Origin of the sequence: Citrobacter farmeri (genome assembly GCF_019048065.1) — a bacterium.
Classification (GTDB): domain Bacteria; phylum Pseudomonadota; class Gammaproteobacteria; order Enterobacterales; family Enterobacteriaceae; genus Citrobacter_A; species Citrobacter_A farmeri.
The window spans coordinates 1,037,423-1,268,108 of record NZ_CP077291.1; the positions used below are offsets into that span (position 1 = coordinate 1,037,423).

At 54.2% G+C, this 230,686-nt stretch carries 200 protein-coding genes, 6 tRNA genes, 3 rRNA genes, 1 other RNA gene, 2 pseudogenes and 1 other annotated feature (2 of these 213 cut by a window edge); of the genes and pseudogenes, 120 read left to right on the forward strand and 92 right to left on the reverse strand.

Annotation, left to right across the window (positions count from 1 at the left end):
- The 4 genes in view from sitD to I6L53_RS04845 are tightly spaced (each overlapping or abutting the next) and all read right to left on the reverse strand, a layout consistent with a single transcriptional unit that may run on beyond the window.
- A protein-coding gene (gene sitD, locus I6L53_RS04830) for an iron/manganese ABC transporter permease subunit SitD (protein WP_042322613.1) crosses the window boundary here: on the reverse strand, positions 1 to 520 show its 5' portion. It extends 329 nt beyond the left edge of the window; only the first 520 of its 849 coding nucleotides appear in the window; it begins with the start codon at positions 518 to 520; its stop codon lies off the left edge, out of view.
- Positions 511 to 1,368, reverse strand: a complete 858-nt coding sequence (gene sitC, locus I6L53_RS04835) for an iron/manganese ABC transporter permease subunit SitC (protein WP_042322615.1) — start codon at positions 1,366 to 1,368, stop codon at positions 511 to 513. The genes sitD and sitC overlap by 10 nt, the downstream gene beginning before the upstream one ends.
- On the reverse strand, positions 1,365 to 2,186 hold the full coding sequence (gene sitB, locus I6L53_RS04840) for an iron/manganese ABC transporter ATP-binding protein SitB (RefSeq protein ID WP_042322617.1): 822 nt from the start codon (positions 2,184 to 2,186) through the stop codon (positions 1,365 to 1,367). The genes sitC and sitB overlap by 4 nt, the downstream gene beginning before the upstream one ends.
- Entirely contained in the window at positions 2,183 to 3,100 is a 918-nt protein-coding gene (locus I6L53_RS04845) for a metal ABC transporter substrate-binding protein (protein WP_042322619.1), read from the reverse strand. The genes sitB and I6L53_RS04845 overlap by 4 nt, the downstream gene beginning before the upstream one ends.
- Before the next feature lie 198 nt (positions 3,101 to 3,298).
- Here I6L53_RS04845 and I6L53_RS04850 point away from each other — a divergent pair, with 198 nt between their 5' ends.
- Positions 3,299 to 3,643, forward strand: coding sequence for a nitrous oxide-stimulated promoter family protein (locus tag I6L53_RS04850; RefSeq protein ID WP_042322620.1), 345 nt, complete (start codon positions 3,299 to 3,301; stop codon positions 3,641 to 3,643).
- A gap of 100 nt (positions 3,644 to 3,743) precedes the next feature.
- On the opposite strand, the gene flhA is transcribed toward I6L53_RS04850, so the two are convergent.
- From flhA to hypA, 6 genes are all read right to left on the reverse strand, one after another.
- The gene (gene flhA, locus I6L53_RS04855; protein ID WP_042322622.1) at positions 3,744 to 5,822 is read right to left on the reverse strand and encodes a formate hydrogenlyase transcriptional activator FlhA; all 2,079 of its coding nucleotides are present in this window, start codon (positions 5,820 to 5,822) and stop codon (positions 3,744 to 3,746) included.
- A gap of 168 nt (positions 5,823 to 5,990) precedes the next feature.
- Positions 5,991 to 7,001, reverse strand: coding sequence for a hydrogenase maturation carbamoyl dehydratase HypE (hypE, locus tag I6L53_RS04860; protein WP_042322623.1), 1,011 nt, complete (start codon positions 6,999 to 7,001; stop codon positions 5,991 to 5,993).
- Entirely contained in the window at positions 6,998 to 8,119 is a 1,122-nt protein-coding gene (gene hypD, locus I6L53_RS04865) for a hydrogenase formation protein HypD (RefSeq protein ID WP_042322625.1), read from the reverse strand. The genes hypE and hypD overlap by 4 nt, the downstream gene beginning before the upstream one ends.
- Positions 8,119 to 8,391, reverse strand: coding sequence for a HypC/HybG/HupF family hydrogenase formation chaperone (locus tag I6L53_RS04870; RefSeq protein ID WP_042322627.1), 273 nt, complete (start codon positions 8,389 to 8,391; stop codon positions 8,119 to 8,121). Before I6L53_RS04870 ends, hypD begins: the two co-directional genes overlap by 1 nt.
- Complete coding sequence (hypB, locus tag I6L53_RS04875; RefSeq protein WP_042322628.1) at positions 8,382 to 9,254, reverse strand: hydrogenase nickel incorporation protein HypB; 873 nt, start codon at positions 9,252 to 9,254, stop codon at positions 8,382 to 8,384. Before hypB ends, I6L53_RS04870 begins: the two co-directional genes overlap by 10 nt.
- 3 nt (positions 9,255 to 9,257) lie before the next feature.
- Positions 9,258 to 9,608, reverse strand: coding sequence for a hydrogenase maturation nickel metallochaperone HypA (gene hypA / locus I6L53_RS04880; protein ID WP_042322631.1), 351 nt, complete (start codon positions 9,606 to 9,608; stop codon positions 9,258 to 9,260).
- A 210-nt stretch (positions 9,609 to 9,818) separates the two neighbouring features.
- On the opposite strand from hypA, the gene hycA reads away from it, so the two are divergent.
- The 9 genes from hycA (at position 9,819) to hycI (ending at position 17,687) form a co-directional block, all read left to right on the forward strand.
- A complete protein-coding gene (hycA, locus tag I6L53_RS04885; protein ID WP_042322632.1) occupies positions 9,819 to 10,280 on the forward strand; it encodes a formate hydrogenlyase regulator HycA in 462 nt (153 codons plus the stop codon).
- 136 nt (positions 10,281 to 10,416) lie between these two features.
- On the forward strand, positions 10,417 to 11,028 hold the full coding sequence (hycB, locus tag I6L53_RS04890; protein ID WP_042322633.1) for a formate hydrogenlyase subunit HycB: 612 nt from the start codon (positions 10,417 to 10,419) through the stop codon (positions 11,026 to 11,028).
- Positions 11,025 to 12,851: a formate hydrogenlyase subunit 3 gene (gene hycC, locus I6L53_RS04895; RefSeq protein ID WP_042322636.1), complete on the forward strand. Its 1,827-nt coding sequence runs from the start codon at positions 11,025 to 11,027 to the stop codon at positions 12,849 to 12,851. The genes hycB and hycC overlap by 4 nt, the downstream gene beginning before the upstream one ends.
- Positions 12,852 to 12,853: 2 nt before the next feature.
- Positions 12,854 to 13,777, forward strand: coding sequence for a respiratory chain complex I subunit 1 family protein (locus I6L53_RS04900; RefSeq protein WP_042322638.1), 924 nt, complete (start codon positions 12,854 to 12,856; stop codon positions 13,775 to 13,777).
- A 17-nt stretch (positions 13,778 to 13,794) separates the two neighbouring features.
- Positions 13,795 to 15,504 (forward strand): formate hydrogenlyase subunit HycE, encoded by a 1,710-nt coding sequence (gene hycE, locus I6L53_RS04905; RefSeq protein WP_042322641.1) that lies wholly within the window; start codon positions 13,795 to 13,797, stop codon positions 15,502 to 15,504.
- Positions 15,505 to 15,513: 9 nt separating this feature from the next.
- Complete coding sequence (locus tag I6L53_RS04910) at positions 15,514 to 16,056, forward strand: formate hydrogenlyase complex iron-sulfur subunit (protein WP_042322643.1); 543 nt, start codon at positions 15,514 to 15,516, stop codon at positions 16,054 to 16,056.
- Positions 16,056 to 16,823 carry a formate hydrogenlyase subunit HycG gene (gene hycG, locus I6L53_RS04915; RefSeq protein WP_042322646.1) on the forward strand — a complete coding sequence of 256 codons (768 nt, stop codon included), beginning with the start codon at positions 16,056 to 16,058 and terminating at the stop codon, positions 16,821 to 16,823. Before I6L53_RS04910 ends, hycG begins: the two co-directional genes overlap by 1 nt.
- Positions 16,820 to 17,230 (forward strand): formate hydrogenlyase maturation HycH family protein, encoded by a 411-nt coding sequence (locus I6L53_RS04920; RefSeq protein WP_042322649.1) that lies wholly within the window; start codon positions 16,820 to 16,822, stop codon positions 17,228 to 17,230. Before hycG ends, I6L53_RS04920 begins: the two co-directional genes overlap by 4 nt.
- Positions 17,223 to 17,687 carry a hydrogenase maturation peptidase HycI gene (gene hycI, locus I6L53_RS04925; protein WP_042322652.1) on the forward strand — a complete coding sequence of 155 codons (465 nt, stop codon included), beginning with the start codon at positions 17,223 to 17,225 and terminating at the stop codon, positions 17,685 to 17,687. Before I6L53_RS04920 ends, hycI begins: the two co-directional genes overlap by 8 nt.
- A gap of 26 nt (positions 17,688 to 17,713) precedes the next feature.
- Here hycI and I6L53_RS04930 read toward each other — a convergent pair whose 3' ends face one another.
- The 3 genes from I6L53_RS04930 to ascF all read right to left on the reverse strand — a co-directional run bounded on the left by I6L53_RS04930 (position 17,714) and on the right by ascF (position 21,048).
- A complete protein-coding gene (locus tag I6L53_RS04930) occupies positions 17,714 to 17,965 on the reverse strand; it encodes a SymE family type I addiction module toxin (RefSeq protein WP_042322654.1) in 252 nt (83 codons plus the stop codon).
- A 181-nt stretch (positions 17,966 to 18,146) separates the two neighbouring features.
- On the reverse strand, positions 18,147 to 19,571 hold the full coding sequence (locus tag I6L53_RS04935) for a 6-phospho-beta-glucosidase (protein ID WP_042322657.1): 1,425 nt from the start codon (positions 19,569 to 19,571) through the stop codon (positions 18,147 to 18,149).
- Between the two features lie 22 nt (positions 19,572 to 19,593).
- The gene (ascF, locus tag I6L53_RS04940) at positions 19,594 to 21,048 is read right to left on the reverse strand and encodes a PTS cellobiose/arbutin/salicin transporter subunit IIBC (protein WP_042322659.1); all 1,455 of its coding nucleotides are present in this window, start codon (positions 21,046 to 21,048) and stop codon (positions 19,594 to 19,596) included.
- A gap of 265 nt (positions 21,049 to 21,313) precedes the next feature.
- Between ascF and I6L53_RS04945 the strand changes: the two genes are divergently transcribed.
- The 3 genes from I6L53_RS04945 (at position 21,314) to hypF (ending at position 25,428) form a co-directional block, all read left to right on the forward strand.
- Complete coding sequence (locus tag I6L53_RS04945) at positions 21,314 to 22,327, forward strand: LacI family DNA-binding transcriptional regulator (RefSeq protein WP_042322660.1); 1,014 nt, start codon at positions 21,314 to 21,316, stop codon at positions 22,325 to 22,327.
- A gap of 145 nt (positions 22,328 to 22,472) precedes the next feature.
- Positions 22,473 to 23,018 carry an electron transport protein HydN gene (gene hydN, locus I6L53_RS04950; protein WP_042322661.1) on the forward strand — a complete coding sequence of 182 codons (546 nt, stop codon included), beginning with the start codon at positions 22,473 to 22,475 and terminating at the stop codon, positions 23,016 to 23,018.
- 148 nt (positions 23,019 to 23,166) lie between these two features.
- Positions 23,167 to 25,428 (forward strand): carbamoyltransferase HypF, encoded by a 2,262-nt coding sequence (gene hypF, locus I6L53_RS04955; protein ID WP_042322663.1) that lies wholly within the window; start codon positions 23,167 to 23,169, stop codon positions 25,426 to 25,428.
- Positions 25,429 to 25,502: 74 nt separating this feature from the next.
- On the opposite strand, the gene norW is transcribed toward hypF, so the two are convergent.
- Entirely contained in the window at positions 25,503 to 26,636 is a 1,134-nt protein-coding gene (norW, locus tag I6L53_RS04960) for an NADH:flavorubredoxin reductase NorW (protein ID WP_042322664.1), read from the reverse strand.
- Positions 26,633 to 28,075: an anaerobic nitric oxide reductase flavorubredoxin gene (gene norV / locus I6L53_RS04965; protein ID WP_042322665.1), complete on the reverse strand. Its 1,443-nt coding sequence runs from the start codon at positions 28,073 to 28,075 to the stop codon at positions 26,633 to 26,635. Before norV ends, norW begins: the two co-directional genes overlap by 4 nt.
- Positions 28,076 to 28,263: 188 nt before the next feature.
- Between norV and norR the strand changes: the two genes are divergently transcribed.
- On the forward strand, positions 28,264 to 29,781 hold the full coding sequence (norR, locus tag I6L53_RS04970) for a nitric oxide reductase transcriptional regulator NorR (protein WP_042322667.1): 1,518 nt from the start codon (positions 28,264 to 28,266) through the stop codon (positions 29,779 to 29,781).
- On the opposite strand, the gene gutQ is transcribed toward norR, so the two are convergent.
- The 7 genes from gutQ to srlA all read right to left on the reverse strand — a co-directional run bounded on the left by gutQ (position 29,778) and on the right by srlA (position 34,748).
- Complete coding sequence (gutQ, locus tag I6L53_RS04975) at positions 29,778 to 30,743, reverse strand: arabinose-5-phosphate isomerase GutQ (protein ID WP_042322669.1); 966 nt, start codon at positions 30,741 to 30,743, stop codon at positions 29,778 to 29,780. The genes norR and gutQ overlap by 4 nt on opposite strands.
- On the reverse strand, positions 30,736 to 31,509 hold the full coding sequence (gene srlR / locus I6L53_RS04980) for a glucitol operon DNA-binding transcriptional repressor SrlR (protein ID WP_042322672.1): 774 nt from the start codon (positions 31,507 to 31,509) through the stop codon (positions 30,736 to 30,738). The genes gutQ and srlR overlap by 8 nt, the downstream gene beginning before the upstream one ends.
- Before the next feature lie 68 nt (positions 31,510 to 31,577).
- Positions 31,578 to 31,937 carry a transcriptional regulator GutM gene (gene gutM, locus I6L53_RS04985; RefSeq protein ID WP_042322673.1) on the reverse strand — a complete coding sequence of 120 codons (360 nt, stop codon included), beginning with the start codon at positions 31,935 to 31,937 and terminating at the stop codon, positions 31,578 to 31,580.
- Between the two features lie 91 nt (positions 31,938 to 32,028).
- Entirely contained in the window at positions 32,029 to 32,808 is a 780-nt protein-coding gene (srlD, locus tag I6L53_RS04990; protein WP_042322675.1) for a sorbitol-6-phosphate dehydrogenase, read from the reverse strand.
- Positions 32,809 to 32,818: 10 nt separating this feature from the next.
- The gene (srlB, locus tag I6L53_RS04995) at positions 32,819 to 33,181 is read right to left on the reverse strand and encodes a PTS glucitol/sorbitol transporter subunit IIA (protein WP_042322676.1); all 363 of its coding nucleotides are present in this window, start codon (positions 33,179 to 33,181) and stop codon (positions 32,819 to 32,821) included.
- Positions 33,182 to 33,192: 11 nt separating this feature from the next.
- Positions 33,193 to 34,188, reverse strand: a complete 996-nt coding sequence (gene srlE / locus I6L53_RS05000; protein WP_042322678.1) for a PTS glucitol/sorbitol transporter subunit IIB — start codon at positions 34,186 to 34,188, stop codon at positions 33,193 to 33,195.
- Positions 34,185 to 34,748, reverse strand: a complete 564-nt coding sequence (srlA, locus tag I6L53_RS05005) for a PTS glucitol/sorbitol transporter subunit IIC (protein WP_042322680.1) — start codon at positions 34,746 to 34,748, stop codon at positions 34,185 to 34,187. The genes srlE and srlA overlap by 4 nt, the downstream gene beginning before the upstream one ends.
- A gap of 269 nt (positions 34,749 to 35,017) precedes the next feature.
- Between srlA and mltB the strand changes: the two genes are divergently transcribed.
- The 15 genes from mltB to luxS all read left to right on the forward strand — a co-directional run bounded on the left by mltB (position 35,018) and on the right by luxS (position 46,265).
- A complete protein-coding gene (mltB, locus tag I6L53_RS05010; protein WP_042322681.1) occupies positions 35,018 to 36,097 on the forward strand; it encodes a lytic murein transglycosylase B in 1,080 nt (359 codons plus the stop codon).
- A 143-nt stretch (positions 36,098 to 36,240) separates the two neighbouring features.
- Positions 36,241 to 36,738, forward strand: coding sequence for a nicotinamide-nucleotide amidase (gene pncC, locus I6L53_RS05015; RefSeq protein WP_042322683.1), 498 nt, complete (start codon positions 36,241 to 36,243; stop codon positions 36,736 to 36,738).
- A gap of 80 nt (positions 36,739 to 36,818) precedes the next feature.
- Positions 36,819 to 37,880, forward strand: a complete 1,062-nt coding sequence (gene recA, locus I6L53_RS05020) for a recombinase RecA (protein WP_042322684.1) — start codon at positions 36,819 to 36,821, stop codon at positions 37,878 to 37,880.
- Between the two features lie 116 nt (positions 37,881 to 37,996).
- On the forward strand, positions 37,997 to 38,497 hold the full coding sequence (gene recX / locus I6L53_RS05025) for a recombination regulator RecX (RefSeq protein WP_042322687.1): 501 nt from the start codon (positions 37,997 to 37,999) through the stop codon (positions 38,495 to 38,497).
- 128 nt (positions 38,498 to 38,625) lie between these two features.
- Complete coding sequence (gene alaS / locus I6L53_RS05030; RefSeq protein ID WP_042322690.1) at positions 38,626 to 41,253, forward strand: alanine--tRNA ligase; 2,628 nt, start codon at positions 38,626 to 38,628, stop codon at positions 41,251 to 41,253.
- A gap of 363 nt (positions 41,254 to 41,616) precedes the next feature.
- Positions 41,617 to 41,802, forward strand: a complete 186-nt coding sequence (csrA, locus tag I6L53_RS05035; protein WP_000906486.1) for a carbon storage regulator CsrA — start codon at positions 41,617 to 41,619, stop codon at positions 41,800 to 41,802.
- 331 nt (positions 41,803 to 42,133) lie between these two features.
- Positions 42,134 to 42,226: transfer RNA gene (locus tag I6L53_RS05040), tRNA-Ser, on the forward strand.
- A gap of 3 nt (positions 42,227 to 42,229) precedes the next feature.
- Positions 42,230 to 42,306 (forward strand) — tRNA-Arg (locus I6L53_RS05045).
- A gap of 62 nt (positions 42,307 to 42,368) precedes the next feature.
- A tRNA-Arg gene (locus tag I6L53_RS05050) sits at positions 42,369 to 42,445 on the forward strand.
- Positions 42,446 to 42,506: 61 nt separating this feature from the next.
- Positions 42,507 to 42,583, forward strand: a tRNA-Arg gene (locus tag I6L53_RS05055).
- A 61-nt stretch (positions 42,584 to 42,644) separates the two neighbouring features.
- A tRNA-Arg gene (locus tag I6L53_RS05060) sits at positions 42,645 to 42,721 on the forward strand.
- Between the two features lie 253 nt (positions 42,722 to 42,974).
- Positions 42,975 to 43,541, forward strand: coding sequence for a fructose-1-phosphate/6-phosphogluconate phosphatase (yqaB, locus tag I6L53_RS05065; protein WP_042326046.1), 567 nt, complete (start codon positions 42,975 to 42,977; stop codon positions 43,539 to 43,541).
- Positions 43,538 to 43,966 (forward strand): YqaA family protein, encoded by a 429-nt coding sequence (locus I6L53_RS05070; protein ID WP_042326045.1) that lies wholly within the window; start codon positions 43,538 to 43,540, stop codon positions 43,964 to 43,966. Before yqaB ends, I6L53_RS05070 begins: the two co-directional genes overlap by 4 nt.
- A gap of 78 nt (positions 43,967 to 44,044) precedes the next feature.
- The gene (gene gshA, locus I6L53_RS05075; RefSeq protein ID WP_042326044.1) at positions 44,045 to 45,601 is read left to right on the forward strand and encodes a glutamate--cysteine ligase; all 1,557 of its coding nucleotides are present in this window, start codon (positions 44,045 to 44,047) and stop codon (positions 45,599 to 45,601) included.
- A 148-nt stretch (positions 45,602 to 45,749) separates the two neighbouring features.
- The gene (gene luxS / locus I6L53_RS05080; RefSeq protein WP_016154160.1) at positions 45,750 to 46,265 is read left to right on the forward strand and encodes an S-ribosylhomocysteine lyase; all 516 of its coding nucleotides are present in this window, start codon (positions 45,750 to 45,752) and stop codon (positions 46,263 to 46,265) included.
- 65 nt (positions 46,266 to 46,330) lie between these two features.
- Here luxS and emrB read toward each other — a convergent pair whose 3' ends face one another.
- From emrB to I6L53_RS05150, 14 genes are all read right to left on the reverse strand, one after another.
- Positions 46,331 to 47,869, reverse strand: coding sequence for a multidrug efflux MFS transporter permease subunit EmrB (emrB, locus tag I6L53_RS05085; RefSeq protein ID WP_042326043.1), 1,539 nt, complete (start codon positions 47,867 to 47,869; stop codon positions 46,331 to 46,333).
- A 15-nt stretch (positions 47,870 to 47,884) separates the two neighbouring features.
- Positions 47,885 to 49,057: a multidrug efflux MFS transporter periplasmic adaptor subunit EmrA gene (gene emrA / locus I6L53_RS05090; RefSeq protein ID WP_042326041.1), complete on the reverse strand. Its 1,173-nt coding sequence runs from the start codon at positions 49,055 to 49,057 to the stop codon at positions 47,885 to 47,887.
- Between the two features lie 124 nt (positions 49,058 to 49,181).
- A complete protein-coding gene (gene mprA, locus I6L53_RS05095; protein ID WP_042326039.1) occupies positions 49,182 to 49,712 on the reverse strand; it encodes a transcriptional repressor MprA in 531 nt (176 codons plus the stop codon).
- 90 nt (positions 49,713 to 49,802) lie between these two features.
- Entirely contained in the window at positions 49,803 to 50,138 is a 336-nt protein-coding gene (ygaH, locus tag I6L53_RS05100) for an L-valine transporter subunit YgaH (protein ID WP_042326037.1), read from the reverse strand.
- The gene (locus I6L53_RS05105; protein WP_042326049.1) at positions 50,128 to 50,865 is read right to left on the reverse strand and encodes an AzlC family ABC transporter permease; all 738 of its coding nucleotides are present in this window, start codon (positions 50,863 to 50,865) and stop codon (positions 50,128 to 50,130) included. The genes ygaH and I6L53_RS05105 overlap by 11 nt, the downstream gene beginning before the upstream one ends.
- Positions 50,866 to 50,989: 124 nt before the next feature.
- On the reverse strand, positions 50,990 to 52,174 hold the full coding sequence (locus I6L53_RS05110; RefSeq protein WP_042326036.1) for an MFS transporter: 1,185 nt from the start codon (positions 52,172 to 52,174) through the stop codon (positions 50,990 to 50,992).
- Between the two features lie 204 nt (positions 52,175 to 52,378).
- Complete coding sequence (gene proX, locus I6L53_RS05115; protein ID WP_042326034.1) at positions 52,379 to 53,374, reverse strand: glycine betaine/L-proline ABC transporter substrate-binding protein ProX; 996 nt, start codon at positions 53,372 to 53,374, stop codon at positions 52,379 to 52,381.
- A gap of 68 nt (positions 53,375 to 53,442) precedes the next feature.
- Positions 53,443 to 54,507 (reverse strand): glycine betaine/L-proline ABC transporter permease ProW, encoded by a 1,065-nt coding sequence (gene proW, locus I6L53_RS05120; RefSeq protein WP_042326032.1) that lies wholly within the window; start codon positions 54,505 to 54,507, stop codon positions 53,443 to 53,445.
- Positions 54,500 to 55,702: a glycine betaine/L-proline ABC transporter ATP-binding protein ProV gene (gene proV / locus I6L53_RS05125; RefSeq protein ID WP_042326030.1), complete on the reverse strand. Its 1,203-nt coding sequence runs from the start codon at positions 55,700 to 55,702 to the stop codon at positions 54,500 to 54,502. The genes proW and proV overlap by 8 nt, the downstream gene beginning before the upstream one ends.
- A gap of 355 nt (positions 55,703 to 56,057) precedes the next feature.
- Positions 56,058 to 57,017, reverse strand: coding sequence for a class 1b ribonucleoside-diphosphate reductase subunit beta (gene nrdF, locus I6L53_RS05130; protein ID WP_042326028.1), 960 nt, complete (start codon positions 57,015 to 57,017; stop codon positions 56,058 to 56,060).
- A 10-nt stretch (positions 57,018 to 57,027) separates the two neighbouring features.
- Complete coding sequence (gene nrdE, locus I6L53_RS05135; protein WP_042326026.1) at positions 57,028 to 59,172, reverse strand: class 1b ribonucleoside-diphosphate reductase subunit alpha; 2,145 nt, start codon at positions 59,170 to 59,172, stop codon at positions 57,028 to 57,030.
- Positions 59,145 to 59,555 carry a class Ib ribonucleoside-diphosphate reductase assembly flavoprotein NrdI gene (nrdI, locus tag I6L53_RS05140; RefSeq protein ID WP_042326024.1) on the reverse strand — a complete coding sequence of 137 codons (411 nt, stop codon included), beginning with the start codon at positions 59,553 to 59,555 and terminating at the stop codon, positions 59,145 to 59,147. The genes nrdE and nrdI overlap by 28 nt, the downstream gene beginning before the upstream one ends.
- Positions 59,552 to 59,797 carry a glutaredoxin-like protein NrdH gene (gene nrdH / locus I6L53_RS05145; protein ID WP_042326022.1) on the reverse strand — a complete coding sequence of 82 codons (246 nt, stop codon included), beginning with the start codon at positions 59,795 to 59,797 and terminating at the stop codon, positions 59,552 to 59,554. The genes nrdI and nrdH overlap by 4 nt, the downstream gene beginning before the upstream one ends.
- 190 nt (positions 59,798 to 59,987) lie before the next feature.
- Positions 59,988 to 60,419: a carboxymuconolactone decarboxylase family protein gene (locus I6L53_RS05150; protein WP_042326021.1), complete on the reverse strand. Its 432-nt coding sequence runs from the start codon at positions 60,417 to 60,419 to the stop codon at positions 59,988 to 59,990.
- A gap of 88 nt (positions 60,420 to 60,507) precedes the next feature.
- On the opposite strand from I6L53_RS05150, the gene pdxR reads away from it, so the two are divergent.
- Positions 60,508 to 61,851, forward strand: a complete 1,344-nt coding sequence (pdxR, locus tag I6L53_RS05155) for a MocR-like pyridoxine biosynthesis transcription factor PdxR (protein WP_042326019.1) — start codon at positions 60,508 to 60,510, stop codon at positions 61,849 to 61,851.
- A gap of 48 nt (positions 61,852 to 61,899) precedes the next feature.
- On the opposite strand, the gene I6L53_RS05160 is transcribed toward pdxR, so the two are convergent.
- Complete coding sequence (locus tag I6L53_RS05160; RefSeq protein WP_042326017.1) at positions 61,900 to 62,226, reverse strand: ElaB/YgaM/YqjD family protein; 327 nt, start codon at positions 62,224 to 62,226, stop codon at positions 61,900 to 61,902.
- A 161-nt stretch (positions 62,227 to 62,387) separates the two neighbouring features.
- On the opposite strand from I6L53_RS05160, the gene I6L53_RS05165 reads away from it, so the two are divergent.
- Positions 62,388 to 62,732: a DUF2002 family protein gene (locus I6L53_RS05165; protein ID WP_042326015.1), complete on the forward strand. Its 345-nt coding sequence runs from the start codon at positions 62,388 to 62,390 to the stop codon at positions 62,730 to 62,732.
- A 34-nt stretch (positions 62,733 to 62,766) separates the two neighbouring features.
- On the opposite strand, the gene alaE is transcribed toward I6L53_RS05165, so the two are convergent.
- Positions 62,767 to 63,216 (reverse strand): L-alanine exporter AlaE, encoded by a 450-nt coding sequence (gene alaE / locus I6L53_RS05170; RefSeq protein ID WP_042326013.1) that lies wholly within the window; start codon positions 63,214 to 63,216, stop codon positions 62,767 to 62,769.
- Positions 63,217 to 63,704: 488 nt separating this feature from the next.
- Here alaE and stpA point away from each other — a divergent pair, with 488 nt between their 5' ends.
- Positions 63,705 to 64,106, forward strand: a complete 402-nt coding sequence (stpA, locus tag I6L53_RS05175) for a DNA-binding protein StpA (RefSeq protein ID WP_042326012.1) — start codon at positions 63,705 to 63,707, stop codon at positions 64,104 to 64,106.
- Positions 64,107 to 64,162: 56 nt separating this feature from the next.
- On the opposite strand, the gene I6L53_RS05180 is transcribed toward stpA, so the two are convergent.
- Both I6L53_RS05180 and I6L53_RS05185 read right to left on the reverse strand, forming a co-directional pair.
- Positions 64,163 to 64,690 carry a rhodanese family protein gene (locus tag I6L53_RS05180; protein ID WP_042326010.1) on the reverse strand — a complete coding sequence of 176 codons (528 nt, stop codon included), beginning with the start codon at positions 64,688 to 64,690 and terminating at the stop codon, positions 64,163 to 64,165.
- A 9-nt stretch (positions 64,691 to 64,699) separates the two neighbouring features.
- Entirely contained in the window at positions 64,700 to 64,999 is a 300-nt protein-coding gene (locus I6L53_RS05185; RefSeq protein ID WP_042326007.1) for an ArsR/SmtB family transcription factor, read from the reverse strand.
- A 181-nt stretch (positions 65,000 to 65,180) separates the two neighbouring features.
- Between I6L53_RS05185 and I6L53_RS05190 the strand changes: the two genes are divergently transcribed.
- Both I6L53_RS05190 and lysM read left to right on the forward strand, forming a co-directional pair.
- A complete protein-coding gene (locus tag I6L53_RS05190) occupies positions 65,181 to 65,351 on the forward strand; it encodes a YqaE/Pmp3 family membrane protein (protein WP_042326004.1) in 171 nt (56 codons plus the stop codon).
- Between the two features lie 123 nt (positions 65,352 to 65,474).
- Positions 65,475 to 65,924 (forward strand): peptidoglycan-binding protein LysM, encoded by a 450-nt coding sequence (lysM, locus tag I6L53_RS05195; protein ID WP_042326048.1) that lies wholly within the window; start codon positions 65,475 to 65,477, stop codon positions 65,922 to 65,924.
- 6 nt (positions 65,925 to 65,930) lie between these two features.
- Here the strand turns inward: lysM and csiR are convergent, their stop codons facing one another.
- The 6 genes from csiR to glaH form a co-directional block, all read right to left on the reverse strand.
- Complete coding sequence (gene csiR, locus I6L53_RS05200; protein ID WP_042326002.1) at positions 65,931 to 66,623, reverse strand: DNA-binding transcriptional regulator CsiR; 693 nt, start codon at positions 66,621 to 66,623, stop codon at positions 65,931 to 65,933.
- Positions 66,624 to 66,668: 45 nt separating this feature from the next.
- On the reverse strand, positions 66,669 to 68,069 hold the full coding sequence (gene gabP / locus I6L53_RS05205; RefSeq protein WP_042326000.1) for a GABA permease: 1,401 nt from the start codon (positions 68,067 to 68,069) through the stop codon (positions 66,669 to 66,671).
- A 125-nt stretch (positions 68,070 to 68,194) separates the two neighbouring features.
- On the reverse strand, positions 68,195 to 69,478 hold the full coding sequence (gene gabT / locus I6L53_RS05210; protein ID WP_042325998.1) for a 4-aminobutyrate--2-oxoglutarate transaminase: 1,284 nt from the start codon (positions 69,476 to 69,478) through the stop codon (positions 68,195 to 68,197).
- Positions 69,479 to 69,503: 25 nt separating this feature from the next.
- Positions 69,504 to 70,952 (reverse strand): NADP-dependent succinate-semialdehyde dehydrogenase, encoded by a 1,449-nt coding sequence (gene gabD, locus I6L53_RS05215; protein WP_042325995.1) that lies wholly within the window; start codon positions 70,950 to 70,952, stop codon positions 69,504 to 69,506.
- A gap of 23 nt (positions 70,953 to 70,975) precedes the next feature.
- Positions 70,976 to 72,244 (reverse strand): L-2-hydroxyglutarate oxidase, encoded by a 1,269-nt coding sequence (lhgO, locus tag I6L53_RS05220; RefSeq protein WP_042325992.1) that lies wholly within the window; start codon positions 72,242 to 72,244, stop codon positions 70,976 to 70,978.
- Between the two features lie 18 nt (positions 72,245 to 72,262).
- The gene (gene glaH, locus I6L53_RS05225; RefSeq protein ID WP_042325990.1) at positions 72,263 to 73,240 is read right to left on the reverse strand and encodes a glutarate dioxygenase GlaH; all 978 of its coding nucleotides are present in this window, start codon (positions 73,238 to 73,240) and stop codon (positions 72,263 to 72,265) included.
- Positions 73,241 to 73,519: 279 nt separating this feature from the next.
- Here glaH and I6L53_RS05230 point away from each other — a divergent pair, with 279 nt between their 5' ends.
- Positions 73,520 to 75,007: an alpha/beta hydrolase gene (locus I6L53_RS05230; protein WP_232231118.1), complete on the forward strand. Its 1,488-nt coding sequence runs from the start codon at positions 73,520 to 73,522 to the stop codon at positions 75,005 to 75,007.
- Between the two features lie 110 nt (positions 75,008 to 75,117).
- Here the strand turns inward: I6L53_RS05230 and I6L53_RS05235 are convergent, their stop codons facing one another.
- Positions 75,118 to 75,474, reverse strand: coding sequence for a hypothetical protein (locus I6L53_RS05235; RefSeq protein ID WP_042325986.1), 357 nt, complete (start codon positions 75,472 to 75,474; stop codon positions 75,118 to 75,120).
- A 271-nt stretch (positions 75,475 to 75,745) separates the two neighbouring features.
- Between I6L53_RS05235 and I6L53_RS05240 the strand changes: the two genes are divergently transcribed.
- From I6L53_RS05240 to I6L53_RS05270, 7 genes are all read left to right on the forward strand, one after another.
- Positions 75,746 to 77,269 carry an EAL domain-containing protein gene (locus I6L53_RS05240; RefSeq protein WP_042325984.1) on the forward strand — a complete coding sequence of 508 codons (1,524 nt, stop codon included), beginning with the start codon at positions 75,746 to 75,748 and terminating at the stop codon, positions 77,267 to 77,269.
- A gap of 505 nt (positions 77,270 to 77,774) precedes the next feature.
- Positions 77,775 to 79,814, forward strand: coding sequence for a sigma-70 family RNA polymerase sigma factor (locus I6L53_RS05245; protein WP_042325982.1), 2,040 nt, complete (start codon positions 77,775 to 77,777; stop codon positions 79,812 to 79,814).
- Positions 79,811 to 81,313 carry an MZA anti-phage system associated ATPase MzaB gene (mzaB, locus tag I6L53_RS05250; protein WP_042325980.1) on the forward strand — a complete coding sequence of 501 codons (1,503 nt, stop codon included), beginning with the start codon at positions 79,811 to 79,813 and terminating at the stop codon, positions 81,311 to 81,313. Before I6L53_RS05245 ends, mzaB begins: the two co-directional genes overlap by 4 nt.
- The gene (mzaC, locus tag I6L53_RS05255; protein ID WP_042325978.1) at positions 81,310 to 84,168 is read left to right on the forward strand and encodes an MZA anti-phage system associated Z1 domain-containing protein MzaC; all 2,859 of its coding nucleotides are present in this window, start codon (positions 81,310 to 81,312) and stop codon (positions 84,166 to 84,168) included. Before mzaB ends, mzaC begins: the two co-directional genes overlap by 4 nt.
- Positions 84,152 to 85,180 (forward strand): MZA anti-phage system associated PD-(D/E)XK motif protein MzaD, encoded by a 1,029-nt coding sequence (gene mzaD, locus I6L53_RS05260; RefSeq protein WP_042325976.1) that lies wholly within the window; start codon positions 84,152 to 84,154, stop codon positions 85,178 to 85,180. Before mzaC ends, mzaD begins: the two co-directional genes overlap by 17 nt.
- Entirely contained in the window at positions 85,167 to 86,963 is a 1,797-nt protein-coding gene (gene mzaE, locus I6L53_RS05265; RefSeq protein WP_042325974.1) for an MZA anti-phage system associated AIPR family protein MzaE, read from the forward strand. The genes mzaD and mzaE overlap by 14 nt, the downstream gene beginning before the upstream one ends.
- Positions 86,964 to 87,274: 311 nt before the next feature.
- Positions 87,275 to 87,472 carry a hypothetical protein gene (locus I6L53_RS05270; protein WP_042325972.1) on the forward strand — a complete coding sequence of 66 codons (198 nt, stop codon included), beginning with the start codon at positions 87,275 to 87,277 and terminating at the stop codon, positions 87,470 to 87,472.
- A gap of 195 nt (positions 87,473 to 87,667) precedes the next feature.
- On the opposite strand, the gene I6L53_RS05275 is transcribed toward I6L53_RS05270, so the two are convergent.
- Positions 87,668 to 88,594 (reverse strand): LysR family transcriptional regulator, encoded by a 927-nt coding sequence (locus I6L53_RS05275; RefSeq protein ID WP_042325970.1) that lies wholly within the window; start codon positions 88,592 to 88,594, stop codon positions 87,668 to 87,670.
- Between the two features lie 158 nt (positions 88,595 to 88,752).
- Between I6L53_RS05275 and I6L53_RS05280 the strand changes: the two genes are divergently transcribed.
- From I6L53_RS05280 to I6L53_RS05335, 12 genes are all read left to right on the forward strand, one after another.
- On the forward strand, positions 88,753 to 89,841 hold the full coding sequence (locus I6L53_RS05280; RefSeq protein ID WP_217124963.1) for a 4-oxalomesaconate tautomerase: 1,089 nt from the start codon (positions 88,753 to 88,755) through the stop codon (positions 89,839 to 89,841).
- Between the two features lie 86 nt (positions 89,842 to 89,927).
- Positions 89,928 to 91,175 carry an MFS transporter gene (locus I6L53_RS05285; protein WP_042325966.1) on the forward strand — a complete coding sequence of 416 codons (1,248 nt, stop codon included), beginning with the start codon at positions 89,928 to 89,930 and terminating at the stop codon, positions 91,173 to 91,175.
- A 70-nt stretch (positions 91,176 to 91,245) separates the two neighbouring features.
- Positions 91,246 to 92,109, forward strand: a complete 864-nt coding sequence (locus I6L53_RS05290; protein WP_042325963.1) for a fumarylacetoacetate hydrolase family protein — start codon at positions 91,246 to 91,248, stop codon at positions 92,107 to 92,109.
- A gap of 59 nt (positions 92,110 to 92,168) precedes the next feature.
- A complete protein-coding gene (gene citC, locus I6L53_RS05295) occupies positions 92,169 to 93,242 on the forward strand; it encodes a [citrate (pro-3S)-lyase] ligase (protein WP_042325961.1) in 1,074 nt (357 codons plus the stop codon).
- Between the two features lie 24 nt (positions 93,243 to 93,266).
- A complete protein-coding gene (gene citD / locus I6L53_RS05300) occupies positions 93,267 to 93,560 on the forward strand; it encodes a citrate lyase acyl carrier protein (RefSeq protein WP_042325959.1) in 294 nt (97 codons plus the stop codon).
- Positions 93,557 to 94,432, forward strand: a complete 876-nt coding sequence (gene citE / locus I6L53_RS05305; RefSeq protein ID WP_042325957.1) for a citrate (pro-3S)-lyase subunit beta — start codon at positions 93,557 to 93,559, stop codon at positions 94,430 to 94,432. Before citD ends, citE begins: the two co-directional genes overlap by 4 nt.
- 33 nt (positions 94,433 to 94,465) lie before the next feature.
- The gene (gene citF / locus I6L53_RS05310; protein WP_042325955.1) at positions 94,466 to 95,986 is read left to right on the forward strand and encodes a citrate lyase subunit alpha; all 1,521 of its coding nucleotides are present in this window, start codon (positions 94,466 to 94,468) and stop codon (positions 95,984 to 95,986) included.
- Positions 95,983 to 96,531: a citrate lyase holo-[acyl-carrier protein] synthase gene (gene citX / locus I6L53_RS05315; protein WP_042325953.1), complete on the forward strand. Its 549-nt coding sequence runs from the start codon at positions 95,983 to 95,985 to the stop codon at positions 96,529 to 96,531. Before citF ends, citX begins: the two co-directional genes overlap by 4 nt.
- Entirely contained in the window at positions 96,506 to 97,378 is an 873-nt protein-coding gene (gene citG / locus I6L53_RS05320; protein ID WP_042325951.1) for a triphosphoribosyl-dephospho-CoA synthase CitG, read from the forward strand. Before citX ends, citG begins: the two co-directional genes overlap by 26 nt.
- A 31-nt stretch (positions 97,379 to 97,409) precedes the next feature.
- Positions 97,410 to 97,982, forward strand: coding sequence for an RBBP9/YdeN family alpha/beta hydrolase (locus I6L53_RS05325; protein WP_042325949.1), 573 nt, complete (start codon positions 97,410 to 97,412; stop codon positions 97,980 to 97,982).
- A 64-nt stretch (positions 97,983 to 98,046) separates the two neighbouring features.
- A complete protein-coding gene (gene acnB / locus I6L53_RS05330; RefSeq protein WP_042325947.1) occupies positions 98,047 to 100,656 on the forward strand; it encodes a bifunctional aconitate hydratase 2/2-methylisocitrate dehydratase in 2,610 nt (869 codons plus the stop codon).
- A gap of 105 nt (positions 100,657 to 100,761) precedes the next feature.
- Positions 100,762 to 102,195 carry an anion permease gene (locus I6L53_RS05335; protein WP_042325945.1) on the forward strand — a complete coding sequence of 478 codons (1,434 nt, stop codon included), beginning with the start codon at positions 100,762 to 100,764 and terminating at the stop codon, positions 102,193 to 102,195.
- Between the two features lie 501 nt (positions 102,196 to 102,696).
- On the opposite strand, the gene ssrA is transcribed toward I6L53_RS05335, so the two are convergent.
- From ssrA to smpB, 6 genes are all read right to left on the reverse strand, one after another.
- Positions 102,697 to 103,059, reverse strand: a transfer-messenger RNA (tmRNA) gene (gene ssrA, locus I6L53_RS05340).
- Between the two features lie 61 nt (positions 103,060 to 103,120).
- Positions 103,121 to 104,311, reverse strand: a complete 1,191-nt coding sequence (locus I6L53_RS05345) for a beta-barrel domain-containing protein (protein ID WP_042325944.1) — start codon at positions 104,309 to 104,311, stop codon at positions 103,121 to 103,123.
- Complete coding sequence (locus tag I6L53_RS05350) at positions 104,292 to 106,478, reverse strand: type I secretion system permease/ATPase (RefSeq protein ID WP_042325942.1); 2,187 nt, start codon at positions 106,476 to 106,478, stop codon at positions 104,292 to 104,294. Before I6L53_RS05350 ends, I6L53_RS05345 begins: the two co-directional genes overlap by 20 nt.
- Positions 106,475 to 107,881 carry a TolC family outer membrane protein gene (locus I6L53_RS05355; protein ID WP_094465634.1) on the reverse strand — a complete coding sequence of 469 codons (1,407 nt, stop codon included), beginning with the start codon at positions 107,879 to 107,881 and terminating at the stop codon, positions 106,475 to 106,477. Before I6L53_RS05355 ends, I6L53_RS05350 begins: the two co-directional genes overlap by 4 nt.
- Before the next feature lie 83 nt (positions 107,882 to 107,964).
- Complete coding sequence (locus tag I6L53_RS05360) at positions 107,965 to 118,710, reverse strand: BapA/Bap/LapF family large adhesin (protein ID WP_042325940.1); 10,746 nt, start codon at positions 118,708 to 118,710, stop codon at positions 107,965 to 107,967.
- A gap of 616 nt (positions 118,711 to 119,326) precedes the next feature.
- The gene (smpB, locus tag I6L53_RS05365) at positions 119,327 to 119,809 is read right to left on the reverse strand and encodes an SsrA-binding protein SmpB (protein WP_042325938.1); all 483 of its coding nucleotides are present in this window, start codon (positions 119,807 to 119,809) and stop codon (positions 119,327 to 119,329) included.
- A gap of 169 nt (positions 119,810 to 119,978) precedes the next feature.
- Between smpB and I6L53_RS05370 the strand changes: the two genes are divergently transcribed.
- Entirely contained in the window at positions 119,979 to 120,416 is a 438-nt protein-coding gene (locus tag I6L53_RS05370) for a type II toxin-antitoxin system RatA family toxin (RefSeq protein ID WP_042325936.1), read from the forward strand.
- Positions 120,406 to 120,696 (forward strand): RnfH family protein, encoded by a 291-nt coding sequence (locus I6L53_RS05375; RefSeq protein ID WP_084196690.1) that lies wholly within the window; start codon positions 120,406 to 120,408, stop codon positions 120,694 to 120,696. Before I6L53_RS05370 ends, I6L53_RS05375 begins: the two co-directional genes overlap by 11 nt.
- A gap of 56 nt (positions 120,697 to 120,752) precedes the next feature.
- Here I6L53_RS05375 and bamE read toward each other — a convergent pair whose 3' ends face one another.
- The 3 genes from bamE to nadK all read right to left on the reverse strand — a co-directional run bounded on the left by bamE (position 120,753) and on the right by nadK (position 123,872).
- Complete coding sequence (gene bamE, locus I6L53_RS05380) at positions 120,753 to 121,097, reverse strand: outer membrane protein assembly factor BamE (RefSeq protein WP_042325933.1); 345 nt, start codon at positions 121,095 to 121,097, stop codon at positions 120,753 to 120,755.
- A 149-nt stretch (positions 121,098 to 121,246) separates the two neighbouring features.
- Positions 121,247 to 122,908 (reverse strand): DNA repair protein RecN, encoded by a 1,662-nt coding sequence (gene recN / locus I6L53_RS05385; RefSeq protein WP_042325930.1) that lies wholly within the window; start codon positions 122,906 to 122,908, stop codon positions 121,247 to 121,249.
- Between the two features lie 85 nt (positions 122,909 to 122,993).
- Positions 122,994 to 123,872, reverse strand: coding sequence for an NAD(+) kinase (gene nadK / locus I6L53_RS05390; RefSeq protein WP_042325929.1), 879 nt, complete (start codon positions 123,870 to 123,872; stop codon positions 122,994 to 122,996).
- A 122-nt stretch (positions 123,873 to 123,994) separates the two neighbouring features.
- Here nadK and grpE point away from each other — a divergent pair, with 122 nt between their 5' ends.
- Positions 123,995 to 124,588 (forward strand): nucleotide exchange factor GrpE, encoded by a 594-nt coding sequence (gene grpE / locus I6L53_RS05395; protein WP_042325925.1) that lies wholly within the window; start codon positions 123,995 to 123,997, stop codon positions 124,586 to 124,588.
- Between the two features lie 79 nt (positions 124,589 to 124,667).
- Here grpE and I6L53_RS05400 read toward each other — a convergent pair whose 3' ends face one another.
- Positions 124,668 to 125,954 carry an HlyC/CorC family transporter gene (locus I6L53_RS05400; RefSeq protein WP_102601129.1) on the reverse strand — a complete coding sequence of 429 codons (1,287 nt, stop codon included), beginning with the start codon at positions 125,952 to 125,954 and terminating at the stop codon, positions 124,668 to 124,670.
- Positions 125,955 to 125,973: 19 nt separating this feature from the next.
- Entirely contained in the window at positions 125,974 to 126,765 is a 792-nt protein-coding gene (locus tag I6L53_RS05405; protein ID WP_042325922.1) for a cytochrome C assembly family protein, read from the reverse strand.
- Between the two features lie 165 nt (positions 126,766 to 126,930).
- Between I6L53_RS05405 and ffh the strand changes: the two genes are divergently transcribed.
- The 7 genes from ffh to I6L53_RS05440 all read left to right on the forward strand — a co-directional run bounded on the left by ffh (position 126,931) and on the right by I6L53_RS05440 (position 132,530).
- Positions 126,931 to 128,292 carry a signal recognition particle protein gene (ffh, locus tag I6L53_RS05410; RefSeq protein ID WP_042325920.1) on the forward strand — a complete coding sequence of 454 codons (1,362 nt, stop codon included), beginning with the start codon at positions 126,931 to 126,933 and terminating at the stop codon, positions 128,290 to 128,292.
- Between the two features lie 255 nt (positions 128,293 to 128,547).
- Positions 128,548 to 128,796: a 30S ribosomal protein S16 gene (rpsP, locus tag I6L53_RS05415; RefSeq protein ID WP_042325918.1), complete on the forward strand. Its 249-nt coding sequence runs from the start codon at positions 128,548 to 128,550 to the stop codon at positions 128,794 to 128,796.
- Positions 128,797 to 128,814: 18 nt separating this feature from the next.
- Positions 128,815 to 129,363 (forward strand): ribosome maturation factor RimM, encoded by a 549-nt coding sequence (gene rimM, locus I6L53_RS05420; RefSeq protein ID WP_042325915.1) that lies wholly within the window; start codon positions 128,815 to 128,817, stop codon positions 129,361 to 129,363.
- Between the two features lie 44 nt (positions 129,364 to 129,407).
- Positions 129,408 to 130,175 (forward strand): tRNA (guanosine(37)-N1)-methyltransferase TrmD, encoded by a 768-nt coding sequence (trmD, locus tag I6L53_RS05425; protein WP_042325913.1) that lies wholly within the window; start codon positions 129,408 to 129,410, stop codon positions 130,173 to 130,175.
- Positions 130,176 to 130,215: 40 nt separating this feature from the next.
- The gene (gene rplS, locus I6L53_RS05430) at positions 130,216 to 130,563 is read left to right on the forward strand and encodes a 50S ribosomal protein L19 (protein WP_000065254.1); all 348 of its coding nucleotides are present in this window, start codon (positions 130,216 to 130,218) and stop codon (positions 130,561 to 130,563) included.
- A gap of 140 nt (positions 130,564 to 130,703) precedes the next feature.
- Entirely contained in the window at positions 130,704 to 131,114 is a 411-nt protein-coding gene (locus I6L53_RS05435) for a DUF2946 domain-containing protein (RefSeq protein WP_042325912.1), read from the forward strand.
- A 57-nt stretch (positions 131,115 to 131,171) separates the two neighbouring features.
- Positions 131,172 to 132,530, forward strand: a complete 1,359-nt coding sequence (locus I6L53_RS05440; protein WP_042325910.1) for a PepSY-associated TM helix domain-containing protein — start codon at positions 131,172 to 131,174, stop codon at positions 132,528 to 132,530.
- Between the two features lie 3 nt (positions 132,531 to 132,533).
- Here the strand turns inward: I6L53_RS05440 and I6L53_RS05445 are convergent, their stop codons facing one another.
- The 4 genes from I6L53_RS05445 to I6L53_RS05460 form a co-directional block, all read right to left on the reverse strand.
- Positions 132,534 to 133,016 carry an OmpA family protein gene (locus I6L53_RS05445; RefSeq protein WP_042325908.1) on the reverse strand — a complete coding sequence of 161 codons (483 nt, stop codon included), beginning with the start codon at positions 133,014 to 133,016 and terminating at the stop codon, positions 132,534 to 132,536.
- 15 nt (positions 133,017 to 133,031) lie between these two features.
- Entirely contained in the window at positions 133,032 to 134,255 is a 1,224-nt protein-coding gene (gene dgcN, locus I6L53_RS05450) for a diguanylate cyclase DgcN/YfiN (RefSeq protein ID WP_042325906.1), read from the reverse strand.
- Positions 134,248 to 134,766, reverse strand: coding sequence for a regulatory sequestration protein YfiR (gene yfiR, locus I6L53_RS05455; protein WP_042325904.1), 519 nt, complete (start codon positions 134,764 to 134,766; stop codon positions 134,248 to 134,250). The genes dgcN and yfiR overlap by 8 nt, the downstream gene beginning before the upstream one ends.
- Before the next feature lie 140 nt (positions 134,767 to 134,906).
- Positions 134,907 to 135,281, reverse strand: coding sequence for a DUF2799 domain-containing protein (locus I6L53_RS05460; protein ID WP_042325902.1), 375 nt, complete (start codon positions 135,279 to 135,281; stop codon positions 134,907 to 134,909).
- A 214-nt stretch (positions 135,282 to 135,495) separates the two neighbouring features.
- On the opposite strand from I6L53_RS05460, the gene aroF reads away from it, so the two are divergent.
- Positions 135,496 to 136,566, forward strand: a complete 1,071-nt coding sequence (gene aroF / locus I6L53_RS05465; protein ID WP_042325901.1) for a 3-deoxy-7-phosphoheptulonate synthase AroF — start codon at positions 135,496 to 135,498, stop codon at positions 136,564 to 136,566.
- A 10-nt stretch (positions 136,567 to 136,576) separates the two neighbouring features.
- Complete coding sequence (gene tyrA / locus I6L53_RS05470; protein ID WP_042325899.1) at positions 136,577 to 137,698, forward strand: bifunctional chorismate mutase/prephenate dehydrogenase; 1,122 nt, start codon at positions 136,577 to 136,579, stop codon at positions 137,696 to 137,698.
- A gap of 51 nt (positions 137,699 to 137,749) precedes the next feature.
- Here the strand turns inward: tyrA and pheA are convergent, their stop codons facing one another.
- The 4 genes from pheA to bamD all read right to left on the reverse strand — a co-directional run bounded on the left by pheA (position 137,750) and on the right by bamD (position 140,507).
- A complete protein-coding gene (pheA, locus tag I6L53_RS05475) occupies positions 137,750 to 138,910 on the reverse strand; it encodes a bifunctional chorismate mutase/prephenate dehydratase (protein ID WP_042325897.1) in 1,161 nt (386 codons plus the stop codon).
- A gap of 22 nt (positions 138,911 to 138,932) precedes the next feature.
- Positions 138,933 to 139,057, reverse strand: a sequence feature (Phe leader region).
- Complete coding sequence (pheL, locus tag I6L53_RS05480; RefSeq protein ID WP_100249759.1) at positions 139,009 to 139,056, reverse strand: pheA operon leader peptide PheL; 48 nt, start codon at positions 139,054 to 139,056, stop codon at positions 139,009 to 139,011. (Overlaps the previous feature by 48 nt.)
- Before the next feature lie 102 nt (positions 139,058 to 139,159).
- Positions 139,160 to 139,498 carry a ribosome-associated translation inhibitor RaiA gene (gene raiA / locus I6L53_RS05485; RefSeq protein ID WP_003031244.1) on the reverse strand — a complete coding sequence of 113 codons (339 nt, stop codon included), beginning with the start codon at positions 139,496 to 139,498 and terminating at the stop codon, positions 139,160 to 139,162.
- 271 nt (positions 139,499 to 139,769) lie between these two features.
- The gene (bamD, locus tag I6L53_RS05490; RefSeq protein WP_042325895.1) at positions 139,770 to 140,507 is read right to left on the reverse strand and encodes an outer membrane protein assembly factor BamD; all 738 of its coding nucleotides are present in this window, start codon (positions 140,505 to 140,507) and stop codon (positions 139,770 to 139,772) included.
- A 131-nt stretch (positions 140,508 to 140,638) separates the two neighbouring features.
- Here bamD and rluD point away from each other — a divergent pair, with 131 nt between their 5' ends.
- The 8 genes from rluD to I6L53_RS05530 all read left to right on the forward strand — a co-directional run bounded on the left by rluD (position 140,639) and on the right by I6L53_RS05530 (position 152,167).
- Positions 140,639 to 141,619: a 23S rRNA pseudouridine(1911/1915/1917) synthase RluD gene (gene rluD / locus I6L53_RS05495; RefSeq protein WP_042325893.1), complete on the forward strand. Its 981-nt coding sequence runs from the start codon at positions 140,639 to 140,641 to the stop codon at positions 141,617 to 141,619.
- Positions 141,616 to 142,347, forward strand: a complete 732-nt coding sequence (yfiH, locus tag I6L53_RS05500) for a purine nucleoside phosphorylase YfiH (protein WP_042325891.1) — start codon at positions 141,616 to 141,618, stop codon at positions 142,345 to 142,347. Before rluD ends, yfiH begins: the two co-directional genes overlap by 4 nt.
- A 129-nt stretch (positions 142,348 to 142,476) precedes the next feature.
- Positions 142,477 to 145,050 carry an ATP-dependent chaperone ClpB gene (gene clpB / locus I6L53_RS05505; protein ID WP_042325889.1) on the forward strand — a complete coding sequence of 858 codons (2,574 nt, stop codon included), beginning with the start codon at positions 142,477 to 142,479 and terminating at the stop codon, positions 145,048 to 145,050.
- Positions 145,051 to 145,501: 451 nt separating this feature from the next.
- Positions 145,502 to 147,043: ribosomal RNA gene (locus tag I6L53_RS05510) — 16S ribosomal RNA — on the forward strand.
- Positions 147,044 to 147,214: 171 nt separating this feature from the next.
- Positions 147,215 to 147,290: transfer RNA gene (locus I6L53_RS05515), tRNA-Glu, on the forward strand.
- A gap of 182 nt (positions 147,291 to 147,472) precedes the next feature.
- Positions 147,473 to 150,379: ribosomal RNA gene (locus I6L53_RS05520) — 23S ribosomal RNA — on the forward strand.
- Positions 150,380 to 150,474: 95 nt separating this feature from the next.
- Positions 150,475 to 150,590: ribosomal RNA gene (gene rrf / locus I6L53_RS05525) — 5S ribosomal RNA — on the forward strand.
- The 16S, 23S and 5S rRNA genes sit together here with 1 tRNA gene alongside, the layout of an rRNA operon.
- 278 nt (positions 150,591 to 150,868) lie before the next feature.
- Complete coding sequence (locus I6L53_RS05530) at positions 150,869 to 152,167, forward strand: MFS transporter (RefSeq protein ID WP_042317499.1); 1,299 nt, start codon at positions 150,869 to 150,871, stop codon at positions 152,165 to 152,167.
- Here the strand turns inward: I6L53_RS05530 and I6L53_RS05535 are convergent.
- The 5 genes from I6L53_RS05535 to trxC all read right to left on the reverse strand — a co-directional run bounded on the left by I6L53_RS05535 (position 152,164) and on the right by trxC (position 157,883).
- Positions 152,164 to 152,436 (reverse strand): YfiM family lipoprotein, encoded by a 273-nt coding sequence (locus I6L53_RS05535; RefSeq protein WP_420914400.1) that lies wholly within the window; start codon positions 152,434 to 152,436, stop codon positions 152,164 to 152,166. The genes I6L53_RS05530 and I6L53_RS05535 overlap by 4 nt on opposite strands.
- A gap of 95 nt (positions 152,437 to 152,531) precedes the next feature.
- Positions 152,532 to 153,887, reverse strand: coding sequence for a CDP-diacylglycerol--serine O-phosphatidyltransferase (pssA, locus tag I6L53_RS05540; RefSeq protein ID WP_042317504.1), 1,356 nt, complete (start codon positions 153,885 to 153,887; stop codon positions 152,532 to 152,534).
- A gap of 113 nt (positions 153,888 to 154,000) precedes the next feature.
- Positions 154,001 to 156,661: a bifunctional acetate--CoA ligase family protein/GNAT family N-acetyltransferase gene (locus I6L53_RS05550; RefSeq protein WP_042317507.1), complete on the reverse strand. Its 2,661-nt coding sequence runs from the start codon at positions 156,659 to 156,661 to the stop codon at positions 154,001 to 154,003.
- Positions 156,662 to 156,696: 35 nt separating this feature from the next.
- Complete coding sequence (gene tapT, locus I6L53_RS05555; protein ID WP_042317508.1) at positions 156,697 to 157,395, reverse strand: tRNA-uridine aminocarboxypropyltransferase; 699 nt, start codon at positions 157,393 to 157,395, stop codon at positions 156,697 to 156,699.
- A 68-nt stretch (positions 157,396 to 157,463) separates the two neighbouring features.
- Positions 157,464 to 157,883, reverse strand: coding sequence for a thioredoxin TrxC (gene trxC / locus I6L53_RS05560; RefSeq protein ID WP_042317510.1), 420 nt, complete (start codon positions 157,881 to 157,883; stop codon positions 157,464 to 157,466).
- Between the two features lie 206 nt (positions 157,884 to 158,089).
- On the opposite strand from trxC, the gene I6L53_RS05565 reads away from it, so the two are divergent.
- A complete protein-coding gene (locus tag I6L53_RS05565; protein WP_042317512.1) occupies positions 158,090 to 159,127 on the forward strand; it encodes a tRNA/rRNA methyltransferase in 1,038 nt (345 codons plus the stop codon).
- A 32-nt stretch (positions 159,128 to 159,159) separates the two neighbouring features.
- Here the strand turns inward: I6L53_RS05565 and ung are convergent, their stop codons facing one another.
- Positions 159,160 to 159,849, reverse strand: coding sequence for a uracil-DNA glycosylase (gene ung, locus I6L53_RS05570; protein WP_042317691.1), 690 nt, complete (start codon positions 159,847 to 159,849; stop codon positions 159,160 to 159,162).
- A gap of 317 nt (positions 159,850 to 160,166) precedes the next feature.
- Between ung and grcA the strand changes: the two genes are divergently transcribed.
- Entirely contained in the window at positions 160,167 to 160,550 is a 384-nt protein-coding gene (grcA, locus tag I6L53_RS05575) for an autonomous glycyl radical cofactor GrcA (protein WP_042317514.1), read from the forward strand.
- Between the two features lie 45 nt (positions 160,551 to 160,595).
- On the opposite strand, the gene srmB is transcribed toward grcA, so the two are convergent.
- Positions 160,596 to 161,924: an ATP-dependent RNA helicase SrmB gene (gene srmB / locus I6L53_RS05580; RefSeq protein WP_042317515.1), complete on the reverse strand. Its 1,329-nt coding sequence runs from the start codon at positions 161,922 to 161,924 to the stop codon at positions 160,596 to 160,598.
- 131 nt (positions 161,925 to 162,055) lie between these two features.
- Between srmB and trmN the strand changes: the two genes are divergently transcribed.
- Positions 162,056 to 162,793, forward strand: coding sequence for a tRNA(1)(Val) (adenine(37)-N(6))-methyltransferase TrmN (gene trmN / locus I6L53_RS05585; protein WP_042317517.1), 738 nt, complete (start codon positions 162,056 to 162,058; stop codon positions 162,791 to 162,793).
- Here the strand turns inward: trmN and nadB are convergent.
- Positions 162,778 to 164,400 (reverse strand): L-aspartate oxidase, encoded by a 1,623-nt coding sequence (nadB, locus tag I6L53_RS05590; RefSeq protein ID WP_042317519.1) that lies wholly within the window; start codon positions 164,398 to 164,400, stop codon positions 162,778 to 162,780. The genes trmN and nadB overlap by 16 nt on opposite strands.
- Before the next feature lie 260 nt (positions 164,401 to 164,660).
- Here nadB and rseD point away from each other — a divergent pair.
- From rseD to acpS, 12 genes and pseudogenes are all read left to right on the forward strand, one after another.
- A pseudogene (gene rseD, locus I6L53_RS05595) lies at positions 164,661 to 164,826 on the forward strand (rpoE leader peptide RseD).
- Positions 164,823 to 165,398: an RNA polymerase sigma factor RpoE gene (gene rpoE, locus I6L53_RS05600; protein WP_000003307.1), complete on the forward strand. Its 576-nt coding sequence runs from the start codon at positions 164,823 to 164,825 to the stop codon at positions 165,396 to 165,398. Before rseD ends, rpoE begins: the two are co-directional and overlap by 4 nt.
- A 31-nt stretch (positions 165,399 to 165,429) precedes the next feature.
- On the forward strand, positions 165,430 to 166,080 hold the full coding sequence (gene rseA / locus I6L53_RS05605; protein ID WP_042317521.1) for an anti-sigma-E factor RseA: 651 nt from the start codon (positions 165,430 to 165,432) through the stop codon (positions 166,078 to 166,080).
- Positions 166,080 to 167,036: a sigma-E factor regulatory protein RseB gene (gene rseB, locus I6L53_RS05610; RefSeq protein ID WP_042317523.1), complete on the forward strand. Its 957-nt coding sequence runs from the start codon at positions 166,080 to 166,082 to the stop codon at positions 167,034 to 167,036. The genes rseA and rseB overlap by 1 nt, the downstream gene beginning before the upstream one ends.
- Positions 167,033 to 167,512 carry a SoxR-reducing system protein RseC gene (gene rseC / locus I6L53_RS05615; RefSeq protein WP_042317525.1) on the forward strand — a complete coding sequence of 160 codons (480 nt, stop codon included), beginning with the start codon at positions 167,033 to 167,035 and terminating at the stop codon, positions 167,510 to 167,512. The genes rseB and rseC overlap by 4 nt, the downstream gene beginning before the upstream one ends.
- Before the next feature lie 282 nt (positions 167,513 to 167,794).
- Positions 167,795 to 169,594: a translation elongation factor 4 gene (lepA, locus tag I6L53_RS05620; RefSeq protein ID WP_042317527.1), complete on the forward strand. Its 1,800-nt coding sequence runs from the start codon at positions 167,795 to 167,797 to the stop codon at positions 169,592 to 169,594.
- A gap of 16 nt (positions 169,595 to 169,610) precedes the next feature.
- A complete protein-coding gene (gene lepB / locus I6L53_RS05625) occupies positions 169,611 to 170,585 on the forward strand; it encodes a signal peptidase I (protein WP_042317530.1) in 975 nt (324 codons plus the stop codon).
- Positions 170,586 to 170,858: 273 nt separating this feature from the next.
- The gene (gene rnc / locus I6L53_RS05630; protein ID WP_042317531.1) at positions 170,859 to 171,539 is read left to right on the forward strand and encodes a ribonuclease III; all 681 of its coding nucleotides are present in this window, start codon (positions 170,859 to 170,861) and stop codon (positions 171,537 to 171,539) included.
- Entirely contained in the window at positions 171,536 to 172,441 is a 906-nt protein-coding gene (gene era, locus I6L53_RS05635; protein ID WP_042317533.1) for a GTPase Era, read from the forward strand. The genes rnc and era overlap by 4 nt, the downstream gene beginning before the upstream one ends.
- 29 nt (positions 172,442 to 172,470) lie before the next feature.
- A complete protein-coding gene (gene recO, locus I6L53_RS05640; RefSeq protein ID WP_042317692.1) occupies positions 172,471 to 173,181 on the forward strand; it encodes a DNA repair protein RecO in 711 nt (236 codons plus the stop codon).
- Positions 173,182 to 173,197: 16 nt separating this feature from the next.
- Positions 173,198 to 173,929: a pyridoxine 5'-phosphate synthase gene (pdxJ, locus tag I6L53_RS05645; protein WP_042317535.1), complete on the forward strand. Its 732-nt coding sequence runs from the start codon at positions 173,198 to 173,200 to the stop codon at positions 173,927 to 173,929.
- Positions 173,929 to 174,309, forward strand: a complete 381-nt coding sequence (acpS, locus tag I6L53_RS05650) for a holo-ACP synthase (protein WP_042317537.1) — start codon at positions 173,929 to 173,931, stop codon at positions 174,307 to 174,309. The genes pdxJ and acpS overlap by 1 nt, the downstream gene beginning before the upstream one ends.
- On the opposite strand, the gene I6L53_RS05655 is transcribed toward acpS, so the two are convergent.
- Positions 174,306 to 174,566 (reverse strand): YfhL family 4Fe-4S dicluster ferredoxin, encoded by a 261-nt coding sequence (locus tag I6L53_RS05655; RefSeq protein WP_042317539.1) that lies wholly within the window; start codon positions 174,564 to 174,566, stop codon positions 174,306 to 174,308. The two genes, acpS and I6L53_RS05655, sit on opposite strands and share 4 nt — an antisense overlap.
- A 55-nt stretch (positions 174,567 to 174,621) precedes the next feature.
- Positions 174,622 to 175,470: a MurR/RpiR family transcriptional regulator gene (locus I6L53_RS05660; protein WP_042317541.1), complete on the reverse strand. Its 849-nt coding sequence runs from the start codon at positions 175,468 to 175,470 to the stop codon at positions 174,622 to 174,624.
- 116 nt (positions 175,471 to 175,586) lie between these two features.
- Between I6L53_RS05660 and murQ the strand changes: the two genes are divergently transcribed.
- Genes murQ through tadA form a run of 4 tightly spaced genes read left to right on the forward strand, consistent with a single transcriptional unit; the run spans position 175,587 to position 179,040 of the window.
- On the forward strand, positions 175,587 to 176,489 hold the full coding sequence (gene murQ / locus I6L53_RS05665; protein WP_042317543.1) for an N-acetylmuramic acid 6-phosphate etherase: 903 nt from the start codon (positions 175,587 to 175,589) through the stop codon (positions 176,487 to 176,489).
- A 2-nt stretch (positions 176,490 to 176,491) separates the two neighbouring features.
- On the forward strand, positions 176,492 to 177,856 hold the full coding sequence (locus tag I6L53_RS05670) for a PTS transporter subunit EIIC (protein WP_042317545.1): 1,365 nt from the start codon (positions 176,492 to 176,494) through the stop codon (positions 177,854 to 177,856).
- Positions 177,857 to 177,859: 3 nt separating this feature from the next.
- Positions 177,860 to 178,495, forward strand: a complete 636-nt coding sequence (gene yfhb / locus I6L53_RS05675) for a phosphatidylglycerophosphatase C (protein WP_042317547.1) — start codon at positions 177,860 to 177,862, stop codon at positions 178,493 to 178,495.
- 47 nt (positions 178,496 to 178,542) lie between these two features.
- Positions 178,543 to 179,040, forward strand: a complete 498-nt coding sequence (tadA, locus tag I6L53_RS05680) for a tRNA adenosine(34) deaminase TadA (protein ID WP_042317549.1) — start codon at positions 178,543 to 178,545, stop codon at positions 179,038 to 179,040.
- 15 nt (positions 179,041 to 179,055) lie between these two features.
- On the opposite strand, the gene mltF is transcribed toward tadA, so the two are convergent.
- A complete protein-coding gene (gene mltF / locus I6L53_RS05685) occupies positions 179,056 to 180,606 on the reverse strand; it encodes a membrane-bound lytic murein transglycosylase MltF (protein WP_042317551.1) in 1,551 nt (516 codons plus the stop codon).
- A 256-nt stretch (positions 180,607 to 180,862) separates the two neighbouring features.
- Between mltF and purL the strand changes: the two genes are divergently transcribed.
- The 5 genes from purL to glnB all read left to right on the forward strand — a co-directional run bounded on the left by purL (position 180,863) and on the right by glnB (position 189,189).
- On the forward strand, positions 180,863 to 184,750 hold the full coding sequence (gene purL, locus I6L53_RS05690) for a phosphoribosylformylglycinamidine synthase (RefSeq protein WP_042317553.1): 3,888 nt from the start codon (positions 180,863 to 180,865) through the stop codon (positions 184,748 to 184,750).
- A gap of 522 nt (positions 184,751 to 185,272) precedes the next feature.
- Positions 185,273 to 186,703, forward strand: coding sequence for a two component system sensor histidine kinase QseE/GlrK (qseE, locus tag I6L53_RS05695; protein WP_042317555.1), 1,431 nt, complete (start codon positions 185,273 to 185,275; stop codon positions 186,701 to 186,703).
- A gap of 21 nt (positions 186,704 to 186,724) precedes the next feature.
- Entirely contained in the window at positions 186,725 to 187,456 is a 732-nt protein-coding gene (qseG, locus tag I6L53_RS05700) for a two-component system QseEF-associated lipoprotein QseG (protein ID WP_042317558.1), read from the forward strand.
- Positions 187,456 to 188,790 (forward strand): two-component system response regulator GlrR, encoded by a 1,335-nt coding sequence (gene glrR, locus I6L53_RS05705; RefSeq protein ID WP_094465622.1) that lies wholly within the window; start codon positions 187,456 to 187,458, stop codon positions 188,788 to 188,790. Before qseG ends, glrR begins: the two co-directional genes overlap by 1 nt.
- 60 nt (positions 188,791 to 188,850) lie before the next feature.
- A complete protein-coding gene (gene glnB, locus I6L53_RS05710; RefSeq protein WP_012906673.1) occupies positions 188,851 to 189,189 on the forward strand; it encodes a nitrogen regulatory protein P-II in 339 nt (112 codons plus the stop codon).
- On the opposite strand, the pseudogene I6L53_RS23760 reads toward glnB, so the two are convergent.
- Together I6L53_RS23760 and hmpA are read right to left on the reverse strand one after the other, a co-directional pair.
- Positions 189,186 to 189,278: pseudogene (locus tag I6L53_RS23760) on the reverse strand (hypothetical protein); the annotation flags it as partial. The gene glnB and the pseudogene I6L53_RS23760 overlap by 4 nt on opposite strands.
- 7 nt (positions 189,279 to 189,285) lie before the next feature.
- Positions 189,286 to 190,476, reverse strand: a complete 1,191-nt coding sequence (gene hmpA, locus I6L53_RS05715; RefSeq protein ID WP_042317565.1) for an NO-inducible flavohemoprotein — start codon at positions 190,474 to 190,476, stop codon at positions 189,286 to 189,288.
- Between the two features lie 327 nt (positions 190,477 to 190,803).
- On the opposite strand from hmpA, the gene glyA reads away from it, so the two are divergent.
- Positions 190,804 to 192,057, forward strand: coding sequence for a serine hydroxymethyltransferase (glyA, locus tag I6L53_RS05720; RefSeq protein ID WP_042317566.1), 1,254 nt, complete (start codon positions 190,804 to 190,806; stop codon positions 192,055 to 192,057).
- Positions 192,058 to 192,242: 185 nt separating this feature from the next.
- On the opposite strand, the gene I6L53_RS05725 is transcribed toward glyA, so the two are convergent.
- Positions 192,243 to 192,665 (reverse strand): DoxX family protein, encoded by a 423-nt coding sequence (locus I6L53_RS05725; RefSeq protein WP_042317568.1) that lies wholly within the window; start codon positions 192,663 to 192,665, stop codon positions 192,243 to 192,245.
- Between the two features lie 75 nt (positions 192,666 to 192,740).
- On the reverse strand, positions 192,741 to 193,934 hold the full coding sequence (locus tag I6L53_RS05730; protein WP_042317570.1) for an ROK family transcriptional regulator: 1,194 nt from the start codon (positions 193,932 to 193,934) through the stop codon (positions 192,741 to 192,743).
- Between the two features lie 113 nt (positions 193,935 to 194,047).
- On the opposite strand from I6L53_RS05730, the gene I6L53_RS05735 reads away from it, so the two are divergent.
- The 4 genes from I6L53_RS05735 to I6L53_RS05750 all read left to right on the forward strand — a co-directional run bounded on the left by I6L53_RS05735 (position 194,048) and on the right by I6L53_RS05750 (position 200,895).
- Positions 194,048 to 197,314, forward strand: coding sequence for a DUF5107 domain-containing protein (locus I6L53_RS05735; protein WP_042317572.1), 3,267 nt, complete (start codon positions 194,048 to 194,050; stop codon positions 197,312 to 197,314).
- Positions 197,315 to 197,385: 71 nt separating this feature from the next.
- The gene (locus tag I6L53_RS05740; RefSeq protein WP_042317573.1) at positions 197,386 to 198,825 is read left to right on the forward strand and encodes a sugar porter family MFS transporter; all 1,440 of its coding nucleotides are present in this window, start codon (positions 197,386 to 197,388) and stop codon (positions 198,823 to 198,825) included.
- On the forward strand, positions 198,825 to 199,667 hold the full coding sequence (locus tag I6L53_RS05745; RefSeq protein ID WP_042317575.1) for an aldose 1-epimerase: 843 nt from the start codon (positions 198,825 to 198,827) through the stop codon (positions 199,665 to 199,667). The genes I6L53_RS05740 and I6L53_RS05745 overlap by 1 nt, the downstream gene beginning before the upstream one ends.
- A gap of 88 nt (positions 199,668 to 199,755) precedes the next feature.
- On the forward strand, positions 199,756 to 200,895 hold the full coding sequence (locus I6L53_RS05750) for a 3-phenylpropionate MFS transporter (RefSeq protein WP_042317577.1): 1,140 nt from the start codon (positions 199,756 to 199,758) through the stop codon (positions 200,893 to 200,895).
- Here I6L53_RS05750 and csiE read toward each other — a convergent pair.
- The 7 genes from csiE to I6L53_RS05785 form a co-directional block, all read right to left on the reverse strand.
- Complete coding sequence (gene csiE, locus I6L53_RS05755; RefSeq protein WP_042317579.1) at positions 200,887 to 202,167, reverse strand: stationary phase inducible protein CsiE; 1,281 nt, start codon at positions 202,165 to 202,167, stop codon at positions 200,887 to 200,889. The genes I6L53_RS05750 and csiE overlap by 9 nt on opposite strands.
- Positions 202,168 to 202,402: 235 nt before the next feature.
- Positions 202,403 to 203,002, reverse strand: a complete 600-nt coding sequence (locus tag I6L53_RS05760; RefSeq protein ID WP_042317581.1) for a KpsF/GutQ family sugar-phosphate isomerase — start codon at positions 203,000 to 203,002, stop codon at positions 202,403 to 202,405.
- Positions 202,999 to 204,636 (reverse strand): FGGY-family carbohydrate kinase, encoded by a 1,638-nt coding sequence (locus I6L53_RS05765; RefSeq protein WP_042317582.1) that lies wholly within the window; start codon positions 204,634 to 204,636, stop codon positions 202,999 to 203,001. Before I6L53_RS05765 ends, I6L53_RS05760 begins: the two co-directional genes overlap by 4 nt.
- A gap of 16 nt (positions 204,637 to 204,652) precedes the next feature.
- Positions 204,653 to 205,606, reverse strand: a complete 954-nt coding sequence (locus I6L53_RS05770) for an ABC transporter permease (RefSeq protein ID WP_042317583.1) — start codon at positions 205,604 to 205,606, stop codon at positions 204,653 to 204,655.
- Position 205,607: 1 nt separating this feature from the next.
- Entirely contained in the window at positions 205,608 to 206,597 is a 990-nt protein-coding gene (locus I6L53_RS05775) for an ABC transporter permease (protein WP_042317584.1), read from the reverse strand.
- Positions 206,590 to 208,098 (reverse strand): sugar ABC transporter ATP-binding protein, encoded by a 1,509-nt coding sequence (locus tag I6L53_RS05780; protein ID WP_042317585.1) that lies wholly within the window; start codon positions 208,096 to 208,098, stop codon positions 206,590 to 206,592. The genes I6L53_RS05775 and I6L53_RS05780 overlap by 8 nt, the downstream gene beginning before the upstream one ends.
- Before the next feature lie 103 nt (positions 208,099 to 208,201).
- The gene (locus I6L53_RS05785) at positions 208,202 to 209,185 is read right to left on the reverse strand and encodes an autoinducer 2 ABC transporter substrate-binding protein (RefSeq protein WP_042317586.1); all 984 of its coding nucleotides are present in this window, start codon (positions 209,183 to 209,185) and stop codon (positions 208,202 to 208,204) included.
- Between the two features lie 427 nt (positions 209,186 to 209,612).
- On the opposite strand from I6L53_RS05785, the gene I6L53_RS05790 reads away from it, so the two are divergent.
- The gene (locus tag I6L53_RS05790) at positions 209,613 to 210,242 is read left to right on the forward strand and encodes a DUF1007 family protein (protein ID WP_042317587.1); all 630 of its coding nucleotides are present in this window, start codon (positions 209,613 to 209,615) and stop codon (positions 210,240 to 210,242) included.
- Positions 210,233 to 211,213 carry a nickel/cobalt transporter gene (locus I6L53_RS05795; RefSeq protein WP_042317588.1) on the forward strand — a complete coding sequence of 327 codons (981 nt, stop codon included), beginning with the start codon at positions 210,233 to 210,235 and terminating at the stop codon, positions 211,211 to 211,213. Before I6L53_RS05790 ends, I6L53_RS05795 begins: the two co-directional genes overlap by 10 nt.
- 88 nt (positions 211,214 to 211,301) lie before the next feature.
- On the opposite strand, the gene suhB is transcribed toward I6L53_RS05795, so the two are convergent.
- On the reverse strand, positions 211,302 to 212,105 hold the full coding sequence (suhB, locus tag I6L53_RS05800) for an inositol-1-monophosphatase (protein ID WP_042317589.1): 804 nt from the start codon (positions 212,103 to 212,105) through the stop codon (positions 211,302 to 211,304).
- A gap of 118 nt (positions 212,106 to 212,223) precedes the next feature.
- On the opposite strand from suhB, the gene trmJ reads away from it, so the two are divergent.
- The 11 genes from trmJ (at position 212,224) to sseB (ending at position 221,253) form a co-directional block, all read left to right on the forward strand.
- Positions 212,224 to 212,955 carry a tRNA (cytosine(32)/uridine(32)-2'-O)-methyltransferase TrmJ gene (trmJ, locus tag I6L53_RS05805; RefSeq protein WP_042317590.1) on the forward strand — a complete coding sequence of 244 codons (732 nt, stop codon included), beginning with the start codon at positions 212,224 to 212,226 and terminating at the stop codon, positions 212,953 to 212,955.
- Between the two features lie 241 nt (positions 212,956 to 213,196).
- The gene (gene iscR, locus I6L53_RS05810) at positions 213,197 to 213,688 is read left to right on the forward strand and encodes a Fe-S cluster assembly transcriptional regulator IscR (protein WP_042317591.1); all 492 of its coding nucleotides are present in this window, start codon (positions 213,197 to 213,199) and stop codon (positions 213,686 to 213,688) included.
- Positions 213,689 to 213,929: 241 nt separating this feature from the next.
- The gene (gene iscS, locus I6L53_RS05815; RefSeq protein WP_042317592.1) at positions 213,930 to 215,144 is read left to right on the forward strand and encodes a cysteine desulfurase; all 1,215 of its coding nucleotides are present in this window, start codon (positions 213,930 to 213,932) and stop codon (positions 215,142 to 215,144) included.
- A gap of 25 nt (positions 215,145 to 215,169) precedes the next feature.
- The gene (gene iscU / locus I6L53_RS05820) at positions 215,170 to 215,556 is read left to right on the forward strand and encodes a Fe-S cluster assembly scaffold IscU (RefSeq protein WP_002913991.1); all 387 of its coding nucleotides are present in this window, start codon (positions 215,170 to 215,172) and stop codon (positions 215,554 to 215,556) included.
- Between the two features lie 19 nt (positions 215,557 to 215,575).
- Positions 215,576 to 215,899, forward strand: a complete 324-nt coding sequence (gene iscA, locus I6L53_RS05825; protein WP_003037681.1) for an iron-sulfur cluster assembly protein IscA — start codon at positions 215,576 to 215,578, stop codon at positions 215,897 to 215,899.
- A 76-nt stretch (positions 215,900 to 215,975) separates the two neighbouring features.
- A complete protein-coding gene (hscB, locus tag I6L53_RS05830) occupies positions 215,976 to 216,491 on the forward strand; it encodes a co-chaperone HscB (RefSeq protein WP_042317593.1) in 516 nt (171 codons plus the stop codon).
- Positions 216,492 to 216,506: 15 nt separating this feature from the next.
- A complete protein-coding gene (gene hscA, locus I6L53_RS05835; RefSeq protein ID WP_042317594.1) occupies positions 216,507 to 218,357 on the forward strand; it encodes a Fe-S protein assembly chaperone HscA in 1,851 nt (616 codons plus the stop codon).
- 1 nt (position 218,358) lies between these two features.
- Positions 218,359 to 218,694: an ISC system 2Fe-2S type ferredoxin gene (gene fdx / locus I6L53_RS05840; RefSeq protein ID WP_042317595.1), complete on the forward strand. Its 336-nt coding sequence runs from the start codon at positions 218,359 to 218,361 to the stop codon at positions 218,692 to 218,694.
- An 11-nt stretch (positions 218,695 to 218,705) separates the two neighbouring features.
- Entirely contained in the window at positions 218,706 to 218,906 is a 201-nt protein-coding gene (gene iscX / locus I6L53_RS05845) for a Fe-S cluster assembly protein IscX (protein WP_042317596.1), read from the forward strand.
- A gap of 177 nt (positions 218,907 to 219,083) precedes the next feature.
- Complete coding sequence (gene pepB / locus I6L53_RS05850; protein ID WP_042317597.1) at positions 219,084 to 220,367, forward strand: aminopeptidase PepB; 1,284 nt, start codon at positions 219,084 to 219,086, stop codon at positions 220,365 to 220,367.
- 109 nt (positions 220,368 to 220,476) lie between these two features.
- Positions 220,477 to 221,253: an enhanced serine sensitivity protein SseB gene (gene sseB / locus I6L53_RS05855; protein ID WP_042317598.1), complete on the forward strand. Its 777-nt coding sequence runs from the start codon at positions 220,477 to 220,479 to the stop codon at positions 221,251 to 221,253.
- A 37-nt stretch (positions 221,254 to 221,290) separates the two neighbouring features.
- Here the strand turns inward: sseB and timP are convergent, their stop codons facing one another.
- Positions 221,291 to 221,419, reverse strand: a complete 129-nt coding sequence (timP, locus tag I6L53_RS23765; RefSeq protein ID WP_369449842.1) for a small toxic inner membrane protein TimP — start codon at positions 221,417 to 221,419, stop codon at positions 221,291 to 221,293.
- 180 nt (positions 221,420 to 221,599) lie between these two features.
- Positions 221,600 to 222,451, reverse strand: coding sequence for a 3-mercaptopyruvate sulfurtransferase (sseA, locus tag I6L53_RS05860; protein WP_042317599.1), 852 nt, complete (start codon positions 222,449 to 222,451; stop codon positions 221,600 to 221,602).
- Positions 222,452 to 222,658: 207 nt separating this feature from the next.
- On the opposite strand from sseA, the gene I6L53_RS05865 reads away from it, so the two are divergent.
- The 4 genes from I6L53_RS05865 to rlmN form a co-directional block, all read left to right on the forward strand.
- Positions 222,659 to 227,602: an alpha-2-macroglobulin family protein gene (locus I6L53_RS05865; RefSeq protein ID WP_042317600.1), complete on the forward strand. Its 4,944-nt coding sequence runs from the start codon at positions 222,659 to 222,661 to the stop codon at positions 227,600 to 227,602.
- Positions 227,603 to 229,915 (forward strand): peptidoglycan glycosyltransferase PbpC, encoded by a 2,313-nt coding sequence (pbpC, locus tag I6L53_RS05870; RefSeq protein WP_042317601.1) that lies wholly within the window; start codon positions 227,603 to 227,605, stop codon positions 229,913 to 229,915.
- Positions 229,916 to 230,050: 135 nt separating this feature from the next.
- Entirely contained in the window at positions 230,051 to 230,482 is a 432-nt protein-coding gene (gene ndk / locus I6L53_RS05875) for a nucleoside-diphosphate kinase (protein ID WP_042317602.1), read from the forward strand.
- 160 nt (positions 230,483 to 230,642) lie between these two features.
- On the forward strand, positions 230,643 to 230,686 hold the 5' end (the start) of the coding sequence (gene rlmN, locus I6L53_RS05880) for a dual-specificity RNA methyltransferase RlmN (protein ID WP_042317603.1). It continues 1,123 nt past the right edge of the window; 44 of the gene's 1,167 nt are visible here — the first part of the coding sequence; its start codon is at positions 230,643 to 230,645; the stop codon falls past the right edge of the window.

Here is a 230,686-nt window from a genome sequence, read left to right on the forward strand (position 1 = left end):
TGTTAAGCCCGCAGGCTTTCGCCTGATGCGGATCGAAGGCGTGCAGCAACAAATCTTTCCATTTGAATGCAATGATCAGGGCGATACCCAGCGCAATGAGCGACGTTTGGGCAATATCGCTCAGCGAAATCCCCAGCATGTCGCCAAATAAGATATGGTCGAGATGGACTTCTGACTGGATAGAGACATACAGCACCAGCCCGGCGCCAAACATGCCGGAGAAGACGATCCCCATGATGGTGTCGCGTTTGATCCGACTGTTGTCGTCGAGATACCCGGTTGCGACAGCGCAGAACAGACCGGCGATAAATGCGCCGATTGCCAGCGGAATGCCGACGATATAGGCCAGCACAATCCCCGGAAAGACGGCGTGGCTCATGGCATCGCCCATGAGTGCCCAGCCTTTCAGCACCAGAAATACTGACAGCAGCGCACAGGGAACCGCGACAATGGTCGATACGATCAGTGCATTGACCATAAAGTTGAACTGAAAAGGTTCCAGCAGGGCGGTCAGGAACATGATGGCTCCTTATGGCGTGCGCGACGACGGTTTGCCAGCAGGCCGTGTTTGGGCGCGAAAACGAACGCCAACAGGAACAGCAGCGTTTGTAGTACTACGATGATCCCGCCGGTTGCGCCGTCAAGCCAGTAACTGAGCCAGGCACCGAAGAAGCTGGTCACACTGCCGATCGCAACGGCAATCACAAGAAGGCGCGGAAAGCGATCGGTCAGTAGCCAGGCCGTTGCGCCAGGCGTCACGACCAGGCAGATCACCAGAAATGCGCCCACAGTTTGTAATGCAGCCACGGTAGACACCGACAGTAGAGTGAAAAACAGCAGCTTCAGGCGATCCGGATTCAGGCCAATCGAGCGGGCGTGGTTTTCATCAAAAAAGGTGACCATCAGATCCTTCCACTTCAGCAACAGGATGAGCAGGGAAACCGCGCCAATAATGGCCAGTTGCACAATATCTTCCGGCGCGATGGCCAACACGTTGCCGAGAATGATGGTCTGAATATTCACTGACATTGGGTTAAGTGACACCATAAACAGCCCGATGCCAAAGAAGGACGAGAATATGAGGCCAATAATAGCGTCTTCTTTCAGCCGCGAGCGCTGGTTCAGAAACAGCATGCTGCCCGCAGCAAGACCACCGGAGAGAAAGGCGCCGAGCGAAAAAGGTAAGCCGAGCATATACGCGCCGGCAACACCGGGCACGATGGAGTGCGACAGCGCATCGCCAATCAGCGACCAGCCTTTGAGCATTAAATAGCAGGAGAGAAAAGCGCACAGGCCGCCAACCATCGCTGAAACCCACATCGCATTAAGCATGTACTGATAGCCAAAGGGTTCCGTCAGCCAGTTCATGATGACTCTCCGCTGTCTACCGTACGCCGGGAGATAAACGGACGTTCGTCGTCGGTAATGATGTGTTCTTCGCCGCCGCTGAGCGCGACGTGGCGCAGAACGCCGCTGAACGCCAGCTCAAGGTTTTCGGCGGTAAAGGTCGTATCGGTTGGTCCGCTTGCCAGCACGGTGCCTTTGATCATCACCGTATAATCACAGAACTCGGTGACTGAACCGAGATTGTGGGTCGAGACCAGCATGGTACGCCCTTCATCGCGCAACTCGCGTAACAGGGCAATAATGCGGGCTTCGGTTTTGACGTCAACGCCGGTAAAGGGCTCATCCAGCAGAATCACCTGGCCGTCCTGGGCGATGGCTCTGGCGAGAAAGACGCGTTTTTTCTGCCCGCCGGAAAGCTCACCAATTTGCCGGTGGCGGTATTCCAGCATGTCCACCCGTGCCAGCGCGGCGTCGACGCTGGCTCGATCCTCTGCCTTCGGGCGACGCAACCAGCCCATATGCCCGTAGCGGCCCATCATCACCACGTCTTCTACCAGCACCGGAAATGACCAGTCGACCTCTTCTGACTGCGGCACGTAAGCAATCAGATTCTGCTTCAGCGCGTTATTCACCGGCTGTTGCAGGATGGAAATCTCGCCGTCCGCCAGACGGACAAAGCCCATTAACGCCTTGAACAACGTCGATTTTCCCGACCCGTTAACCCCTACCAGCGCGGCAATAGAACCGCCCGGCACCTGAAAGGTGGCATCGCGTAGCGCGGTATGGCCGTTGCGATAGGTCACGGTAACCTGATTCACGGTAATCGCCGAAGGACTCATTTCTGGTTCCTCAGACCGTCGTTAATGCCGCTGACGATGGTCTCGGTAGTGACCCGCAACAGGTCGAGATAGGTAGGAACAGGGCCATTGGCGGCGCTCAGCGAATCGACATACAGTACGCCGCCGTAATGTGCGCCGGACTCCCGGGCGACCTGGCGAGCCGGTTTATCCGACACGGTACTTTCGCTGAACACGGTGGGGATCTGATGTGTTTTGATCGCATCGATCACTTTGCGTACCTGTCTCGGCGTTCCCTGCTGATCGGCGTTGATCGGCCAGAGATACAGCTCTTTCAGGTCGTTATCGCGGGCAAGATAGGAGAACGCTCCCTCACTGGTAACCAGCCAGCGTTTTTCGGCAGGGATTTTTGCCAGCGCGGCATGGAGAGGGGCCAGCGTCTGATGAATTTGCGCTTTATAACGTTCGGCATTTTTCTGGTAAACCGCAGCGTTATCCGGATCGTATTTCACCAGCGCGTCACGAATATTGTCGACATAGATCATCGCGTTTTCTGCCGACATCCAGGCGTGGGGATTAGGTTTACCGTTGTACGGCCCTTCGCTGATGCCCATTGGTTTCACCCCGTCAGACACCGTCACGTCCGGCACGCCCGACAAATTCTGATAGAAGCGGGCAAACCACAGCTCCAGATTCAGGCCGTTTGAGAGGATCAGTTGCGCACCCTGTGCCCGCTTAATATCGCCCGGCGTGGGTTGATACTCATGAATTTCCGCGCCAGGTTTGGTGATCGAACTGACATTTGCCGCCTCGCCCGCCACGTTTTGCGCCATGTCAGCAATGATGGTGAAGGTGGTAACGACATTGAGTTTCTCTTTGGCGTAAGCCGGTGATACCGCGAAGATGGCCAGTACGACAGCCAGTAGAGACGACGTCAGGCGGGGGAGATGCGACATAGTATCCCTCATAATAAAGTGGTTAATTATTCATCGAATATAGCCTTTGCTATGTTATATAGCACAAGGCATGTATAAAGATAGTGTTAAATGAAAATAATTCTTATTTGAGAGGGTGAAGGTGTCACCTTCGGGTGATAGTGTCGCGAGAATTTAAGTTGTAGAATAAATGCACCTTAATGTTGTGGAGGGCGCATCATGTCCGGCAAGCGAATCGCACGCGAAAAAATGACGATTAAAAAGATGATCGCGCTGTATGAGAGTCTGTGCCCGCAGGCCTCCGATGAATCAGGGCATTACGACGCGCTGTTTGCTTATGCGCAAAAGCGTCTGGACAGGTGCGTTTTTGGCGAGGAGAAACCCGCCTGTAAACAGTGTCCGGTGCACTGCTATCAGCCTGCGAAACGTGAAGAGATGAAGCAGATCATGCGCTGGGCGGGGCCGAGAATGCTCTGGCGTCATCCGATTTTGACCGTTCGTCATCTCATCGACGATAAACGTCCCGTGCCGACATTGCCGGAAAAATATCAGCGCAAGAAATGAGTGTGAAATGCCGGATGGCGCTGCGCTTATCCGGCCTACAGGTGGGGACTTATCTGTAGGCCGGATAAGGTGTTTGCACCGCCATCCGGCAACGCTTCGTTTATACCAACGCATCCTTATCAATGCCTAAACGCTTCATGCGCGACAGCAGCGTTGTTCGCTTGAGTCCGAGGCGCTGAGCTGCTCCTTTCGGGCCTGCAACCACACCATTGGTCTCTTTCAACACCCGCATAATGAGCTGATACTCATCTTCCCCTTCCTGTGCGACTTCGGTTGCGACAGGTGGTACGTCTGGCGAGAGCATACCGACATCCGGCAGCGAGAGTTGCAATACGCTTCCCCGCGTCAGCAGAACGGCGCGCTCAACCACGTTCTCCAGTTCGCGCACGTTACCCGGCCACTCCATATTGCTGAGGATGCGCAGGGTTTCCGCCGGAATACTGTCGATATTACGTCCTAGGCGGCGAGCGATTTTAAAGGTGAACGCTTTGACTAACAGAGGGATGTCCTCCGGGCGTTCGCGCAGCGGTGGAAGCTGGATCGGAAAGACGTTGAGGCGGTAGTAGAGATCGCTACGAAACTCGCGATCGTTGACCATCTTTTTCAGATCGCGGTTGGTGGCGGCGATCAGACGCACATCGGTCTGGATCAGCTTATTGCTGCCCAGACGCTCAAATTCCTGTTCCTGTAAAACGCGCAGAAGCTTTGGCTGCAATTCCAGCGGCATGTCACCCACTTCATCCAGGAATAATGAACTTTTATCTGCCAGCTCAAAGCGGCCAATGCGCTGCGCGCTCGCACCGGTGAAAGCGCCGCGCTCATGGCCGAACAAATCGCTTTCCAGTAGTCCGGCGGGCATAGCGGCGCAGTTCATCTTCACCATCCGGCGCGCGTTACGCCCGCTCAGATTATGGATCGCGCGGGCAATCAACTCTTTTCCGGTGCCGGTTTCCCCAAGGATCAGCACGGTGCTGTCGCTCTGGGCCACCATCTCGACCTGCTTGAGCACGCTGTACATCGCTTCGCTGCGCCCGATGATTTCGCCAAACTCGCTGTCGACATTATTGAGTTGTTCCGTGAGCGCCAGGTTTTCATCCACCAGTCGCTCTTTCAGTCGATGGATTTCCTGATAGGCCAGAGCATTATCCACGGCGATGGCTACACGTTCGGCAATCTGGCGCAGCAGGTTCAGATTAGCGGTGGTGAACACTTTTTCTTCACACTGCGCCAGCTTGAGCACGCCGAGCATGGTGTTGCCTGACATCAGCGGCAGCAGGCACAGCGTCTGGATCTGATTGCCCCACGTGTCGAACAGCATGCGCTCATAGGGGGCCATCGCATCCCGTTCGTTCAGGTTAATCAGCAGCATCTCTTTGCTTTTAAACACCCGTTCCGTCAGGGTGCCTGCTTCATCCACTTCGCTCTGTTCGTGCGCCGGGTGATTTTCATCGAGGTAGTGGGTGGAGTAGATGCTGAGCTTATTTTTACGGTGGCTGCGCAGGACAATGCTGATGTCGTCGATGTTGAAATAGTGGTGGATCTCTTTGGCGACTTCACTGACCAGTTCATCCATATCGAGCCGGGAAAGCACGGCGTTGGTGATGGCGACCAGAATACGAAAGTTGTCGCGTTCGCGGCACAAGAGATCGTAATCGACGTTGTTCGTGACCCGGCACTGAATTTGCTCTGCCACCACGCCGACAATCTGGGTGAAGGTTTGCAGACGTTCGTACTCTTTTTCGCTCCAGGGCCTGTCTTCATTGCGGATGAATTCACAGCCGCCGAAAATGCGCCCATCCGCCGCCAGCGGCAGCAGACAGTAGTGACCGAATGGCGCGTAAAGTCCGCCGCAGGCCAACTGCGGCCAGGTTTCCGTAAATTCGTGATAATTGCAGTGCAGGGCATCGGGGCGAGAAAGAACACGGCGGACCGGGCCGTGTGCCAGCACGGTTTCGTCTTCGTAGACGACGGGCTTACCGTTATCGCGCGTAGCGTAATACGACGCGCGCTGCGTTTGCGCTTGCCACAGTACAATTGCCGCGCTGTCGGCAAGCGCCGAGCGCTTTACCAGTTGTGAAAGCGCCTCGCTTAGCGATTGAAGGTCGGGCTGCTGTAACAATGTGCGAGTGATGTCGAACAATCCTTGCTGCCCGAGATCGCTCATCGGTGTATACGACATATTGCTTTTCCAGGAAAGTACCGCTGCGCGGTGCGAAAAAGAAACTACATTATAGATAGATATACTTGACTTCCGCCGGATGGCGGCAAAATAGCCTTATCCGGCCTACGGTTCAAAAGCGTGTGTAGGCCGGATAAGGCGAAGCCGCCATCGGGCATAATTACAGAATTAACAAATACGCGGTAGAGGTTCGGCATGCGGTAAATCCAGCGTGCGCTTCACGCCATAAAGACCCGCCAGACGCACCCCTTTACGTTCGACGACTTCGCCAATCAGTGCCGCATCGCGCCCCAGCGGGTGGGCATGTAACGCCGCCAGCACCTGTCCGGCCGCCTGCCGTTCAACACCAATCACCAGCTTGCCTTCGTTAGCGAAGTTAAGCGCATCCAGACCCAACAGTTCACATACTCCACGAACCGCAGGCTTCACGGGAAGTGCAGATTCGGACAGTTCAATCCCGCAACCACAGGTGGCAGCAAACTCATGGACGACGGCGTTAACGCCGCCACGGGTGGCGTCGCGCAGGGCTTTCACGCCGGGGATATCACGCAACGACTGAATCAACGGAGTTAATACCGCGCAATCGCTGACCAGTTCACCATCCAGCCCCAGTTGTTCACGCAGATTAAGGATAGTGGCGCCGTGATCGCCCAGCGTCCCACTGACCAGCAGCACATCGCCTGCACTCAGGGTTTGTGCGCCCCAGTGAATATTGGCCGGAATCGCCCCCATGCCTGCCGTGTTGATGAACAGTTTGTCCGCCGCGCCGCGCTGAACGACTTTAGTATCGCCGGTGACGATCGCAATGTTGGCTTCGCGCGCGGTGGCGGCCATGCTGCTCACTACGCTTTTCAGCGTTTCCATCGGCAACCCTTCTTCGAGAATAAAACCGCAGGAGAGATAGCGAGGGATTGCGCCGCTGACGGCGACGTCATTGGCGGTACCGCAGATCGCCAGTTTGCCGATGTTACCGCCGGGGAAGAACAGCGGATCAATGACATAGCTGTCGGTAGAGAAGGCTAACCGATCGCCTTCAGCGACCAGTTGCGCCAGTTCAAGCCGCGCTTGATCTTCCTGTTCCGCCAGCCACGGGTTGGCAAACGCTTCCATAAACAGGCTGTTAATCAGCTGCTGCATGGCCTGACCGCCGCTGCCGTGGGCGAGTTGTACGCTGTTCATGCTTCACACTCCTGCTGACGATACTGATACCAGGCGGCGCATGCGCCTTCTGAAGAGACCATCAGTGCGCCGAAGGCGGTCTCTGGATTACAGGTCTTGCCAAACAGCGGGCACTGATGCGGTTTGCATTTCCCGGTCAGCACTTCGCCGCAGCGGGCACGCGGATCGTCGTAAACCTGCTGGGGAGCCGGGCGGAAATGCGCTTCAGCATCAAAACGCTGATAATCGGGCGTCAAATGCACACCGGACGATTCAATCACCCCCAGGCCGCGCCACTCGCTGTCGCCGGTAACGCAAAATACGTCGGCAATGGCCTGTTGCGCCAACGGATTGCCGGCATCCGGTACGACACGGCGGTACTGGTTTTCGACCTGACTGTGGGCCGCTATTTTCTGCTCAACCAGCATCACGACGCCTTGCAGTAGATCAAGAGGTTCAAATCCAGCGACCACCAGCGGACGATGAAATTCACTGGCAATGAAATGATAGGCGTCAGTACCGATTACCATGCTGACATGGCCTGGCGCGAGGAACGCGTCAATGCCGTTGTCGGGCTGTTCCAGCAGACTGCGCAGGGTAGGAATGAGCGTAATGTGCTGGCAGAAGAAGTAAAAGTTCTGCACGTCGCGCAGTTTCGCCTGTTGCAGTGTAATGGCGGTTGTCGGCATAGTGGTTTCAAAACCAAGGCCGAAGAAAACAACTTTGCGGGTCGGGTTTTCCTGTGCCAGTTTGAGTGCATCCATCGGCGAGTAGACGATGCGAATGTCCGCACCGCGGGATTTCGCCTGTAACAGTGACCCCTGTTTTCCCGGCACGCGCATGGCGTCGCCAAAGGTACAGAAAATCACCTCCGGATGGCTGGCAATTTCTACGCAACTGTCGATACGTCCCATTGGCAACACGCAGACCGGACAGCCCGGGCCGTGGATAAACTCCACGTTTTCGGGGAGCAGCTGGTCAAGACCGAATTTAAAGATCGCGTGCGTGTGACCGCCGCAGACTTCCATGATGCGCAGCGGACGTTCGGCGGTGTATGGCAGATGCGCGGCGCGTTCACGCAGGTGCTCAATCAGTTGCATCACCTGTTCCGGCGCGCGGTATTCGTCAACAAAACGCATTATTTTTCCTCGCCATACAGCAGAGCGCCGACATCCGGCTCAACATCAAACATGTTCTGGAGCGCATCGAGCGTGTCGCGCGCTTCGGCTTCGTTAATCACGCTCATGGCAAAACCGACGTGGACCAGTACCCACTGGTCCAGACGGGGTTTACCGTGTTCATCACAACTGCCGACCAGCGTCAGATCGACATCGCGCTGAATGCCGCAAACGTCGACTTTCGCCAGGTTACCTTCAATGGTGCGGATTTGGCCGGGAACGCCTATGCACATCGCTGTGCCTCCAGCCAGTTCAGCCACAGATCCATCCCTTCGCCGCTGGTGGCGGAAATCAGGATGATCTCGATATCCGGGTTGACTTCCCGGGCGCTGGCAATGCACTTCTCAACGTCGAAATTCAGGTACGGCAGCAGGTCGACTTTGTTAAGCAGCATCAGCGATGCGGCGGCAAACATATGCGGATATTTCAGCGGTTTGTCTTCGCCTTCGGTGACAGACAGTACCGCCACTTTATGGCGTTCGCCGAGATCAAAACTCGCCGGGCAGACGAGGTTGCCGACGTTTTCGATAAACAGAATCCCGTGATCTTCCAGCGGCAGACGCGGCGCGGCATCGGCAATCATCTGTGCGTCAAGGTGGCAGCCTTTGCCGGTGTTGACCTGAATGGCCGGTGTGCCGGTGGCACGAATGCGCGCTGCATCGTTGACCGTCTGCTGGTCGCCTTCAATAACGGCGCACGGCACACTGTCTTTCAGCTTCATCAGCGTTTCGGTGAGCAGGGTCGTTTTACCGGAACCTGGACTGGAGACGAGGTTCAGCACCAACTGCTGACGCGCGGCGAAGCGGGCGCGGTTACGCTCAGCCAGGCGGTTGTTCTTATCCAGCACGTCGATTTCCACTTCCAGCATACGACGCTGGCTCATGCCTGGCGCGTGGGTCCCGGCTTCACCGTGACCGTAGTGCAGATCGCCTTCTTCAGTCTGGCTCGGGGTGAATTCGGACGTTTTGATGCCGGTAATATTCAGCGCCGGGCGAGCTGCCGGTGCAAAAGGCGCGCTGCGAAACGCGGAATGAGGGTTATGCTCATCACCCTCTATATAAAGGTTGCCTTCAGCGCAACCGCATGTTGTACACATCGCTCACTCCTGATCTATTTCTATTCGTCGAATCTGTAATCCGTCATCGGCCACAATCTGCAGCGTGTCGCTATTGCATTGCGGGCAACGGCGAACGCGCTGGGTCAGTAAGGTGACGTATTGCTGACAGGATTCACACCAACATTCGGCTTCTTGTTCCTCGAGGTGCAGTTTACAACCTTCCGCAACGGTGCCACGGCATACCAGATCAAAACAAAAGGAGAGAGCGCTGGTTTCCACGCAAGAAAATGCGCCAATTTTGAGCCAGACCCCAGTTATCCGTTTTGCGCCGTGTGCGACGGCCTGTTGTTCGATCAATTCCAGTGCTCGTTGGCAAAGGGTAATTTCGTGCATATCGCCTCCCGATGTAATGGGCAGGGTTAAGCAATAACTATGCCAGCCTGAAAATTGCCAGCGCTTGTCGATGACGATGATGACGAAATGACATGTCATCAGGGCGTCGACATCCGTCATTTATTTTTAAATTAATGGAAAAACAGAGAGTTAAATATTGGCATGGAAAATGCTTATGGCTGGCTATCTCTGTTAAACGGGTAACCTGACATGACTATTTGGGAAATAAGCGAAAAAGCCGATTACATCGCGCAGCGGCATCGTCGCCTACAGGACCAGTGGCATATTTACTGCAACTCGCTGGTTCAGGGGATCACCCTGTCAAAAGCGCGTCTGCATCATGCGATGAGCTGCGCGCCGGATAAAGATCTCTGCTTCGTACTGTTCGAACACTTTCGTATCACCGTCACGATGGCGGATGGTTTCAACAGCCACACCATTGAGTATTACGTCGAGACAAAAGATAGCGAAGATAAACAACTGATTGCGCAGGCGCAGTTGAGCATCGACGGCAAAGTAGATGAGCGAGTCAGCAATCGTGACCGTGAGCAGGTGCTGGAACACTATCTCGATAAAATCGCCAGCGTCTATGACCGACTGTATGCCGCCGTTGAGAGCGGATCGCCGATCATTCTTAGCCAACTGGTGGCGGGACAAAAACCGGCGGCCTGAACGCGGCGTTTTGCGTCGTGACGTTGTTTTACAGGTCGTCACGACGATTTGAGGGACTGGCGTGTCGATAAGTGTCGAAACTGACATTCCATCGGCATGTTTTCGTCAAAAATGACTATCACCTGAGGAATGCCTGGTGAATCGTTTTGTAATTGCTGACTCCACGCTCTGTATCGGCTGCCACACCTGTGAGGCCGCCTGTTCAGAGACGCATCGCCAGCACGGCCTGCAGTCTATGCCGCGCCTGAAAGTGATGCTGAATGAAAAAGAATCTGCGCCGCAACTTTGCCACCACTGCGAAGATGCTCCTTGCGCCACCGTGTGCCCGGTCAACGCCATTAACCGCGTGGATGGCGCCGTACAGCTTAATGAAAGCTTGTGCGTGAGCTGCAAACTGTGCGGCATCGCCTGTCCGTTTGGCGCGATCGAATTTTCCGGCAGCCGTCCGCTGCATATCCCGGCCAACGCCAACACCCCGAAAGCCCCGCCAGCGCCACCGGCACCGGCTCGCGTCAGCACGCTGCTGGACTGGGTTTCTGGCGTGCGTGCCATTGCGGTGAAATGCGACCTGTGCAGCTTTGATGAACAAGGCCCGGCCTGTGTGCGGATGTGTCCAACGAAAGCCCTGCATCTGGTGAACAACATGGATATCGCTCGCGCCAGCAAACGGAAACGTGAGCTGACGTTTAATACCGACTTCGGCGATCTCTCCTTGTTTCAGCAGGCTCAGAGTGGGGATGCAAAATGAGCGCAATTTCACTGATCGTAAGCGGTGTGGCCTGGTTTGCCGCCGCCGCCGTCCTGGCATTTCTGTTCTCTTTTCATAAAGCGCTGAGCGGCTGGGTCGCTGGCGTGGGGGGCGCGGTTGGTAGTTTGTGCACCGCCGCGGCGGGTTTTACCGTGCTGATTAACGCCGTCGCGGTGAGCGGAGTAATGCCGTTTATCGGTCACGGTGTACAAATCACCCCGCTGAATGCCATCTGGCTGATTACGCTGGGGCTGTGCGGCCTGTTCGTCAGCCTGTACAACATCGACTGGCATCGCCATCCGCAGGTCAAAGCGAACGGCCTGCTGGTGAATCTGCTGATGGCGGCGGCGGTGTGCGCTGTTGCAGCCAGTAATCTCGGTACGCTGGTGGTGATGGCAGAAATCATGGCACTGTGCGCCGTGTTCCTGACGGGCTGCAGCAAAGAAGGCAAGCTGTGGTTTGCGCTGGGACGTCTCGGCACGCTGCTGTTGGCGATCGCCTGCTGGCTGGTGTGGCAGCGCTATGGCACCCTGGAGTTGCGCCTGCTCGATCTGCGCACGCAGGAACTGCCGCTGGGCTCTGACATCTGGCTGCTCGGCGTGGCGGGCTTTGGTCTGCTGGCGGGGATTATTCCGTTGCACGGATGGGTACCACAGGCACACGCGAACGCCAGCGCTCCGGCAGCGGCCCTGTTCTCCACCGTGGTGATGAAGGTCGGTCTGCTGGGTATTCTCTCTCTATCGCTGATTGGTGGAAATGCGCCGCTGTGGTGGGGCGTATTACTGCTGGTTCTCGGCATGATCACCGCGTTTGTCGGCGGTCTGTATGCGCTGATGGAGCACAATATTCAGCGTCTGCTGGCATATCACACCCTGGAAAACATCGGCATTATCCTGCTCGGTCTGGGCGCTGGCGTGACCGGGATTGCCCTCAATCAACCGGCACTGATTGCCCTTGGCCTGACCGGGGGACTCTATCATCTGGTGAACCACAGTCTGTTCAAAAGCGTACTGTTCCTCGGGGCAGGCAGTATCTGGTTTCGTACCGGACATCGCGATATCGAAAAACTGGGCGGCATCGGCAAACGCATGCCGGTGATTTCTGTCGCCATGCTGGTCGGGCTGATGGCAATGGCCGCTCTGCCGCCGCTGAACGGCTTTGCCGGCGAGTGGGTGATCTATCAGTCCTTCTTCAAACTGGGCAATAGCGGCGCGTTTATTGGTCGTCTGCTGGGGCCATTACTGGCGGTTGGGCTGGCGATTACCGGCGCGCTGGCGGTGATGTGCATGGCGAAAGTGTATGGCGTCACTTTCCTCGGCGCACCGCGGACGAAAGAGGCGGAAAACGCCTGCTGTGCGCCGATCCTGATGGGCATCAGCGTCGTGGCGTTGGCGATTTGCTGTGTGCTGGGCGGTGTTGCCGCACCGTGGCTGCTGCCGCTGCTGGCTGCCGCTGTGCCACTGCCGCTGGAAACGGCCAATACCACCGTTTCACAGCCGATGATCACGCTCCTGTTGATCGCCTGTCCGCTGCTGCCGTTCATCATCATGGCGATGTTCAAAGGTAACCGTCTGCCATCGCGCTCACGCGGTACGGCATGGGTCTGCGGCTACGATCACGAGCAGTCGATGGTGATTACCGCGCACGGCTTCGCGATGCCGGTGAAAGAAGCCTTTGCGCCTGTCCTCAAATTGCGGAAATGGCTCAACCCGGTGGCGTGGATTCCGGGCTGGCAGAGCGCGGCTGTGCCGGTTCTGTTCCGTCGTCTGGCACTGATTGAGCTGGCCGTGCTGGTAGTGATTGTGGTTTCACGAGGAGCCTGAGAATGAGTGTTTTATATCCGTTAATTCAGGCGCTGGTGTTGTTTGCCGCCGCGCCGCTGCTATCCGGCGTGACCCGCGTGGCGCGTGCCCGTTTGCATAATCGCCGCGGTCCGGGCGTGTTGCAGGAATATCGTGATCTGATCAAATTGCTGGGCCGTCAGAGCGTCGCACCTGCGGACGCCGGGTGGGTCTTTCGTCTGACGCCGTTTGTGATGGTGGGCGTCATGCTGACCATCGCCACCGCGCTGCCGGTGGTCACCGTGGGGTCACCGCTGCCGCAACTGGGTGATTTGATCACGCTGATCTACCTGTTTGCCATTGCCCGTTTCTTCTTTTCCATTGCCGGTCTGGATACCGGTAGCCCGTTTACCGCCATCGGTGCCAGCCGCGAAGCGATGCTCGGTGTGCTGGTGGAACCGATCCTGCTGCTGGGTCTGTGGGTTGCCGCGCAGGTGGCGGGTTCCACGCATATCAGCAATATCACCGATACGATCTACCACTGGCCGGCAGCCCGCAGTATTCCGCTGATCCTTGCGCTGTGCGCCTGTGCGTTCGCCACCTTTATCGAGATGGGCAAACTGCCGTTCGATCTGGCGGAAGCGGAGCAGGAGTTACAGGAAGGGCCGCTGACGGAATACAGCGGCAGCGGTTTTGCGGTGCTGAAGTGGGGTATCAGCCTGAAACAGCTGGTGGTACTGCAAATGTTTGTCGGCGTGTTCCTGCCGTGGGGACAGATGGAAACGTTCAGCGCAGGCGGACTGTTGCTGGCGCTGGTGATTGCCATCGTCAAGCTGCTCGTCGGTGTGCTGGTGATTGCCCTGTTTGAAAACAGCATGGCGCGTCTACGTTTTTGCGCCACTTCACGCGTGACCTGGGCCGGTTTTGGGTTTGCGTTTTTAGCGTTCGTCTCCTTGCTGGTGGCGTGATTTAAGAGAGTTTGAGCATGTCTGAAGAAAAATTAGGTCAACAATACCTTGCTGCACTGCATCAGGCTTTTCCTGGCGTGGTGCTGGACGAAGCCTGGCAGACCCACGATCAGCTGACGATCACCGTGAAGGTCAACTATCTGCCGGAAGTGGTGGAATTTCTGTACTACAAGCAAGGCGGGTGGCTCTCTGTGCTGTTCGGGAACGATGAGCGCCAGTTGTGCGGTCACTATGCCGTGTACTACGTACTGTCGATGGAGCAGGGCACCAAATGCTGGATAACGGTGCGTGTTGAAGTCGACCCGAACAAGCCGGAATACCCGTCCGTTACGCCGCGCGTACCTGCAGCGGTGTGGGGCGAGCGCGAAGTGCGCGATATGTACGGTCTGATCCCGGTTGGCTTGCCGGACGAACGCCGTCTGGTGTTACCGGATGACTGGCCGGATGAACTCTATCCGCTGCGTAAAGACAGCATGGATTACCGTCAGCGCCCGGCACCGACCACCGATGCTGAAACTTATCAGTTCATCAACGAACTGGGTGACAAGAAAAACAACGTGGTACCGATTGGCCCGCTGCACGTCACTTCGGATGAACCAGGTCACTTCCGCCTGTTCGTTGACGGCGAAAATATTATCGACGCCGATTATCGCCTGTTCTATGTCCATCGCGGCATGGAGAAGCTGGCGGAAACCCGCATGGGTTATAACGAAGTCACCTTCCTGTCAGATCGCGTCTGCGGTATCTGCGGTTTTGCCCACAGCACCGCGTATACCACCTCGGTTGAAAACGCGATGGGCATCGTAGTGCCGGAACGCGCACAGATGATCCGCGCCATTCTGCTGGAGGTGGAGCGTCTGCATTCCCACTTGCTGAACCTCGGCCTGGCCTGTCACTTCACCGGTTTTGACTCCGGTTTCATGCAGTTCTTCCGCGTACGCGAAACCTCCATGAAGATGGCGGAGATCCTGACCGGGGCGCGTAAAACCTACGGTCTGAACCTGATCGGCGGGATTCGTCGCGATCTGCTGAAAGAGGACATGATCCAGACCCGCCAACTGGCGCAGCAGATGCGTCGCGACGTGCAGGAGCTGGTGGATATGCTGCTCAGTACACCGAACATGGAACAGCGTACCGTGGGTATTGGTCGTCTGGATCCGGAAATCGCACGTGATTTTAGTAACGTTGGGCCGATGGTGCGCGCCAGCGGTCACGCCCGTGACACCCGCGCCGATCACCCGTTTGTCGGTTATGGCCTGCTGCCGATGACGGTTCACAGTGAACAGGGTTGTGACGTGATTTCACGTCTGAAGGTACGTATCAACGAAGTGTACACCGCGCTGAACATGATCGACTTCGGTCTGGACAACCTGCCTGGCGGTCCGCTGATGGTGGAAGGCTTTACCTACATTCCGCATCGCTTTGCCCTGGGCTTCTCTGAAGCACCGCGTGGTGATGATATCCACTGGAGCATGACCGGCGATAACCAGAAGCTGTACCGCTGGCGCTGCCGCGCAGCGACATACGCCAACTGGCCAACCCTGCGCTATATGCTGCGCGGCAACACCGTTTCTGATGCACCGCTGATTATCGGTAGCCTTGACCCTTGCTACTCCTGTACCGACCGTATGACCGTAGTGGATGTACGTAAGAAGAAGAGCAAAGTCGTGCCGTACAAAGAACTTGAGCGCTACAGCATTGAGCGTAAAAACTCGCCGCTGAAATAAGGAATCGCCATGTTTACCTTTATCAAGAAAGTTATCAAAACCGGCGCGCCGACTTCGTCTTATCCGCTGGAGCCGATTGCGGTTGATAAAAACTTCCGCGGCAAACCGGAGCATAATCCACAGCAGTGCATTGGTTGCGCAGCCTGCGTGAATGCCTGCCCGTCCAATGCGCTGACGGTGGAAACTGATCTGGCCAGCGGCGAACTGGCCTGGCAGTTCAACCTCGGGCGCTGTATTTTCTGCGCCCGCTGCGAAGAAGTGTGCCCAACGGCGGCGATCAGGCTTTCTCAGGAATACGAGCTGGCGGTGTGGAAGAAAGAGGATTTCCTCCAGCAGTCTCGTTTTGCGCTGTGCAACTGTCGTGTGTGTCACCGTCCTTTCGCTGTCCAGAAAGAGATTGATTACGCCATTGCGTTGCTCAAGCACAACGGCGACAGCCGCGCGGAACATCACCGCGAAAGTTTTGAGACCTGCCCGGACTGCAAACGCCAGAAGTGCCTGGTGCCGTCCGATCGTATTGAACTGACTCGCCATATGAAAGAGGCCAGCTGATGAGCAATTTATTAGGCCCGCGTGACGCGAACGGTATTCCGGTACCGATGACGGTGGATGAGTCCATCGCCAGCATGAAGGCGTCATTGCTGAAAAACATCAAGCGTTCAGCGTATGTTTACCGCGTGGACTGCGGCGGCTGCAACGGCTGCGAAATTGAAATTTTTGCCACTCTGTCACCGCTGTTCGATGCCGAACGCTTTGGTATCAAAGTCGTACCGTCGCCGCGTCATGCGGACATTCTGTTGTTCACCGGCGCGGTCACCCGCGCGATGCGCTCTCCGGCGCTGCGTGCCTGGCAGTCTGCGCCGGATCCGAAAATTTGTATCTCTTACGGTGCCTGTGGTAACAGCGGTGGCATCTTCCACGATCTGTACTGCGTCTGGGGCGGCACCGACAAAATTGTGCCGGTGGATGTTTATATTCCTGGATGCCCGCCGACGCCTGCGGCTACGCTATATGGCTTTGCGATGGCGCTGGGCCTGCTGGAGCAGAAAATTCACGCTCGTGCGCCAGGTGAACGGGATGAACAGCCAGCAGAAATTCTGCACCCGGAAATGGTTCAACCGCTGCGCGTGAAGGTGGATCGCGAAGCACGTCGACTGGCGGGCTATCGCTATGGGCGGCAGATTGCTGATGACTACCTGCGACAGTTAGGTCAGGGCGAGCATCAGGTGGCGCGCTGGCTGGAAGCGGAAAGCGACCCACGTCTCACGGAGATCGTCACGCATCTGAATCAGGTTGTTGAAGAGGCGCGTATCCGATGAGTGAAACGGTGGTGTTCAGTCAACTGAGCCGTAAGTTTATTGATGAGAACGATGCGACGCCCGCCGAGGCGCAGCAGGTTGTCTATTACAGCCTGGCGATTGGTCACCACCTTGGGATCATCGACTGTCTGGAAGCCGCGTTGACCTGCCCGTGGGACGCCTATCTGACGTGGATTGCCACCCTGGAAGAGGGGAGCGAGGCTCGTCGGAAGATGGAAGGGGTGCCGAAGTACGGCGAGATCGTCATCGATTCTAATCATGTGCAAATGCTGGCGCACGCGTTCGATCGTGCGCTTGCGGTACAGACTCCGGAGCAGCAGGCATGGAGTAAACAGATGCTCAGCATGCTGCACGATATTCATCAGGAGAGCGCCATCTACCTGATGGTGAGGAGACACCGTGACTGACGTTTTATTGTGTGTTGGCAACAGCATGATGGGGGATGACGGCGCGGGGCCGCTGCTGGCAGAAAAATGTGCGGCGCAGGCGAAGGGCAACTGGGTCGTTATCGACGGAGGCAGCGCGCCGGAAAATGATATCGTGGCCATTCGCGAACTGCGCCCGGATCGTCTGCTGATCGTGGATGCCACCGATATGGGACTAAATCCAGGCGAGATCCGCATCATTGATCCTGACGATATCGCCGAGATGTTCATGATGACCACCCACAATATGCCGCTGAACTATCTGGTTGATCAGCTCAAAGAAGACGTCGGCGAGGTGATCTTCCTCGGTATTCAACCGGATATCGTCGGATTTTATTACCCCATGACCCAGCCAATTAAGGAAGCCGTCGACACCGTTTACCAGCGTCTCGACGGCTGGGAAGGTCACGGTGGCTTCGCGGAATTAGAAGCATCGTGATGTTCATGCCGGATTCCAGTTTAGCCTCATCCGGCCCGCTCTTCTTTCACCTGTTCAATTACTAATTTCCCCGGCATCACCGCCACATTGACGATGGTGCCGGTGGGGAAACCCGCCTGTTCCAGCCAGTCGCCATTAATGGTTAACGACGCATGCCGGGTATAGCGACGCGTATTACCGGTTTTCGGATCTTCATGGCGCTTTCTGACATAGCTCACCTTTAAACGACGAAAGGGCCTGCTGATAGCGACTTCAGGACTGCCAGTCTCAATAGTCATAAACGATTCCTTGTTGCCTGCGGGGAGATGAATACACCTGTATAAAATGCCAGTAAAAAAGAGAAGGGGCAAATCAGAAACTGGAAGGGAGATACCGGAAACAGAATGCAAATGATGTAACGGGAAAAGGGAGAGAGGGCTGGTAGAGGCCGGACAGCGAGAGCGCCGTCCGGCAGCCGGCTTACGCCAGATCCTGCCCGTTGCTGGCGATCACTTTTTTATACCACCAGAACGATTTTTTACGGGTCCTCGCAAGCGTACCGTTCCCGGCATCATCGCGGTCGACATAGACGAACCCATACCGCTTGCTCATTTCACCTGTCGACGCGGCTACCAGATCAATACAGCCCCAGGTGGTGTAACCCATCAACGGCACGCCGTCCTCAATGGCGTCAGCCATGGCCCGGATGTGTTCGCGCAGATAGCTGATACGGTAGTCGTCATCAATGTTGCCGTCGGCATCGATTTCATCTTTTGCCCCAAGACCGTTCTCCACCAGAAACAGCGGTTTTTGATAGCGGTCATACATCATGTTCATCGTGATGCGCAGGCCAAGCGGGTCGATCCCCCAACCCCAGTCGCTCACCTGAATGTACGGGTTACGAAGTGACTTAACTACGTTCGCGGCACTGGTGTTTTTTGTGTTCATCTCAGCTGACGCGCAGCGCGACGCGTAATAGCTGAAGGAGACAAAATCAACGGTATTTTTCAGGATCGCGTCATCTTCCGGGGCTTTCTCTATCACCACGCCTTTCTCGCGGAATACGCGAGCAGAGTAAGCCGGATACGCCCCACGCGCTTGCACGTCAATGAAAAACAGGTTTTCACGATCTTTTTCCAGTGCTGTCCAGACGTCTTCCGGCTTGCAGGAGTACGGATAAAAATTCCCCCCCGCCAGCATGCAGCCTACCAGGTTCTGCGGGTTTACCTCATGGGCGATTTTTGTCGCCAGCGCGCTGGCAATCAACTCATGGTGCGCGGCCTGATACTTCACCTGATCCTGATTTTCCCCCTCTTCAAACACCAGCCCCGCACCGGAGAACGGGCTATGCAGCATGATGTTGATTTCATTGAACGTCAGCCAGTATTTCACCAGACCGTCGAAGGCTTCAAAACAGGTTCGCGCATAGCGAGTGAAAAACTCCACCATTTTGCGGTTACGCCAGGAGCCGTATTCGGTGACCAGATGCATCGGTACATCGAAGTGGCATAGCGTGACCAGCGGTTCAATACCGTACTTTTTGCACTCGGCAAATACCGCGCGATAGAACGCGATGCCTTCCTCATTCGGCGTCAGTTCATCGCCGTTGGGATAGAGGCGGCTCCAGGCAATGGAAGTGCGAAAGACGGTGAAGCCCATTTCTGCCATCAGAGCGATATCGTCTTTATAGCGATGGTAAAAATCGATCGCCTGATGGCTGGGATAAAATTCGTCATTCCGCAGTTGGAAGCGTTTTTCCAGTCCCAGTTTGACCGGCATGCGATGCTCGCCGTGTGGGATCATATCGACGGTGGTCAGCCCTTTGCCGCCCTCCCGGTATGCGCCTTCAGACTGGTTGGCGGCCAGTGCGCCACCCCATAAAAATCCTTGCGGAAATACAGCCATAATAAACCTCAGTGAATAACGGTCAGACGCTGGCGCCTTTTACCGCGGACGGTTGCGCAGCCTGATTTTTTCGTGCCTGTGCGGCAGCATCCTCGACGGGGATATCTTCAAAGCCCAGCAGCAGCGTCAGGACAAATGACAACACTACCGCCAGCGCCATGACGCCGAACACCCAGACGATGGTCATTGGGTTGGCCGGGTCAAAGAACTGAACGCTGGTAAACAGACCCGGAGCCGCCATCGAGTGGCTGGCGAGTCCGGCCATCCCGGCGACCGCACCACAAATGAAGCCGCTGATAAGGCTCGCAATCAACGGACGTTTCAGGCGTACGGCCACGCCGTAGAGGGCGGGTTCCGAAATCCCCGCCATGATGGCCGAGGCCGCCGCTGCCAGCGCAGTCTGGCGCAGTTCCGGGTTTTTCGTTTTCCAGGCAACCGCCAGCGAGGAGCCGCCAAGTGACAGATTGGCGCCAATTTCGGACGGCATTACCATCCCTTCTTTGCCGGTTTCGGCGATGGTCTGGATGATGGTCGGCGTAAAGACGCGGTGCATCCCGGTCATTACCAGTAGCGGCCACAGTGCGCCCATAATGGCGACAGACAGCCAGCCGAGATAACCGTGAATGGTATAGACCAGCGCGGAAATGGCGCTACCGATCCAGATACCAATTGGCCCAATCAGGACGATGGCAAGCGGCGCGGCGATCAGCACGATCAGCATGGGTTTCAGGAAGTTCTTGGTGACCGCGGGCGTAATGCGATCCACCCAGCGTTCGATATATGACAGACACCAGGTCATGACCAGCGCCGGAATAACCGTATAGGTATATTTCACCGCGGTGACCGGGATCAGCGCGAATTCAACGTGCTCGCCCTGTGCCGCTTTCGCCATCAGATCGATAAAGCTCGGATGCACCAGCACCCCGGCAATGGCGATCGCCAGCGACATATTGGTTTTGAATTTTATCGCCGCTGAGGCGGCCACCATCAACGGCAGGAAGAAGAAGGCGCCATCGCCGATCACCGTCAGGATCGTTAAGGTGGAAGAACCTTTTTCCAGTACGCCGGTCATTTCAAGGATCATGGCCAACAGTTTGAGCATCGATCCGCCGATAATCGCCGGGATCAGCGGCGACATGGTGCCGATCAGCGCATCAAGGATCCCCGCGCCAATGCGTCTGAGCGTCAGCTTCGGTTTACCGACGGGAGCGACAGGCTGCATATCGCCGGGCAGCAGGCTGACGACTTCCCGATACGCCTGGGAGACGGTATTGCCGATGATGACCTGACACTGGTTGTCGCTGCGAACCACGCCGAGTACGCCGCTGAGAGTTTTGAGTGTGGCACTGTCGACCAGTGTGTCATCTTTTACGACGAAACGCAGACGCGTCATGCAGTGTGTCACTGCGGTGATGTTGTCGACGCCGCCCAGAGCCGTCACCACGGTGCGCGCCAGCGCTGCATAATTCTTGGACATAGGATTTTTATCCTGTTTTATCAGTAGGGTACGTTTTATTTTTGCCGTACGCTCGCCTGAGCGATCGTCGGTGATGAAACGTTGATGAGAAACCGGTTCCACAAAATCATGAATAGTTTGTATGAGTGTGGCAATGTTTAATTTTATCTATTTTCGTGAATTGTGATTTGAGTCACTTATGGTTTTTGGGCGTGATTTAGCATCAAGGACAACTACGCAGCGGTGAAGTAAACTGCATCTCATTGCGAGAAAAGGAAGAAAACTTATGACGACGATGCTGGAGGTAGCGCAGCGGGCCGGGGTATCGAAGGCGACGGTCTCCAGGGTGCTTTCAGGGAATGGCTACGTCAGCCAGGAAACGAAGGATCGCGTATTTCAGGCGATTGAAGAGAGCGGCTATCGGCCCAACCTGTTGGCGCGAAGCCTTGCGGCGAAAACCAGTCAGACACTGGGACTGGTGGTGACTAACACTCTCTACCATGGCGTCTATTTCAGCGAATTGCTGTTTCATACCGCGCGGATGGCGGAAGACCAGGGGCGTCAGCTTCTGCTTGCCGATGGCAAACACAGCGCGCAAGAAGAGCGCCAGGCGATCCAGTATCTGCTGGACTTGCGTTGCGACGCTATCATGATCTACCCGCGTTTTCTCAGCGTGGATGAGATCGACACCATAATCGACAGCCACTCGCAGCCGATTATGGTGCTTAATCGCCGGTTACGAAAAAACAGCAGCCACTGCGTCTGGTGCGATCAAAAGCAAACCAGTTTTAACGCCGTGGCGGAACTGATTGCCGCAGGCCATCAGCAAATTGCCTTTATTACCGGCTCGATGGACTCCCCGACCGGGGTTGAACGCCTGTCAGGGTACAAAGAGGCGCTGACCCGGCACGGCATCGCCGTCAATGACGAGCTGATCGTCAAAGGCAAATGGACGCCGGCCTGCGGCGCGGCGGGGGTGGACGTGCTGCTTTCTCGCAACGTGACGTTCAGCGCGCTGGTGGCCAGTAATGATGACATGGCGATTGGGGCCATCAAACAACTGCATGACAAGGGGCTGGCCGTACCGTCGCAGGTGTCGGTGATCGGTTTCGACGATATTGCGATGGCACCCTACACTATTCCGGCGCTCTCCAGTGTCAAAATTCCGGTGACGGAGATGATTCAGGAGACGATTGGCCGACTCATTTTCATGCTGGACGGTGGGGCGTTTACGCCTCCGAAAAGCTTTACCGGCACGCTGATTCGCCGTGATTCTGTCGCGTCGATTGCGGCGCAGTAAAAATTGTCACCTGTCATCGTCATTCGTGACGATGACACCGCAATGAGCACCCTCGGTTTTTAAATATCGTTAAATTACAGCAAGATAAAAACTGGCATGATTTGTGAATGTTTCGGCACATTATCTGTCATTGCTGGAGAATTTGATGAACCGTTTCATCATTGCAGACGCCAATAAGTGCATTGGTTGCCGTACCTGTGAAGTGGCCTGCGTGGTCTCCCATCAGGAAAACCAGGACTGCGCGTCACTGACCCCTGAAACCTTTTTACCCCGTATCCATGTGATCAAAGGTGTGAATGTCTCGACGGCGACACTGTGTCGCCAGTGTGAGGACGCGCCGTGTGCGAACGTCTGCCCGAACGGTGCTATCAGCCGTGATAAAGGTTTTGTCCATGTCATGCAGGAACGTTGCATTGGCTGTAAAACCTGCGTGGTGGCTTGCCCGTATGGCGCAATGGAAGTGGTGGTGCGTCCGGTGGTGCGTAACAGCGGCGCGGGTCTGAACGTGCGGGCGGAAAAAGCGGAAGCGAACAAGTGCGATCTCTGTCATCACCGCGACGCGGGTCCGGCCTGCATGGAAGCCTGTCCGACACACGCCCTGATTTGCGTTGACCGCAATAAGCTCGAACAACTCAGCGCTGAGAAACGTCGTCGCGCGGCGCTGGACTCTTCTGCATCGCTGCTTTTCTAATCCCTGAAAATCCGCGTAAAATACGGTAGTACTTATGCCGGATGGCGATGCTCACGCATCTTATCCGGCCTACTGTTCGCATCCCCGTAGGCCTGATAAGCATAGCGCCATCAGGCAAACCGGGATAGATGACTGCGGAAACGACTTAATGGCACTAAACAATCACTCCGGCGTACAGCTACGTATTCGCGGCAAAGTCCAGGGCGTCGGCTTTCGACCCTTTGTCTGGCAACTGGCGCAGCAGCTTCAGTTGCATGGCGACGTCTGTAATGATGGCGACGGCGTGGTGGTTCGATTGCTGGAAGATCCCACGTCGTTTATAAGCGAATTGCGCATCCACTGTCCGCCGCTGGCGCGTATCGACAGCGTGGAGAGTGAGCCATTTCACTGGGGTCTTCAGCCCACTGAGTTCAGCATCCGCCAGAGTGCGGGCGGCACGATGAATACCCAGATCGTGCCCGATGCCGCCACCTGCCCGGCGTGTCTTGCCGAAATGAACACACCTGGTGAACGGCGTTATCGCTATCCGTTTATCAACTGCACCCACTGTGGCCCGCGTTTTACCATTATCCGGGCAATGCCCTACGACCGTCCATTTACCGTGATGGCGTCATTTCCGCTCTGTCCGCAATGTGACAAAGAGTACCGCGATCCCTATGACCGACGTTTTCACGCCCAGCCGGTGGCTTGCCCGGCGTGTGGTCCGCACCTGAGCTGGCTGAACGGTGGACACAAGGCGGAAAAAGAAGCGGCATTGCAGGCTGCGGTTGAAATGCTGAAGGCGGGAGGCATTGTTGCAGTTAAGGGCATCGGCGGGTTTCATCTGGCCTGCGACGCGCGAAACCGCGAGGCGGTGGCAACCCTTCGTGCGCGTAAGCACCGTCCGGCAAAACCACTGGCGGTGATGTTGCCCGATGCGTCGGGCCTGCCGGATGCAGCAACCCGATTGCTGAAAACGCCCGCCGCGCCGATTGTGCTGGTGGATAAACAGCATGTTTCCTCGCTGTGTGACGGTATTGCTCCAGGGTTGACGGAGGTTGGCGTGATGTTGCCCGCTAATCCGTTGCAGCATCTGCTGCTCCAGGCACTGAACGGTCCGCTGGTGATGACGTCCGGCAATCTCAGCGGCAAACCGCCGGCCATCAGCAACGAACAGGCGCTTGAAGATTTACAGGATATTGCAGAAGGTTTCCTGCTGCACAATCGCGACATCGTGCAGCGAATGGATGACTCCGTGGTGCGTGAAAGCGGCGAAATGCTGCGCCGCTCGCGGGGATATGTCCCGGACGCGCTGGCGCTGCCACCGGGATTTCACCAGGTGCCGCCGATGCTCTGTCTGGGCGCGGATCTGAAAAACACCTTCTGTCTGGTACGCGGTGAGCAGGCGGTGATCAGCCAGCATCTTGGCGATCTCAGTGACGACGGGATCCAGCATCAGTGGCGTGACGCGCTGCGGTTGATCCAGAACATCTATGACTTCACGCCGCAACGCATTGTTCGCGATGCCCATCCGGGGTACGTTTCCAGCCAGTGGGCCAGTGAAATGAACCTGCCGACAGAGGTTGTGTTACATCATCATGCCCATGCCGCGGCCTGTTTGGCCGAACACGGCTGGCCGTTGGACGGTGGCGATGTCATCGCCCTGACGCTGGACGGCATCGGGATGGGGGACGCAGGCGCGCTGTGGGGCGGAGAGTGTCTGCGGGTGAACTACCGTGAATGCGAGCATCTTGGTGGACTGCCCGCCGTGGCGCTTGCCGGTGGCGATCTTGCCGCGAAGCAACCCTGGCGTAATCTGTTAGCGCAGTGCCTGCGTTTTGTGCCGGACTGGCAATGCTATCCGGAAACCGCCAGCGTGCAACGGCAGAACTGGAACGTGCTGGCGCGCGCGATTGAGCGCGGGATTAACGCCCCGCTGGCCTCGTCCTGTGGGCGTCTGTTTGATGCGGTTGCCGCGGCGCTGAACTGCGCGCCAGAATCACTCAGTTATGAAGGTGAGGCCGCCTGTGCGCTGGAGGCACTGGCGTCGCAATGCGTGGGCGTTACACATCCGGTGACTCTGCCGCTGGTGGGGAATCAACTCGATCTGACAACCTTCTGGTCGCAGTGGTTAAACTGGCAGGCCACGCCCGCCGAACGCGCATGGGCCTTCCACGATGCACTGGCGCAAGGGTTTGCTGTCATGCTACGCGAACAGGCCACCGCGCGTGGTATTAACACGCTGGTGTTCGGCGGTGGGGTGATGCACAACCGGTTACTGTCGGCGCGGCTGGCTTGTTATCTGGCAGATTTCACGCTGCTGTTCCCGCAGCAGTTACCGGCCGGCGACGGCGGACTGTCGCTGGGGCAGGGGGTAATTGCCGCGGCGCGTGGGATGAACCATCGTGATATGCCGGATGGCGACGCGTAGCGTCTTATCCGGCCTGCAAAACGTCGTGTGTCGTAGGCCGGATAAGGCGTAGCCGCCATCCGGCATCCCATCATTTACACGGGCAGTGTTTTCAACAGGGTGAAAGCCTCCTTCATTCTGTCTTCGCTCACCACGAAGGCGCGGAGTTGGCCTTCACCGTTCATCCCTTTGGCAACCATCCCGTCAGATTCTGCGACGATATGCCAGTTCAGATCGCAGCGCTGGGTTTCCCCTGCCAGGTGCAAAGGCAGTTCCGGCGTTTTGATTTTGACTAACATGGCGGGCAACTTCAGCGGCGCGTTGCCGCCGAGCAGGTTCTTCGCCAGATACATGGCGCTGAGCTGAATCGGCTGCAGGAACGGCAATACCTGACCGTTAATTTCCGCGCAGTCGCCAATAGCATAAATATCGGGGTTGCTGGTTTGCAGGCAACTGTTGACACAAACGCCGCGGTTGAGCGTTAACCCGGCGCGACGCGCCAGCGCCGTTTCGGGGCGCAGGCCGGTGGCGGCAATCACTGCATCAACGTCGATGCTGCGCTCGCGATCGAACGTCGCACGAATAGCGGATGCGGTTTTCTCCAGACCCAGCAACTGTGATTTCAGCAGCAGGTGCACGCCCATATCGATAAGGTGATGCTGTAAGCGACTGCTCACTTCTGGTGGCATCAGCGAGGCGAGAAGACTGGCGGCGTTATCAATCAGCGTGACCGCTTTACCCGCGCGGCAGAAATCCATTGCCAGCTCAGTACCAATCAGTCCGCCACCGACAATCAGCACCCGCTGAGCGTCGCGTAGCTGTGTTTCGCAGGCGCGGTACTCCTGCTGGCTGTTCAATGTGAGCATTAACTCACGTCCTGCTATCGGGGGAACAAAGGCCGCTGCACCCGTGGCCAGCACCAGTTTGTCATATTGCCACTGCTTATCCTGACTCTTGACGACGTGGGCATCGGCATCAATGTCGGTGATCCCGGTGTGCGGAAAGAGACGCAGATTGAACTGTTCGGCAAACTCCCCCGCCGACTGGCGGGTGAGGTCGTCGGCATGCTGCGCCTGGCTTATCACATGGCTGAGATCGGGCTTGTTGTACTCATCCATGCTGTCAGCCGCAATCAGGGTTAACGGGACATCCGCGTTCTGCTTACGAATGTTTTTAACTAACTGGCGGGCGGCGAAGCCCGAACCAATAATGACGATTCCCCGGCTCATTTTGCCTCCGTTGCCAGCACGTCGAAGACGTCTTTGCCTAATGAACATTCCGGGCACAGGAAGTTATCCGGTACGTCGCTCCACGGCGTACCCGGCGCGACGTCCTGCAACGGTTCACCTTTAGCCGGATCGTAAATCCACTGGCACACGCTGCACTGCATGCAGGGACCGAGGTCGGCTGCCGCTGCGGTGGCGCAGGCGTTTTCTTTCATCGTCGCTTGCTCACCGGCTTCCGGCAGCGGCGAGAGTGCCCACTGACGGGCGATGTCGCGGCCGTGCTGACGGCACAGTTCCAGCGCATCCAGATCCGGACGCCATTTAGCCTTCAGGCTCAGTGACATTTCAAAACCGGCATCCTGTAAACGGGTGGATAAGCGGTCGACCGCACCACCGCTCCAGCCGTGGGATCCAAAGGCGCTGGCTCGTTTGTTACGAAAACGCAGCCCGGTCATCTCTTCCACCAGTCCGGCGATTTTCGGCATCATCACGTTGTTCATCGTGGAGGTGCCGACCAGCACGCCCTTAGAGCGGAAGACGTTGGTCAGGATTTCATTTTTATCGCTGCGAGCGACGTTAAAGATCTTCACCGCCACGTTTGGGTCGACTTCGTTAATCCCCTGGGCTATCGCATCCGCCATCATGCGGGTGTTATTGGACATGGTGTCGTAGAAAATCGTGATCCTGTCTTCCTGGTAGTCCGCCGCCCATTTCAGATACAACTCAACAATCTGGGTTGGATTATCGCGCCAGACCACACCGTGAGAGGTGGCAATCATATCCACCGGCAGGTTGAAGCCGAGGATTTCGCTGATTTTCGGCGTCACCAGTCGGCTGAACGGGGTCAGGATGTTGGCGTAATAGCGCTGGCACTGCTCGAACAGTTCGGTTTGGTCCACTTCATCGTTAAACAGACGTTCGTCACAGTAGTGCTGACCAAAAGCGTCGTTACTGAACAGGACGGCATCGCCGGTCATATAGGTCATCATGCTGTCCGGCCAGTGCAGCATTGGCGTTTCCACGAAGATCAACTGTTTGCCATTGCCGATATCCAGCGTGTCGCCAGTTTTCACAACGTTAAAATTCCACTCCGGATGGTGGTGATGGCCGGTAATTGAGTCGATCGCGTTGGCGGTGCAGTAGATGGGCGTATCCGGGATCTGCATCATCAGTTCGGTCAGCGCCCCGGCGTGATCTTCTTCTGCATGATTGATAATGATGTAATCGATGTCTGCGAGGTCAATTTCATTACGCAGGTTCTGCACAAATTCGCGGCTGAATTTATGATCGACGGTATCGATCAGAACATTTTTTTCTTCACGGATGAGATAACTGTTGTAGCTGCTGCCGCGCAGCGTTTTGTATTCAGTTCCGTGGAAATCGCGCACTTCCCAGTCACGTTGGCCAACCCAATGAATGTTATTTTTAACCAGAATAGACATAGCAACCTCAATTAATTCAGCGTTGTTTAAATACGTTGTGTTGCTTATTGCAGGTCGTGTGCCAACTTTTTAATTTATTGATTTATAATAAATTATTGTTTTTATACTCACCAGGTGGTAGTCAAAAAGACTATCCACAGAACAGTCAATATGACACTATGAATTGTCAAAATGACTGTGAGGACACCATGAGTTTTTCCGTTGATGTGCTGGCGGGGATCGCCATTGAATTACAGCGCGGGGTGGGGCATCAGGACAGATTTCAACGTCTGATTACCACCCTGCGCCAGGTGCTGGAGTGCGACGCCTCTGCGCTGCTGCGCTATGAGGCGCGCCAGTTTATCCCGCTGGCGATTGACGGTCTTGCACGCGATGTGCTTGGCAGACGTTTTACCCTGGAAGGACATCCCCGGCTGGAGGCCATCGCCCGCGCCGGGGACGTGGTGCGCTTTCCGGCGGACAGTTCCCTGCCCGATCCGTATGACGGGCTGATCCCGGGACAGGAGAGCCTGAAAGTGCACGCCTGCATTGGGTTGCCGCTTTTTGCCGGACAGAACCTGATTGGCGCGCTGACCCTCGACGGGATGGAACCGGATCAGTTTGATGTTTTCAGCGATGAGGAGTTACGACTCATCGCCGCGCTGGCAGCTGGTGCGCTCAACAATGCGCTGCTGATTGAACAACTGGAAAGTCAGAATATGCTTCCAGGTTCGGGTACCGATTTCGAACAGGTAAAAGAGACGCAGATGATTGGCCTCTCGCCGAACATGATGCAGCTGAAAAAAGAGATCGAGATAGTGGCAAGCTCCGATCTCAATGTGTTAATCAGCGGCGAAACCGGCACCGGGAAAGAGCTGGTGGCGAAGGCGATTCATGAGGGGTCACCCCGCGCGGTCAACCCGCTGGTTTATCTGAACTGTGCCGCGCTGCCGGAAAGTGTGGCGGAGAGTGAACTGTTTGGTCATGTGAAAGGGGCATTTACCGGGGCCATCAGCAATCGCAGCGGGAAGTTTGAGATGGCTGATAACGGCACGCTGTTTCTTGATGAAATTGGCGAACTGTCGCTGGCGCTACAGGCCAAACTACTTCGCGTATTGCAGTACGGCGATATTCAACGTGTCGGCGATGACCGCAGTCTGCGCGTGGATGTGCGCGTGTTGGCGGCGACCAACCGCGATCTGCGCGAAGAGGTGCTGGCGGGACGTTTTCGCGCCGATCTGTTTCATCGCCTGAGCGTGTTCCCGCTTTCCGTCCCTCCGCTACGTGAACGCGGTGAGGATGTGGTGCTGCTGGCGGGCTATTTTTGCGAGCAGTGCCGACTACGGCTGGGGCTTTCCCGCGTGGTGCTTAGTCCTGGAGCGCGCAGCCATTTGTTGAATTACGGCTGGCCGGGTAATGTGCGTGAACTGGAACATGCCATTCATCGGGCGGTGGTGCTGGCGCGGGCGACCCGGGCCAGAAACGACATAGTACTGGAAGTGCCGCATTTCGCGTTACAGGAGGAGGCGATGACGTCGCAAACAGAAGTGGCGGCGGATTTACCGCGTAATCGCAATTTGCGCGAGGCGACGGAGGCGTTCCAGCGGGAGATAATCCGCCAGGCGCTGGCGCAACACAATCACAACTGGGCGGCCAGCGCGCGGGCGCTTGAAACGGACGTCGCCAACCTGCACCGGCTGGCGAAGCGTCTGGGGCTGAAGGATTAGATGATCCCGGCCTGGTAGAAATCCTGCAAGTTGATGGCGCCGGTAAGTTTACCGGTTTCATCCACCACCGGTGCGGCGGTGATTTTGCGCTTCATCAGGATCTCTTTGGCATCAATCGCCCGACTTTCTGACTGTAAGGTGATGCCGTTGCGGGTCATTGCTTCACTGACCGGCGTGGTAAGCGCGCCGCCGCCAACCAGCCAGCGACGCAGGTCGCCATCGGTAAAGACGCCTTTCACCTGCATCTGGTCGTCGCAAACGGCGACCAGACCCAGACCGGTACGGCTTAACTCCAGCATCGCATCCATCACGCTGGTGGCGAGCTGAACCTGCGGGACGGCATCGTCGCGGCGCATCAGGTGATGCACTTTATTGAGCAAACGCGCCCCGAGCGCACCGGCCGGATGCGAGCGGGCAAAATCCTCTTCATTGAACCCACGTGCCTGCATGACCGCCATTGCCAGCGCGTCGCCCATCATCAGGGTATTAACGGTGCTGGAGGTCGGAGCCAGGTGCATCGGGCAGGCTTCGCGCTCAACGGAAATATCCAGAACGGCTTTCGCCGCCAGACCCAGCGGTGAATTGGGTTTGCCGGTCATGGCCAGCAGGGCGATGGATTTATCTTCCAGGCGAGGAATGATGAGATCCAGCTCTTTTGCGCCGCCGGAATAGGAGATGAACAACATCACGTCGCGGCTTTCGATCATCCCCAGATCGCCATGCAGCGCTTCGGCAGGATGAACAAAAAAGGCTGGGGTGCCCGTACTGGCGAGCGTCGCGGCGATTTTCTTACCAATATGTCCCGACTTGCCGATACCCGAGACAACCACTTTGCCTTCGCAGTGGATAATGATATTGGCGGCACGGATAAAATCATCACCCAGACGTTCCGGCAGACGGCTTGCTTCCTGTAATTCCAGCATTAACGTCTGGCGGCCCGCGTTCAGTAGTGCATCACTCATTGGTTTCTCCGGTTATAATCACTTCAATCCCTTTCTCTTCCAGCGCCTGACGAAATGCGGGATCAATACCCGCGTCGGTAATCAGTTTGTCGACGCTTTCCAGGCTGCACACAACATTCGGACTCTTGCGACCAAACTTGGATGAGTCCGCCATCAGGATCACTTCGCGAGCGGCGTTGCACATCGCTTTGCTGACGGTGTAGACCTCATTAAAAGTGGTCACGCCGGCGCTGAGATCAATGCCGTCGGTGCCCATGAAGAGTTTATCAAAACTGAACTGCTCAAAGGCGTTTTCCGCGAGCTGTCCATGAAAAGAGGCCGATTTTTTACGGAATGTCCCGCCGGGCATCAGGATGGTTTGTTCGTTGTCTAACTCGGACAGCGCGTTGACGATATGCAGGCTGTTGGTCATGACGGTGATATTGCTAAAACGGGTAAGCATCGGCACCATTTGTAGCACGGTGCTCCCGGCATCCAGAATGATGGAGTCGCCATCGTGGATAAAGCGGACGGCGGCTTCAGCAATACGTTCTTTCTTGAGCGTATTGATCAGCGTTTTGTGATCGATAGGCGGATCGGACTCCTCTTTATTTAACATCACGCCGCCATAGGTACGAATGACGGTTTCGGCATTTTCCAGAACGACAAGGTCTTTGCGAATGGTTGTGCCCGTGGTGTCAAAGTACTGGGCCAGTTCTTCTACTGAGCATTTCCCCTGCTTTTGCAGATGCTCAAGAATAGCGGCCTGACGCTGACGAGGTTTCATTGGTGTAATTACCCTGAATTAAATTTGCGAAGTGATAATTTCGCAAGCTATTAGCATTCACAACGAAATTACCCATGTTTCAGACTAAGCGCCAATGATAGTGCATTCTGCGACAACGGATCATGGGGAAAGATCACATCAGGCTGTAATTCATTAAGATGTTTGCCCTGAATGGCGGCGATTTTGCCTGGTCGGGCGAATACGGTGAGACCTTTCATAAACAAAGTATCGGTGACCCGGCGATCGTCATCGAGAGCGACGGCGACAACGACGCGCGGTTTAAAACGTCCTCCCGAACGCCCCACGCCGACATGTCCCTGCAGGCAAAGTTGGTCAAACGCTTTGTTAAAGCGCGATATTTGCCAGTACCCCAGCGCCAGTTGCGCGCACCAGGCAATGACGGCGACGGTAATGAGTGCGGATACCATATTGTGCTCCTTTTATTTTGCCGGATGGCGGTTTCACCTTATCCGGCCTACGGGTAAGCCCGGCAAGCATAGCGTCACCGGGCGAGACCCATTAGAACATCACCTGACCGCCAGTCACATTGATTGACTGTCCGGTGCAGTACGACGCTTTCTGGCTGGCATAGAATAACAGCATGTTCAGCACATCCTGATAGTCGCAGCCGCGCTTCAGTGGAACCTTATCAATGTAATACTGCTCCACTTCGTCAGGCTCAATGCCTAACTTGGTGGCGTACTGCGGCAGCAGCGACTGGAACATCGGTGACTTCAACAGGTTGCCGAGCATCAGCGAATGCACGGTAATGCCATATTCCGCCAGATCCAGCGCCAGCGACTGCGTTAATCCCACGCCGCCAAATTTTGCCGCACTGTAGCCGGAGTTGTGTTTGCTGCCCACTTTACCGGATTTGGAGTTGATCTGAATAATGCGTCCCTGAATACCATCGCGAATCATCAGACGGGAGAATTCGCGCGCGCAGAGGAAGTAGCCCACCAGATTCACCTGCAGCGAGCGGTCAAAATCGCCGAGCTGGAAGTCACTGATAAATGCCGCTTTGGCGATACCCGCGCTGTAAACCAGCAGATCCACGCGGCCAAAAATCTCATCTACACCGCGAGAGAGCGCGAGTACGCTCTGTTCGCTGGTGGCGTCGGCACCAAAACCGTAGGCGATGCCTTCGCCAAACTCTGCGTTAATCTCCTGTGCGACGTTCGCAGCTTTATCACTCTGAATGTCTACAACCGCAACGCGATACCCTTCTGCTGCAAGCCCACGGCAAAGGAATGCCCCCAGGGTCTGTCCTCCACCAATGACAACGGCAACCTGATTCATTTTTCTCTCCTTAAGCGACAAACTTCAAAATACAGCCCGGTGCGATGTCGTCCGGGACAGGCCCCGCAACGTGCACGGTGCCGGGAAATTCCGCTTCGCTCAGTCCGTCGAAGCGCAGGGTGATGTGCCCCAGTTCACGTAAATTCTGTTCGGCAACGCTGCCGACGGCGGTGACCGGATAACGATGCTGACCCAGTTCGAACTGCGCGCCGGGCTGCAGCGGGCCGTTCAGTTCGCCATGACAATGGATAAAGCAAAACTCCTCGATATCCGCAGGCGCGCCCTCACGAAAAGTAATCAGCATCTGGTCGCAGAGCGCATCCGGTGCGCTCTGGCCGATACGGGTGATGGTGGTCTGATAAATAACGGTCATGTCGAAACCTCTTATTGGTAAATAAAGCCGGAAACAAACCAGGCGATGAGAACGGTTGGCGCCCCCGTCAGGAAGCGGCTCACCAGTACCGACGGTACGCCGACGCGAACCGTGTCCTGACGCGCTTCGGCCAGCGACAGACCGACCGGGATAAAGTCACAGGCGGCCTGGGCGTTGATAGCAAACAGCGCGGGCAGCGCCAGGTGTGGCGGGATGTTGCCCAGACCAATTTGCACGCCGATCAGGACGCCGATAACCTGCGCAATTACCGCACCAGGGCCGAGGAATGGCGACAGCAGCGGGAAGGAACAGATCAGCGCCAGCGTCACCAGACCCAGAGGATGGCTGGCAAGCGGTGCCAGTCCGTGGGCGATCCAATCACCCAGGCCCGAGGCCATGATGATGCCGATCAGCGCCGAGACGAATGCCATAAACGGCAGAATGGTTTTCAGTACCGTATCAATGGTGTCGCGACCAGACTGGAACAGTACGGCCACCGCCGACCCCATCCCCATGCCGACTTTCGCCAGCAGGCCATCGCTCTGTTCTGTGATCTTTTTACTGGTGTCGTAATCGCGCCCGGCGGTGGTATTTGTCGGTTGCTGTTGCTGTTGCTGTTGCTGTTGCTGGGCAGCAGACGCGTCGCCCACCACGGTAATGTTGTCTTCCCTGACGCCAGAGACATAGATGTCTTCAACGATGTACTGGGCCAGCGGACCGGATTTACCGGTTGAGTGAATGTTCACGGTCGGGATACGGCGTTTGGGATAGATCCCGCAGCGCAGCGTCCCGCCACAGTCGATGATGGCGACGCCGATTTCGTCTTCCGGCGGCTCGCCCTCTTTAAAGCCATCGACAGCCTGCCATCCGGTTAACTGCGCCAGTTTGTCGACAATCGCCGGGCGCGTGCCCGCGGTGATGTAGACAATTTTCTTGCCAGCGGTCACGTCCAGCTCTAACGGACCACCCCAGCCGCCAGTTCCTCTTTCAATACGAATACGCGTCATGATGCTGCTCCTGCAAGGTGGACTTTCTGCTCAAGTTGGATACCCATCTTTTTCTCAAAGATGGAGGTCGTAAGATCCGTGACCCAGCCACGAAAGAAGTTGGTGACCAGACCGACCAGCAGATAGCTCACTGCCAGCGGGCCGAGTGGGAGACCTAACGTGGTCAGGCCGCTGGCGATACCGAGATAAACGAACAGTTCGCCGGGGTTGATATGCGGGAACAGGCCATTCATCGAGTGACAGCTGTAAGAGGCGGCTGCGTAGTAGCTGGGCTTGTATTTCTCTGGCATAAAGCGGCCCAGACTCAGGGTCATGGGGTTACAAAATACAAACGTGCCAATAAAGGGCAGAATCAGATAACGGGACAACGGATTCCCGGCACAGCGCTGGGCGAAGCGTTCGATCCGCTGCTGGCCGATAAAGTTGATCAGCGCATTCATGATGACCAGCAGACTGATCAGCAGTGGAAGAATACCGGTGACCATTCCGGTAAATACCTCTCCACCTTTCTGGAACAGCCCGATGAACCACTCTGCTCCATGTGTAATGGTTTCGATCATTATTCTCTCCTGTAGGGATTTTTAGTTATCTTGCGAATGGGTGACTCATTTTAATCAGATTGAAAGAAATAAAAGTGTTATTTTGATCTCAAAATGAAAGTGAAATATTTTAAGTTGAAAGTTTTTGCGGAAAAGAAAGAATGTACTGACGATCAAACGAGGGGAAGTGATACGTAAATAGTGTGATGGAAAGCGTCTGGTGCTTCCTTGTATGGCGGAGGATGCTTTACCATACTTCTCTCTGGCTGAATCTGTTTAATGGATGTCTCATGTTCAAGCGTCGTTATGTAGCATTGCTTCCCCTGTTTGTGTTACTTGCTGCCTGTAGTAGCAAACCGAAACCTCAAGAGCCTCAAACGACAACGGGGACGCCTTCCGGCGGTTTCCTGCTTGAGCCCCAGCACAACGTTATGCAGATGGGAGGCGACTTTGCCAATAACCCGAATGCACAACAGTTCATTGATGAGATGGTGAACAAGCATGGTTTTAATCGTCAGCAGTTGCAGGAGATCCTGTCGCAGGCGAAGCGTCTGGATTACGTTTTACGTCTGATGGACAGGCAGGCACCGACCACGCAGCCGCCAGCCGGACCTAACGGCGCATGGCTGCGCTACCGCAAACAGTTCATTACCCCGGATAACGTGCAAAACGGCGTAGCGTTCTGGAATCAGTATGAAGACGCGCTGAACCGCGCCTGGCAGGTTTATGGCGTTCCGCCGGAGATAATCGTAGGCATTATTGGCGTGGAAACCCGCTGGGGCCGCGTGATGGGAAAAACGCGCATTCTGGATGCGCTGGCGACGCTGTCGTTTAACTATCCGCGTCGTGCGGAGTACTTCTCTGGTGAACTGGAAACGTTCCTGCTGATGGCGCGTAACGAACAGGATGATCCATTAGATCTGAAAGGTTCTTTTGCCGGTGCGATGGGCTACGGACAGTTTATGCCATCGTCCTATAAAGAGTACGCGGTGGATTTCAACGGCGACGGCCACATCAACCTGTGGGATCCGGTCGATGCCATCGGCAGTGTAGCGAATTACTTCAAAGCGCACGGTTGGGTGAAGGGCGACACGGTGGCGGTGATGGCAAACGGTCAGGCACCGGGGCTGGCGAATGGCTTTAAAACGCAGTACAGCCTTTCTCAACTGGCGGCAGCCGGATTAACGCCGCAACAACCGCTGGGCAACCATCAACAGGTGAGCCTGTTGCGGCTGGATATCGGCACCGGTTACCAGTACTGGTACGGCCTGCCGAACTTCTATGCCATTACCCGCTACAACCACAGTACCCATTATGCGATGGCGGTGTGGCAGTTGGGCCAGGCGGTAGCACTGGCACGCGTGCAGTAACGGTTTTTACCCAGGGGAGTTTCGGCTTCCCTGGGCCGCACACGTTTTTTCGGAATCCCCCTCGTAAAATTGTCACCTCATCCCCATCTCTGTCGGGAAAGTGCTATCTTGTCCGGCATATTTTTTAACTGACAGAGGCTGATATGACTGACAGTGAACTGATGCAGTTAAGTGAACAGGTCGGGCTGGCGCTGAAAGCGCGTGGTGCGACGGTGACTACCGCAGAGTCCTGCACCGGTGGTTGGGTGGCGAAAGCCATTACCGATATTGCCGGTAGCTCCGCCTGGTTCGAGCGCGGTTTTGTTACGTACAGTAACGAAGCAAAATCGCAGATGATAGGCGTGCGCGAAGAGACGCTGGCACAGCATGGCGCGGTCAGTGAGCCGGTGGTGGTTGAGATGGCGATTGGCGCACTGAAAGCGGCACGCGCCGATTTTGCTGTCTCCATCAGCGGGATTGCCGGGCCGGATGGCGGCAGCGAAGCGAAACCGGTCGGCACCGTGTGGTTCGCCTTCGCCAGCGTGCGCGGAGAAGGGATTACCCGTCGGGAATGCTTTAGCGGCGACCGTGATGCGGTGCGTCGGCAAGCCACGGCTTATGCGTTGCAAACCCTGTGGCAACAATTTCTACAAAATACTTGATACTGTATGACCATACAGTATAATTGCGACAACAGTACAGAATCACTATCCGGCTTCAGCTGGCATGACAGGAGTAATTAATGGCTATCGACGAAAACAAACAGAAAGCGTTGGCGGCAGCGCTGGGCCAGATCGAAAAGCAATTCGGTAAAGGCTCCATCATGCGCCTGGGTGAAGACCGTTCTATGGACGTGGAAACGATCTCCACCGGTTCGCTTTCACTGGATATCGCGCTGGGCGCCGGCGGCCTGCCGATGGGCCGTATCGTCGAAATCTACGGGCCGGAGTCTTCCGGTAAAACCACGCTGACGCTGCAGGTGATTGCCGCGGCGCAGCGCGAAGGTAAAACCTGTGCGTTTATCGATGCAGAACATGCGCTGGATCCGATCTATGCGCGCAAGCTGGGCGTAGATATCGATAATCTGCTCTGTTCTCAGCCGGACACCGGTGAACAGGCCCTGGAAATCTGTGACGCGCTGGCACGTTCTGGTGCCGTTGACGTTATCGTTGTTGACTCCGTGGCGGCGTTGACGCCGAAAGCGGAAATCGAAGGCGAAATCGGTGACTCTCATATGGGCCTCGCAGCGCGTATGATGAGCCAGGCGATGCGTAAACTGGCCGGTAACCTGAAGCAGTCCAACACGCTGCTGATCTTCATCAACCAGATCCGTATGAAAATTGGTGTGATGTTCGGTAACCCGGAAACCACCACGGGTGGTAACGCACTGAAATTCTATGCCTCTGTTCGTCTGGACATCCGTCGTATTGGCGCGGTGAAAGAGGGCGATAACGTGGTGGGCAGCGAAACCCGCGTGAAGGTGGTGAAAAACAAAATCGCGGCGCCGTTTAAACAGGCTGAATTCCAGATCCTTTACGGTGAAGGCATCAACTTCTATGGCGAACTGGTTGACCTGGGCGTGAAAGAGAAGCTGATCGAGAAAGCGGGCGCATGGTACAGCTACAACGGCGAGAAAATTGGTCAGGGTAAAGCGAATGCTACAGCCTGGCTGAAAGACAACCCGGCTACCGCGAAGGAAATTGAGAAGAAAGTCCGCGAAATGCTGCTCAATAACCAGGATGCCAAACCCGACTTCGCCGTTGATGACGGTGAAAGCGTTGCAGAAACCAACGAAGATTTTTAATCGTCGGGTGTCCCTCCTCCGGATAACGCAAAACTGCCATCCGGCAAAAAGTTGAATTACACTCAAGGGCTGCAATTGATGCGGCCCTTTTTGCATTTCTGATTTCGAAGGTTGTTATGAGTGAATCCACATCGCGCCGACCCGCGTATCCCCGACTGTTAGATCGCGCTGTGCGTATTCTCGCGGTTCGCGATCACAGCGAACAAGAATTACGACGTAAACTTGCCGCCCCAGTGATGGGGAAAAATGGGCCGGAAGAGATTGATGCCACGGCAGAAGATTATGACCGGGTGGTCGCCTGGTGTTACGAGCATCATTATCTCGATGACGAGCGATTCATCGTCCGCTTTATCGCCAGCCGCAGCCGTAAAGGGTATGGCCCTGTGCGTATCCGTCAGGAGCTGAATCAAAAGGGCATTGCCCGTGAATCGACGGAAAAAGCGATGCGGGAATGTGAGATTGACTGGTGTGCCCGCGCGCGCGACCAGGCGACTCGCAAGTACGGTGAACCGTTGCCTGGCGCATTTTCGGAAAAGGTTAAGATACAGCGGTTTTTGCTTTATCGTGGGTATCTGATGGAGGACATTCAGGAAATATGGCGAAATTTTGACGATTGAGCGCATACGGGATTTTACTTCCCCGTAAAGAAAACTTATCTTATTCCCACTTTTCAGTTGCCGGCGGCCCAGTCAATCAAGAGTTGTTGCTGGTAATGATTTTTCGTTAGCAAGATTTCAGGATAATTATGAGCAAGAGCACCGCTGAGATCCGTCAGGCGTTTCTCGACTTTTTCCATAGTAAGGGACATCAGGTAGTTGCCAGCAGCTCCCTGGTGCCGAACAATGACCCCACTTTGTTGTTTACCAACGCCGGGATGAACCAGTTCAAGGATGTTTTCCTTGGGCTCGACAAGCGTAATTATTCCCGCGCAACCACGTCCCAGCGCTGCGTGCGGGCGGGTGGTAAGCACAACGACCTGGAAAACGTTGGTTACACTGCACGTCACCATACTTTCTTCGAAATGCTGGGCAACTTCAGCTTCGGCGACTATTTCAAACATGACGCCATTCAGTACGCGTGGGAATTGCTGACCGGTGAAAACTGGTTTGCCCTGCCGAAAGAGCGTCTGTGGGTGACCGTCTACGAAACAGACGATGAAGCCTATGAAATCTGGGAAAAAGAAGTCGGTATTCCTCGCGAGCGTATTATCCGCATCGGCGATAACAAAGGTGCGGCCTATGCGTCGGACAACTTCTGGCAGATGGGCGATACCGGCCCCTGCGGTCCGTGCACCGAGATTTTCTACGATCATGGCGATCACATCTGGGGGGGGCCTCCTGGAAGCCCGGAAGAAGACGGCGATCGTTACATTGAGATCTGGAACATCGTCTTTATGCAGTTCAACCGTCAGGCTGACGGTACGATGGAACCGCTGCCGAAGCCGTCCGTCGATACCGGTATGGGTCTGGAGCGTATTGCGGCTGTGCTGCAACACGTCAACTCCAACTACGAAATTGACCTTTTCCGTACGTTGATTGAAGCGGTAGCGAAAGTCACGGGTGCGACTGACCTGAGCAACAAGTCGCTGCGCGTGATTGCGGATCATATTCGTTCCTGTGCGTTCCTGATTGCCGATGGCGTGGTTCCGTCGAACGAAAACCGGGGCTATGTCCTGCGTCGTATCATTCGTCGCGCGGTGCGTCATGGCAACATGCTGGGTGCGAAAGAGACTTTCTTCTACAAGCTGGTGGGGCCACTGGTTGACGTGATGGGATCGGCGGGTGAAGAACTGAAGCGTCAGCAAGCTCAGGTTGAGCAAGTTCTGAAAACCGAAGAAGAGCAGTTTGCCCGTACGCTGGAGCGTGGTCTGGCGCTGCTGGATGAAGAACTGGCGAAACTGTCTGGCGATACGCTGGACGGTGAAACGGCATTCCGTCTGTACGATACCTATGGTTTCCCGGTTGACCTGACGGCGGACGTTTGCCGCGAGCGCAACATCAAAGTGGATGAAGCCGGTTTTGAAGCCGCTATGGAAGAGCAGCGCCGTCGCGCTCGCGAAGCCAGCGGTTTTGGCGCGGACTATAACGCGATGATCCGCGTTGATAGCGCTTCTGAATTTAAAGGTTACGACCATCTGGAACTGAACGGCAAAGTGACCGCGCTGTTTGTTGATGGTAAAGCGGTGGATGCGATTAGTGCCGGTCAGGAAGCCGTTGTCGTACTGGATCAGACCCCGTTCTATGCGGAATCCGGTGGTCAGGTTGGCGATAAAGGTGAACTGAAAGGCGCGGGCTTTACCTTCGCTGTAAGCGACACACAAAAATATGGTCAGGCGATTGGTCACCTCGGCAAACTGTCTGCGGGCTCTCTGAAAGTGGGCGATGCGGTTCAGGCTGATGTGGATGAAGCCCGTCGTGCGCGTATCCGTCTGAACCACTCCGCCACGCACCTGATGCACGCGGCGCTGCGCCAGATTTTGGGCACGCACGTGGCGCAGAAAGGCTCTCTGGTTAACGACAAAGTCCTGCGTTTCGACTTCTCGCATAATGAAGCGATGAAACCTGCGGAAATCCGTGCGGTTGAAGATCTGGTGAATGCGCAGATCCGTCGTAACCTGCCGGTTGAAACCAACGTGATGGATCTGGAAGCGGCGAAAGCAAAAGGTGCAATGGCGCTGTTCGGCGAGAAATATGACGAACGCGTTCGCGTACTGAGCATGGGCGATTTCTCTACCGAGTTGTGTGGCGGGACTCACGCCAGCCGTACAGGGGATATTGGTCTGTTCCGTATCATCTCCGAGTCCGGCACAGCAGCAGGGGTTCGTCGTATTGAAGCGGTAACGGGTGAGGGCGCTATTGCGACTGTGCATGCAGAAAGCGATCGCTTAACCGATATTGCGCATCTGTTGAAGGGGGATAGCCAGAACCTGGGCGACAAAGTGCGTTCAGTACTGGAACGTACTCGTCAGCTCGAGAAAGAGCTTCAGCAGTTGAAAGAACAAGCTGCGGCGCAGGAAAGTGCGAATCTTTCCAGCAAAGCGGTTGATATCAATGGCGTTAAGCTGTTGGTGAGTGAGCTTGCGGGTGTTGAGCCGAAAATGTTACGTACCATGGTTGATGATCTGAAAAATCAACTGGGGTCGACAATTATCGTGCTGGCAACGGCAACTGAAGGTAAGGTTTCTCTGATTGCTGGTGTGTCTAAGGACGTGACCGACCGTGTCAAAGCAGGGGAACTGGTAGGTATGGTCGCTCAGCAGGTGGGCGGTAAGGGCGGTGGCCGTCCGGACATGGCGCAAGCCGGTGGTACGGATGCGTCTGCTCTGCCTGCGGCGTTAGCCAGTGTGCAAGCCTGGGTCAGCGCAAAACTATAAAATATATACACAAAATCATTCAGGCTGCGTCAAGGCGGCAAACGAATAAGCTCCCGGAAGCGAACCGGTAGTCCGTAACCGGGAGAATGTGCGTAGCCAACGCTGAGCCCGCCTGAAGGATGAAGTGTATAAGCGTTAGCCGATGCCGTGGATAAGCATTCCGCGGTGTTTGCATCAACGTTGTCGACAACGATAAAGTCAGGTTGAAGTTGTGTATATCGGCTAAACTTAGGTTTAACAGAATGTGATGCCGTGACTGCTTACATGTAATGTGTTTGTCATCGCTTACTTTTTGGCGTTATATGATGGATAATGCCGGGATACAGAGAGACCCGACTCTTTTAATCTTTCAAGGAGCAAAGAATGCTGATTCTGACTCGTCGAGTTGGTGAGACCCTCATGATTGGAGATGAGGTCACCGTGACAGTTTTAGGGGTGAAGGGCAACCAGGTACGCATCGGCGTAAACGCCCCGAAAGAAGTTTCTGTCCATCGTGAAGAGATCTACCAGCGTATCCAGGCTGAAAAATCCCAGCAGTCCAGTTACTAAGGTTTCCGCGTCTCACCTGACCGGGTGAGACGCAACCTGACATCTTTGCACTTCCTCTCTTTTTCATTCTTCGGTGTCTCTTTTTCTGTTCCGCATACCTCTTCTGTAACCGTCGATTTTTTTCATTGTGTAGCCAGAGCCCCCGCAGACCGATTTATCTGTTGATAAAACACTCTTTTTGCCGTTTTTGCAGACTAATTGAACGTGAAGTGTGCAAACGATAAAAGCGCAGGAAAAATTGTTTGACTTATAAGTCCCAGAAAGTAATATGTGCGCCACGCAGCGACGATGAGCAGAAACAAGTTCTTCGAAGCACTCGTAAGAGGCGTGTGGTGAGGTGGCCGAGAGGCTGAAGGCGCTCCCCTGCTAAGGGAGTATGCGGTCAAAAGCTGCATCCGGGGTTCGAATCCCCGCCTCACCGCCATTTGCATCCGTAGCTCAGCTGGATAGAGTACTCGGCTACGAACCGAGCGGTCGGAGGTTCGAATCCTCCCGGATGCACCATCTCTTACTTGATACGGCTTTAGTAGCGGTATCAAAATCTGCAGTAAAGTAAGTTTCCCGATGCATCCGTAGCTCAGCTGGATAGAGTACTCGGCTACGAACCGAGCGGTCGGAGGTTCGAATCCTCCCGGATGCACCATCTCTTACTTGATACCGCTTCTATGCAGTATCAATATCGGCAGTAAAATACGTTTTCCGATGCATCCGTAGCTCAGCTGGATAGAGTACTCGGCTACGAACCGAGCGGTCGGAGGTTCGAATCCTCCCGGATGCACCATCTCTTGCTTGATATCGCTTTTATGCAGTATCAATATCGGCAGTAAAATACGTTTTCCGATGCATCCGTAGCTCAGCTGGATAGAGTACTCGGCTACGAACCGAGCGGTCGGAGGTTCGAATCCTCCCGGATGCACCATCTTCTCCCGAACAACAGCTAGTTTAGTGTTTCATGGTCTGCGAGAGTATCGCAAGCACCAGGGGGGATAACGTTGCCTCAGCAACGGCCCGAAGGGCGAGGCTTCGCCGGGTCATCCTCCCGGATGCACCATTTTCTTCTTTCTTTACCCCCTCTGCATTAACACCCTGAACAATCCTCAGCATCGTCATCAGCGACAAAATCCGGCAATTACGATAAAGTAATGTCTGTTCATTTGCCGGGTGAGAGTGCTATGTACGAACGTTATGCGGGTCTGATTTTCGATATGGATGGTACCCTTCTGGATACTGAACCGACGCACCGTAAGGCGTGGGTTGAAGTATTAGGTCGCTACGGTATGCACTTTGATCTTCAGGCGATGATCGCCCTTAACGGCTCAGCCACATGGCGTATTGCTCAGTCCATTATTGAGTTGAATAATGCGGATCTCGATCCCCACGCGTTAGCCCGTGAAAAAACCGATGCTGTAAAAATCATGCTCCTCGACAGTGTCGAGCCACTGCCGCTGATTGAGGTGGTGAAAGCGTGGCATGGCCGCCGCCCGATGTCCGTCGGTACCGGCAGTGAAAGCGCGATCGCGGAAGCTCTACTGGCCCATCTGGGGCTGCGTCGCTATTTTGATGCCGTTGTCGCCGCCGATCATGTACAGCACCATAAACCTGCGCCGGATACCTTCCTGCTTTGTGCAGAACGTATGGGCGTGCCTCCAGCGCAGTGTGTAGTATTTGAAGATGCTGACTTTGGCATCCAGGCGGCACGCGCCGCCGGAATGGATGCTGTGGACGTTCGACACTTGTGAGTGACGGGCTGTCGCTCCTTTCATTGTTTGCCAGCAGTTTTCTCAGCGCTACGCTGTTGCCCGGCAACTCGGAAATCGTTCTGGTTGCCATGTTACTGGCCGGGCTCAGTCATCCCTGGGTCTTAGTCTTAACAGCAACAATGGGTAATAGCCTTGGAGGGTTAACTAACGTTATCCTTGGGCGTTTCTTTCCGCTGCGCAAGACATCGCGCTGGCAGGAGAAAGCCACAGGCTGGCTTAAACGGTATGGTGCGGTCACACTATTATTAAGCTGGATGCCGGTTGTGGGTGACTTACTGTGCCTGTTAGCGGGATGGATGCGCCTCTCGTGGGGGCCGGTACTCTTTTTTTTATGCCTTGGCAAAGCGCTGCGCTATATTGTCGTCGCGGCTGCTACCGTTCAGGGCATTACCTGGTGGCACTAATTGTGCCTGGGGATTAGCCTTTAGGGTAACCACTACAATTATGCTAATTAATACGATTTTGACAGGCGGGAGGTCGATTTGATCCCGGACGTATCACAGGCTCTGGCCTGGCTGGAAAAGCATCCTCAGGCATTGCAGGGGATTCAGCGCGGGCTGGAGCGCGAAACATTGCGCGTGAATGTGGATGGCACGTTGGCGACAACGGGGCATCCTGAAGCGTTAGGCTCAGCGCTGACGCATAAATGGATAACCACGGATTTCGCTGAAGCGCTGCTGGAGTTTATTACACCAGTAGACGGCGATATCCAGCATATGCTGACCTTTATGCGTGATCTGCATCGTTATACCGCCAGAAATATGGGTGATGAGCGTATGTGGCCGCTGAGTATGCCTTGCTACATCGCTGAAGGCCAGGACATTGAACTGGCGCAGTACGGCACCTCGAACATTGGTCGCATGAAAACGCTGTACCGTGAAGGGTTGAAAAACCGTTATGGTGCGCTGATGCAAACCATCTCCGGCGTACACTACAATTTCTCGCTGCCGATGGCATTCTGGCAGGCGAAGTGCGGTATTGTGGAAGGCGAAGAGGCAAAAGAGAAAATCTCTGCCGGCTATTTCCGCCTGATCCGTAACTATTACCGCTTCGGTTGGGTCATTCCTTATCTGTTTGGCGCATCCCCGGCGATTTGCTCTTCCTTCCTGCAGGGCAAACCGACCACGCTACCCTTTGAGAAAACCGACTGTGGGATGTACTACCTGCCGTATGCGACCTCGTTGCGCCTGAGCGATCTGGGTTATACCAATAAGTCGCAAAGCAATCTCGGTATTACGTTTAACGATCTCTACGAATATGTGGCAGGATTGAAGCGGGCGATTAAAACGCCTTCTGAAGAGTATGCAGCGGTAGGGCTGGAAAAAGACGGTAAGCGTTTGCAAATCAACAGCAATGTGCTGCAGATTGAAAATGAGCTGTATGCGCCGATTCGTCCGAAACGCGTTACGCGTAGCGGTGAGTCACCTTCAGATGCGCTTCTGCGCGGTGGTATCGAGTACATCGAAGTCCGCTCGCTGGATATCAATCCGTTCTCGCCAATCGGCGTGGACGAGCAACAGGTGCGCTTCCTTGACCTGTTTATGGTCTGGTGCGTGCTGGCCGATGCGCCGGAAATGAGCAGCAGTGAACTATTGTGTACGCGCACCAACTGGAATCGGGTGATTCTGGAAGGGCGTAAACCAGGGCTGACGTTAGGCATCGGCTGTGAAACCGCGCAGTTCCCACTGCCTGAGGTGGGCAAAGATTTGTTCAGCGATCTGAAGCGTGTGGCACAAACGCTGGACAGCATCCACGGCGGAGAGGATTATCAGAAAGTCTGTGACGAACTGGTCGCCTGCTTTGATAATCCGGAATTGACGTTCTCTGCTCGTATTCTGCGGTCTATGCTTGATACAGGCATTGGCGGTACGGGCAAGGCGCTGGGCGAAGCTTATCGCAATCTGTTGCGTGAAGAGCCGCTGGAAATATTGCAGGAAGAAGACTTTGTGGCTGAGCGTGACGCTTCAAAACGTCGCCAGCGTGAGGTTGAAGCGGCGGATACCGAGCCGTTTGATAGCTGGCTGGAAAAACAGGCCTGACAGAAAAGAAAAAGGCCACTCGTGAGTGGCCAAAATTTCATCTCTGAAAACAGGGATGATGATAACAAATGCGCGTCTTTCATATACTCAGACTCGCACCGGAACGAAGAGTTCAGTTTATTTTAAAAAAATTATCGGAGGTGGCTAAATGCCGTTGTTAGATAGCTTCACTGTCGATCATACCCGGATGGAAGCACCTGCAGTGCGCGTGGCGAAAACGATGAACACCCCGCATGGCGACGCCATTACCGTGTTTGATCTGCGTTTCTGCATTCCCAATAAAGAAGTGATGCCGGAGAAAGGGATTCACACGCTGGAGCATCTGTTTGCAGGCTTTATGCGTAATCACCTCAACGGCAATGGTGTCGAGATCATCGATATCTCCCCGATGGGCTGCCGTACCGGTTTCTATATGAGCCTGATTGGGACGCCTGACGAGCAGCGTGTAGCCGATGCCTGGAAAGCGGCGATGGCTGACGTGCTAAAAGTTCAGGATCAGAATCAGATCCCGGAACTGAACGTCTACCAGTGTGGCACGTATCAGATGCACTCACTGAGCGAAGCACAGGACATTGCGCGTCACATTCTGGAACACGACGTTCGCGTCAACAGTAATGAAGAACTGGCGCTGCCAAAAGAGAAGTTGCAGGAACTGCACATTTAGTTGTCTGTGCGGTTACCGGCGAAAAAAAGCCCGTTCAGTTGAACGGGCTTTTTTATCGCTATCACCTAGTGCGCGCCACCGCCGCCGCCGCCCGCACCAAACGGGGGTTTAGCGAACCAGACCAGACCGAGCAATACGAGGAAAATCCCCGCCGACATCCAGAAGATCTCATTGGCCGAAATAATCAGCCCTTGATTGGTGATCTGCTGGGCAATCCAGCCTGACGCCTGCTGCTGCGTCATGCCCAGTCCCTGTAGCTGATCGTACATTGCCTGCGCGTTTGGATTATACGGATTCACCGACTCGGTTAACTGCGCGTGGTGCATCGACTCCCGGTTGGTCCACATGGTGGTCGTAATCGATGTCCCGATTGACCCCGCCAGCGTTCGCGTAAAGTTAGACAAACTCGATGCTGCCGCCAGGCGTTCTGGCGGTAGACCAGACAGCGTGATGGTTGTCAGCGGCATAAAGAAGCATGCCACCGCGAAGCCCTGAATAAACTGCGGCCAGGCGGAGGCACCGAAGTCCATTCCTGGTTCAAACGTCCACGCGCGCCAGTAGAAGCAGACGGCGTACATAATAAAACTGAACGTCACCAGCCTACGCATATCCAGCTTATGGGCAAAGCGACCAATAATCGGCGACAGGATCACCGGAATGATCCCTACCGGCGCGGATGCCAGACCGGCCCACGTCGCGGTATAGCCGTAGACCTCTTGCAAGAGCTGTGGTAGCAGAACAATCGCCCCGAAGTACAACATATAGGCGAGACTGATACACAAACAGCCGATGGTAAAGTTTCGCGACTTAAAGAGCGAGAGATCGACAATGGGGTTGTCGTCGGTGAGTTCCCAGACAATCAGGAAGCTAATAGCGACCACCGCCACCACGGTCAGAATGACTATCTCCTGCGAGGCAAACCAGTCCAGCTCTTTCCCCCGGTCAAGCATGATCTGCAAGCTACCAATACCTATCACCAGCAGCGCCAGCCCGATGGCGTCAATCCGTCGCTGCTCGGTACGCGTTTCACGACCGCGAAGAGTTTGCAGCGTCATCAGCACCACCGCAATACCAATCGGCACGTTGATGAAGAAGATCCAGCCCCAGTGATAGTTATCGCTGATATAACCGCCCAGAATCGGGCCGCAAATCGGCGCGACGATCACCGTCATCGACCACAGCGCCAGCGCGATAGAGCGCTTTGCGGGAGGGTAGTTATTGAGCAGCAGACTTTGCGAAAGCGGGATTAGCGGCCCGGCGACCACCCCCTGAACGACGCGGAAGAAGATCAGCATGTTCAGGCTGCTGGAGACGCCGCACGCCCATGAGGCAATGGCAAACGCCACCGTCGACCACATGAACAGCTTCACTTCCCCGACACGCTTTGCCAGCCAGCCGGTGATGGGAATCGAGATGGCGTTCGCCACCCCGAAGGAGGTGATCACCCACGTCCCCTGGCTCAGCGATGAACCCAGGTTCCCGGCGATTGTGGGGATCGCCACGTTAGCAATGGTGGAGTCCAGCACCTGCATGAATGTCGCCAGCGACAGCGCAATCGTCATGATGACGAGCTGCGCGCCTTCCAGCGGTTTTTGCTGTTGCATCACACGCACCTCAGATTAGCCTGCGTTGGCCTGCACAATCTCTTCGATCAGTTTATTCACCGGGGCAAGGCTGATTTCACGGGCGTTACTCTCAGACACCGGCGTGGTGCGAACCTGGCTGGCCAGTACCTGACCATCGCGATTCGCGGTATCGACGGTGACGAGCGTCGATAAACCAATCCGCAGTGGATGCTGTGCCAACTGCTGGGCGTCCAGTTCGATACGTACGGGCAGTCGCTGAACCACTTTGATCCAGTTGCCGGTCGCGTTCTGTGCGGGAAGCAGAGAGAAGGCGCTACCGGTCCCCATATCAAGACCGACCACTTTACCGGTGTACTTAACGTCATCGCCGTAGATATCACTGATAACCGTTGCCGGTTGGCCGATGCGCATATGGGCAAGCTGTGTCTCTTTGAAGTTGGCGTCAACCCACAGATTGGTGGCTGGCACCACGGCCATCAGCGGCGTCGTGGGGCTGATCTGTGCGCCAGGCTGAACGGCGCGACGAGAGACGTACCCGGTCATCGGACTGACGATTTTGGTTCGCTCCAGCGCCAGCCAGGCGTTACGCACTTCGGTGGCAGCCTGTTGGACGGCGGGCTGATCTTCCAGCTTGCTGTCCAGAATCATCGCCTGATTTGCGTTGTATTGCTGAATGGCAACATCAAGCTGTGCCTGCGCGCTGGCAACGGCATCGCGGGCGTGTTGCAGCTCTTCGCGGCCGATCAGGTTGGCGTTACCGAGCGGTACGCGACGGTTAAAATCGCTTTGTGCCTGGGCGAGGGCGGTTTTCTGCACCTCAATGTTCGCCTGCAACTGTTTGCTGTTAATCATTAACTGATGCGTCTGACGGACGCTGGAGGCCAGCGCGGTCTTCGCTTTTTCAAATGCCTGTCTGGCATCTGTCTGATCGAGCGTGACGAGAACGTCACCCTGTTTAACAAAGTCAGTGTTATCCGCCCAGACTTTCGTCACGCTGCCGGATACCTGCGCCATGATTTGAACCTGGTTCCCTGCCACGTACGCATCATCGGTCTCTTCGACATGACGCAGTACCAAAAACCAATAAATCCCATATGCCACGGCAATAATGATAAAGAGCAAGGTCAGGAGGAGTAGCGTACTTTTACGTTTGCTTTTCTTCTTAACCGGTTGCTGCGGGGTTTGAGTCTCCGCATTTGCGCTCATGTTGTTCTCCACGATCTTATTTCTTCGTCGGCTGGGCCGAGCTGTTTATCAGAAAGGCCAGCACGTTCAGGTGCTGGCCAGTCAGTTTTCTTTCTTAATCTGGATTATTGAGCGAGTCGACGCGTTAGCTCAGCGCCTCAAGGATAGCACCATCCTGGTCCATCTGATCGAGACGCGTCAGAAGCTTACGAGTGATGTGCTCAAGCTGTTCTTTTTCTGTAGTACTAAGAGAGGACCACAGTTGATGCAGGCAGTTATGCTGCGGCGGTAATACCTCGCGCAAAAACGCATGACCCTTATCGGTTAACTGTAGATGCAGGCAACGACGATCGTTGTCGCTTTCACGGCGCTCAATCCAACCGCGCTTTTCCAGCTCATCAGCGATACGTGTTGCGTTAGTACGGGATGATCCCAGGGCACAGCTCAGTTCAGAAGGCTGAATGCTGTGATTTTCCTGAGACTCCAGCGTAATCAACGCCATAAACAACGTCTCGTTAATCCCTTGAGCTTTCAGCATCTTATTGCGATTATCCAGCAACTTTCCCTGCATATGCATGCAAAGACGAGTCAGCAGAATTTCCTGATAAGGAAAATCTGCGTGGCGGCTGGCGCGAAATTTTAGCATTTGTTCAATGGGCGTAAACGAACTATCCATTTGGGCATGACCTCATTAATTTCAGCCGATATAGTAACGACAGTGACAAATAAAGTAAATGTATTATTAAATTAAAATGATTCTTGTATCCTATAAAACCGCCAACATTTTCCACGCTAATCCATAGGCCAGTGCACTCAATAGCGTGGGAATAATGATACTGCGCGTTTTATAAAAACTTGCACCCAGTACAGCAAAACCCACGAGCGTCGGCACGAAACGACTGGCGTCGTGCATCACCTCAGGGGCTGTTGACACAACCAACAGGGCGCAAATTGATGCTATGCCGATGGTGTCGAGTAGTACGCCGGTTGCGCCCCGCTTTCCCGGACGGGTATTTCCCATCTTCAGACGCAGGGGTAAATAGCGAAATCCATAATTCACACAGCCGACCAGCAACCCGAGCAGCAGTACCTCATAGCGCATCGGGCACTCCTTGCCAGAAAGCCTGAATCAGCGCGGTCAGGCATCCACACACTATCCCCGCAAGAATCGCGGCGGGGATGGAAAACAGCGTCACGCCCGCCAGTGCGCCAGCGAGTGCGGCTGTCACGCACAGGGACTGTTTACGCTGGAATGACGCCAGCAGAAAACTCATAAACAGGGCGGGCAACATAAACCCTAGCGCCGCTTCGACCGCCGGGAATCCTTTCAATAAACCACTACCGGAAAAGGCGCCGAGCACCGTTCCCAGAACCCATGAGGCCCAGGAGCAAAATGCAATGCCGATCATCCAGTTCTCGCTCCAGCGACGGTTATCCCGCACCAGCTTCGCGGTGGCAGCGGCAAAGACTTCGTCAGTGAGGCCAAAAGCCCACAGTGCGGTTTTCGGTTTACTGAGTTTCTGGGCGATACGACTGCGCAGGGAGGGACCGTATAAAACATGGCGTACATCCATCGCCATAACGGTCAGGGCGGCAACCCATAATGTGCTGCCTGCGGCGAGCATGGTTGTGATAACGAACTGACTGGCACCGGCATAAATGATGCAGGAGAAAAATACGCTCTCGACAGGGCTAAACCCGAGACGGGTAGCATTGAGACCAAATGCGAAGGCAACAGGAATATAACTGATGACGATGGGTAAGCTGTCTTTGAATCCTTCCGCACAGGTAGCCGGAGGGGTTATGGGCAGAGAAGCGGGCCTTTCCATAGAATTTTGCGCGTTATCACCAATGTTAAAATTATCAGGGTTAATAATCCCTATCACCTTAACAGACTGGGGGGCTCCTTAACACCCTCAGGAGCCCAAACCAATGCAAACGCTTGCTGAGCGCTTAAATAGCGGCTTCTTGTCGGTGAAATCCTCGCCACCAGACCAGCAGGTTTAGTATGGCAACGGTCGACCCCGCCAGACAAACGCCCAGCCATCCGGCATGCTGCCAGGCTGAAGCGGAGATTAACGACCCTGCGGCTCCGCCGATAAAATAACTGGTCATATACCCGGCGGTCAGACGGTTTCGTGCCTCCGGGTAAAGACGATAAATCACCGTCTGGTTGGTGATGTGAACTCCCTGAACGGTGAGATCCAACACCAGGATCCCCACTATCAGCGCCAGTACCGAGGTGTGTCCCAGCCAGATAGCGAGCCAGGAGAGCAGCAGTAGCAGCAGGCTCCAGGTTGTGGTGAGATGAGAATGCCCTTTATCCGCAAAACCGCCTGCCGGACGTGCGCCGAGCGCGCCAGCGGCACCTGCCAGCCCAAACAGGCCAATCATCCCTTCGGAATAGTTAAATGGCGGAGCAGCCAGTAAAAAGGCCATTGAGGTCCAGAGAATACTGAAGTTGGCGAAGGTCAGGCAGCCCAGTAACGCACGCGTGCGCAGCAGTTTATCGCGGGTAAACAAACTGAATACCGAACCCAGCAGTTGCGGGTAGTTCAGGTGGGTGTCGGACTTCACCTTAGGCAAGCCGCGCCACAGGGCGATAGCCATCAGCGCCATCAATACGGAGGCGACCCAGAAGACGGTACGCCAGCCGCCAAGATTCGCCAGCAGGCCAGCTACGGTTCGCGCCAGTAAAATGCCCAGCAGCAGGCCGCTCATGATGGTCCCTACCACTTTGCCGCGTTTATCGGGTGTGGCAAGCGTCGCCGCCAGCGGCACCAGAATCTGTGCCACAACGGAGAAGAGCCCGGTCAGCGCTGTACCGAGGATCATCATCGCCAGCGACTGACTGCTGGCGGTAATGAGCATTCCGCCTGCCGCCAGTAGCGTCATGGAGACGATCAGCGTTCGGCGTTCAAACATATCGCCAAGCGGAACCAGAAACAGCAAACCGGCAGCGTAGCCCAGTTGCGCGGCGGTGACGATAAAACCGGCTGAGCTGGCGGAAAGCGAGAAGTTGCGTGCGATGGTGTCAAGTAACGGCTGTGCGTAGTAGTTGCTGGCGACGGCCAGACCGGTTGCCACAGACATGAGAACGATCAGTGCCGGGCTCAGCCCGTGAGAGTTTTTTGTCATTATGTTTGCAATCGTGAGTCAGGTGAGGATTTCTTTGGGAATCAATCATAGCGGACATTTATGAATGCGGGGGATTTGTTGCGTGCCGGATTGTGCTGTTGGGGGATGATACAGAAAAGGCCGGATAAGCGCATCGCGCGCCATCCGGCCTTGGTGTGGTTACTGTGCCTGATGGCGCTACGCTTATCAGGCCTACGAGTGGGATTACTTCTGCGCAGCCAGCGCGTCGTTCACCCAACCGTCGAACTGTTGCTGGTGGGCTTTGATCCAGCCGTCAACGTGACCCTGTACGTCAGCTTCCGATGCTTTACCGTCATGCATCATTGCGTTCTGCGCATTGATGTCCGCCAGCGGCAGTTTCATGATGGAAAACAGTTTCGCCGCTGCCGGATTTTTCTCTGCCCAGGCTTTGTTGGCAACGATGTGCATGGTGTTTACCGGGAAGCCATAGTTCGCGCCATTCGGCAGTTTGGTATCAATATCTTTCTGCTCGCCCGGCAGCGAGGAGAACGGTACCTGCAACCAGACCACATCTTTGCCCGGCTTCATCACGTCACTCACCCAGTAAGGCGTCCAGGTGTAATAGAGGATCGGTTTACCTTCTTTAAAGCGGGTGATGGTATCGGCCATCATCGCCGCGTAGTTACCGTGACTGACGTCGACGGTTTTTTCCAGATCAAACGCTTTGTTCTGGTGGTTAATCACCGCTTCACATCCCCAGCCCGGCGAGCAACCCATCATATCCGCTTTACCATCGCCGTTGGTGTCAAAAATTTTGGCGATTTTAGGATCTTTCAACTGAGCGATATTGGTGATTTTGTATTGCTCTGCTGTTTTCTTATCGATCAGATAACCTTGCGCGGCACCCGTGACAAATGTGCCTTCGCGCCAGAACTTTTTGTTTCCACCTGCCGCAGAATACATATCATCGTGCAGCGGTTGCCAGTTGACGGCGGTAAAGGTGGCATCGCCGGAGGCAATAGAGGTGTACCCCACGTTGTAGTCGACTTCGCTCGGTTTGTTGACGGTGTAACCCAGTTTCTCCAGCGCGCGGCTCACCAGCAGCGTCTGGAAGGTTTCTTCAGTGATGGTGCTCTGTACCGGTTGAACGGTAATGCCTTTGCCTGGCAGGTCGGCAGCGAAAGCGCTGGTAGAGACAAGGGTGGCAAACGCTGTGGCAAAAAGTACGGTATGTCGCATCGTTGTTCCTTAATTATTGGAGGGACGTGTAGGCCCGGTGAGCGCAGCGCCACCGGGCAACAGGTGAATTACTTAGTGAAAGGGCGTGTGATAAGCCCAACAGGACCGGTGGTGTACCAGCGACGGTTACCCCGACTACGAGAGTCGCGACCCACGGCCTGGGTCAGACGGTCCAGAATGATGGCGAGGATCACAATACCGACCCCGCCGACGGTAGCCAGTCCCATATCGAGACGACCGATACCGCGTAATACCATCTGACCTAAACCGCCAACGGCAATCATGGAGGCGATCACGACCATCGAGAGGGCGAGCATGAGCGTCTGGTTGACTCCCGCCATAATGGTTGGCATCGCCAGCGGTAACTGAACTTTGAACAGCATCTGACGTGGACTGGCCCCGAACGAACGTGACGCTTCGATCAAATCGGCTGGAACCTGGTTAATCCCGAGGATCGTCAGACGCACAATGGGCGGCAGCGCAAAGATGATCGTCACGACCACTCCTGGCACGTTACCGATGCCAAACAGCATCACAATTGGCACCAGATAGACAAACGCTGGCGTCGTCTGCATCGCGTCGAGCAGCGGACGAACGATCTTCGCGGCCCGCGGACTGCGCGCCAGCCAGATCCCCATTGGCAGACCGATCACCACGCAAAACAGCAGGGCGGTCAGCACCAGAGCCAGCGTAATCATCGCCTGCGACCAGGCACCGATAGCGCCAATTGCAATCAGGGAAATCAGCGTCGCCACGCCCATCCCAACGCCGGAAATCTGCCAGGCGATCAGGGCGAATACGATAATCGCCACCGGTGCCGGCATCCCCAGCAACAGTTGCTGGAAGCCGTTAAGGATGTAATCCACCGGAACACGGATGCCCTGGAAGACGGGACGAAAATGGGTGACTACCCAGTCGATCCCTTCTGTAACCCAACTGTCGAGCGGGATCAGCGTTTTATGGAACGGATCCATAATATTGAAATGCTCTGGTGCTGGCGCAGGCGCGCTGGTCAGCCAGTCTGCGCTGCCGCTGTCGGCAGGTGTCCCTGACGGCGTACTCCAGGCGTCAGCGGACTGTGCGGCGCTATCGGTCGCCGGTGCGGTATCCCATGGATTGGATTGATCAGCCATTGTTTGCCCCCTCGCGATCTAAAGTCTGTAGCAGCATGCGTTTTGAAATAATGCCGACATACTGTTGTTCCTCATCGATAACCGGCACCGCGCACGGCGCCTGTCCGACATGAGAGAGCAACTCGCTAAGTGGGGTTTGCGCATCCACGGCCAGCGGTTCGTCGATTAGCGCCCCTTCAATGCCCTGGGCATGGCTTAATGCTGCTTTTAATGAGTCGATGGAGACCACACCAACAAATTTATTGCCGCGTTCGATGACGTAACCATATTCCCGGTCTTCATCCTGCAATAATTTCAGGGCAGAACGGGGACCAAAGCCCGGCGTTTTACGAATCAGTCCAACCGGGCTACGGCGGGCAATATCTTTCGCGCTAAAGACCTGGCTAATATCGACGCCGCGGAAGAAGGTACGGACATAATCGTTTGCCGGATTATTCAGAATTTCCTCCGGTGTACCGACCTGAACCACTTCACCATTCTGCATAATGGCAATTCGGTCACCAATACGCATCGCTTCATCAAGATCGTGGGAAATAAAGACAACGGTGCGCTGATGTTTCGCCTGCAGTTTTACCAGTTCATCCTGCATCTCGGTACGAATTAAGGGATCAAGCGCGGAGAACGCTTCATCCATTAATAAGATGTCAGGATTAATGGCTAATGCACGGGCGAGGCCAACACGCTGACGCATCCCGCCGGAAAGTTCATCCGGATAGCCGTGGGCGTAATTCTCAAGCCCCACCTGGCGCAGGGCGTCCAGCGCTTTTTCGCGACGTTCTTCAGCACTGACGCCGGCTAATTCCATGCCGAATGCCGTATTGTCCAGAACGGTCATGTGCGGCATAAGCGCAAATGACTGGAAAACCATCGCAATCTTTTTTCTGCGCACCTCGCGGAGTTCGGCATCTGATATTTTTGCGATATCGACACCGTCGATCAGTACCTGTCCGCGGGTGGGTTCAATCAGGCGATTGAGAAGGCGTACCATTGTGGATTTACCCGAACCGGATAATCCCATGATGACAAATATCTCGCCTTCTTCAATGGCCAGACTGGCGTCTTTTACGCCAAGCGATAGCCCTGTTTTTTCCAGAATGTGTTCTTTTGAAAGTCCTTTTTCAATATATTTGAAGGCGCGTTGCGGATGCTCTCCAAATACTTTATATAGATTTTTAACTTCTAATTTAATTGCCATGCAATAGAAAGATTCCTGTTATTTATATATATCGATATGTTACCTGATAGAAATAGTCACCTTTTTCTACCCTAACATACTGAGAATCTGAGACAACCCTGAATGTGAAATGAGACGAAATAGGGTGGAAGGCAAATAGCCGGGATTTCCCATGATATAAGGGCTGAGAGCAAACTGCGGCTGGCGAATATTTTTTGTAAGGGCCACCAGAAAGACGCCTGAATTTCTGAAATTCAGGCGAATATGACAACAGCTATTGAGTGTAGAACACCCAGAAATAGTTGGGTGATAAAAATGTGATCTGCTTAAAATATTAACGTAAATAGGGTAATGATATTCACCATATTAATTTACGTTAAAAATTCCAGTCTTCGTCTTCCGTTTCGACGGCTTTACCCATTACATAGGAGGATCCCGAGCCGGAGAAAAAGTCGTGGTTTTCGTCAGCGTTGGGCGATAGTGCGGCAAGGATTGCCGGGTTCACATCCGCCATTTCCGCCGGGAACAGCGTCTCATAGCCCAGGTTCATTAACGCTTTGTTGGCGTTGTAACAAAGGAACACATTAACATCCTCAGCCCAGGCGGTATCCGCATACAGTTCTGCGGTATAACGGACTTCGTTATCGTACAGTTCCATCAGGAGATCGAGAGCAAAATCCTTCAGCTCATCACGTCGGGGTTGAGACAGTTTTTCCATTCCTTTCTGATACTTATAACCAATGTAAAAGCCGTGAACCGCTTCATCACGAATGATCAGCCGGATCAGATCGGCGGTGTTGGTGAGCTTGCCACGGCTGGAGAAATACATTGGCAGCCAGAAGCCGGAATAGAACAGGAAGGATTCCAGAAATACACTGGCAATTTTCTTCTTTAAGGGGTCGTTGCTGGCGTAATGCGCGAGGATGATTTGAGCCTTCTGCTGCAAAGGTACATTTTCTTCACTCCAGGCGTAGGCGGCATCGACATCTTTAGTCTGACACAGCGTAGAGAAGATGGAGCTGTAGGAGCGGGCGTGCACCGCTTCCATAAAACTGATGTTCGACAGCACCGCCTCCTCGTGCGGCGTCAGGGAATCCGCCATTAGCGACGGAGCGCCGACGATGTTCTGGATGGTGTCGAGCAGCGTCAGTCCGGTGAAGACGCGGATGGTAAGCTGTTGCTCGGCGGCGCTCAGACTTTGCCATGCCGGGATATCGTTAGACAGCGGCACTTTTTCCGGCAGCCAGAAGTTGCTGGTCAGACGGTTCCATACTTCCAAATCCTTGTCGTCCTGAATCTTATTCCAGTTGATGGCGCTCACGCGTGTTAATGTCATACCGCTCTCCTTACAGTGCGCACGAGACGCAACCTTCTATTTCAGTACCTTCCAGCGCCAGTTGGCGCAACCGGATGTAATACAGCGACTTAATACCTTTTCGCCAGGCGTAGATCTGCGCTTTATTGATATCGCGGGTGGTGGCGGTATCGGGGAAAAACAGCGTTAGCGACAGGCCCTGATCGACGTGTTTAGTGGCTTCAGCGTAGGTATCAATGATTTTTTCCGCACCGATTTCATACGCGTCCTGGTACAGCTCCAGATTCTCATTGGTCATGAACGGGGCCGGGTAATAGACGCGCCCGGTTTTACCCTCTTTGCGGATCTCCACTTTCGAGACGATCGGGTGAATACTCGATGTCGCATGATTGATATAAGAGATCGAACCGGTTGGCGGCACCGCCTGTAAATTCTGGTTGTAGATGCCGTAGCGCATTACCTCGTCGCGCAGATGCAGCCACATTTCGTGCGTTGGCAGTGTGATGCCGCTACGGGCAAACAGCGCACGGACTTTCTCGGTTTTCGGTGCCCAGTCCTGCTCCAGATACTGCGTGAAGAACTCGCCGCTGGCGTAGCGCGACTGCGTAAATCCGTCAAAGGTTTGTCCACGCTCACGCGCCAGCAGCATCGACGTATGCAGCGCATGCCAGGTGATGGTGTAAAAGTAGAGATTAGTGAAATCCAGTCCTTCTGGCGAACCATAAGCGATGCCTTCACGCGCCAGATAGCCGTGCAGGTTCATCTGTCCCAGCCCGATGGCGTGGGAGGCCGCATTGCCGGCGGCGACAGACGGAGCGCTGCGAATATGGCTCATATCTGACACCGCCGTCAGCCCGCGAATCGCCGTTTCCACCGTCCGGCCAAAGTCCGGGGAATCCATGGTGTGGGCAATATTCAGCGAGCCGAGATTGCAGGAGATGTCATGCCCGGTCTGCGCGTAGTCAAGGTTCTCATCGTAGGTAGAGGCGCTGTTGACCTGCAAAATTTCCGAACACAGGTTGCTCATATTAATGCGACCCGCAATTGGGTTGGCGCGATTCACCGTATCTTCATACATGATGTAGGGATAACCGGATTCGAACTGAATTTCTGCCAGTGTCTGGAAAAAGTCGCGGGCGTTAATGTATTTTTTACGCACCCGCTCGTCGGCAACCAGTTCGTCGTACCGTTCGCTTATCGCGATATCGCCAAAGGGCTTACCGTAAAGACGCTCGACGTCATAGGGCGAAAACAGCGCCATCTGCGCATTCTCCTTGGCCAGACGGAAAGTAACGTCCGGGATCACCACTCCCAGGGAGAGCGTCTTGATGCGGATCTTTTCGTCGGCGTTTTCGCGTTTGGTATCGAGAAAACGCAGAATATCCGGATGGTGCGCGTGCAAATAGACCGCGCCTGCTCCCTGACGCGCGCCAAGCTGATTAGCATAGGAAAAGGCATCTTCCAGCATCTTCATCACCGGGATCACTCCGGAGGACTGGTTTTCGATGCGCTTGATCGGCGCGCCCGCTTCGCGCAGGTTAGAGAGTAAAAACGCCACGCCGCCGCCGCGTTTAGAAAGCTGAAGCGCGGAGTTCACCGCCCGGCCTATCGACTCCATATTGTCTTCAATACGCAACAGAAAACAGGAGACAAGTTCGCCGCGCTGCTGTTTTCCACAGTTTAAGAAGGTGGGCGTGGCGGGCTGGAAACGTCCCGAGAGCATCTCGTCGGTCAACTGTGACGCCAGCACTTCATCACCCTGCGCGAGCGTTAGCGCCACCATCACCACCCGGTCTTCAAAGTGTTCCAGGTAGCGTTTACCGTCAAAGGTTTTCAGCGTGTAGCTGGTGTAAAACTTCCAGGCACCGAGGAAGGTCTGGAAACGAAAACCGCTGGCGTGGGCGCGGGCAAACAGCGCCACCACAAAAGCACGATCGTAGCGAGCCAAAACGCTTTCGTCGTAATAGCCTTCTCGTACCAGCGTTTGCAGGCGCTCCTCCTGACTGGCAAACGTAACGGAGTGAGGATGGACGTGAGCGGTAAAAAAGGCCTCAACCGCCTGCCAGTCTTTATCAAACTGAATACGACCTGCTTTATCATACAGATTCAGCATGGCGTTCAGCGCATGGTAATCCAGCGATTCCTGCGTTACGCGTTCTGCGGTTGTCGTTGCCAAAATTCGCTTACTCCTTTTCGAACGTTGTCGATGTCGGCGGGGGTTCCCATTAGCTCAAAACGATAGAGCCAGGGCACGGCGCATTTTTGAGCGATCACTTCTCCTGCGCGACCGTACGCCTCGCCGAAGTTACGATTGCCAGAGGCAATGACGCCGCGAATTAACGCCCGGTTGTGGGCATCATTCAAAAAGCGGATCACCTGTCGCGGGACCGCGCCAGCCGTACCGCCGCCCCCATAAGAGGGCACCACCAGAATGTAAGGTTCGTCTACCTTGATCCGTTCGCGCTCATTCAGCGGAATACGAATAGCAGGCAGCCCCAGACGCTGCATGAAGCGGTGCGTATTTTCGGAGCTGCTGGAGAAGTAGACGAGCGGGTTCATGCGCTGGCCACCCGGGGTTCAGGATGCAGACGGTTGATCATATCCGGCCGGAACCCGGACCAACTGGTCTCACCGGCAATGACGACCGGCAACTGACGAAAACCTTGGGCACGCAGGGTATCCGCCGCGTCGGGTACCAGATCGACGTTCACCATCTCAAATTCAAATCCACGGCTCTCCATCGCCCGTTTGGTGGCGTGGCACTGAACACAATCATTCCGAGTGTAAATAGTAATGCGCATGATTCGTATTTCCATTTAAAATAAAGGAACGGCGCGATAAGTCGCGTCGGGTTGGATGTGTACTGATAGAGAGAATACTAGATGTAGTTGAAATAAGTTTCAACCATACAAGATATGGGAATTTTCGATTAATTACTCCCCACCGATGAGCCCGGCGGGGAGCGGGAATTTATGGTGATAAATCGCCAGATTACATCCGCATTCCCACGGCCAGGCGATTGAAGCAGTTCATCAGGCCGATCGCAAAGGTCAGGTCGCTAATTTCGCGCGCGCTGAAATGCACGAGCAGCGGCAGATAAACGTCATCTTCGGCATGGGTTCTGGCGATATCGGTCACCGATTCCGCCCACGCCAGCGCCGCTTGCTCTTGCTCGCTGAAATGATGGCTGACCCGCCAACCGGCCAGCGCGTCCAGTTTGCTTTGCGCGACACCCGATTTACGCAGCGCCTTGCTGTGCATCTCCAGACAAAACGCGCAGCCGTTGATCTGCGAAATACGCAGATAAATCAACTCCATTAACGTGGTATCCAGCGCGCTGTTTTCCAGTGCCGTTTTCGCCTGTACCAGGGCGTTATAGACTTCAGGGCTGAGTTCATAGTAGGGCTGGCGTAAGGTCGTCATTATGTATCTCCTCGTGTTGATGGCCGGCAATGTAGCACTATAATGGACTGCAAAAGAGAGCCATATTTTTACGAAAAAAGCAGACCATATGCCGCGCTACAAGCAAATTGCCCGTCAGTTAAAGCTCGCCATTGAACACGGGGAACTCAAGCCCGGTGCCAGACTGCCATCCAGTCGTACCTGGTCGCAGGAGCTGGGTATTTCGCGCTCGACGGTAGAAAACGCCTATGCGGAGCTGGTGGCGCAGGGCTGGCTCGAGCGGCGAGGGCAGGCGGGAACGTTTATCAGCGCACGGTTGCAGCCGGAGCAGGTGCTCGGTGAACCGGTGGTCTTTGCCGGGGAAAGCACGATCCCTCAGCCTTTTCAGATGGGGCTTCCCGCGCTGGATCTCTTTCCGCGAGACATCTGGGCGCGGGTGATGGGACGAAGATTACGCACGCAGACGCGTTTTGATCTGGCGCTCGGCGATGTATGCGGTGAAGCCGCGTTGCGCCAGGCGATCGTGGACTATCTGCGCGTGTCGCGCAGTATTGAATGTCTGCCTGAGCAGATTTTTATCACTTCCGGTTATGCGGCTTCGATGACCCTCATTCTGCGCGCGCTGGCCGCACCGGGTGACGGCATGTGGATTGAAGATCCCGGTTTCCCGCTGATCCGTCCGGTCATTGAGCAGGAAAACGTCGCGCTGCTGCCGGTTCCGGTCGATGACGACGGGCTGAATGTGGCAGCCGGGATCCGCGACTATCCGGATGCGCGTTTTGCGCTGCTCACTCCGGCCCATCAAAGTCCGCTTGGCGTCGCGCTGGCGTTATCCCGGCGTCATCAACTCCTTGAGTGGGCATCCACTTCCCAGGCGTGGATCATCGAGGATGATTACGACAGTGAGTTTCGTTATCACGGCAAACCGCTGCCGCCGCTGAAAAGTCTGGATGCGCCGCAGCGGGTGATTTACGCCGGTACGTTCAGCAAGTCGTTGTTCCCCGCATTGCGCTGTGCGTGGCTGGTGGTGCCAATAAACCAGGTGGGATGCTTTCGCCAGCAGGCGCGACAGATGGCCTGTAGCGTACCGCTACTTTGGCAGCAAACGCTGGCGGATTTTATCCGCGATGGTCATTTCTGGCGGCATCTGAAAAAAATGCGTCTGCATTATGCGCAGCGAAGACAATGGATCGAAAGGGCGCTTGGCGAGCAGGGATTTCAGGTTGTTCCTCAACAGGGTGGAATACAGTTGGTGATTGCGGTTGAGGGTGATGATATCGCGCCCGTGCGCAAAGCCAATGAGGCGGGTCTGGCGGTTCAGGCCTTAAGCCGCTGGCGGGTAAAGTCGTCCGGACAGGGAGGGATGCTGTTGTCATTCACTAACATTACCTCTCCGGAAATGGCGAGTCAGGTAGCACAGCGGTTACGTCGGGCCACTCAGACCGTTTTTTAGAGCGCCGGATAAGCATGGGCGTTATCCGGCACTCACCTTACGCTGCAATTAGCGACGAAGGCTCAGCAACGCGCCGACAAAGATCCCCACCGCCGCCGCCGTACCGATGCTACACCAGGGCTTATCGCGTACAAACGTATCGGCGCAGCCTACGGCATCCCGGGCAGCCTGTTGCACGCGCGTCCGACCATGCATTTTCGCCCGCGTCTCTTTCAGCAGCGCCTGCGCTTTATGCCGTGCGGCATCCGCTTCATCCTTCGCATCGCTGCCCCATGACTTCAATACGGCTTCCAGACTATCGGCCAATTGATTGACGTCCTTGTGAATATCCTGCACGTCATCATCTACGTCGTTTCGGTTCGGTCGGTTAAACATATGATCCTCCAGTGATTTCGATGTGACTTTCAGTGTAGTCGATATTTTTAACGTCTGAGACAGTTCACGCCGTTATCGCGCGTTTATGGACTTTTCTGAAAGCGTTGCTAATGCTGAATCAGGTAAGGTAAGCCCGCAGTAAAAGATAATGAGGAAAAAATATGTATTTACGACCTGACGAGGTGGCGCGCGTACTTGAAAAAGTGGGGTTTACCGTCGATGTGGTGACACAGAAAACGTACGGTTATCGACGTGGCGAGAATTATGTCTATGTTAATCGCGAAGCGCGTATGGGGCGCACCGCGCTGGTGATCCATCCGACATTAAAAGAGCGCAGTTCATCGCTGGCTGAACCGGCGTCGGATATTAAAACCTGCGATCATTATCAGCATTTTCCGCTTTATTTAGCCGGGGACACACATGAACACTATGGTATTCCCCACGGGTTTAGTTCGCGTATTGCGCTTGAGCGCTATTTGAATGGACTGTTTGGCGAGGCGAATTAATCTGGCGACTGGCATAGCCAGTCGCTGAGTGATTTCAGGCTTTGACCTGCTGGTAGCGGCTCACTTTAAACAGACGGCGGCAGTAATCGAGGAAATAGCCATATACCGCCCCCATCAACATCGATATCACGATATTAGAACTGACTGCGGCGGTAATTTGATGCCAGTCAGCGCCTACCGTTAGCAAAATAGCGACATAAACCGGGGACTGGAACGTGACATAAGCCAGCACGTCCGCCAGGTTTTTCACCCATCCTGCAGAACCTACTTTACGCGAGGCCTTCATAAAGAGATCGCGATACATTCCGTAGGGCCAGGCGATCAGAATATTGACCGGAATGGCGACCAGTCTGGAAGAAAGTGATTGCTCAAAGGTCATTCCGGAGAGAAATATCTCGATCAGCATGTTCACGACAGAACAATAAACAACCATCGCGAACGTGTCTGCTACAGCATGACGCAAGCGTGACTGCGGTGAGAACATGCTAATGCTCCTTGTACAAAGGGGTAAAATCGGCGTTAAGTGACTTTTCTTAGTGGTTTAGCGTAGTGTTTTCGCTTGATGATAGAGTATATTGCTGCATTGTAACTATCAACTAGATAAATGTTTTTATTTTTACGCGTTTTGTCGATAAAATACTCTGTGAACGCCTGATTTTTGTACCGCATAGAGTTTTTGTTGCTGATATTGATTAAATGATTAAAAATCAATGAGTTATGTTGGTGCGCTGATTGGGGCGCTTTCAGGTGAGGCAAAAATCGCACGCCATACCCGACGAACCGGCATGAAAGTTATTCGCCAGGGAATGAAAAAATGAGTCTGAATATTATTCAGCGTTACGCTAACTATATTCTCGCGGCTTAAGAACGGTATTCCCTCTGTTATATCTTAGGGTCTGGAAAATTCGCTAATAATAGAATACACTATCTGGTGTAATACTTTTGTTTGAGCGTTAAAGGGTTTTAATTATTATGAATTTGATGTTACAGAACTTAAATAATATTCGTACACTACGCGCAATGTCTCGCGAATTCTCCATTGACGTTCTTGAAGAAATGCTGGAGAAATTCAGGGTCGTCACTAAAGAAAGACGTGAAGAAGAAGAACGATTACAGCGCCAGCGTGCTGAACAGCAGGAGAAAATTAATACCTTGCTGGAACTGATGAAGGCCGACGGAATTAGTCCGGAAGAGTTATTTGGTGGTGAAGCCGCGACCGCGCGAACAGGTAAAAAACGTCAGCCGCGTCCGGCGAAATATCGCTATACCGATCTTAATGGGCAAAGCAAAACCTGGACTGGTCAGGGACGTACACCAAAACCAATTGCCCAGGCTCTGGCAGCAGGGAAATCTCTGGACGACTTTCTGATCTAATTCTGTGGGCGGTGAGGTGATCCTCACCGCTTATTTCCCACTATGGTATCCCGCTATTATTGAGAACGACGGTTCCACGGCATTTTGTCGAGCAGGCGCGCCATGCCGCAAAAGCCTGTCAGTCCGGCAAACAGGAGTCCCGCGCCCACAAACCCGCTGAGCAGAAAGAAGCCACTGCTGACGCTGTACCCCAACACAACGCCCAGTAACGCCAGTCCACCTGCTGCAATTTGTACCTGGCGCATGAGCGGAAGCGGCTGTGATTTATCTTCTGCGGTGGGGTAACCCGCTGCTTTCCAGCCATCAATGCCCCCTTCCAACAGTAAGGCTTCTGCTGGCGCGGCAAGAGCCTGCAATTTAGCGGCATTGTTTTGCGTCCGTTTCCCGGACTGACAATGAAAGATAACTGGCTCACCCTGCAGTCTGGCTGGAAAGCCTCCCTGTTCCAGGGCAGACAACGGTGCGAGATGGGCCTGCGGAATATGTTCACGCAGGTATTCGTCAGCCTCGCGAATATCAATCAGTCTGGCGCCTTGCTCAATACGGGCCTTTGCGTCGCGTGGGGAAATCGTCCCAATGGTCATGTTCACTCCTTATGGACAATAGACGTTTTTCAATGTGGCAATGAGTGAATTCACCGCTGCATTTTTAATGAAATAGAGAATGCGCTGGGCGTCGCGCTGGCTGTCAATCAGACCTTCTTCGCGCATTTTCGCCAGATGCTGTGAGGTGGCCGACGGGCTTAGCCCAGTGGCGCGCGCCAGATCTCCCGCGCTGGTACCCGGTGAGCCGCAAAGCATACACAGGATCAGCAGTCGCTTAGGGTTGCTCATCGCTTTCAGTAGAGTCGCCGCCTGTTCAGCGCTGGCCTGGAGTTGTTCAAGTTCGTTCATAGTTATTTTAGGTTTTGCTAAATTAAGTAAATTCTAAAATAAAAGCGAAATGCATGCCAGCGTAAAAAGCGTAAAAGAGGGTAAAAGCGCGAGAGGAGACTGGCGATCTCCGCTAAGCTCACTACGCTTAGAGATAAAATCTCTTTTTAAACAATAAGTAATTTTTCTTTTTGGAGTGTGTATGGGTTTCTGGAGAATTGTTTTTACGATCGTTCTGCCTCCGCTGGGCGTCCTGCTGGGTAAAGGGTTCGGCTGGGCGTTTATCCTTAATATCATTCTGACCCTGCTGGGTTATATCCCGGGTCTGATTCACGCGTTCTGGGTGCAAACCCGTCCTTCAACGCTTTCTTAATCGTCATGGGACAGCCCGATAGTGCGACGTTATCGGGCCACGCCTGTCACCGCGCGATCGGAATGTTAAGCGAAACTTTCTGCTACACTTCGTGAGTGTTTATTGTCAATGATCGAGGTGGATATGGGACTTTTCAACTTTGTAAAAGACGCTGGGGAAAAACTGTGGGATGCGGTAACCGGCAATCACGATAAAGACGATTTAGCAAAAAAGGTGCAGGACCACCTGAATAAAACCGGTATTCCGGATGCCGACAAGGTTAATGTACACATTGCCGATGGTAAGGCAACGGTGACAGGCGATGGATTAAGCCAGGAAGCAAAAGAAAAGATCCTGATTGCGGTCGGGAATATTTCCGGGATTGCCAGCGTGGAGGATCAGGTTAAAACCGACGCGCCTGCCGCAGAGAGTCAATTCTATACAGTGAAATCTGGCGATACGCTGAGCGCTATTTCAAAACAGGTTTATGGCAATGCCAACCTGTATAACAAAATCTTTGAGGCGAATAAGCCAATGCTTAAAAGCCCGGATAAAATTTATCCCGGCCAGGTTTTGCGTATTCCGGAGGAATAAGCGTCGTCACGATTTTTCTGCCAGCAGTGTACCGGCCATGGCCTGCTGGATAATAGGAATTGGCGTCAGCAAATGTTGACGCATGAGTTCACTGGCGCGTGCCGCATCGCGCGCCAGAATTGCCTCTGTTAGCGTCTGATGCTGAACGTGTTTATCCTCCAGCATTTCAACCGACAAGACCGTTTTTCTCAACCAAATAAACCGATAGCGTGCCGCGAGATCGAACAGCCGTTCGCGCATTTGCAGCAGATACTGCGAACCGCATCCGGCAACGATGGCGGTGTGGAATGCCTGATGGCGCAAATCCCATTCATCCAGCAGGTGTTCGCTGGCGTCGCTGGCCTCGAGCTTGCTGAGCATATGGGCGCGGGCGAGGATCTCAGCTTCCCATTCGTCATTGCCGCGTTCAATCGCCAGACTCACCAGCATCGCTTCCATATTGGCACGGGCGTCGAAAATATCGAGCAATTCCTGCTCTGACATCGACGCCACCCGATACCCTTTCTGATTCACTACCGTGACCAGCCGTTCCGCCACCAGATGAGAAAGCGCCTCCCTGAGCGGCCCAACGCCAAGAGAATAACGCGAAGTTAATAAGCTCATGCGCAGTTTTTCATCAGGCTGATAAATACCGCGGATAATATCGTTCTTCAGCCAGCGGTATCCATCTATGGCCGTCGGATGGGAAATGGCGGTCATGGTCTTACTCCTGAATCTTGTTCCCGGCCTGCGCCGGGAAATCATTTAACGGGTATTTTGCAGCGGTGTCTTTTGCCACAATACCAGTTTTTTCCAGCGCGACATAATCGGCACGGTACAAATAATTCCCAGCCCCAGCAGCCCTGTGGAAATGACTTCCAGCTGTTGCGCCGGACGAAAGAGCATCACAATCAGCACAAAACTGATAAAGCCAATCACCAGCCAGGTCAGCCACGGATAGAGCCACATCTTCAGTTTGAGCTCGCCACCTTCCGCCAGCAGGATTTTGCGCATCCGCAACTGGGAAACGGCGATGACCAGATACACCAGCAGCGCGATGGCACCGGAGCTGTCGATCAGAAACTTAAACACTTTTGCCGGGGCGTAATAGTTCACGACCACGGTTAAAAATGCTGCGCCCGTCGAGAGCAGCACTGCCACGTAAGGCGTTTTGCTGCGATTGATTTTGCCCATAATAGCGGGCGCATCGCCACGGCGGCTCAGGGAGTAGAGCATCCGCGAAGCGGTATACAGCGCGGAATTCAGGCAACTGGTTACCGACAGCAGGATCACACAGTCCATGATAAGCCTGGCATGCGGAATGTGCAGCAGCTCCAGCACCGATTGATAGGAGCCGACCTCTTTCAGACCCGGCATGTTCCACGGGATCAGGGCGACGACGACAAAGATTGAGCACAGATAGAAGATCGAAATACGCCAGATGACTGAGTTAGTGGCACGGACGATATGTTTATCCGGCGTGTCGGATTCGGCGGCGGCAATAGTGACAATCTCCGCCCCCATAAATGAGAACATGGTGATCAGCATCGCGCTCAGCACGGCACCAAAGCCGTTCGGCATAAAGCCGCCATGATCCCACAAACGCGAGATACCGCTGACTTCAGCATAAGGGTAAAAGCCGCCGATCGCCGCCGCGCCGAGGGCGATAAAGGCGAGGATGGCAATCACTTTGCACAGCGCCAGCCAGAACTCAAACTCACCGTAGTTTTTGACGCTCAGCAAATTACTGCCAGTTAACGCCAGCGTGATAACCAGCGAGAACAGCCAGATCGGGACGCCGGGAACCCAGGAGTTGAGGATGATCGCAGCGATGTTGGCTTCAAGCGGGATCACCAGCACCCAGAACCACCAGTATAGCCAGCCGATGGTATAGCCCGCCCAACGCCCGATGGCTTTATCGGCGTAGGTGGAAAAGGAACCGGTGTCCGGCGTGGCGACGGCCATTTCGGCCAGCATCCGCATAATCATCACGACCAGTAACCCCGCGAACAGATAGGCCAGCAGGACCGCGGGTCCGGCCTGGGCTATCGCCACGCTGGAACCTACAAACAGACTTGCGCCGATAACCCCGGCAATAGACAGCATGGTGACGTGGCGTGATTTCAGCCCGCCCCCTAAATCATGTGATTGCGACAGTTGCCCCATCTTATGACCTCTTTATTGTTATTGAGCCGTTAGCCGGATGGCGGCTGCGCCTTATCCGGCCTACAAACCACGCCGACTCAGTAGGCCGGATAAGCGAAGCGCCATCCGGCAATTGGCTGCAAGGGTTAACGTTGCTTAGCCTCGTCAAAGCACTGGGCGATGATCTCCAGACCCTGACGGATTTGCGCATCTTCAATGGTGAGTGGAACAAGGATGCGCAGCACGTTGTAGTACGGCCCGCAGGAGAGCAGTATCAGCCCTTTGTCGCGGGCGCGAGCGACGATCTCTGCTGTCAGTTTCGCATCCGGCCTGGTGCGGTCGCCGTCTTCAAACAGCTCGATAGCGATCATCGCCCCCAGTCCACGAACATCGCCGATTTCACGATGCGTTTCGGCAATCGCCAGCAGGCCGTTGCGCAGGGTTTCGCCAAGCTCATTTGCTTTTTGCAGCAGATTTTCCTGTTCGAAAATGTTCAGCACTGCCAGCGCGGCGGCACAGGCAATCGGGTTGCCGGCATAGGTGCCGCCCAGCCCACCCGGAGGGATGGCGTCCATCACCTCCGCACGTCCGGTCACCCCCGCCAACGGGAAGCCCCCGGCGATAGATTTGGCGAAGGTAGTGATGTCCGGCGCCACGCCCATCTGTTCCATCGCGAACAGCGTACCGGTACGGCCTGCGCCGCTCTGTACCTCATCGGCAATCAGCATGATCCCGTGTTCGTCGCAAATCGCACGCAGGCGCTGCATAAAGGCTGGCGAGGCGGCGTAAAAACCGCCTTCGCCCTGTACCGGTTCAATCACGATGGCGGCAATATCTTCCGGTGCAGCATCATTTTTGAAGATACGGTGAATGCTGGCGATTGCGTCGTCTTCACTAACGCCGTGCAGGGCGCACGGGTAGAGGGCGCGATAGACGTGACCCGGCATCAGCCCCATTCCGGCTGAGTACGGGTTCACTTTACCGGTCAACGACAGGGTGTAGTGGGTGCGACCGTGATACGCGCCGCTAAAGGCGATGGTCCCCGACCGTTTGGTGGCGGCGCGCGCGATCTTCACCGCGTTTTCCACCGCTTCAGAACCGGTGGTGACCAGCAGCGTTTTCTTGGCGAAGTCGCCAGGCACCTTCTGGTTCATGATTTCGCAAAGCTGCAGATATGGCTCGTAGGCCAATACCTGAAAGCAGGTATGAGACAGCTTTTTCAACTGTTCTTCGACCGCCGAGACGATCTGTGGGTGCAGGTGTCCCGTGTTCAGCACCGCGATGCCGCCAGCAAAATCCAGAAATTCGCGGCCTTCTACATCCCAGACCCGACAGTTTTCCGCACGCTCGGCAAAAATTGGGTGGATCTGTCCTACGCCGCGTGGAACGGCATTACTACGACGCTGCATTAATTCGTTATTGGTGCTCATCAGGTGTTCTCCAGTCGATTTTTTATTAAAGGCCGATGCACAGATATTTGATTTCTAAGTAATCTTCGATGCCATATTTGGAACCTTCACGGCCAAGACCGGAGGCTTTGATCCCGCCAAACGGCGCGACTTCGTTCGAGATAATGCCGGTGTTGATGCCGACAATGCCGTACTCCAGCGCCTCACCAACGCGAAAGACGCGGCTTAAATCACGGGCATAGAAATAGGCCGCCAGACCAAATTCAGTATCATTGGCCTGTCTGATGACGTCGGCTTCATCGGTAAAGCGGAACAGTGGCGCCAGCGGGCCGAAGGTCTCTTCTTTGGCGACCTTCGCGTTGTCGGGTACGTCTACCAGAATGGTCGGCTGGAAGAAATTGCCGCCCAGCGCGTGTGGTGTTCCGCCGCTAATCACGCGGGCTCCTTTTTCCAGCGCATCGGCAATGTGCTCCTGCACTTTGGCGACCGCTTTCTCATCGATCAGCGGACCGGTGGTGACGTCGGGGGCCAGACCGTCACCGAGGTGCAGTTTGTTTACCGCCTGCTGCAATTTCTCAGCAAAGCTTTCGTAAACGCCGTCCTGTACATACAGACGGTTGGCGCAGACGCAGGTCTGCCCGGCATTGCGAAACTTTGACGCCAGCGCGCCTTCCACCGCTTTATCGAGGTCGGCATCGTCAAAAACGATAAACGGCGCGTTGCCCCCTAATTCCAGGGAGATCTTTTTGATGTCTTTGGCGCATTGTTCCATCAACTGGCGGCCAATCTCCGTCGAGCCGGTGAACGACAGTTTGCGCACCAGTGGGTTGCTGGTCAGTTCGTTACCGACCGCGCCCGCCGAACCGGTGACGACGCTGAAAACGCCCGCCGGGATCCCGGCGCGGTTTGCCAGTTCTGCCAGCGCCAGCGCGGAGAACGGCGTCTGGCTGGCGGGTTTCAGCACCATCGTGCAGCCTGCCGCCAGTGCCGGACCCGCTTTGCGGGTGATCATCGCCGAAGGGAAGTTCCATGGCGTAATGGCGGCAGTGATGCCAATGGGCTGCTTAATGACGATCAGGCGTTTGTCGGCCTGGTGTCCGGGAATGGTGTCGCCGTAGATACGTTTACCCTCTTCGGCAAACCACTCAATAAAGGAGGCGGCATAGCTGATTTCTCCTTTGGCTTCCGCCAGCGGCTTACCCTGTTCCAGGGTCATCAGACGGGCGAGATCGTCCTGATGTTCCAGCATCAGATTGAACCAGCGGCGCAGAATATTTGCCCGCTCTTTGGCGGTAAGGTCACGCCAGGCGGGTAGCGCGCGGTTAGCGGCCTCAATGGCTTCGCGGGTTTCCGCGCGGCCCATTTTTGGCACGCTGCCCAGCGTCTCGCCGTTGGCCGGGTTGGTCACCGCAATGACTTCGCCGCTATCGGCATCGCGCCACTGGCCGTCGATCAAGGCCTGCTGACGGAACAACGTCGGATCGTTTAGTTGCATGATGGCTTCCTGTCTTAAAAAAGTTAACGGGTGAAGGCGGCGTGTAAGGTGTCCACGCTACGTGCCGCACGCAGCGTGCGTCCGGGATTGCTCTGGTTTGCCAGCAGCGTTTGTACCTGGCTGACGATGTGCGCGCCGATGGGGATCGCCGACGTCGCCGCCGGGGAGGGGGCATTGCAGGTGTGGATCGAGCGCGGGGTGGTGACAAACAGAAAATCGTCGATCAGCTTGCCGTCCGGCGAGACCGCCTGCGCGCGGACGCCAGCGGGCCACGGTTGCAGATCGTTTAGCGTCAGGCTCGGGCAGTACTTCTGCACCAGCCGCAGATAGCCACTTTTGCACAGCGAGTTTTTCATTTCGCCAAGACCTGCACGCAGGTTGTTTTGCAGGACCCGACGAATGCCGGCAGATCCGAGCATCTCCAGTGTGTCGCTGAGTGAAAAGTCGCGCTTGCGATAGCCTTCGCGCTTCAATGCCAGCACGGCGTTCGGCCCGACCGTGACGCTGCCGTCGATCATGCGGGTAAGATGAACTCCGAGAAATGGCATTGCTGGATCGGGAATCGGGTAGATCAGATGGTTGACGATCTGGTTGTGCTCCGCTGCCAGACGGAAGTATTCGCCACGGAACGGGCAGATGATAAAACCCGGTTCGATGCCGAGCATTTTCACCAGTCGGTCGGCCATCAGTCCAGAGCAGGTAACCAGCGTTGCGCCAGTAAATTCCTGTCCCTGGCGGGTATGTACCACGACGCCCGTGGCGTGCTCTTTCAGGGCGCTGACGTCGGCGTTGTAGATAATCTCACCGCCTCTGGCCTGAAAAATTTTCGCCATCGCCGCCGCCACGTCACGGTAGCTGACAATCCCGCTGGACGGCACAAAAATGCCACCGAGTCCGGTAATGTTCGGTTCGCGCTCGCGCAGCTCCCGCGCATTCAACCACTCGCGTTCTAAGCCGTTGGCCGCGGTGCGATCCCACAGGGCGCGCATCCGTTCCATTTCCTGCTCAGTGGTGGCAACCAGCATCTTGCCGCAGGTGTCGTAGCGGATGCCGTTTTGATCGCAAAAGGCTTTGGTCGCCCGGTTGCCGGCGAGACAAAACTGCGCTTTAAGGCTGCCAGGGGTGTAATAGACCCCGGCATGGATCACGCCGCTGTTGTGGCCCGTCTGATGACAGGCCGGGCCGGACTCTTTTTCCAGTAGCGCAATACGGGCGTCCGGATAAACCTCAATTAACTGCATGGCGGTCGACATGCCAATAATGCCGCCGCCAATAATCACAAAATCATACATCCGCTTGTTCCTTCACGCTTACTGGTGAGTCTGGTAGTGGTGGGTGGAATAAGCGAAGTAGCCGCGCTGGCGCATCAGTTCGCGGCGCAGGTCTGGATGCGACGTAAAGCGATCGCGACCGTGCAGCCAGAACAGGTTGTTAATCAGCAGGAATTTACCCACCGATACCGGAACGGACAGGATGCTTTTGCTGGTTTCCAGCGCATCGGACAGGTCGCTCAGCCAGACGCCTTCCTCAAAATCTTTTGGTTGTACGAACTGGTCGATGTAGCGCATGACCGGGCGTCCCTGCTGATCGACGTCAAACACCGGGTGGAACACATCATGACTGACGTTCTTACTGGGCGGCGCGGCGAAACGCATCGGACGACGAGCCAGGGGATGGCTGAAGTACTTGTCGAGATGCTCCCAGTCGTCGAGATGCAGCAGCAACGAGTTGCCGCCGGTCATATTCTGCTCGTCGATCTTCATCATCAGCACGTAATCGGTGATCTCTTCGACGTAGGTGCCGTCGTTATGCAACTCCATTACGCGATGCGGCTGGCGCAGATAGCTGTCTGAGTTATCGACATTTTTCACCACGAAGCGCGCATAGTACTGACCACTCATGGCATCAAAGTTGGAGCGTCCAACCAGATGCGCCACCGCCGTTGCCAGTTTGACCATCTCGTCAGCCTGCGCCACGTCATTGATGCCTTCCGCATTGATCAGTAACGCACCCTCAGCGCGATCGAGCAGCGTTTTCAGCAGCAGCGGCTGCAGTTGGTTGTCGCACAGATCGTCGAGGATCTTGCCCACTTTGAAGCGCAGGAACGATTTATATTCCAGTGCCTGCACCGGCCACTGCGCGACCTGCTGGAGAAAGTGTTCCGTTGTCCGGGCGGAAAAGGTTAGCTCCAGCAGACGCGGAGACTGGGCTGACGGTTTCAGCGTAAACCCATTGTCGTATTGGCCTGGATCCTCAGCATTCGGTTTAACGGCAGTCAGTGCATTCATCAGAATCGATCCTCTCAGTAGATGGTCAGGGAGACATGGCGAAGCTCATTTCGTAGCCATAAATTAAAAATATCTACATTTTTGATAAACGCGCACAAAATGAACTTTTTGTTTCTTTTTTGTGATCAAAAACAACAAATATTTAACATTACTAAATGCAGGGATAAGAAAAGACATTCCGGGAGAAAAGAGCGGAAAAGGTTGAGGAGTCCGCAGGTTAGCCTACACTAACGCCGGTTGCGGTACGTCTGATGCGCGAGGCTCGGGATAAACATGTTGATTAAAAACCTCTTTCGTCGGGTGAAGTGGGTGAGTTCCGGCCTGTTGGTGCTGGTTAAACACGTGGTGCTGACGCTGCTGGTGGTACTGATTGTTTTCCTGGGCGTGCGGGTATATCAGACAGAAAGTGGACCGGATCTTCATCCCTGGCACACCTGGCACGGGAATGAGATGAGCGCGGCGGAGCTGGACAACGCCACGTTTGCGCAGTATCAGGCGCGAGAAGAGGCGCTGTTTGCCGATCTGCAAAAACAGGTGAGTGATAAACTGCACCCGGATGAGCAGACGCCGATCAACCGTTTCTGGTCAGGCAGTCGGGTTTATCCGGCGCAATTCACCCCCAACGGAAACCGCTCATTCGTACTGATGCCGCAAGGCAAACCGCGCGGTGTTGCCGTGATGCTGCACGGCCTGACCGATTCTCCCTACAGCCTGAAATATTTAGCACAGATCTACCAGCAGCAGGGATTCATCGCCGTGGTGCCGCGCCTGCCTGGACACGGTACCGCGCCAGGTGCGTTAACGGCGGTCAACTGGGAAGCGTGGATGGCCGCGGCGCGTCTGGCGGTTCGTGAGGCGACGCGACTGGCGGGTCCTGAAGTGCCGCTGCATCTGGTGGGTTACTCTAACGGCGGGGCGCTGGCGCTGAAATATACGTTGGACAGTCTGGACGACACTGCACTGCGACGCCCGCGTCAGGTGGTACTGCTGTCGCCGATGATTGGCGTCACGTCATTCGCCCGTTTTGCCGGACTGGCGGGACTGCCGGCGCTGTTCCCGGCCTTTGCCAAAGCCGCATGGCTTAACGTCACGCCGGAGTATAATCCCTTCAAATACAATTCGTTCCCGGTGAATGCGGCGCGGCAGTCTTATCTGTTGACCAAAGCGCTACAGCAGCAAATCGTTCAGGATGCGCAGAATAAGCGACTTCACGACATGCCGCCGGTGCTGACCTTCCAGTCGGTGATGGATTCTACCGTCAGCACTCAGGCAGTGATGGCGTCGTTTTATCGCTATCTGGGGCCAAACGGCAGCGAACTGGTATTGTTTGATATCAATCAGGCCGCTAACCTGCGACCACTGCTGCGTAGTGCGTCTTATACCGCCGCTGCGACGCTGTTGCCGTCTGTACCGCGTGCTTATCGCACGACGGTGGTGACCAACGCCACGGCGGAAACACTGGCCGTGGTGGCGCGTGACACACTTGCCGGAACGCGCGACGTGCAGATTCAGCCGTTACGGGAAGCCTGGCCGCAGGAGATGTATTCGCTCTCGCATGTGGCGGTGCCATTTCCACTGACCGATTCTTTGTATGGGTTGCAGCCGGATGTGTTAAATCGCTATGGGCTGAGCATTGGCACGATTGCGCTGCGTGGAGAGACCTCCACGCTGCTGGTAGGGCTGGATACCTTAATGCGTGTCACCTCAAATCCGTTCTTTCCCTATATGCAGAAACGGATTGAGGCGGTTGTCGGAGGGCATCGTTAACGTGTTTTATCGCCCCTCAGGGGGATGAAATACAGCGGGTAAGTTCAGCCTGGTAAACGGGTAAAAAGCAAAAAGCCGCGTAAGCGGCTTTTTCATTGATGAGGGCAGGATTACTCGCTGATTTTTTTCTCAACGGCGGCGGCGCCTTCTTTGGTCTTATTCCAGCCCTTTTCAGTCCCTTCTTTAGTGGCATTCCAGCCTTTCTCGGTGCCTTCTTTGGTTTTATTCCATGTTTTTTGCGAACCTTCACTGACTTTGCTGCTCAGACTATCGCTTTTACCTTCGGCGGTATGTTTTGCTTTCAGTCGTTGCTCTTCGCCCTGATTCTGCGCCTGGTGCAGTTTTTCTTTTGCGGTATTCGCATTTTCATGTGCGGCAGCCACATCATTATCCGTTGCGTGTGTGGTTGCAGCAAAAACAGGTGAAGCCAGCAGAAGTGCAGATAATGCGATCATGGTCTTTTTCATAATATCCTCGCTTAACATTATTCGTTATTAGCGTGATTAATCATGGCAGCTGAACGAAGCGCTGGCTTTAGGAAAAAACTGTAAGCGGGAAATATCGTTTTCTTTCCATGCGTTGCGCCAGGCTCACGCCACACAGAATTAACTCAACGCTGAGAAATAAATATCGCGGCGACTATGGTTAATTATCGTTCTTTCTACCATGCTTTTTAGACTCGCGACGTTAAGCGTGTAAACGACAAAATAATAACTCATCTCTCGCCCGGGGCTGACAATGCGTAACACTCTTCTCCCCATCCTCGTTGCCGTGTTGCTCTTTGTTTTTGGCGTTTTAATTCTTAACGCGCAGCTCTGGTATTCGACCAGGGCTGACAGCCTTGCGGGTGCGCGGTATGTCGTGAGTGATCTCAATGTCATTCTTGATGAAGCGAGTCATGCCACCCGTACGGCCAGTCATGTCGTATTGAAAGGCTGTGACCAGGAAAACCAGTATCTACTTGGCATGGAGGCGGCGTTACAGCCCCATCTCAGAACGATCTTTATCTTTCGCCAGGGAGAGATTTGGTGTTCATCGTTACCGGGTAATCGCATGTTGCTTACGAATCTTCCGGCGGTTCCCGAAAGCAAACTGTTGCTCACGTCGGCAAAATATACCGTCAACAGGCGACCAGTGCTTTTGTACCAGACGCCGTTCGCCGAAAAGCGAATTGTGGTCACCATCAGCGATCAACATATTCGCGACACATTGCGTACGCCGCTGAAAGGGGTGAGCTACGCGCTTATGGTCGGGAACGCGGTTCTGGGATTGTCGGGGGACGTGGTTAAGGTGAGTGAGTCAGACCGGAATATTGGCTACGTAAAGTCTGATCATTTTCCCTTCGCGGTAAGATATAACCAACCTCCGCTATTGAGTTTACACAGACTCATCAGTCAGGGAATGGGGATAGTGGTATTTATTGTGTTGATATCGTGTCTCGCAGGGTATGCTCTCGAACGGTATTTGAACAGAAGCACCACTCCGGAAGAAACGCTGCGCAGGGCCATAAATAAAGGAGAGATTATTCCTTTTTACCAGCCGGTGGTGAACGGCAGAGAAGGAACACTGCGAGGGGTAGAAGTACTGGCAAGATGGAAACACCCCACTGCGGGATATATCTCTCCGGCCTCCTTTATCCCGGTTGCCGAAAAATCGGGGCTGATTATACCGCTTACCCAGGGATTGATGAGACAGGTTGCTGCAAATATGAACGCGATTGCCAGCAAACTACCGGAAGGTTTTCATGTCGGAATAAACTTTAGCGCCTCTCATATCTCTTCTCCGTCATTTGTAGCAGAATGTCTGAAATATAAGGAAAGTTTCAAAAGAAAAGATCTGAATCTGGTTATTGAGGTGACGGAGCGCGAGCCGTTGCATGTTGATGAACATCTGGTACAAACGCTTAATGTTCTTCATGAAAATGGTTTTGTTATCGCGCTCGATGATTTTGGTACCGGATATTCGGGGCTTTCATACCTTCACGATTTGCACATTGACTATATCAAGATCGATCAAAGCTTTGTTGCGCGGGTTAACAGCGAAGAGGATTCAACCCGGATCCTGGATTGTGTGCTGGATCTGGCGCGAAAACTGTCATTAAGTATTGTTGCCGAAGGGGTGGAAACGAAAGAGCAGGTTGACTATCTGAACCGTAACGATATTACCTTCCAGCAGGGTTACTATTTCTTTAAACCGGTCAACTTCACTGAGCTGATAAAAATTCTCTTATCAAAACCTAATGTAAAGGTAAGAGTCGAGTGACCGGACTGAATTTTATTACTGGGGCAATATAGAGCGTTAATATCCAGCATATCTGATGATACCTCCTGATATTAGAAGCGCATTTTTAAGATGAGTATTTAATATCAATGCGATAGGTGCTGTTATCTCTATTCTTTATTCCTTTTCCGTATAAAAACGTTGACGCGGTTCGTGCGTGGCATATAGCGCTTTACTCAGGGGAGCCGGGCGCCGCATGATGGTGAGTGATTTTTAGGCAGCCACAGGAATAAAGCACGGCGTGTATAGAGGGAAAATCGTTTTATCAACAAGATGTATTGACCTGATAACGCTATTTTTTCCAGGCGGTTACTTTAACGTCTAAAGGTTAATATTGACATTAAACACAGCGTTAGCCTATCTCGACAATTGATGATGGAGATCACCTAAAATGATAGGTTATTTTTATACAGTACCAAATTCGATTTTCTGCCTATAAGATAGATTGCATTTCCGCGGGTGTGGTTTACAAGGAAAGACTGTCAACATGCATCGCACTGCTTCTGAGTTTTATCGCATTCCGCCTTTGCTTATTCGGGCGCTAAAAAGCGGAGTTTCCTCCGTGGTGGAGTTTCATCTCAGCAGAGGATTACCTAAAGATTCGCGAGACTCTCTGGGAAATAGCCCGTTGATGATTGCTGCCCAGCATGGACACTTCGCTATTTGCGAAATGTTGTTGCGCGCAGGTGTCGATGTTGAACATCAAAACAACCTCGGGGTTTGTGCCAGTGACCTCGCGCAGGGGCAAAAGCTGCTTGAGCTGTTGGCCAGTTATCGGCATCCTCTTCCACTTGCCGAACAGGAACCAGGAGTGGTTCCAGTCGATGATTCCGCAACAGAAGTCGAAGTAGAAACAGAACCACCTGAAGCGGAAGTCACGATGGATTTCATGCTGTGGGAAGCCGAAGTCGAATCGAAGCCTGCTGAAGATAATCTGACGTTAAGGCACGCTTCTGCTGAAGCCCAGCAATTATTATCCCGCTATCGTCCGAAAGATGATTCAGCCGAATGGAACGATATCGAACTCACGCTTCCTGACCCCCCGACGCCAGTTTCTCACTCCCCGCAACATTATCCTCATCTCTCAACGTTGCTCACTTGCGCACTGGATACGGGGCGTATCTTTGCGCGTGACATCCGTCTTGCCGGAGAAGAGGATTTTGGTATGCAGTGGCCTGAATTTCAGGCCAGTGTTGAGGCATTGATCAGAGACTTACCCTTGATCGTGGAGGGTGATGACGTTATCCCGCCAGACGCGGCACCCGTAACATTAGCGGGTAGCGATCGCCTTGAGCCCTGGTTTGATGCTTTCAGCGCATTGCGGCAGTTCGGTATTTTTGAAAATTATCTGGTGGACATCCGCCAATGGGATGTCGTTGATAAAACAAAAGAAGAACGGCTTGGGCAGCGCATGGACACCGCGCTTATCAATTTGATGAAGATCCTGGCGGGTTTACCTGAGGCTGAATATCTTCAGTTGCTGCATCCGAATCGCCTTCCTGCGTCAACGCCTGAGATTTCTGAAGAAGATGATGACGTGGAAGAGGCGGAAGAGGAAATGCCTTCCGCATCCGATGAGGATGAAACCATTAGCTTTACCGATCTGCTATTTCTTATGCGAAGTGGGAAAGCAGAAGAGTACCTGGATAACCATATCCCTCGCCCGGAGTATGCTGAACTGCAACAACTCGTCGAGCGCGCCCGAACGTTCACGCCTGATGAATCCTTAAAAATGAGTCTGTATGTCAGCAGTTACAGAGAGGCCTGGGAGGGGTTGATTCACGCTAACTTGCGTCTGGTCGTGGCTATCGCGAATAAATACCGCGGACGAGGATTAGATGCAGAGGACCTGATCCAGGAAGGAAATCTGGGCTTGATCAAAGCCGTTGAGAAATTTGACTATCGACGTGGATTCAAATTCTCCACGTATGCCACCTGGTGGATCCGCCAGAAGATCTCCCGTGCGATAGCCGATCAGGCACAACTCATTCGTTTACCCGTTCACTTCTATGAGCAATTTAAGCGCTGGCGAAACAGTCGGGATCAGTTGCTGTATCGCCAGGGGATAACGCCCACTGCCAGGCGGATAAGTGAATTGACCGAACTGCCAGAATATCAGGTTCTTCGGATGGCAAAATATGAAGAGCAAACGGCGTTGATTGGCGATTTTCATGACGACGCTCTGGACAACAACGACGCGTTGTCTGGGGATGCGATCCTGACCGGAAAGGATTTCACCAGTGCTCCTGTTCAGTCTCTGGAGCTAAGAGAAAGTATTTCATCGGTTCTGGATACGCTTTTGCCACGCGAAACACAGATCATAAAAATGCGTTTTGGTATCGGCATGACGCAAGATTTCACCCTTGAAGAAGTTGGCAAACAGTTTGATGTCACACGAGAAAGAATACGTCAGATAGAAGCCAAAGCGCTCCGTAAGCTGCGCCATTACAGCCGCGCGTCAAAATTAGGCGACTTCGTCGAACAATGGGAAACCGCGTTGAGCGATACGCAGGAAGAAGAAGAATGAGCACAATGCGCCATGCGCCACCGAATGCGGCGATTATGATCGAAGCCCTGCGAGGGCTGGGCTACAACACCGCAACCGCCCTTGCCGACATTATCGACAACAGTGTTAGTGCTGGAGCCCGTAAGGTCGAACTGACTTTCCACTGGCAAGGGATGGAGAGCTATATTGTGGTTCGGGATAACGGATGCGGCATGTCGGCCACTGAACTGGATGTTGCAATGCGTCTGGGTGTAAAAAATCCGCTGACACAGCGTTCAGGACACGATCTGGGTCGCTTTGGCCTTGGCTTAAAAACGGCATCTTTTTCGCAATGCCGCCGTCTGACGGTCTCCTCCAAAAAAGAGGGGATAACGAATGTCCTGCGATGGGATCTGGATATTCTGGCTGCAAGTACGGATGACGGTTGGTATTTACTTGAAGGCGCGGATCCTGGAAGTCAGGCGGCATTAGCGAACGCAGAACCTGAGACCCACGGTACGGTGGTGCTGTGGGAAGTTTTAGACCGAATTGTCACGCCCGGCTACGGTGAAAAAGATTTCCTCAATCTGATTGATGGCGTTGAACAACACCTGGGAATGGTGTTTCATCGATTTCTTGAAGGGGGTTCTCCCCGACTCACTCTCACGCTCAATGGGCGCAAAATTAAAGCCTGGGATCCTTTTCTTGCTGGGCACCCTTCCAAACCCTGGCATTCACCCACGGCAATGGCGCCCGGCGCCCCCGCCGTGAAGGTGGAATGCCACGTCCTTCCGCATCAGGACCATCTGACGATTCAGGAGTATCAACAGGCTCAAGGACCTGCGGGGTGGACGGCTCAGCAAGGATTCTATGTATACCGAAATGAGCGATTGCTGGTGGCTGGAAATTGGCTTGGACTCGGTAGCCCCAGGGCCTGGACTAAAGATGAAACCCACCGTCTCGCCCGGATCCGTCTGGATATTCCTAATGATGCCGATATCGACTGGAAGATTGATATTCGTAAATCTATGGCGCGCCCGCCGGTTTCGCTACGTCCCTGGTTAACCCAACTGGCGCAATCAACTCGCGATCGCGCGGTACGCACATTTGCAAAACGCGGGAAAATGAATAAGCGCAAACCAGGCGAGGAACTCGTTCATCTCTGGCAGGCGCAGAAGACATCATCGGGTGTCCGTTACCAGATTTCGTTACAACATCCTGTCATCAGCAATGTCCTTTCCCAGGCCGGTGAGTTATCCCCGCAAATTCAGGCCATGCTAAGACTCATTGAGGAAACCGTTCCGGTTCAGCAAATCTGGCTTGATACGGCTGAGACAAAAGAGACGCCGCGAACAGGTTTTGAGACTGCTCCCCCAGCAGAAGTATTTTCCGTTTTGCAGGTCATGTACCAGACCATGATTGGTCAGCAGGCGATGTCGTCGGCGCTGGCAAAAAAGCATCTGCAAAATATGGAACCTTTTGATAATTATCCCGAATTAATTGCACAACTCCCCGACGATCAACAAGAGATATCGCTATGAGTCTGAATCCCCTGGATGACATGCAACTGAGTGTATTGCAGATTGTTCAAACGTTCCTGCAAGGCCAGGATAAAAGCACTATCACTCCCGGTGTTTTGCGCCAACATATTGATATGGTTTGTCAGATGAAACCGGAATGGAACCGCCTTGATAACCGGGAGATTCTGGTCGAAGAGTTGATCCGCCGTTATAGCATCTGGATGGGGGAAGATACGTCTCTGAGTAACGATGAAGGACACCAGCCCTGGCTGACCGCTGAGGTGAAGCGAGAGTGGCGCTACTGGCATCGATATCGCCAATGGCTTGGCAAAACGATGCCCTGGGGGGTTCTGGATACCCTTGATCGTTCAACGGATCGTGTTCTGGGATTACTCGAACAACCGGGGCGAGAAGGGCGCTGGGACAGGCGAGGTTTGGTGGTCGGGCATGTTCAGTCGGGGAAAACCAGCCACTATACCGGGCTAATCTGTAAGGCGGCGGATGCAGGATATAAGATAATCATTGTGCTGGCCGGTTTGCATAACAACCTTCGCTCACAGACTCAAATGCGCCTTGATGAAGGATTCCTTGGCTACGAGACAAGCCCACTCAGAGAAAAAGTGACCATTATTGGGGTCGGTGATATCGATAGTGATCCCATTATTCGTCCCAATTACGTCACTAACCGATCTGAAAAAGGCGACTTCAGTGCTGGCGTAGCTAAGAATCTGGGGATCACCCCTGAACAACGTCCCTGGCTGTTCGTGGTTAAGAAGAATAAGTCTATTTTGAAGCGTCTGCATACCTGGATTGAAAACCATGTTGCAACCAGCGTTGATCCTGTCACAGGAAAGCGGTTTGTCTCGGAATTACCGCTGTTGATGATAGATGATGAAGCGGATAACGCTTCAGTGGATACGGGGGAAATTGTTTACGATGATGATGGAAAACCGGACGCTGAACATCAGCCAACGGCAATCAATAGCCTGATTCGTAAACTGTTGATGCAGTTCAGCCGTAAGGCTTACGTCGGGTATACCGCCACCCCCTTTGCCAACATTTTTATTCACGAAAGCAATGAAACTCGGGATGAAGGCCCGGACCTGTTCCCTTCTGCCTTTATTATTAATCTCGGCGCCCCCTCGAACTACATCGGTCCGGCGAGGGTATTTGGTCGGGCCACTGCGGAAGGTCGGACCGGAGATCTGCCTTTGATCCGGCGAGTGGGCGATCATTGTAGCGATGACGGTAAAAGAGGGTGGATGCCGGTTTCTCATAAGAGTTCGCACTATCCCACGCTGGATACGCTAACCCATTTCCCGGACTCGTTAAAACACGCCATCGACAGCTTTTTACTGGCGTGCTGCGTCAGAGAATTACGCGGTCAGGGAGACAAACACAGTTCAATGCTGGTCCATGTGACCCGTTTCAATAAAGTGCAATCGGTCGTTTATGAACACATTGATGCCTACATTCAGGATGTGAGACAGCGACTGACGCGAAGGATTGGACATGAGCCTTTTCTGACCCAGCTTGAGTCACTGTGGCAGACCGATTTTTTGCCGACCAGTGAGGCGATCCGCGAGGTTATGCCGCAGCAGGTCCCGGAAGACGCCTTCGCATGGCGGGAGATCGCAGACAAACTTTATACCGTTATTGAAAACGTGTCGGTACGAATGATAAACGGAACGGCGAAAGATGCGCTTGATTATTCAGACAGTGCGACAGGCTTAAAAGTTATTGCCATTGGCGGAGACAAACTGGCCCGAGGGTTAACGCTTGAGGGATTATGCACCAGTTATTTTTTACGTGCTTCCCGCATGTATGACACGTTAATGCAGATGGGGCGTTGGTTTGGCTATCGCCAGGGATATCTGGACGTATGTCGACTGTATACCACCGATGAGCTGATTGAATGGTTTGAACATATTGCCGATGCGTCGGAAGAGCTGAGGGAAGAGTTTGACAATATGGTCGCCAGCGGCGGAACACCGCGTGATTTTGGGCTGAAAGTGAAATCACACCCCGTATTAATGGTCACATCACCCCTAAAAATGCGCAGCGCGCGTTCGCTATGGCTCTCGTTCAGTGGCACGGTGGTCGAAACAATTTCGTTGTTTAAAGAACCTGAGTACCACAAGCGCAACCACGATGCTTTCCAGCGCCTGACCGGGCGTATTGGCTCTGGCGTACCGATTCCGGAGAGGCGACGCGGAGATAAGATTGAAAAATGGAACGGGGTCATTTGGCAAAACGTCTCTCCAGAGCCGGTCATTGATTTCTTAACAGAATATGAGACCCACTCGCAGGCCAGAAAAGCTAACAGTAAATTGCTGGCTGACTTTATCACACGGATGAATCGCGTTGATGAACTCACACAATGGACGGTGGCGGTAGTGGGGGGCGGCGTCGACCGTCATCACGATGTGAGTGGTTTCCCTGTACGGCTGATGATGCGTAAAGCCTCCGAGGGGGTGACTGACCGCTATTCCATTGGCCGTTTGCTTTCCCCACGCGACGAGGGAATTGACTGCGATGAATCGACCTGGCTTGCCGCGCTGAAGGAAACGCAGCGCATTTTTCATGCCGATCCCGGACGAAATGAAGGGCGGGAGGAGCCGGTCATTCCAGGTGGCGTGGTGCTACGCCGGATCAAAGGATTCGGCATAAATGACCTCCCGCCGCAGCGTCAAAAAGGGCTATTGCTCATTTACTTACTGGACCCGCAGCAGGCGATGTCCGCAACGGAATATAAGGCTGATGCCTTACCTGTTGTTGCGTTTGGCATCAGTTTTCCGGGAAGCCGAAGTGGGGTTACGGTGGAATACAAAGTGAACAACGTCCTGTGGGAGCAAGAGTATGGTTCGGCTGAGTAAAGACGATTTGCTGGCGGCATGGAAAGCCCTGGATCGATCCCGGATTGACGAGCAACCCGGTGCTCAGGGCTGGCGTGGCATCAGGCTTTTTACGCACCAGAACTGTGATTTTCATGCCGGACGTCGTCAGCCAGATAATGAAGAAATGCTGATTGTCGTCTTCCCCTATACGCTTTCGCCGGGGTCGACGGCGCTGCCGTCCTGTAAAGGATTTCGCGTCGAGATGACCGGAACAGAAGGGGGGAAGCTGAACGGTTTGATGATCCGCCGTCAGCAAACGGGGAATGCGGATGTCTTTACGACGATGATTCTGGATATTCTCCATTCGCTCCTGAGCGTTTCTGAGCTACGCCTGTTTGAAACGCTGCTCCGCCGTATTCGTCTTTGGCAGGCTTTTATGGAGCGAGATACCCGTCCGCTCCGTCATGAAGAAGAGGTGGGGTTAATCGGCGAACTGACGTGTCTGGAACGATTGATCGAGACCGGTCTTGAGTCTTCAACGGCAGTCGAAGCCTGGGTAGGACCGCAGCACGGCCTGCAGGATTTTGAACGACATGAACAAGCCATTGAGATAAAAAGCACCACGGCAGAGCAGGGTTTTTGCGTAACTATCCACTCTCTTGAACAACTGGACTGGCAACGGCCAGGCTCGCTCGTGTTGTGCGGTTTACGCTTCAGCGAGCATCCCACTGGAGATACCCTGAATGACATCGTTAACCGTCTTCGTCAGCGGTTTGAGGGGAACGCTCAGGCGGCTTGTCTTTTCGAGGGATCGCTTTGTCACGTCGGTTATTTCAGCGAGCATGCTGAGTTCTATACGCGTCATTTCTTGCTGACAGAGGCGTTCGCACTCCCCATTGAAGAGGGGTTCCCCTCTTTGACACATGCGAATGTCCCGTTGCCGGTGGTGGGGGCGTGCTATCAGCTCGAACTTCAGACACTTATTCCTCAGGCTCAAAATTTTAACCATTGCTTGTCAGATTTCGCAGGATTACCGCATGGAACTTATTGATTTTTTACGTCAGACACAGAATGAAATTCGCAAAGAATATCAAGACCAGATGGCTCAGCCTGGCGTTGAGTCGCCTTTTCCTGAGCTGATTTTTACCGATATCGTCATGCGTCATATGGCCGACATTGGAATGACATTTGACGATGCGCAGACGTGTCACTTTATGGCGAAAGTCAGTGGACACAACGTGCGTCTCAGCGGTTTTGCCTTCTCAGAAGATGGCGATCAGCTTGATCTCTTCGTCAGCATTTATCACGGCGGCGATGAGCTTTGTCACGTACCGGATGCAGACACAAAAGCGATCGCAAGCCACTGTATTCAATTCTTGCAGAAGTGTATTGACGGTAAATTATCCTCCACGCTGGATCAGTCCAATGATGCCTGGCAACTGGTGACGACCATCGAACAGTCCTATACGGAACTGGAACAAATCAGAATTTACGTACTGACCGATGGTCAAGTGAAAACCCGTTGGTACCAGACTCGTGATGTGGCGGGTAAGACCATTAAATTAGAGGTAATGGACATTGTCCGACTGTTTAATCACTGGCAGGAAGGCAAGCCGCGTGATGAGCTGCAGGTTAATTTTGACGATGTGGCGGGGGGCGCGCTCCCTTGTGTCTGGATCCCGGATGAAATGGGTGAGTATGATTATGCGCTGACGGTTGTTCCTGGAGAGACGCTGCGATTTATCTATGAAAAGTATGGCAACCGCATTCTGGAAGCGAACGTTCGCTCATTTCTGAGCCAGACGGGGAAAGTCAATAAGGGGATTCGCGACACTTTACGTGAACAGCCTGAACGTTTTATGGCTTATAACAACGGTATCGTTATTGTTGCCGATCAGGTCAGGCTTGGCGAAGCTCCGGGAGGTGGGCCAGGCATTGCGTGGATGCAGGGGATGCAGATCGTTAACGGTGGGCAGACCACGGCCTCCATGTTTTTCACCAAAAAGAAATTTCCGGCAACAAATCTGCGTAACGTGCGTGTACCCGCAAAAGTCATCGTGCTGAAACAGACGAATAATGCGCAGGAAGAGATGTTAATAGCGGATATTTCACGTTTCTCGAATAGCCAGAATAAAGTCAATATTTCCGATCTGTCAGCCAATCGACCTGTCCATGTACAACTGGAAAAAATGGCAAATACAGTCTATTGCCCGGATGGCTACAGTCGCTGGTTTTACGAGCGGGCAAATGGCAGCTATAAGGTTATGCTGGAACGAGAAGGTAAAACCCCGGCGGGTATCAAACGGTTAAAAGATGCTATTCCTTCCTCCCGTCGAATAACGAAAACTGATTTTGCAAAATATCATTGCGCGTGGCTCCAGCGCCCGGATTTAGTCAGTCTCGGTGGGCAGAAGAACTTTGCCGCATTAATGACGATGATCGATAAGGATAGTGAACATTATGGTGATGAACTGAGTATTGAGCGTTTTAAACATTACATAGCACAGGCCATTATCTATAAAAAAGCGTATAAGCTGATTAATTCACTTTTTCCCGCGTTTAAGGCTAATATCGCCGCCTATACCGTGGCTGCCTATTCACACCTTTATGGCAAACAAACGGACCTGGCAGAAATCTGGAATCAGCAAGGGATTGGGGAGACAATGGGTAACCGACTTGTCAGTTTAGCTCACCGGGTGAATAGTCTTCTGACTGAATCGGCGAACGGCAGAATGATTTCGGAATGGGCGAAGAAGCCTGAATGCTGGGAGTTTGTGCGCAGTAAAATCTATTTCTCCGCCCAGGGAAAAACGGATGACCTCTCGCATGACTGAATTGCGCACTGAGTTCAGTATCAACGCACTATGCGGGGATTGCGTGCTGCCTGCGGTGGCTGATGTACCCGGATGAGTCATGGCACAACATTGACATACGATTAACAAAAACAGCTTGAATCCAACGTTAATTATTCGCAAAAACCTCGCGCCGGCGGGGTTTTGCTTTTTTGTGATATTTAGCATTCGAATAATGCATTAACCATGCATTTTAAGAATATGACCAAGAGTTATGTGTTGCCTTTACTCAACTTTAAGGACTAATCTTATTTTTATCGGAATTTTTGCGTTTACTCAATCAAGGATGAATTATGTACGCCCTGGCATTAATCTTCTCGCTTGCAGGTAACGGTGAAAAAAGTGAAGTTATCGGTGTTTTCAGTAGCCGCCTTGAATGTGAAGCGGCGTCTCAGTCGCAGTCATCAAGAACTCAATGCTTTTTTCTCGACCCGGAAAAAGGTTTAGTGGATGTTGCATCGCACAACGATAATGACAAAAATCCGAAATAACTTCACTTTAGTGTGCGTCTGCTTTGCACCAGTTGAATTACCTGAACCAGAGTTTGAGCTTTAATCTCAGTAACACTGATATCACCAATTTGGACTGACCCCATGACAGCAGAATCTATTTCTGCAATGAAAAAACAGCACAAGCCTGGATTAACCCGTGCATACAATGTAAAGAATACGGAGTGTAACACTGGCTTATGTTGTAAATTTTCCAATCCATGGGCTATTTGCGTCCTGGGACCAAAGTTGTAAAAGCATCTCTCTGAACTTTTCTGCAGCTGGGCTCAGCGACGTCTCTCTGCGTTGCACGAGCCCTAACGTTCGACGAATAACGGGTTCAACCAGTGGGCGGCTGACAAGGATATGATGCTCATCTGTTGGCATTGCCAGACTGGGAACCACCGCAACGCCAAGTCCGGCTTCCACCATGCCAAGCGAGGTCGACAGATGTCTGACTTCATAAAACCAGTTGGGCTTCCACTCTACGCCTTCAAACGCCTGGTCGATCAACGACCGATTACCGCTTGAACGTCTTACGCCAATGAGTCTTAAATTAACCAGATCTTCCCAAAGAACCAACGATTTTTGCGCTAACTCATGGTCACGCCGGCAGGCCAGCACGAAAGGTTCGTTCACGAGGGGAGTAAAATCGATATTAGGATGTGTGATGTTTATCATATTTATGCCGAAATCAGCATCGCCGTTTAATACTGCTTCAAGACAGTCGCTTGCGCTGTGCTCCAGGATTCGAATACGTATATTGGGATAATGGTGGTTAAAATCTCTTATGACGGAAGGAAGAAAATAAAAGGCGGCTGTAGGCAGGCAAGATAAAGTGATGACACCGCTCTGGTGTGTAGCCATTTCCTTAATGCTCAGGATCGAGCTTTCATAGAAATCGATTAAATTCTTTGCCTTAGGTAGAAATTCTCTTCCAACCGCTGTGAGTTTTACATTTCGGGTTGACCGTTCGAATAAGGCCGTTCCCAGGCTCTCTTCAAGCTTTTTAATTCTGCGTGTTAATGCGGGTTGTGAAATGTGTAGGAAATGTGATGCCCTTGTAAAGCATCCGATTTCTGCAATCTTAACAAATGCTTGTATACCTTGTAGCTCATGTTGCATGAGATTTCACTCCTGACACACCGTGTAATGCTCACACTAACCTAACGTCTATTAATACGCAAAGCGTATTAATCATTCGTTTTTTGACATTAGAGTTATTTATTCAGTTATGAAATCCTGATGTTGTTCAAACTACCAGGCGAAATTGAGAAAACAAAATGTTAAAGATTCCTTGCGTACTGATGCGTGGTGGTACTTCCAAAGATCCGGTTATTCTGGCCAGCGATTTACCAACAAAAATTGAGGAGCGTGATGCGGTGCTGCTTGGCCTGATGGGCGCAGGCCATGAACTCGAAATTGATGGTATTGGTGGTGGAAGCCCACAGACCAGCAAGGTGGCGATCGTGAGTCCATCAGACAGCCCTGATGCAGATGTCGACTATTTGTTCGTACAAGTTATGGTTAATGAGCGCCGTGTCGATACCACACCAAACTGCGGAAACATGTTGTGTGCTGTAGGTCCTTTTGCGATTGAAAAAGGCCTTGTGAAAGCAAAAAACCCCATAACGACAGTGCGTATTCGTAATCTCAACACCGGTACGCTGGTTGATGCCGAAGTGCAGACACCTGATTTTTATGTCAATTATGAAGGCGATACTCACATTGACGGCGTCCCGGGCACCGCAGCACCTGTGGGTCTAACATTCCTGAACTCGGCGGGGTGCAAGACAGGTAAATTGCTGCCTACCGGTAACGCGGTTGACCTCTTTGATGGTGTCGAAGTGACCTGCATCGATATGGCGATGCCGATGGTACTGATGGATGCTACGCAGATGGGAAAAACGGGTGGTGAAACTCCGGCAGAGCTTGAAACGGATCGGGCATTTATGACGCGACTGGAACACATTCGCCGCCAGGCCGGTGCCGCAATGGGATTTGGCGATGTCACCGATAAAGTGATCCCCAAACCGGTTCTGCTGAGTAAACCGGGCGCGGGGGGTACGATCAGAGTGCGCTACTTTATGCCGCACAACTGCCATAAATCACTGGCAATTACCGGATCGATTGGTATTTCAACGGCCACCCTTATTGAAGGCTCCGTGGCGTATAAGATTATCGCAGAACAACCCAAAGCACCTTATACCAATATCGTTAATATTGAACACCCAAGCGGGAAAATTTCTGTCTCATTGCTAAAAGAGGGAAATGAGATCGAGAAAACTCGCGCGGCAGTGATTCGAACTTCCAGAAAGCTTTTTGAAGGTACTGTTTGTGTTCCGGAACATGTTCTAACAGAAGTTGTTTAAAAGTATTTCATTATTGCATCCAACAATACCCTTAGCTCCCTGGAGCTACTGTACTCTGTACCTAAAAAAATAATATTGAGGATATTATGTCTATAACTAATGCGGTAAAGAATCTGAACGGTCCGGACCCATCTAAGACCAGTACCTATATTCGCGTCATCCTTGCGCTGGCATTATCTGGATTGGCTGAATTAGCCTCGCTTTTCTTTATTCAGCCACTATTGCCGATTCTGGCTGTTGAATATGATGTACCGGTCAGTCAGGTAAGCATTATTCTCTCTGCTGAAACGGCGCTTCTGGCTATTGGACTTTTATTTACCGGCACGTTATCCGACCATTATGGCCGAAAAAAATTAATTATTGTCTCTCTGCTGTTAGGTGGTTTCCTGACCCTGCTGTGTCCGCTGGTAGAATCCTGGGCAATGCTGGTTGCTTTACGTGCAGTTATCGGGCTTGCTCTCAGCGGTATTGCCGCTGCGGCAACGGCTTATATTAGTGAAGAAGTCGCACCTGTTGTGGCAGGCGTTGTCACAGGCTATTTTGTCTTCGGTAACTCGATGGGCGGTATGTCTGGACGTATTATTGCCAGTCAGTTAATTGAACATATTTCAATAAATACCATTTTCTACGGTTTTGCTGTCAGCCTGATTGTTGTGGCGATTCTGGTAAACTTCCTGCTGCCTGCATCTAAAAAATTTACACCTACGCAGAACCTGAACGTGCTGCGTGTAGTAAAAGGTGGCGCGGCACATTTTAAAAATAAAAAACTGGCTCTGGCCTTTGTTATCAGCTTCATCATCTTTGGGGTATTTACGTCCCTTTATAATTACCTGGCCTTCTTCCTGAAGGGCGAACCGTTCCATATTTCCCCGGCTAATGCTGGACTGCTGTCGTTTAGCTTCGCACTGAGTTTCTTTACCGCACCTCAGGCGGGGCGTCTGTCTGCCAAATACGGCAGCATGAACGTCCTGCGGGTGCTGTTCATCCTGATGGCGCTGGGAATGCTGCTGACACTGACCCCGAACGTTGTCACCTTTATCATTGGTTCGGTCATCTTCACCGGTTGCTTCTTTGGGTGTCACTCCATCGGCCTGAGCTGGGTCAGCAAAAACGCCGCCCAGGCACGTGGTCAGGCCGTTGCACTGTATCTGTTCTTCTACTACATGGGAGGGTCGGTTATCGGTTTTGTGAACGGTTTCATATTCCACTCCATGGGTTGGCAGGGGATGACGGCGTTCATCATCGCTTTACTTGGTGTGGGGGCCATTGTCGCAACCTATTTAGCCTCCAGCGAAAGAAAAGCGCTGGTTGCCGCTGAATCTTTAAATAATTAACTCGTCGTTCACGCCGCGTCTAAGCGGCGTGAACAAAAAAGAATATGAAAAAGATAAAACAGGTTTCACTATGAAATTAGCAAGCTACTGCCATCGCGATCGTAAAAGCTACGGCATTTTTACGGATAACGGTATTATTGATCTTGGCAATAAAATTGGTCATCAATATCCAACACTGAAAGATCTCCTTCAGTGGAATGCCATTGACATTGCCAGGCAGTATATTGACAACCACGCTGATATCATGGCTGAGGATATTACTTTCCTGCCAGTGATTGAGGCACCGGGGAAAATATTCTGCGTGGGTATGAATTATGCTGATAAGCGTAAAGAGTTCGCTGAAACTAACAGCGCACCAACCCTATTTGTGCGCTTTCCTGACTCGCAAACCGGCCATGAAACACCCGTTGTTAAACCCGCTTTATCAAACGAATTTGATTATGAAGGAGAGTTGGCCGTTATTATTGGCAAGTCGGGGAGCAATATCGATGCGAGCAACGCCCTGACTCATGTTGCCGGTTATAGTTGCTATATGGATGGTTCAGTGCGCGACTGGCAGCATGCCTGGTTTACAGCAGGTAAAAACTGGCGTCAGACGGGGGCATTCGGTCCTTACATGACAACCGTTGATGAAATTCCTGATCCGCATACTCTTTCTATCCAGACATATCTGAATGGCATGTTAGTTCAGAATGATTCTACGGCCAGTATGATCCATAAAGTCGCTGACCTAATTAGCTATATCAGTACCTTCACCACCCTCGGCGCGGGTGATGTCATTATTACAGGTTCACCTGGCGGCGTCGGGAAAAAACGAACACCTCCTCTTTTTATGCGCGAAGGCGATCGGGTCGAAGTGGTAATTGAAAATATCGGGCGCTTAACGAATACGATTGTGGAATCTCAGCCTCAGCGAGACTTGCTGGCTTCGTAATAACCAGTGGCTCGGACAACCTTGTTGAAAAACTAAAAGATATTTTCAGGAGAAATAAGATGCTTACCGACCAACCGCTAGAATTCGAAACAGTTGAAACTAGCAATGGCGCTCTAAGAGAGGAGATTGTTCTCTTTTTAAAGCGTAATGGATTGGGCATGGATGAAGATATCGGGCAGTTTGTGGTTGCACGTTGTGACCGACATTTGGTTGCCTGTGCTGGTATTGCGGGTAATACGCTGAAATGCATTGCTGTCGAGAGGGCGTGGCGGGGGACATCCCTGGGGCTGAAAATTATCCATGAAGCGGAATTGCAGTCTATTCAGAACGGAGAACATCAACTTTTTCTCCTGACACATCCGAAGAATGTTAAGTCATTTCAGGGTGGCGGATTTTATCCCCTGGTTACCCTCGATAACCGCGCGGCCCTAATGGAGAATACGCCAGTGGGGATCCATCGTTACTGCCGACAATTACGCAATCATCATCTGGTGATGGCCGCAAATGTGGGGGGGATTGTCATGAATGCCAATCCATTCACATTAGGTCACCAGTATCTTATTGAGCAGGCTGCAAAAGCATGTGACTGGCTGCATGTTTTTGTCGTCGAAGAGGACTTGTCCACGTTTTCCTTTCGGGAACGCTTCGCCATGGTTCAGGATGGTTCGTGTCATTTACCTAATATCACTGTTCATCCTGGGTCAAAATATATTATTTCTCGCGGGACTTTTCCTGGTTATTTTCTCAAAGAAAAGCAAATCGTTAATGAAGTGTATGCCGCCATTGATTTGATGATGTTCCGGCGCTACATCGCGCCAGCCTTAAATATTAACCAGCGTTTTGTTGGCACAGAACCATTTTGCAAAGTGACAGCACAATATAACTGCGCAATGCACCACTGGCTGGAAGATGAAATGACAATGCCAGCAGCCAGCATCAAAGTTAACGAGATTAAGAGAATGACCGATGATAATAATTTTCCGATATCTGCCTCCGCAGTCAGAAAATTATTAGACAAAGGAGACGTTCAGGCTGTTAAAAGCAGAGTGCCAACAACTACGATGCCTTATTTGTTTAAATGGCTATCACAAAATCAATCTACACAGCCAGATCCAGAACTGGCAGGTGCTTAATAAATAATTGTTCAGGAAGTGAATATGAAAATAGTCAATACGGCAATGATCGGGACGCTGGAGTCAAGTGACCTGGTTGTCAAAGTTAGTCCCTGTGAGGAAGGGCTGGATGTCACCATTAACAGTGAAGTATACAAACAATTTGGCGAACAGATTACTGCGGTAGTGAACGAAACGCTTTCCACATTTAACATTACGCAGGGCCAAATTATCGTTGAGGATAAAGGTGCGCTGGACTGTGTTATCCGGGCGAGAATGCAGGCTGCCATCCTCCGGGGAACGGACAGTAAAGAAATTGTTTGGGAAAAATTAAGATGAAAAAATTACGTCGCAGTATGCTTTTTTTGCCTGGTTCTAGTGCCGCTATGCTTTCGACAGCCTATATTTATAAACCAGATTCAATCATGTTTGATCTTGAGGATGCGGTATCGTTAAAAGAGAAAGATAGCGCCCGACTGCTGGTTTTTCATGCCCTACAGCATCCCATGTATAAAAATATTGAAACAGTCGTCAGGATTAATCCGCTAAATACCCCCTTTGGTTTAAAAGATCTTGAGGCAGCAGTACGGGCGGGTGTTGATATTATCCGTTTGCCCAAAACGGATACGCCGGAAGATATTTATCAGCTTGAGCGTGAAATTGTCCGTATTGAAGAAAGTTGCGGTCGACCGGTCGGATCGACGCAATTAATGGCGGCAATTGAATCTGCAGTAGGCGTTATTAATGCCGTCGCTATCGCCAAATCGTCTAAACGCTTAATGGGAATTGCGCTAGCGGCGTTTGATTATGTCATGGATATGCAAACAGAACGTGGAGACGGCACTGAGCTGTTTTATGCGCGATGCGCAGTATTACATGCCGCTCGCGGAGCGGGTATTGATGCTTTTGATGTGGTTTATGCTGACATTAACGATGAAGCTGGTTTTTTAAAAGAAGTCGATTTAATTAAGCGTATGGGCTTTAACGGCAAGTCACTGATAAACCCGCGGCAAATCGATGTTTTACATAATGCATACGCACCAACTCAGGAAGAAGTTGATTATGCAGAACGTGTAATCGCAGCAGCCGAAGAAGGTGAACGTAATGGACTTGGGGTGATTTCACTGAACGGCAAAATGATTGATGCGCCGATCATTAACCATGCCCGTGTGGTTATTGATAGAAAAAATGCCTCCGGCGTTCGTCAGTAATCTCCATTCACCCTATAGCAACAGGATTAAACGATGAGTCATTTAGCTGAAGCACTTCATAACATATCTGGTAGCAAGCATAATTATGAGCTGTTTACCGGCGCCAATACGCATACCCCCTATCTCGTTGATCCCCATCAAAAATATCAACGCAAACTTTTCGACACAGTAGATGACGTTTTAGCCCGCTGCGATTTGCATGATGGTATGACCGTTTCATTTCATCACGCCTTCCGCGAGGGTGATAAAGTGATAAATTACGTTATGACCAAACTGGCGGAAAAAGGCTTAAAAGGATTGACGCTGGCATCAAGTTCTCTGATGACCTGCAACGCGCCACTGATTGAACATATTAAAAGTGGTGTGATTACCAAAATTTATACGTCAGGCATGCGCGGTGAATTAGCCGATGCGATTTCACATGGACTGATGGAAGAACCAGTACAGATCCACTCGCATGGCGGCAGGGTCAATTTGATTGAGAAAGGTGAAATTACTATTGATGTCGCCTTTTTGGCCGTCTCCTGCTGCGATGAGTATGGCAATGCCAGCGGCAGCGGCGGCAAATCCCGGTGTGGTTCGCTGGGCTACGCCATGGTCGATGCAAAATATGCCAAAAAGGTGGTGTTGCTGACGGAAAGTATTGAACCGTTTCCCTATATGCCCGCCAGCATTATTCAGGATCAGGTTGATTACATTGTCAAAATCGACAGTGTGGGCGATCCGGCAAAAATCAGCGTAGGTGCCGCTCGCGTGACCAGCAATCCGCGTGAATTAATGATTGCGCGCTCTGCCGCCGATGTGATTGAGCATTCAGGTTATTTCCGTGATGGTTTTTCACTGCAAACGGGTTCTGGCGCCGCGTCGACGGCCTGCACGCGATTTCTGGAATCACGCATGCGCAAACAGAATATTGTTGCGAGATTTGCCTTAGGTGGCATTACCGGCAGCATTGTGGATCTGCATGAAAAAGGACTCATCACCAAACTGCTGGACACGCAAAGTTTTGATGGTGCCGCAGGTGCTTCGCTTGCGAAAAACCCGAACCATGTTGAAATCTCAACCAGCGTTTATGCCAATCCTGCTGCTAAAGCAGCCTGCTGCGATCGCGTTGATATTGTCATTTTAAGCGCGCTGGAAATTGACACGGATTTCAATGTCAATGTACTGACCGGTTCCGATGGCGTCATGCGCGGCGCTTCCGGCGGGCATTGCGATGTTGCCGCAGCCGCTAATTTAACTATCGTGGTCGCGCCACTGATTCGCAGCCGTATTCCTACCGTCGTCAGGCACGTCACGACCCGTGTTACCCCGGGTGAAAGCATAGACGTATTGGTCACTGACCATGGTATTGCTGTGAATCCTGCCCGCCCGGAAGTCAAAGAGAAGCTGATTGCCGCCGGTTTACCGGTTGTTGATATCGAGTCCCTCTACCAGAGCGCTCTGGTGATTTCTGGCGAACCCAAATCTATCGAGTTTACGTCCCGCATTGTCGGCGTTGTGCGCTATCGCGATGGTAGCGTCATTGATGTGGTAAGGCAGGTGAAAGAATGATCCGCGAAACAACAAAAGCATCATGTGCGGTCCTCACGCTTGAGGATGTCCTTAAAGCCAGAGAAGCGCGCGCAAGTCTGCAACAAGAGTGGCTGCTCGGGTTCGGGCAGTCGGTGATTTCAACAACGCTCGTCTGGCCAGGAGAGGTGAAAGATACCCCCCTGGCCCGCCAGGTGATGGCAGAGGCGAAAGAAGCCCTTAATCAGTTGCTGCAAAAACATCGGTGGGAAGTCTCCAGACACGAAATCCGTTTCCAGCCTACCGGGCCAGAGGCGTTCTGGTCCATATCAGCGCCAGCCTGGATGATAAAACATGTCACGGCGCATCTGGAAGATAACCATCCCCTCGGGCGTTTGTGGGACATTGATGTATTTTGCCCTAAATCCGGCTTAATCAAGCGCAGCGCAATACATCAGCCTATGCGCAGGTGCTTCATTTGCGATGAACCTGCCCATGTCTGCTCGCGTATGCGTCGCCATTCTCTGAATGAACTTGCGCAAGTTATTGAGGATTTAACCTATGACTACTTTAGCCGTCAACGTTAAGCAGGCTGAGCCGTCGCAGAGCATCGCCTGGCTGTCCGCTGAAGCGATGTACCGGGAGGTGAAATTAACACCTAAGCCGGGGCTGGTTGATAGCAACAATAATGGCGCACATCGTGATATGACTATCACACACTTCATGGCCAGCATTCACGCCGTTACTCCCTGGTTTCCCCGTTTTTTTGAGCAAGGGAAAGCCACAGCGAATTTGCCAGCCTCTCAAACTCTCCTGGCGATAAGGCCAACAGGTCTTGCCTGCGAACAAGCGATGTTCAAGGCTACAGGTGGCATAAATACGCATAAAGGTGGGATTTTTTCACTTGGCCTACTGTGCGCCGCTGCGGGACGTCTTTTTAAACAAAATAAAACGCTCAGTCAGAGCAATCTGTGCCGGGAAACCAGTGCGATGTGTACGGGCCTGGTTGACAATGAACTTAGCAAAACTGGGCAGGCAAAAACCAAAGGTGAACATATTTTTCAATCGTTTGGGATGACTGGGGCACGTGGCGAGGTCGAGAGTGGATTTGTCACCGTCAGGCAGTACGGACTGCCGCAGTGGGAAAAATCGTTGCGGGAGGGGTTATCTGAACAGGATGCGCTACTGAAGATGCTACTGGCCTTGATGGCAACCAATCCTGATACCAATGTGGTTTTTCGGGGTGGGCTGGAAGGCCTGAAATATGTGCAGCGCTATGCAAAAAGAGTGCTCAACATAAAAAACTTGTCAGGCGAAAAGCTCAGAAAAGCGTTGATGGATATGGATAACGCACTGATTAAAAAGAATATTAGCCCTGGCGGTAGTGCGGACCTCCTTGCTGTTGGTTGGGTACTTTCGCATTATCCGGCCTGATGGGGGCATTGAATGTGGAGAGGACAACGTTATGACTACGCAACGTCTGGAACAACTGAGTGAGATGTTCACAATCATTCTGGTGCCAGGGCTGAGAGACAGTGATGAGTATCACTGGCAAAGTTGCTGGGGTCGTCGTTTTCCTTTCTGGAAGCGGATCAGCCAGCGAAACTGGCTGGAGCCTGATATCGACGCCTGGATCTGCGCAATCCGTCGCGAGTTAGCCACCTGTCATCTACCGGCGATTCTGGTTGGACACAGTTTTGGCGCGCTGGCCTCATGTCGCCTGGTTCAGACGTACAAAATGAATATCGCAGGTATTGTCATGGTTGCGCCAGCGGAGCCTTCGCTCTTCGAACTGGACGAGGCGGTACTCCCTGAGAAATTGCATACATCGAGCATCATGTTCGCAAGTCGAAACGATCCGTTAATGTCTTTTAAACGTGCGCAGTTTTGGGCCGAATGCTGGGGCGCACACGTCATTGATATCGGTGATGCTGGGCATATCAATACGGAATCCGGATTCGGGGAGTGGGAATATGGCCTCGAACAACTGGCGGAATTTGGGGAAGGCCTAAAGATCGAGAATAAAAACCAGGTTTAACAAAAATTAATTTACCTATTACATGATCACAATTCAGATAAGTAATATCTGATCCGGAGAGCATATGTTAAAAGCTTATTACAAGCATGTACAAGAACGTGCGTTAAAAAATATTCCGCCTAAACCCTTAACCGCAGAGCAAACGGAAGCATTAATTATATCTTTGGTTAGCGGGGGAAGTGATAATAAAAACACGCTTATTGAACTGCTGACGCATCGCGTACCGCCGGGAGTCGATCCTGCGGCGAAACTGAAAGCGAATTTCCTTTATCAGCAAATAAAAGAAGAAAACCCAGCGAATATTATTGCACCTCAGCAGGCCATTGAGTTGCTGGGGACTATGCAGGGTGGATACAATATCCAGCCGCTTATTGATTTACTGGATAATCCGAAATGGGCCAGAAGTGCGGCGGAACAATTAAGCACTACACTTCTTATCTTTGAAAAATTTAAAGATGTTGAAGAAAAAGCGAAGCAAGGCAATATCTGGGCGCAAAACGTAATTCAGTCATGGGCAAATGCCGAATGGTTTCTACGCCGCCCAGAACTACCTGAAAAAATAACGCTTAAAGTATTTAAAGTTACAGGGGAAACCAATACAGATGATTTGTCACCAGCACCTGAGGCATGGTCACGTCCTGATATTCCTCTGCATGCGCTGTCCATGTTGAGTAATCCGCGAGATGGCGTGAATCCGGATGAACCCGGATGTCGCGGGCCAATTCAGCAACTTGAGCAACTGAAGAAGGAGGGCTACCCGCTGGTCTACGTCGGGGATGTTGTTGGCACCGGCTCTTCCCGAAAATCGGCAACTAACTCCATTTTATGGCATCTTGGTAACGACATTTCATGGGTACCAAATAAGCGAAACGGTGGATTCGTTTTTGGTGGAAATATTGCCCCTATATTTTTCAATACGCTTGAGGATTCTGGTGCGCTTCCGATAGAAATGGATGTTTCCGGACTATCAACGGGAATGCTGATTGATCTCTGGCCTTACCAGGGTGAAATTCGCGAAAATGGCAGTCAACGGTATATCACCTCATTTTCATTGAAAACAGATGTGCTGCTTGATGAGGTACGTGCCGGGGGGCGTATTCCGTTGATCATTGGCAGAAGCCTGACAGCAAGGGCGCGTGAATCGCTGGGACTTCCTCCTTCCGATGCTTTCCGGCAGCCAAAGGCACCGGCACCTTCATCGGCCGGCTTTACGCTGGCGCAGAAAATAGTAGGAAGAGCGTGCGGTGTTGAAGGGATCCGCCCGGGACAGTACTGTGAACCGAAAGTATCAACGGTCGGTTCTCAGGATACCACTGGAGGGATGACGCGCGATGAGCTTACCGACCTGGCCTGCCTGAGTTTTTCGGCAGATTTGGTTATGCAGTCTTTTTGCCATACCTCGGCCTACCCCAAACCGGTCGATGTGAAGCTGCATGAAACGCTGCCTGATTTTATCACTCGCCGGAACGGCATTGCACTAAAGCCGGGTGATGGCATCATCCACTCCTGGCTAAACCGTATGCTTGTCCCGGATACGGTAGGAACCGGGGCAGACTCTCATACGCGTTTCCCTTTGGGAATCTCTTTCCCGGGGGGCTCCGGTCTGGTCGCGTTTGCCGCGGCAACCGGAATTATGCCGCTTGATATGCCAGAGTCTGTGCTGGTCCGTTTTACAGGTGAGATGCAAAAAGGGATTACCTTGCGCGATCTGGTTCATGCCATTCCGTTCTTTGCCATCAAGCAAGGTCTATTGACGGTTGAGAAAAAAAACAAGATCAATATTTTCTCCGGTCGTATCCTTGAAATCGAGGGGCTCGGTATGCTGAAAGTGGAGCAGGCTTTCGAGCTGGCCGATGCCTCCGCAGAACGTTCTGCTGCTGCATGCGTACTTCGCCTTGAAGAAGAAAACGTAGCGGAATACTTGCGCTCCAATGCTGCCCTGCTGCGTTGGATGATTCGTCAGGGTTACGAAAATGCAGTAACGCTTGAGCGTCGCATTGCTGCAATTGAAACCTGGCTGGCTAATCCGTCGCTTCTGGTTGCCGATAAAAACGCTGAGTATGCCGCAGTGATTGACATCGATCTGACTGAAATTACCGAACCCATCGTTTGTGCACCGAATGATCCGGATGATGCCCGTCTGCTATCCGAAGTAGCGCGTTCACCAATAGAGGAAGTGTTTATTGGTTCCTGCATGACGAATATTGGTCATTTCCGCGCCGCGGGTAAAATTATTTCAGATTCTAGTGAAATTCCCGTAAGACTCTGGCTGGCTCCGCCAACTAAAATGGATGCGCAACAGCTTTCCAGCGAGGGATATTTCAATAAGTTTATTAAATCCGGTGCCAGAATTGAACCCGCCGGGTGCTCGCTGTGCATGGGGAATCAGGCACGTGTTCGGCAAGGTAGTCATGTCGTATCCACATCAACCCGAAATTTTCCCCATCGCCTGGGGACCGACGCTAAGGTCTTTCTGGCTTCTGCCGAACTGAGCGCTGTGGCTGCGATTGTTGGGAAAATGCCGACGGTTGAACAATATTTCTGGCATATGGATAGAATCAATGACACCCGTGATGACACTTATCGCTATTTGAACTTTGATCGATTACCAGAATATCAATCAACGGTTAATGAGACGGATGTTATTAAAAAGTTCGTCGTTAAAAATATTTAACTATTTTTTTAATTAAACAATAGCTACAGAACCATAGTACAGCAGAGGCTTTTTTATCTCTGAAGCTTCTGCTGCCAACGGAATGGCTTGTCGCTGGGGTGACACATGTTGAAATCAAAAAAGCAAAAAATAGCGCTTCTTGTTTTAATAATATTATTATTCATAATTATTCCTCCACCCGAAGGATTGACAAAGGAAGCATGGGTACTGGCTGGTATTTATCTCGCATCTATTGTCGGGCTGGTGAGTAAACCTTATCCTGAACCCGTTATCATGCTTACAGCAGTGGCGTTGTCATGTATTGTGCTGGCAAGCTTCAACGACTCCCCCGTAAAACCGATGGATGTCCTGAGCGGTTATTCGTCGGGAACAACATGGCTTGTCTTTAGTGCATTTACTTTAAGTGCTGCGTTTGTGACTACCGGGTTGGGGAAACGTCTGGCGTACTGGTTTATATTAAAGTTCGGAGGTACAACCCTGCGACTTGGATATGTCACAGCGCTGTTGGACTTAATTCTGTCCCCGGCCACCCCCTCAAATACAGCGCGCGCAGGGGGAGTGGTATTTCCTATTATCAACAGCATTGCTCTGGTGTTGGGTTCAACGCCAAACGAAAGTCCGTGTAAAGCTGGGCGTTACCTTATGGTGAATGTGTACATGGTGACGAAAACCACAAGTTATATGTTCCTAACCGGGTTTGCAGGAAATGCTTTAGCGCTACAGTTGATTTCGGACATTTTTCATATCCAGATAAGTTGGGTTGGCTGGGCGCTGGCGGGCGTGCCTGTAGGGCTTTTGATGTTAGCGGTTATCCCCTGGATAGGTTACAAAATCACACGTCCTGAATTAAAGAAGTTAGACAATGTTCAAATCGCCACTGCTGGTCTGAATGAACTCGGACCGATTAGCGGAAAAGAGAAAGGTCTTATTGTTGTGTTCATTTCCGCTCTACTGGGATGGATTTTCTCACGCTATCTGGGACTTAACGAATCCTCTGTTGCAGTGATCGCGATGGTCGGAGCCCTTGTTTTTAACATTATTTGCTGGAACGATGTTCTGCAAAATAAGGGCGGCTGGAATACCTTGATCTGGTATGGTGGTATTATTGGACTCAGCGCCACCTTGAGTAAAGAAGGATTTTTCAAATGGCTGGCGGCCTTTATGTCCGATCACCTCGATTTCTTAGACGGGGGTAACAGTACTATTATGATGATTGTCTTCTTAAGCATAGTAGTTCGTTATCTGTTCGCTTCAGGAGGCGCTTATGTGGCAGCTATGGTTCCTGTATTTGCAACGGTAGGGCTTGTGACCGGAACGGCCCCTGTACTCCTGGCTTTAGCCATTCTGTTTTCTAACTCTTATGGTGGATGTATCACACACTATGGTGGTGCTGCCGGGCCCATTATTTTTGCTGCGGGTTACAACGATATTAAGTCATGGTGGATTGTCGGTACTATCGTTGCTTTACTGACATTTATTGTTCACATGGTGGTGGGTATTCCATGGTGGGACTTCTTAATTCAAAATAACATACTTTGATAATGCTATTTTTGAAAAAAATATATATAGCTCGATGTAATATAACAGAACGGTGCCGTTTTATTTTACGTCGAGTTTTTTCAATAAAAATAATTGCACGTAGCTTTGAACACAAAACGTAGTCATAGACTAAATAAATCTTCAAGAAGTTCAAGAAAATGATTTTGGCATTGAAAAAGAATAACTGGAAAGAAGCAATCGTCAAGGTCCGTGATCCTAACTGGTCCAGACAAACACCAAAGCGTGTTAATGATATGATGAGCACTTTAACCAATGGCGATGCTTTAATACAATGTTGATATTATAACTATTTTAAGGGGAGTTATTATACTTCCCTTAATGCACATTTAAAGAAATTTTGGGCCTAAAAGGTTCGGATTTAATGAGTTCTCTTCGGACTTCGCGGGACAAAATGAAGGCACAAAAAAGCCCGCAGGGTTTGTGTCTTGCGGGCTCTTAGGACTTCATCGGATGACTCTGGTAATCACCGATGGAGAATTTTGGTGGAGCTGGCGGGAGTTGAACCCGCGTCCGAAATTCCTACATCCTCGGTACTACATGCTTAGTCAGTCTTTACATTCGCCTGGCACCTGCGGACAGACACGCCACTACCAGACTAGCCTGATTAGTTTTAACGCTTCAACCCCAGGCAGGGCCTCCACGCGATCTCTTTTGGGTTTGACCTCTCTTTGATCCCCGTCTTAAGAGCGGAAGCTAGGGAGAGAGGGCTCAGAGCAGGTTATTAAGCTGCTAAAGCGTAGTTTTCGTCGTTTGCGACTATTTTTTGCGGCTTTTTACGAGGCCAACCGCCCCTCGGCATGCACCTTGGGTTTCGCAAATCCCGTCGAATCCAGAATCAGCCCCAATGTGTTAAGACAAGTATAACAGACTTGTGACAGCCCTTTCCAGCCCAATCCTCAAGGATTTACCGCTCACGCAGCGCTTCTCGTGCCCGATTGAACGGTTTGATTAAATAGTCGACGATGGTTTTTTCACCTGTTTTTATATCCACTGTCGCAATCATGCCCGGTACGATGGAGAAACGGCGCCCCAGCTTGTTTTGCAGATAGTCCTGATGGGTACGGATGAAAACGCGGTAGTAGAAGATTTCCGGCTTCACTTTGTCCTGAATGGTATCCGGCGAGATGGTTTCGACAACGCCTTCAAGGCCACCGTAGATGGCATAATCGTAGGCGGTGATTTTGACCAGCGCGCGCTGGCCGGGATGGATAAAGGCGATATCGCGCGGAGACAGGCGCGTTTCAATTAGCAGATGATCGTCAACCGGCACGATCTCCATCATCTCGCCATTGGGCGGGATCACGCCGCCGATGGTCGTAACCTGAATATTCTTCACAATGCCACGAACCGGTGAGCGAACGGTCAGGCGGGTCACCGAATCTTCGCGTCCCTTAATGATGGCAGAAAGCATGGCCACTTCGGCGTTGGCTTTGGACAGCGCTTCGCGCGCCTGGACGTAATATTGTGAACGCAAATCCGTAAGCTTCAGGCCGATGTCGCTTTTTTGCCGCTGTAAGCGCAGCACCTCGACGTGGCTGGCGGCGCCGCTTTTTGCCAGCCGCTCAGTGATCGCCAGCTCTTTGTTCACCAGCATCAGCGCCTCGTTCAGTTCGGATTGCGCATCCGCAAGCTGTGCGCGGCGACTGGTATAAAGCCGCGTTTCCGAGGCGAGCAGATCCGGCCAGGCATTCAGTTCGTCAGAGAACACCAGCGGCTTATCGCTGACCTCTGCCGTCAGGCGCTGACTGGAGGCCAGCGACGCGCGATAGCGGGCCGCGCTTTCACCAACGTTAGACTCCAAACGCGTGGGATCCATCCGCGCCAGTACTTGTCCCGCCTGTACCTGATCGCCCTCATGCACCATTAGTTCGGCGAGGATCCCTCCGTCGAGCGACTGTAGTACCTGCTCACGCGAGCTGGGGATCACTTTGCCAGTGCCAGTCGAAACCTCATCGAGAATGCCAAACCATGCCCACACCGCGAGGAGCAGGCACAAGAGACCCGTAAGCCAGATGATACGGCTGGCACCCGAAAATTCACGCTCGCGGCTGTCGTCGAGTGCGTCCAGAGTTGCGTCAGGCTGACTGGTTTTCATTTTTCCACTCCCGCGTGTTGACCTGCGCGGCCATTCGACTTTGCCCCAGCGCCTGCGCTTTCGGCGCGTCCATCACCAGTTGCCCCTCTTTGAGCACCACTACCCGTTCTACCAGTTCAAGTACCGGCACGCGGTGAGTGGCAACCACCAGAGTACGATTGCCGAGCCACTGTCCCAGCCGTTGAATAAACTCACGTTCGGAATGCTCATCCAGCGAGGCGGTGGGTTCATCAAGCAGGACGATATTGGGCGCACGCAACAGCATGCGGGCGAGCATGATGGACTGCCGCTGACCGCCGGATAGCCCGCTGCCGCCTTCCATAATCGGGTGATCGAGACCTTTCGGCAGCCGTTTCACGAAGTTGGCCGCGCCGCAAATCTCCAGTACGGTAAAAATCTCGTCGTCGCTGGCATGCGGGGCACCCAGCGTCAGGTTCTCACGCAGAGTGCCAAAAAACAGGCGCGCATTCTGGCTAAGAAGACCGACATTGCGGCGTAAATCGGCCATATCGATGTGCGGCAGACTGAGGTTATCGAGACGGGCGTCGCCCTCGACCAAGTCCAGCCCGCCTGCCAGCGCCTGTAACAGCGTTGATTTGCCCGCGCCGTTGCGCCCCAGTACCGCGATGCGTTCGCCGGCGGCAATCTCCAGCCGGTTAATGCGCAGCGGCACCCGCTGGTCTTCACTGTGATAGCGAAACTGCGCGTTCTCGAACAGATAGTGGCCGTGAAAGATCTCCTGATGTACCAGCGTTTCGTCGCGCTGGGTCTCGGTGGGGAGTTCCATAATGCTGTCCAGTCCCTTTTTGGCGGCTTTCACCTGTTGCCAGCGCGCCAGTACACCGCACAGATTGCCCATTGGCGCGATCATTCTCGAACCGAGCATTGAGGCGGCAACCACAGAACCGGTTGTCAGCGTGCCTTCAATTACCAGCGGGGCACCAAACATGACCATCGCGGCGTAGACCAGTCCCTGGACGGTCACTCCCCAGTTGATCAACCCCTGCGACAGTTCGCGGGTGCGCAGCCCGGATTCAGCGGTGATGCGGATATAGCTGTTCCATTGCTGCAGAAAACGGTTCTCCGCCTGCATCAGCTTGATGTCCTCCAGCCCCTGAACGCTTTCGACCAGCACTGCGTTACGTAGCGTGGCTTCGTGCGCCGATTGATTCGCCAACTCGGCGAGTTTTTTTTGCAGCAGCAGACCGGGAAGGATCATCAGCAGCGCGGCGACCGGGGCAATCCAGGCCAGCGGCGGGGCGATGATCGCCAGCACCACGATGAACAGGAAAAAGAAGGGCAGATCCACAATCGTGGAGATGGTTGAGGAGGTCACCATCTCACGGATCTGTTCCAGCTCGCGTAGCTGCGAAATAAAGCTACCGGTGGAGCGTGGGATCGCGCTGTTACGCAGGCGCAGCGCGTGGCTGAATACGCGATCCGATACCCGCATATCGGCGCGTTTACCCAACAGATCCATGACGTGACCCCGGGCGAGTCGCAACAGAAAACCGAACAGCATGGCGATCAATACGCCGACGGCGAGAACGTACAGCGACGGCCATGACTGTGCGGGGATTACCCGGTCATACACTTGCATCGAGAAGATGATCCCGGAGAGCGACAGGATGTTGATCAGCAGCGCCGCCAGCATCACCGGGCCGTAAGGGCGCAGATCTTTCAGTACCAGACTTTTTAGCCAGTCAGGTTTGAAACGCGAGATATAGGCGTCCACCCGACTGTCTTTCACGGCGGAAAGTGGACGTAAGGCGATGATGAAACGGACCGTCGGCAGCAGTTCGTGCAGAGAGATTCGGTTGCGCTGTAGGTCGCCGTTGATAAAACAGACGTCAAGCTGGTCTTCGCCATCGAACTGTTCCACCAACACCAGTTCACCTTCCTGGAGTTGGATCACCACTGGCAGACGCCAGCGGGTGAGCGACTGTTCAGTGGGGGCCAGCGGTTGAAATGAGAGTCCGGCCTGGCGAGCCAGTTGGCTGAGCGCCTGCGGCATCGGTTTATCTTTGAACCAGGGCGCGCTTGCCTGTAACGCGCCGGGAGAACAAGCAATACGATAATGGGCGGCAATATGGCTCATTGCTCGCGCCCAGTTGGCCAGCGCTGGCGTGGTAATAGGCTCGTCGCCAGGGATGTCGGCGTGGGTCATGGCTGGATCTCCACTGACTGGATCGTGCGGTTTTCCAGACCAAAGGCCTGGCGCATCTGACCGGTGTTGTACAGGCAGTTAAGCTGCAATTGATGCAACTGACTCTCCGTCTGTAACTGTGCAAAGCGCGCCTGATAGACCTCTTGCTCGGCGTTGAGTACGTCGAGAAGCGGTCGGGAGCCGAGGTCGAGATACTGCTGTTGATACAGCTCTCGCGTCCGCTCGCTCAACGTCTCCTGGCGTTTTTGGATCTGCAGGGAGGTCACAAGATTCATCGCTTCACTGCGATCGGCAAGCAGCTTCTTGCGCACGTCCAGCCGGGTACGCTGGATTGCCGACTGGGCGGATTCCAGCGCGTGGCTGGCGGCGTTGCGACGGGCGGTTAAGCCGCCGCCCTGATAAATGGGCATTTCTACTTTGACCCACGCCGAATACTGGGTGCGGTCGACGGACTCATGCCCGGCGTAGTTATCGTTGAGATAGTGGCGCACCTCCGGTTCCAGTGAAACCGTCGGCGTCATCTGCGCGTTGGCGTAGTCGAGATTCGCCTGAGCGACATTGGCCTGCGCCCAGGCGGCGAGCACTGAAGGCACCAGTTTGTCGTCTGGTTTTGCCAGTTCGCAACTGCGGCCCAGCGCTGACGGGAAATCGTTGCTGATGGCGTTGAGGTTTTTCCAGCCCAGCCAGGTCATGAGTGTCGCCTGCGAGCTTTCCAGGTTGGCCTGATATTGCACAAGCTGGGAGCGCGCGCCTTCGATACGCGCATCGGTTTGCACCACGTCCGAAAGCGAGCTGGCTCCTTCATCGTTGCGCTGATTCGCCAGCCTGCCAATGGCGCTCAGGGCATCCAGTTGCTCCTTTGCCACCGCCACCATCTGTTGCCAGGTCTGCACCTGGACGATTGCGGTCGCCGTTTCATGACTAACCGTATCAATGCTCAACAGCACGTTGGCCTGTTCCTGCGCCACGCCAGCGTTTTCTGCCCGTACCTGGCTGGCGACTTTGCCGAAGTCATAGAGCATTTGCGACAGTGACAGCACCAGCGATGGGCTAAATCCGCTGTCAGAATAGCTGTTGGTATAGCCGTTGTTCATCCCGGCGTTAACCTGAGGATAGTATTTGGCTTTTGCGACATCGACCTGCTGGATTTGGGCATACAGTTTGCCAACCACTTCCGCGATCGACGGATGCCAGCTGACGGCGCGATTGACCGCCTGGGGGAGGGTCAGTTCGCCGGGAGCGGCACTGTCGCCACTCAGCGGCATCGGGCCATCCAGCGCGGGCAATTCCTGCTGTTCAACCCACTGCTGTGGGGCGATGCGGGGCGTCTCCCCGGCAGCCATGGCCGGAGCAGCGCACAGGTTTCCCGCCAGCCACCAGAAAGCAAGCTGTCGTGTTCCCATTTTTCTTCCCTAATTGAGCGTTGTTTTTTGCCCCAGGCGAACGTGCGCCCGGGGTCGTTGTATAGTCGTGCTGCTGGCCTTTATCAGGTCACAATATGGTTTTGTTCAATAAGCTCCGTCAGCGTGGTTTGTACATTCTCCAGGGTCACCAGTTGTGTGGCGTGATAAGTACTGCCTGTCCCGTCACGGTCGATAGAAATGACAGTGTTACTGCCGCTGGTACTGACGCTGAGATAGTTGCCAAGCGTCGCGGTTTGTCCGTTCCAGCCCACCAGCAAATCACCGATGTCAATTTTGTCGCCCTGCGCCAGTGAGAAGTTCTTCCAGGTGTCAGCACCGTTGCCACCCGTGGCATCACTGGCGTTGAGCAGGTTGTAGATCAGCGTGTCGCCATACACCGAACCCACCAACACATCACTTTGCGCGGTGCTGGCGACCTGCGGGGCGATATCTACCGTCAGCGTGGCGGTGTCGGTATGACCATGAGTGTCATTCAGCGTGTAGGTAAAGGTCTCCTTCGCCGTGATGGAAGAGAGCGCGACGCCGTTGTTGAGGGTGTAGGTATACGAGCCATCAGCGCGGATTTGTAGTGAACCGTAGTGGCCCTGAATGGTGGTAGTGGCGCTGGAGTAAGGATCCAGCGTGGCGGTACTGCCGTTAAAGCCGGTGATGGTCAGGCGCGTATCGACGGTGTTCAACTGATCCATCGCCCCGCCGGAGTCGCTACCGTCAAAGATATTACCGGTGACGGTATGCGTGCCGGAGGTTTCGAAGTTATCCAGATCGACCGTCGTGCCGGTGATTTTCGGCGTAATGGTTGCCGCGCCCGCCAGGGTGTTATTGCCGGTAAAGTTGAGGGTGTAGGTGCCACCATCCAGTTCCAGCCCGCTCAAATTAACCGTCACGGTGGCACCGCCCAGCGTGATGTTGGCGACCGGCACGGTGCCGGAGCGGATGACCACGCCATTTTCCAGTATCGACCAGTTGATAGTCAGGTTGCCCAGTGTGACCAGCGTCGAGACATCAAAGACGATGGCCGCGCCTTTCAGAATGGTACCCGCCGCGACGTCAAAGGTGCCGCTACCGCTACCTGTTCTGCCGAGTAACCCCCAACTTGCGCTACCAACGGTGGAATCCAGATAGCTCGCCGTGTCCTGAACGGCAGGGGCCAGCAGGGTATCGCTGACATCGTTCACGGCATCCAGTGGACGGGCGGTCGGCTGGATATTCAGCGATGCGGTATCGGTATCCCCGTTGGGCGCTTTTACCGTGTAGATGAAGCTGTCCGGCGTTTTAGTGCCGTCAGCGCCCACGCCGCTTTTCAGGGTGTAGGTGTAGTTACCTTTGGCATCGATGGTCAACGTGCCGTAAGTGCCCACAATGGTCGTGGTACCGGTTGCGGCAATTGCCATGCCGTTTACCTGTGTGACCAGCGTACCGACGGGCGCGATGTCGTCGCTCAGTACGTTGCCCTGGGTGGTGGTGGTCAGACTATCAACGCTGTAAACATGGTCCTCAAGCACGTTAAGGGTGTAGCCGGTGAGCGCCGTAATGCCAAACGCCGGGTTCAGCAGGAACAGGTATTCGCCGCCCGGCAGGTTCAGCGTCAGTTTGTCGGACTGACCGCCCAGCAGAGGCGCATTCAGCCAGTTTTTCTCCACTCGCCACTGCTCAAACTGCTGGGTGACGTCGTTGAAGCGATAGATGTACAGATCGAAGCTGGAGGCCACCGCCACGCCGCCAATGGAAGATTGCAGCGTCATGGTGCGCGTTGAACCCTGCTCAACGTCGAAAATAATCGGGTTGCTCAGTTTGTCCAGTACGCCCAGATCCAGTACGTTGCCCAGACTGACGTTCACCACCGTAAAGCCGCCCTGCGAGGACGCCCCGTTGTTGATTGCCTCCACATGAGTGTCATAGGGCAGGGTGGCGACGTTATCCACGGCGGTCACGCTGCTGGCCGGTGCGTCATTGCCCAGAGTAATCACCAGCTTCGCCGAGGCGCTGTTGCCGCCGCCGTTGATGGTGTAGGTGAAGCTCTCCGTTCGGCCGATGACCGAGGCCGGACTGTTCGGATTCAGTGCGTAGCTGTAGGTGCCGTCCTGATTGATCGTCAACGTGCCGTAGACGCCCTGAATGACGTTACTGCCCGCACCCAGCGTAACGCTTTGTCCATTGGCGTTGGTGACGGTGGTGACGACGGTATCCAGCGGGGCGCTGTCATTATTCAGCACGTTGCCCGTCTGCGGCGTGGTCGTGGTAATAGTACCGGCACTGGTCTCTTCAACGCTGACGTTCAGTGCGGTATAAGCGCCGGTCGCCAGCAACGCCGTATTGTAGGTCAGAACCCGATAAGTGCCGCCCTCCAGTCCGGACACGTTCACCGTGACGCCGCTGCTGCCGAGTGTCAGCAAATTGGCAAACTGAGCCTGCGCGGTGTCGATGACGGTGGTCCACGAGTTGGTTGCGGCGTCATATTTCTGGATCGCCACCTCCTGTGTATTCAGCAGTGAGAGTACGACTCCGGTGGCGCTGGCGTCGATCACCAGATTTGCACTGCCGCCATCCTGAATAGTGAACTCAACGGCTGCCGTATCGTTACCTAACACGTTCGCCACGTTGCCCAGCGCGCCAACCAGCAGCAGACCATAGTCGCTGAGCTGCTCGGTTGTTACGGTCGCATTTGACGTTAACTCCAGGTTCTCTACATTATCGCTGGCCGAGATGGGCAGCGTTGGCGCAGTAATCTGCGTGGGGTTTGAAGCGTTGCCGACGGCGTCCGTGGCGCTGACGCTGATGTTCTCGCCGCTGGTCTGTTTGCGATCAAAGGTATAGGTGTAATTCCCGCTGCTGTTGGCGGTAGTGGTGACCGTTACGCCCGTGCTGAGGGTGATGGACACCGTACTGCCCGCTTCGGCAGTGCCGCTGATGCTGGCACCGTCGCTGCTGATGGTGCCGGTTGGCGTGGCCGTGACGGTATCCACGGTGACGGTATAGCCTGATGACAGCGCACTGGTGCCGTTGGTATTGGTGGCGGTAGCGGTGAGGACGTGCGTTCCGTCGGCGATATTGGCCTGCGGGGTCAGCGACCAGTTACCCTGCGCATCCACGCTGGCGCTACCAATGGAGACACCGTCGCTGTACACCGTGATGGTAGAGTACGGTTGGCCCGTCCCGTTTAACAATGGTCTGGCGTCATTGGTGGCCTGACCGTTGGCCACCAGTCCGGTGATCGACCCCACATCGTCCGTCAGCGAGGCGATAACGGGGGCGCCAGGCAGGCCACTGAATGGTGCAATGACGCTGCCGGACGTCCCGGTGTTACCCGCTTTGTCCTGGGCGATAACCTGCAACGTCTCTCCCCCGACCTGTGCCGGGTTAATCAGAATGTTAAAGCTGCCGGTGGTCCCGTCCGCGACGCCGGTTCCCAGTACCGTGCCGTTGCTGCTGGTGATGGTGACGGTGCTGCCGGCCTCTGCCGTACCGGTGACGTGACTGCCGTTGCTGACCACCGCCAGACTGGTCGGTGCGCCGGGCGGGGTGGTATCCACCACGATGGTCGTTGTCGCCGACGAGGCGCTGACGTTGCCCGCCGCGTCGGTGGCTTTTGCGGTAAAGGTATGTGAACCTTCCGTCAGTGCAGTCGTTGGCGTAAAGCTCCACGCGCCGTTGGCATCCGCCTGAATGGGCGTTGGCGTAAGTAACGTTGCACCGTCATAGATATTGATGAATGCCCCCGGTTCACTGGTCCCTCGCAGTTCCGGCCGGGTGTCATTCGTGCTTTGCCCGCTGCTGACGGGCCCCGTGATGTTGCTGACATCATCAAGAATGGTGGCGATCACCGGTGCGTTTGGCGCCAGCGTATCCACCGTGACGCCGAAGCTGGCCGTCGGGCTCACATTGCCCGCCGCGTCGGTCGCGGTCACCGCAAGTGTATGCGCGCCATTGGTTAAGGCTGTCGTCGGCGTGAAGGTCCAGTTGCCATCCGTCCCGACAACAAGGCTGCCAATGACCGTGCCGTTATCGGTAAAGGTCAGCGTGGTGCCCGCTTCCGCCGTACCGTTAAGCGTAGGGCGGGTATCGTTGGTGCTCTGATTAGGCGATAAATTGCCGGTCTGCGGCGCGCTGTCATCGACCACTGACGCGATCACCGGTGCCAGCGGCGCGGCGGTATCCACCGTAACGGCGAAACTGGTTGAAGGACCGACGTTACCGGCGGCATCCGTTGCGGTGAAGGTCAGCGAATGATTCCCCTGACCCAGATCGCTGGTGGGGGTAAAGGTCCAGGTCCCGTTTGCCTCGACCGTCACATTGGCGAGGGGAACGCCGTTGTCCATGATACCGATTGTGGCCCCAGGTTCACCGGTACCGGTGAAGGTGGGGCGCGCGTCGTTGGTGGTCTGACCGCTGCTCAGACTGCCGGTGACCGGGCCAACGTCATCCGTCACGCTGCTGATAATCGGTGCGCCGGGCGAAACGGTATCGACGGTCAGCGTAAAATTCGCCGATGCTGGCCCGGTATTCCCTGCGCTGTCGGTGGCGGTGACTCTCAGGGAGTGGGCTCCCTGGGACAGTCCGTCCGGTCGGTAGCTCCAGCTCCCGCCTTCGGTAACGGTGGCAGTACCAAGCAGAATGTTGCCATCATAGACGTTAATAGTGCTGCCTGGCTCGCCGGTTCCGGCAATGACCGGGCGGGGGTCGTTCGTACTTTGCCCGTTGGTGAGACTGCCGGTTTCTGGCGACACGTTATCGGTGACGCTGGTGATGACCGGGGCAACGGGCGCAACGGTATCGACCACTACGGTAAAAGCCGTTCCCGCGCTAACGTTACCGGCTGCATCCGTAGCGGACACGTTGAACGTGTGCGATCCGTTGCCCAACGCGGTAGCGGGCGTAAAGGTCCAGGCGCCTGAGCCATCGGCTTGTACGGTGCCGAGCAGCGTGGTGCCGTCAAAAATGCTGACGGTACTGTTGGCTTCGGCGGTACCGGTTAGCGTTGGTCGCGTGTCGTTGGTGCTTTGCCCATTGCTCAGCGTTCCGCTATTGGGGGCGACGTCATCGGTAACGGTACTGATGACGGGAGCTGATGGTGCCTGCGTGTCTACGGTCAGAGAGAATGCGGCGGACGGGCCTTCGTTGCCTGCTGCATCCGTCGCCGTGACGGTCAGATTGTGTGGGCCGCTGCCTAGCGGATTATTCGGGGAGAGCGACCAGCTTCCGTCGCTGCCTGCCACCACGCTGCCCACGGCGAGACTGCCGTCATACAGCGTAACGGTAGATCCCGGCTCCGCCGTTCCCTGGAAGGTTGGTTGAGTATCATTGGTGCTTTGTCCGTTCGCCAGCACACCGGTTGCCGGATTGGTATCATCGGTGACGCTTTGAATCACCGGAACCCGCGGCGCGGTCGTATCGACGTTCACCGTCCAGGCGGCAGAAGGTGCGCTGACGTTACCCATCGCATCGGTGGCGGTGACGGTAATCGCGTGCGAGCCTGCGGCAAGCGTCGGCGCGGTGAAGTTCCAGCTACCATTGGTGACCTGCGCGGTGCCAATTTTTACCCCATTGTCGTAGACAGTAATTGTACTGCCTTCTTCTCCACTGCCGCTAAAGCCGGGCGTGGTGTCGTTGGTGCTGCCGCCGTTGCTAATGACGCCCGTCTGCGGCTCGCTGTCATCCGCGGCGCTGGCGATAGTTGGTGCCGCAGGTGGCGTGGTATCCACCACCACCACAAACGCTTGCGACGCGATACTGGTATTCCCTGCCGCATCGGTGGCGGTGATGGTCAGCGCGTGGCTGCCGTCACCCAGACCCGTGGAGGGAGTAAAGCTCCACGCGCCGTTGACCACCTGCACCTGACCAATTGGCGTATTGCCATCGTAAATTGTGATGGTTTCACCGTTGGTGCCGCTGCCGCTCAGAGTTGGGCGGGGATCGTTGGTCGTCTGCCCGCTGCTCAGCGTTCCCGTACCGGGGGCGACATCATCCGTCACGCTGCCAATCACCGGTGGTGTCGGTGGGGTGAGATCGACGGTGATGTCCACCACGGCGGACGCTTTGCTGCTGTCCACGCTATCGACAACCTGGAAGGTGTGCGGGCCTTCGCCTAGCTCGGCGGTGGACGTCCAGCTCCAGTTGCCGTTTCCATCAACCTGAACGTTCGAGGCGACAACGACGCCATCGACCAGAATGTTAACCGTCGAGTTCGGCGTGGAGAAACCGCGCAGCCCCGGCTGCGTATCGTCGGTGGTTTGCCCGCTCTTCAGGTCGCCCTGAACGGTGCCGGTATCATCGACGATGGCGCTGATGACCGGCAGCCCGGTGCCGGAGCCGTTAAAGTTGGTTGGATCGCTGTTGTTACCCGCAGCGTCCTCCGCCGTAGCGGTCAGTGAATTGACGCCCGTTTGTGCTGGCGTGACCTGAATCTGGAATGTGCCGTCCGTCGCTACGCCCGACCCAATGACATTGCCGTCGGTGTCGCGGATCGTCACCGTGCTGCCAGTTTCCGCCGTGCCGCTGACCGTTGCGCCATCGGCAGAGATCGTCACATCCTCCGGTGCAGCCGGTTTTGTCAGGTCGACGTTTAGCGTGACAGCGGCGGAGGGGGCGCTGACGTTACCCGCCGGATCGGTGGCCGTTGCCGTCAGCGTGTAATTGCCTTCGGTGAGCGGTGAATCCGGAACGATCGTCCAGTTTCCTGCGGAATCAACTTCGGCGGTGCCGATAACCGTGCTGCCGTTCGATAAGGTGATGGTGCTGCCCGGTTCGCCGGTGCCGCTAATGGGCAACTCGGGCTGATTGGTGGCTGCCGGACTGCCCGGCGAGGTGATAAACGGTGCGTCGGGTGCCTCGGTATCAATGGTGATGCCAATCGCATCAGACGGCTGACTGGTGTTGCCTGCGGCATCTTTTGCCGTCACGGTAAAGTTGTAGTGGCCTTCGACAAGGTCGCTATCCGGAGTGAAACTCCAGACGCCATCAATGACCTCGGCGGTGCCAATCGGCACGCCGTTATTCAGAATGGTGACAATGCTGCCTGTTTCGCCCGTCCCACTCAGGGTTGGGGTGGTATCGTTGGTTTGACCACCATCGTTCAGCGGCCCGCCGTCATCGTTGACGGTCAGCGTCGGCGTACCTGGAGCCTGTGTATCCACGCGAACAATACGATCCGGTGAGGTGCTGCTGTTACCGGCGGGATCGGTCGCTGTCACCCGGATGTTATGATCGCCCGGTGACAGCGGGGCCGTTGGTTGAAAACTCCAGTTCCCGGAATTGTCGATGACCAACGGTGACTGTTCGACGCCGTCGAGGGTAATGGTGATGGTGTCGCCAGGCGAACCGCTTCCGCTCAGCAGTGGTCGCGTGTCATCGGTATACTGGCCGTTATCGAGTGTCCCGGTCTGACTGCCGACGTTGTCGGTGACGATCAGGTTGGGCACGGCGGGGGGAGTGGTATCCACCAGAATGCCGATCGGCGCGGAGGGTTCGCTGACATTGCCCGCCGGATCGGTGCTGGTGAGGCTAAAGACATGGTTGCCTTCATCAAGGGCATCCGACGTGTAGCTCCAGGTGCCGTCAGTCACCGTGACGGTGGTGATCAGATCGCCATTGTCGTAAATGCTGATGATATCGCCATCTGTTCCCGTACCGCTCAGAACGGGCTGGGTTTCATTGGTCGCCTGGCCGTTGGTCAGTGGGGCATCTGCACCATCCGTCAGCGTCAGCGTGGGGGCGTCTGGCGCGGTGATATCCACCGTAATGGTTATGGGGATGGATTTATCACTGGTGTTGCCCAGAGGATCGCTGGCGGTGACGCTCAGCGTGTGGTCTCCTTCGCCCAGCGCAGGATTTGGGGTAAAGCTCCAGCTACCGTTTTCCGCGACCTTCGTTGTGCCAATGACCGCCGTTCCGTCATACACCGTAATGGTGTCTCCGGCGGTACCGCTTCCGCTTAATACCGGCTGCGTGGCGTCGGTCACGTCGTTGTCCGCCAGTTCACCCATGTTGCTGCCGGTATTATCCGTCAGGGTTACGACCGGAATAGCCGGCGGCGTGGTATCGACCGTAATGGTGATGGATGCAGATGGCGTACTGGTATGGTTTGTGGCATCGGTCGCGGTGACGGTGAAAGTATGGTCGCCGTCACCTAACACCGGTGTGGTGAGCGTCCAGTTGCCGTCGCTGTCTACGGTGGCCGTTCCTGCCAGCGGGGTGTTTCCGTCCAGAATGGTGATGATTGCGCCGGGTTCACCCGTTCCGCTGAAAGTCAGTTGATTGTCATCGGTGAGTTGCCCGTCACCCAGATTACCTTTCTGGGCGCCGATATCATCGACGATCGAACTGATAACGGGGGCATCCGGTGCGGTGATATCTGGTGCCACGACATCGTATGGCAGGCTGGTATTACTCGCCGCATCCGTGGCGGTGACGCTCAGCGTTTCACCATTGGCCTGCGGTGGATTAAGCGCGATCGCCAGCGTGCCGTTCTCCGGGACCGGGCCGGATTCCGCCAGTGTATTGCCGTTACTGTCTTTAATCGTAATCGTACTGCCGGGTTCAGCGGTGGCGGTCAGGGTGGTGCCGTCTGCCGAAATGACCGCAGTGGGTGGCTGTGGTGCTGTGGTATCCGGTGCGGTGACGTTGGCTGGCGTACTGCTTTGATTCACCGGATCGGTCACCGTGGCGGTTAGCGTTTCGCCGTTGGTTTGCGGCGTGTCCAGCGTGACGGTGAAATTCCCCTCGCCGTCGGTGTGACCACTGCCAATAGGGTTACCGTCCGGATCGCGAATCGTCACCGTGCTGCCGGGTTCAGCCGTTCCCGTCACAGTGGTGCCATCATCCGAAACCTCCAGATTTTCGGCAGGCTGCGGCGGGGTGGTATCCGGGGCGAGGGTTGTTGCCGGTGGGCTGGTCTGATTCGCTGGATCTTTGACGATGGCGGTTAAAATTTCTCCGTTGGTTTGCGGTGGGTTCAGAGTGACGGTAAATGAGCCGTCGGGTTGTACCCGTTCAGAACCCAGCGGGGTGTTGTCGCTGCCGTAAATGGTCACCGTCGTGCCAGGCTCGGCGGTACCGGTCACTGTTGTCCCATCGTCAGACACATCCAGATTACCCGCAGCCTGCGGGGGAGTGGTATCAGGTGCTGTCGCATTGGCGGGCGGACTGTCATTTCCCGCTTTATCCGTGGCGGTCGCAGTCAGAACTTCACCATTTACCCGTGCCGGATTGAGTGGGAAGCTGAATTTTCCTTCACTATCGGCGGTCACGGTGCCGAGAGTGGTACCGCTGGCATCGGTAATCGTGACTTTGCTACCCGCCTCAGCGCTGCCGGTAAGCACGGTTCCGTTTTGCGAGACGAGCAGATCGTCGGGAGCTACCGGAGGAGTGATATCCACCGTGACCGAGAATTCCACCGTGTTGCCGCTGACGCCGTCCTCTGTGGTCTGTGTGGCGGTGTAGTTGTGCAATCCTTCAGACACACCGTTCAGCGCGAATGACCATGTACCATCGTCGGCGTTCGCCGTACCGATAGCGATACCGTTTTCATAAACGGTCACGACTGCGCCAGGCAGCGCAGTCCCCGTGAGGGTAGGGGTGGTATCCTTCGTGAACTGGCCGTTGCCTAACGTCACGGCGGTGGGTTGCGTATCATCAATGATGCCGGTAATGGCGGGAGGGTCAGGGAAACCTGAGTCGGAACCGAGGAAGGAGGCTTCATCGCCTGCGTTCCCTGCGGCGTCGTAAATATCGGCATAGAGCTGTTCGGAATCGGTCTGCGCCGCGTTGAGGCGAACGGTAAACCGACCGGTGTCACCGACCTGAACAGAGGCCAGGATATTGTGTTGGCTGTCGAATATCGTGACGATGCAACCTGCTTCTGCGATCCCTGATACCCAGAGCCCATCTTCAGAAACCGTTAACCCGGAGACCTCATTGGGGGCAATCGTATCGACGGTAAAGGTGAAATCGCCCGAGAGGGTGCTGGTGTTACCGTTTTCGTCTGTCGCGGTCGCGGTCAACACATGTCTGCCTTCAGAAAGTGGGATGTCTGGTTTATAGCTCCAGTTCCCTTGTTCATCGACGATGACGATGCCAATCTCCTGCCCATTGTCATAGAGGGTGATGAGGGATCCCGCCTCACCGGTACCGGTAATCGTCGGCTGACTGTCGTTGGTGGCCTGATTCAACTGAATAGCGCCAGTGATGGCAGAGACGGCATCACTGGCGCCGATAATCACCGGGGCCGTCGGTGGCGTGGGGTTTTCCCCGCCGGGAGGCGTTGTGCCGTTATCGCCGCCGCCGTTGTCTCCGCCTCCGTTATTTCCGCCGCCATCGCCAGGCGTGCCGCCGTTACCGGAACCATCACCCGGATTGCTGTTGTCGTTATCATTATCATGATGGTTACTGCCGCCGCCACCCGAGGACGCAATGGCCGCGATCCCACCGGCGGCGACCGCGCCACCCAGCAGCCACGGCCAGATAGCCCCACCTTCGTGAGATTCACCGGCGGTGACCAAGAAATCGTCAATGGTTGAGATTTGTTCAAAATGCAGGCCGTTTTCCGGGTTTTCCACCCACCACAGCGCACCGTGACTGTCTTCCAGCACCAGTTGGCTGGTACCTTGATCGTTCGCGACATAGAAATTTTTAACGGTCAGTTTTTCACCTGACGTAAAGGTGATTACCAGATCCTGATTCACGCGAGCCAGTTGACTGATGTCGCTACGCTCTGCGGATAATTTCACAATGGAAGGGGCATTAAGTGTGACTTCAGAGGCTTCGACATTGGTGGAAACGCCCGTCAACTTGGATATAACGGCGAGAAGACGCATATGTTTACTCCTGATGGCTTGCTCTGTGCATTAATTCTTTAAAATCACCAGGCAGGGAAAATATGCAGATGAGCAATCCCGTTCATCATGTCGATGAATTCTCGCCGGTGATTTCTATGCTGTGGTCGTGCAGATGATGGTTTCTGTTGCGCTGAGTAATCCTTTGTTTTTTTGCTTCACTGGTACTTTCGTATTAGATGATATAGACAGAAAGATTTAATTCTGCAACTTAAGGTATATTTGTAATTTGTTTAGCAGCAGTGAAATATATGTGGTTTTGCTCCGGTTAGCGAAGTCTGGTGGTGGGGTTTAAAAGAGCACTTGCTTTATTGTGTTGTATTTAAAAGGGTTTTGTTTTTTTAAAGACCGTCGGGGTAATTGATTTCTTGTACAAATTGTATTGGTATTCGTGAGTTTTAAAATGTCAAAAAAATTATTTGAAGTATTGGGTAATTGGGCTATGAGTATAATGTGAAAATGGTTGAGGATATATTCTTATCAGCTTTAATGTTTTAGCAAAAATAGAAATAAAGAAGGGAGGATATATTTTTTGAGATTCAAGGAGTAAATAACAATGACCCACCCCGGATGCGAGGCAGGTCACATAAAAATGCCGTTAGCGTCCGGCATTTTTCATAATACGCGCTTTATCGAGCTGCCATTCCCGTTCCTTCAGATCGGAACGTTTGTCGTGCTGTTTCTTGCCCTTCGCCACGCCAATTTTGACTTTGCACCAGGCATTTTTCCAGTACAGAGAAAGGGCGACAACGGTGTAGCCTTCACGATTCACACGGCCATACAGTGAGTCAAGTTCACGCTGATTCAGCAGAAGTTTACGGGTTCGGGTGGGATCGCATACCACGTGCGTAGAGGCCACCGCCATCGGCGTAAAGTTAGCGCCGAACAGGTAAGCTTCGCCGTCTTTCAGGATCACATAGCTGTCGCCAATGTTAGCCTTACCGGCGCGCAGGGATTTCACTTCCCACCCTTGCAGGGCAAGTCCCGCTTCGAACTCTTCTTCGATAAAGTATTCGTGTCTCGCGCGCTTGTTTAGCGCGATGGTGGCTGAGCCAGGTTTGTGTGCTTTTTTCTTCGTCATAGTGCCGCTCAGTATAGGTAATCTGGAATTGAAAAACACCCCATTTCATCCTTCGGGGGGCAAGGGGATATCTTAGCATGAACAAGGTTGTACCCTGTTGCGGGATAGCGTTTTTTTTACCTTGTGATAAATGGTATTATTTGTTCGATTTTTGTTGATGGAAATAGCTATGCCGCAGATTAGTCGAACCGCGTTAGTCCCTTACAGTGCGGAACAGATGTATCAGTTAGTGAATGACGTTCAGTCCTACCCTCAATTTTTACCGGGTTGCACCGGTAGTCGCGTTCTCGAGTCTACGCCGGGACAGATGACGGCTGCAGTGGATGTCTCTAAGGCGGGGATCAGTAAGACGTTCACCACGCGAAATCAGTTAACCAGCAATCAGAGTATCCTGATGCAACTGGTCGACGGCCCGTTCAAAAAACTGATTGGCGGCTGGAAATTTACACCGCTGAGTACGGATGCCTGTCGCATTGAGTTTCATCTCGATTTTGAGTTTACCAACAAGCTGATTGAGCTGGCGTTTGGCCGAATCTTCAAAGAGCTGGCATCCAATATGGTGCAGGCATTTACGGTTCGTGCTAAAGAGGTCTACCGTGTCGCCTAAGATTGTCGTTGAGGTAGCCTATGCGCTGCCTGAGAAACAGTACCTGCAACGGGTGACGTTGCAACCGGGGGCGACGGTCGAAGAGGCTATCCGCGCGTCGGGATTACTGGAACTGCGTACCGACATCGATCTGACACAAAACAAAGTCGGTATCTACAGCCGTCCGGTTAAACTGGCGGATGTGTTACAGGATGGCGACCGGGTTGAAATTTACCGTCCGCTGATTGCCGATCCGAAAGAGTTGCGTAGACAACGAGCAGAGAAATCGACGAAAAAATAGCGGATAACAAAAAAAGGTGCTCCTGGAGCACCTTTTTTTGTTATCAGAAGACAAACTTACTGGTTGTTGGTCAACGCAGGTTTGTTATCGATATTAGTCAATACGCCGCTGCTGTTGAAGGTCAGCGTCAGCGTTTGCTGCGTGACGCCTTCATGGCCCGGCTGTTGACGGAACACATAGAACCAGGTGTTGGTGCCAAACGGATCGGACATCATCGGCGTACCCAGCGCATAGGCAACCTGTTGTTGCGTCATGCCCACACGAACTTTGGATACATCGTTCGCGGTCAGATAGTTCCCCTGGTTGATATCAGGGCGGTAAACCACTCGCTCCAGAGTGGAACAGCCTGCGGTCAACATCAATAATACTGCTGCGGCAGCAGTCAGCGTTTTACAGCGCATAGTGATTTGATTCCTTTTCGGGCCCGAGCAGTACGTGGCTCATATGTAATATGCCGATGATAATAGACCTTTCACCACTTTAAAACCTTTTGCTTACGGGTCCGACGGCGTTTTTGTTGTCTACTCTGACCGTTAAGGTGCAAAAAAGTTTACGCCGCCAGCAGTTCTTTCGCATTTGCGAGAGTGTTTCGCGTCACTTCGCTGCCACCCAGCAGGCGTGCCAGCTCTTGCAAGCGTGCACGTTTATCCAGCGGTTGCATGTGCGTTTCGGTCATTTCACCGTCTGTCTCTTTGCTGACAAAAAAGTGCTGATGACCGCATCCCGCGACCTGGGGAAGGTGGGTGACGCACATAACCTGCGTTGATTCACCGAGCTGACGCAACAATTTTCCAACGACTGCTGCGGTTGGGCCGCTGATGCCGACGTCGACTTCATCGAAAATCAGCGCCGGGGTTTCCATCTTACGTGCGGTAATCACCTGAATCGCGAGGGCAATACGCGACAGTTCCCCCCCGGAAGCCACTTTGGCAATCGGCTGCATCGGCTGACCTGGGTTGGTGGTCACTTTAAACTCAACGCGGTCCGCGCCATCCTGGCTGAGATGATGCTCATCAAACGTTACGTCGATAGTGAAACGGCCATGTGGCATAGAGAGTGAGTGCATGCTATCGGTAATCAAAGCGCTCAGTTCTTGTGCATAATGTTGACGCTGCTCATGCAGCGCTTTCGCCGCCTCCAGCGCCTGCTGGCGATGTTTATTCACGGACAGGGTCAGGGTTTCCAGGGAGTCCGCCTGATCGTCGAGTTGCTGCTGTTCCTCCAGCAACGACTGATAATATTGCGGCAGCGCTTCCGGACTGACGTGATGTTTACGGGCCAGTGAAATTTGCTTCGAGAGGCGCTGTTCCAGTTCGAACAGGCGATTAGGATCGAGATCCAGGCGATCGCAATAGTGGCGCAGTTCATCGCTGGCTTCCGTTAACTGAATGGTCGCCTCTTCCAGCATATCGAGAATCCCTGAGAGCTTACCGTCCATGCTAACCAGTTCACTGACCAGCTGCTTTGCGGTATACAGCTGACTTTGCAGGTTTACATCTTCGCCGTCCGCCATCAATGACAGTGCATTCTGGCTGGTGGAGAGGAGCAGACCGCTGTTGGCCAGCCGTTTGTACTCTTCATCAATCTGCTCAAACTCACCCGCCTGCGGGTTAAATTCGTTCAGCTCTTTAAGCTGATACTGCAGCAGTTCCGCACGGGCGGCACGTTCCTGGCTCTGCTGCTGGTGGTGTGCTAAATCACGGCAGCTCTGGTGCCAGAGTTGGTAGCGCGCAGCCATATCTTGTCTCAGCCCGGATTCATTCGCGTAACCATCGAGCAGGGATTTTTGATGTTCGGATTTGGTCAGTAACTGATGCGCGTGCTGGCCGTGAATTTGAATGAGCAGTTGCCCCAGTTCGCGAAGCTGAGAAAGAGGAACCGCCGTTCCGTTGATAAAGCCACGGGAACGTCCATCACTACTGATCACGCGGCGGAGTAAACACTCACGTCCTTCTTCAAGCTGGTTTTCTTCCAGCCAGCGCAGAGCGGCAGGGGTGTCCTTCAGCGAAAAGCGGGCGCACAGGTCGGCACGACTGGCACCAGCGCGAACCATGTCGGCTTCAGCGCGACCACCGAGGCACAAGCCGAGCGCATCAATTGCAATGGATTTACCCGCCCCGGTTTCACCCGTGATGACGGTCATTCCGCTCTGAAAATCGATCTCAAGTTCACGAACGATAGCAAAATTGCTGATGGTCAGTTGTGCCAACATAGTCGTTTTCCTGTATGAAAAACCATAACTGTAATTACATACAGTATAAACTGGTTTTTTATACAGTAAAGAGGTTGGCGTTAAATTAAAATAATTTTTTTGACCAGCCCAGTTTTGTGCTTAATGTATTGAAATAGCTGTAATCTTTCGGATGGATGAGATTCAGATGGTAATCACAGCGGCGGATTAACACATCTTCACCTTCCTGGATCGGCAGTGCGATCTGGCTGTCACAACTGATTTCGAGATCGTTACGGCGATGCGAGAAGCGCAGGCGAATGGTGCTGCTGCTGTTGATGACCAACGGGCGCGCCGAAAGGGTATGCGGAAACATCGGCACCAGCGTGATGGCGTCAAGCGATGGGGTCAGAATCGGTCCGCCGGCTGACAGGGAATAGGCAGTGGAACCGGTTGGGGTTGAAATAATCAGACCGTCGGAGCGCTGGGAGAAGGCAAAACTTTCGTCAATATAAACTTCAAACTCAATCATGTGCGCGACTTTACCGGGATGCAGCACGACCTCGTTAATGGCGGTACTGATGCGCTTCTGACAGTCTTTCTGACATACCTGCGCTTCCAACAGAAAGCGTTTTTCCGCGACGTAATGGCCTTCGAGAACGTCGGCGAGTTGTTGCTGTGCGTTATCGGGATCAAGGTCGGTCAGAAAGCCGAGATTGCCACGGTTGATACCGATCACCTTGATGTCGTATCGCGCCAGGGTACGTGCGGCGCCGAGCATGTTGCCGTCGCCCCCGACGACGACCGCGAGATCCGCCTGCTGACCAATTTCCGCTAGGGTGCCGATTTTCACATTCTTCAACTGCAACTCGTGAGCGATTTGCTGCTCGACAATGACCTCATACCCTTTTGTGCATAACCAGCGGTAGAGCATTTCATGTGTTGTGAGTGCCGTGGGGTGACGGGGATGCCCCACAATGCCGATACACTTGAAATGATTATTCATTTTTTCGAGGTCCTTGTGATGAAGATTGATGACAATGTGAGTGCTTCCCTTGAAACCCTGAATCTGATCCCCATAATAAGCGAAGTTAGCGAGATGAATGCGAAAAAAACGCGGAGAAATTCATGAGTAGTAAAGAACAGAAAACGCCTGAGGGGCAAGCCCCGGAAGAAATTATCATGGATCAGCACGAAGAAGTTGAGGCGGTTGAATCAGACGCTTCTGCTGAGCAGGTGGATCCGCGCGATGAAAAAATTGCGAATCTGGAAGCGCAGCTTAGCGAAGCTCAGACCCGTGAACGTGATGCGGTGCTGCGCATAAAAGCGGACATGGAAAACCTGCGTCGTCGTACCGAGCTGGATATTGAGAAGGCACACAAGTTCGCGCTGGAGAAATTCGTCAACGAACTGCTGCCGGTGATTGATAGCCTGGATCGCGCGCTGGAAGTGGCGGACAAAGCTAATCCGGATATGAAGCCGATGGTGGAAGGGATCGAACTGACCCTGAAATCGATGCTGGATGTGGTGCGCAAATTTGGCGTTGAAGTGATTGCTGAGACAAACGTCGCGCTGGATCCGAACGTGCATCAGGCGATCGCGATGGTCGAGTCTGAAGATATCGCGCCGGGCAACGTGCTGGGTATCATGCAGAAAGGCTATACGCTGAACGGTCGTACTATCCGTGCGGCGATGGTCACCGTTGCGAAGGCGAAAGGCTAATTCCTATCCGGCGTATTGCCGGATAGCGCTGACGCTTATCCGGCCTACGGCCCGTTGGAATATCCGCGGGCCGTTATCGTTACTCTGCGACGCTTTCCCGTAGCGGTTTAACGGGCAATACTTTGACCTGCTTAATCATATTCTCCTGGACGTCGAGAATATCGATATCGTATTGACCGATGCGCACGCGAGTGCCCGCAATCGGGATCTCCTCAAGAGCTTCCAGAATCACGCCATTTACCGTACGCGCGTCGTCTTCTGGCAGATGCCAGTTAAACGCTTTATTAATTTCCCGCACGTTGGCGCTGCCATCGATGATCACCGAACCGTCATTCTGCGGAGTCACTTCCTCCGCCAGCGTAGGTGACATTGAGGTAGTAAAGTCGCCGACAATCTCTTCGAGAATATCCTCCACCGTGACCAGCCCCTGAATATCACCATATTCATTGACCACCAGGCCGACTTTCTTTTTATTGCGCTGAAATTTGATGAGTTGCGTGCTGAGCGGCGTACCCTCCGGGACGAAGTAAATCTCATCGGCGGCGCGCAGCATGGTCTCTTTGGTGAACTCTTTCTTTTCCGACATCAACCGCCAGGCTTCGCGCACGCGCAGCATGCTGATGGCATCATCCAGCGAATCACGGTACAGCACAATGCGCCCGTGCGGCGAGTGCGACAACTGACGTACGATAGACTTCCAGTCGTCGTTGATATCAATGCCGATGATTTCACTGCGCGGCACCATGATGTCATCAACGCTGACCTTTTCCAGATCGAGTACCGACAGCAGCATATCCTGGTTGCGCCGGGAGATTTGGGCGCGGGATTCATTCACGATGGTACGCAGCTCGTCTTTACTCAGTGAACCGCTGATGACGATATCGGTTTTAATGCCCATCATGCGCATCAGCAATCGGGTGATCGTGTTGAGCAACCAGACCAGCGGCATCATCAGAATCTGCAACGGAGCCAGCAGGAAACTGCTGGGATAGGCCACTTTTTCCGGATAGAGCGCAGCAATGGTTTTCGGCAGAACCTCGGCAAACACCAGCACGACGAAGGTCAACACGCCGGTGGCGATGGCAACACCGGCATCGCCATACAGGCGCATACCAACGATAGTGCCAAGCGCCGAGGCGAGGATATTAACCAGGTTATTGCCAATCAGCACCAGGCTTATCAGGCGATCGGGTTTACGCAGCAGCTTTTCAACGCGCTTTGCCGGACGATTCCCTTGTTTAGCCAGGTGACGTAAGCGGTAGCGATTCAGGGTCATCATTCCGGTTTCGGAACCGGAAAAATAGGCGGAAATGACCACCATGACGATCAGTGTGACGATCAGCGTGGTGGTGGAGATGTGTTCCAGGGGGCGCCTCCTTTAAGGCTTAGCTGACAAACTGCTGCAATATCCGGCTACCGAAATAGGCCAACGTCAGGATCCCGGCGCCCGCGACGTTAAACCACACGACACGACGACCGCGCCAGCCTTCATGATAATGCCCCCACAACAGAACAATATAGACAAACCATGCGACGATAGAGAGAACCGCTTTGTCGATATTTTCCATGCTGAACAGATTGTGCATGTAAAACAGGCCGGTACACAGGGTGAGCGTCAACAGAACCACGCCAATTTGCGTGATGTGGAACATCTTGCGCTCGATGCTCATCAGCGGCGGCATTTCGTTATTGAACGCCAGCTTTTTGTTTTTAAGCTGATAGTCGATCCAGGCCAGTTGCAGCGCGTACAGTGCGGCGATAATGAGCGTCGCATAAGAGAACAGCGACAGCCCGATGTGGATCATCATCCCCGGCGTGGCTTCGAGATGGGTGATGAATTCATTTGGCATGAAGGTCGCGAAGGCCAGATTGATTAGCGCGAAGGCATATACCACCGGCAGCAGCAGCCATCCACGGTTGCGTGAGGCGACAATGGTCATCACCGTACAAATCATCAGGCTGACCAACGAGCCGACGTTCAGCAGGCTTAGATTTTGTCCGCTGTCGCCACCCGGCAGAATGCGGGCTTCTAGCGCGACGGCATGACACACCAGCGCGACAACCGCAGAAAGAATGGCCATACGCCGCCAGCCGCTATTTTTTTGCAGCAAAGCAGGGACGATCAGCGCGAGGCTGATGGAGTAGGCGACAAGGGCGAGCAGAGCAAAAACGGGCATAGTGGTGTCGACAGTTGGCCAGTGAGAAAGAGAAGCAGTATAGCGTTACGTGACCGCGGCTCCAACCGTTGCATAACAACAAAGACGGCTTCATGTTATACTGCGGCAAATTTATGTTCATGTGTCGCTTAAGCGACCAACCGTTTCCACCCCAGGCGAGAGACAATGTTTGATAATTTAACCGATCGTTTGTCGCGCACGCTGCGCAATATCAGTGGCCGTGGACGCCTTACTGAAGACAACGTTAAAGAGACGCTGCGCGAAGTGCGCATGGCGCTGCTGGAGGCTGACGTTGCGCTGCCGGTAGTGCGAGAGTTTATCAATCGCGTAAAAGAGAAAGCGGTTGGACATGAAGTTAACAAGAGCCTGACGCCAGGACAGGAGTTCGTCAAGATTGTTCGTAACGAACTCGTGGCGGCGATGGGCGAAGAAAACCAGAGCCTGAATCTGGCGGCGCAGCCGCCAGCCGTGGTGCTGATGGCGGGCCTGCAGGGTGCTGGTAAAACGACCAGCGTCGGTAAGCTGGGTAAATTCCTGCGCGAAAAGCACAAGAAGAAAGTGCTGGTCGTCTCTGCCGACGTATATCGCCCGGCGGCGATTAAACAGCTGGAGACGCTGGCTGAGCAGGTAGGCGTTGATTTCTTCCCCTCGGATGTCGGTCAGAAGCCGGTCGATATCGTTAATGCGGCGTTGAAAGAAGCCAAACTCAAGTTCTACGACGTGCTGCTGGTGGATACCGCCGGTCGTCTGCACGTTGACGAAGCGATGATGGACGAAATCAAACAGGTCCATGCTTCTATCAATCCGGTAGAAACCCTGTTTGTGGTCGATGCGATGACCGGTCAGGATGCGGCGAATACCGCGAAGGCGTTTAACGAAGCGCTGCCGCTGACCGGCGTGGTGCTGACCAAAGTCGACGGTGACGCCCGTGGCGGTGCCGCACTTTCTATTCGTCATATTACCGGCAAGCCGATCAAATTCCTCGGCGTTGGCGAGAAAACCGAGGCGCTGGAGCCGTTCCATCCGGATCGTATCGCGTCACGTATTCTTGGCATGGGTGACGTGCTGTCGCTGATCGAAGATATCGAAAGTAAAGTTGACCGCGCGCAGGCTGAGAAGCTGGCGACTAAACTGAAAAAGGGCGATGGTTTCGATCTGACCGACTTCCTGGAACAGTTGCGGCAGATGAAAAACATGGGCGGCATGGCGAGCCTGATGGGTAAGCTGCCAGGCATGGGGCAGATCCCCGATAACGTAAAATCACAGATGGATGACAAAGTGCTGGTGCGCATGGAGGCGATCATTAACTCGATGACGCTGAAAGAGCGCGCGAAGCCGGAAATCATCAAAGGATCCCGTAAACGCCGCATCGCGCAGGGCTGCGGTATGCAGGTGCAGGATGTAAACCGCCTTCTGAAACAGTTCGACGACATGCAGCGCATGATGAAGAAGATGAAGAAGGGGGGAATGGCGAAGATGATGAGAAGTATGAAAGGGATGATGCCCCCAGGGTTCCCCGGCCGCTAATCTTTACAGGCCTGGCTTATTTGCCATTTCGGCACCGGGGTGTGCTCGCCATCCTCACGTACTGCGTGTACGCTCCGGTGGCTGCGCGCACGCCGGCACCGAACTGACTGCATCGCCTACGGCCTTCTGCGACAGAGTTTTCAACTGCTGATTGCAATTTCCCCAGAAATCAGTAAAATTTTCGGGCTTTTAATATGACACCCGGGCTCCGTTCCTCGATGGGGCCCGGTTGTTTTATTCACACAAGAGGATGTTATGGTAACTATTCGTTTAGCTCGTCACGGCGCTAAAAAGCGTCCGTTCTACCAGGTTGTTGTTACTGACAGCCGTAACGCACGTAACGGTCGCTTCATTGAGCGCGTTGGCTTCTTTAACCCAATCGCTAGCGAAAAAGAAGAAGGCACTCGCCTGGATCTGGATCGCATCGCTCACTGGGTTGGCCAGGGCGCGACCATTTCTGATCGCGTAGCTACGCTGATCAAAGAAGTAAGCAAAGCAGCTTAATCTGTCACGGTGGTCATGATGAGCAAGCAACTCACTGCGCAAGCACCTGTGGACCCGATTGTTTTAGGGAAAATGGGATCGTCTTACGGTATTCGTGGTTGGCTCAGAGTGTTTTCTTCCACTGAAGACGCCGAAAGCATTTTTGACTATCAGCCCTGGTTTATCCAGAAGGCGGGTCAGTGGCAGCAAGTACAGCTGGAAAGCTGGAAGCACCACAATCAGGATCTGATCATCAAGCTGAAAGGCGTTGAAGATCGGGATGCTGCGAATCTGCTGACCAATTGCGAAATTGTCGTGGATTCTACGCAACTGCCAAAACTGGAAGAGGGTGACTACTACTGGAAAGACCTGATGGGCTGCCAGGTAGTGACCACAGAAGGCTACGATCTCGGGAAAGTCGTCGACATGATGGAAACCGGATCGAATGACGTCATCGTCATTAAGGCAAACCTGAAAGATGCGTTTGGTATCAAGGAACGCCTCGTGCCGTTCCTCGATGGGCAGGTTATCAAGAAAGTCGATCTCACTACGCGGACTATCGAAGTAGATTGGGATCCTGGTTTTTAAACCACCGGATAAGCGGTAAATGACGGCGTGATGGGGATTGGCTTGTGTTTATAGGTATCGTTAGCCTGTTTCCAGAAATGTTTCGTGCAATTACCGATTACGGGGTAACTGGCCGGGCTGTTAAAAATGGCCTGCTGAACATCCAGAGCTGGAGTCCTCGTGACTTCGCGCATGACCGGCACCGTACCGTGGACGATCGTCCTTACGGCGGCGGACCGGGGATGTTAATGATGGTACAACCCTTACGGGATGCCATTCATGCAGCAAAAAGCGCGGCGGGTGAAGGCGCTAAGGTGATTTATCTGTCACCTCAGGGACGCAAGCTTGATCAAGCGGGCGTCAGCGAACTGGCTACGAATCAAAAGCTGATTCTGGTATGTGGTCGCTACGAAGGCATAGATGAGCGCGTGATCCAAACCGAAATTGACGAAGAATGGTCAATCGGTGATTACGTTCTCAGCGGTGGAGAGTTACCGGCAATGGTACTGATTGACTCTGTTTCCCGGTTTATTCCGGGGGTTCTGGGTCATGAAGCATCGGCAACGGAAGATTCCTTTGCGGATGGGTTGCTGGACTGCCCGCACTATACCCGACCTGAAGTGTTAGAAGAGATGGACGTCCCGGCAGTGTTACTGTCAGGAAACCATGCTGAGATACGTCGCTGGCGTTTGAAACAGTCGCTGGGCCGCACCTGGCTTAGAAGACCTGAACTTCTGGAAAACCTGGCTCTGACTGAAGAGCAAGCAAGGTTGCTGGCGGAGTTCAAAACGGAACACGCGCAACAGCAACATAAACATGATGGGATGGCGTAAGCCCCCAATTATCAGTTTACCCAGGATAAGAGATTAAATTATGAGCAACATTATTAAGCAACTTGAACAAGAGCAGATGAAGCAGGACGTACCTTCCTTCCGTCCGGGTGATACCGTGGAAGTGAAAGTATGGGTTGTTGAAGGTTCCAAAAAACGTCTGCAGGCATTCGAGGGCGTGGTTATCGCTATTCGTAACCGCGGTCTGCACTCTGCATTCACTGTTCGTAAAATTTCCAACGGCGAAGGCGTTGAGCGTGTCTTCCAGACCCACTCTCCGGTTGTTGACAGCATTACTGTCAAACGTCGTGGTGCCGTTCGTAAAGCTAAACTGTACTACCTGCGTGAGCGTACTGGTAAGGCTGCTCGTATCAAAGAGCGTCTTAACTAAGATATCGCTCAGGCGACATCCTGTCAGAAGGGCTGGCCAATTGGCTGGCCCTTTTTTATCTCGGTAATGTTCGTGGCGTTAACCTTCAGTTCATAAATCATTTACAATGTTCCTCGTTCGCAGCGAGCGGGGCAGGTGTTATGGGTAAAATTCGTCAGTCAGGTTTTCAGCAGCGTGCGGCATGTCTCGCGCTGTTTGCGATCCTGCTGATTGTTATTGCCCCGTTGATCTCCGTGGCGCTGCAAAAAGATCCGATGAGCGCAATGCCCGGTATGCATCATGAGATGAGTACGATGGCAGAGTTCGGAGAGCATGACCGAGGTTCTCCTCCTGTCCCGATCCCCGTCGATCACGGCGAAGCCTGTGGCTACTGTGTATTACTGGCTCACGTTCCCGGGATTATTCTGGCCCTGGTTATTCTGCTCTGCGGTGTCCTGCTCAGGGTGCAAGACAACCCCATTCGTCCGACGGTTCAACACTGGCACTTCTTCCCCTGGCTGTATCCTGATACTCGCGCGCCGCCGCGCAGGTCTGTGCTTTCCTGTTTCTGAAAATAAGATTGTGCGCATAAGCGTCACGACACTCTTTTGCTTTTTCTGAGGAAAAGTATGACAACCTGCACACCGCGCGCGGCATGGATAACCCTGCTGCGACGCCTTCATTTCTACATCGGCCTGTTTGTCGGGCCATTTATCTTTGTTGCTGCGCTGACCGGCACGCTATATGTGGCGACGCCGCAACTGGAAGAGACTATTTATGCTCAGGCACTTAACGGGACGATGCAGGGAGAGCCGCAATCGCTGGCGGCACAGGTTGCTATCGCCCAGCAGGTGACCGGCGGGCACCTGCGGCTGCACGCCGTTCGCCCCGGACTGGAGCCTGGCGATACAACGCGAGTCATGTTTGTCGACCCGGCACTGGCGGCCTCTGAACATCGGGCCATTTTTATCGATCCGGTGACTCTGGCCGTCAAAGGCGATATGCCGGTGTACGGCACCAGCGGCATTCTGCCACTGCGTCAGTGGATTGACTATGCCCACCGCTCACTGCTGTTGGGGGAGGTTGGGCGCATTTACAGTGAACTGGCGGCATCCTGGATGTGGGTGGCGGCGCTGGGCGGTATCGCGCTCTGGTGGTTTACGCGTCCCCGTCGTCGGTTGAACAATCCGCTACAAAACCAGCGGCGTCTGCACGTTACGCTGGGATGGCTGCTGTTAGTTGGAATGCTGTTGTTTTCGGCAACCGGACTGACCTGGTCACAGTGGGCAGGCGGCAACGTGGATAAAATGCGCGCGGCGTTTGGCTGGCTGACGCCACAGCTTAACGCTCAGCTCCATGGACCTCGCCAGCTTCAGGATGAACATGCCGACCATCATGGCGGCAGGGTGATGCCAGAGGCCCACGTGGATATTCGTCAGTTCGATGCCGTATTACAGACCGCGCAACAAACAGGACTGAATGCGCTCCGGCTGGAAATCCGCCCGCCGAAGGATGCGCAGCACGGCTGGACGGTGACGGAGATCGATCGCCGCTGGCCTACCCAGGTTGACGCTATTGCTGTCGATCCGGCAACACGGCAGGTGACCGACCGCACCCGGTTTGCCGACTTCCCGCTCATGGCGAAGTTAACGCGATGGGGCGTCGATTTTCATATGGGTATTCTGCTGGGATGGCCGAACCAACTGCTGCTGATCGGCTTTGGCACAGGGCTATGCCTGATGATCGTGATTGGCTATCGATTGTGGTGGATCCGCCGCCCAGCGAGACCTTCAGCCAGCCCGGCACAGACGCTGGTTCACAGTTGGCTTTTGTTGAGTATGCGGGGGCGTGTTAGCGTCGTGCTGTTGGCGATTGCGCTGGGAGTGGCAATGCCGGTGCTGGGGGGAAGTCTGCTGCTGTTCATGCTGATCGACTGGCTGCGCTGGGTTCACGCGTCACGTACGGTGTTCACGCAGTCAGTCGACTGAGGATTAAGGCGTGCTGATGACCACGGCGACGCGGCGGTTTTCAGCACGTCCTTTCGCGGACTGGTTGCTGGCGATCGGGTATTTCTTCCCTAATCCCTGGGTGGTCAGGTTGGTGCGCGGAACTTTCGCGCCCTCTGACCATGCGTCGGCCACGACATTGGCGCGCTTGAGCGATAATGCCTCATTGTAGCTGTCCTCGCCGTAGTTATCGGTGTGTCCATCCATGCGTGCATGGTTCAGACCTACTGAGGCCAGGCGAGCGGCCATCGACTCGATCTGCTGCTGGCTTTCCGCACGCAGCTTGTAGTCATTCTTATCAAACAAAATGGTGTCGGAAAGCCCCAGGGACCAGTCCCCCGCGGATTCAGTAAATCCGTACGATTGCATAGCCGCTATCTGCTCAGGGGTGAATTTACCCTGTGGAGCCTGACAGCCTGCCAGCAGTAGCGTGGCAAGAATGAGTGGGGATAAAAGACGCTTAAGCATGTGTGTATTCCTTTTTTATTTAATCGAGCGCTCTGTGCGCTGATGTTTCGCCTGATACATATTGCGATCGGCTAATTCTTGTAATTTCTCGGCGGAAGCGTGTTCCCAGGTCAGCGCGTAACCCATACTCAGCGTCATACTGACTAAATGGCCGTTATGCAGGTCAAAAGGACGATTAAACTCTTGCGACAGCGCGGCGCTGATTCGCTGGACTTCATAGTCTGAATGTACGCCGTAAAGAACGACGGCAAACTCATCTCCGCCGAGGCGATAAGGGATATGACGGTTGCCACCAAATTCAGCCAGTCGTCTGGCGACTTCAATCAGGACGCGATCGCCTGCGGCATGCCCCCAGGTATCATTCACGAATTTGAAGTTATCACCATCAAGAAACAGGAGTGCTGAGCTGCTGCGGGCGGAGTTGTCGTTCATCAGAGCGCTAATACTGCTACGAAAAGCCGCGCGGTTTGCCAGACCCGTCAGCGGATCGTGCAGTGCCGTTCGCAGTAATTGCGCATTTTTGGCCTGCAAACGTAGTTGCCACTCTTCCATTTCATCCAACAGGCTGTTGAAGTCCTGGGCAAAATTGTGGAACTCTTCAATCCGCTCTTCAGAGACGCGGCGGGAGAAATTGCGGTTGGTACGCACATCGTGTACCACCTCGGTGATATTTTGCAGCGCCTCAACCACGCCACGGTGCAGATGTCGCGTCAGCAAAATGGCAATACCGGAGGCCAGCAGAATCGACCCGGTAAGCACGGCCAGGGAAAGCCAGATGAAGTGGCTGATTAAACTGTCACGCGCGGTAAGTCGAACTTCGCCAATAATTTCACCGCTGTGCCAGACGGGCTGGGCAACGGGTAAGGGAAAGAGCCAGTGGCTGATAAAATCGCCCAGCTTATCGTCGTTCTCTTGCGCGTTATAGCGCCAGGAGGCAATGACATTCTGATTATTGTCGCGAACTTCAGCGACGGAAAATTGCCCCTGTTGGCCGAGTGCGGCCAGTGTTTCTGCGGCAGCGGCATCATCAGTGAATACCAACGCGGCTTCCAGGCTATGAGTCATTGTCGCCGCTGTGAGCTCGAGATTTTTTTGCGCATACTGTTTTAACGTCAGTACCGAGGCAACACACAGCAGCAGCCAGATCAGCGTCATGGTTACGATCACGCTGGTGATGTTGATGCGTCGCAACGCTCGCTTAAACGTTGGACGGGGGGGTGAGGAATGAGCCTTATCCATGCTTTTTATTCCGTGCGAGCATCAATACATCCGGATTGACTCTTACGCCACTGCGTGACAAGGAATCCAGATTAACGGCGAATCTGACATCATTATTGTTAATAACCAGACAAAAGGCGCTACCAATAATGCATTCGGCATTCTGTTCTGCAATTAATAACAACGCCTTAGACGGATATTTATTGGTTAATTCAACCTGAGCAGCGGGAGATTCACTGCCGAAATAAACACCATCACAGCGAGCAGCTAATGCTTCTTGTTCGGTGTTAATAATGACGGGTTGATAAGGCAGCGGCGTATCACTGCTGTCCCCCAGTACGTTGGCAAACCGGGAAGACGAGAAAATGCACAGTCTGGGCGGCCCTGAGAGGGCTGGCCAGCGCGTATAACTGACGATGCCAGAGACCATGGTGCGAACGTTCTTCGCCGCATCAGGGATGTTATTCGCAAAAACTGGCGATCCTGCCAGCAAAAGCATTAACAGCATCAAGCGTCGGTGAGAAGTGAACATAACGATTTCCTCACCAGCATCTTTTATCAGTCATCAAAATACATCCATGTTCTGTTTAAAGCAAAATAACATTATTTTTGCGGAGCGTCATTATACCTTATAGATTAACGGATGTGCCTTAAGCTAAATCTGACTAAATATTAATTCAGACGCGTTGAGCCAGCATTTTCATCAGCACCTTGTTGCCAGGCTTCACGCAACTGGCTGGCATTTTCTACCGTATCGCAACTGGCGGGGAAGGTTTTCCCCGTCACACCTCTGGCATAGGCAAAGTTTTGCTGACAGGTTTTACGTTGGCCTTCAGCGTAACCTTTGAGGTATTGCGGACGATCCACCTCCGGGTCATTAAAAGTATCGGCCAGCGTTTCATTATCTTTAACCGCAACACCGGAAATCGCATCTTCAATGCCGACGTCATACCAGTCGGTGCTGGTCCATGTTGGTGCGTGAGTGTAAGGATCGATCTGACAGCCGCTGAGCAGAAAAATCACTGCGATACCGACTATTCTCATCATTGCCTGCTCTCCTGTTTTTTCAAAGCATAGCGGATCGCGTAACAAATAGATGTAAATTATTTTATACGGTTTATGAGGCGTTAAATCGAATAAATATCACTACTGTAACGTAATGTTTACGTATTTTGGATTGATATCTTTACTCGTTGTGGTATCGTTACGTCATCCTCACTGAGGAAAACTATCGCAAACGAGCTAAAACAGGATCGCCATCATGCAAAAAGACGCGCTGAACAACGTACACATTACCGACGAACAGGTTCTGATGACCCCGGAACAACTTAAAGCGGAATTTCCGCTGAGCCTGGCGCAAGAGGCGCAAATCGCCCAGTCGCGCAAAACCATTTCTGACATTATTGCCGGTCGCGATCCGCGCCTGTTGGTGGTGTGTGGTCCGTGCTCCATTCACGATCCTGAAACGGCCCTGGAATATGCTCGTCGATTTAAAGCCCTTGCCGCAGAGGTCAGCGATAGCCTCTATCTGGTGATGCGCGTCTATTTTGAAAAACCCCGTACCACCGTTGGCTGGAAAGGGTTAATTAACGATCCTCATATGGATGGCTCTTTTGACGTTGAAGCCGGTCTGAAAATTGCGCGTCAGCTGCTGCTTGAACTGGTCAATATGGGACTGCCGCTGGCGACGGAAGCGCTGGATCCAAATAGTCCTCAGTACCTGGGCGATCTGTTTAGCTGGTCGGCGATTGGTGCGCGCACCACGGAATCACAAACGCACCGTGAAATGGCGTCGGGTCTGTCGATGCCGGTGGGTTTCAAAAACGGCACCGATGGTAGCCTGGCGACGGCGATCAACGCCATGCGTGCGGCGGCGCAGTCACACCGTTTTGTCGGTATTAACCAGGCCGGTCAGGTTGCGCTGCTGCAAACTCAGGGTAACCCGGACGGTCATGTGATCCTGCGCGGCGGCAAAGCGCCTAACTACAGCCCGGCAGACGTCGCGCAATGCGAAAAAGAGATGGAACAGGCGGGACTGCGACCGTCACTGATGGTAGATTGCAGTCATGGTAACTCCAATAAAGATTACCGTCGTCAGCCTGCCGTGGCGGAGTCAGTGGTTGCACAAATTAAAGATGGCAACCGTTCAATCATCGGCCTGATGATTGAAAGTAACATTCACGAAGGCAACCAGTCCTCCGAGCAACCGCGCAGCGAAATGAAGTACGGTGTGTCCGTTACCGATGCCTGCATCAGTTGGGAAATGACGGACGCGTTGCTGCGTGAAATTAACAAAGACTTGAACGGCCAGTTGGCGGCGCGCCAGGCTTAAGAGGTTCGTTATGGTTGCTGAGTTGACCGCGTTACGCGATCAAATTGATGAAGTAGACAAGGCGCTGCTGGATTTGCTGGCGCGCCGTCTGGAACTGGTGGCTGAAGTCGGTGAAGTCAAAAGCCGCTTTGGTCTGCCGATTTACGTACCAGAGCGCGAAGCCTCGATGCTGGCGTCGCGCCGTGCGGAAGCGGAAGCGCTCGGCGTACCACCCGATCTGATTGAGGACGTGCTGCGACGGGTGATGCGTGAGTCCTATTCCAGTGAGAACGATAAAGGGTTTAAGACGCTATGTCCTTCTCTGCGCCCGGTGGTCATTGTCGGCGGGGGCGGGCAGATGGGACGGTTGTTCGAGAAAATGCTCACCCTGTCGGGGTATCAGGTGCGGATCCTCGAACAGCATGATTGGGATCGCGCGCAGGAGATCGTCGCGGATGCCGGCATGGTGATTGTCAGCGTACCGATCCACCTGACGGAATCGGTGATCGGCAAGTTACCGCCGTTGCCGGTTGACTGTATTCTGGTCGATCTGGCTTCAGTGAAAAATGGTCCCTTACAGGCGATGCTGGCGGCGCACGACGGTCCTGTGCTCGGTCTGCACCCGATGTTCGGCCCGGACAGCGGTAGCCTGGCAAAGCAGGTGGTGGTCTGGTGCGACGGGCGCAATCCGGAAGCCTATCAGTGGTTCCTGGAGCAGATTCAGGTCTGGGGTGCGCGACTGCACCGTATCAGCGCCGTCGAGCACGATCAGAACATGGCGTTCATTCAGGCGCTGCGCCACTTTGCCACCTTTGCCTATGGTCTGCATCTGGCGGAAGAAAACGTGCAGCTTGAACAGCTGCTGGCACTTTCTTCACCGATTTACCGTCTTGAACTGGCGATGGTCGGGCGACTGTTCGCCCAGGATCCACAGCTTTACGCCGATATCATCATGTCGTCGGAGAGCAATCTGGCACTGATTAAACGCTACTACAAACGTTTTGGCGAAGCGATTAGCCTGCTGGAGCAGGGGGATAAACAGGCGTTTATCGACAGCTTCCGCAAAGTTGAGCATTGGTTCGGTGACTACGCGAAGCGCTTCCAGAGCGAGAGCCGGACGCTATTGCGCCAGGCGAATGACAGTCGCGCTTGATGCGCGTTGCCGGAAAGAAAAAGCCAGTGTCTACCCACTGGCTTTTTTGTTTTAGCTCGGATCGACGGGTACCACGTTCTCACTGGGATAGCAGCCAAGAACCTTCATGGAGCGGGTAATTTCGCCCAACTCCTTGAGCGCTTTTTGCATCTGTGGGGATTCCAGATTGGCCTGGATATCGAGATAAAACATCTCTTCCCACGGATTGCCGTGTATTGGACGGGACTCCAGTTTAGTCATGATCAAATTGTGATTACGCATCACCAGCAGCGCTTCCACCAGGGCGCCCGCCTGTTGTCCTGTCGCCATCAGCAGCGTGGTTTTCGCCGGCACCTGGTCGGAGACGTTGATCGCTTTACGCGCCAGCACGATAAAGCGAGTGATGTTCTGCGTCTGATTCGCTTCGATACGTTCCAGAACCTGTAATCCATGCAACACGCCACCGGCTTCGCTTCCGAGTGCGGCAACGCGCGGAGAGTTCGCCTGAGCGACCTTTTCCATTGCGGCGGAGGTGCTTTCGGTGTACTCAATTTTCCAGTGCGGATAACGATTAAGAAATTTGCTGCATTGCTGGAACGGCTGCGGATGACTGTATACCGTTTCGATGGTATCCAGGTCTGTTGTTCCGCAAACCAGTACGCAGTGGTCGATAGCGATCGTCATCTCGCCCACAATTGATAACGACGTGTGCTGCAGCAGATCGTAGACATCGTTAATTCCACCGGAGCTGGTATTTTCAATGGGCACGACCGCGTAGTCGGCCTGACCGGTTTCGACCTGATTAAAAATATCAGCGAATTTTGCACAGCCGCTTTCAATAAACTGTTCAAAGTGACGTGCTGCGTATTGGCGTGCCGCGAGATGTGAGTAAGAACCTTTTGGCCCCAGGAACGCCACGCGTGCAGAATGCGGGTTGGTTTTATTCAGATGTTGCTGGAGCAGCGCCTGCTGGGTGAGAACGGAATCTTCGATGATGAGCTGAAAAAGGCGGGTGATGTAGTGCGCATCAAGGTGGTGTGCTTTGCCAAGCGTAATCAGTCTGTCCAGCAGATCGCGCTCGCGGTCGATATCCCGCACCGGGCGATGGGATTCGAGCTTGGCTTTACCGACTTCAACCGCCAGCTCACGTCGCTCGGCCAGTAACGCCAGCAATTTTTCATCCAGCGTGCTGATTTTATCGCGCAGCGCCAGTAATGGGTTTTCCGATGTCATAGTGTTGCCTTTATTGTTATCAATAAAAAAGGCCCCCCGGTGTGGGAGGCCTTATTGTTCGTCTTCGCATTCTTTTTCACACGACGAAAGCCTCCCATTCAGGGGAAGGTAAAAAAGAATGCGAAGAAAAACGGGGTGAGTTTCATATCAGTTTCCTTATGTGATGTGAGTAAAGTACCCGTACTGTTTTCACCCTGTCAACAAAAAACGCGCCCGAAGGCGCGTTGGCGATACACTCAATGTAAGGGACTACTCTTCTTCTGCTTCGACGAAGTTGGCGTCTTTTACTGAAGTTGTTGCACGACGGGCTTCGCCTTTGTGCTGCACTTTATTGAGCTGCCGTTCCAGCTTGTTGATCAAATCGTTAATAGCGGTGTACATATCTTCGTGTTTTGCGCTGGCGACCAGATGTCCGTTCGGTGTATTGATGGTGGCATCAGCAATGAAACCCTGTGGCTCCTTGGACAGAATGATATGTGGATTAATTAGGTGAGTTTGCCATTTTTCAAGTTTGGCGAGACGGTCTGCGACATGTTGGCGAATTGCCGGAGTAATTTCCATTTGTTTACTGGTAATGTTCATTGTCATAAATTTTACCTCTTGTCTTTCCCGTCTTGGTGATCCCAGCATACCGTTCCTAATGTCAAAATGTGTGATTTAAATCACATTATTTTGTCACTTTTTGTCAAGGAAACCTTTTTGTGAGTTATCGCAGGAAGAGGTGATTATTAACTTGAGGAAAGCCAGAAAGCAGGCCATATTTGATGGGTTGCGTCACGCAAAAGTCATCAGCGTTATGACGCGAAAAGAATAAAACAACGGCAGCTTTGAGGCTGCCGTTTTTGCATCTGAAAATCGATCAGGTGTTGCTGCTGTTGGCGGCGATAATCTTCGCCACTTTGTCAGCCTGCGACGTCATCTGCATTTCGCGGTAGGCGTTTTCCATCAGCGGCAGGGCGTCACGCGTTGCCTGCGTATCCGGGAAATCACGCAACATGCCTTCTACACGGTTAACTACGGCAACCCATGCGCCGCGCTTGGTGTAGTAATCCGCAACGGAATACTCATACTTTGCCAGACGATCTTTCAGGAACACCAGACGTTTGGTGGCGTCGGTAGTGTACTGGCTGTTCGGATAACCGCGAACCAGTTTCGAAAAGTCGTTGAACGCAGCTCGCGCATGCTGAGGATCTCGGTCGCTACGATCGACACCAAAGAACCCTTGTAATGCGCTGTCATCTAACGCCATATTGGTCAGGCCACGCATATACATGACATAATCAATGTTAGGATGAGTAGGGTTCAGGCGGATAAAGCGATCGATGGCTGCCTGAGCAAGCGGCAGATCGGCGTTTTTATAGTAGGCGTAGATGAGATCTAACTGCACCTGCTGAGAATAAGGACCAAATGGATAGCGGTTATCCAACGCTTCCAATTGCGTTATTGCCTGTTTCCAGTTACCGTCCTGCAGCTTTTGCTGAGCAGTCGCGTAGATTTCATTAGGCGGATTATCGGGCACCTCTTCCTTTGAACCAGAGCAACCCGCCAAAAACAGGCTCAACGTGGCTGCTGCCACCAGATATTTCATGCGCGTCATGACGTTTTGACTTTCCTCAAAATGTTTTACGGGAGATTCTCTGTTCCTGCTCCCGGTTAAGACCAGCTACAATAGCACACTATATTAAACGGCAAAGCCGTAAAACCCAACGTTAAACGAAGAAGCTGTATATGGCACAACGAGTACAACTCACCGCAACGGTATCCGAAAATCAACTCGGTCAACGCTTAGATCAAGCTTTGGCCGAAATGTTCCCTGATTATTCGCGATCGCGCATAAAAGATTGGATTCTTGATCGGCGCGTGTTGGTCAACGGTAAACTTTGCGACAAACCAAAAGAAAAAGTGTTAGGCGGCGAACTGGTCGCCATCGATGCTGAAATCGATGAAGAAATCCGCTTCGAGCCTCAGGATATCCCACTGGATATCGTTTATGAAGATGATGACATCATTGTTATCAACAAGCCGCGCGATCTGGTTGTCCACCCTGGAGCGGGTAATCCGGACGGCACGGTTCTGAATGCGTTACTGCATTATTATCCGCCGATTGCTGATGTTCCACGTGCGGGGATTGTCCATCGTCTGGATAAAGACACCACTGGGCTAATGGTGGTCGCGAAAACCGTTCCGGCACAGACGCGTCTGGTTGAAGCGTTGCAGTTGCGTGAAATCACCCGTGAATACGAAGCGGTAGCGATCGGTCATATGACCGCAGGCGGCACGGTGGAAGAACCCATCAGCCGTCACCCGACGAAGCGTACCCATATGGCGGTGCATCCGATGGGGAAACCGGCGGTCACGCACTATCGCATTATGGAACACTTCCGTGTGCACACGCGTCTGCGGCTGCGTCTGGAGACCGGACGTACGCACCAGATCCGCGTGCATATGGCGCATATTACCCATCCGCTGGTGGGCGATCAGGTGTACGGTGGTCGTCCGCGTCCGCCGAAAGGGGCGTCGGATGCCTTTATCTCTACATTGCGTAAATTCGACCGTCAGGCGCTGCATGCCACTATGCTACGTCTGTATCACCCCATTTCCGGTATCGAAATGGAGTGGCATGCGCCAATCCCGCAGGATATGGTTGAACTGATTGACGCGATGCGCGCCGATTTCGAAGAGCATAAGGATGACGTGGCCTGGCTATGAGTGAGCTTATTGTCCCGCAGTGGCCTCTGCCGAAAAGCGTGGCGGCCTGTAGTTCGACCCGTACAGGCGGCGTAAGTTTGCCGCCGTATGACGCATTAAATCTGGGGGCCCACTGCGGCGATAACCCGGAGCATGTCGACGAGAACCGCAGACGTCTGTTTGCTGCGGGCAATCTGCCTTCAAAACCGGTTTGGCTGGAGCAGGTTCATGGGAAAGATGTTCTGAAACTGACCGGCGGACCTTACGCCTCTAAACGGGCGGATGCGTCATACAGTAATACGCCGGGCACCGTTTGCGCGGTGATGACGGCGGACTGTCTGCCCGTGTTGTTCTGCAACCGGGCGGGTACCGAAGTGGCGGCAGCCCATGCGGGCTGGCGTGGATTATGTGAAGGCGTACTGGAAGAGACGGTGGCCTGCTTTGTTGACAAGCCAGAAAATATTCTTGCCTGGTTAGGTCCGGCGATTGGTCCAGCAGCGTTTGAAGTTGGGCCAGAGGTGCGCGAGGCATTTATCGCCAAAGAGGCTAACGCGCATGAAGCCTTTGTGCCACACGGTGAAAAATATCTGGCGAATATTTACCAGCTTGCACGTCAGCGCCTGGCAAAGGTTGGCATTGAGCAAATTTATGGCGGTGACCGCTGTACTTTTAGTGAAAATGAGACTTTCTTCTCTTATCGTCGCGACAAGACCACGGGGCGTATGGCAAGTTTTATTTGGCTGATATAACCTAAAGAATCAAGACGATCCGGTACGCGTAATTTTCTTTTCACATAATTCAGGTCAAAAACCTTGAATAATTGAGGGATGACCTCATTTAATCTCCAGTAGCAAATTTGACCTGTTATGGGAGGAGTTATGCGTCTGGATCGTCTTACTAACAAATTCCAGCTTGCTCTTGCCGATGCCCAGTCACTCGCACTGGGGCACGACAACCAATTCATCGAACCTCTTCATTTAATGAGCGCCTTGCTGAATCAGGAAGGGGGTTCGGTTCGTCCTTTATTAACCTCTGCCGGCATTAATGCCGGACAGCTACGCACTGCCATCGATCAGGCACTGAGTCGTTTACCTCAGGTGGAAGGCACCGGCGGCGACGTCCAGCCGTCTCAGGATCTGGTGCGCGTACTGAATCTTTGCGACAAGCTGGCGCAAAAGCGAGGGGACAACTTTATTTCGTCAGAACTGTTCGTTCTGGCGGCGCTTGAGTCGCGCGGTACATTGCCCGATTTACTGAAATCGGCTGGTGCAACTACCGCTAATATTACTCAGGCAATTGAACAAATGCGTGGAGGTGAAAGCGTGAACGACCAGGGGGCTGAAGACCAACGTCAGGCCTTGAAAAAATACACCGTCGATCTGACCGAGCGTGCCGAGCAGGGCAAGCTTGACCCGGTTATCGGTCGTGACGAAGAGATCCGCCGTACTATTCAGGTGCTGCAACGTCGTACTAAAAACAACCCGGTGTTAATCGGTGAGCCTGGCGTCGGTAAAACGGCGATTGTCGAAGGGCTGGCACAGCGAATCATTAATGGTGAAGTCCCGGAAGGGTTAAAAGGTCGTCGCGTACTGGCGCTGGATATGGGCGCGCTCGTGGCGGGGGCAAAATACCGTGGTGAATTTGAAGAGCGCTTAAAAGGCGTACTCACCGATCTCGCCAAACAGGAAGGGAATGTCATCCTGTTCATTGACGAACTGCACACTATGGTAGGCGCGGGTAAAGCGGATGGCGCAATGGACGCCGGGAACATGCTGAAACCGGCGCTGGCGCGTGGGGAGCTGCACTGCGTTGGGGCGACAACGCTCGACGAGTATCGCCAGTACATCGAAAAAGATGCGGCACTGGAACGTCGTTTCCAGAAAGTGTTCGTGGCAGAACCTTCCGTGGAAGATACCATCGCGATTCTTCGTGGTCTTAAAGAGCGTTATGAACTGCATCACCATGTACAAATTACTGACCCGGCGATCGTTGCTGCTGCCACGCTGTCTCATCGATATATTGCCGACCGTCAGTTGCCGGATAAAGCTATCGACCTGATCGATGAAGCGGCATCCAGCATCCGTATGCAGATTGACTCCAAGCCGGAAGAGCTGGACAGACTCGACCGCCGTATTATCCAGCTCAAACTGGAACAGCAGGCGCTGATGAAAGAGTCTGATGAGGCGAGTAAAAAACGTCTCGATATGCTTAACGAAGAACTGGACGACAAAGAGCGTCAGTATTCTGAATTAGAAGAAGAGTGGAAAGCGGAAAAAGCGTCGCTCTCCGGAACACAGACGATTAAAGCCGAGCTGGAACAGGCGAAGATTGCCATTGAACAGGCTCGTCGTGTTGGCGATCTGGCGCGGATGTCAGAATTACAGTACGGCAAAATTCCTGAACTGGAAAAACAGCTGGAAGCCGCGACTCTGTCTGAAGGCAAAACCATGCGTCTGCTGCGTAATAAAGTGACGGATGCGGAAATTGCCGAAGTACTGGCGCGCTGGACGGGTATTCCCGTCGCGAGAATGCTGGAAGGTGAGCGCGAAAAGCTGTTGCGTATGGAGCAGGAGTTACATAGCCGCGTGATCGGGCAGAACGAAGCGGTAGAAGCGGTATCGAATGCGATTCGTCGTAGTCGTGCGGGTCTTGCCGATCCAAACCGCCCGATTGGCTCGTTCCTGTTCCTCGGCCCAACCGGGGTAGGTAAAACCGAACTGTGTAAAGCGCTGGCAAACTTTATGTTTGATAGTGATGATGCAATGGTGCGTATCGACATGTCCGAGTTTATGGAGAAACACTCCGTGTCTCGTCTGGTGGGGGCGCCTCCGGGATATGTCGGTTATGAAGAGGGGGGGTACCTGACAGAAGCCGTTCGTCGTCGTCCATATTCTGTCATTCTGTTAGATGAAGTTGAAAAAGCGCATCCTGATGTGTTCAACATTCTTCTGCAGGTACTGGATGATGGTCGCCTGACTGACGGACAGGGTAGAACGGTCGACTTCCGTAATACGGTGGTCATTATGACCTCTAACCTGGGTTCCGATCTGATTCAGGAACGCTTCGGCGATCTGGACTACAGCCATATGAAAGACCTGGTGTTAGGCGTGGTGAGCCACAACTTCCGCCCGGAATTTATAAACCGTATAGATGAGGTTGTTGTATTCCATCCGCTGGGTGAACAACACATCGCGTCTATTGCGCAGATCCAATTGCAGCGCCTGTATAAACGTCTGGAAGAACGTGGCTATGAAATCCACATCTCCGATGAGGCCCTGAAACTGCTGAGCGCGAATGGTTATGATCCGGTGTATGGGGCTCGCCCGTTGAAACGTGCAATCCAACAGCAGATCGAAAACCCGCTGGCGCAGCAAATCCTGTCTGGTGAGTTAATTCCAGGCAAAACGATTCGTCTTGAAGTAAATGACGATCGCATTGTTGCAGTACAGTAATTCCTGATGAAATAAAAAATGGGCTCTGCGGAGCCCATTTTTGTTTAAAAACCAGGCTAAAATGATGTTTTATGGGGTGGTTTGCCTGGAAAATGAGCAATTGATAAGTTTTTTGTATTTTTGACTTGTCAGCCCGAAATAACTCCCTATAATGCGCCTCCACTGACACGGAACAACGGCACGCAAGCCGCCGGGTCAGCGGGGTTCAGCAATGAACGCCCACAGAGAAAAGCGAAATAAATGCTTGACTCTGAAGCGGGAAAGCGTATTATGCACACCCCGCGCCGCTGAGAAAAAGCGAAGCGGCACTGCTCTTTAACAATTTATCAGACAATCTGTGTGGGCACTCAAAGTGACATGGATTCTTAACGTCGCAAGACGAAAAATGAATACCAAGTCTCTGAGTGAACACGTAATTCATTACGAAGTTTAATTCACGAGCATCAAACTTAAATTGAAGAGTTTGATCATGGCTCAGATTGAACGCTGGCGGCAGGCCTAACACATGCAAGTCGAACGGTAACAGGAAGCAGCTTGCTGCTTCGCTGACGAGTGGCGGACGGGTGAGTAATGTCTGGGAAACTGCCCGATGGAGGGGGATAACTACTGGAAACGGTAGCTAATACCGCATAACGTCGCAAGACCAAAGAGGGGGACCTTCGGGCCTCTTGCCATCGGATGTGCCCAGATGGGATTAGCTTGTTGGTGAGGTAACGGCTCACCAAGGCGACGATCCCTAGCTGGTCTGAGAGGATGACCAGCCACACTGGAACTGAGACACGGTCCAGACTCCTACGGGAGGCAGCAGTGGGGAATATTGCACAATGGGCGCAAGCCTGATGCAGCCATGCCGCGTGTATGAAGAAGGCCTTCGGGTTGTAAAGTACTTTCAGCGGGGAGGAAGGGGATGTGGTTAATAACCGCATTCATTGACGTTACCCGCAGAAGAAGCACCGGCTAACTCCGTGCCAGCAGCCGCGGTAATACGGAGGGTGCAAGCGTTAATCGGAATTACTGGGCGTAAAGCGCACGCAGGCGGTCTGTCAAGTCGGATGTGAAATCCCCGGGCTCAACCTGGGAACTGCATTCGAAACTGGCAGGCTTGAGTCTCGTAGAGGGGGGTAGAATTCCAGGTGTAGCGGTGAAATGCGTAGAGATCTGGAGGAATACCGGTGGCGAAGGCGGCCCCCTGGACGAAGACTGACGCTCAGGTGCGAAAGCGTGGGGAGCAAACAGGATTAGATACCCTGGTAGTCCACGCCGTAAACGATGTCTATTTGGAGGTTGTGCCCTTGAGGCGTGGCTTCCGGAGCTAACGCGTTAAATAGACCGCCTGGGGAGTACGGCCGCAAGGTTAAAACTCAAATGAATTGACGGGGGCCCGCACAAGCGGTGGAGCATGTGGTTTAATTCGATGCAACGCGAAGAACCTTACCTGGTCTTGACATCCACAGAACTTGGCAGAGATGCCTTGGTGCCTTCGGGAACTGTGAGACAGGTGCTGCATGGCTGTCGTCAGCTCGTGTTGTGAAATGTTGGGTTAAGTCCCGCAACGAGCGCAACCCTTATCCTTTGTTGCCAGCGATTCGGTCGGGAACTCAAAGGAGACTGCCAGTGATAAACTGGAGGAAGGTGGGGATGACGTCAAGTCATCATGGCCCTTACGACCAGGGCTACACACGTGCTACAATGGCATATACAAAGAGAAGCGACCTCGCGAGAGCAAGCGGACCTCATAAAGTATGTCGTAGTCCGGATTGGAGTCTGCAACTCGACTCCATGAAGTCGGAATCGCTAGTAATCGTGGATCAGAATGCCACGGTGAATACGTTCCCGGGCCTTGTACACACCGCCCGTCACACCATGGGAGTGGGTTGCAAAAGAAGTAGGTAGCTTAACCTTCGGGAGGGCGCTTACCACTTTGTGATTCATGACTGGGGTGAAGTCGTAACAAGGTAACCGTAGGGGAACCTGCGGTTGGATCACCTCCTTACCTTAAAGAACCTGCCTTTGTAGTGTCCACACAGATTGTCTGATGAAAAGTAAAAAGCAAGGCGTTTACGCGTTGGGAGTGAGGCTGAACAGAATAAGGCCGCTCGCTTTCTGTTAATGAAAGCTCACCCTACACGAAAATATCACGCAGCGCGTGATAAGCAATTTTCGTGTCCCCTTCGTCTAGAGGCCCAGGACACCGCCCTTTCACGGCGGTAACAGGGGTTCGAATCCCCTAGGGGACGCCACTTGCGCGGGAATGTGTGAAAGGCGTTGCCACCGATATCTCAAAACTGACTTCAGAGTCATGTTTGAGATATTTGCTCTTTAAAAATCTGGATCAAGCTGAAAATTGAAACGACACACAGTCAATGTGTGTTCGAGTCTCTCAAATTTTCGCAATCAGAAGTGAAACATCTTCGGGTTGTGAGGTTAAGCGACTAAGCGTACACGGTGGATGCCCTGGCAGTCAGAGGCGATGAAGGACGTGCTAATCTGCGAAAAGCGTCGGTAAGGTGATATGAACCGTTATAGCCGGCGATGTCCGAATGGGGAAACCCAGTGCAATCCGTTGCACTATCGTTAAGTGAATACATAGCTTAACGAGGCGAACCGGGGGAACTGAAACATCTAAGTACCCCGAGGAAAAGAAATCAACCGAGATTCCCCCAGTAGCGGCGAGCGAACGGGGAGCAGCCCAGAGCCTGAATCAGCATGTGTGGTAGTGGAACGGTCTGGAAAGGCCGGCGATACAGGGTGACAGCCCCGTACACAAAATTGCACGTGCTGTGAGCTCGATGAGTAGGGCGGGACACGTGGTATCCTGTCTGAATATGGGGGGACCATCCTCCAAGGCTAAATACTCCTGACTGACCGATAGTGAACCAGTACCGTGAGGGAAAGGCGAAAAGAACCCCGGCGAGGGGAGTGAAAAAGAACCTGAAACCGTGTACGTACAAGCAGTGGGAGCCTCTTTTATGGGGTGACTGCGTACCTTTTGTATAATGGGTCAGCGACTTATATTCTGTAGCAAGGTTAACCGGATAGGGGAGCCGAAGGGAAACCGAGTCTTAACTGGGCGTTAAGTTGCAGGGTATAGACCCGAAACCCGGTGATCTAGCCATGGGCAGGTTGAAGGTTGGGTAACACTAACTGGAGGACCGAACCGACTAATGTTGAAAAATTAGCGGATGACTTGTGGCTGGGGGTGAAAGGCCAATCAAACCGGGAGATAGCTGGTTCTCCCCGAAAGCTATTTAGGTAGCGCCTCGTGAATTCATCTTCGGGGGTAGAGCACTGTTTCGGCTAGGGGGTCATCCCGACTTACCAACCCGATGCAAACTGCGAATACCGAAGAATGTTATCACGGGAGACACACGGCGGGTGCTAACGTCCGTCGTGAAGAGGGAAACAACCCAGACCGCCAGCTAAGGTCCCAAAGTCATGGTTAAGTGGGAAACGATGTGGGAAGGCTCAGACAGCCAGGATGTTGGCTTAGAAGCAGCCATCATTTAAAGAAAGCGTAATAGCTCACTGGTCGAGTCGGCCTGCGCGGAAGATGTAACGGGGCTAAACCATGCACCGAAGCTGCGGCAGCGACACTATGTGTTGTTGGGTAGGGGAGCGTTCTGTAAGCCTGCGAAGGTGTGCTGTGAGGCATGCTGGAGGTATCAGAAGTGCGAATGCTGACATAAGTAACGATAAAGCGGGTGAAAAGCCCGCTCGCCGGAAGACCAAGGGTTCCTGTCCAACGTTAATCGGGGCAGGGTGAGTCGACCCCTAAGGCGAGGCCGAAAGGCGTAGTCGATGGGAAACAGGTTAATATTCCTGTACTTGGTGTTACTGCGAAGGGGGGACGGAGAAGGCTATGTTGGCCGGGCGACGGTTGTCCCGGTTTAAGCGTGTAGGTGTGTGTTCCAGGTAAATCCGGTTCACTTTAACACTGAGGCGTGATGACGAGGCACTACGGTGCTGAAGCAACAAATGCCCTGCTTCCAGGAAAAGCCTCTAAGCATCAGGTAACATCAAATCGTACCCCAAACCGACACAGGTGGTCAGGTAGAGAATACCAAGGCGCTTGAGAGAACTCGGGTGAAGGAACTAGGCAAAATGGTGCCGTAACTTCGGGAGAAGGCACGCTGATATGTAGGTGAAGTGATTTACTCATGGAGCTGAAATCAGTCGAAGATACCAGCTGGCTGCAACTGTTTATTAAAAACACAGCACTGTGCAAACACGAAAGTGGACGTATACGGTGTGACGCCTGCCCGGTGCCGGAAGGTTAATTGATGGGGTTATCCGTAAGGAGAAGCTCTTGATCGAAGCCCCGGTAAACGGCGGCCGTAACTATAACGGTCCTAAGGTAGCGAAATTCCTTGTCGGGTAAGTTCCGACCTGCACGAATGGCGTAATGATGGCCAGGCTGTCTCCACCCGAGACTCAGTGAAATTGAACTCGCTGTGAAGATGCAGTGTACCCGCGGCAAGACGGAAAGACCCCGTGAACCTTTACTATAGCTTGACACTGAACACTGGTCCTTGATGTGTAGGATAGGTGGGAGGCTTTGAAGTGTGGACGCCAGTCTGCATGGAGCCGCCCTTGAAATACCACCCTTTAATGGCTGGTGTTCTAACGTAGGCCCGTTACCCGGGTTGCGGACAGTGTCTGGTGGGTAGTTTGACTGGGGCGGTCTCCTCCTAAAGAGTAACGGAGGAGCACGAAGGTTAGCTAATCCTGGTCGGACATCAGGAGGTTAGTGCAAAGGCATAAGCTAGCTTGACTGCGAGCGTGACGGCGCGAGCAGGTGCGAAAGCAGGTCTTAGTGATCCGGTGGTTCTGAATGGAAGGGCCATCGCTCAACGGATAAAAGGTACTCCGGGGATAACAGGCTGATACCGCCCAAGAGTTCATATCGACGGCGGTGTTTGGCACCTCGATGTCGGCTCATCACATCCTGGGGCTGAAGTAGGTCCCAAGGGTATGGCTGTTCGCCATTTAAAGTGGTACGCGAGCTGGGTTTAGAACGTCGTGAGACAGTTCGGTCCCTATCTGCCGTGGGCGCTGGAGAATTGAGGGGGGCTGCTCCTAGTACGAGAGGACCGGAGTGGACGCATCACTGGTGTTCGGGTTGTCATGCCAATGGCACTGCCCGGTAGCTAAATGCGGAAGAGATAAGTGCTGAAAGCATCTAAGCACGAAACTTGCCCCGAGATGAGTTCTCCCTGACTCCTTGAGAGTCCTGAAGGAACGTTGAAGACGACGACGTTGATAGGCCGGGTGTGTAAGCGCAGCGATGCGTTGAGCTAACCGGTACTAATGAACCGTGAGGCTTAACCTTACAACGCCGAAGATGTTTTGGCGTGAGAGACATCAATATCAGCTTGATAACAGATTATGTCACTTCGTGGAAACGGGGTGATGAAACAGAATTTGCCTGGCGGCAGTAGCGCGGTGGTCCCACCTGACCCCATGCCGAACTCAGAAGTGAAACGCCGTAGCGCCGATGGTAGTGTGGGGTCTCCCCATGTGAGAGTAGGGAACTGCCAGGCATCAAATAAACAAGAAAACCTCATGCGAAAGCATGGGGTTTTTTTGTTTGTCTGCTGTTCTGTAAAGAGGCCATCGCTGGATGACCTTTTTGCATTTTTATCCACTTCTAATCCTTTCAAATCCTCTGCGCTTACTCCTAAATTCTTTTCCGGCTAATTAAAACCGCGATCGCTGTCACATAATGATATATAACAATTATATAACATTTCATTTACTAAAAATGGCAGCAAACACAACCGAAAAGCACCATCGGAATTTTGGCAGGAGTACAATTTTAATGACTGAAAGCAGTGTAACTGCGAACGGGTCACTGACTGACAGTGATACCCGCCGCCGCATATGGGCAATTGTAGGCGCGTCATCCGGGAATCTGGTTGAATGGTTTGATTTCTATGTCTACTCGTTTTGCTCGCTCTATTTTGCCCACATCTTCTTTCCTTCTGGAAACACGACAACGCAGCTACTGCAAACCGCAGGTGTTTTTGCGGCCGGGTTCTTAATGCGTCCAATTGGCGGTTGGCTATTTGGTCGTATCGCCGATAAACATGGCCGTAAGAAATCCATGCTTTTGTCTGTGTGCATGATGTGTCTGGGATCGCTGGTGATCGCTTGCCTGCCGGGTTATGAAACTATTGGAACCTGGGCACCGGCGCTGTTACTGCTGGCGCGTTTATTCCAGGGGTTATCCGTTGGCGGGGAGTATGGCACCAGCGCAACCTATATGAGTGAAGTTGCCGTAGAAGGCCGTAAGGGGTTCTACGCCTCTTTCCAGTACGTCACGCTTATCGGTGGTCAGTTGTTGGCGCTGTTGGTTGTGGTGGTCTTACAGCAGACCATGGAAGCTTCTGCACTCAGAGAGTGGGGCTGGCGTATTCCTTTCGCATTAGGTGCGGTACTGGCGGTTGTGGCGCTCTGGTTGCGTCGTCAACTCGATGAAACGTCAAAGCAGGAAACGCGTGCGTTGAAAGAGGCGGGATCGCTGAAAGGGTTATGGCGCAACCGCAAAGCCTTCATCATGGTGCTGGGTTTCACTGCGGCAGGATCGCTGTGCTTCTATACCTTCACCACATATATGCAAAAGTATCTGGTGAACACCGCAGGTATGCATGCCAATGTGGCGAGCGGCATTATGACGGCGGCGCTGTTTGTTTATATGCTCGTGCAGCCGCTGTTTGGCGCACTGTCAGATAAAATTGGCCGACGTACCTCTATGCTGTGCTTCGGCGCACTGGCAACCCTGTTTACGGTACCTATTTTGACCGCACTTCAGAATGTGACTTCACCGTATGCGGCATTTGGTCTGGTGATGTGCGCGCTGTTGATCGTCAGCTTCTACACTTCTATTAGCGGTATTTTGAAAGCTGAAATGTTCCCGGCACAGGTTCGCGCACTGGGGGTGGGGCTTTCTTATGCCGTGGCGAATGCGTTGTTTGGCGGTTCGGCTGAGTACGTGGCGCTGTCGCTGAAATCTGTCGGTATGGAGACATCGTTCTTCTGGTATGTCACCGGTATGGCGATCGTGGCGTTTCTGGTCTCATTGATGTTGCATCGTAAAGGGAAAGGTCTGCGTCTCTAGTGATGCGCCATTTGCCAGAGGGTATAGCCGGTCGTTGCACCGGCAACATCCCAGGCAAAGTCTTTCCAGCTCCAGCCGCTCCCAGCGGGGCGGCTATCCCAAAGCTCTTTTGACGCTCCCAGACTTACCGAGAACATCAAACCCACCATCGCACTGCGATCGCGGCTCATCCCCTGATGCTGAGCGTATTCATTGCCTGCGGCTGAGAGCATCGCGGAAGCAATAAAGTGCTGGGCTTTGTCCTGCCCACTCCAGTTGTCCTGTGCCATATGGCTACAGCCTGACAGAATAAAGACACTAAGAAGAAAAATAACGCGCACCCGTGGCCCCTATAGAAAAAACCCCGTTCAGGACGGGGTTTCGCTTACAGAATACGGCTTATTAGTCGATCGATTCGAATGCGACGCAATCGACGGATTAGTTTGCGAACTTTTACCGGGTAGTCGGCAATGCTCTGCAAGTCACGATAGTGCTTAACGACGGTGGTATGCGTACGAATTAGCGCCAGCTCTTTTTCTCGCTGTGCAGCCAATTCTTGCCTGGGATCGTGGATCAGGATCGCATTTTCCAGATCCAGACGCCAGGCGCGCGGGTTAAGATTGTTCCCGGTCAGCAGCATCCACTTGTCATCGATCCACATTCCCTTGAGATGGTAGGTGTTATCGTCATCTTTCCACAGACGGACAACCAGCTGATCGGTATTCACGTAGTACTGTAAGCGGCTCAGGAAACGACGCAGGTTAATCTCATAGAGATAGGGCAGTGCGCCGATTATCTTGAATGGTTCATTTTCCGGGATATAAAAGTCGTTCGCAGTTTTATCACCCACAATAATCTCTACCTTCTTTCCTTCCCGCAGCAGTTGAATGATGTTACGGACAAGAATTGCTGGCAGGTTGAAATAGGGAGTGCAAATCGTGAGCTTATGCTCTGCACAGGGCATAAGGTGGAAAATGGTTTTGTTCAGCAGGCTGGATTTCCCCAGACCAACCAATGGCGTCACGGACAGTTGTTCATTATCAGCATCGCCCTGGAAGTGGTAAGCGGCGTCGCGTAACTCCTGGCGATATAAACGAATATCGTTTTTAATCTCCGGGCTTTTCGGACGCTGGGTATCATCCAGACGATTCACACCACGACCGTTCATCAGGTTCTGGGTCACCCATTCGAACATGATGTCAGCCATTCGGGCATTGCGGATTAACTGGTAGCGGTCATAACGATATTTATCGTGCTGATGCAGATAAACATCGTTCAGACTTGCACCGCTATACAGGACGCTATCATCGATGATAAAGCCTTTAAAGTGCAGAACGCCGAGGGCTTCACGAGTATTAATCGGCACTCCATATACAGGAACATCGACTCCCGGATTTTCATGCGCCATTCGGCAATACCAGTCGGCATTGGTATTGGATGCTGCTGCGCCAATGCGCCCACGCTGCGCGCGATGCCAGTCGACGAGTACCCGAACATCCAACTCAGGACGCTGTCGTTTCGCCTCGTATAGCGCGCTGAGAATGCCTTTGCCACCGTCGTCCTGTTCCAGATACAGGGCAATAATGCAAATGCGCTGCTTCGCGCTGGCTATTTTTTCCAGCAGAGTCTCCCTGAAATCGGCGGGAGCATAAAAGAAATCGACATCATCAACTGATTGAGAAATCTTAGGTAGTTGGGCAAGGTGTTGTTGATGTTTATTACGCTTAAATTTTGACAACATCACAGTGCATTTCTTCTCTGTTCATTGAAGGGTCCTCTGTGCTATGCAGACGACATAAGCGGGCAATGATAACACTGTCCCCGTCAAAGTGGTCAACATTTCCAGTACCTTACTCACGATTCCTCGGGTGGAGCCAGATCCAGCGACAGCCCGACGATTCCCTCCTCGAGCTGGATATCCACGCTAAAGCCAAGCTTACGCGCCAGCGCGACCATGCCACGATTATTTGGCATCGTAATCCCATTCAGCCTTCTCAGTCCGTGATCTCGTGTATAGGTAATCAATTTTTCCAGCAATCGACGACCCAAACCTAACCCTTTGAGATCGGAACGAACCAGCACGGCAAATTCTGCATCAATATTATCCGGGTCAGAGATCGCTCGTGTCACGCCGAGGATCTCTTCTGTTCGTTCTACGCGTCTCACCGCGACAAATGCCATTTCCCGATCGTAGTCGATCTGCGTCATGTTAGCTAAATCTTCATGAGTAAATTCATTTATCTCACTGAAATAACGGTAATAAAGATCTTCTTTGGTGACCTGGGAAATAAACTGCTGAAGCTGAGGTTCATCCTCGGGCAGGATAGGACGGAACAGACATTGCTCGCCATTTTTCATTTCTACCCACTCTTCCAGTTGATGCGGATAGGGGCGAACAGCAAGACGGCTTTCATTATCGCCCTCGAATGGGGCGATATCCAGCGTGACATCCAGGGCGGTGAACTCACCGGCGGAGGCCAGCAGCGGATGAATATCCAGACGCTGGATCTCGGGGCAGTAGACAATCAGGTTTGAGACCTGAACCAGCAGTTGGCTTAATCCTGCAACATCCAATGGGCGCAGCGCGCTGCGGCCACGGATCTTTTTATTCTTGATAGCCTGAATCACTAAATAGCGCGCCAGGTTCATATTCAGCGGAGGTAACGCCACCACGGCCTGCTCTTCAGGGCGCCACTCAACGCCACCTTCGCCGAGCATAATGAGTGGGCCAAACACGGGATCGTGTTCAACCACCACCCGCAGTTCTTGTGCTCCCGCACGGTTAGCCATGCTTTGCACCAGCAGACCGTGGATCCGCGCCTGCGGCCAGGCCATTTTCACACGATCAATAATGGCATTGGCGGCCTGTTGAACTTCATTTGCCGTTCGCAGGTAAAGCATGACCCCCTGAACTTCAGATTTATGCGGGATGTCCGGCGAACGCAGCTTCAGCGCGACCGGATAGCCAATTTGTTCCGCAATATGGACGGCTTCGATGCTGTCGCTGGCAATCCAGGTCGGGAGCGTATGCAAGCCATAAGCCTGCAGGATCGGCTGAACCTCATGAGTATCAAGCGAGGTCGCTCCTTCAGCAATTGCCTGCTGAAGCAGATCATGCGCCTGGGCCGTGTTGGAGGTCAGGTTGCTGGGCAGGGCTGGCGTTTCACGCAATTGTTTCTGGTTTCGCCGGTATTCGACCATGTGCATGAACGCGGTGATCGTACCTTCAGGAGTGCGATAAGTGGGGAGTCCGGCTTCACTGAACAGTTTGCGGGCTTCCTGAGAGGAAAACTCTCCACACCAGTTGGTCAATAGTGAGACAAATTTGCCTCGTGGATGGTGTTTAACGGCTTCAATCAGCGTCTGAGCACACTCGGTTGCTGGGGCGGCGGCGCTGGGGGAATGAATCACCATCAGCGCGTCAAAATCCTGGCTGGTGAGCAGGATATCCAGCGTTCGGGTGTAATGCTCAATGCTGGCATCGTCGCGCAGGTCCAGCGGGTTGGCGATCTCGACGTGGGCAGGCAGAGCATCGCGTAGCTTCTGGCTGGTCTCTTCACTCAACATGGCCAGCTTGCCGTTGCGTGACCAGAGTTGATCAAGCGCCAGCGCCGCAGGCGCGGCACCGTTACTGATGATCATCAGTCTGTCACCGCGCAGAGGGCGCATATGGCTGAGCGTTTCCACTGCGGAAAAGAGCTCATGGGTATCGTTTACACGCAGCAAACCGGCGCGCTGGATGGCAGCATCCCAGGCGGGATCCATTCCGGCGCTGGTATGCAGTAACCGCTGTGCCGCCGGGCTGCGACCGCTCTTAATCACCAGGATTGGTTTATTGCGCGAGGCGCTACGGGCGGCGGAAACAAAGTGTCGGGCATCGCTGAGATGTTCGAGGTAAAGCAGAATGGCACTGGTTTTGCTGTCCCGCGCCAGATAATCCAGCAGTTCATCGACATCAATATCCAGGCTGTCACCAAGCGCAATAAAGTAGGAGAACCCCATTTCTCGCTGTTGCGCCCAGTCGAGAATGGTATTGGAGACGGCGGCGGACTGAGAAATAAATGCCAGCTTGCCGCGTTTAATCGGGACCGGCGAGAAGCTGGCATTCAGTCCTTGCCAGGGGGCCAGCAGGCCAAGACTGTTAGGACCAAGCAGACGCATGTTATAGCGTTGGGCGCAGGCCAGCAGTTCTGCATGTTGTGCGGCGGGGGCCGAGAGAATAATACAAGTTTTACAGCCTTTTTCCCCCAGGGCTTCCAGTAAGGTCAGATTGCGGCTGGCATTGGTGCATAACACGGCGAGGTCGGGGGTAAAGGGCAGGCTGGCCACATCGGGCCAGGCCAGGACACCCAGAACGGCTTTCCAGGCGGGCGTTACCGGCAAGACCGGACCGTTAAATCCTCCCGCCAACAGGTTGCGCATCATCAAATAACCCGCCCGATTGGGCTTCATTGATGCCCCGATTACCGCGATCGATTTTGGTCGCAGAAGCGCTTCCAGTCCTCGCTGACTCATACCGGTTTCCCTTACACAGAAGTGACCGAATGATTTTAAACGCTTTCTGCTGATTCTGCTGTGATGCTTCCCTGATGTTGGGTTTTTCCTGCGAGGTAGCGCGTTTTAAAGCGAGTAAAGTGCTCGCTCAGACCGCTTGCCGCATCGGTATCCCCGGCCAGATCCAGCAGCGCAATGGCGACTTCGGCCGTGCAATACTGTCCTTCGGCATGGACTTCGCGCAGGTGGTAAGCCGAAAGACGCGACAGATCCACTGAGATCACTGGCAGAGCGTCAAGCCAGGGGCTTTTGCGGAACATTTTACGCGCTTCCGGCCAGGTGCCGTCGAGCATAATGAACAGTGGAGGCTTACCTGTCGGTGGGGTAAAAATCACCTCACGCTTGGCGTCAGCATACGATGCAGGGAACACGACAACAGGTTGATAATCCTGGTTTTTCACCAGTTCCAGCAAGGCCTGCGGCGGCTCTGTTCGTGACCACTGAAACGCGGCGGTGTCAGGTAAAATATCGGCGATCAGACGTCCGGTGTTGCTCGGCTTCATTGGTTCCGTATCAAACATCACCAGACAAAAACGGCTTCTGGCCTGAGAGGGCGAGAGCGTCGCACACAGGCAAAGTTTCAACGGCAACAGGCAGCGCTGGCAGCGACGAATGCGATTGCCCCGGGCGAGAAAAGGACGAGTGGCGCGCGCCAGACGTTCAGCGCGAAGCTTGAGAACAGCGTTTTCAGTCATAGGGAATGCGTTGAAAAACGCTATTGTCGCAGAGGTGAAAACGGGGCACAAGATGCGCCCCGCAGAGTTTACAGCGATTCGTTCAACCAGCTATCAAATGGCGCTTTGGGGACCGCGCCGTTCAGCATGTCGACAACCTGACCCTTTTTGAAGATCATAATAGTGGGAATGCTGCGGATACCAAAGCGTGCGCTGAGCTCACGCTCCGCTTCTGTGTTGACCTTCACGAAGCGAACTTTGCCGCTGCGTTCTTCGGCGACATCTTCAAAGATGGGGGCGAAGTTACGGCACGGGCCGCACCACGGTGCCCAGAAATCAATCACCACGGGCAGATCGTCTTTGAGCAGTTTATCCAGTGTTTCACCGGTCGCATTGATCACCTCCCCGTCAAACAGGTCGTGGCCACAGCGTCCGCATTTTGCCGCATCCTCAACCCGATCGTCGGGAATGCGGTTGATGGCCTGGCAGCTGGTACAAACGGTATTCATAACTAACCTCTGGATGCGTCGGGGTATTAAACGGCTGAGGCGCCGATATGTTTCTAATATGTTACATATTATCGATGAGACTGTTTTAAACGACAATCTGTTTTATTCAATGAGTACAATAGTCATAAGCTTTTAAATGAAATAATGGCTAACCTGGTGCACATCGGGTAATCTGCGCGCTTCGCGCAGCGCTGGTGGAGAAAAGCATGAACGATGAATTGAAAAACAAAAGCGGCAAGGTCAAAGTGATGTATGTCCGCAGTGATGATGATTCTGATAAACGTACCCATAACCCGCGTACCGGGAAAGGTGGCGGGCGTCCAGGAAAGTCTCGTGCTGACGGTGGCCGTCGCCCCGCCCGCGATGAAAGAACCCCTCAGAACCGCGATCGCAAACGCGAAGATTCCCCGTGGCGGACCGTATCCCGCGCGCCGGGAGATGAAACGCCTGAAAAAGCCGATCACGGCGGTATCAGTGGTAAAAGCTTTATTGATCCTGAAGTTTTACGTCGCCAACGTGCGGAAGAAACCCGCGTATACGGTGAAAATGCCTGTCAGGCCCTGTTCCTGAGCCGCCCGGAAGCGATTGTCCGTGCCTGGTTCATTCAGAGCGTCACGCCTCGTTTCAAAGAGGCCTTACGCTGGATGGCGGCAAATCGCAAAGCGTATCATGTGGTTGATGAAGCGGAACTGGCGAAAGCCTCTGGTACTGAGCATCACGGTGGCGTTTGCTTCCTGATTAAAAAACGTAATGGCACTACTGTGAAACAGTGGGTGAGCCAGGCGGACGCGCAGGACTGTGTGTTAGCGCTGGAAGATATTTCTAACCCGCACAATCTCGGCGGCATGATGCGTAGCTGTGCGCACTTTGGTGTGAAAGGCGTGGTGGTGCAGGATGCGGCGCTGTTGGAGTCCGGTGCGGCGATTCGTACCGCGGAAGGGGGTGCCGAACACGTGCAGCCGATTACCGGCGACAGCATCGTTGATGTGCTGGATGATTTCCGTCAGGCGGGTTACACCGTGGTGACAACGTCCGGTGAACGCGGTAAGCCGCTGTTTAAAACCGAACTGCCAGAGAAAATGGTGCTGGTATTAGGTCAGGAATTTGATGGTTTGCCGGATGCGGCACGCGATGCCAACGATCTGTGCGTAAAAATCGATGGCACGGGTAACGTTGAAAGCCTGAACGTTTCGGTGGCAACTGGCGTGCTGCTTGCCGAATGGTGGCGTCAGAACAAAGCCTGATGGAAAAATGCCAGCGAATCGCTGGCATTTTTTTATTCGCTCTCTGCCGGTAAAACAGGCATCCAGTCAATTGGCTTTTCGCCGCGTTGTTCCAGCCACTGATTGGCTAACACAAAATGGTTACAGCCAAAGAACCCACGATGCGCCGAGAGCGGTGAGGGATGAGGCGCTTTCAGGACATGATGACGTTTCTGATCAATAATCGCACCTTTCTTCTGCGCATGAGAGCCCCAGAGCAGGAAAACCACCCCTTCACGATGCTCGTTAATCAGGCTGATAACCTTATCGGTGAACGTTTCCCATCCCAGGCTGGCATGAGAGTGTGCCTGACCCGCCCGCACGGTTAATACCGTATTAAGCAGTAAAACCCCCTGATGCGCCCAGCTTTCAAGATAACCGTGGGCAGGACGAGTGAAACCGGGGATTGACCCTTCCAGTTCCTTATACATGTTCAGCAGCGAGGGGGGAGTGGCAATACCGGGGCGAACAGAAAACGCCAGACCATGCGCCTGGCCGGGGCCGTGGTACGGGTCTTGCCCGAGGATCACGACCTTAACATCACCTAACTCGGTGAAGCGAAACGCATTGAACACATCTTTTTGCGGCGGATAAACCGTGATCCCGGATTGACGCTCTCCGGCAACGGTATGCAGCGTATTCATAAAGTAGGGCTGCTGTTTCTCTTCAGCCAGCACATCGTGCCAGGTTAATTCGATGGCCATCTCGCTCTCCTGCGAATTTTCAATCGCCATAGCTTAACTGCTTCTTTCGATGGCGCAAAATTCTCTCCGCAGCAATGTGCGCTATGCACTTAATAAAGTTGAAAATTTATGTAAAAAGTTTATGCCTGCATAGGGTGTAAGTTGATGTAAAACAATAAAATCATCCAATCACCTTGTTTGATGTGTGGATTTTATTGATTTAAATCAAAGAATCAAGGGTGTCAGGGGCGTATATATACACTCAAGCAACAATGGTTTTACCAATTGGCCGCGAATCGGCCAATCCTAATCAAATAATTTGCCGGGGAGGCATCACAATGATTACAGGTATCCAGATTACTAAAGCCGCTAATGACGATCTGCTGAATTCCTTCTGGCTGCTGGACAGCGAAAAAGGCGAAGCACGCTGCATCGTGGCGAAAGCAGGTTTTGCCGAAGACGACGTGGTAGCGGTCAGCAAACTGGGTGAAATTGAGTACCGCGAAATTCCGATGGAAGTGAAACCGGAAGTTCGTGTGGAAGGGGGTCAGCACCTGAACGTTAACGTTCTGCGTCGCGAAACGCTGGAAGATGCGGTGAAGCATCCGGAAAAATATCCGCAGCTGACGATCCGTGTTTCGGGCTATGCAGTACGCTTTAACTCACTGACGCCGGAACAGCAGCGTGACGTTATCGCTCGTACCTTTACTGAAAGCCTGTAAGGCTTAACGTTTAAATAAAAACGCCGGGATCCCCCGGCGTTTTTTTTATTCTTCGTTTGATTCCTGTGGCGTTGCTGCCGAACTCGGCTTGCGACGTTTACCAATGTTTTTGGTATCGCGATGGCGTTTCTTCACGCGCGGTTTATCTTTCTCTTTTTTCTTCTCCTCACGTTTCGCGAGCGCTTTCTTCGACGGTTTACCCGTCATCTTTTCGCTCGGTGCACGTGAAGTTGGACGCAACTCATCAATCACCCGTGATTTCAGGGGTTCTTCAATGTAGCGGCCAATTTTTAGCAGCAGCAGGTGATCGTGCGCTTCAACCAGCGAGATTGCCGTCCCCTTTCGACCGGCGCGGCCCGTACGGCCAATGCGGTGCAGATAGGTGTCTCCGCTGCGCGGCATGTCGAAGTTAATCACGTGGCTGACGTCTGGAATATCGATCCCACGCGCCGCGACGTCGGTGGCAACCAGCACGTTAACGCGACCGTCAGTAAGACGATTAATGCCTTCATTACGTTTGATCTGCGCCATCTCACCTTCGAGATAGCAGTTATTGATCCCCGCCAGACGAAGCTTCTCAGCCAGTTCGTGCACACGCTCGCGCTTGCGGACAAACACGATGGTACGGGTGGCGTCGTCTTGTTTCAGCAGGTGCTTCAGCAGTTCGAATTTGTGTTCGAAGTTATCCGCACGGTAATACCACTGGTGAATCTTTTTACGCTCGCGGGTTGATGGCGTCGCGGAGACTTCAACCGGCTCTTCCAGCAGACGCTCGGCAAAATCTTTAATTGCATCACCTTCCAGCGTGGCGGAGAACAGCATAGTCTGTTTGCGCCAGCGCGTTTCCCCGGCGATGTGCTCGATGTCCTGGGCAAAGCCCATATCCAGCATCCGGTCAGCTTCGTCGAGGATCAGCGTTTCCACGGCGCGGCAGTCAAAATTCTCTTCTTTAATATACTGCATCAGACGGCCGGTGGTGGCGACCACGATATCCTGATTTTCGCTGAACACTTCGGCGTGGTTCATGTACGCTACGCCGCCGGTAATTGTCGCGATATCCAGGTGGGTGTTTTTGGCCAGCTCACGGGCATGGTCGGCGACCTGCATTGCCAGTTCACGTGTCGGCGTCAGGATCAAAATACGCGGCGGACCGGATTTTTTACGCGGAAAGTCGAGCAGGTGCTGCAACGCTGGCAGCAGATATGCCGCCGTTTTACCGGTGCCTGTCGGCGCAGAACCGAGTACGTCACGGCCTTCGAGCGCAGGCGGAATGGCGGCAGCCTGAATGGCGGTCGGGCGAGTGAAACCTTTTTCCTGGAGGGCATCCAGTAGGCTTTCATCGAGTTCAAGTTCGGAAAAAGTCGTTACAGTCATGTTCTACCTCTGTGTGGGGCGCTGATTATAGACGTTACGGCTGCAATCTTCATCTGTTTGTATGGATATCGCTTCTCAGGTATTGTTTTCACCAGGTGCTGTTGCCGTTTTTCCTGCAAGGTTTTTAATTCATGCCTCAGTCTACATCCGTCCTTCGTCGTAATGGATTTACTTTTAAACAGTTTTTTGTCGCGCACGATCGTTGTGCGATGAAAGTCGGAACAGATGGAATTCTGTTAGGGGCATGGGCACCGGTGGCGGGTGTAAAGCGGATCCTCGATATCGGTACCGGCAGCGGCTTGCTGGCGCTGATGCTGGCGCAGCGTACCGATGAAAGCGTCACCGTTGATGCCGTTGAGCTGGATAGCGACACCGCCGCGCAGGCGCTGGAAAACGTCACCCAGTCGCCGTGGGCGGATCGGGTGACCGTGCAAGCGGAAGATGTTCAGCTTTGGGCCGCACGCCAGACCGTCAAATATGACCTTATCATCAGTAACCCGCCTTATTACGAGCCGGGCGTTGAGTGTGCCACGCCGCAGCGGGAACAGGCGCGCTATACCACGATGCTGGATCATTCCGCTTTGTTAGCGACGGCGACGGGGCTGATCACGGAAGAGGGGTTCTTGTGCGTCGTACTGCCGGAAAATATCGGCAATACCTTCACGCAGCAGGCATTAAATATGGGCTGGCACCTACGCTTACGGACCGACGTCGCTGAAACCCAGGCGCGATTACCGCATCGGGTGCTGTTGGCATTCTCCCCAAAGAAGGGGGAATGCTTTAGCGACAGGCTGGTGATTCGCGGGCCGGATCAGCGTTACTCCGAAGGTTATACGGCGCTGACCCAGGCATTTTATCTGTTCATGTGAGCAGTTAACGGCGAGAGCACTGACGGGCCCGATTCCTCCAGCAGCGCCGGATAATCGAGCGTGTAGTGCAGACCGCGGCTCTCTTTGCGCATCATCGCACAGCGAACAATCAGCTCGGCGACCTGCACCAGGTTACGTAACTCCAGCAAATTATTCGAGACGCGGAAATGGGCGTAATACTCGTCGATCTCCTGCTGTAACATGGTGATACGGCGCAGGGCGCGCTCCAGACGTTTGGTGGTGCGCACGATCCCCACGTAGTCCCACATAAACAGCCGCAGCTCATGCCAGTTATGCTGGATCACGACCAGTTCGTCGGGATTATCAACGCGACTTTCATCCCAGGCGGGCAGGGCGTTGACGCCACGAGCATAAGGCATTCGTCTGTCGATATCTTCCGCAGCGGACCAGCCGTATACCAGACACTCCAGCAGCGAGTTTGAGGCCATCCGGTTCGCGCCGTGCAGGCCGGTATAGCTCACTTCCCCAATCGCGTACAGGCCATCCACATCGGTACGACCGTAGTCGTCAACCATTACGCCGCCGCAGGTATAGTGTGCCGCAGGCACAATGGGTACCGGTTCTTTGGTCAGGTCAATACCCAGTCCCAGCAGCTTTTCATAAATCATCGGAAAATGCTGACGTACAAAGGCTTCTGGTTTATGGCTGATATCGAGGAACATACAGTCCGCGCCAAGACGTTTCATTTCATGGTCAATCGCACGGGCGACGATATCGCGCGGCGCCAGTTCCCCGCGTGCGTCAAAATCCGGCATAAATCGTGTGCCGTCCGGGCGTTTGAGATGGGCACCTTCGCCGCGCAGCGCTTCGGTGAGCAGGAAATTACGTGCCTGAGGGTGGTACAGCGCGGTAGGGTGGAACTGATTAAATTCGAGGTTTGCGACCCGGCAACCTGCACGCCAGGCCATTGCAATACCGTCGCCGGAGGAAATGTCCGGATTCGTTGTGTATTGATACACTTTCGATGCACCGCCAGTCGCTAACACGACAGACTTCGCGTGGCAGGTTTCCACCGCCTCTTTATTCCGGTTCCAGACCCATGCTCCGACGACGCGCCGCGTGCCGGGCAGGCCAATTTTATCGGAGATGATTAAATCGACGGCATTACTGCGTTCCAGTACCCGAATGTTCGGATGGTTTTGCGCTTTGCTGACCAGCGTGGTTTCCACCTCTTTGCCGGTGGCGTCGGCGGCATGCAAAATGCGACGATGACTATGACCGCCTTCACGCGTTAAGTGGTAACTCTCTTCACCGTTAGGCTGGACCTGAGTATCAAACAGCACGCCCTGGTCAATCAGCCACTGTACGCAGGGACGGGCGTTGCTGGCGACAAACTCCACCGCATGGCGATCGCAAATACCGGCTCCCGCAATCAGCGTATCTTCCACATGTGAATCAATGCTGTCGGTTTCATCGAAAACGGCGGCGATCCCGCCCTGAGCATAGAAGGTGGAGCCTTCACTGACGGGGCCTTTACTCAGCACAATAACCTGGTGCTTTTCAGCCAGACGCAGCGCCAGCGAGAGTCCGGCAGCGCCGCTGCCGATAATTAACACGTCACAAGAAAGTTCAGGCGTAATTTTCATGATTTTTGTTTAATGTACTAAACAGTGTTTGGCCAGCATAGCACCAGAATCCGAGAATCAGCACGTTTTATTTTCAGTTGTGTTGTAATGACTAAACAAACAGGCGAGATTGAAATGGATAGCTGTCAGGTAGCCCATTTTGCGTGGCGGGCCGTAAGCTCCAGATTAGATGGTGAAATAAAGTGGCCATTGGGTTACTCTGCTCGCGGTTTATGGGCATTTTTAAAGATTGTGCGTTGTTCGGACTCTGTAGACTTATAATGAGAGATAATGACCGTCTACAACATGACAAACAAAAAACAGATGCGTAACGGAACTTTACAAAAACGAGACACTCTAACCTGTTGCTTGCTCATAGTGCAGCTAATGGAGTGGCGTTTCGAGAACGCGTGGAAATTTGGTTTGGGGAGACTTTACCTCGGATGAGCGAGCAGTTAACGGACCAGGTCCTGGTTGAACGGGTCCAGAAGGGAGATCAGAAAGCCTTTAACTTACTGGTAGTACGCTACCAGCATAAAGTGGCGAGTCTGGTTTCCCGCTATGTACCGTCGGGCGATGTTCCCGATGTGGTGCAAGAATCATTTATTAAAGCCTATCGTGCGCTGGATTCTTTCCGGGGAGATAGTGCTTTTTATACCTGGCTGTATCGCATTGCGGTGAATACAGCGAAGAATTACCTGGTGGCTCAGGGGCGTCGTCCGCCATCAAGCGATGTGGATGCGATTGAAGCAGAAAACTTCGAAAGTGGCGGTGCGCTGAAAGAAATTTCGAACCCTGAGAACTTAATGTTGTCAGAAGAACTGAGACAGATAGTTTTCCGAACTATTGAGTCCCTCCCGGAAGATTTACGCATGGCAATAACCTTGCGGGAGCTGGATGGCCTGAGCTATGAAGAGATAGCCGCTATCATGGATTGTCCGGTGGGTACGGTGCGTTCACGTATCTTCCGAGCGCGGGAAGCTATTGATAATAAAGTTCAACCGCTTATCAGGCGTTGACGATAGCGGGATACTGGAAAAGGTATTAGGCATGCAGAAAGAAAAACTTTCCGCTTTAATGGATGGCGAGACGCTGGATAGTGAGTTACTTAATGAGTTGGCTCACGACCCGGATATGCAAAAAACCTGGGAAAGCTATCACCTGATCCGTGATTCAATGCGGGGTGATACTCCTGAGATGCTTCATTTCGATATTTCCGCTCGCGTAATGGCCGCTATTGAAGATGAGCCGGTACGCCAGACGGTGCCATTCATTCCAGAGGCCCAGCCTGCGCCGCAGCAATGGCAGAAAATGCCGTTCTGGAAAAAAATGCGCCCGTGGGCCGCGCAACTTACCCAAATGGGTGTTGCCGCGTGCGTATCGCTTGCAGTTATCGTTGGTGTCCAGCACTATAATGGACAATCTGAAACGTCCCAGCAGCCTGAAACGCCGGTCTTCAATACTTTACCGATGATGGGTAAAGCCAGCCCGGTAAGTCTGGGAGTACCTTCTGATGCAACCGCAAACGGTGGACAACAGCAGCAGGTACAGGAGCAGCGTCGTCGGATCAACGCTATGTTGCAGGATTACGAACTGCAACGCCGACTGCACTCCGAACAGCTTCAGTTTGAGCAGGCACAGACACAGCAAGCCGCTGTTCAGGTGCCAGGAATTCAAACTCTAGGAACGCAATCGCAGTAATGAAGCAACTTTGGTTTGCCATGTCACTTGTGACGGGTAGCCTGTTCTTCTCTGTCAACGCCTCGGCCAACACTGCGTCCGGGGCGTTGTTGCAGCAGATGAACGTGGCCAGCCAGTCACTCAATTACGAGCTGTCATTCGTCAGCATTACGAAACAAGGCGTTGAGTCTCTGCGCTATCGCCATGCACGGCTGGAAAATCGTCCGCTTGCGCAACTGCTGCAAATGGATGGTCCGCGTCGTGAAGTGGTCCAGCGCGGGAATGAAATCAGCTATTTCGAGCCTGGACTCGAACCGTTCACTCTGAACGGTGACTATATCGTTGACTCCCTGCCATCGCTTATCTATACCGATTTCAAACGTCTCGCCCCCTACTATGATTTCATTGCGGTGGGCCGTACCCGCATTGCCGATCACCTGTGCGAAGTGATTCGCGTGGTGGCGCGCGATGGTACGCGTTACAGCTATATCGTCTGGATGGACACTGAAACGAAGCTGCCGATGCGGGTTGATCTTCTCGATCGCGACGGTGAAACGTTAGAGCAATTCCGGGTGATCGCCTTTACCGTGAATCAGGATGTCGGTAGCAGCATGCAGACGCTGGCAAAAGCCAATCTGCCACCGTTGCTCTCCGTTCCTGTGGGTGAAAAAGCGAAATTCAGTTGGAGTCCAACCTGGCTTCCGAAAGGGTTTAGCGAAGTGTCCAGCGGTCGCAGACCGTTGCCAACGATGGACAATATGCCGATTGAATCGCGTCTCTACTCCGACGGTCTGTTTAGCTTTTCGGTTAACGTAAACCGGGCGACTCAGGCCAGCACCGATCAGATGCTGCGTACCGGACGCAGAACGGTCAGCACCAGCGTACGCGATAACGCGGAAATCACCATCGTGGGTGAATTGCCGCCGCAGACTGCGAAGCGTATTGCCGACACCATTAAGTTTGGAGCCCCGCAATGATTAAAGAGTGGGCTACTGTGGTTTCTTGGCAAAATGGCGAGGCGCTGGTGAGTTGCGATGTGAAAGCATCCTGCAGCGGCTGTGCTTCACGCGCCGGCTGCGGCACCCGTGTGCTGAACAAACTGGGGCCACAGACCACGCATACCATTGTTGTGGCGAGCGATGTGCCGCTAGAGCCTGGCCAGAAAGTGGAACTGGGGATTGCCGAAGGCAGCCTGCTGGGGTCCGCCATGCTGGTTTATCTGTCGCCGTTGGTGGGATTATTTCTCATCGCATCGCTTTTTCAGGTGTTGTTTGGCTCAGATCTTGCGGCGTTAAGCGGCGCGATACTCGGTGGCGTCGGCGGATTCCTGATTGCCCGCGGTTATTCCCGCAAACTTGCCGCACGTGAAGCCTGGCAGCCGGTTGTACTAAATGTTGCTCTCTCGCCCGATATGATTCGCGTTGAAACCCCCTCTGGCGAAACGACCCCATGATATTCTTGCCGGATGGCGGCTTCGCCTTATCCGGCCTACAAACGATCGGCAAACCCTGTAGGCCCGATAAGCTTGCGCCATCGGGCATCATGCTTCTCTTACGATGTTTTACATCAGAAAATCGATGCCGTTTCCAGTTCCCACTATCCTGACTCTATGAACATTTCCTCGCCTTCGCGTTGTAGTGTAGAATGCGGCGTTTCAGTTAAACAGACGTTAAGCTCAGAACAGCGACTTCTCAGAGCCTGTCCAACCAGGCGTAAGGCACAATAATTACACTATATGAAGAACATACGTAACTTTTCGATCATTGCTCACATCGACCACGGTAAATCGACGCTGTCTGACCGTATTATCCAGATCTGCGGTGGCCTGTCTGACCGTGAAATGGAAGCGCAGGTTCTCGATTCGATGGATCTCGAGCGTGAGCGCGGTATTACTATCAAAGCGCAGAGCGTAACGCTCGATTTCAAATCCGCTGATGGTGAAACTTACCAGCTTAACTTCATCGACACCCCAGGCCACGTTGACTTCTCGTATGAGGTTTCCCGCTCGCTTGCCGCTTGTGAGGGCGCGCTGCTGGTGGTGGATGCCGGACAGGGCGTAGAAGCGCAAACCCTGGCAAACTGCTACACAGCGATGGAGATGGATCTCGAAGTGGTGCCGGTCCTCAACAAAATTGACCTGCCAGCCGCCGATCCTGAGCGTGTCGCCGAAGAGATTGAAGATATCGTCGGTATTGATGCGACCGATGCCGTGCGCTGCTCGGCGAAAACCGGCGTGGGCGTGACCGACGTTCTGGAACGTCTGGTGCGTGATATTCCGCCGCCGGAGGGCGATCCGGATGGCCCGTTGCAGGCGCTGATCATCGACTCCTGGTTCGATAACTATCTCGGCGTTGTCTCGCTGGTGCGTATTAAAAACGGCACGCTGCGCAAAGGCGAAAAAATTAAAGTGATGAGTACCGGTCAGACCTATAACGCTGACCGTCTGGGGATCTTCACGCCAAAACAGGTTGATCGTACCGAGCTGAAATGCGGCGAGGTAGGTTGGCTGGTGTGCGCCATTAAAGACATCCTCGGCGCACCGGTTGGCGATACCCTGACTCAGGCACGTAACCCGGCAGAAAAAGCGCTGCCAGGCTTTAAAAAGGTGAAACCGCAGGTTTATGCGGGCCTGTTCCCGGTCAGCTCTGATGATTACGAGAACTTCCGTGACGCGCTTGGCAAGCTGAGCCTTAACGACGCCTCTCTGTTCTATGAGCCGGAAAGCTCGACGGCGCTGGGCTTTGGCTTCCGCTGTGGTTTCCTCGGTCTGCTGCACATGGAGATCATTCAGGAGCGTCTGGAACGTGAATACGATCTGGACCTGATCACCACCGCGCCAACCGTAGTGTATGAGGTCGAAACCACTGCGAAAGAGACGATCTACGTCGACAGTCCGTCCAAGCTGCCGCCGTTGAACAATATCTACGAACTGCGCGAGCCGATCGCGGAATGTCACATGCTGCTGCCTCAGGCTTACCTCGGTAACGTGATTACCCTGTGTGTTGAGAAACGCGGCGTGCAGACTAACATGGTTTACCACGGTAACCAGGTGGCGCTGACCTATGAAATTCCGATGGCCGAGGTGGTACTCGACTTCTTCGATCGTCTGAAATCCACCTCGCGCGGTTATGCGTCGCTGGATTACAACTTCAAACGCTTCCAGGCTTCCGACATGGTGCGTGTTGATGTCCTGATCAATAACGAACGTGTCGATGCGCTGGCGCTGATCACTCACCGTGATAACTCGCAGAGTCGTGGTCGTGAACTGGTGGAGAAGATGAAAGATCTGATCCCACGTCAGCAGTTCGATATCGCGATTCAGGCTGCTATTGGTACGCACATTATTGCGCGTTCTACCGTGAAACAGTTGCGTAAAAACGTTCTGGCAAAATGCTATGGCGGTGATATCAGCCGTAAGAAAAAGCTGTTGCAGAAACAGAAAGAAGGTAAGAAGCGTATGAAGCAGATCGGTAACGTCGAACTGCCTCAGGAAGCGTTCCTCGCCATTCTGCATGTCGGCAAAGACAGCAAATAATCCTTAAGGAGTTGGCATGGCGAATATGTTTGCCCTGATTCTGGTGATTGCCACATTGGTCACGGGCATGTTGTGGTGCGTGGATAAATTTATCTTCGCGCCAAAACGTCGGGAGCGTCAGGCGGCAGCACAGGCTGCTGCCGGAGATTCACTGGATAAAGCAACGTTGAAGAAAGTCTCGCCAAAACCTGGCTGGCTGGAAACCGGTGCCTCGGTTTTTCCCGTGCTGGCCATTGTGCTGGTCGTGCGTTCGTTTATCTATGAACCTTTCCAAATCCCATCGGGTTCGATGATGCCGACGCTGTTGATCGGTGACTTTATTCTGGTGGAGAAATTCGCCTACGGTATTAAAGATCCGATTTACCAGAAAACCCTGATCGAAACGGGTCATCCCAAACGTGGTGATATCGTGGTCTTTAAATACCCGGAAGATCCGCGTCTGGACTACATCAAGCGGGCTGTCGGTTTGCCTGGCGATAAAGTGACCTATGATCCGGTAGCGAAAGAAGTCACTATTCAACCTGGTTGTCGTTCGGGCCAGGCGTGTGAAAATGCGTTACCGGTTACCTATAGCGACGTTCAGCCGAGTGATTTTGTGCAGACGTTTGCACGCCGTAACGGCGGGGAAGCCACCAGTGGTTTCTTCGAGATCCCCCTGAGTGAAACGAAAGAGAACGGTATTCGTCTGTCTGAGCGTAAAGAGACGTTGGGTGAGGTGACACACCGCATCTTGACCGTGCCAATTGCTCAGGATCAGGTAGGGATGTATTACCAGCAGTCCGGGCAGCCGCTGGCGACCTGGATTGTGCCGCCGGGACAATACTTCATGATGGGCGACAACCGCGATAACAGCGCAGACAGTCGTTATTGGGGCTTTGTCCCGGAAGCGAATCTGGTCGGTAAAGCCACTGCCATCTGGATGAGTTTTGACAAACAAGAAGGCGAATGGCCGACTGGCGTTCGTTTAAGCCGTATTGGCGGTATCCACTAATTGCCGCGAATCGTTCACGTTGTCGTCATTATGACGGCAACGTGAATTATTTCTTCGATAAATCCGTCCAGGCTAACGACATCCCCGGTCGTTGTGTATAGAATATTCCCCCGAAGTTTCAGGTTGGCGCCTCCAGGTCGCCACGGCACACGAAACAGCGTTGGTCCCCCTATATGAGCGTACATAAGCTGCTTAACGCGGCTGACAGAATGCTACATATATCAGGTCTGTTTCGTGTGCTGAATTGTTGACGCATTTATTTATTGGTATCGCATGAACCCCATCGTAATTAATCGGCTTCAACGGAAGCTGGGCTACACTTTTACTCATCAGGAGTTGTTGCAGCAGGCATTAACCCACCGCAGTGCCAGCAGCAAACATAACGAGCGTTTAGAGTTTCTTGGCGACTCAATTTTAAGTTTTGTGATTGCGAATGCGCTTTATCACCGCTTCCCACGTGTGGATGAGGGGGATATGAGTCGTATGCGCGCGACGCTGGTGCGTGGTAATACGCTGGCTGAATTAGCCCGTGAGTTCGATCTGGGGGAATGTTTGCGCTTAGGCCCGGGCGAACTGAAAAGCGGCGGATTCCGTCGCGAATCGATTCTGGCCGATACCGTCGAAGCGCTGATTGGCGGGGTTTTCCTCGACAGCGACATTCAGACCGTCGAAAAGCTGATCCTCAACTGGTATCAGACGCGTCTGGACGAAATCAGTCCGGGCGATAAGCAAAAAGATCCGAAAACGCGTTTACAGGAATATTTGCAGGGTCGCCATCTGCCGCTGCCGTCTTATCTGGTGGTGCAGGTGCGTGGTGAAGCGCACGATCAGGAATTTACTATCCACTGCCAGGTTAGCGGCCTGAGTGATCCGGTGGTTGGCACAGGTTCAAGCCGTCGCAAGGCGGAACAGGCTGCCGCCGAACAGGCGTTGAAAAAACTGGAGCTGGAATGAGCGACGAAAAAACTTACTGCGGATTTATTGCCATCGTCGGTCGTCCGAACGTTGGCAAATCCACGCTGTTGAACAACCTGCTCGGGCAGAAGATTTCGATCACCTCCCGTAAAGCGCAGACCACGCGTCACCGTATTGTCGGGATCCATACCGAAGGGGCTTATCAGGCGATTTACGTCGATACCCCGGGTCTGCACATGGAAGAAAAACGCGCGATTAACCGTCTGATGAACAAAGCGGCGAGCAGTTCCATTGGTGATGTTGAACTGGTTATCTTTGTGGTGGAAGGCACTCGCTGGACGCCGGATGACGAGATGGTGCTCAACAAACTGCGTGACGGAAAAGCACCGGTGATTCTGGCCGTCAACAAAGTGGATAACGTGCAGGATAAAGCCGATCTGCTGCCGCACCTGCAGTTCCTGGCAAGCCAGATGAATTTCCTCGACATCGTGCCGATCTCTGCGGAAACCGGGATGAATGTCGATACCGTTGCGGGCATCGTGCGTAAGCATCTGCCGGAAGCAGAGCATCACTTCCCGGAAGATTACATCACCGATCGTTCACAGCGTTTTATGGCGTCTGAAATCATCCGTGAAAAGCTGATGCGTTTCCTGGGCGCTGAACTGCCTTACTCGGTGACCGTGGAAATCGAACGTTTCGTGACTAACGAACGCGGCGGTTACGATATCAACGGGCTGATCCTCGTCGAGCGCGAAGGGCAGAAGAAGATGGTCATTGGCAACAAAGGGGCCAAAATCAAAACCATCGGTATTGAAGCGCGTAAAGACATGCAGGAAATGTTTGAAGCCCCGGTTCACCTTGAACTGTGGGTGAAAGTGAAATCCGGCTGGGCCGATGACGAGCGCGCGCTGCGCAGTCTCGGTTACGGCGACGATCTCTAAACCTGCGCTCTGAACAGGCGACGAGTATGATGGAGGGCTGGCAGCGCGCATTTGTCCTGCATAGTCGTCCCTGGAGCGAAACCAGCCTGATGCTGGACGTCTTCACGGAAGAGTCGGGTCGTGTGCGCCTTGTTGCTAAAGGCGCTCGTTCTAAACGTTCTAATCTGAAAGGTGCTCTCCAGCCTTTTACCCCTCTGTTAGTCCGCTTTGGTGGACGTGGCGAAGTCAAAACGCTGCGTAGCGCGGAAGCCGTTTCTCTGGCACTCCCTCTGAGTGGCATCACGCTGTACAGCGGTCTGTACATCAACGAACTGCTCGCCCGCGTGCTGGAGCACGAAACCCGCTTTTCTGAACTCTTCTTTGATTACCTGCACTGCATTCAGGCACTGGCAGGGGCAACGGGAACGCCGGAGCCCGTGCTGCGTCGTTTTGAACTGGCGTTACTCAGCCACCTCGGTTATGGGGTTGATTTTCTGCACTGTGCGGGCAGCGGTGAGCCGGTGGATGACACCATGACCTACCGTTACCGTGAAGAGAAAGGCTTCATCGCCAGCGTCGTGATCGACAACAATACCTTTACCGGACGCCATCTGCGAGCGCTGGCCGAACGCGAATTTCCGGATATTGATACGCTTCGCGCGGCGAAACGCTTTACCCGCATAGCGCTGAAGCCGTATCTTGGTGGTAAGCCCTTAAAGAGCCGCGAATTATTCCGGCAGTTCATGCCGAAGAGAACATAAAATCACGAGGATTGTCATGGCTGAATTACTGTTAGGCGTCAACATTGACCACATTGCCACGTTACGTAATGCACGCGGCACCGCGTATCCGGACCCTGTCCAGGCTGCATTCATTGCTGAGCAGGCAGGTGCTGATGGCATCACCGTCCATTTACGCGAAGATCGCCGTCACATTACCGACCGCGATGTCCGCATTCTGCGTCAGACGCTGGACACGCGTATGAATCTGGAAATGGCGGTGACGGAAGAGATGCTGGCGATAGCCGTTGAGACCAAACCGCATTTCTGCTGCCTGGTGCCGGAAAAGCGCCAGGAAGTGACCACTGAAGGCGGTCTGGACGTGGCCGGGCAGCGCGACAAAATGCGCGATGCCTGCAAACGTCTGGCTGACGCCGGGATCCTCGTTTCGCTATTCATTGACGCTGATGACGTGCAAATCAAAGCGGCTGCTGACGTTGGTGCGCCATACATTGAAATTCATACCGGCTGCTATGCGGATGCGAAAACCGATGCCGAACAGGCGCAAGAACTGGCGCGCATCGCGAAAGCCGCAACCTTCGCAGCAAGCCTGGGGCTGAAGGTCAATGCGGGGCACGGTTTGACCTATCACAACGTCAAAGCTATCGCTGCTCTGCCGGAAATGCATGAGCTGAATATCGGTCATGCGATTATCGGTCGCGCGGTGATGAGCGGGTTGCGTGAGGCCGTAGCGGAAATGAAGCGTCTGATGCTGGAAGCGCGCGGCTAATGGCTATTCTTGGATTAGGTACCGATATCGTGGAGATCGCTCGCATAGAAGCGGTGATCTCCCGTTCCGGTGATCGGCTTGCCAGACGGGTGCTCAGCGACAACGAGTGGGCTATCTGGGAAACGCACCAGCAGCCGGTGCGTTTTCTGGCGAAACGCTTTGCTGTTAAAGAGGCTGCCGCGAAAGCTTTTGGTACCGGTATTCGCAATGGGCTGGCGTTTAATCAGTTTGAAGTGTTTAACGATCCGCTCGGCAAACCGCGCCTGCGGTTATGGGGAGAGGCGTTAGCGCTGGCGGAGAGACTGGGCGTTGCGCATATGCACGTGACGCTGGCCGATGAACGTCACTATGCCTGCGCCACGGTTATTATCGAAAGTTAGATTTTATCGGCGTGGTGCATCTGGACGAACTTGTCCCAGAGTTGTTCTTCCGTTTCGACATGTTCCGGATCTTTAAGGATCGTATTGGGGATTGGACACACCTTCTGGCAGGTAGGGGTGTCATAATGACCGACACACTCGGTGCATTTGTCGCTGTTAATCTCATAGATGCTGTCACCCATTGAAATGGCCTCATTCGGGCACTCGGGTTCGCACATATCGCAATTGATGCATTTTTTAGTGATTAACAGGGCCATCAGGAAACTCTCAAAACAACACAAACCGGGCGGGCATTATACGCGCATTCTTTGCTCAGACCAGTTTTTTTACCAGCGCCTCGCTGTGGCGAATACGGCCAGGAGCGTGCTCAAGATCCTGTTGTACCAGCGCCATAAAAAGCAGGTCGGTGATCATCATTTGCGCATGGGTTGATGAGATCGCCGCACTGCGGGTGGCCTGCTCTTCTGCGATGGTATACAGACAGTGGCTGGCGCGCTGCTGTAGCGTATTGGGTGTGAACCCGGTGATCGCCAGGATCTGTCCACCGACGCGCAAGGTTTCCTCTGCTGCCAGATTCAGTTCCCGACGTTCGCCGCTGTAAGAGATTGCCAGCAACAGATCGTCCGGCGTCAGCGCCTGAACCGTGGCGAGTAGCGCATGCATATCGCGCTCAACAATGGCATTCAGGCCGATCTTCATTAGTTTCCAGGCAAAATTCTGCGCCACCAGGCCAGATGCGCCAATCCCGGTTAACACTATCCGGCGGGCGTTGCGCAGCATCGTCACGCTTTCGCTTAACTTCTCTTCGTCGTTGACATCCAGCGTGGCATGCATCGCCGCCACATTCTCTTTGATCAGTTTTTCGCCGACCAGACGCAGGGGATCGTCGCCGCGGATCTGGTTATGCACCGGCACTGAATGTGGGTTCGGGTTGCTGGCCAGCGCTTCGCTGATCGCCAGTTTCAACGCAGGGAATCCTTTATAGCCAAGCTTTTGCGCGAATTTCACCACGCTCGACTGGCTGACGCCTGCTTCGGCTGCCAGTTGCTGTGAACTGAGGTGCCGGGCGGTATCGGGTTGGATCAGAAGGTAGTCCGCGAGTTTTTTATCGCTCTGCGCAAACCCCGGGTAGCGCTGGCGGATGCGAATCAAACAGTTCATGGCCTCTCCTGACGAAAACGTGATGACAGCGACAAAATGAAATTTCACTCGCCTGTATGAATATTATATTCCATTATTGGTCGATAATATGAATTAAAAATTCCTGAGGAGCAAACATGAATCTCGGCGCTTTAGTGTCAGAAACCCGTAATCCGCAAACAATGGACCTCGATGCGCTAACGACGCTGGAGCTGGTTCACCGTTTTAATCAACAGGATACGCTGGTAGCGGAAGCAGTAAAAGCAACATTGCCGGATGTTGCGAGCGCCGTCGACGCAGCGGCTGAAGCGTTAAAATCCGGTGGCCGGATTATCTACATGGGCGCGGGGACCAGCGGCCGACTCGGCGTACTGGATGCGTCTGAATGCCCACCAACGTTTGGCGTTCCCCACGGGCTGGTGGTGGGGCTGATCGCCGGCGGTCCGGGAGCATTACTAAAAGCCGTTGAAGGGGCAGAGGACAATGCGCAGCTCGGTGAAGACGATCTCATTGCTTTGAATCTTACGCCGCAGGATCTGGTGGTTGGGCTGGCGGCCTCAGGGCGCACGCCGTATGTCATCGGTGGGCTGAAATACGCCCGCAAAATGGGCTGTATCACGGTCGCTATCTCCTGTAATCCTGACTCGCCTATTGCGCAGGAAGCGGATATCGCGATTTCACCCGTAGTAGGACCGGAAGCGCTGACGGGCTCAACGCGCATGAAATCTGGCACCGCGCAAAAGCTGGTGCTCAATATGATCTCCACCGGGGCGATGGTGAAGTTTGGCAAGGTTTACCAGAACCTGATGGTGGATATGAAAGCCACCAATATCAAACTGATGGACCGCGCGTGTCGGATGGTGGTTGAAGCCACGGGCATTGCGCGTGCAGAGGCGGAATTGTTGCTGAAGCAGACCGATTTTGACGTGAAACCGGCTATTCTCATGGCACTGAGCGGCCTTAGCGCCGAGGCGGCGCGAGAGAAACTGGCCACTCATCAGGGATTTTTACGGGCCGCGTTAGCTGACTCATCGAGGTAATTATGGATAAGACGGCGACCCTTGCCAGCGGCATTCTGCTGGGGATAGGTGGGGAACAAAATATTCTGCGTCTGGAAAATTGCATGACGCGCGTTCGGGTGGAAGTGAAAGACGATGCGGTGCTGGACATCCCGCGGCTGAAACAGTTACCAGGCGTCAGTGGCTACGTGAAGCAGGGGGCACAGCATCAGCTCATCGTCGGACCAGGCAAAGCGGCAAAGGTCGTTGATGCCATGCGTTCGCAGCTGGCGCAGGGGGGAGATCACCCGGCAGACGATGACATTGAGCGCACGAAATCGCAGGTGAAAGCGAAGTACAAAGCGCCGATGAGCGATGCGCTACGCAAGCTGGCGAACGTTTTTATTCCCTTGATTCCGGCGTTTATCGCCTCCGGTTTAATCACCGGCATCATTAACATTCTCAAACGCCCGGATATCGTCGGCGATTTCGCCACCCATTACCCCAATATGCTGGGGCTGATGGGGATCTTCGGCAGTGCGGTCTTTGCCATCATGAACATTCTGGTGGGGGTGAATACGGCAAAAGTCTTCGGTGGTTCGCTGGCGATGGGGGGCGTGATGGCGGGGATCCTGTCGAGTCCTCAACTGGCGCAAATTACCCTCTTTGGCGAAGCATTGCAGCCAGGCCGCGGCGGCGTCATCGCCGTGCTGCTGGTGGTGGCGCTGATGTGCTGGATCGAGCGTAAGTTCCGTGACATTTTGCCGGGTTCGCTGGAGCTGATCCTCAATCCCCTGCTGACGACAATCATCACGGGTACCATTGCGATTGTGGCGCTGCAACCGCTGGGGGGCTGGATTTCGGAATCAATCGCTCACGGTGCATCCTGGGCTATCGATCGCGGCGGCTTTCTGGTGGGGGCGGTTCTGGCGGGAACATTTCTGCCGCTGGTGTTGACGGGTCTGCATCAGGGACTGGTGCCGATTCACGTTGAGCTGGTGCAGGCTCACGGTTACAACGCGCTCTTTCCCATTCTGGCGATGGCGGGCGTCGGGCAGGTAGGGGCGGCGATTGCCGTACTGATGAAAACCCGTAACGCGCGGCTGAAAAAAGTGATTAAGGGGGCGTTGCCGGTAGGATTACTTGGGATTGGCGAACCGCTTATTTTTGGCGTCACGCTGCCGCTGGGCAAGCCGTTTATCGGTGCCTGCCTGGGCGGCGCGGTAGGTGGGGCGCTGATCAGCTACTGGAAGGTCGCCACTGTGATCACCTTCGGCATTTCCGGATTGCCGCTGGCGTTAACGATTGTTGCCGGAAAAGTGATGTTCTATCTGTTAGGCTATTTAGTAGCAGTGATAGCCGGGTTCCTGTTTACCTGGCTGTTAGGATTCAACGATCCCGAGGAGTAAGGTTTGACCAATCACGCACGTCGTGTCGTTTTTTTCGATTTGGATGGTACGTTACATCAGCAGGATATGTTCGGCAGTTTCCTGCGCTATCTGTTGCGTCGCCAGCCGCTGAATGCGCTGCTCGTGCTGCCGTTATTGCCTGTGATTGTTGGCGCATTACTGATTAAAGGCCGCGCCGCGCGCTGGCCGATGAGCCTGCTGCTGTGGGGATGTACCTTCGGTCACAGTGAGGCTCGTCTGCAGGACAGACATGCCGATTTTGTCCGCTGGTTTCGACAGAACGTCACGGCGTTTCCTCAGGTGCAGGAGCGCCTGACCACCTATCTGCTTAGTGCTGATGCTGATATCTGGCTTATCACCGGATCGCCGCAGTCGCTGGTGGAACAGGTCTACGTTGATACGCCGTGGCTGCCGCGCGTGAATCTGATCGCCAGTCAGATGAAGCGGGGGTACGGCGGTTGGGTGCTGACCCTGCGCTGTCTGGGACACGAAAAAGTGGCTCAGCTTGAACGTAAGATCGGCACGCCGCTGCGTCTTTACAGTGGCTACAGCGACAGCAATCAGGACAACCCGCTGCTCTATTTTTGTCAGCACCGCTGGCGCGTCACGCCTCGTGGAGAACTCCAGCAACTGGAATAGTTGAAAGCATAGTATAATGCGCCCGCTATGATTACCGGAGTCCCCCTTTGTCAGATATCGAATTTAGCCACGAATACTGGATGCGTCATGCGTTAACGCTGGCGAAGCGCGCCTGGAATGAACGTGAAGTCCCGGTTGGCGCCGTGCTGGTGCACAACAATCGTGTGATCGGCGAGGGGTGGAATCGCCCAATTGGCCATCACGATCCCACCGCGCACGCGGAAATTATGGCGTTACGCCAGGGTGGCCTCGTCCTGCAAAACTATCGCCTGATTGACGCGACGCTGTATGTGACCCTTGAGCCATGCGTCATGTGTGCGGGTGCGATGGTGCACAGCCGTATCCGTCACGTGGTGTTCGGCGCACGAGATGCAAAAACCGGCGCTGCCGGTTCGCTGATGGATGTTCTGCATCATCCGGGAATGAATCATCGCGTTGAGGTAACCGAGGGGATCCTGCGGGAGGAGTGTGCGACACTGCTTAGCGATTTCTTCCGCATGCGGCGTCAGGAAATTAAAGCGTTGAAGAATGCCGCAAGTCAGTAGTCATTGCGGCCCTGTCTACTTTTGATCTTCTTTCTTCTGCGGTAAACGCAGCAGCGACGGAGAGTGTGTCAGATAGCTGGACGACGATTGTGACAGAAAGGCGGCGAGCGGTCGTCGCTGTTTGCCAAATTCTGTCGGCGCGACAACCGGATACTCTTCAGCCAGTTTCATCTCTTCGGCCAGTTGCTTTTCTTTCTCCTGCAAATAGCCCTGCAGGCTTATCTGATATTTACGGATGTTCTCAACGTAGGCATAAGCCTCATGTCCGCGCGCATAGCCGTAGGTCAGCTTGCTGTAATACTGCTTTTGACTGAGCAAGGGCAGACGCTGTTTGACGTCCGCCCAACTGTCCGGGTTTCCCTTCGTTTTGGCCGTCAGCGCCCGCGCATCAAGCATATGCGCATAACCCATGTTGTAGGCCGCCAGCGCAAACCAGATGCGCTCGTTCTCCGGCACGGTGTCCGGCACTTTACTCATCATGTCCTGTAAATAGCGTGCCCCACCGCTGAGGCTCTGCTCAGGATCGGTCCGGTCGGTCAGACCCAGACTCTGCGCCGTGTTTTTGGTGAGCATCATCATACCGCGTACGCCGGTCGGTGACGTGGCCTGCGGATCCCAGTGCGATTCCTGCCAGGCGATCGCGGCAAGCAGCTGCCAGTCAATCTCCTGGGCGTGTTTCTCAAACAGCGGTCTCAGATCGGGGAGCAAGGCGTCAACCGCACGCAGAAAGGTGCGGGTATCGACATAGTCAAAATCATCGCCGTGCCCCAGATACTTTTCTTCGAGACGCGCCAGCGAGCCGTCCTCATTCATACCATTGAAAAAATCGAGCAGGGCGGCAGATAGCGTGTTGTCATCATCCAGTGGGCTAAACCAGGTCACCGGCTGCTCGTCGGTGACGTCCAGCGCAACGGCCAGTTCGGGATGGACGCGCTGGTAAAGGCTGATGGCGACAGAGTCGGCGATGGTGTAAGCCAGTTGCCCGGCAATCACCGCATCAAGCAGTTCCGTTGAGCCTTTCTTCTCGTCGATCCGCCAGCTCAGTTCAGGGTATTTTGTCTGTTTCAGGGTTTGCAGATCGTTCGCCACCACATGCCCTGGGGTGATGGTAAGCTGACTTTCCGTCACGCTACCTAATGTACGGGGACGATACTGGCCCACTTTGTAAACCAGTTGCTGGGATACCGAATAATAGGTTGGTCCCGGCTGATAGTTTTTTACCCGTTCGCTGTTGTAGACCAGCCCGGCCGCCAGCAGGTCGGCGTCGCCATTATCGAGGTCGTCAAACAACTGGCTGATGTTCTGGCGTACGGTAATCTTCAGCTTTACGCCCAGATAGCTGGCGAACTGCTGGGCCAGCTCATAATCGAGCCCGTACGGCTTACCGTCGAGTTTTGCCCAGGTGAGCGGTGACTCAATGGTGCTCACGCGCAACTCTCCCCGGGACTGGATCGCGGCGATGCGATTATCGGCTTTACCGAACCAGGGGATTGAGGGCCAGAGGGCCGCCGCCAGCAGCAGCGTCAGTATGCCGATGAACAGATAATTAATCTTTAATTTTTTCAATTAGTTAATTCTCTGAACCGTGCGTTGCCTCAGGACGGGAAAAGGGATAGAAAGACCAGGAGTATTCATCAATGAGCGGCATTTTGCTTAAACTTGCGCCAGTTGGCAACTAATTAGCGCTATCGGTAGCATCGTATGACAACAAGGCGGGGTGATTTTATTTCGACGCAAACGGTTTCGTCGGCGGCTCAGATTCTTTATAATGACGCCCGTTTCCCCACTTGGGCACACCGAAAGCTTAGAAGACGAGAGACTTATGATGGAAATTCTGCGTGGTTCGCCTGCACTGTCCGCATTCCGTATTAACAAACTGCTGGCACGGTTTCAGGCTGCCAACCTCCAGGTAAGCAATATTTACGCCGAGTACGTCCATTTCGCTGACCTGAACGCCCCGTTGAACGAGGATGAGCACGCGCAGCTTGCCCGTCTGCTGAAATATGGCCCCAGCCTGAACAGCCACACCCCGGAAGGGAAACTGCTGCTGGTGACGCCTCGCCCTGGCACCATCTCCCCCTGGTCTTCCAAAGCGACAGATATCGCCCATAACTGCGGTCTGCAACAGATTGATCGCCTGGAGCGCGGCGTCGCTTATTACGTTGAGGCCGCCACGCTGACTGCTGAGCAGTGGCAGCAGGTTGCCGCTGAACTCCACGATCGGATGATGGAGACGGTGTTCGCTTCATTAACCGACGCGGAAAAACTGTTTGCTCATCATCAGCCAGCGCCGGTTGCAAGCGTTGATCTGCTGGGAGAAGGCCGTCAGGCGTTGATTGACGCTAACCTGCGTCTCGGCCTGGCGCTGGCGGACGACGAAATTGATTACCTGCAGGATGCGTTTACCCGACTGGGACGCAACCCGAACGACATCGAGCTCTATATGTTTGCGCAGGCGAACTCTGAGCACTGCCGCCACAAGATTTTCAACGCCGACTGGGTAATTGATGGCAAGCAGCAGCCTAAGTCGCTGTTCAAAATGATCAAAAATACGTTTGAATCCACTCCGGACCACGTGCTTTCCGCTTATAAAGACAATGCGGCGGTGATGGAAGGGTCTGAAGTGGGTCGTTACTTTGCCGACCACGCTACCGGGCGCTACGACTTCCACCAGGAGCCAGCGCATATCCTGATGAAGGTGGAAACCCATAACCACCCGACGGCGATCTCGCCGTGGCCGGGTGCGGCGACCGGTTCCGGTGGCGAAATCCGTGATGAAGGGGCAACCGGGCGCGGCGCGAAGCCAAAAGCGGGTCTGGTCGGTTTCTCCGTCTCTAACCTGCGCATTCCGGGCTTTGAACAGCCGTGGGAAGAAGACTTCGGCAAGCCGGAACGCATTGTGACCGCACTGGATATCATGACCGAAGGCCCGCTGGGCGGCGCGGCGTTTAACAACGAATTTGGTCGTCCGGCGCTGAACGGCTATTTCCGTACTTACGAAGAAAAAGTGAACAGCCACAACGGCGAAGAGCTGCGCGGTTATCATAAACCGATCATGCTGGCGGGCGGGATCGGTAACATCCGAGCCGATCACGTGCAGAAGGGCGAGATCGTCGTTGGGGCGAAGCTGATTGTCCTTGGTGGCCCGGCGATGAACATCGGCCTGGGCGGCGGCGCGGCTTCTTCCATGGCATCTGGTCAGTCTGACGCGGATCTCGATTTTGCCTCCGTACAGCGTGATAACCCGGAGATGGAACGTCGCTGCCAGGAAGTGATCGACCGCTGCTGGCAGTTGGGCGACGCCAACCCGATCCTGTTTATCCACGACGTCGGCGCGGGCGGTTTGTCGAACGCCATGCCTGAACTGGTCAGCGACGGTGGACGCGGCGGTAAATTTGAACTGCGTGACATCCTCAGCGATGAGCCAGGAATGAGCCCGCTGGAGATCTGGTGTAACGAGTCCCAGGAACGTTATGTGCTGGCCGTTGCGGCGGATCAACTGCCGTTATTCGACGAGTTGTGTAAACGCGAGCGCGCGCCGTATGCGGTGATTGGCGAGGCGACCGAAGAACGGCATCTGTCGTTAAACGACCGTCACTTCGACAACCAGCCTATCGATCTACCGCTTGACGTACTGCTCGGCAAAACGCCGAAGATGACTCGCGACGTCCAGACGCTGAAGGCGAAAGGCGATGCGCTGAACCGCGCTGATATCACTATTGCGGATGCCGTTAAACGCGTTCTGCATCTGCCGACGGTGGCGGAAAAAACCTTCCTGGTGACCATTGGCGACCGTACCGTGACCGGGATGGTGTCCCGCGATCAGATGGTCGGTCCGTGGCAGGTGCCGGTGGCAAACTGCGCGGTGACCACCGCCAGCCTTGACAGCTACTACGGTGAAGCAATGTCGATCGGGGAGCGTGCGCCGGTGGCGCTGCTCGACTTCTCTGCTTCTGCCCGTCTGGCGGTCGGAGAAGCGCTGACCAATATCGCGGCAACGCAGATTGGCGATATCAAACGTATTAAGCTTTCCGCTAACTGGATGGCCGCAGCCGGTCACCCGGGTGAAGATGCAGGTCTGTATGAAGCGGTGAAAGCGGTCGGTGAAGAACTCTGTCCGGCGCTGGGGCTGACCATTCCGGTAGGCAAAGACTCCATGTCGATGAAAACCCGCTGGCAGGAAGGTAACGAACAGCGCGAAATGACCTCGCCGCTGTCGTTGGTGATTTCCGCTTTTGCTCGTGTAGAAGATGTACGTCATACCATCACCCCGCAGCTTTCTACCGAAGACAACGCGCTGCTGCTGATCGACCTGGGTCGCGGCCATAACGCGCTGGGTGCTACGGCGCTGGCGCAGGTGTACCGTCAGCTTGGCGACACACCGGCAGACGTGCGTGATGTCGCGCAGTTGAAAGGCTTTTACGACGCGATACAGGCGCTGGTGGCGCAACGTAAACTGCTGGCCTATCACGACCGCTCTGACGGCGGCCTGCTGGTTCTGCTTGCAGAAATGGCCTTTACCGGTCATTGCGGCATTCAGGCGGATATCGCTGCACTGGGCGACGATCGTCTGGCGGCGCTGTTTAACGAAGAACTGGGCGCGGTTATTCAGGTTCGCGCAGCGGATCGCGACGCGGTGGAAGCGCTGCTGGTGCAACATGGTCTGGGCGATTGCGTACATTATCTGGGCCAGGCCGTCGCGGGCGATCGTTTTGTTATCGAAGCCAACGGTCAGGTCGTCTTCAGCGAAAGCCGCACCACACTGCGAATCTGGTGGGCAGAAACCACCTGGCAGATGCAACGTCTGCGCGACAACCCGGAGTGTGCCGATCAGGAGCACGACGCCAAAACCAACGATGCCGATCCGGGCCTCAGCGTGGAGCTGACGTTTGATATTAATGAAGATATCGCCGCGCCTTACATTGCGACCGGTGCGCGTCCGAAAGTAGCGGTACTGCGTGAGCAGGGAGTGAACTCCCACGTAGAAATGGCCGCGGCGTTCCAGCGTGCCGGTTTTGACGCGATTGACGTACACATGAGCGATCTGCTCGGTGGCCGTACCGGTCTGGGTAACTTCCAGGCGCTGGTGGCCTGCGGCGGTTTCTCTTACGGTGACGTGCTGGGCGCGGGTGAGGGCTGGGCGAAATCAATCCTGTTCAATAATCGCGTGCGCGATGAGTTCGAAACCTTCTTCCACCGTCCGCAAACGCTGGCGCTGGGGGTGTGCAACGGCTGTCAGATGATGTCGAACCTGCGCGAACTGATCCCCGGCAGCGACCTGTGGCCGCGCTTTGTGCGTAACCATTCAGATCGCTTTGAAGCTCGCTTCAGTCTGGTCGAAGTGACCCAAAGCCCCTCTGTGCTGTTGCAGGGAATGGTCGGGTCAATGATGCCTATCGCTGTCTCGCACGGGGAAGGGCGTGTTGAAGTTCGCGACGCGGCCCATCTGGCGGCACTGGAAAGCAAAGGGCTGGTCGCGCTGCGCTTCGTCGATAACTTTGGCAACGTCACGGAAACTTACCCGGCTAACCCGAACGGTTCGCCAAATGGGATTACCGCGGTGACCAGCGAAAATGGTCGCGTGACCATCATGATGCCGCACCCGGAGCGTGTGTTCCGTACCGTCAGCAACTCATGGCACCCGGAAAACTGGGGCGAGGACGGTCCGTGGATGCGTATCTTCCGTAACGCGCGTAAACAGTTGGGCTAAGTTCCCTGAAGTCAAAAAGCCTGGTGATGTTCACCGGGCTTTTTTTATGGTGTCGGGAAACTGCGACAAAGACATAGTGTCGGTGTCTCTAAAAAGCGACATTTAACTTATTGATTTGTAATGGGTGAAGCGTGTTTCATTTTAGGTGTTGCTAATTGGCGACACATTGGTTAAAAATCACACTCTCTTTCGATAGTGTGGAATGATAATAAAATCTTTTTAATTCAACTTATTAATGAATTTCTTTGCATGTTGGCATAATTACTGCATAATAATCGGCAGTGGCTCATTCACATTCTTATGTCAGCCCCTTCGGGACGTGCTACATAAACTTCGAATGACGCACAACAAGGTGCCTGCCGTCCAACTTCTGATAATAGCGCTGCTTTATCAACCATCGGGCGAAACGTCGAGTTAGGCACCGCCTTATTCCATAACAAAGCCGGGTTCATCCCGGCTTTGTTGTATCTGGCCTTCCCCTCAGTTAGCATCGTCCTATTCATCTTCTGTGAGAGTAACGCATTGAAGCGCTGGTCTGTTTTCCCCCGGTCATTACGCCAACTGGTGACGCTGGCATTCCTGCTGATCCTGTTACCGCTGCTGGTCCTCGCCTGGCAGGCGTGGCAAAGCCTGAACGCGCTCAGCGCCCAGGCGGCACTGACGAACCGAACCACGCTTGTTGACGCGCGACGCAGCGAGGCGATGACCAATGCCGCGCTGGAGATGGAGCGCAGCTACCGTCAGTATTGTGTACTCGACGATCCGACGCTGGCGAAGGTGTATCAGAGCCAGCGCAAACGCTATAGTGAAATGCTGGACGCCCATGCGGGCGTTCTGCCGGATGACAAGTTGTATCAGGCATTGCGTCAGGATCTGAACGGTCTGGCACAATTGCAATGCCGTAACAGCGGGCCAGATACCGCCGCCGCCGCACGGCTGGAAGCTTTTGCCAACGCCAATACCGACATGGTGCAAGCGACGCGTACCGTGGTTTTTTCACGCGGGCAGCAGTTACAGCAGGAGATCGCCGAACGCGGGCAGTTCTTCGGCTGGCAGGCGCTGGTGCTGTTTCTGGTGAGTCTGGCGATGGTACTGCTGTTCACGCGAATGATTATCGGGCCGGTAAAGGGCATCGAACGGATGATTAATCGCCTGGGGGAAGGGCGCTCGCTTGGCAATACCGTCACCTTTGCCGGGCCACGTGAACTGCGTTCCGTTGGGCAACGGATCATCTGGCTGAGCGAGCGACTTTCCTGGCTGGAATCCCAGCGCCATCAATTTTTGCGCCATCTCTCCCATGAGCTGAAAACCCCGTTGGCCAGTATGCGGGAAGGTACAGAACTGCTGGCGGATCAGGTGGTGGGTCCGTTGACGCCGGAACAAAAAGAGGTGGTTGGCATTCTTGATGACAGTAGCCGCAATTTGCAAAAATTGATTGAGCAGTTGCTTGATTACAACCGCAAACTGGCTGACAGCGCCATCGAAATGGAAAACGTGGAGATTGAACCGCTGGTGGATATGGTGGTTTCCGCTCATAGTCTACCAGCCCGCGCTAAAATGATGCATACCGACATTGAACTGGCGGCGGGTAGCTGTCTTGCCGAGCCGATGTTACTGATGAGCGTACTGGACAATCTTTATTCCAATGCGGTGCACTATGGGGCTGAATCCGGTAACATTCGTATTCGCAGCCGCTTACAGGGGACAACGGTGTATATCGATGTTATCAATACCGGAACCCCTATCCCTGAAGCGGAAAGAGCCATGATTTTCGAACCTTTTTTCCAGGGAAGCCATCAACGGAAAGGCGCAGTGAAGGGGAGCGGGCTGGGGTTGAGCATCGCCAGAGATTGTATCCGCCGTATGCAGGGGGAGCTGTATCTTGTCGATGAACAAGCGCAAGAGGTTTGCTTTCGCATAGAACTGCCGCTATCTGCAACGAAAAACGATTAAATAACGCTAAGCCTGGTGAATATGCCACACGTTTTTGTTCACATTTTCCAACGTTTATTCTCTCGTCAGGTCATTCTGGCGGGGATGCCCTGCCTTGCGCTGATGGGCTGCACGCCCAATGCGGTAAAACACATCACGGGGGATGCGCCGCAGGACGCGCTCCCGACGTATCAACTGGCGGACTATCTGTCGGTTGAGTGCACCGATATCTGGGCATTACAGGGGCAATCGACCGACACTAATCCTCTCTACTGGTTGCGTACCATTGACTGCGCGGAGCGCCTGTTGCCGGTACAGTCGCGCAGCGAGGCCCGCATGCTGAGCGACGACAGTTGGCAAAATGCCTTTAAGCGCGGCATCTTGCTGGCGAACGCCAAAATTACGCCGCTGGAGCGTCGCGAGAACGTCTCGCGACTGGATACGCTAAGTCCGCAAATCCCGGCGCAGGTGCGTCCGCTTTATCAGATCTGGCGAGACGGCCAGTCGCTACAGCTCCAGCTCGCCGAAGAACGCCAGCGCTACAGCAAACTGCAGCAAACGACCGATGGCGATCTGGATACGCTTCGCCAGCAGCATCAGCACCTTCAGGCGCAGCTCGATCTTACGACGCGCAAGCTGGAAAACCTGACCGATATTGAGCGTCAGCTTTCTACCCGTAAACCGGCTGGAAATTACAACCCGGATACGACGCATGGCGGCGATAAGTCTGAGGGACAAGCGCCAGTATCGTCACAAGATGAGGTGACCCCATAATGAGTCGTAAACCGGCGCATTTACTGCTTGTGGATGATGATCCCGGCCTGTTGAAACTGCTGGGCATGCGCCTGACCAGTGAAGGCTATAGCGTGGTGACCGCAGAGAGCGGGGCAGAGGGGCTGCGCGTGCTGAACCGTGAAAAAGTGGATCTGGTGATAAGCGACTTGCGTATGGATGAGATGGACGGTATGCAATTGTTCAGCGAGATCCAGAAGGTTCAGCCGGGGATGCCGGTTATTATTCTTACCGCCCATGGCTCCATTCCGGATGCGGTCGCGGCAACACAAAAAGGCGTGTTTAGCTTTTTGACCAAACCCGTGGATAAAGATGCGCTGTATCAGGCGATCGACGAGGCGCTTGAGCAGTCGGCGCCCGCCACGGACGATAGCTGGCGCGAATCGATTGTCACCCGTAGCCCGATAATGCTGCGTCTGCTGGAGCAGGCGCGGATGGTGGCGCAGTCTGACGTTAGCGTGTTGATCAATGGTCAGAGCGGCACCGGGAAAGAGATCTTCGCTCAGGCCATTCATAATGCCAGCCCGCGGAGCAGCAAACCGTTTATTGCTATCAACTGCGGCGCGCTACCGGAGCAACTGCTGGAGTCGGAACTGTTCGGCCACTCGCGCGGCGCGTTTACCGGCGCGGTGAGCAATCGGGAAGGGCTGTTTCAGGCGGCGGAAGGCGGTACGCTGTTCCTTGACGAGATTGGCGACATGCCCGCGCCGCTACAGGTCAAACTGCTGCGCGTCTTGCAGGAACGTAAAGTCAGGCCACTTGGTAGCAACCGCGATATCGATATTGATGTGCGCATCATCTCGGCAACCCATCGTGATCTACCGAAAGCGATGGTGCGCGGCGAGTTTCGCGAAGATTTATATTACCGCCTCAACGTGGTGAGTCTGAAGATCCCGGCGCTGGCGGAACGAACCGAAGATATTCCTCTGCTGGCGAATCATCTGCTGCGTCAGTCAGCGGAGCGGCATAAGCCGTTTGTGCGCGCGTTTTCGACGGATGCCATGAAGCGGCTGATGACCGCCAGTTGGCCTGGAAACGTGCGTCAACTGGTGAACGTGATCGAACAGTGCGTAGCGCTGACCTCCTCGCCGGTGATCAGCGACGCCCTGGTGGAGCAGGCGCTGGAAGGGGAAAATACCGCACTACCGACCTTCGTCGAAGCGCGTAACCAGTTTGAGCTGAACTATCTGCGCAAGCTGCTGCAAATCACCCGAGGCAATGTCACGCATGCGGCAAGAATGGCGGGTCGTAACCGGACAGAGTTCTATAAGCTGCTGTCACGCCATGAGCTGGATGCAAACGATTTCAAAGAATAACGTTGCGTAATATGTTACGTTTACCCGATTAAAAGACAGGCGACCTTTTCAAGGACTAGCATGAAAAAGATTGATGCGATTATTAAACCCTTCAAGCTTGATGATGTGCGTGAAGCACTGGCTGAGGTGGGGATCACCGGTATGACCGTCACCGAAGTGAAAGGCTTTGGGCGTCAGAAAGGGCATACCGAGCTGTACCGTGGCGCGGAATATATGGTGGATTTCCTGCCGAAGGTGAAAATTGAAATTGTCGTACCGGACGATATCGTTGAAACCTGCGTGGATACTATTATCCGTACGGCGCAGACGGGCAAAATTGGCGACGGCAAAATTTTCGTCTTTGATGTGGCACGCGTGGTACGTATCCGTACCGGTGAAGAAGACGACGCGGCAATTTAAGCCGCGCCGTGCTTGCCGGATGGCGGCGTGAACGCCTTATCCGGCCTACAACATCCCGTAGGCCTGATAAGCGCAGCGCCATCAGGCATGACGTAATTACAAGACCTTGTGCGGGCCGAAGCATTCGTAATGAATGTTTTCGTTTTTCACGCCCAGCTCAACAAGCTGCTTCGCGGCAAACTGCATGAAGCCCACCGGACCGCACAGATAGTACTGCATTCCCGGAATATCGATTGCCCCTTTCATTGCCTTCAGATCCATCAGACCTTCGCTGTCAAAGGCACCGTTCACGCGATCGGTCTCGCGCGGTTCACGGTACCAGGTATGCGCGGTAAAGTTCGGCAACGTTCTACCCAGTTCGTTCACCTCATCGGCAAACGCATGCACGTCGCCGTTTTCTGCGGCATGGAACCAGTTGACCTGTGCAACGTGGTTTGCTTTTGCCAGCGTATCCAGCATTGCCAGCATCGGAGTTTGACCGACGCCGGCAGAAATCAGAGAAACCGGTGTATCGCGGGCAACCGCCATAAAGAAATCGCCTGCTGGTGCGGCTAAATGAACAATATCGCCGACGCTCGCCTGGTTGTGCAGCCAACTGGAGACCTGACCGCCGTCTTCACGCTTAACGGCAATACGGTAGCCTTTGCCATCCGCTTTACGGGTCAGAGAATACTGCCGAATCTCCTGATGCGGAAAACCTTCCGGCTTCAGCCAGACGCCCAGATACTGGCCTGGCTGGTATTCGGCCACGGCACCCCCGTCCACTGGTTCAAATTCAAAGCTGGTAATCAGTGCGCTGCGTGGAGTTTTCGCCACGATACGGAACGGACGCGTGCCTTCCCAGCCGCCGGTTTTGCTGGCATTTTCACTGTAGATTTGCGCTTCGCGATTGATAAAGACGTTAGCCAGTACGCCGTAGGCTTTGCCCCACGCGTCCAGCACCTCCTGGCCCGGGCTGAACATTTCGTCGAGGGTTGCCAGCAGATGTGTGCCAACAATGTTGTACTGCTCTGGTTTGATCTGGAAGCTGGTATGTTTCTGGGCGATCTTCTCGACTGCAGGCAGCAGAGCAGGCAGGTTCTCAATATTGCTGGCGTAAGCGGCAATGGCATTAAACAGGGCTTCACGTTGATCGCCATTACGCTGGTTACTCATGTTGAAAATTTCTTTGAGTTCAGGGTTATGAGCAAACATGCGATCGTAAAAATGGGCGGTCAGTTTGGGACCCGTTTCAACCAGCAGGGGAATAGTGGCTTTTACAGTGGCGATGGTTTGGGCGTCAAGCATACGTTCTTCCTTTATGTGAAACTTTAATGATGTATATCAAATGCATCTTATAAAAAATATCCCTGCATTGTAAATGGTTCTTTGTCGCTTTGCGTTTTAAACGTTAGAACGTGAAAAATCTGCATCACAAACCTGAAAAGAAATCCGTTGAAATTCGTAAGGTCTTCATTCAGCAAAGCCTTGTGCAGTGTGAAGGTAATCGTTTGCGTAAATTCCTTTGTCAAGACCTGTTATCGCAGAATGATTCAGTTATACTGTTGCCCGTTGTCCAACAGGACCGCCTTTTAAGGCCAAAAATTCTATCGTTAGCTGAGTCAGGAGATGCGGATGTTAAAGCGTGAAATGAACATTGCCGATTATGATGCCGAACTGTGGCAGGCTATGGAGCAGGAAAAAGTACGTCAGGAAGAGCACATCGAACTGATCGCCTCCGAAAACTACACCAGTCCGCGCGTCATGCAGGCGCAGGGCTCTCAGCTGACCAACAAATACGCTGAAGGATATCCGGGCAAGCGCTACTACGGCGGCTGCGAATATGTGGATGTCGTTGAGCAGTTGGCGATTGACCGCGCGAAAGAACTGTTTGGCGCAGACTACGCGAACGTGCAACCGCACTCCGGCTCTCAGGCTAACTTCGCCGTCTATACCGCTCTGCTGCAACCGGGCGATACCGTGCTGGGTATGAACCTGGCGCAAGGCGGCCACCTGACTCACGGCTCTCCGGTTAACTTCTCTGGCAAACTGTACAACATCGTGCCTTACGGTATCGATGAGTCCGGTAAAATTGACTACGAAGAGATGGCGCAGCTGGCGCAGACCCACAAACCGAAGATGATCATCGGCGGCTTTTCTGCCTATTCCGGTGTGGTTGACTGGGCTAAAATGCGTGAAATCGCTGACAGCATTGGCGCGTACCTGTTCGTTGATATGGCGCACGTTGCAGGTCTTATTGCCGCAGGCGTTTACCCGAACCCGGTTCCGCATGCTCACGTTGTGACCACCACCACCCACAAAACGCTGGCTGGCCCGCGTGGCGGCCTGATTCTGGCGAAAGGCGGTGACGAAGAGCTGTACAAAAAACTGAACTCTGCCGTTTTCCCAAGCGCGCAGGGCGGCCCGCTGATGCACGTGATCGCGGGTAAAGCCGTGGCGCTGAAAGAAGCCATGGAGCCTGAGTTCAAAGTCTACCAGCAGCAGGTTGCGAAAAACGCCAAAGCAATGGTGGAAGTGTTCCTGAACCGTGGCTACAAAGTGGTATCCGGCGGTACTGAAAACCACCTGTTCCTGCTGGATCTGGTGGATAAAAACCTGACCGGTAAAGAAGCTGATGCCGCGCTGGGTCGTGCTAACATCACGGTAAACAAAAACAGCGTGCCGAACGATCCGAAGAGCCCATTCGTCACTTCCGGTATCCGTATTGGTTCTCCGGCCATCACGCGTCGTGGCTTTAAAGAAGCGGAAGCGAAAGAACTGGCGGGATGGATGTGTGACGTGCTGGACAACATCAATGATGAAGCGGTGATTGAGCGCATCAAAGGTAAAGTTCTGGATATCTGCGCACGTTTCCCGGTTTACGCATAAGTTATCGCAGAAGTCAAAAAGGCCGCGCGAGCGGCCTTTTTTATGGATGACAAACATCCTGCAGACGAAATTGGTACATCTTCGACACATGAATTGTCGGGTGGCGCTACGCTTACCCGACCTACAAAACCTACGATATCAATTGTTTTGTAGGCCCGATAAGCGAAGCGCCATCGGGCGACGGTTTAACGCCTGTCTACTGATATCGCCCCCGGACCAGTCACGGCCAATAACAAAAACCCCCCGGCAATGCTGACATTCTTATAGAAATTAATCATATTTGGCATGACCGCATCACCGGTCATATTCCAGAAATGATGACCGATGACTGCCGTACCCAGCGTATAAAACACGAAGAGGATTGCCAGCGGACGAGTGAAAAAGCCCAGTACAACCAGTATCGCCGCGGGAACCTCCATGACGACGGCAATAATGGCTGCCAGCATTGGCGCTGGTGTACCGAGAGACGTCATGTACTGCACGGTTCCGTCGAAACCTGTCAGCTTAGGAAAGCCAAAAATGATAAACAGAACCGCCAGCGCAATGCGGGCAATCAATAAAAACAGATGGCGTGATTCTCCGAAATCAAAATAACGTAACGTGTTCATAGCAGGCTCATTAGCATGAGTAACGTACTTTAAAATTAATACACAACGCCGTACCTCGCCATTCGCGCAATAAGCTTATATTTCGTTGAGTTGCGACTCCACGTACAGATAGCCAATCCCCATCAGCTGCTGGGCGCGAGTCAGCGTACCAAACCCAATCTGCGTCGCTTTCGCTCTCGGGTTATCACCATGATCGAAGGGATTAAATCCTGTCTGTTGCCGTAGCGTGTTGAGCCAGGGTTCACCGAAGGCGCAACTCCGTCCGTACAGCCAGATCTGATTAATATTCAGGATGTTGAGAAAGTTATACAGGCTTAAGCCAATTGCGCTGGCAGCATGTTCCACCCATGCCTGAATGCGCACATCACCCTTGCGCCAGGCATCGATCAGCATATCCGTGGTCAGGGTTTCCGGATCCTTTCCCGGCACCGGCTGCGCCTTCATCCAGACTCTGGCCTGTTTTTTCAATGCGCTCAGGGAAGCGACGGTTTCCAGACAGCCGTAACGGCCACAGTCGCAGGCGATGCCGTCGGGGTTAACGATGGTATGTCCAATCTGACCGCTGCCGTACAGACTGCCGCGCCAGATGCTATCGTGAATGACGAACGATGAGCCAATGCCGTAATCGACGTTTATGACGCAGAAATCCTCATTGGCTGCCGGGTTTTGCCACTTTTCCGCCAGTGCCAACATCACGCAGTCGTTGTCCAGACGGACCTGTATGCCGAGCCGCTCCTCCAGCAGATATTTTATTTCCACTGGCGTTTTCCACGGTGCCTGCGGCATGGTTTTCGATGCTCCGGTGATGGGATCCACCTGACCGTGGACGCCCAGCGCCAGGTTGATCGTGATGTCGGGATAGCGCTGACGCCAGCGCCGCCAGTGGCTGGCTATCGCCGCGAGCAGTGCTTCAGGCGTTGCGGCGTTGATCACCTCATGTTGCCAGTCGCCCACCGCCACCAGCCGGGCATCGGCCAGTTGGCTGGTCAGGCTGGTGGGGGTGACGTTCATACACAGCATCCATGCGCCCTGTTCCGGCAGATGAAAACTCCCGCTGCTGAGCCCGCGCTGGCTCAACGTTTCCCGGGAGTGGCAAATCCGGCCTTCGTCCAGCAGCTCTTCAAGAATGTTACTCACCGCCGGAATCGACAGGCCGGTGAGCTGTGCCAACTGCGATTTACTGAGCTGCTTTTCGCGCCACAAATGCGACAGGAAAATCTGTTTATTCGCCTGTCTGACCCGCGCGTTATTGAATCCCGAACGTTGCATACACTTAACTCCCTTAACTATATTGCGTGAGCATTGCGCATTTTACCGCCAGTTAACTGCCACACAATAGCTACAAGAGGACATTTTACTTTTGTTTATTGAGTGGAGGCAGCATGTACGGTTCAGTTAAGGTCTGGCAGGAAACCCTCTCACTACCGACCTGGACGGTGGGTGAGGAAGATCCCAACCCAATGTTCCTGGAAAAACGGGTTTATCAGGGTTCTTCAGGGGCGGTTTACCCTTACGGCGTGATCGATACCCTGACCGGTCAACGCGAGATGCGCGAGTACCAGGCCGTGTGGATGGAGAACGATTTTATCCGCGTCATGCTGTTGCCGGAACTGGGTGGGCGTATTCACCGCGCGTATGACAAAGTGCAGCAGCGCGATTTCGTCTATTACAACGAGGTAGTGAAACCCGCGCTGGTTGGCCTGTTGGGGCCGTGGATCTCCGGCGGGATCGAATTTAACTGGCCCCAGCACCATCGTCCCACCACCTTTATGCCGGTGGATTTTACGCAGCGGGCAGGAGAGCACGGGGAGCAAACCGTCTGGATGGGGGAAGTGGAGCCGATGCGCGGTCTCCAGGTGATGACCGGATTCACCCTCTACCCGGATCATGCGCTGATAGAAATTACCGGTAAAGTTTTCAACGGCAACGCCACGCCGCGCCACTTTCTATGGTGGGCAAACCCGGCGGTGAAGGGGGGTGACGATCATCAAAGCGTGTTCCCGCCTGATGTTACGGCGGTATTCGATCACGGCAAACGTGATGTTTCCGCTTTTCCAATCGCTACGGGGACCTATTACAAAGTCGATTACTCGGCGGGGGTGGACATTTCCCGCTACAAGAATGTGCCGGTGCCGACGTCATACATGGCAGAAAAATCGGACTACGACTTTGTTGGTGCCTGGCATCACGGCGAACGCGGCGGACTGTTGCACGTCGCCGATCATCATATCTCGCCGGGAAAAAAACAGTGGAGTTGGGGTTATGGGGATTTCGGCGTCGCCTGGGATCGCAACCTGACCGATGAGAATGGTCCATACATCGAATTAATGACCGGGGTGTTTACGGACAACCAGCCTGATTTCACCTGGCTTGCGCCTTACGAAGAGAAGGTTTTTGTTCAGAACTTCCTGCCGTACAGCGAATTAGGAATGGTGCAAAACGCCAGCACTGACCTGGCGCTGCGACTGGTGCGTGATGAAAACCAACTGTCCGTTGGTGTCTATGCCGTTGCGCCATTACATGACGTGCAGGTGACGCTCAGTGCAGACGGCGCGCCTTTCTTCGAAACCACGCTGACGCTGGCTCCGGGGGAAAGCTGGCTGACGACGCTTGCCGATTCGGGCTACACGCGGATCACCATGACGGTCACGCGCCACGACGGTCAGACATTGCTGCAATACCAAGAGCACATTGCTGACGATCTGCCGCTCCCCTCGGCGGCGACGGCCCCCGCACAACCGGCGGCGTTATCCAGTACGGATGAACTCTACTTTATCGGTCAGCATCTGGAGCAGTACAACCATGCCAGTCGTTACGCCGGGGATTACTATCGCCGGGCGTTGGAGATCGATCCGCTGGATTATCGCAACAATGTCGCCCTGGGGACGCTGGCGCTGAACCAGGCTGACTGGACGCAGGCTGAACGCTGCGCGAAAGCGGCATTAGAGCGGGCGCATCATCTGAACAAAAACCCCCGCGATGGCGAAGCCAGTATGTTGTTGGCCGCTGCGCGGGAGCGCCAGGGGGATAGTGAACAAGCCTGGGATCATTACTACAAGGCGAGCTGGAGTGGAAACTGTCGCGATGCGGCATTCTGGGCGCTGGCGAGGATCGCGATGGCGCGCGGCGACCATGTGGATGCATTGGAAAAAGTGACGCAGAGTCTGCGTTTTAACGGCAGCAACAACCTGGCGATGGGGCTGAAAGCGCTGGTGCTGGCGACGCTGGGGCGCACATCAGAAGCGTTGAAGTACATCGAACAGCAGCTCCGTGACTATCCGCTCAGCTACGCGTTGCATTATGCGCGCTGGGCAATACGCCGGGATGAACTGTCGAAAACGGCACTTATTACCATGACTGGTCGACGCGGCACCAACGCTTGTGAACTGGCGGGATGGTTGCTCTCTTTCGGTCAGAAAGCCGCGGCTCGCGAACTGCTGGCGCTGCTGGACAGCCAGGAAACGCTGCCGCTGTTGTGGCGGGCGTCGCTAAGCGACAATCCGCAGCCGCTCATCGACCAGGCGCGGGCCTGCCTGCGCAACCGGGTGCGTTTCCCGAACACGCTCGACGAAGTGCAGATGCTGCAAACGCTGCCGCACAGTGCCTATGCCCGTTATTTGTTGGGCTGCTTCTGGTACAGCAAACGCCGCTACGAAGAGGCACTTTCCTGCTGGCAATTCACCCTGCAACAAGAGCCTGAATTCGCACCGGTGCATCGTTTGCTGGGGATTTATGCGTGGAACAAACAGCAGGATGCCGTAAAGGCTCATCAGTATTTGTCGCAGGCTGTGGCGCTGGAGCCTGACAACGCCCGCTTCCTGTTTGAACTGGATTACCTCAATAAGCTGTTGGCGACGCCTGTTGAGCAGCGTCTGCAACAGCTTGAATCACGCAAAGCGGTGGTATTCCAGCGTGACGATCTGACCGTGGAGTTACTTAGCCTGTGGAACGGGCTGGGCCACTACGATGAAGCGGCGAAGGTTCTTGGCGAGCGCGTCTTCCATCCCTGGGAAGGCGGGGAAGGAAAAGCAACCGGGCAGTACTTGCTAAACCAGGTTCATCGGGCACTGGTGGCGATCGGCAGGGAGGCGTTACCTGAGGCGGTCACCTTGTTACAACAGGCGCTGAACTATCCGCATAATCTGGGGGAAGGGCGCTTACCGGGACAAACCGATAACGATATCTGGTATCTGTTGGGCTATTGCGCTCAACGACAGGGGCATCATGACGAGGCGCAGCGCTACTTTGCGCGCGCCACCCGCGGCGGAAGTACGCTGGATGCCGGTCGTTATTACAACGATCAGCCCGTGGACTATCTCTTCTGGCAGGGGATGGCGCTGAGAAAACTGGATGAGCGTGAAGGCGCGGAGCAACTTTTCAAAAGCTTCCTGCACTGGGTGGCGTCACAGCGAGACCATGTCCCGGAGGTGGATTTCTTCGCCGTCTCATTACCGGATCTGGTGGTGCTTGATACGCCGGCGGAGGCAAAGCATCAGCAGCACTGCCTGTTTATCACCGCGTTAGGGCATCTGGGGCTGGGGGATTTATCCGCCTGCCAGCAGGCGCTTGACGCTCTTCTGCAACAGAATCCGGCGCATGACAAAGCTCTGCTCCTGCGCCATGTCATCAGACTGGAATTATTGCACTAAACCCTGAACCGGTGGCGGTGACGCCACCGGAAACCTACTGTTCCCTGCGTTTCCCTGAAAGAGGAATCATAATGAATAACGCGCAGACACATTTGAAAATCGGCTACGTCTGGACCATCTGTCTGGTCGCGGCCTGCGGCGGTTTGCTGTTTGGCTACGACTGGGTGGTGATTGGCGGGGCAAAACCCTTTTATGAAGCGTACTTCTCGATAACCGATCCGGCGCAGTCAGGCTGGGCGATGAGTTCGGCGCTGGTAGGTTGTATTTTTGGGGCGCTGATTTCCGGCTGGTGTGCGGATAAATTTGGCCGAAAAATGCCGCTGATCCTCTCGGCTATTCTGTTCAGCGCCTCCGCATGGGGAACCGCCGTTGCCAGTAACTTCGACCTGTTCGTGATTTACCGCATCGTCGGCGGCGTCGGGATTGGCCTTGCCTCCGCGCTCAGTCCGCTGTACATCGCTGAAGTCAGTCCGGCGGAGAAACGCGGACGCTTTGTGGCGGTGAACCAGTTGACCATCGTGATTGGCGTCCTGGCAGCACAACTGATCAATCTGATGATCGCCGAACCCGTTGCGACAGGAGCCACGCAGCAGGCGATCGTTGAGAGCTGGAACGGGCAGATGGGCTGGCGCTGGATGTTTGGCGCAGAGTTGGTCCCTGCGGTGGTGTTTCTGGTGCTGATGTTTTTCGTTCCTGAATCCCCGCGCTGGCTGGTGAAGGCGGGTAAACCGGAGCGTGCTCGCGCCATGCTGCAACGCATTGGCTCTGCGGAGTATGCCGGGCAGACGCTGAAAGAAATTGAGCACACGCTGATCAAAGATAACCACAAGGTGGCGTGGTCAACGCTGTTGCAGCCGCAGATCAAACCGATCGTCATTATCGGCATGGTGCTGGCGGTCTTCCAGCAGTGGTGCGGGATCAACGTGATCTTTAACTATGCGCAGGAGATTTTCGCCTCTGCCGGTTTCGACATCAACGGTACGCTGAAATCCATCGTCGCTACCGGCATTATCAACCTGGTCTTTACCCTTGCCGCGCTGCCGCTGGTGGACAAAATTGGTCGCCGCAAACTGATGCTGTTTGGCGCCTCCGGGCTGACCGTGATTTATGTGTTGATTGCCAGCGCTTACGGGATGGGGATTATGGGCTGGCCGGTGCTGGTTCTGGTGCTGGCAGCCATTGCGATTTATGCCCTGACGCTGGCTCCTGTCACCTGGGTGCTGCTGTCCGAAATCTTCCCTAACCGCGTGCGCGGGCTGGCGATGTCTCTGGGCACGCTGGCACTGTGGATTGCCTGCTTCCTGCTGACCTACACCTTCCCGTTGCTCAATGCCGGGTTGGGCGCAGCCGGAAGTTTCCTGCTCTACGGCGTGATTTGTGCGATGGGCTATGTGTACGTGCTGCGTAATGTCCCTGAAACCAAAGGCGTCACCCTGGAAGCCCTTGAGGAACAACTGGCGGCGAGACATCTGAAGGCCAACCCGTCGGCACAGCAGAGAAGTGTACGCTGATGACGGCGCCGTTGACGCTGCATAACGCGCATTTTCGGATGCGCGTGGACCCGCAGGGCGGTGCGCTGTTGGCGCTGTTTTCGTTACAACATCAACAGTCGGTTTTACGTGCAGGTGAAGGGAAAACTGCCGGTGACGGGGGGCTATTTCCGATGCTTCCGGTTGCCAATCGCGTGGCCGGTAACCGCTTCTGCCAGCGCGGAACAGAGGTGCAACTGCCGTTGCATAACGCGGATGACTCGTTTTTTCTGCACGGTGACGGCTGGCTTAAGCGCTGGGAGATAGCAGACGCAACTGACGACAGCTGTCGTCTGCGTCTGCGCAGTCAACTGGCGTGTGGGTATGATTATCTGGCGGAACTCCAGTATGTGCTGGAGGCATCGGTACTCAAGGCGTCGCTGACGATCGCTCATCTGGGCAAACGCCCGATGCTTTACGGCTGCGGTTTCCACCCCTTTTTTGCTTTCGATGTGCACAGTACGCTGCAGTTTTCGGCAAGCGGTTACTGGCCGGAAGGTGAGCATCATTTGCCACTGGCCTGGCAAAGCCACCTCCCGGCGGAAGCCGATTTCACCAGGGCGCAATATGGCGCGGATCGCTGGCTGAACGTGGGGTATTCCGGCTGGAGCGGGCAGGCGGTGATTCGCAGAGATGTGATGAATGTCACGATTTCTGCGCAAACTCCCTGGTTGATGCTTTTCAGAATGCCGGGTCAGTCATTTCTTTGCCTGGAACCGCAGACACATCCGGTAAACGCCCACCACATGCCGGGGCAGCCGGGATTACGAATGTTAGGCTCTGGAGAGCAGTGTCGTTTTGCAATGGAAATTCGCGTCGATTAGCAGCAAAACGTTGTTATGTCGCGGTTAATGTTGACTTGCGCCAGCCTGCGTTTATCGCCAGACTATCGCCTCCACACGGGAGGGGATCATGGTTTTGCACTCCACGCGCTGGCTGGCGCTCGGTTACTTCACCTACTTTTTTAGCTACGGGATTTTTCTTCCCTTCTGGAGCGTCTGGCTTAAAGGGCTCGGCCTCACGCCGGAGACAATCGGCGTATTGCTTGGCGCCGGACTGGTTGCGCGTTTTCTCGGGAGTTTGATCATAGCTCCACGGGTCAGCGACCCGTCGCGACTGATCTCCGCATTACGCATCCTCGCGCTGCTTACGCTGGTCTTTGCACTGGCCTTTTGGGCTGGAACGCATGTCGCGTGGCTAATGGTGGTGATGGTCGGCTTTAACCTCTTCTTCTCACCGCTGGTGCCGCTCACGGACGCGCTGGCGAATACCTGGCAAAAACAGATTACGATGGACTACGGTCGCGTACGACTGTGGGGATCGGTGGCGTTTGTTATCGGTTCGGCGTTGACCGGAAAGCTGGTCAGCGTGTTTGATTATCGGGCGGTTCTGGCGCTGCTGACGCTGGGCGTCGCCTCAATGCTGCTGGGAATGCTGATTCGCCCCAGCGTGCTTCCTCAGGGACAAAGCCGGCATCAGGAGAGCGCCGGTTGGCCCGCCTGGCGTGCGCTGGTTGCGCAGAGCTGGCGCTTTCTGGCCTGCGTATGTCTGTTGCAGGGGGCGCATGCCGCCTACTACGGCTTTAGCGCCATTTACTGGCAGGGGGCCGGCTATTCCGCTTCGGCGGTAGGTTATCTCTGGTCGCTCGGTGTGGTTGCGGAAGTGATTATCTTTGCCCTGAGCAACAAACTGTTCCGCCGCTTCAGCGCCCGCGATCTGTTACTGCTTTCTGCCGTTTGTGGCGTGATTCGCTGGGGACTGATGGGCTGGACGACGGCGCTGCCGTGGCTGATAGTGGTGCAGATCCTCCATTGCGGTACCTTTACCGTGTGTCACCTGGCGGCGATGCGCTATATCGCGGCGCGTCAGGGAAGCGAAGTGATCCGTTTGCAGGCGGTCTATTCCGCGGTGGCGATGGGCGGCAGCATTGCCATCATGACCGTGTTCGCCGGCTTCCTGTATCAGAACCTGGGCAATGGCGTCTTCTGGGTCATGGCGCTGGTGGCGTTGCCAGCCATGGTGCTGCGGCCAAAAGTGGCCGCCTCAGCCTGATTCCAGCATCTTGCGGATCTGCTGTTGCTGATGCGGCGTCAGGGCCAGATCCGCGTGAATCAACGGTGGTGAAAAGAGCGGCAGCAGCGTGGCGTAAGGGGTGACAATCAGCGCCACGCCGCGCGGCGAGCCCTCCTGCTGGAAAGTCCGCATCGGCAACGGCTTGATGTTCAGCGGCAGCAGCGTCAGTTCACGCAGTTGTTGCTCTATCTGCTGTTCCAGTTGGGGATCATCCCCGGTCAGTAAGACGACCTGCTTCTCATGCAGATCATTATCCTGCATCAGCCACGCGCCGAAAATCACCGCCACCAGTCCCGTCTCTTCTTCGGAAAACTCAACGTCATACTCTTCTTCAAACCCGCGTAACGCATCACGAGTGGTACGCATCAGACGCGGATAGAGGCGGGCGAATTCTTCCGGCAGCGTGTTATCGATACCGATAGAGAACAGACTGCGGTTCAGCGCCTGGGCGAGGTGGATGTAAAGTTGGGCGTTTAGTCCGTGCTCGTCATTGAAACGCACCGCGCCCATTTCGCGAAAGCGTAGGATCAGTCGGGCGATCGACAGACGCAACCGTCGGTTCTGCTGATGGTTATCGCGAATCGGATCCGGAATGCGGATCATCGAAAACAGCAACGCCATAAACAGTGATTCCGTAAGCGGTGCATTTTGCATGACACGTCGCTGCCAGTGGCGGCCAATCTCCTGCGCCAGCGGGTATTCGGCGCAGGACTGGGCCCAGCGCTGCTGGATCGGATTGAATTCCGGGGAGATCCCGGCCTGATGCTGCAACAGGCAATATTGCAGATAGAGATGCAGAAACTGGATATCCCGGCACTCAAATGGCTTTTGCAGGCGACGTGCACAGAGGTTAATCAGCGCATGCAGATTGGTATCGTCATACAGTGTGCGCAGGACCCCTCGCTGTTTCAGTTCGGTTTTGAGGGCGGGGGCAAAATGCTGGGTAATGAACGCTGGACACAAACGCAGGCCGCGTCTGAGCCAGTGTAAGAGGCAGAGGCGTTGGTTAAGCGCGGTACCTTCGATCCGGTAGCACCCATTCGGACCAGTGCTAATGCTAAGTCGATGATAACGCTGGATCTCCCGTCCCGTTTCGACAATATCCTCACGGGCAACAGTATCATCGACACCATTTAGCGCACTGAACATTTCCGCAGTGGCAATTTGCCCTGGCTGGAAAAGCGTCAGCAAAACCTGGCAACGGCGCTGGGGAGCAGAAAGTACAGATGGCGGAGCAAGCGTTGTCATCATCTGTCGGATCTCCCGTATGTATTTTAGATAAGAATAGCTAAAGTTTTTCCATAGCCATTACGGATGAAATGTTTTGCGTCAGGATTGCAGGGAGAGGTCACAGAATTTTTCACGTGCGTAGCGACGTCATAAAGTGTAACGCAGCGCTTTACCAGGATTTTTCGCGTTTTTTATCTTCAGATTACGCAGAAAAAAGCCCCGCCAGAGAAGGCGAGGCTGAAAGGTTGCTAATGGATTAGCGCTCCTGGCGCAGGGTTAAGCCGACATCACCCCCCGGATGCACAGCCAGTAGCGTTTCTTTGGTGTAGCCGCTCTCACTCATCAGACAAGCGCAGGCGGCATCAAAGATCGCAATCACCAGCATGATGGAGGTGGTCGCCAGCATATTCAGCGGATCCGCCTCCCGCTGGACGCCAGTAGAAATCACCAGTCGGGCGGCGCGGGCAATGGCGGAGTTAGGGTTTTCCGTGACGCTGATGATCGGCACGTTGCGTGCGGCCAGACCCGGTAACAGTCGCGTGAGTTCGTCAGAGTTGCCACCACGGGAGAGCAGAATGACGCGATCGTCCGCACGTAAAAAACCGAGATCGCCGTGCGCGGCATCGGTGGCGTTGAGATAGATTGCCGGGCGCTCAACGCAGGCCAGCATATGGGCGATTTTTCGCGCCGCAATGCCGGAGGTGCCGACGCCCGTGACCACGATTTTCCCACGGCACTCGCGCAGTTCCGTCATTAATGCGTTCCAGACCGGTTCGTTCAGATGCTGACCCAGACCGGCCAGCGCCTCGCTGTAGAGGCTCCAGGTGTCGGTGGCCTGTTGCCATGGGCTACTCATGCGTCCTCCTGCATCAGTTGACGGTACTTCATATGATCCTGATACATCTCATGGAACACCTGATATTTACGGTCGTAATACTGCTTAATGCGATTGGTCTGCGGGGTGACCGTTTTACCAATCCGGCTCATCGCCGACATTGCTTCCGGGAAGGTCTCGAAAACGCCGGCCGCGATGGTGCCCATCATTGCGCCGCCCAGCAGCATCGCCTCACTCTCTTCTGGTAGCAACATAGCGCAACCGGTGGCATTAGCATGTTCCTGCACAAAGATAGGGTTCTTGGTGCCGCCGCCGCTGGCCATGATAGTGTCGATGCTGTAGCCGCTCTGGTTCATCGTCTCAATAATATGGCGCGTACCCAGCGCGATGGCCTGAATGGTCGCCAGATATTGCAGCGCCATATCTTCCGGCGTGCGGGAGAGCTTCAGGCCGCTGATCGCCCCGGTCAACGTTGGGTTAGCTCGCGGTGAACGGTTGCCGTGGAAGTAGGGCAGAATATGGATATCGCGGGTCAGGAAGGCGATATTCTCCGGCTCGCCCGCCATTTTACGCAGCAGCGCGTTCAGCACTTCATAAATGGTCTGTCCCTGCGCTTTGGCCTGCGCCAGCAGCGTGTCGTAACAAGGATGCGACTGAATCACATGGTCAATCAGCGCGCCGGTAGCGGACTGCCCGCCTTCATTGAGCCAGTATTCCGGCAGCACGGCGGAATAGTAGGGACCCCAGACGCCGCCGATAAAGCGCGGCTGTTTAGAGATAGCCATGTGCCCGGTAGAGGTTCCGCCAATCAGTGCGACCCGACGGTCAAAGTCAGCGACTTCGCCGGAGACGCCACAGGCGCCGAGCGTGCCAAGCGTACCCGCGTGGGCGTCGATGATCGACACGCTGACGGCAGTACCTGGAATCAGCCCCATTTCACTGGCGGCGCGCTGGGTCAACCCGTGGCCGAGCGGCTCACCCATTGTTTTCACATAGCGGCCAATTTTTTCCGCATCGTGTTCAAGTAGATCTTCCAGGCCGATTTCTCGGAAATAGCTGGCATCCCACTTGTCCTCATGGCCCATGTAGGTCCATTTGCACACCGTGGAGCAGAGGGAACGCGTGTCGTCGCCGGTGGCGCGCCAGGTCAGGAAGTCAGGTAAATCAAAATAGTAGCCAGCGTTTGCCCAGGTGTTAGGCATATGCTGCTTCAGCCACAGTAACTTCGGCGTCTGCATTTCCGGGGAGATAATCCCACCCACGTAGTCCAGTACCCGATGGTGCATCGCGTTGATGCGCTCGGCCTGGGTGATGGCGCGGTGATCCATCCACACGATAATATTCTGTTCGCTGCGCCCGGAAGGGCTGATGGTCAGCGGTTTGCCCTCTTTATCCAGCACCACCAGCGAACAGGTGGCGTCAAACCCCAGCCCTTTCACCTGGATTGGGTTGATATCGGACTGATTAATGGCATCACGAACCGCGTTGCAGACGGCCTGCCAAATGTTATCGGACGACTGCTCGACGAAATCGGCCTGCGGGCGGTAAATCTCAATCGCGCGAGTGGCCTGACCGACCATTCTGCCGTTGAGATCAAACACCCCTGCGCGAGCGCTGCCGGTTCCTACATCCACACCAATAAAGTAACTCGCCATAATTTTTCTCCTGAAATCAGGCTCTACGATTCTGTAATGCGATAAAGAGGATGAGTACCGCGCCCCAAAGCGCCATCGTCAGATAGCTACTGATCCCCAGCAAGTTAAAGCCGCTTTCCAGCATTTGCAGCACAATCAGCGCCAGTACCAGGCCGATGATACGGCCAAATCCACCGTCCGGATTGATGCCACCCAGCACCGAAGCGAGAATAGTGACCAGCAGATAAGACTCGCCGTATCCGGCCTTCGCCGAGTTGAATTTCGCCATCATTAAGATTGCGGCCACCCAGCCGAGCAGAGCGGAAATAACATAGACGGAAATCTGCACCCGAACGGTGTTCACGCCGCTGTAGCGGGTTGCCTGTTCGTTGGACCCCATCAGATAGAGACTGCGCCCAAGCGTGGTGTGTTCCAGTAGAACCCACAGCAGCACGGCGACCAGAATGAAGAGCAGCAGGGCAACGGGAATACCCGCGAGGGTGGCGTTGCCGAGATACTGGATCGCTGCCGGGAAGCCGGAAATCACCGTGCCGTTGGAGAGCAAGATGTTCAGCCCGGAAATCAGCGTCATGGTCCCGAGCGTGGCGAGGATCGGCGATACGCCAATCCAGGCGATCAGCGCGCCGTTCAGCGTACCTATCGCTACGGCGACTGCTGCGCCGGCCAGCAGCGCCAGCACGAGGAACAGCGGATTGTCCGGATGACTGACGATGACGGCGGCCATGACCAGCGAACAGGCATTGGCACCGGCGATAATTGACAGGTTAATGCCGCCCGTCAGCATGGTCATGCCCATTCCCAGCGCCAGCATGCCGAGGATTGGCAACTGTGAGCCTATGGACTGGAAGTTTGCGACGCTGAAAAAGCGGGTGCCCAACAGCGCCGAGAAGACGACAGCAACGACGATAATAATCACGCACTGCAGGCGGATGATGGCATCACCGGGTAATACTTTTGCGAACGCTTTCATCTCAAAGCTCCCTTGCCAGTTTGCGTTTTTCGTTCCACGCCGTGGCGCTGATGCTGACCAGAATAATGACGCCGCTGAAAACGGTGTGCCAGTACGAGGAGACGCTGAGCAGCGTCAGACCGTTTTGTAAAAAGGCCAGCAGAATGACCCCCAGCAGCGTACCGGTCAATGTGCCGCGCCCGCCGCTCATACTGGTACCGCCCAGCACAACCGCTGCCAGTACCGTCAGTTCAAAACCGAGCAGCGAGTTCGGCGCCACGGACTGCGTGATCTGGGCCTGTACGACAGCGGCTACGCCTGCGAGAATGCCCATAAAACCATAGACATAGAAATGCAGCTTCAACAGGTTCAGTCCAAGGCGCGATGCGGCGTCGCGGTTGCCGCCCATCGCGTAAATCTGACGCCCGAGACGGGTGTAGTTCATCAGGATGGCGGTGAAAACGATCGCGGCTGCCAGGCACAGTAGCGGTAGCGTGAGGCCATAGTCATAGCCATCTGCCGCCGTGAAGGAGAACCAGTTGATGCCGTTCATAAACCAGTCCGGGAAGCCATACAGCCAGGTGCCTTTGGTGGCGTAAACCAGCAGACCGTAATAGACGTTCAGCGTCGCGATGGTGATGATGATCGCAGGTACGCGTAGCCAGTAAACCAGAAAGCCGTTAATCAGCCCGAGCAGCAGTCCGACGACGACAGCGATGCTCAGCGCCAGCAGAAAGTTTCCGCCGTATGCGATCACCCAGCTTGCCATCGCGTATTGTGCTATCGCCGTCATCGCCGGGAACGAAATATCGATCCCTCCGGAGATCAGCACGACGAACAGCCCGCAGGCGAGAATACCGAGAATGGCATAGCTGGTGGCGACGTCGGTCAGGTTGCCGAGTGACAGAAACTCGTCGGTACTGACGCTCAGTCCAACAGCAAGCGCAATCACCAGTAGCCCCAGCCAAAATTCATGGTGCCCGACTAAACGGGAGAGACGAACGTTATTCATGGATGACCTCGACCACCTCTGCAATGTCCTCTTCGCGACAACGATGCGGATTAAACTCGGCGACCAGCTTCCCGCGTCGCATGACCAGCACGCGATGGCTGTTGTAATAGGCTTCCGGGATCTCATCGCAAATCATCAGCACCGCCATTCCTTGCTCCGCCAGGTTGCGGGCTATCTGATAAATCCCCTCTTTGTTGGCGATATCGACTCCCACCGTCGGGGAGTCCAGGATCAGGATATGCGGCTGGGTCGCCACCCACTTGGCGATGGCGATGCGCTGGGCGTTGCCACCGGAGAGCGTTTTGACCGGCAACTGTGGGTCGGCCACCTTGATGTTCAGTTCACGGATCAGATCGGCAACCAGCGTTTTTGCTTTGCCATGATCGAGCAGGCCGCTGCGGGTATGCAGTTTGTCGAAGACCGTGACTATGGTGTTGTCGTAGATCGACTGTTCCATGATAAGTCCCTGGGTCAGGCGATCTTCAGAGACATAGCCGATCCCATGCTTGATGGCGTCATGGTTATTGCGAAGCTGAACCGGTTTGCCGTTAATGCGGATTTCCCCGCTTTCCGGGTGCGTCATGCCAAACAGGCTCAGGCAGAGTTCGGTGCGGCCCGCGCCGAGCAGACCGACAATCGACACGATCTCACCGCTGCGCAGTGACAGGTTGATGTCCTGATATTTTCCTTTGCGGCTCAGGTTGCGCAGCTCCAGCATCGGCTCTTGCTCAACCGACGGCTTTTCGGGTAGCGGACTGTAGTGGAAGCGTTGACCGGTCATCAGGAATGCCAGCTCATGGCTGTCGAGTTCGCTGGCGGGATACGTCCCCACCAGTTTACCGTCGCGCATGACGCTGATGCGGTCCGCCACTTCCATCACCTCATCGAGACGGTGGCTAACGAACACCACGCAAATCCCGTCGGCTTTCAGTTCGTTGACCACGCGCAGCAGGCCGTTGACCTCCTGGCGCGTCAGAGACGCGGTAGGCTCGTCCATGATGACCAGGCGCGCATCGGCAGCAATGGCGCGGCAAATCGCCACCAACTGGCGGTCGGCAATGGAGAGTTTTTCCACTTTTTTATCGGGATCGATGCTGACGCCAATCCGCTTCATCGCCGCCAGCGCCTGTTGCTTCATCGAACCGCGCCGGACCCAGATATCGCCGCCGGGCAGATAGCGGTTGACGGCAATATTCTCCGCTACGCTGAAGTTAGGGAAGAGGGATAAATCCTGATAGATAACCTGGATGCCGTAATGCGAAGAGAGCTGCGGCGACAGATGGTGGAACAGCTTGCCGTCCAGCAGGATCTGCGCCCCTTTTTCCGGCTGATAAACCCCGGAGATCACTTTAATAATGGTGCTTTTGCCGCAACCGTTCTGTCCTGCCAGACAGTGAACTTCGCCTTTTTTCAGCGTCAGATTCACATTATCCAGCGCCAGCACGCCCGGGAATTGCTTGCTGATATTCTCAAGAGTGATAAATGCGGTGGTGTCTGTCATGGACAATACCCCTGCGAGCGCCCTCACGGGCGCAGAGTGTTAAGCCTGTTGATAGCGCCGATCAGACGATCGGCGTTAGGTTTCCCTGGTGGTGGCTGGAGCCTTAGAAACCGAGTGATTGCGCGTTGTCTTTGGTGACTTCGAGGATCTTGTTAAAGCGGATCACTTTCTTCTCCATGTCGACATCGGCTTTCCCTAATCCTTCAATGGTCAGATCTGGCGTCACTTCTTTGCCTTGCAGCAACTGATCCGCCACGGTCACCAGCGCGTAGCCCGCATCTTTCGGATCCCACAGCATCGCTTTCTTGATGTCGCCACGCATCAGATAAGGTGCAGCCTGTGCTGGCATGGCAATTCCCACCACGGCAATTTTATCTTTCGCGCGTTTTTTCTGTACCGCCTGACCCGCACCAATCGGACCCAGCGAACCGAAGCCAATGATGCCCTTCATCTGCGGGTAGGTCTTCATCAGATCCAGCGTGGTGGAGTAGGATTTGTCGATACTCTCGGCCACCGGCAGACGGGTGGTCACTTCAAACATCTCCGGGTATTTCTCTTTCTGGTACTTGATGGCGTAATCGGCCCAGGCGTTGTGTAACGGCACGGTCAATGAGCCGACATAAATCGCATAACCGCCTTTGCCGCCCATATCCTTCGCCAGTTCATCGACGTTAGCCTGCGCGTACTTCTCGCTGTCGATCGTTTCGATATCCCACTGGCCGATTTGCTGATCCGGCGATTCATGAGTCAGAACGACAATGCCCTTATCGCGCGCTTTTTTCAGCACGGGCTCAAGCACTTTTGCGTCATTAGGTACCACAATGATCGCGTTAACGTTCTTGGCAATGAGATCTTCAATGACCTTCACCTGCTGAGCCGGATCCGGCGTGGAAGGGCCGGTCTGATAAGCATTCACATCCAGTTTCTTCGCTGCTTCATTCACGCCGGTTTCCATGCGATTGAACCATGGAATACCGGTGACTTTAGCAACCACAGCGATTTCATATTTTTCTGCCGCAAAGGACGTACCGGACAACATGCATGCAGAAACCAGGGTTGCACTGAGTAATGCGAGTTTGAATTTCATAGTTGTACCTTTTGTAGGGACCGGGGCATGTCACGAACAGGAGGTTATCAACGAAGGGAAGAGGTAATGAATAGCAAGTTTCGTAAATGTGATAAATGCCCATTATTGTTAATTCATGGATAATGCATGGTTAAAATATAGTTAAATTAAAGGGGTTTAATACATTTTTCGTCGAGCTGTATGTTAATAAATAACGTAATAATCTTATTTTATTTAACAATTAATTATCAATTCAGGAATGGTGCAGCGAAAATTACCGGAATGTGAACGCGGTACTTAACGACAAAATCGCAAATCTGAGAACTGAATCGAGTCCAGAAATCAGCGCTCAATTTTCTTCATTTCAATGTTATCCTCACGGGCAATCCTGCCACGGCGATCGTGGCTTTCGTGGCCATCCTGATTTATGGGGGAGTCGAAGTCATTTATGATACGCGGCGTTTTGTTGGTGTTACTCGCATTTTTGACGTTTACGGTGAGCGCACATCCTCACAGCTTTATCCGTCTGAAAACGGAAGTGGTTAGCGACAACGAGACGATCGTAGCGCTGAAGATGCGCTGGACGATGGATGAGCTGACCTCTGCCGACCTGCTCTATGATGCGGGCGATGCGAAGCCGGGTTCCGAAATCTGGAAAAAACTGGCGGCTGAAGTCATGGCGAATGTTCTGGGGCAGCACTACTTCAGCGAAATGTGGCACAACGGACAGCGCGTCAAATTTAAAAACAGGCCGATGGAATATGGCATGACGCGTGATGAACACCAGGCGGTGCTCACCTTTATTCTGCCGCTTGCCGAGCCGCAGCCGTTGAGCGGGCAGCGTTACACCTTCTCGACCTTTGATCCCTCTTATTATGTCGACATGAGCTATGAAGAAGACCGCGATGCGACGCTATCACCGACGATGCGTAAGCGCTGCGAGATCGCTGTGCACACGCCAACGCCGAGCGAAGAGTCCCTTAGCTTCGCGCAGTCGCTGGATAAAGAGGATGCGCCGCCAGAGGATATGGAGTTGGGTAAACAATTTGCACAAACGGTGACAGTCACATGTCAGTAATCTCGCCAAACCGTATTCGCGCCCGGCGCTGGATATCGCTGTGGCCGTTGGCGCTGTTTTTGCTGATGGCGGCGATCGGTGGCGTCGGGCTGTGGCAAACCTGGCCGCAGGTGATGGTCAAAAGTATCATCTGGCAGCGAGAGGTGAATCAGCAGATGAGCGCGCTGCTGAAGGCTGTTGCTGCCAGCCCAGCACAGGCGGGCGGATCGTTGCTGTTGTTTAGCTTTCTGTATGGTGTGCTGCATGCGCTGGGGCCGGGGCACGGAAAGGTGGTGATCACCACCTGGCTGGCAACCCATCCTTCAAAGCTGAAGTCGAGCATTGGCCTGACGCTGGCGTCCTCGTTATTGCAGGGGCTGGTGGCCATCGGGCTGGTTGTGGTGGTGCTCAGCATTCTGCAACTTCCGGCGAGACAGCTACATTTGAGCGGTTTCTGGCTGGAGAAGGGAAGTTATGCGCTGGTGGGGGTTCTGGGCATGTTACTCTGCTGGCGGGCGCTGAAAAAACTGCGCGCGCTGCTGCGCAAACCCACATTTACCGCTTTTACGGCATATCACGTGCATCATGAACACTGTGGTTGTGGACATCAGCACTTACCGAATCCGGAACAACTTCACCATGGCGATGACTGGCGCGCGCGGCTGATGATTATCCTGTCGATGGGGATGCGTCCCTGTTCCGGGGCTATCATGGTGCTGCTGTTCAGCAAAGTCATCGGCGTATTTTACTGGGGGATAGCTTCAGCGCTGGCGATGGCGGCGGGCACGTCGTTGACCATTACCTCTCTGGCGCTACTGGTGCACAGTTTTCGCTCGCTGGCGGTCAGACTGAGCGGTAACCAGGCGCCGGTATTATGGCGACAGGTTGGCTGGTCGACGCTGGCGTTAGCCGGTGGTGTGATATTGCTGGTGGCAGCAGGGGTAATGTGGGTGAGTGCGGTGCCAGTTGGGCGAGGGATAAGACCGTTTTGAAAAGTGCCGGATGGCGGCTATGCTTTATCTGGCCTGGGCGATGACGTCCAGGCTCGGTAAGCGATAGCGCCTCCGGGCATCACTAAGATTAACGCTTCAGCGCGTCGCTCAGTTCATCACGCATGTTCGCCAGCATCGCTTTTACCACGCGCGGATTACCCGCAACGATGTTGCCGGTCGTCATGTAGTTATGACCGCCGGTAAAGTCGCAAACCAGTGCGCCTGCTTCGCGGGCGATCAGCTCACCTGCGGCGAAATCCCACGGACGCAGACCAATTTCGAAATAACCGTCAACGCGCGCAGCGGCAACATATGCCAGATCCAGCGCGGCGGAACCGGTGCGGCGGAAGTCAGCGCACTCGGTAAACATTTTGCCGAGCATATTCATGTAAGCGGTGGCGTGCTGTTTGGCTTTGAACGGGAAGCCGGTGGCGATAATGGTGCCGTCCAGATCACGCGCATTGCTGCCGCGCAGACGATAGCCATTCAGCTGGGCGCCCTGGCCGCGGGTGGCGGTGAACAGTTCATTACGCATCGGATCGTAAACCACAGCGACTTCAGTACGGCCTTTAATGCGTACGGCGATAGAAACCGCGAAGTGCGGCAGGCGTTTTACGAAGTTGGTGGTGCCATCCAGTGGATCGATAACCCATTGAACATCCTGATCGGTACCCTCATGTTCACCGCTTTCTTCGGTGATGATGGTGTGCTGCGGGTAAGATTTGCGGATCGTTTCGATAATAATCGCTTCGGCGGCTTTATCGACGTTGGTCACAAAATCATTGCTGCCTTTCTGGCTGGTTTCTACTGAGTCAGGCGTTTCGTAGTGTTTGGCAATTACATTACCCGCCTTGCGCGCTGCGCGCACGGCGATGGTCAGCATCGGATGCATCGGTCTCTCTCACTGGATGTTAAAGAACGGGAAAACGGCGCAGAGTATAGCAGCGAGATCGGAATATGTCTTCGATTTATGATAATATGGCCGAATAATCTTTAGCTGAAGAAAGACAATGCTGCAAAATATTCGAATCGTGCTGGTGGAAACGTCACACACCGGCAATATGGGCTCTGTTGCCCGCGCAATGAAAACAATGGGATTAACCAATCTGTGGCTGGTTAATCCGCTGGTAAAACCAGACTCCCAGGCCATCGCCCTGGCGGCAGGGGCCAGCGATGTGATCGGCAACGCGCAGATCGTCGACACCCTCGATGAAGCGCTGGCCGGATGCAGTCTGGTGGTAGGAACCAGCGCACGCTCGCGTACGCTGCCGTGGCCGATGCTTGACCCGCGCGAATGTGGTTTAAAAAGCGTCGCGGAAGCGGCGAATACCCCTGTGGCGCTGGTGTTTGGTCGTGAACGCGTTGGGCTGACCAATGACGAACTGCAAAAATGCCACTACCATGTCGCGATTGCGGCAAACCCGGAGTACAGCTCGCTGAACCTGGCGATGGCGGTACAGGTCATCGCGTATGAAGTGCGCATGGCCTGGCTGGCAACGCAGGAGAGTGATAAGACCGCCGAATATGAAGAGGCTGAATATCCGTTGGTGGATGATTTAGAGCGTTTTTATGGTCATCTGGAACAAACGCTACTGTCGACCGGGTTTATTCGCGAAGGCCATCCGGGACAAGTGATGAATAAGTTGCGCCGTCTGTTTACGCGTGCGCGTCCGGAGAGCCAGGAGCTGAATATCCTGCGTGGGATTCTGGCATCTGTCGAACAGCAGAATAAAAGCAAGTAACGGTGCTAATGCCGGATGGCGCTTCGCTTATCCGGCCTACGAATCGTGCGGCCTGTAGGCCGGATAAGCGAAGCGCCATCCGGCAAACGAATACCGCACGGAACGTCAAATACCTGACTAAAACAGTCAAGTAAATAGTTGACTGATTTAGTCGGGAATGTCAGACTTGGCCCTGCTATGCAATATCCCCATTTTACAATAAAAAACCCCGGGCAGGGGCGAGTTTGAGGCTAAGTAAGACATGAGACTGACATCTAAAGGGCGTTATGCCGTGACCGCAATGTTGGACGTTGCGCTCAACTCCGAAGCGGGCCCGGTACCGTTGGCTGATATTTCTGAACGTCAGGGAATTTCCCTTTCTTATCTGGAACAGCTGTTCTCCCGTTTGCGTAAAAATGGTCTGGTTTCCAGCGTACGTGGGCCAGGCGGTGGTTATCTGCTGGGTAAAGATGCCGGCAGTATTGCAGTCGGTGAAGTGATTAGCGCTGTTGACGAGTCGGTTGATGCGACCCGTTGTCAGGGTAAAGGTGGTTGTCAGGGCGGCGATAAATGTCTGACCCACGCGCTGTGGCGCGATCTGAGCGACCGTCTGACTGGTTTCCTCAACAACATTACGTTAGGCGAACTGGTGAATAATCAGGAAGTCCTGGACGTGTCTGGTCGTCAGCACAGCCACGACGCTCCACGCACAAATCGCGCACAAGACGCAATTGACGTTAAGTTACGCGCTTAATTAAAAAAGTACGCAATATCATGCTGGCTGAATCAAGGCGGCAACTGAGCGAATCCTCAGGCGCTTACATCAATAAGTGACTGAGGTAAGTGAAGGCAGCCAACCCAGAGGCAGTCTGAAGGATGAAGCGTAAAAGTATTTCAGAGTCAGGCCGGAGCGATTACGCTCCGTTAACACGGTCGTACATCCAGCCGGTTGCCTGACTCCTTGCATTGAAGCGATGTACGGAGTTTATAGAGCAATGAAATTACCGATTTATCTCGATTACTCCGCAACCACGCCGGTGGACCCGCGTGTTGCCGAGAAAATGATGCAGTTCCTGACCCTGGACGGAACCTTTGGTAACCCGGCCTCCCGTTCACACCGTTTCGGCTGGCAGGCTGAAGAGGCGGTAGATATCGCCCGTAATCAGATTGCCGACCTCGTGGGTGCCGATCCGCGCGAAATCGTCTTTACTTCTGGTGCGACTGAATCCGACAACCTGGCGATCAAAGGTGCAGCCAACTTTTATCAGAAAAAAGGCAAGCACATCATCACCAGCAAAACCGAACACAAAGCCGTGCTGGATACCTGCCGTCAACTGGAGCGCGAAGGGTTTGAAGTGACCTACCTCGCGCCGCAGAGCAACGGGATTATCGATCTCAAAACACTGGAAGCGGCGATGCGTGACGACACCATCCTGGTTTCCATTATGCACGTGAACAACGAAATCGGCGTGGTACAGGATATTGCGACTATCGGCGAAATGTGCCGTGCGCGTGGCATCATCTATCACGTTGACGCCACCCAGAGCGTGGGCAAATTGCCTATCGATCTGAGCCAGCTGAAAGTTGACCTGATGTCTTTCTCCGGTCACAAAATTTATGGTCCGAAAGGGATCGGCGCGCTGTACGTTCGTCGTAAACCGCGTATTCGCATCGAAGCACAGATGCACGGTGGCGGTCACGAACGCGGTATGCGTTCTGGTACGCTGCCAGTCCACCAGATCGTCGGTATGGGTGAAGCCTATCGCATCGCGAAAGAAGAGATGGAAACTGAGATGGCGCGTCTGCGCGGTCTGCGTAACCGTCTGTGGAACGGCGTGAAAGATATGGAAGAAGTCTACCTGAACGGTGACCTTGAGCAGGGCGCGCCTAACATCCTCAACGTGAGCTTTAACTACGTTGAAGGCGAGTCGCTGATCATGGCGCTGAAAGACCTCGCGGTCTCTTCGGGTTCCGCCTGTACCTCTGCGAGCCTCGAGCCATCCTATGTGCTGCGTGCGCTGGGAATGACTGACGAGCTGGCACATAGCTCTATTCGTTTCTCTTTAGGTCGTTTTACTACCGAAGAAGAGATTGATTACACCATCGAACTGGTTCGTAAATCTATCGGCCGTCTGCGTGACCTTTCTCCGCTGTGGGAAATGCATAAGCAGGGCGTGGATCTGAACAGCATCGAATGGTCACATCATTAATCGGTACCGATAAGGAGAATTCATCATGGCTTACAGCGAAAAAGTAATCGATCATTACGAGAATCCACGTAACGTGGGCTCTTTTGACAACAGCGACGAGAACGTGGGCAGCGGCATGGTGGGTGCACCAGCCTGTGGCGACGTGATGAAGTTGCAGATTAAAGTCAACAATGAAGGTATCATTGAAGACGCGCGTTTCAAGACTTACGGCTGTGGTTCCGCCATCGCATCCAGTTCCCTGGTCACCGAATGGGTGAAAGGGAAATCGCTGGACGAAGCACAGGCGATCAAAAACACCGATATCGCTGATGAGCTTGAGCTGCCGCCAGTGAAAATTCACTGTTCTATTCTGGCAGAAGACGCGATCAAAGCCGCTATTGCGGACTACAAAAGCAAACGTGAAGCAAAATAAGAAGAGTTGAGGTTTTATTATGTCGATTACACTTAGCGACAGTGCAGCAGCGCGAGTAAATACCTTCCTGGCGAACCGTGGTAAAGGGTTTGGCCTGCGTCTGGGCGTGAGAACCTCCGGCTGCTCAGGTATGGCGTATGTACTGGAATTTGTTGATGAACCGGCGGCAGAAGACACCGTGTTTGAAGACAAAGGCGTTAAGGTCGTGGTCGATGGAAAAAGCCTGCAATTTCTGGACGGAACGCAGTTAGACTTCGTAAAAGAAGGTCTGAACGAAGGGTTTAAATTCACTAACCCGAATGTGAAAGACGAGTGTGGTTGCGGCGAAAGCTTCCACGTGTAACGCGCGTCATCCGAAAACCCCGCCGTGGCCTTGCTACGTGTGGGGTTTGTTCTAACAGGCTACCCCTGAGAATGTTATGGACTACTTCACCCTCTTTGGCTTACCGGCCCGTTATCCGCTCGATATTCAGGCGCTGAGCCTTCGTTTTCAGGATCTGCAACGTCAGTATCACCCTGATAAATTTGCCAGCGGTACCCAGGCGGAACAGCTTGCTGCCGTTTCGCAATCCGCCACCATCAACCAGGCCTGGCAAACGCTGCGCCATCCTCTGATGCGCGCAGAATATCTGCTTTCGTTACACGGTTTTGATCTCAGCAACGAGCAGCACACGGTGCGCGATACCGCATTCCTGATGGAACAACTGGAGTTGCGCGAAGAACTCGATGAGATCGAACAGGCGAAAGACGAGGCGCGGCTGGAACGTTTTATTCAGCGCGTGAAAAAGATGTTTGATAGCCGCCATCAACTGATGGTGGAACAACTGGATAGCGAGACGTGGGACGTTGCGGCCGATACCGTGCGTAAACTGCGTTTTCTCGATAAACTGCGAAGCAGTGCAGAACAACTCGAAGAAAAACTGCTCGATTTTTAATATTCGGAAGCAATTATGGCCTTATTACAAATTAGTGAGCCTGGTCTGAGCGCAGCGCCGCACCAGCGTCGTCTGGCTGTGGGTATCGATCTCGGGACCACCAACTCTCTGGTCGCAACCGTACGTAGCGGTCAGGCGGAAACGCTGGCCGATCACGACGGTCGTCATCTGCTGCCGTCCGTCGTTCACTATCAGCAGCAGGGCCACACGGTAGGCTATGAGGCACGCGCTAATGCCGCGCTGGATACCGCCAATACTATCAGCTCAGTGAAACGCATGATGGGGCGTTCGCTGGCGGATATTCAGACCCGTTACCCCCATCTGCCGTACCGTTTTCAGGAAAGCGTTAATGGCCTGCCGATGATTGAAACGGCGGCGGGCTTGCTGAATCCGGTTCGTGTTTCTGCCGATATCCTGAAAGCGCTGGCGGCGCGGGCCTCTGAGTCGCTCTCCGGCGATCTGGATGGCGTGGTCATTACCGTACCGGCGTACTTTGATGATGCCCAGCGTCAGGGGACTAAAGATGCCGCGCGTCTGGCGGGTCTGCATGTCTTGCGCCTGCTCAATGAACCGACTGCAGCGGCGATTGCCTACGGCCTCGATTCCGGCAAAGAGGGCGTCATTGCGGTGTATGACCTCGGCGGCGGAACATTTGATATTTCTATTCTGCGCCTGAGTCGCGGCGTGTTCGAAGTGCTGGCCACCGGCGGCGACTCCGCGCTCGGCGGCGATGACTTCGATCACCTGCTGGCGGATTACATCCGCGAACAGGCGGGGATTGCCGATCGCAGCGATAATCGTGTTCAGCGCGAATTGCTGGATGCCGCCATTGCGGCGAAAATCGCGCTCAGCGATGCAGAGTCCGTAACGGTTAACGTGGCGGGCTGGCAGGGTGAGATTACTCGCGAGCAGTTTAATGAACTCATTTCCGCGCTGGTTAAGCGTACGCTGTTGGCCTGTCGTCGTGCCCTGAAAGATGCTGGCGTAGAGGCACAGGAAGTACTGGAAGTGGTGATGGTTGGCGGTTCCACGCGCGTACCGCTGGTGCGTGAACGTGTGGGCGAATTTTTTGGTCGTCCACCGCTGACGTCCATCGACCCGGATAAAGTGGTGGCGATTGGCGCGGCGATCCAGGCTGATATCCTGGTCGGCAACAAGCCGGACAGTGAAATGCTGCTGCTCGACGTGATCCCGCTGTCGCTGGGACTGGAAACAATGGGCGGTCTGGTGGAGAAAGTGATCCCACGTAACACCACCATTCCGGTTGCGCGCGCGCAGGACTTTACCACCTTCAAAGACGGTCAAACCGCGATGTCTATCCACGTGATGCAGGGCGAACGTGAACTGGTGCAGGATTGCCGTTCGCTGGCGCGCTTTGCGCTGCGCGGTATTCCGGCGCTGCCGGCAGGTGGTGCGCACATTCGCGTCACTTTCCAGGTGGATGCTGACGGGTTGCTGAGCGTCACCGCGATGGAAAAATCCACAGGCGTTGAGGCCTCTATTCAGGTGAAACCGTCCTACGGTCTGACCGACAGCGAAATTGCCTCAATGATTCAGGATTCGATGAGCTTTGCCGAACAGGACGTAAAAGCCCGCATGCTGGCAGAGCAGAAAGTCGAAGCGGCGCGCGTGCTGGAGAGTTTAACCGGCGCGCTGACCGCTGATGCCGCGCTGTTAAGCGCCGCAGAACGTCAATTGATCGACGACGCCGCCGCGCGCCTGAGCGAGGCGGCGCTGGGCGATGATGTTGACGCTATCGAACAAGCCATTAAAAACGTAGACAAACAAACCCAGGAATTCGCCGCCCGGCGCATGGACCAGTCGGTCCGTCGCGCGCTGAAAGGCCATTCCGTGGACGAGGTTTAATATGCCAAAGATTGTTATTCTGCCTCATCAGGATCTCTGTCCGGATGGCGCAGTTCTGGAAGCGGAGACCGGTGAAACCATTCTTGATGTTGCACTGCGCAACGGTATCGAGATTGAACACGCCTGTGAAAAATCCTGCGCCTGTACGACCTGCCACTGCATCGTGCGTGAAGGGTTTGATTCCCTGCCGGAAAGCACGGAAGAAGAAGACGACATGCTGGATAAAGCCTGGGGACTGGAGCCGGAAAGCCGTTTAAGCTGCCAGGCACGCGTAACCGGGGATGATTTAGTGGTCGAAATCCCACGTTACACAATCAATCATGCTCGTGAGCATTAACAGAGGGGAGTATGGGACTGAAGTGGACCGATAGCCGCGAAATCGGCGAAGCGCTGTACGACGCCTTCCCCGATCTCGATCCAAAGACCGTTCGTTTCACCGACCTGCACCAATGGATCTGTGACCTGGACGATTTTGACGACAATCCTGACGCATCCAATGAAAAAATTCTGGAGGCGATTCTGCTAGTCTGGTTAGATGAAGCTGAATAAGTCGCGTATTCAAAATCATTTGAGTTGCGTCAAGGTGGCAAGGACACGAATCGCCAGGAACATAGATAATTATGTGGCTGATGTGAGTGGACGAAGCCAACGCAGAGGCAACTCAAAGGATGAAGAATATTACGGGCTGCCTTCGGGCGGCCCGTTTGCTAATAAGGAAAAATAACAATGACAGAAGCCATGAAAATCACGCTCACTACGCAGCCCGCCGATGCGCGTTGGGGTGAAAAAGCCACATACAGCATTAATAACGACGGTATTGCCCTGCATCTTAACGGTAAAGACGACCTCGGTTTGATTCAGCGCGCAGCGCGGAAGATCGACGGCCTCGGCATCAAGCATGTACAGCTGGCAGGCGATGGCTGGGATACCGACCGCTGCTGGTCCTTCTGGCAGGGCTACAAAGGGCCGAAAGGCAGCCGTAAAGTGGAATGGCCGGACCTGGACGACGCGCAACGCCAGGAACTGGATAACCGTCTGACCATCATTGACTGGGTGCGTGATACCATTAACGCACCGGCGGAAGAGCTGGGGCCAGAGCAACTGGCGCAGCGCGCCGTCGATCTGCTATGCAGCGTGGCGTGCGATAACGTCTCTTATCGTATTACCAAAGGTGAAGATCTGCGCGAGCAGAACTACATGGGGCTGCATACCGTCGGTCGCGGTTCTGAACGTCAGCCGGTTCTGTTGGCACTCGATTACAACCCGACAGGGGATAAAGATGCTCCGGTTTATGCCTGCCTGGTCGGAAAAGGGATCACGTTTGATTCCGGCGGCTACAGCATCAAGCAGAGCGCCTTTATGGACTCCATGAAGTCCGATATGGGCGGTGCCGCAACGGTAACCGGCGCGCTGGCGTTTGCTATTACGCGCGGTCTGAACAAACGCGTGAAGCTGTTCCTCTGCTGTGCGGATAACCTGATCAGCGGTAATGCCTTCAAGCTGGGCGATATCATCCACTATCGCAACGGTAAAAATGTGGAAGTGATGAATACCGATGCCGAAGGGCGCCTGGTACTGGCGGACGGTTTGATCGACGCCAGCGCGCAGAAACCGGAACTGATCATCGATGCTGCTACCCTGACCGGGGCGGCGAAAACGGCACTGGGTAACGACTACCATGCCCTGTTCAGCTTTGATGACCAACTGGCGAACCGCTTACTGGCAAGTGCTGCCGAAGAGAACGAGGCGTTCTGGCGTCTGCCGCTGGCAGAATTCCACCGTAACCAGTTGCCGTCTAATTTTGCCGAACTGAACAATACCGGCAGTGCGGCGTATCCGGCTGGAGCGAGTACGGCCGCAGGATTCCTGTCGCATTTTGTGGAAAACTACCAGCAGGGCTGGCTGCATATCGACTGCTCTGCAACCTATCGTAAAGCGCCGGTTGAACAGTGGTCTGCCGGTGCGACCGGTCTGGGCGTGCGTACAATCGCCAATTTGTTGACTGCCTGAAAGGTGTTTTTGTAGGCCGGGTAAGCGAAGCGCCACCCGGCATTTTGCCTGATGGCGACGCTGTGCGTCTTATCAGGCCTACAATCCAGAGATATCATTTGTGATCCCTATGTCTGAAACCAAAAACGAATTAGAAACCTTACTGGAACAAGCCGCGACGGAACCCGCGCATCGTCCGGCATTTTTCCGCACCCTGCTGGAATCCACCGTTTGGGTGCCAGGCGCTGCGGCAGAGGGCGAGGCGATTGTCGAAGACAGCGCGCTCGACCTGCAGCACTGGGAAAAAGAAGATGGCACCACCGTTATTCCCTTTTTCACCTCTCTGGAAGCGTTGCAGCAGGCAGTAGAAGATGAGCAGGCGTTTGTGGTGATGCCGGTACGCACGCTGTTTGAAATGACGCTCGGCGAAACGCTGTTCCTCAACGCTAAACTGCCAACGGGCAAAGAGTTCATGCCGCGCGAAATCAGCCTGCTAATGGGGGAAGAGGGCAATCCGCTGAGCACGCAGGAAGTGCTGGAAGGCGGCGAATCTCTGATCCTCTCCGAAGTGGCCGAACCGCCTGCGCAGATGATCGACTCGCTCACTACGCTGTTTAAGACCATCAAACCGGTGAAGCGCGCATTTCTCTGCTCGATTAAAGAGCGCGCGGACGCTGAGGCCAATCTGCTGATTGGTATTGAAGCCGATGGCGATATTGAAGAAATTATTCATGCTGCAGGCAGCGTGGCAACGGACACGTTGCCGGGCGATGAACCGATCGATATCTGCCAGGTGGTAAAAGGGGAGAAGGGGATCAGCCACTTTATCACCGAACATATTGCACCGTTCTACGAACGCCGTTGGGGTGGGTTCCTGCGCGATTTTAAACAGAATCGGATAATTTAAGTGTAAGGAAAGCCGCCCCGAAAGGCGGCATCCTCGCTTACCTGCCCTGGTCGTTGGTCTTTACGAAAACTGAATTACCGAAGTAACTCTGGTCTGCGTGAAGGCACAACACGCCAGAAACAAGAAGCACGATACAGACGTACCGTATCTTCATTGTGCGGTCCATGCGAAGACCGCTTCACGAAAGTACCACTGGCGATAATGCCGTGACAGCAAGTGCTGGGGGCACTTACATTGCTGTGGCAACACAGCCCGCTGGAAAGGCCGCGAACCGGACCAGCACAAAAAAACCGCTCAAACGTTAGAGCGGTTTTTTTGTGGGCGAGACAGACTCATCAATCAGAATTTATTTAGTTTCCGCCGGTTCAACCGGTAAATCCGCACGGGCTCCCCATTCGCTCCACGCGCCGTCATACAGCGCGACGTCTGGCACCCCCAGCGTCGCCAGCGCCAGTACGACAACCGCGGCTGTCACGCCGGAACCACAGCTGGCGATGATCGGTCTGTCAAAACTGACCCCGTGGCGAAAGAAGATGGCATCCAGTTCGTCGGTTGTTTTCAGTTCGCCGTCCTGAACCAGTTCTGTCCACGGCACGTTTAAGGCACCAGGCACATGACCCCGTCTGAGACCCGGACGCGGCTCGTCGGCTTCGGCATTAAACCGTGCTGCCGGGCGGGCATCGACAATCTGTGCGCTTTTTTCATGACTGGCGAGCAAAACGTCGGTGACGCGTACGACGGCCTCAGGAGTAAACGCCGCATCAAAATCGCCTTCCGGCAGTTCGACGTTGCCTTCCTGTAGCGGCAAATCATCGCGTTGCCAGCCGGCCAGACCGCCTCCCAGAATAGAGACATTCTCCACGCCAAAGGTCCGCAGCATCCACCACGCGCGCGGGGCGGAGAACAGATTTCCCTCGTCATAGACAATCAGATGTTTGTCCTGATCGACTCCCAGTTCACGCATCGCAACGGCGAAGCTTTCCGGGCGCGGCATCATATGTGGCAGAGGTGAAGTGTGGTCGGAGAGCGCTTCGATATCAAAAAACACCGCGCCCGGGATATGCCCCGATCGATACTCTTGCGCAACGTCGCGGTCTTCCTGTCCTGGCGGCGCCATACGGGCGTCGATAATTTGAATTTGCGGATCGTCAATATGCTCGGCAAGCCAGTCGGCGGCGACAAAAAAGGCGGTAGTCATGGGTCTCTCCATGTTTATCAGGTGTCCGGTAAATTGTCAGTCCTTTGCCAGCAAGGGACAAGTAAAAGAGGCTGATTTGTCTGGCGATCCCACACTTCTGCATTAAATTCAGACTGGATGGGGGGGATAGAGACTTACACAAAGTAAAATCTCACGCATAATAACGATTCTACGTTGCTAACAGGCCTCGCTGGCCAGGGATGATAAATGAAACACATTGGTGTAGTCGCCTGTATGTTAATGCTGGCGCTGGCAGGGTGCGACAACAACGATAAAGCACCGACGGTGGCGAAAAACGACGCCCCCGCCGCGCAACCCGCTGCGGAAAAGAAAGCGGACAGAGACACCGCACAGTTGCAGAAACTGGCCCAACAGAGCGAAGGTAAAGCGCTGACCCTGCTGGATGCCTCTGAGGTGCAACTGGACGGCGCATCCACACTGGTGTTGACCTTCTCCATTCCGCTCGATCCTGAACAGGATTTTGCCCGTATCGTCCACGTGGTGGATAAAAAAAGCGGCAAAGTTGATGGCGCATGGGAACTGTCGCCGAATCTGAAAGAGTTGCGTCTGCGCCACCTGGAACCCAATCGCGACCTGCTGGTGACTATTGAGCGCGATCTCAGGGCGCTGAACAAGGCGATTTTCGAAATCAACTATGAGAAAAGCCTGACCACGCGTGATATCCAGCCCAGCGTGGGCTTTGCCAGCCGCGGTTCGCTACTGCCGGGAAAAGTGGTAGAAGGTTTGCCGGTGATGGCGCTCAACGTGAACAATGTAGACGTTAACTTTTTCCGCGTGAAGCCGGAATCGCTGGCGGCCTTTGTCAGCCAGTGGGAGTACCGAAATTCACTGTCCAACTGGGAATCTGACAATCTGCTGAAAATGGCGGATCTGGTCTATACCGGTCGTTTCGATCTTAATCCAGCGCGTAACACCCGCGAAAAGCTCCTTCTGCCACTGAGCGAAATTAAGCCGCTACAGCAGGCCGGTGTCTATGTTGCGGTGATGACCAAAGCCGGGCAGTACGAGTACAGCAACGCCGCAACGCTATTCACGCTTAGCGATATTGGCGTGTCGGCACACCGTTACCAGAATCGGCTCGATGTGTTTACGCAAAGCCTCGAGAATGGTACCGCGCAGCAGGGAGTGGAGGTCGCTTTGCTGGATGAGAAAGGGCAGACCCTCTCGAAGGCGAGCAGTGATACGAAAGGCCATGTCCAGCTTGAAAATAATATGAAAGCCGCGCTGTTGCTGGCGCGTAAAGAGGGGCAAACCACGCTGTTGGATCTAAAACTCCCGGCGCTGGATTTAGCGGAGTTCGATATCGCCGGGGAACCCGGTTACAGCAAGCAGTTTTTTATGTTTGGCCCGCGCGATCTTTATCGACCTGGCGAGACAGTGATCCTCAATGGTCTGCTGCGCGATAGCGATGGCAAGACGTTGCCCGATCAGCCCGTGAAGCTGGAAGTGGTTAAGCCGGACGGTCAGGTGATTCGTATCGTGGTCAGTCAACCGGATAACGGGTTGTATCGCTTCACATATCCACTGGACAGCGGTGCACCGACCGGAATGTGGCACGTTCGCGCCAACACGGGTGATAACCAGACCCGGATGTGGGATTTCCACGTTGAAGATTTCATGCCGGAGCGGATGGCGCTGAATATCACCGGTCAAAAAACACCGTTGTCGCCGTCTGACAAGGTGAATTTCTCGGTGGTTGGCTACTACCTTTACGGTGCTCCGGCGAACGGCAATGCGTTGCAGGGGCAATTGTACCTGCGCCCGCTGCGTGATGCGGTACCGACATTGCCTGGCTTCCAGTTTGGCAATATCGCTGAGGAAAACCTGTCGCGCAGTCTCGATGAAGTCCAACTGACGCTGGATGAAAGCGGGCGTGGTGATATCAGTACCAGCAGCGAATGGCGTGAGACCCACTCGCCGTTGAAGGTGATTTTGCAGGCCAGCCTGCTGGAATCCGGTGGCCGTCCCGTTACGCGTCGCGCTGAGCAGGCAATCTGGCCTGCAGATACGTTACCGGGTATCCGTCCGCAATTTGCGGTGAAAGCGGTATATGACTACCGCACTGATACCACGGTGAATCAGCCGATTGTCGATGAAGACAGCAATGCCGCCTTTGACATTGTCTATGTTGATGCCCATGGCGAGAAGAAAGCGGTCTCCGGGTTACAGGTGCGTTTGATTCGTGAACGTCGCGATTACTACTGGGACTGGCTGGAAAGCGAAGGCTGGCAATCGCGTTTTGATCAAAAAGATTTGGTGGAAGGCGAACAGACGCTGGATCTGAAAGCGGATGAAACCGGCAAAGTCACATTCCCGGTGGAATGGGGTGCCTATCGACTGGAAGTCAAAGCGCCAAACGATGCGGTCAGCAGCATCCGTTTCTGGGCGGGCTACAGCTGGCAGGATAATAGCGATGGCAGCGGCGCGGCGCGGCCAGATCGCGTTACGCTGAAGCTGGACAAACCGGCGTATCGTCCGGGCGACACCATGAAGTTGCATATTGCAGCGCCGGCGGCGGGGAAAGGCTATGCGATGGTGGAATCCAGTGAAGGTCCGCTGTGGTGGCAGGAAATTGATGTTCCGGCGGAGGGCCTGGATCTCTCTATTCCGGTCGATAAATCCTGGAATCGCCATGATTTGTATCTGAGCACGCTGGTGGTGCGTCCGGGAGATAAATCCCGCTCTGCAACGCCGAAACGTGCCGTGGGACTGCTGCATTTGCCGCTGGGAGACGAAAACCGTCGCCTGGATCTGGCGCTGGAAAGCCCGGCTAAAATGCGTCCTAATCAGCCGTTGACCGTGAAGATCAAGGCCAGCAGTAAAAATGGCGAGACGCCAAAACAGGTTAATGTGCTGGTATCAGCTGTGGACAGCGGCGTGTTGAACATTACTGATTACGTCACGCCGGATCCGTGGCAGGCGTTCTTCGGACAAAAACGTTACGGTGCGGATATTTATGACATCTATGGTCAGGTGATTGAGGGCCAGGGGCGGCAGGCCGCGCTGCGTTTTGGTGGCGATGGCGACGAACTGAAACGCGGTGGCAAACCACCGGTCAATCATGTGACTATCGTGGCGCAGCAGGCGCAACCGGTCATGCTGAATGAACAGGGTGAAGGCAGCGTGACGCTACCGATTGGCGATTTCAACGGCGAACTGCGCGTGATGGCGCAGGCGTGGACGGCGGATGACTTTGGCAGTAACGAAAGCAAGACCATTGTCGCGGCCCCGGTCATCGCCGAGCTGAATATGCCGCGCTTTATGGCCGGTGGCGATACCTCGCGACTGGTACTGGACGTGACCAACCTGACCGATCGACCACAATCACTGAACGTGGCGCTGACCGCCAGCGGACTGATCGAACGGGTCAGCGACCAGCCTGCGCAGGTCAATCTGGCGCCGGGCGTGCGCACGACATTGTTTGTTCCTGTTCGTGCAAAAGAGGGTTTTGGCGATGGCGAGCTGCAGGCAACGATAAGCGGACTGAACGTGCCCGGAGAAAGCATCGGACCGCAGCAGAAGCAGTGGAAGATTGGCGTACGCCCGGCATTTCCGGCGCAAACGGTCAATAACGGCGTGATGTTACAACCGGGTGAAAGCTGGACACCTCCCGCGGAGGGGGTAGCGAATTTCTCTCCCGTTACCCTGGAGGGTCAACTGCTGTTCAGCGGTAAACCGCCGTTGAATCTGGCACGCTATATCCGTGAGCTGAAGGCGTATCCTTACGGCTGCCTGGAACAAACGACCAGCGGTCTGTTCCCGTCGCTCTATACCAATGCCGCGCAGCTTAAAGCGCTGGGCATTACAGGAGATACCGACGAGAAACGTCGTGCGGCAATCGAAACCGGGATTTCCCGTCTACTGCAAATGCAACGTGACAACGGCGGATTTGCGCTGTGGGATAAAAATGGTCCGGAAGAGTACTGGCTGACTGCTTACGCGATGGATTTCCTGGTCCGGGCGGGGGAGCAGGGTTATAGCGTTCCGGCGGAGGGGATTAATCAGGGTAACGCGCGTCTGCTGCGTTATCTACAGGATCCGGGGATGATGTCGATTCGCTACGCGAGCGATACACAGGCGAGTAAATTTGCCGTACAGGCCTATGCTGCACTGGTGCTGGCGCGTCAGCAGAAAGCGCCACTTGGCGCACTGCGCGAGATGTGGGAACGTCGCAGTCAGGCCGCTTCCGGCTTGCCGCTGCTGCAGCTTGGCATAGCATTGAAAACCATGGGTGACGCGAAACGGAGTGATGAAGCAGTAACGCTGGCGCTGACCACCCCGCGTCGTGATGAACGTCAATGGCTGGCCGATTACGGCAGTCCGCTTCGTGATAACGCCCTGATGCTGGCGCTGCTGGAAGAGAATAATCTGAAGCCGGATGTCCAGAACACGCTGCTGAACACACTCTCTGAACAGGCGTTTGGGCAGCGCTGGCTGTCCACACAGGAGAATAACGCGCTGTTCCTGGCAGCCCGTTCGCTACAGGATTTACCTGGTACCTGGCAGGCGCAAACCTCGCTCGCTGAGCAACCGCTGACGGGCGAGAAAGCACAAACCCGTAATCTGGATGCCGATCAGCTCTCCGCGCTGCAGGTAACGAATAACGGTTCTCTGCCGATGTGGTTGCGTCTGGACGTGAGTGGCTATCCGCAAACGACGCCAGCACCTGCCAGCAATGTGCTGCAGATTGAGCGTCATATTCTGGGCAGTGACGGACAGAGCAAATCGCTGGAATCACTGCGCAGCGGTGAACTGGTACTGGTCTGGCTGGAAGTGAAAGCCTCTCAGGACGTACCGGATGCGCTGGTGGTGGATTTGCTGCCTGCCGGACTGGAACTGGAAAACCAGAATCTGGCTAACGGTAGCGCCAGTTTGCAGGACAGCGGTAGCGAGGTACAAAATCTGCTTAATCAGATGCAGCAGGCGGATATTCAGCACATGGAGTTTCGGGATGATCGCTTTGTTGCTGCTGTGGCGGTGAATCAGGGGCAACCAGTGACGCTGGTCTATCTGGCGCGTGCGGTGACGCCGGGAACCTATCAGGTGCCGATGCCAATGGTGGAATCGATGTATGTTCCGCAATGGCGGGCGACCGGTGCGGCAGAGGGAATACTGATTGTTAAGCCGTAAATGGGGCGAGTAACCGGTAAACGCGGCGGCTGGCTTTGGCTGGTTGCCGCGTCTGTTTTACTCGTCTGCGTCGTCTGGGCGGCAGACAAAATCTGGCCGTTGCCTTTGCGTGAGGTTAATCCTGCGCGGGTGGTCGTGGCGCATGACGGGACGCCGCTGTGGCGGTTTGCCGACGCGGACGGTATCTGGCGCTATCCCGTGACGCCGGAAGAGGTCTCCCCGCGCTATCTTGAGGCGCTCATCAACTATGAAGACCGCTGGTTCTGGCAACATCCGGGCATAAACCCACTCTCCATACTTCGCGCGGCCTGGCAGGATCTCTCCTCAGGGCGAGTGATTTCTGGCGGCAGTACGTTGACCATGCAGGTGGCGCGACTGCTGGATCCGCATCCCCGCACGTTCGGTGGTAAATTTCGCCAGCTCTGGCGTGCCATGCAACTGGAATGGCATCTCTCAAAACGCGACATCCTGACGCTGTACCTCAACCGTGCACCGTTTGGCGGCACGTTGCAGGGGATTGGCGCGGCCAGTTGGGCTTATCTCGGTAAACCTCCGGCGCAACTCAGCTACTCTGAAGCCGCTTTACTGGCGGTATTACCGCAGGCACCGAGTCGACTGCGTCCCGATCGCTGGCCGGATCGGGCAGAAGCCGCGCGCAACAAAGTGCTCGAGCGGATGGCGACACAGGGGATCTGGTCCCGGCACCAGGTTGAGGAATCGCGTGAAGAGCCTGTGTGGCTGACGCCCCGCCAGATGCCGCAACTGGCACCGCTGTTCTCGCGGATGATGCTGGGCAAAAATCCCGGCGACAAAATTGTCACTACCCTGGATGCCGGGCTGCAACGACAACTGGAAGAACTGGCGCAAAACTGGAAGGGCAGACTGCCTGCGCGCAGTTCGTTGGCGATGATCGTCGTCGATCATACCGACATGAGCGTGCGCGGCTGGGTCGGATCGGTCGATCTGAACGATGATACGCGTTTCGGCCATGTGGATATGGTCAAGGCGATTCGATCGCCAGGCTCAGTATTGAAACCTTTTGTCTATGGACTGGCGCTGGATGACGGATTAATCCACCCGGCGTCTTTATTGCAGGATGTGCCGCGCCGCAGCGGGGATTATCGCCCGGGTAATTTTGACAGCGGTTTTCATGGCCCTGTCAGTATGAGCGAAGCACTGGTGCGTTCGCTGAATTTGCCTGCGGTACAGGTGCTGGAAGCCTATGGCCCGAAGCGCTTTGCTGCGCAATTACGCAATAGCGGACTGCCGCTGTTCCTGCCCGCAGGCGCGGCACCCAATCTCTCGCTTATTCTGGGTGGCGCGGGTGCGCGGCTTGAGAATATGGTCGCCGGATACAGCGCTTTTGCCCGCCACGGCAAAGCGGGAGTACTGCGTCTGCAACCGGGCGATCCGCTTGTCGAACGCACGCTGATGTCGCCGGGCGCGGCATGGATCATCCGACGGATTTTAGCCGACGAAGCGCAACCGCTGCCGGATAGCGCGCTTCCCCGAATAGCGCCGCTGGCATGGAAAACCGGTACCAGCTACGGCTATCGTGATGCGTGGGCGATTGGCCTCAATGCCCGCTATGTCATCGGTATCTGGACGGGCAGGCCTGACGGCACGCCCGTTGCCGGACAGTTCGGTTATGCCAGCGCGATCCCGCTGCTCACTCAGGTGAACAACCTACTTTTGGCCCGTAGTGCCTCGCTGCCGGAAGATCCGCGTCCGCAGTCAGTTACGCGTGGTATCGTGTGCTGGCCTGGCGGGCAATCTCTTTCCCCTGGTGACAGTAATTGCCGGCGTCGTCTGGCCACCTGGTTACTGGAGGACGCACAACCGCCTACGCTATTGTTGCCAGAACAGGAAGGGATGAACGGTATTCGCTTTCCGATCTGGCTGGATAAGGACGGTCGACGCGTCGCCGCCGATTGTCCACAGGCGCAGGAACAGAGACTGATTGTCTGGCCGTTGCCGCTGGAGCCGTGGCTGCCCGCCGCAGAACGTCGCAGTGCGCGCTTGCCGTTGGCCTCAGCGGAATGCCCGCCGCATGGGCAGGATCCTGCGTTGCCGCTGCTGCTGTCAGGCGTGCGTGATGGCGCAATCGTCAAACGTTTACCGGGGGTTGCTGAGGCGAGCTTAACGATTCAGAGCAGCGGGGGAGCAGGCGAGCGCTGGTGGTTCCTCAATGGGGAACCACTAAAAGAACGGGGACGTAGTATCACGTTGCGTCTCAGCGAAAGAGGTGACTATCAGCTACTGGTGATGGATGAGAGCGGGCTGGTGGCGACGGTGAGGTTTACTCTGCAGTAGACCAGATTGACATGCTTTGTTGCTAATACTCATCTTATTTTAAAAAAATGTTACCTTCATCCATATGCAATAGCCGGGATGCTCTTTATAATCCGCGCCAGGTAAAACACAACAGAACATCTTTCAGAGGTAATCATGGCTATTGAACGTACTTTTTCCATCATCAAGCCAAACGCGGTGGCAAAAAACGTTATTGGTAACATCTTTGCGCGCTTTGAAGCAGCAGGGTTCAAAATTGTCGGCACCAAAATGCTGCACCTGACCGTTGAGCAGGCGCGCGGCTTCTACGCTGAGCATGATGGCAAACCGTTCTTCGACGGTCTGGTTGAGTTCATGACCTCTGGCCCTATCGTGGTGTCCGTGCTGGAAAGCGAAAACGCAGTACAGCGTCACCGCGATCTGCTGGGGGCAACCAATCCGGCTAACGCTCTGGCGGGTACGCTGCGTGCTGATTACGCTGACAGCTTCACCGAAAACGGGACGCACGGTTCTGATTCCGTGGAATCCGCTCAGCGTGAAATCGCCTACTTCTTTGGTGAAGGCGAAGTGTGCGCTCGCACGCGTTGATCCTTTTGGGATTAATTTTTCGATAAATGCCGCGTGCAAACGTGGCATCCTTGCGCCAGACTTTGTACAATGCAACGCCCCGGATGAGCACTGCTTGCCGGGGCGTTTCTTTTCAACCTCCCATGGGCCATAACGTGTAACAACGAGGCCGGAAAAAATTATGTCTGAATTAGTTAACACCTCCGAAATTATCACGCCTGCGGT

What these genes read in the sequence shown, in the direction of transcription:
- sitC (WP_042322615.1), bottom strand. Translation starts at nt 1,368, where the DNA reads ATGAACTGGCTGACGGAACCCTTTGGCTATCAGTACATGCTTAATGCG.
- sitB (WP_042322617.1), bottom strand. Translation starts at nt 2,186, where the DNA reads ATGAGTCCTTCGGCGATTACCGTGAATCAGGTTACCGTGACCTATCGC.
- I6L53_RS04845 (WP_042322619.1), bottom strand. Translation starts at nt 3,100, where the DNA reads ATGTCGCATCTCCCCCGCCTGACGTCGTCTCTACTGGCTGTCGTACTG.
- I6L53_RS04850 (WP_042322620.1), top strand. Translation starts at nt 3,299, where the DNA reads ATGTCCGGCAAGCGAATCGCACGCGAAAAAATGACGATTAAAAAGATG.
- flhA (WP_042322622.1), bottom strand. Translation starts at nt 5,822, where the DNA reads ATGTCGTATACACCGATGAGCGATCTCGGGCAGCAAGGATTGTTCGAC.
- hypE (WP_042322623.1), bottom strand. Translation starts at nt 7,001, where the DNA reads ATGAACAGCGTACAACTCGCCCACGGCAGCGGCGGTCAGGCCATGCAG.
- hypD (WP_042322625.1), bottom strand. Translation starts at nt 8,119, where the DNA reads ATGCGTTTTGTTGACGAATACCGCGCGCCGGAACAGGTGATGCAACTG.
- I6L53_RS04870 (WP_042322627.1), bottom strand. Translation starts at nt 8,391, where the DNA reads ATGTGCATAGGCGTTCCCGGCCAAATCCGCACCATTGAAGGTAACCTG.
- hypB (WP_042322628.1), bottom strand. Translation starts at nt 9,254, where the DNA reads ATGTGTACAACATGCGGTTGCGCTGAAGGCAACCTTTATATAGAGGGT.
- hypA (WP_042322631.1), bottom strand. Translation starts at nt 9,608, where the DNA reads ATGCACGAAATTACCCTTTGCCAACGAGCACTGGAATTGATCGAACAA.
- hycA (WP_042322632.1), top strand. Translation starts at nt 9,819, where the DNA reads ATGACTATTTGGGAAATAAGCGAAAAAGCCGATTACATCGCGCAGCGG.
- hycC (WP_042322636.1), top strand. Translation starts at nt 11,025, where the DNA reads ATGAGCGCAATTTCACTGATCGTAAGCGGTGTGGCCTGGTTTGCCGCC.
- I6L53_RS04900 (WP_042322638.1), top strand. Translation starts at nt 12,854, where the DNA reads ATGAGTGTTTTATATCCGTTAATTCAGGCGCTGGTGTTGTTTGCCGCC.
- hycE (WP_042322641.1), top strand. Translation starts at nt 13,795, where the DNA reads ATGTCTGAAGAAAAATTAGGTCAACAATACCTTGCTGCACTGCATCAG.
- I6L53_RS04910 (WP_042322643.1), top strand. Translation starts at nt 15,514, where the DNA reads ATGTTTACCTTTATCAAGAAAGTTATCAAAACCGGCGCGCCGACTTCG.
- hycG (WP_042322646.1), top strand. Translation starts at nt 16,056, where the DNA reads ATGAGCAATTTATTAGGCCCGCGTGACGCGAACGGTATTCCGGTACCG.
- I6L53_RS04920 (WP_042322649.1), top strand. Translation starts at nt 16,820, where the DNA reads ATGAGTGAAACGGTGGTGTTCAGTCAACTGAGCCGTAAGTTTATTGAT.
- I6L53_RS04930 (WP_042322654.1), bottom strand. Translation starts at nt 17,965, where the DNA reads ATGACTATTGAGACTGGCAGTCCTGAAGTCGCTATCAGCAGGCCCTTT.
- I6L53_RS04935 (WP_042322657.1), bottom strand. Translation starts at nt 19,571, where the DNA reads ATGGCTGTATTTCCGCAAGGATTTTTATGGGGTGGCGCACTGGCCGCC.
- ascF (WP_042322659.1), bottom strand. Translation starts at nt 21,048, where the DNA reads ATGTCCAAGAATTATGCAGCGCTGGCGCGCACCGTGGTGACGGCTCTG.
- I6L53_RS04945 (WP_042322660.1), top strand. Translation starts at nt 21,314, where the DNA reads ATGACGACGATGCTGGAGGTAGCGCAGCGGGCCGGGGTATCGAAGGCG.
- hydN (WP_042322661.1), top strand. Translation starts at nt 22,473, where the DNA reads ATGAACCGTTTCATCATTGCAGACGCCAATAAGTGCATTGGTTGCCGT.
- hypF (WP_042322663.1), top strand. Translation starts at nt 23,167, where the DNA reads ATGGCACTAAACAATCACTCCGGCGTACAGCTACGTATTCGCGGCAAA.
- norW (WP_042322664.1), bottom strand. Translation starts at nt 26,636, where the DNA reads ATGAGCCGGGGAATCGTCATTATTGGTTCGGGCTTCGCCGCCCGCCAG.
- norV (WP_042322665.1), bottom strand. Translation starts at nt 28,075, where the DNA reads ATGTCTATTCTGGTTAAAAATAACATTCATTGGGTTGGCCAACGTGAC.
- norR (WP_042322667.1), top strand. Translation starts at nt 28,264, where the DNA reads ATGAGTTTTTCCGTTGATGTGCTGGCGGGGATCGCCATTGAATTACAG.
- gutQ (WP_042322669.1), bottom strand. Translation starts at nt 30,743, where the DNA reads ATGAGTGATGCACTACTGAACGCGGGCCGCCAGACGTTAATGCTGGAA.
- srlR (WP_042322672.1), bottom strand. Translation starts at nt 31,509, where the DNA reads ATGAAACCTCGTCAGCGTCAGGCCGCTATTCTTGAGCATCTGCAAAAG.
- gutM (WP_042322673.1), bottom strand. Translation starts at nt 31,937, where the DNA reads ATGGTATCCGCACTCATTACCGTCGCCGTCATTGCCTGGTGCGCGCAA.
- srlD (WP_042322675.1), bottom strand. Translation starts at nt 32,808, where the DNA reads ATGAATCAGGTTGCCGTTGTCATTGGTGGAGGACAGACCCTGGGGGCA.
- srlB (WP_042322676.1), bottom strand. Translation starts at nt 33,181, where the DNA reads ATGACCGTTATTTATCAGACCACCATCACCCGTATCGGCCAGAGCGCA.
- srlE (WP_042322678.1), bottom strand. Translation starts at nt 34,188, where the DNA reads ATGACGCGTATTCGTATTGAAAGAGGAACTGGCGGCTGGGGTGGTCCG.
- srlA (WP_042322680.1), bottom strand. Translation starts at nt 34,748, where the DNA reads ATGATCGAAACCATTACACATGGAGCAGAGTGGTTCATCGGGCTGTTC.
- mltB (WP_042322681.1), top strand. Translation starts at nt 35,018, where the DNA reads ATGTTCAAGCGTCGTTATGTAGCATTGCTTCCCCTGTTTGTGTTACTT.
- pncC (WP_042322683.1), top strand. Translation starts at nt 36,241, where the DNA reads ATGACTGACAGTGAACTGATGCAGTTAAGTGAACAGGTCGGGCTGGCG.
- recA (WP_042322684.1), top strand. Translation starts at nt 36,819, where the DNA reads ATGGCTATCGACGAAAACAAACAGAAAGCGTTGGCGGCAGCGCTGGGC.
- recX (WP_042322687.1), top strand. Translation starts at nt 37,997, where the DNA reads ATGAGTGAATCCACATCGCGCCGACCCGCGTATCCCCGACTGTTAGAT.
- alaS (WP_042322690.1), top strand. Translation starts at nt 38,626, where the DNA reads ATGAGCAAGAGCACCGCTGAGATCCGTCAGGCGTTTCTCGACTTTTTC.
- csrA (WP_000906486.1), top strand. Translation starts at nt 41,617, where the DNA reads ATGCTGATTCTGACTCGTCGAGTTGGTGAGACCCTCATGATTGGAGAT.
- yqaB (WP_042326046.1), top strand. Translation starts at nt 42,975, where the DNA reads ATGTACGAACGTTATGCGGGTCTGATTTTCGATATGGATGGTACCCTT.
- luxS (WP_016154160.1), top strand. Translation starts at nt 45,750, where the DNA reads ATGCCGTTGTTAGATAGCTTCACTGTCGATCATACCCGGATGGAAGCA.
- emrB (WP_042326043.1), bottom strand. Translation starts at nt 47,869, where the DNA reads ATGCAACAGCAAAAACCGCTGGAAGGCGCGCAGCTCGTCATCATGACG.
- emrA (WP_042326041.1), bottom strand. Translation starts at nt 49,057, where the DNA reads ATGAGCGCAAATGCGGAGACTCAAACCCCGCAGCAACCGGTTAAGAAG.
- mprA (WP_042326039.1), bottom strand. Translation starts at nt 49,712, where the DNA reads ATGGATAGTTCGTTTACGCCCATTGAACAAATGCTAAAATTTCGCGCC.
- ygaH (WP_042326037.1), bottom strand. Translation starts at nt 50,138, where the DNA reads ATGCGCTATGAGGTACTGCTGCTCGGGTTGCTGGTCGGCTGTGTGAAT.
- I6L53_RS05105 (WP_042326049.1), bottom strand. Translation starts at nt 50,865, where the DNA reads ATGGAAAGGCCCGCTTCTCTGCCCATAACCCCTCCGGCTACCTGTGCG.
- I6L53_RS05110 (WP_042326036.1), bottom strand. Translation starts at nt 52,174, where the DNA reads ATGACAAAAAACTCTCACGGGCTGAGCCCGGCACTGATCGTTCTCATG.
- proX (WP_042326034.1), bottom strand. Translation starts at nt 53,374, where the DNA reads ATGCGACATACCGTACTTTTTGCCACAGCGTTTGCCACCCTTGTCTCT.
- proW (WP_042326032.1), bottom strand. Translation starts at nt 54,507, where the DNA reads ATGGCTGATCAATCCAATCCATGGGATACCGCACCGGCGACCGATAGC.
- proV (WP_042326030.1), bottom strand. Translation starts at nt 55,702, where the DNA reads ATGGCAATTAAATTAGAAGTTAAAAATCTATATAAAGTATTTGGAGAG.
- nrdF (WP_042326028.1), bottom strand. Translation starts at nt 57,017, where the DNA reads ATGACATTAACACGCGTGAGCGCCATCAACTGGAATAAGATTCAGGAC.
- nrdI (WP_042326024.1), bottom strand. Translation starts at nt 59,555, where the DNA reads ATGAACCCGCTCGTCTACTTCTCCAGCAGCTCCGAAAATACGCACCGC.
- nrdH (WP_042326022.1), bottom strand. Translation starts at nt 59,797, where the DNA reads ATGCGCATTACTATTTACACTCGGAATGATTGTGTTCAGTGCCACGCC.
- I6L53_RS05150 (WP_042326021.1), bottom strand. Translation starts at nt 60,419, where the DNA reads ATGACGACCTTACGCCAGCCCTACTATGAACTCAGCCCTGAAGTCTAT.
- pdxR (WP_042326019.1), top strand. Translation starts at nt 60,508, where the DNA reads ATGCCGCGCTACAAGCAAATTGCCCGTCAGTTAAAGCTCGCCATTGAA.
- I6L53_RS05160 (WP_042326017.1), bottom strand. Translation starts at nt 62,226, where the DNA reads ATGTTTAACCGACCGAACCGAAACGACGTAGATGATGACGTGCAGGAT.
- I6L53_RS05165 (WP_042326015.1), top strand. Translation starts at nt 62,388, where the DNA reads ATGTATTTACGACCTGACGAGGTGGCGCGCGTACTTGAAAAAGTGGGG.
- alaE (WP_042326013.1), bottom strand. Translation starts at nt 63,216, where the DNA reads ATGTTCTCACCGCAGTCACGCTTGCGTCATGCTGTAGCAGACACGTTC.
- stpA (WP_042326012.1), top strand. Translation starts at nt 63,705, where the DNA reads ATGAATTTGATGTTACAGAACTTAAATAATATTCGTACACTACGCGCA.
- I6L53_RS05180 (WP_042326010.1), bottom strand. Translation starts at nt 64,690, where the DNA reads ATGACCATTGGGACGATTTCCCCACGCGACGCAAAGGCCCGTATTGAG.
- I6L53_RS05185 (WP_042326007.1), bottom strand. Translation starts at nt 64,999, where the DNA reads ATGAACGAACTTGAACAACTCCAGGCCAGCGCTGAACAGGCGGCGACT.
- I6L53_RS05190 (WP_042326004.1), top strand. Translation starts at nt 65,181, where the DNA reads ATGGGTTTCTGGAGAATTGTTTTTACGATCGTTCTGCCTCCGCTGGGC.
- lysM (WP_042326048.1), top strand. Translation starts at nt 65,475, where the DNA reads ATGGGACTTTTCAACTTTGTAAAAGACGCTGGGGAAAAACTGTGGGAT.
- csiR (WP_042326002.1), bottom strand. Translation starts at nt 66,623, where the DNA reads ATGACCGCCATTTCCCATCCGACGGCCATAGATGGATACCGCTGGCTG.
- gabP (WP_042326000.1), bottom strand. Translation starts at nt 68,069, where the DNA reads ATGGGGCAACTGTCGCAATCACATGATTTAGGGGGCGGGCTGAAATCA.
- gabT (WP_042325998.1), bottom strand. Translation starts at nt 69,478, where the DNA reads ATGAGCACCAATAACGAATTAATGCAGCGTCGTAGTAATGCCGTTCCA.
- gabD (WP_042325995.1), bottom strand. Translation starts at nt 70,952, where the DNA reads ATGCAACTAAACGATCCGACGTTGTTCCGTCAGCAGGCCTTGATCGAC.
- lhgO (WP_042325992.1), bottom strand. Translation starts at nt 72,244, where the DNA reads ATGTATGATTTTGTGATTATTGGCGGCGGCATTATTGGCATGTCGACC.
- glaH (WP_042325990.1), bottom strand. Translation starts at nt 73,240, where the DNA reads ATGAATGCACTGACTGCCGTTAAACCGAATGCTGAGGATCCAGGCCAA.
- I6L53_RS05235 (WP_042325986.1), bottom strand. Translation starts at nt 75,474, where the DNA reads ATGAAAAAGACCATGATCGCATTATCTGCACTTCTGCTGGCTTCACCT.
- I6L53_RS05240 (WP_042325984.1), top strand. Translation starts at nt 75,746, where the DNA reads ATGCGTAACACTCTTCTCCCCATCCTCGTTGCCGTGTTGCTCTTTGTT.
- I6L53_RS05245 (WP_042325982.1), top strand. Translation starts at nt 77,775, where the DNA reads ATGCATCGCACTGCTTCTGAGTTTTATCGCATTCCGCCTTTGCTTATT.
- mzaB (WP_042325980.1), top strand. Translation starts at nt 79,811, where the DNA reads ATGAGCACAATGCGCCATGCGCCACCGAATGCGGCGATTATGATCGAA.
- mzaC (WP_042325978.1), top strand. Translation starts at nt 81,310, where the DNA reads ATGAGTCTGAATCCCCTGGATGACATGCAACTGAGTGTATTGCAGATT.
- mzaD (WP_042325976.1), top strand. Translation starts at nt 84,152, where the DNA reads ATGGTTCGGCTGAGTAAAGACGATTTGCTGGCGGCATGGAAAGCCCTG.
- mzaE (WP_042325974.1), top strand. Translation starts at nt 85,167, where the DNA reads ATGGAACTTATTGATTTTTTACGTCAGACACAGAATGAAATTCGCAAA.
- I6L53_RS05270 (WP_042325972.1), top strand. Translation starts at nt 87,275, where the DNA reads ATGTACGCCCTGGCATTAATCTTCTCGCTTGCAGGTAACGGTGAAAAA.
- I6L53_RS05275 (WP_042325970.1), bottom strand. Translation starts at nt 88,594, where the DNA reads ATGCAACATGAGCTACAAGGTATACAAGCATTTGTTAAGATTGCAGAA.
- I6L53_RS05280 (WP_217124963.1), top strand. Translation starts at nt 88,753, where the DNA reads ATGTTAAAGATTCCTTGCGTACTGATGCGTGGTGGTACTTCCAAAGAT.
- I6L53_RS05285 (WP_042325966.1), top strand. Translation starts at nt 89,928, where the DNA reads ATGTCTATAACTAATGCGGTAAAGAATCTGAACGGTCCGGACCCATCT.
- I6L53_RS05290 (WP_042325963.1), top strand. Translation starts at nt 91,246, where the DNA reads ATGAAATTAGCAAGCTACTGCCATCGCGATCGTAAAAGCTACGGCATT.
- citC (WP_042325961.1), top strand. Translation starts at nt 92,169, where the DNA reads ATGCTTACCGACCAACCGCTAGAATTCGAAACAGTTGAAACTAGCAAT.
- citD (WP_042325959.1), top strand. Translation starts at nt 93,267, where the DNA reads ATGAAAATAGTCAATACGGCAATGATCGGGACGCTGGAGTCAAGTGAC.
- citE (WP_042325957.1), top strand. Translation starts at nt 93,557, where the DNA reads ATGAAAAAATTACGTCGCAGTATGCTTTTTTTGCCTGGTTCTAGTGCC.
- citF (WP_042325955.1), top strand. Translation starts at nt 94,466, where the DNA reads ATGAGTCATTTAGCTGAAGCACTTCATAACATATCTGGTAGCAAGCAT.
- citX (WP_042325953.1), top strand. Translation starts at nt 95,983, where the DNA reads ATGATCCGCGAAACAACAAAAGCATCATGTGCGGTCCTCACGCTTGAG.
- citG (WP_042325951.1), top strand. Translation starts at nt 96,506, where the DNA reads ATGACTACTTTAGCCGTCAACGTTAAGCAGGCTGAGCCGTCGCAGAGC.
- I6L53_RS05325 (WP_042325949.1), top strand. Translation starts at nt 97,410, where the DNA reads ATGACTACGCAACGTCTGGAACAACTGAGTGAGATGTTCACAATCATT.
- acnB (WP_042325947.1), top strand. Translation starts at nt 98,047, where the DNA reads ATGTTAAAAGCTTATTACAAGCATGTACAAGAACGTGCGTTAAAAAAT.
- I6L53_RS05335 (WP_042325945.1), top strand. Translation starts at nt 100,762, where the DNA reads ATGTTGAAATCAAAAAAGCAAAAAATAGCGCTTCTTGTTTTAATAATA.
- I6L53_RS05345 (WP_042325944.1), bottom strand. Translation starts at nt 104,311, where the DNA reads ATGAAAACCAGTCAGCCTGACGCAACTCTGGACGCACTCGACGACAGC.
- I6L53_RS05350 (WP_042325942.1), bottom strand. Translation starts at nt 106,478, where the DNA reads ATGACCCACGCCGACATCCCTGGCGACGAGCCTATTACCACGCCAGCG.
- I6L53_RS05355 (WP_094465634.1), bottom strand. Translation starts at nt 107,881, where the DNA reads ATGGGAACACGACAGCTTGCTTTCTGGTGGCTGGCGGGAAACCTGTGC.
- I6L53_RS05360 (WP_042325940.1), bottom strand. Translation starts at nt 118,710, where the DNA reads ATGCGTCTTCTCGCCGTTATATCCAAGTTGACGGGCGTTTCCACCAAT.
- smpB (WP_042325938.1), bottom strand. Translation starts at nt 119,809, where the DNA reads ATGACGAAGAAAAAAGCACACAAACCTGGCTCAGCCACCATCGCGCTA.
- I6L53_RS05370 (WP_042325936.1), top strand. Translation starts at nt 119,979, where the DNA reads ATGCCGCAGATTAGTCGAACCGCGTTAGTCCCTTACAGTGCGGAACAG.
- bamE (WP_042325933.1), bottom strand. Translation starts at nt 121,097, where the DNA reads ATGCGCTGTAAAACGCTGACTGCTGCCGCAGCAGTATTATTGATGTTG.
- recN (WP_042325930.1), bottom strand. Translation starts at nt 122,908, where the DNA reads ATGTTGGCACAACTGACCATCAGCAATTTTGCTATCGTTCGTGAACTT.
- nadK (WP_042325929.1), bottom strand. Translation starts at nt 123,872, where the DNA reads ATGAATAATCATTTCAAGTGTATCGGCATTGTGGGGCATCCCCGTCAC.
- grpE (WP_042325925.1), top strand. Translation starts at nt 123,995, where the DNA reads ATGAGTAGTAAAGAACAGAAAACGCCTGAGGGGCAAGCCCCGGAAGAA.
- I6L53_RS05405 (WP_042325922.1), bottom strand. Translation starts at nt 126,765, where the DNA reads ATGCCCGTTTTTGCTCTGCTCGCCCTTGTCGCCTACTCCATCAGCCTC.
- ffh (WP_042325920.1), top strand. Translation starts at nt 126,931, where the DNA reads ATGTTTGATAATTTAACCGATCGTTTGTCGCGCACGCTGCGCAATATC.
- rpsP (WP_042325918.1), top strand. Translation starts at nt 128,548, where the DNA reads ATGGTAACTATTCGTTTAGCTCGTCACGGCGCTAAAAAGCGTCCGTTC.
- rimM (WP_042325915.1), top strand. Translation starts at nt 128,815, where the DNA reads ATGAGCAAGCAACTCACTGCGCAAGCACCTGTGGACCCGATTGTTTTA.
- rplS (WP_000065254.1), top strand. Translation starts at nt 130,216, where the DNA reads ATGAGCAACATTATTAAGCAACTTGAACAAGAGCAGATGAAGCAGGAC.
- I6L53_RS05435 (WP_042325912.1), top strand. Translation starts at nt 130,704, where the DNA reads ATGGGTAAAATTCGTCAGTCAGGTTTTCAGCAGCGTGCGGCATGTCTC.
- I6L53_RS05440 (WP_042325910.1), top strand. Translation starts at nt 131,172, where the DNA reads ATGACAACCTGCACACCGCGCGCGGCATGGATAACCCTGCTGCGACGC.
- I6L53_RS05445 (WP_042325908.1), bottom strand. Translation starts at nt 133,016, where the DNA reads ATGCTTAAGCGTCTTTTATCCCCACTCATTCTTGCCACGCTACTGCTG.
- dgcN (WP_042325906.1), bottom strand. Translation starts at nt 134,255, where the DNA reads ATGGATAAGGCTCATTCCTCACCCCCCCGTCCAACGTTTAAGCGAGCG.
- yfiR (WP_042325904.1), bottom strand. Translation starts at nt 134,766, where the DNA reads ATGTTCACTTCTCACCGACGCTTGATGCTGTTAATGCTTTTGCTGGCA.
- I6L53_RS05460 (WP_042325902.1), bottom strand. Translation starts at nt 135,281, where the DNA reads ATGATGAGAATAGTCGGTATCGCAGTGATTTTTCTGCTCAGCGGCTGT.
- aroF (WP_042325901.1), top strand. Translation starts at nt 135,496, where the DNA reads ATGCAAAAAGACGCGCTGAACAACGTACACATTACCGACGAACAGGTT.
- tyrA (WP_042325899.1), top strand. Translation starts at nt 136,577, where the DNA reads ATGGTTGCTGAGTTGACCGCGTTACGCGATCAAATTGATGAAGTAGAC.
- pheA (WP_042325897.1), bottom strand. Translation starts at nt 138,910, where the DNA reads ATGACATCGGAAAACCCATTACTGGCGCTGCGCGATAAAATCAGCACG.
- raiA (WP_003031244.1), bottom strand. Translation starts at nt 139,498, where the DNA reads ATGACAATGAACATTACCAGTAAACAAATGGAAATTACTCCGGCAATT.
- bamD (WP_042325895.1), bottom strand. Translation starts at nt 140,507, where the DNA reads ATGACGCGCATGAAATATCTGGTGGCAGCAGCCACGTTGAGCCTGTTT.
- rluD (WP_042325893.1), top strand. Translation starts at nt 140,639, where the DNA reads ATGGCACAACGAGTACAACTCACCGCAACGGTATCCGAAAATCAACTC.
- yfiH (WP_042325891.1), top strand. Translation starts at nt 141,616, where the DNA reads ATGAGTGAGCTTATTGTCCCGCAGTGGCCTCTGCCGAAAAGCGTGGCG.
- clpB (WP_042325889.1), top strand. Translation starts at nt 142,477, where the DNA reads ATGCGTCTGGATCGTCTTACTAACAAATTCCAGCTTGCTCTTGCCGAT.
- I6L53_RS05530 (WP_042317499.1), top strand. Translation starts at nt 150,869, where the DNA reads ATGACTGAAAGCAGTGTAACTGCGAACGGGTCACTGACTGACAGTGAT.
- I6L53_RS05535 (WP_420914400.1), bottom strand. Translation starts at nt 152,436, where the DNA reads ATGGCACAGGACAACTGGAGTGGGCAGGACAAAGCCCAGCACTTTATT.
- pssA (WP_042317504.1), bottom strand. Translation starts at nt 153,887, where the DNA reads ATGTTGTCAAAATTTAAGCGTAATAAACATCAACAACACCTTGCCCAA.
- I6L53_RS05550 (WP_042317507.1), bottom strand. Translation starts at nt 156,661, where the DNA reads ATGAGTCAGCGAGGACTGGAAGCGCTTCTGCGACCAAAATCGATCGCG.
- tapT (WP_042317508.1), bottom strand. Translation starts at nt 157,395, where the DNA reads ATGACTGAAAACGCTGTTCTCAAGCTTCGCGCTGAACGTCTGGCGCGC.
- trxC (WP_042317510.1), bottom strand. Translation starts at nt 157,883, where the DNA reads ATGAATACCGTTTGTACCAGCTGCCAGGCCATCAACCGCATTCCCGAC.
- I6L53_RS05565 (WP_042317512.1), top strand. Translation starts at nt 158,090, where the DNA reads ATGAACGATGAATTGAAAAACAAAAGCGGCAAGGTCAAAGTGATGTAT.
- ung (WP_042317691.1), bottom strand. Translation starts at nt 159,849, where the DNA reads ATGGCCATCGAATTAACCTGGCACGATGTGCTGGCTGAAGAGAAACAG.
- grcA (WP_042317514.1), top strand. Translation starts at nt 160,167, where the DNA reads ATGATTACAGGTATCCAGATTACTAAAGCCGCTAATGACGATCTGCTG.
- srmB (WP_042317515.1), bottom strand. Translation starts at nt 161,924, where the DNA reads ATGACTGTAACGACTTTTTCCGAACTTGAACTCGATGAAAGCCTACTG.
- trmN (WP_042317517.1), top strand. Translation starts at nt 162,056, where the DNA reads ATGCCTCAGTCTACATCCGTCCTTCGTCGTAATGGATTTACTTTTAAA.
- nadB (WP_042317519.1), bottom strand. Translation starts at nt 164,400, where the DNA reads ATGAAAATTACGCCTGAACTTTCTTGTGACGTGTTAATTATCGGCAGC.
- rpoE (WP_000003307.1), top strand. Translation starts at nt 164,823, where the DNA reads ATGAGCGAGCAGTTAACGGACCAGGTCCTGGTTGAACGGGTCCAGAAG.
- rseA (WP_042317521.1), top strand. Translation starts at nt 165,430, where the DNA reads ATGCAGAAAGAAAAACTTTCCGCTTTAATGGATGGCGAGACGCTGGAT.
- rseB (WP_042317523.1), top strand. Translation starts at nt 166,080, where the DNA reads ATGAAGCAACTTTGGTTTGCCATGTCACTTGTGACGGGTAGCCTGTTC.
- rseC (WP_042317525.1), top strand. Translation starts at nt 167,033, where the DNA reads ATGATTAAAGAGTGGGCTACTGTGGTTTCTTGGCAAAATGGCGAGGCG.
- lepA (WP_042317527.1), top strand. Translation starts at nt 167,795, where the DNA reads ATGAAGAACATACGTAACTTTTCGATCATTGCTCACATCGACCACGGT.
- lepB (WP_042317530.1), top strand. Translation starts at nt 169,611, where the DNA reads ATGGCGAATATGTTTGCCCTGATTCTGGTGATTGCCACATTGGTCACG.
- rnc (WP_042317531.1), top strand. Translation starts at nt 170,859, where the DNA reads ATGAACCCCATCGTAATTAATCGGCTTCAACGGAAGCTGGGCTACACT.
- era (WP_042317533.1), top strand. Translation starts at nt 171,536, where the DNA reads ATGAGCGACGAAAAAACTTACTGCGGATTTATTGCCATCGTCGGTCGT.
- recO (WP_042317692.1), top strand. Translation starts at nt 172,471, where the DNA reads ATGGAGGGCTGGCAGCGCGCATTTGTCCTGCATAGTCGTCCCTGGAGC.
- pdxJ (WP_042317535.1), top strand. Translation starts at nt 173,198, where the DNA reads ATGGCTGAATTACTGTTAGGCGTCAACATTGACCACATTGCCACGTTA.
- acpS (WP_042317537.1), top strand. Translation starts at nt 173,929, where the DNA reads ATGGCTATTCTTGGATTAGGTACCGATATCGTGGAGATCGCTCGCATA.
- I6L53_RS05655 (WP_042317539.1), bottom strand. Translation starts at nt 174,566, where the DNA reads ATGGCCCTGTTAATCACTAAAAAATGCATCAATTGCGATATGTGCGAA.
- I6L53_RS05660 (WP_042317541.1), bottom strand. Translation starts at nt 175,470, where the DNA reads ATGAACTGTTTGATTCGCATCCGCCAGCGCTACCCGGGGTTTGCGCAG.
- murQ (WP_042317543.1), top strand. Translation starts at nt 175,587, where the DNA reads ATGAATCTCGGCGCTTTAGTGTCAGAAACCCGTAATCCGCAAACAATG.
- I6L53_RS05670 (WP_042317545.1), top strand. Translation starts at nt 176,492, where the DNA reads ATGGATAAGACGGCGACCCTTGCCAGCGGCATTCTGCTGGGGATAGGT.
- purL (WP_042317553.1), top strand. Translation starts at nt 180,863, where the DNA reads ATGATGGAAATTCTGCGTGGTTCGCCTGCACTGTCCGCATTCCGTATT.
- qseG (WP_042317558.1), top strand. Translation starts at nt 186,725, where the DNA reads ATGCCACACGTTTTTGTTCACATTTTCCAACGTTTATTCTCTCGTCAG.
- glrR (WP_094465622.1), top strand. Translation starts at nt 187,456, where the DNA reads ATGAGTCGTAAACCGGCGCATTTACTGCTTGTGGATGATGATCCCGGC.
- glnB (WP_012906673.1), top strand. Translation starts at nt 188,851, where the DNA reads ATGAAAAAGATTGATGCGATTATTAAACCCTTCAAGCTTGATGATGTG.
- hmpA (WP_042317565.1), bottom strand. Translation starts at nt 190,476, where the DNA reads ATGCTTGACGCCCAAACCATCGCCACTGTAAAAGCCACTATTCCCCTG.
- glyA (WP_042317566.1), top strand. Translation starts at nt 190,804, where the DNA reads ATGTTAAAGCGTGAAATGAACATTGCCGATTATGATGCCGAACTGTGG.
- I6L53_RS05725 (WP_042317568.1), bottom strand. Translation starts at nt 192,665, where the DNA reads ATGAACACGTTACGTTATTTTGATTTCGGAGAATCACGCCATCTGTTT.
- I6L53_RS05730 (WP_042317570.1), bottom strand. Translation starts at nt 193,934, where the DNA reads ATGCAACGTTCGGGATTCAATAACGCGCGGGTCAGACAGGCGAATAAA.
- I6L53_RS05735 (WP_042317572.1), top strand. Translation starts at nt 194,048, where the DNA reads ATGTACGGTTCAGTTAAGGTCTGGCAGGAAACCCTCTCACTACCGACC.
- I6L53_RS05740 (WP_042317573.1), top strand. Translation starts at nt 197,386, where the DNA reads ATGAATAACGCGCAGACACATTTGAAAATCGGCTACGTCTGGACCATC.
- I6L53_RS05745 (WP_042317575.1), top strand. Translation starts at nt 198,825, where the DNA reads ATGACGGCGCCGTTGACGCTGCATAACGCGCATTTTCGGATGCGCGTG.
- I6L53_RS05750 (WP_042317577.1), top strand. Translation starts at nt 199,756, where the DNA reads ATGGTTTTGCACTCCACGCGCTGGCTGGCGCTCGGTTACTTCACCTAC.
- csiE (WP_042317579.1), bottom strand. Translation starts at nt 202,167, where the DNA reads ATGATGACAACGCTTGCTCCGCCATCTGTACTTTCTGCTCCCCAGCGC.
- I6L53_RS05760 (WP_042317581.1), bottom strand. Translation starts at nt 203,002, where the DNA reads ATGAGTAGCCCATGGCAACAGGCCACCGACACCTGGAGCCTCTACAGC.
- I6L53_RS05765 (WP_042317582.1), bottom strand. Translation starts at nt 204,636, where the DNA reads ATGGCGAGTTACTTTATTGGTGTGGATGTAGGAACCGGCAGCGCTCGC.
- I6L53_RS05770 (WP_042317583.1), bottom strand. Translation starts at nt 205,606, where the DNA reads ATGAAAGCGTTCGCAAAAGTATTACCCGGTGATGCCATCATCCGCCTG.
- I6L53_RS05775 (WP_042317584.1), bottom strand. Translation starts at nt 206,597, where the DNA reads ATGAATAACGTTCGTCTCTCCCGTTTAGTCGGGCACCATGAATTTTGG.
- I6L53_RS05780 (WP_042317585.1), bottom strand. Translation starts at nt 208,098, where the DNA reads ATGACAGACACCACCGCATTTATCACTCTTGAGAATATCAGCAAGCAA.
- I6L53_RS05785 (WP_042317586.1), bottom strand. Translation starts at nt 209,185, where the DNA reads ATGAAATTCAAACTCGCATTACTCAGTGCAACCCTGGTTTCTGCATGC.
- I6L53_RS05790 (WP_042317587.1), top strand. Translation starts at nt 209,613, where the DNA reads ATGATACGCGGCGTTTTGTTGGTGTTACTCGCATTTTTGACGTTTACG.
- I6L53_RS05795 (WP_042317588.1), top strand. Translation starts at nt 210,233, where the DNA reads ATGTCAGTAATCTCGCCAAACCGTATTCGCGCCCGGCGCTGGATATCG.
- suhB (WP_042317589.1), bottom strand. Translation starts at nt 212,105, where the DNA reads ATGCATCCGATGCTGACCATCGCCGTGCGCGCAGCGCGCAAGGCGGGT.
- trmJ (WP_042317590.1), top strand. Translation starts at nt 212,224, where the DNA reads ATGCTGCAAAATATTCGAATCGTGCTGGTGGAAACGTCACACACCGGC.
- iscR (WP_042317591.1), top strand. Translation starts at nt 213,197, where the DNA reads ATGAGACTGACATCTAAAGGGCGTTATGCCGTGACCGCAATGTTGGAC.
- iscS (WP_042317592.1), top strand. Translation starts at nt 213,930, where the DNA reads ATGAAATTACCGATTTATCTCGATTACTCCGCAACCACGCCGGTGGAC.
- iscU (WP_002913991.1), top strand. Translation starts at nt 215,170, where the DNA reads ATGGCTTACAGCGAAAAAGTAATCGATCATTACGAGAATCCACGTAAC.
- iscA (WP_003037681.1), top strand. Translation starts at nt 215,576, where the DNA reads ATGTCGATTACACTTAGCGACAGTGCAGCAGCGCGAGTAAATACCTTC.
- hscB (WP_042317593.1), top strand. Translation starts at nt 215,976, where the DNA reads ATGGACTACTTCACCCTCTTTGGCTTACCGGCCCGTTATCCGCTCGAT.
- hscA (WP_042317594.1), top strand. Translation starts at nt 216,507, where the DNA reads ATGGCCTTATTACAAATTAGTGAGCCTGGTCTGAGCGCAGCGCCGCAC.
- fdx (WP_042317595.1), top strand. Translation starts at nt 218,359, where the DNA reads ATGCCAAAGATTGTTATTCTGCCTCATCAGGATCTCTGTCCGGATGGC.
- iscX (WP_042317596.1), top strand. Translation starts at nt 218,706, where the DNA reads ATGGGACTGAAGTGGACCGATAGCCGCGAAATCGGCGAAGCGCTGTAC.
- pepB (WP_042317597.1), top strand. Translation starts at nt 219,084, where the DNA reads ATGACAGAAGCCATGAAAATCACGCTCACTACGCAGCCCGCCGATGCG.
- sseB (WP_042317598.1), top strand. Translation starts at nt 220,477, where the DNA reads ATGTCTGAAACCAAAAACGAATTAGAAACCTTACTGGAACAAGCCGCG.
- timP (WP_369449842.1), bottom strand. Translation starts at nt 221,419, where the DNA reads ATGGACCGCACAATGAAGATACGGTACGTCTGTATCGTGCTTCTTGTT.
- sseA (WP_042317599.1), bottom strand. Translation starts at nt 222,451, where the DNA reads ATGACTACCGCCTTTTTTGTCGCCGCCGACTGGCTTGCCGAGCATATT.
- I6L53_RS05865 (WP_042317600.1), top strand. Translation starts at nt 222,659, where the DNA reads ATGAAACACATTGGTGTAGTCGCCTGTATGTTAATGCTGGCGCTGGCA.
- pbpC (WP_042317601.1), top strand. Translation starts at nt 227,603, where the DNA reads ATGGGGCGAGTAACCGGTAAACGCGGCGGCTGGCTTTGGCTGGTTGCC.
- ndk (WP_042317602.1), top strand. Translation starts at nt 230,051, where the DNA reads ATGGCTATTGAACGTACTTTTTCCATCATCAAGCCAAACGCGGTGGCA.